Source organism: Arthrobacter sp. BK1, from assembly GCF_056680055.1.
The window spans coordinates 3,019,942-3,247,108 of sequence record NZ_CM155263.1 but is presented as its reverse complement, the minus strand read 5'-3'; the positions used below and the strand labels follow the sequence as shown (position 1 = coordinate 3,247,108).

General features: G+C 65.8%; 205 protein-coding genes, 1 tRNA gene, 1 pseudogene and 1 riboswitch (2 of these 208 running past the window's edge). Of the genes and pseudogenes, 86 read left to right on the top strand and 121 right to left on the bottom strand.

From position 1 onward, the window contains the following. The 5 genes in view from AC1MCA_RS14805 to AC1MCA_RS14785 are tightly spaced (at most 53 nt apart) and all read right to left on the bottom strand, a layout consistent with a single transcriptional unit that may run on beyond the window. A protein-coding gene (locus AC1MCA_RS14805; protein WP_479798641.1) for a substrate-binding domain-containing protein crosses the window boundary here: on the bottom strand, nt 1-395 show its 5' portion. 589 nt of this gene lie to the left of the window's left edge; only the first 395 of its 984 coding nucleotides appear in the window; the start codon lies at nt 393-395; its stop codon lies off the left edge, out of view. Nucleotides 396-443: 48 nt separating this feature from the next. Continuing rightward, nucleotides 444-1,562 carry an ABC transporter permease gene (locus tag AC1MCA_RS14800; protein WP_479798638.1) on the bottom strand — a complete coding sequence of 373 codons (1,119 nt, stop codon included), beginning with the start codon at nt 1,560-1,562 and terminating at the stop codon, nt 444-446. A gap of 2 nt (nt 1,563-1,564) precedes the next feature. Continuing rightward, the gene (locus tag AC1MCA_RS14795; RefSeq protein ID WP_479798635.1) at nt 1,565-3,103 is read right to left on the bottom strand and encodes a sugar ABC transporter ATP-binding protein; all 1,539 of its coding nucleotides are present in this window, start codon (nt 3,101-3,103) and stop codon (nt 1,565-1,567) included. Further along, a complete protein-coding gene (locus AC1MCA_RS14790) occupies nt 3,100-3,750 on the bottom strand; it encodes a DUF2291 family protein (RefSeq protein ID WP_479798633.1) in 651 nt (216 codons plus the stop codon). The genes AC1MCA_RS14795 and AC1MCA_RS14790 overlap by 4 nt, the downstream gene beginning before the upstream one ends. Before the next feature lie 53 nt (nt 3,751-3,803). Then, nucleotides 3,804-4,820: a zinc-dependent alcohol dehydrogenase family protein gene (locus AC1MCA_RS14785; RefSeq protein WP_479798631.1), complete on the bottom strand. Its 1,017-nt coding sequence runs from the start codon at nt 4,818-4,820 to the stop codon at nt 3,804-3,806. Nucleotides 4,821-5,032: 212 nt separating this feature from the next. Here AC1MCA_RS14785 and AC1MCA_RS14780 point away from each other — a divergent pair, with 212 nt between their 5' ends. Beyond that, a complete protein-coding gene (locus AC1MCA_RS14780) occupies nt 5,033-5,974 on the top strand; it encodes a ribokinase (RefSeq protein ID WP_479798629.1) in 942 nt (313 codons plus the stop codon). Beyond that, nucleotides 5,971-6,354: a D-ribose pyranase gene (rbsD, locus tag AC1MCA_RS14775; protein WP_479798626.1), complete on the top strand. Its 384-nt coding sequence runs from the start codon at nt 5,971-5,973 to the stop codon at nt 6,352-6,354. Before AC1MCA_RS14780 ends, rbsD begins: the two co-directional genes overlap by 4 nt. Before the next feature lie 60 nt (nt 6,355-6,414). Here the strand turns inward: rbsD and AC1MCA_RS14770 are convergent, their stop codons facing one another. The 3 genes from AC1MCA_RS14770 to AC1MCA_RS14760 are packed head-to-tail and all read right to left on the bottom strand — an operon-like array spanning nt 6,415 to nt 8,455. Continuing rightward, a complete protein-coding gene (locus AC1MCA_RS14770; RefSeq protein WP_479798624.1) occupies nt 6,415-6,747 on the bottom strand; it encodes an SRPBCC family protein in 333 nt (110 codons plus the stop codon). Continuing rightward, entirely contained in the window at nt 6,740-8,140 is a 1,401-nt protein-coding gene (locus tag AC1MCA_RS14765; RefSeq protein ID WP_479798621.1) for a phenylacetate--CoA ligase family protein, read from the bottom strand. Before AC1MCA_RS14765 ends, AC1MCA_RS14770 begins: the two co-directional genes overlap by 8 nt. A 42-nt stretch (nt 8,141-8,182) precedes the next feature. After that, the gene (locus AC1MCA_RS14760) at nt 8,183-8,455 is read right to left on the bottom strand and encodes an SHOCT domain-containing protein (protein WP_479798618.1); all 273 of its coding nucleotides are present in this window, start codon (nt 8,453-8,455) and stop codon (nt 8,183-8,185) included. 202 nt (nt 8,456-8,657) lie between these two features. On the opposite strand from AC1MCA_RS14760, the gene AC1MCA_RS14755 reads away from it, so the two are divergent. From AC1MCA_RS14755 to AC1MCA_RS14735, 5 genes are all read left to right on the top strand, one after another. Beyond that, nucleotides 8,658-8,870, top strand: a complete 213-nt coding sequence (locus tag AC1MCA_RS14755; protein ID WP_479798616.1) for a hypothetical protein — start codon at nt 8,658-8,660, stop codon at nt 8,868-8,870. A 38-nt stretch (nt 8,871-8,908) separates the two neighbouring features. Next, nucleotides 8,909-9,643, top strand: coding sequence for a GAF and ANTAR domain-containing protein (locus tag AC1MCA_RS14750; RefSeq protein ID WP_479798614.1), 735 nt, complete (start codon nt 8,909-8,911; stop codon nt 9,641-9,643). Between the two features lie 26 nt (nt 9,644-9,669). After that, entirely contained in the window at nt 9,670-10,050 is a 381-nt protein-coding gene (locus tag AC1MCA_RS14745) for a VOC family protein (RefSeq protein WP_479798611.1), read from the top strand. A 378-nt stretch (nt 10,051-10,428) separates the two neighbouring features. Continuing rightward, nucleotides 10,429-11,220: an ANTAR domain-containing protein gene (locus AC1MCA_RS14740; RefSeq protein ID WP_479798609.1), complete on the top strand. Its 792-nt coding sequence runs from the start codon at nt 10,429-10,431 to the stop codon at nt 11,218-11,220. A gap of 312 nt (nt 11,221-11,532) precedes the next feature. Next, nucleotides 11,533-12,006 (top strand): hypothetical protein, encoded by a 474-nt coding sequence (locus AC1MCA_RS14735; protein WP_479798608.1) that lies wholly within the window; start codon nt 11,533-11,535, stop codon nt 12,004-12,006. A gap of 65 nt (nt 12,007-12,071) precedes the next feature. Here the strand turns inward: AC1MCA_RS14735 and purU are convergent, their stop codons facing one another. The 13 genes from purU to AC1MCA_RS14670 all read right to left on the bottom strand — a co-directional run bounded on the left by purU (nt 12,072) and on the right by AC1MCA_RS14670 (nt 26,865). Beyond that, entirely contained in the window at nt 12,072-12,926 is an 855-nt protein-coding gene (purU, locus tag AC1MCA_RS14730; RefSeq protein ID WP_479798606.1) for a formyltetrahydrofolate deformylase, read from the bottom strand. A 3-nt stretch (nt 12,927-12,929) separates the two neighbouring features. Further along, a complete protein-coding gene (gene cycA, locus AC1MCA_RS14725; RefSeq protein WP_479803411.1) occupies nt 12,930-14,426 on the bottom strand; it encodes a D-serine/D-alanine/glycine transporter in 1,497 nt (498 codons plus the stop codon). Further along, a complete protein-coding gene (locus AC1MCA_RS14720; protein WP_479798604.1) occupies nt 14,402-15,238 on the bottom strand; it encodes a methylenetetrahydrofolate reductase in 837 nt (278 codons plus the stop codon). Before AC1MCA_RS14720 ends, cycA begins: the two co-directional genes overlap by 25 nt. A 36-nt stretch (nt 15,239-15,274) precedes the next feature. Beyond that, complete coding sequence (gene lipA, locus AC1MCA_RS14715; RefSeq protein WP_479798601.1) at nt 15,275-16,285, bottom strand: lipoyl synthase; 1,011 nt, start codon at nt 16,283-16,285, stop codon at nt 15,275-15,277. A gap of 25 nt (nt 16,286-16,310) precedes the next feature. Then, the gene (locus tag AC1MCA_RS14710) at nt 16,311-17,720 is read right to left on the bottom strand and encodes an L-serine ammonia-lyase (protein ID WP_479798599.1); all 1,410 of its coding nucleotides are present in this window, start codon (nt 17,718-17,720) and stop codon (nt 16,311-16,313) included. A gap of 209 nt (nt 17,721-17,929) precedes the next feature. Further along, nucleotides 17,930-19,240, bottom strand: a complete 1,311-nt coding sequence (gene glyA, locus AC1MCA_RS14705; protein WP_479798597.1) for a serine hydroxymethyltransferase — start codon at nt 19,238-19,240, stop codon at nt 17,930-17,932. After that, a complete protein-coding gene (gene gcvH / locus AC1MCA_RS14700; RefSeq protein WP_108598652.1) occupies nt 19,237-19,620 on the bottom strand; it encodes a glycine cleavage system protein GcvH in 384 nt (127 codons plus the stop codon). Before gcvH ends, glyA begins: the two co-directional genes overlap by 4 nt. A 280-nt stretch (nt 19,621-19,900) precedes the next feature. Further along, nucleotides 19,901-21,013 (bottom strand): glycine cleavage system aminomethyltransferase GcvT, encoded by a 1,113-nt coding sequence (gene gcvT, locus AC1MCA_RS14695; RefSeq protein WP_479798592.1) that lies wholly within the window; start codon nt 21,011-21,013, stop codon nt 19,901-19,903. Between the two features lie 11 nt (nt 21,014-21,024). Further along, the gene (gene gcvP / locus AC1MCA_RS14690; protein WP_479798590.1) at nt 21,025-23,877 is read right to left on the bottom strand and encodes an aminomethyl-transferring glycine dehydrogenase; all 2,853 of its coding nucleotides are present in this window, start codon (nt 23,875-23,877) and stop codon (nt 21,025-21,027) included. A 160-nt stretch (nt 23,878-24,037) separates the two neighbouring features. Further along, nucleotides 24,038-24,135: riboswitch (glycine riboswitch) on the bottom strand. Nucleotides 24,136-24,512: 377 nt separating this feature from the next. Further along, nucleotides 24,513-24,665: an LPXTG cell wall anchor domain-containing protein gene (locus tag AC1MCA_RS14685; protein WP_479798588.1), complete on the bottom strand. Its 153-nt coding sequence runs from the start codon at nt 24,663-24,665 to the stop codon at nt 24,513-24,515. Between the two features lie 17 nt (nt 24,666-24,682). Next, nucleotides 24,683-25,798, bottom strand: a complete 1,116-nt coding sequence (locus AC1MCA_RS14680; protein WP_479798586.1) for a cation diffusion facilitator family transporter — start codon at nt 25,796-25,798, stop codon at nt 24,683-24,685. Beyond that, nucleotides 25,795-26,169 carry an ArsR/SmtB family transcription factor gene (locus AC1MCA_RS14675; protein WP_479798582.1) on the bottom strand — a complete coding sequence of 125 codons (375 nt, stop codon included), beginning with the start codon at nt 26,167-26,169 and terminating at the stop codon, nt 25,795-25,797. Before AC1MCA_RS14675 ends, AC1MCA_RS14680 begins: the two co-directional genes overlap by 4 nt. Before the next feature lie 12 nt (nt 26,170-26,181). Beyond that, a complete protein-coding gene (locus AC1MCA_RS14670; RefSeq protein ID WP_479798579.1) occupies nt 26,182-26,865 on the bottom strand; it encodes a PAS and ANTAR domain-containing protein in 684 nt (227 codons plus the stop codon). A gap of 302 nt (nt 26,866-27,167) precedes the next feature. Here AC1MCA_RS14670 and AC1MCA_RS14665 point away from each other — a divergent pair, with 302 nt between their 5' ends. The 12 genes from AC1MCA_RS14665 to AC1MCA_RS14610 all read left to right on the top strand — a co-directional run bounded on the left by AC1MCA_RS14665 (nt 27,168) and on the right by AC1MCA_RS14610 (nt 39,133). Then, nucleotides 27,168-29,381, top strand: a complete 2,214-nt coding sequence (locus tag AC1MCA_RS14665) for a heavy metal translocating P-type ATPase (RefSeq protein ID WP_479798577.1) — start codon at nt 27,168-27,170, stop codon at nt 29,379-29,381. 182 nt (nt 29,382-29,563) lie between these two features. Further along, entirely contained in the window at nt 29,564-29,950 is a 387-nt protein-coding gene (locus AC1MCA_RS14660) for a hypothetical protein (protein ID WP_479798574.1), read from the top strand. A gap of 61 nt (nt 29,951-30,011) precedes the next feature. Then, on the top strand, nt 30,012-30,644 hold the full coding sequence (locus AC1MCA_RS14655) for a DUF305 domain-containing protein (RefSeq protein WP_479798572.1): 633 nt from the start codon (nt 30,012-30,014) through the stop codon (nt 30,642-30,644). Nucleotides 30,645-30,782: 138 nt separating this feature from the next. Then, the gene (locus tag AC1MCA_RS14650; protein WP_479798569.1) at nt 30,783-31,256 is read left to right on the top strand and encodes a GNAT family N-acetyltransferase; all 474 of its coding nucleotides are present in this window, start codon (nt 30,783-30,785) and stop codon (nt 31,254-31,256) included. A gap of 176 nt (nt 31,257-31,432) precedes the next feature. Beyond that, nucleotides 31,433-32,074, top strand: a complete 642-nt coding sequence (locus AC1MCA_RS14645; protein ID WP_479798567.1) for an arsenate reductase/protein-tyrosine-phosphatase family protein — start codon at nt 31,433-31,435, stop codon at nt 32,072-32,074. A 359-nt stretch (nt 32,075-32,433) separates the two neighbouring features. Further along, the gene (locus tag AC1MCA_RS14640) at nt 32,434-34,038 is read left to right on the top strand and encodes a glycoside hydrolase family 5 protein (RefSeq protein ID WP_479798565.1); all 1,605 of its coding nucleotides are present in this window, start codon (nt 32,434-32,436) and stop codon (nt 34,036-34,038) included. A 166-nt stretch (nt 34,039-34,204) separates the two neighbouring features. Next, entirely contained in the window at nt 34,205-35,338 is a 1,134-nt protein-coding gene (locus tag AC1MCA_RS14635; protein WP_479798563.1) for an LCP family protein, read from the top strand. A gap of 133 nt (nt 35,339-35,471) precedes the next feature. Beyond that, nucleotides 35,472-36,248 carry a histidine phosphatase family protein gene (locus AC1MCA_RS14630; protein ID WP_479798561.1) on the top strand — a complete coding sequence of 259 codons (777 nt, stop codon included), beginning with the start codon at nt 35,472-35,474 and terminating at the stop codon, nt 36,246-36,248. Next, nucleotides 36,226-37,167, top strand: coding sequence for an ADP-dependent NAD(P)H-hydrate dehydratase (locus AC1MCA_RS14625; protein ID WP_479798557.1), 942 nt, complete (start codon nt 36,226-36,228; stop codon nt 37,165-37,167). The genes AC1MCA_RS14630 and AC1MCA_RS14625 overlap by 23 nt, the downstream gene beginning before the upstream one ends. Nucleotides 37,168-37,311: 144 nt before the next feature. Then, nucleotides 37,312-38,136 (top strand): GAF and ANTAR domain-containing protein, encoded by an 825-nt coding sequence (locus tag AC1MCA_RS14620; RefSeq protein WP_479798555.1) that lies wholly within the window; start codon nt 37,312-37,314, stop codon nt 38,134-38,136. 29 nt (nt 38,137-38,165) lie between these two features. Then, the gene (locus AC1MCA_RS14615; RefSeq protein WP_479798551.1) at nt 38,166-38,579 is read left to right on the top strand and encodes an Hpt domain-containing protein; all 414 of its coding nucleotides are present in this window, start codon (nt 38,166-38,168) and stop codon (nt 38,577-38,579) included. A 35-nt stretch (nt 38,580-38,614) separates the two neighbouring features. After that, complete coding sequence (locus tag AC1MCA_RS14610; protein ID WP_479798548.1) at nt 38,615-39,133, top strand: GNAT family N-acetyltransferase; 519 nt, start codon at nt 38,615-38,617, stop codon at nt 39,131-39,133. Nucleotides 39,134-39,173: 40 nt separating this feature from the next. Here AC1MCA_RS14610 and AC1MCA_RS14605 read toward each other — a convergent pair whose 3' ends face one another. Next, a complete protein-coding gene (locus AC1MCA_RS14605) occupies nt 39,174-40,448 on the bottom strand; it encodes a glycoside hydrolase family 26 protein (RefSeq protein WP_479798544.1) in 1,275 nt (424 codons plus the stop codon). A gap of 260 nt (nt 40,449-40,708) precedes the next feature. On the opposite strand from AC1MCA_RS14605, the gene AC1MCA_RS14600 reads away from it, so the two are divergent. The 3 genes from AC1MCA_RS14600 (at nt 40,709) to AC1MCA_RS14590 (ending at nt 43,137) form a co-directional block, all read left to right on the top strand. After that, the gene (locus tag AC1MCA_RS14600) at nt 40,709-41,977 is read left to right on the top strand and encodes a protein kinase domain-containing protein (protein ID WP_479798539.1); all 1,269 of its coding nucleotides are present in this window, start codon (nt 40,709-40,711) and stop codon (nt 41,975-41,977) included. A 68-nt stretch (nt 41,978-42,045) separates the two neighbouring features. Continuing rightward, nucleotides 42,046-42,522, top strand: a complete 477-nt coding sequence (locus AC1MCA_RS14595) for a hypothetical protein (RefSeq protein WP_479798534.1) — start codon at nt 42,046-42,048, stop codon at nt 42,520-42,522. Between the two features lie 183 nt (nt 42,523-42,705). Beyond that, on the top strand, nt 42,706-43,137 hold the full coding sequence (locus AC1MCA_RS14590; RefSeq protein ID WP_479798530.1) for a LexA family protein: 432 nt from the start codon (nt 42,706-42,708) through the stop codon (nt 43,135-43,137). On the opposite strand, the gene AC1MCA_RS14585 is transcribed toward AC1MCA_RS14590, so the two are convergent. Further along, a complete protein-coding gene (locus AC1MCA_RS14585) occupies nt 43,112-43,657 on the bottom strand; it encodes an N-acetyltransferase family protein (protein ID WP_479798526.1) in 546 nt (181 codons plus the stop codon). The genes AC1MCA_RS14590 and AC1MCA_RS14585 overlap by 26 nt on opposite strands. 70 nt (nt 43,658-43,727) lie before the next feature. Here AC1MCA_RS14585 and AC1MCA_RS14580 point away from each other — a divergent pair, with 70 nt between their 5' ends. Beyond that, nucleotides 43,728-45,026, top strand: coding sequence for a Y-family DNA polymerase (locus AC1MCA_RS14580; RefSeq protein ID WP_479798524.1), 1,299 nt, complete (start codon nt 43,728-43,730; stop codon nt 45,024-45,026). A gap of 36 nt (nt 45,027-45,062) precedes the next feature. Here AC1MCA_RS14580 and AC1MCA_RS14575 read toward each other — a convergent pair whose 3' ends face one another. Beyond that, the gene (locus tag AC1MCA_RS14575; RefSeq protein ID WP_479798520.1) at nt 45,063-46,067 is read right to left on the bottom strand and encodes an alpha/beta fold hydrolase; all 1,005 of its coding nucleotides are present in this window, start codon (nt 46,065-46,067) and stop codon (nt 45,063-45,065) included. 885 nt (nt 46,068-46,952) lie between these two features. On the opposite strand from AC1MCA_RS14575, the gene AC1MCA_RS14570 reads away from it, so the two are divergent. Further along, a complete protein-coding gene (locus tag AC1MCA_RS14570) occupies nt 46,953-49,202 on the top strand; it encodes a S9 family peptidase (protein WP_479798517.1) in 2,250 nt (749 codons plus the stop codon). Between the two features lie 29 nt (nt 49,203-49,231). On the opposite strand, the gene AC1MCA_RS14565 is transcribed toward AC1MCA_RS14570, so the two are convergent. Then, complete coding sequence (locus tag AC1MCA_RS14565) at nt 49,232-49,687, bottom strand: SRPBCC family protein (protein ID WP_479798512.1); 456 nt, start codon at nt 49,685-49,687, stop codon at nt 49,232-49,234. Between the two features lie 226 nt (nt 49,688-49,913). On the opposite strand from AC1MCA_RS14565, the gene AC1MCA_RS14560 reads away from it, so the two are divergent. After that, on the top strand, nt 49,914-50,120 hold the full coding sequence (locus tag AC1MCA_RS14560) for a hypervirulence associated TUDOR domain-containing protein (protein WP_479798510.1): 207 nt from the start codon (nt 49,914-49,916) through the stop codon (nt 50,118-50,120). Between the two features lie 4 nt (nt 50,121-50,124). Continuing rightward, nucleotides 50,125-51,327, top strand: a complete 1,203-nt coding sequence (locus tag AC1MCA_RS14555) for an NAD(P)/FAD-dependent oxidoreductase (protein WP_479798507.1) — start codon at nt 50,125-50,127, stop codon at nt 51,325-51,327. 57 nt (nt 51,328-51,384) lie between these two features. Here the strand turns inward: AC1MCA_RS14555 and AC1MCA_RS14550 are convergent, their stop codons facing one another. Together AC1MCA_RS14550 and AC1MCA_RS14545 are read right to left on the bottom strand one after the other, a co-directional pair. Further along, a complete protein-coding gene (locus AC1MCA_RS14550) occupies nt 51,385-52,062 on the bottom strand; it encodes a hypothetical protein (RefSeq protein WP_479798505.1) in 678 nt (225 codons plus the stop codon). Between the two features lie 136 nt (nt 52,063-52,198). Further along, the gene (locus tag AC1MCA_RS14545; RefSeq protein ID WP_479798503.1) at nt 52,199-53,365 is read right to left on the bottom strand and encodes an acetate kinase; all 1,167 of its coding nucleotides are present in this window, start codon (nt 53,363-53,365) and stop codon (nt 52,199-52,201) included. Nucleotides 53,366-53,510: 145 nt separating this feature from the next. On the opposite strand from AC1MCA_RS14545, the gene AC1MCA_RS14540 reads away from it, so the two are divergent. Further along, a complete protein-coding gene (locus tag AC1MCA_RS14540; protein WP_479798501.1) occupies nt 53,511-53,813 on the top strand; it encodes a hypothetical protein in 303 nt (100 codons plus the stop codon). An 86-nt stretch (nt 53,814-53,899) separates the two neighbouring features. On the opposite strand, the gene pta is transcribed toward AC1MCA_RS14540, so the two are convergent. Beyond that, on the bottom strand, nt 53,900-55,978 hold the full coding sequence (gene pta / locus AC1MCA_RS14535) for a phosphate acetyltransferase (protein ID WP_479803409.1): 2,079 nt from the start codon (nt 55,976-55,978) through the stop codon (nt 53,900-53,902). Nucleotides 55,979-56,345: 367 nt separating this feature from the next. Between pta and AC1MCA_RS14530 the strand changes: the two genes are divergently transcribed. The 3 genes from AC1MCA_RS14530 to AC1MCA_RS14520 all read left to right on the top strand — a co-directional run bounded on the left by AC1MCA_RS14530 (nt 56,346) and on the right by AC1MCA_RS14520 (nt 59,718). Then, the gene (locus AC1MCA_RS14530) at nt 56,346-56,807 is read left to right on the top strand and encodes a hotdog fold thioesterase (RefSeq protein ID WP_479798499.1); all 462 of its coding nucleotides are present in this window, start codon (nt 56,346-56,348) and stop codon (nt 56,805-56,807) included. A 7-nt stretch (nt 56,808-56,814) separates the two neighbouring features. Then, entirely contained in the window at nt 56,815-58,182 is a 1,368-nt protein-coding gene (gene paaK, locus AC1MCA_RS14525; RefSeq protein ID WP_479798497.1) for a phenylacetate--CoA ligase PaaK, read from the top strand. A gap of 183 nt (nt 58,183-58,365) precedes the next feature. Continuing rightward, complete coding sequence (locus tag AC1MCA_RS14520) at nt 58,366-59,718, top strand: MFS transporter (RefSeq protein WP_479798495.1); 1,353 nt, start codon at nt 58,366-58,368, stop codon at nt 59,716-59,718. On the opposite strand, the gene AC1MCA_RS14515 is transcribed toward AC1MCA_RS14520, so the two are convergent. Next, complete coding sequence (locus tag AC1MCA_RS14515; protein WP_479798492.1) at nt 59,715-60,863, bottom strand: zinc-binding dehydrogenase; 1,149 nt, start codon at nt 60,861-60,863, stop codon at nt 59,715-59,717. The two genes, AC1MCA_RS14520 and AC1MCA_RS14515, sit on opposite strands and share 4 nt — an antisense overlap. A 196-nt stretch (nt 60,864-61,059) precedes the next feature. Between AC1MCA_RS14515 and AC1MCA_RS14510 the strand changes: the two genes are divergently transcribed. The 3 genes from AC1MCA_RS14510 (at nt 61,060) to AC1MCA_RS14500 (ending at nt 63,163) form a co-directional block, all read left to right on the top strand. Beyond that, nucleotides 61,060-61,665, top strand: coding sequence for a TetR/AcrR family transcriptional regulator (locus AC1MCA_RS14510; RefSeq protein WP_108598199.1), 606 nt, complete (start codon nt 61,060-61,062; stop codon nt 61,663-61,665). Nucleotides 61,666-61,746: 81 nt separating this feature from the next. Beyond that, nucleotides 61,747-62,853: a S1C family serine protease gene (locus AC1MCA_RS14505; RefSeq protein ID WP_479798490.1), complete on the top strand. Its 1,107-nt coding sequence runs from the start codon at nt 61,747-61,749 to the stop codon at nt 62,851-62,853. Nucleotides 62,854-62,875: 22 nt separating this feature from the next. Next, nucleotides 62,876-63,163, top strand: a complete 288-nt coding sequence (locus AC1MCA_RS14500; RefSeq protein WP_108599355.1) for a hypothetical protein — start codon at nt 62,876-62,878, stop codon at nt 63,161-63,163. Nucleotides 63,164-63,276: 113 nt separating this feature from the next. Here the strand turns inward: AC1MCA_RS14500 and AC1MCA_RS14495 are convergent, their stop codons facing one another. Then, nucleotides 63,277-63,693, bottom strand: coding sequence for a VOC family protein (locus tag AC1MCA_RS14495; protein ID WP_479798488.1), 417 nt, complete (start codon nt 63,691-63,693; stop codon nt 63,277-63,279). A 247-nt stretch (nt 63,694-63,940) separates the two neighbouring features. Then, nucleotides 63,941-66,049: a phenylacetic acid degradation bifunctional protein PaaZ gene (paaZ, locus tag AC1MCA_RS14490; protein WP_479798486.1), complete on the bottom strand. Its 2,109-nt coding sequence runs from the start codon at nt 66,047-66,049 to the stop codon at nt 63,941-63,943. Nucleotides 66,050-66,204: 155 nt separating this feature from the next. Between paaZ and AC1MCA_RS14485 the strand changes: the two genes are divergently transcribed. After that, nucleotides 66,205-66,630 carry a PaaI family thioesterase gene (locus AC1MCA_RS14485; RefSeq protein ID WP_479798484.1) on the top strand — a complete coding sequence of 142 codons (426 nt, stop codon included), beginning with the start codon at nt 66,205-66,207 and terminating at the stop codon, nt 66,628-66,630. An 11-nt stretch (nt 66,631-66,641) separates the two neighbouring features. Here the strand turns inward: AC1MCA_RS14485 and AC1MCA_RS14480 are convergent, their stop codons facing one another. The 3 genes from AC1MCA_RS14480 to AC1MCA_RS14470 are packed head-to-tail and all read right to left on the bottom strand — an operon-like array spanning nt 66,642 to nt 69,746. Next, on the bottom strand, nt 66,642-68,747 hold the full coding sequence (locus AC1MCA_RS14480; protein WP_479798482.1) for a S1 family peptidase: 2,106 nt from the start codon (nt 68,745-68,747) through the stop codon (nt 66,642-66,644). A 22-nt stretch (nt 68,748-68,769) separates the two neighbouring features. Then, nucleotides 68,770-69,036 carry a hypothetical protein gene (locus AC1MCA_RS14475; protein WP_479798480.1) on the bottom strand — a complete coding sequence of 89 codons (267 nt, stop codon included), beginning with the start codon at nt 69,034-69,036 and terminating at the stop codon, nt 68,770-68,772. Continuing rightward, complete coding sequence (locus tag AC1MCA_RS14470) at nt 69,033-69,746, bottom strand: tyrosine-protein phosphatase (RefSeq protein ID WP_479798478.1); 714 nt, start codon at nt 69,744-69,746, stop codon at nt 69,033-69,035. The genes AC1MCA_RS14475 and AC1MCA_RS14470 overlap by 4 nt, the downstream gene beginning before the upstream one ends. Before the next feature lie 177 nt (nt 69,747-69,923). Here AC1MCA_RS14470 and AC1MCA_RS14465 point away from each other — a divergent pair, with 177 nt between their 5' ends. Then, entirely contained in the window at nt 69,924-70,775 is an 852-nt protein-coding gene (locus AC1MCA_RS14465; RefSeq protein ID WP_479798476.1) for an SGNH/GDSL hydrolase family protein, read from the top strand. On the opposite strand, the gene AC1MCA_RS14460 is transcribed toward AC1MCA_RS14465, so the two are convergent. Continuing rightward, nucleotides 70,772-71,380, bottom strand: a complete 609-nt coding sequence (locus AC1MCA_RS14460) for a GNAT family N-acetyltransferase (protein WP_479798473.1) — start codon at nt 71,378-71,380, stop codon at nt 70,772-70,774. The genes AC1MCA_RS14465 and AC1MCA_RS14460 overlap by 4 nt on opposite strands. A gap of 75 nt (nt 71,381-71,455) precedes the next feature. On the opposite strand from AC1MCA_RS14460, the gene AC1MCA_RS14455 reads away from it, so the two are divergent. Beyond that, a complete protein-coding gene (locus AC1MCA_RS14455) occupies nt 71,456-71,689 on the top strand; it encodes a DUF6480 family protein (RefSeq protein ID WP_108597754.1) in 234 nt (77 codons plus the stop codon). On the opposite strand, the gene AC1MCA_RS14450 is transcribed toward AC1MCA_RS14455, so the two are convergent. From AC1MCA_RS14450 to AC1MCA_RS14430, 5 genes are all read right to left on the bottom strand, one after another. Then, nucleotides 71,686-72,564, bottom strand: a complete 879-nt coding sequence (locus tag AC1MCA_RS14450) for a 3-hydroxyacyl-CoA dehydrogenase family protein (RefSeq protein ID WP_479798470.1) — start codon at nt 72,562-72,564, stop codon at nt 71,686-71,688. The genes AC1MCA_RS14455 and AC1MCA_RS14450 overlap by 4 nt on opposite strands. Beyond that, a complete protein-coding gene (locus tag AC1MCA_RS14445; protein WP_479798468.1) occupies nt 72,561-73,388 on the bottom strand; it encodes an enoyl-CoA hydratase/isomerase family protein in 828 nt (275 codons plus the stop codon). Before AC1MCA_RS14445 ends, AC1MCA_RS14450 begins: the two co-directional genes overlap by 4 nt. Further along, nucleotides 73,388-74,599 (bottom strand): thiolase family protein, encoded by a 1,212-nt coding sequence (locus AC1MCA_RS14440; RefSeq protein WP_479798466.1) that lies wholly within the window; start codon nt 74,597-74,599, stop codon nt 73,388-73,390. Before AC1MCA_RS14440 ends, AC1MCA_RS14445 begins: the two co-directional genes overlap by 1 nt. Nucleotides 74,600-74,702: 103 nt before the next feature. After that, entirely contained in the window at nt 74,703-75,344 is a 642-nt protein-coding gene (locus AC1MCA_RS14435) for a pentapeptide repeat-containing protein (protein WP_479798464.1), read from the bottom strand. Between the two features lie 20 nt (nt 75,345-75,364). Beyond that, entirely contained in the window at nt 75,365-75,823 is a 459-nt protein-coding gene (locus tag AC1MCA_RS14430) for an SRPBCC family protein (RefSeq protein WP_479798462.1), read from the bottom strand. Between the two features lie 130 nt (nt 75,824-75,953). On the opposite strand from AC1MCA_RS14430, the gene AC1MCA_RS14425 reads away from it, so the two are divergent. Beyond that, nucleotides 75,954-76,130 carry a CsbD family protein gene (locus AC1MCA_RS14425; RefSeq protein ID WP_108597748.1) on the top strand — a complete coding sequence of 59 codons (177 nt, stop codon included), beginning with the start codon at nt 75,954-75,956 and terminating at the stop codon, nt 76,128-76,130. Between the two features lie 120 nt (nt 76,131-76,250). After that, the gene (locus AC1MCA_RS14420) at nt 76,251-76,976 is read left to right on the top strand and encodes a dienelactone hydrolase family protein (protein WP_479798460.1); all 726 of its coding nucleotides are present in this window, start codon (nt 76,251-76,253) and stop codon (nt 76,974-76,976) included. A gap of 95 nt (nt 76,977-77,071) precedes the next feature. Here the strand turns inward: AC1MCA_RS14420 and AC1MCA_RS14415 are convergent, their stop codons facing one another. The 8 genes from AC1MCA_RS14415 to AC1MCA_RS14380 form a co-directional block, all read right to left on the bottom strand. Continuing rightward, the gene (locus tag AC1MCA_RS14415; RefSeq protein WP_479798458.1) at nt 77,072-78,532 is read right to left on the bottom strand and encodes an amino acid permease; all 1,461 of its coding nucleotides are present in this window, start codon (nt 78,530-78,532) and stop codon (nt 77,072-77,074) included. Nucleotides 78,533-78,720: 188 nt separating this feature from the next. Next, a complete protein-coding gene (locus AC1MCA_RS14410) occupies nt 78,721-79,095 on the bottom strand; it encodes a Rieske (2Fe-2S) protein (RefSeq protein WP_479798456.1) in 375 nt (124 codons plus the stop codon). Beyond that, a complete protein-coding gene (gene nirB / locus AC1MCA_RS14405) occupies nt 79,092-81,587 on the bottom strand; it encodes a nitrite reductase large subunit NirB (protein ID WP_479803407.1) in 2,496 nt (831 codons plus the stop codon). The genes AC1MCA_RS14410 and nirB overlap by 4 nt, the downstream gene beginning before the upstream one ends. Nucleotides 81,588-81,619: 32 nt before the next feature. Further along, complete coding sequence (locus AC1MCA_RS14400; protein ID WP_479798453.1) at nt 81,620-81,967, bottom strand: molybdopterin oxidoreductase; 348 nt, start codon at nt 81,965-81,967, stop codon at nt 81,620-81,622. 182 nt (nt 81,968-82,149) lie between these two features. Beyond that, complete coding sequence (locus AC1MCA_RS14395) at nt 82,150-83,853, bottom strand: ABC-F family ATP-binding cassette domain-containing protein (protein WP_479798451.1); 1,704 nt, start codon at nt 83,851-83,853, stop codon at nt 82,150-82,152. A gap of 311 nt (nt 83,854-84,164) precedes the next feature. Next, entirely contained in the window at nt 84,165-85,031 is an 867-nt protein-coding gene (locus AC1MCA_RS14390) for a metal ABC transporter permease (protein WP_108598899.1), read from the bottom strand. A 12-nt stretch (nt 85,032-85,043) separates the two neighbouring features. After that, on the bottom strand, nt 85,044-85,862 hold the full coding sequence (locus AC1MCA_RS14385; protein ID WP_479798448.1) for a metal ABC transporter ATP-binding protein: 819 nt from the start codon (nt 85,860-85,862) through the stop codon (nt 85,044-85,046). Next, entirely contained in the window at nt 85,859-86,860 is a 1,002-nt protein-coding gene (locus AC1MCA_RS14380) for a metal ABC transporter substrate-binding protein (RefSeq protein WP_479798446.1), read from the bottom strand. The genes AC1MCA_RS14385 and AC1MCA_RS14380 overlap by 4 nt, the downstream gene beginning before the upstream one ends. A gap of 92 nt (nt 86,861-86,952) precedes the next feature. On the opposite strand from AC1MCA_RS14380, the gene AC1MCA_RS14375 reads away from it, so the two are divergent. The 5 genes from AC1MCA_RS14375 to AC1MCA_RS14355 all read left to right on the top strand — a co-directional run bounded on the left by AC1MCA_RS14375 (nt 86,953) and on the right by AC1MCA_RS14355 (nt 91,553). Next, nucleotides 86,953-87,714 (top strand): CPBP family intramembrane glutamic endopeptidase, encoded by a 762-nt coding sequence (locus AC1MCA_RS14375; RefSeq protein WP_479798442.1) that lies wholly within the window; start codon nt 86,953-86,955, stop codon nt 87,712-87,714. A gap of 212 nt (nt 87,715-87,926) precedes the next feature. Then, complete coding sequence (locus AC1MCA_RS14370) at nt 87,927-88,367, top strand: VOC family protein (protein WP_479798438.1); 441 nt, start codon at nt 87,927-87,929, stop codon at nt 88,365-88,367. Nucleotides 88,368-88,388: 21 nt separating this feature from the next. Beyond that, nucleotides 88,389-89,339, top strand: a complete 951-nt coding sequence (locus AC1MCA_RS14365; protein ID WP_479798436.1) for a 1,4-dihydroxy-2-naphthoyl-CoA synthase — start codon at nt 88,389-88,391, stop codon at nt 89,337-89,339. Nucleotides 89,340-89,398: 59 nt separating this feature from the next. Further along, nucleotides 89,399-90,589, top strand: a complete 1,191-nt coding sequence (locus tag AC1MCA_RS14360) for an AMP-binding protein (RefSeq protein ID WP_479798434.1) — start codon at nt 89,399-89,401, stop codon at nt 90,587-90,589. Nucleotides 90,590-90,671: 82 nt separating this feature from the next. After that, nucleotides 90,672-91,553 (top strand): 1,4-dihydroxy-2-naphthoate polyprenyltransferase, encoded by an 882-nt coding sequence (locus AC1MCA_RS14355; protein ID WP_108599441.1) that lies wholly within the window; start codon nt 90,672-90,674, stop codon nt 91,551-91,553. Here AC1MCA_RS14355 and AC1MCA_RS14350 read toward each other — a convergent pair. Further along, on the bottom strand, nt 91,550-91,891 hold the full coding sequence (locus AC1MCA_RS14350) for a DUF4229 domain-containing protein (protein WP_479798431.1): 342 nt from the start codon (nt 91,889-91,891) through the stop codon (nt 91,550-91,552). The genes AC1MCA_RS14355 and AC1MCA_RS14350 overlap by 4 nt on opposite strands. 60 nt (nt 91,892-91,951) lie before the next feature. On the opposite strand from AC1MCA_RS14350, the gene AC1MCA_RS14345 reads away from it, so the two are divergent. Together AC1MCA_RS14345 and AC1MCA_RS14340 are read left to right on the top strand one after the other, a co-directional pair. Then, the gene (locus AC1MCA_RS14345; protein ID WP_479798429.1) at nt 91,952-92,416 is read left to right on the top strand and encodes a PLD nuclease N-terminal domain-containing protein; all 465 of its coding nucleotides are present in this window, start codon (nt 91,952-91,954) and stop codon (nt 92,414-92,416) included. Between the two features lie 5 nt (nt 92,417-92,421). After that, entirely contained in the window at nt 92,422-93,033 is a 612-nt protein-coding gene (locus AC1MCA_RS14340; protein ID WP_479798427.1) for a hypothetical protein, read from the top strand. 4 nt (nt 93,034-93,037) lie between these two features. On the opposite strand, the gene AC1MCA_RS14335 is transcribed toward AC1MCA_RS14340, so the two are convergent. From AC1MCA_RS14335 to AC1MCA_RS14290, 10 genes are all read right to left on the bottom strand, one after another. Further along, entirely contained in the window at nt 93,038-94,525 is a 1,488-nt protein-coding gene (locus AC1MCA_RS14335) for a dynamin family protein (RefSeq protein ID WP_479798425.1), read from the bottom strand. Further along, nucleotides 94,522-96,492: a dynamin family protein gene (locus AC1MCA_RS14330; protein WP_479803405.1), complete on the bottom strand. Its 1,971-nt coding sequence runs from the start codon at nt 96,490-96,492 to the stop codon at nt 94,522-94,524. Before AC1MCA_RS14330 ends, AC1MCA_RS14335 begins: the two co-directional genes overlap by 4 nt. A 209-nt stretch (nt 96,493-96,701) precedes the next feature. Beyond that, the gene (locus tag AC1MCA_RS14325) at nt 96,702-97,865 is read right to left on the bottom strand and encodes an IniB N-terminal domain-containing protein (RefSeq protein WP_479798423.1); all 1,164 of its coding nucleotides are present in this window, start codon (nt 97,863-97,865) and stop codon (nt 96,702-96,704) included. Between the two features lie 164 nt (nt 97,866-98,029). After that, nucleotides 98,030-100,081 carry a LuxR C-terminal-related transcriptional regulator gene (locus AC1MCA_RS14320; RefSeq protein ID WP_479798421.1) on the bottom strand — a complete coding sequence of 684 codons (2,052 nt, stop codon included), beginning with the start codon at nt 100,079-100,081 and terminating at the stop codon, nt 98,030-98,032. Between the two features lie 3 nt (nt 100,082-100,084). Continuing rightward, nucleotides 100,085-102,334: an Hsp70 family protein gene (locus AC1MCA_RS14315; RefSeq protein WP_479798419.1), complete on the bottom strand. Its 2,250-nt coding sequence runs from the start codon at nt 102,332-102,334 to the stop codon at nt 100,085-100,087. A gap of 154 nt (nt 102,335-102,488) precedes the next feature. Next, on the bottom strand, nt 102,489-103,607 hold the full coding sequence (gene ccsB / locus AC1MCA_RS14310) for a c-type cytochrome biogenesis protein CcsB (RefSeq protein ID WP_479798417.1): 1,119 nt from the start codon (nt 103,605-103,607) through the stop codon (nt 102,489-102,491). Beyond that, nucleotides 103,607-105,346: a cytochrome c biogenesis protein ResB gene (resB, locus tag AC1MCA_RS14305; RefSeq protein WP_479798415.1), complete on the bottom strand. Its 1,740-nt coding sequence runs from the start codon at nt 105,344-105,346 to the stop codon at nt 103,607-103,609. Before resB ends, ccsB begins: the two co-directional genes overlap by 1 nt. Next, nucleotides 105,346-106,101: a cytochrome c biogenesis CcdA family protein gene (locus AC1MCA_RS14300; RefSeq protein WP_108599453.1), complete on the bottom strand. Its 756-nt coding sequence runs from the start codon at nt 106,099-106,101 to the stop codon at nt 105,346-105,348. The genes resB and AC1MCA_RS14300 overlap by 1 nt, the downstream gene beginning before the upstream one ends. Nucleotides 106,102-106,116: 15 nt before the next feature. After that, nucleotides 106,117-106,767: a TlpA family protein disulfide reductase gene (locus AC1MCA_RS14295; protein WP_479798413.1), complete on the bottom strand. Its 651-nt coding sequence runs from the start codon at nt 106,765-106,767 to the stop codon at nt 106,117-106,119. Nucleotides 106,768-106,769: 2 nt separating this feature from the next. Further along, a complete protein-coding gene (locus tag AC1MCA_RS14290) occupies nt 106,770-107,450 on the bottom strand; it encodes a histidine phosphatase family protein (RefSeq protein WP_479798411.1) in 681 nt (226 codons plus the stop codon). A gap of 202 nt (nt 107,451-107,652) precedes the next feature. Between AC1MCA_RS14290 and AC1MCA_RS14285 the strand changes: the two genes are divergently transcribed. After that, complete coding sequence (locus AC1MCA_RS14285; protein ID WP_479798408.1) at nt 107,653-108,201, top strand: YceI family protein; 549 nt, start codon at nt 107,653-107,655, stop codon at nt 108,199-108,201. 220 nt (nt 108,202-108,421) lie between these two features. Next, on the top strand, nt 108,422-109,225 hold the full coding sequence (locus tag AC1MCA_RS14280) for a Yip1 family protein (protein ID WP_479798406.1): 804 nt from the start codon (nt 108,422-108,424) through the stop codon (nt 109,223-109,225). A 288-nt stretch (nt 109,226-109,513) separates the two neighbouring features. On the opposite strand, the gene AC1MCA_RS14275 is transcribed toward AC1MCA_RS14280, so the two are convergent. Both AC1MCA_RS14275 and AC1MCA_RS14270 read right to left on the bottom strand, forming a co-directional pair. Further along, nucleotides 109,514-110,230, bottom strand: a complete 717-nt coding sequence (locus tag AC1MCA_RS14275; protein WP_479798404.1) for a redox-sensing transcriptional repressor Rex — start codon at nt 110,228-110,230, stop codon at nt 109,514-109,516. Between the two features lie 90 nt (nt 110,231-110,320). Next, on the bottom strand, nt 110,321-110,575 hold the full coding sequence (locus tag AC1MCA_RS14270; RefSeq protein WP_108597569.1) for a glutaredoxin family protein: 255 nt from the start codon (nt 110,573-110,575) through the stop codon (nt 110,321-110,323). Between the two features lie 77 nt (nt 110,576-110,652). On the opposite strand from AC1MCA_RS14270, the gene AC1MCA_RS14265 reads away from it, so the two are divergent. After that, nucleotides 110,653-111,471, top strand: coding sequence for an HAD family hydrolase (locus AC1MCA_RS14265; protein ID WP_108597571.1), 819 nt, complete (start codon nt 110,653-110,655; stop codon nt 111,469-111,471). A 176-nt stretch (nt 111,472-111,647) separates the two neighbouring features. Here the strand turns inward: AC1MCA_RS14265 and AC1MCA_RS14260 are convergent, their stop codons facing one another. The 8 genes from AC1MCA_RS14260 to AC1MCA_RS14225 all read right to left on the bottom strand — a co-directional run bounded on the left by AC1MCA_RS14260 (nt 111,648) and on the right by AC1MCA_RS14225 (nt 119,927). Continuing rightward, the gene (locus AC1MCA_RS14260) at nt 111,648-111,746 is read right to left on the bottom strand and encodes a 30S ribosomal protein bS22 (RefSeq protein WP_003792170.1); all 99 of its coding nucleotides are present in this window, start codon (nt 111,744-111,746) and stop codon (nt 111,648-111,650) included. Nucleotides 111,747-111,961: 215 nt separating this feature from the next. Continuing rightward, nucleotides 111,962-112,174, bottom strand: a complete 213-nt coding sequence (locus AC1MCA_RS14255; RefSeq protein WP_058931377.1) for a helix-turn-helix domain-containing protein — start codon at nt 112,172-112,174, stop codon at nt 111,962-111,964. A 140-nt stretch (nt 112,175-112,314) separates the two neighbouring features. Continuing rightward, on the bottom strand, nt 112,315-113,472 hold the full coding sequence (locus AC1MCA_RS14250; RefSeq protein ID WP_479798402.1) for a 3-deoxy-7-phosphoheptulonate synthase: 1,158 nt from the start codon (nt 113,470-113,472) through the stop codon (nt 112,315-112,317). A gap of 242 nt (nt 113,473-113,714) precedes the next feature. Further along, nucleotides 113,715-114,734: an acetylxylan esterase gene (locus AC1MCA_RS14245; protein ID WP_479798400.1), complete on the bottom strand. Its 1,020-nt coding sequence runs from the start codon at nt 114,732-114,734 to the stop codon at nt 113,715-113,717. Between the two features lie 35 nt (nt 114,735-114,769). Next, nucleotides 114,770-116,281: a rhamnulokinase gene (locus tag AC1MCA_RS14240; protein WP_479798398.1), complete on the bottom strand. Its 1,512-nt coding sequence runs from the start codon at nt 116,279-116,281 to the stop codon at nt 114,770-114,772. After that, nucleotides 116,278-118,317 carry a bifunctional aldolase/short-chain dehydrogenase gene (locus tag AC1MCA_RS14235; RefSeq protein ID WP_479798397.1) on the bottom strand — a complete coding sequence of 680 codons (2,040 nt, stop codon included), beginning with the start codon at nt 118,315-118,317 and terminating at the stop codon, nt 116,278-116,280. The genes AC1MCA_RS14240 and AC1MCA_RS14235 overlap by 4 nt, the downstream gene beginning before the upstream one ends. A 4-nt stretch (nt 118,318-118,321) precedes the next feature. Further along, a complete protein-coding gene (gene rhaI / locus AC1MCA_RS14230; RefSeq protein WP_479798395.1) occupies nt 118,322-119,488 on the bottom strand; it encodes an L-rhamnose isomerase in 1,167 nt (388 codons plus the stop codon). A gap of 94 nt (nt 119,489-119,582) precedes the next feature. Then, nucleotides 119,583-119,927: an L-rhamnose mutarotase gene (locus AC1MCA_RS14225; protein ID WP_479798393.1), complete on the bottom strand. Its 345-nt coding sequence runs from the start codon at nt 119,925-119,927 to the stop codon at nt 119,583-119,585. A gap of 140 nt (nt 119,928-120,067) precedes the next feature. Here AC1MCA_RS14225 and AC1MCA_RS14220 point away from each other — a divergent pair, with 140 nt between their 5' ends. Together AC1MCA_RS14220 and AC1MCA_RS14215 are read left to right on the top strand one after the other, a co-directional pair. Continuing rightward, nucleotides 120,068-121,099, top strand: a complete 1,032-nt coding sequence (locus tag AC1MCA_RS14220; protein WP_479798391.1) for a LacI family DNA-binding transcriptional regulator — start codon at nt 120,068-120,070, stop codon at nt 121,097-121,099. 92 nt (nt 121,100-121,191) lie between these two features. Beyond that, nucleotides 121,192-122,586, top strand: a complete 1,395-nt coding sequence (locus tag AC1MCA_RS14215) for an FAD-binding oxidoreductase (protein ID WP_479803403.1) — start codon at nt 121,192-121,194, stop codon at nt 122,584-122,586. Nucleotides 122,587-122,591: 5 nt separating this feature from the next. On the opposite strand, the gene AC1MCA_RS14210 is transcribed toward AC1MCA_RS14215, so the two are convergent. The 8 genes from AC1MCA_RS14210 to AC1MCA_RS14175 form a co-directional block, all read right to left on the bottom strand. Then, a complete protein-coding gene (locus AC1MCA_RS14210; protein ID WP_479798389.1) occupies nt 122,592-123,263 on the bottom strand; it encodes a DUF1961 family protein in 672 nt (223 codons plus the stop codon). 15 nt (nt 123,264-123,278) lie between these two features. Continuing rightward, on the bottom strand, nt 123,279-124,049 hold the full coding sequence (locus AC1MCA_RS14205; protein ID WP_479798387.1) for a rhamnogalacturonan acetylesterase: 771 nt from the start codon (nt 124,047-124,049) through the stop codon (nt 123,279-123,281). Between the two features lie 62 nt (nt 124,050-124,111). Continuing rightward, on the bottom strand, nt 124,112-124,984 hold the full coding sequence (locus tag AC1MCA_RS14200) for a carbohydrate ABC transporter permease (RefSeq protein WP_479798385.1): 873 nt from the start codon (nt 124,982-124,984) through the stop codon (nt 124,112-124,114). Then, nucleotides 124,984-126,006 (bottom strand): ABC transporter permease, encoded by a 1,023-nt coding sequence (locus AC1MCA_RS14195; protein ID WP_479798383.1) that lies wholly within the window; start codon nt 126,004-126,006, stop codon nt 124,984-124,986. The genes AC1MCA_RS14200 and AC1MCA_RS14195 overlap by 1 nt, the downstream gene beginning before the upstream one ends. An 84-nt stretch (nt 126,007-126,090) precedes the next feature. Then, entirely contained in the window at nt 126,091-127,620 is a 1,530-nt protein-coding gene (locus tag AC1MCA_RS14190) for an extracellular solute-binding protein (protein ID WP_479798381.1), read from the bottom strand. 83 nt (nt 127,621-127,703) lie between these two features. Continuing rightward, complete coding sequence (locus AC1MCA_RS14185) at nt 127,704-130,289, bottom strand: exo-rhamnogalacturonan lyase family protein (protein WP_479798379.1); 2,586 nt, start codon at nt 130,287-130,289, stop codon at nt 127,704-127,706. Next, on the bottom strand, nt 130,286-132,400 hold the full coding sequence (locus AC1MCA_RS14180) for a beta-galactosidase (protein ID WP_479798377.1): 2,115 nt from the start codon (nt 132,398-132,400) through the stop codon (nt 130,286-130,288). The genes AC1MCA_RS14185 and AC1MCA_RS14180 overlap by 4 nt, the downstream gene beginning before the upstream one ends. After that, complete coding sequence (locus AC1MCA_RS14175) at nt 132,393-133,073, bottom strand: YesL family protein (protein ID WP_479798375.1); 681 nt, start codon at nt 133,071-133,073, stop codon at nt 132,393-132,395. The genes AC1MCA_RS14180 and AC1MCA_RS14175 overlap by 8 nt, the downstream gene beginning before the upstream one ends. Nucleotides 133,074-133,402: 329 nt before the next feature. Between AC1MCA_RS14175 and AC1MCA_RS14170 the strand changes: the two are divergent. Together AC1MCA_RS14170 and AC1MCA_RS14165 are read left to right on the top strand one after the other, a co-directional pair. Then, a pseudogene (locus AC1MCA_RS14170) lies at nt 133,403-134,605 on the top strand (Gfo/Idh/MocA family protein); the annotation flags it as partial. Next, nucleotides 134,596-137,853, top strand: a complete 3,258-nt coding sequence (locus AC1MCA_RS14165; protein WP_479798373.1) for a family 78 glycoside hydrolase catalytic domain — start codon at nt 134,596-134,598, stop codon at nt 137,851-137,853. The pseudogene AC1MCA_RS14170 and the gene AC1MCA_RS14165, both read left to right, overlap by 10 nt. 143 nt (nt 137,854-137,996) lie before the next feature. On the opposite strand, the gene AC1MCA_RS14160 is transcribed toward AC1MCA_RS14165, so the two are convergent. From AC1MCA_RS14160 to AC1MCA_RS14135, 6 genes are all read right to left on the bottom strand, one after another. After that, complete coding sequence (locus AC1MCA_RS14160; protein ID WP_479798371.1) at nt 137,997-139,286, bottom strand: ABC transporter substrate-binding protein; 1,290 nt, start codon at nt 139,284-139,286, stop codon at nt 137,997-137,999. 245 nt (nt 139,287-139,531) lie between these two features. After that, complete coding sequence (locus AC1MCA_RS14155; protein ID WP_479798369.1) at nt 139,532-140,791, bottom strand: MFS transporter; 1,260 nt, start codon at nt 140,789-140,791, stop codon at nt 139,532-139,534. 55 nt (nt 140,792-140,846) lie between these two features. Further along, nucleotides 140,847-141,500, bottom strand: coding sequence for a Poxvirus protein I5 (locus AC1MCA_RS14150; RefSeq protein WP_479798367.1), 654 nt, complete (start codon nt 141,498-141,500; stop codon nt 140,847-140,849). 25 nt (nt 141,501-141,525) lie between these two features. Then, nucleotides 141,526-142,443, bottom strand: coding sequence for a carbohydrate ABC transporter permease (locus AC1MCA_RS14145; protein ID WP_479798366.1), 918 nt, complete (start codon nt 142,441-142,443; stop codon nt 141,526-141,528). Further along, nucleotides 142,440-143,393, bottom strand: a complete 954-nt coding sequence (locus tag AC1MCA_RS14140) for a carbohydrate ABC transporter permease (protein ID WP_108599635.1) — start codon at nt 143,391-143,393, stop codon at nt 142,440-142,442. Before AC1MCA_RS14140 ends, AC1MCA_RS14145 begins: the two co-directional genes overlap by 4 nt. A gap of 44 nt (nt 143,394-143,437) precedes the next feature. Continuing rightward, entirely contained in the window at nt 143,438-144,730 is a 1,293-nt protein-coding gene (locus tag AC1MCA_RS14135) for an ABC transporter substrate-binding protein (RefSeq protein ID WP_479798364.1), read from the bottom strand. 246 nt (nt 144,731-144,976) lie between these two features. On the opposite strand from AC1MCA_RS14135, the gene AC1MCA_RS14130 reads away from it, so the two are divergent. The 3 genes from AC1MCA_RS14130 (at nt 144,977) to AC1MCA_RS14120 (ending at nt 149,549) form a co-directional block, all read left to right on the top strand. Continuing rightward, on the top strand, nt 144,977-146,992 hold the full coding sequence (locus tag AC1MCA_RS14130) for a beta-galactosidase (protein WP_479798362.1): 2,016 nt from the start codon (nt 144,977-144,979) through the stop codon (nt 146,990-146,992). 401 nt (nt 146,993-147,393) lie between these two features. After that, nucleotides 147,394-149,025 (top strand): HNH endonuclease signature motif containing protein, encoded by a 1,632-nt coding sequence (locus AC1MCA_RS14125; protein WP_479798360.1) that lies wholly within the window; start codon nt 147,394-147,396, stop codon nt 149,023-149,025. 23 nt (nt 149,026-149,048) lie between these two features. Further along, the gene (locus AC1MCA_RS14120) at nt 149,049-149,549 is read left to right on the top strand and encodes a GNAT family N-acetyltransferase (protein WP_479803401.1); all 501 of its coding nucleotides are present in this window, start codon (nt 149,049-149,051) and stop codon (nt 149,547-149,549) included. A gap of 216 nt (nt 149,550-149,765) precedes the next feature. On the opposite strand, the gene AC1MCA_RS14115 is transcribed toward AC1MCA_RS14120, so the two are convergent. From AC1MCA_RS14115 to AC1MCA_RS14105, 3 genes are all read right to left on the bottom strand, one after another. Continuing rightward, the gene (locus AC1MCA_RS14115) at nt 149,766-151,127 is read right to left on the bottom strand and encodes an ABC transporter substrate-binding protein (RefSeq protein WP_479798358.1); all 1,362 of its coding nucleotides are present in this window, start codon (nt 151,125-151,127) and stop codon (nt 149,766-149,768) included. Between the two features lie 475 nt (nt 151,128-151,602). After that, the gene (locus tag AC1MCA_RS14110; protein WP_479798356.1) at nt 151,603-152,553 is read right to left on the bottom strand and encodes a carbohydrate ABC transporter permease; all 951 of its coding nucleotides are present in this window, start codon (nt 152,551-152,553) and stop codon (nt 151,603-151,605) included. Beyond that, a complete protein-coding gene (locus AC1MCA_RS14105; RefSeq protein WP_479798354.1) occupies nt 152,543-153,487 on the bottom strand; it encodes a carbohydrate ABC transporter permease in 945 nt (314 codons plus the stop codon). The genes AC1MCA_RS14110 and AC1MCA_RS14105 overlap by 11 nt, the downstream gene beginning before the upstream one ends. Nucleotides 153,488-153,886: 399 nt before the next feature. Between AC1MCA_RS14105 and AC1MCA_RS14100 the strand changes: the two genes are divergently transcribed. Genes AC1MCA_RS14100 through AC1MCA_RS14090 form a run of 3 tightly spaced genes read left to right on the top strand, consistent with a single transcriptional unit; the run spans nt 153,887 to nt 158,431 of the window. Beyond that, the gene (locus tag AC1MCA_RS14100) at nt 153,887-155,053 is read left to right on the top strand and encodes an acetylxylan esterase (RefSeq protein WP_479798353.1); all 1,167 of its coding nucleotides are present in this window, start codon (nt 153,887-153,889) and stop codon (nt 155,051-155,053) included. A 16-nt stretch (nt 155,054-155,069) separates the two neighbouring features. Beyond that, the gene (locus AC1MCA_RS14095; RefSeq protein WP_479798351.1) at nt 155,070-157,271 is read left to right on the top strand and encodes a DUF6807 family protein; all 2,202 of its coding nucleotides are present in this window, start codon (nt 155,070-155,072) and stop codon (nt 157,269-157,271) included. After that, nucleotides 157,268-158,431, top strand: coding sequence for a M24 family metallopeptidase (locus tag AC1MCA_RS14090; protein WP_479798350.1), 1,164 nt, complete (start codon nt 157,268-157,270; stop codon nt 158,429-158,431). Before AC1MCA_RS14095 ends, AC1MCA_RS14090 begins: the two co-directional genes overlap by 4 nt. A gap of 240 nt (nt 158,432-158,671) precedes the next feature. Here AC1MCA_RS14090 and AC1MCA_RS14085 read toward each other — a convergent pair whose 3' ends face one another. The 5 genes from AC1MCA_RS14085 to AC1MCA_RS14065 form a co-directional block, all read right to left on the bottom strand. Beyond that, a complete protein-coding gene (locus tag AC1MCA_RS14085; RefSeq protein WP_479798348.1) occupies nt 158,672-160,123 on the bottom strand; it encodes an aldehyde dehydrogenase (NADP(+)) in 1,452 nt (483 codons plus the stop codon). Nucleotides 160,124-160,190: 67 nt separating this feature from the next. Continuing rightward, complete coding sequence (locus tag AC1MCA_RS14080) at nt 160,191-161,300, bottom strand: mandelate racemase/muconate lactonizing enzyme family protein (protein WP_479798346.1); 1,110 nt, start codon at nt 161,298-161,300, stop codon at nt 160,191-160,193. Further along, entirely contained in the window at nt 161,300-162,205 is a 906-nt protein-coding gene (locus AC1MCA_RS14075; protein WP_479798344.1) for a 5-dehydro-4-deoxyglucarate dehydratase, read from the bottom strand. The genes AC1MCA_RS14080 and AC1MCA_RS14075 overlap by 1 nt, the downstream gene beginning before the upstream one ends. Continuing rightward, a complete protein-coding gene (locus AC1MCA_RS14070) occupies nt 162,202-163,170 on the bottom strand; it encodes an NAD-dependent epimerase/dehydratase family protein (RefSeq protein WP_479798342.1) in 969 nt (322 codons plus the stop codon). The genes AC1MCA_RS14075 and AC1MCA_RS14070 overlap by 4 nt, the downstream gene beginning before the upstream one ends. 45 nt (nt 163,171-163,215) lie before the next feature. Continuing rightward, the gene (locus tag AC1MCA_RS14065) at nt 163,216-164,643 is read right to left on the bottom strand and encodes a Gfo/Idh/MocA family oxidoreductase (protein WP_479798340.1); all 1,428 of its coding nucleotides are present in this window, start codon (nt 164,641-164,643) and stop codon (nt 163,216-163,218) included. A 331-nt stretch (nt 164,644-164,974) separates the two neighbouring features. On the opposite strand from AC1MCA_RS14065, the gene AC1MCA_RS14060 reads away from it, so the two are divergent. Further along, complete coding sequence (locus AC1MCA_RS14060) at nt 164,975-166,009, top strand: LacI family DNA-binding transcriptional regulator (RefSeq protein ID WP_479798336.1); 1,035 nt, start codon at nt 164,975-164,977, stop codon at nt 166,007-166,009. Nucleotides 166,010-166,069: 60 nt separating this feature from the next. On the opposite strand, the gene AC1MCA_RS14055 is transcribed toward AC1MCA_RS14060, so the two are convergent. Further along, on the bottom strand, nt 166,070-166,759 hold the full coding sequence (locus tag AC1MCA_RS14055) for a FadR/GntR family transcriptional regulator (RefSeq protein ID WP_479798333.1): 690 nt from the start codon (nt 166,757-166,759) through the stop codon (nt 166,070-166,072). A 99-nt stretch (nt 166,760-166,858) separates the two neighbouring features. Here AC1MCA_RS14055 and AC1MCA_RS14050 point away from each other — a divergent pair, with 99 nt between their 5' ends. Beyond that, on the top strand, nt 166,859-168,193 hold the full coding sequence (locus AC1MCA_RS14050) for an alpha-hydroxy acid oxidase (protein ID WP_479798328.1): 1,335 nt from the start codon (nt 166,859-166,861) through the stop codon (nt 168,191-168,193). A gap of 6 nt (nt 168,194-168,199) precedes the next feature. Here AC1MCA_RS14050 and AC1MCA_RS14045 read toward each other — a convergent pair whose 3' ends face one another. Both AC1MCA_RS14045 and AC1MCA_RS14040 read right to left on the bottom strand, forming a co-directional pair. Beyond that, nucleotides 168,200-168,733, bottom strand: a complete 534-nt coding sequence (locus tag AC1MCA_RS14045) for an ArsR/SmtB family transcription factor (protein WP_479798325.1) — start codon at nt 168,731-168,733, stop codon at nt 168,200-168,202. 87 nt (nt 168,734-168,820) lie between these two features. After that, entirely contained in the window at nt 168,821-170,032 is a 1,212-nt protein-coding gene (locus AC1MCA_RS14040) for an acetoin utilization protein AcuC (RefSeq protein WP_479798322.1), read from the bottom strand. 104 nt (nt 170,033-170,136) lie between these two features. Here AC1MCA_RS14040 and AC1MCA_RS14035 point away from each other — a divergent pair, with 104 nt between their 5' ends. Together AC1MCA_RS14035 and AC1MCA_RS14030 are read left to right on the top strand one after the other, a co-directional pair. Further along, nucleotides 170,137-171,570 carry a TrkH family potassium uptake protein gene (locus tag AC1MCA_RS14035; RefSeq protein ID WP_479798318.1) on the top strand — a complete coding sequence of 478 codons (1,434 nt, stop codon included), beginning with the start codon at nt 170,137-170,139 and terminating at the stop codon, nt 171,568-171,570. 40 nt (nt 171,571-171,610) lie between these two features. After that, entirely contained in the window at nt 171,611-172,249 is a 639-nt protein-coding gene (locus AC1MCA_RS14030) for a potassium channel family protein (protein ID WP_181365185.1), read from the top strand. Nucleotides 172,250-172,310: 61 nt separating this feature from the next. Here AC1MCA_RS14030 and proC read toward each other — a convergent pair whose 3' ends face one another. The 6 genes from proC to AC1MCA_RS14000 form a co-directional block, all read right to left on the bottom strand. Further along, the gene (proC, locus tag AC1MCA_RS14025) at nt 172,311-173,144 is read right to left on the bottom strand and encodes a pyrroline-5-carboxylate reductase (RefSeq protein WP_479798315.1); all 834 of its coding nucleotides are present in this window, start codon (nt 173,142-173,144) and stop codon (nt 172,311-172,313) included. A 284-nt stretch (nt 173,145-173,428) separates the two neighbouring features. Beyond that, nucleotides 173,429-174,424, bottom strand: a complete 996-nt coding sequence (locus AC1MCA_RS14020) for a Ppx/GppA phosphatase family protein (RefSeq protein WP_108599539.1) — start codon at nt 174,422-174,424, stop codon at nt 173,429-173,431. A gap of 52 nt (nt 174,425-174,476) precedes the next feature. After that, nucleotides 174,477-174,929: an SseB family protein gene (locus AC1MCA_RS14015; protein WP_479798310.1), complete on the bottom strand. Its 453-nt coding sequence runs from the start codon at nt 174,927-174,929 to the stop codon at nt 174,477-174,479. Nucleotides 174,930-174,984: 55 nt separating this feature from the next. Then, nucleotides 174,985-177,714, bottom strand: a complete 2,730-nt coding sequence (gene topA, locus AC1MCA_RS14010; RefSeq protein WP_479798307.1) for a type I DNA topoisomerase — start codon at nt 177,712-177,714, stop codon at nt 174,985-174,987. Nucleotides 177,715-177,869: 155 nt separating this feature from the next. Then, on the bottom strand, nt 177,870-179,582 hold the full coding sequence (locus AC1MCA_RS14005) for a DUF7059 domain-containing protein (protein ID WP_479798305.1): 1,713 nt from the start codon (nt 179,580-179,582) through the stop codon (nt 177,870-177,872). A 38-nt stretch (nt 179,583-179,620) separates the two neighbouring features. After that, entirely contained in the window at nt 179,621-180,409 is a 789-nt protein-coding gene (locus AC1MCA_RS14000) for a MerR family transcriptional regulator (RefSeq protein WP_479798303.1), read from the bottom strand. Between the two features lie 365 nt (nt 180,410-180,774). On the opposite strand from AC1MCA_RS14000, the gene srmL reads away from it, so the two are divergent. The 3 genes from srmL (at nt 180,775) to AC1MCA_RS13985 (ending at nt 183,068) form a co-directional block, all read left to right on the top strand. Continuing rightward, the gene (srmL, locus tag AC1MCA_RS13995) at nt 180,775-181,932 is read left to right on the top strand and encodes a PheS-related mystery ligase SrmL (RefSeq protein WP_479798301.1); all 1,158 of its coding nucleotides are present in this window, start codon (nt 180,775-180,777) and stop codon (nt 181,930-181,932) included. Nucleotides 181,933-181,966: 34 nt separating this feature from the next. Further along, nucleotides 181,967-182,404: a hypothetical protein gene (locus AC1MCA_RS13990; RefSeq protein WP_479798299.1), complete on the top strand. Its 438-nt coding sequence runs from the start codon at nt 181,967-181,969 to the stop codon at nt 182,402-182,404. Between the two features lie 70 nt (nt 182,405-182,474). Next, on the top strand, nt 182,475-183,068 hold the full coding sequence (locus AC1MCA_RS13985) for a hypothetical protein (RefSeq protein WP_479798297.1): 594 nt from the start codon (nt 182,475-182,477) through the stop codon (nt 183,066-183,068). A 60-nt stretch (nt 183,069-183,128) separates the two neighbouring features. Here AC1MCA_RS13985 and trhO read toward each other — a convergent pair whose 3' ends face one another. Both trhO and AC1MCA_RS13975 read right to left on the bottom strand, forming a co-directional pair. Beyond that, the gene (gene trhO / locus AC1MCA_RS13980) at nt 183,129-184,022 is read right to left on the bottom strand and encodes an oxygen-dependent tRNA uridine(34) hydroxylase TrhO (RefSeq protein WP_479798293.1); all 894 of its coding nucleotides are present in this window, start codon (nt 184,020-184,022) and stop codon (nt 183,129-183,131) included. Between the two features lie 46 nt (nt 184,023-184,068). Continuing rightward, entirely contained in the window at nt 184,069-184,329 is a 261-nt protein-coding gene (locus tag AC1MCA_RS13975; RefSeq protein ID WP_479798290.1) for a hypothetical protein, read from the bottom strand. 94 nt (nt 184,330-184,423) lie between these two features. Here AC1MCA_RS13975 and AC1MCA_RS13970 point away from each other — a divergent pair, with 94 nt between their 5' ends. Together AC1MCA_RS13970 and AC1MCA_RS13965 are read left to right on the top strand one after the other, a co-directional pair. Beyond that, nucleotides 184,424-185,116, top strand: a complete 693-nt coding sequence (locus tag AC1MCA_RS13970; protein ID WP_479798286.1) for a GNAT family N-acetyltransferase — start codon at nt 184,424-184,426, stop codon at nt 185,114-185,116. Nucleotides 185,117-185,174: 58 nt separating this feature from the next. After that, nucleotides 185,175-187,607: a DEAD/DEAH box helicase gene (locus AC1MCA_RS13965; protein ID WP_479798283.1), complete on the top strand. Its 2,433-nt coding sequence runs from the start codon at nt 185,175-185,177 to the stop codon at nt 187,605-187,607. On the opposite strand, the gene AC1MCA_RS13960 is transcribed toward AC1MCA_RS13965, so the two are convergent. The 3 genes from AC1MCA_RS13960 to AC1MCA_RS13950 all read right to left on the bottom strand — a co-directional run bounded on the left by AC1MCA_RS13960 (nt 187,580) and on the right by AC1MCA_RS13950 (nt 188,912). Further along, nucleotides 187,580-187,939 carry an Rv3654c family TadE-like protein gene (locus AC1MCA_RS13960; protein ID WP_479798281.1) on the bottom strand — a complete coding sequence of 120 codons (360 nt, stop codon included), beginning with the start codon at nt 187,937-187,939 and terminating at the stop codon, nt 187,580-187,582. The two genes, AC1MCA_RS13965 and AC1MCA_RS13960, sit on opposite strands and share 28 nt — an antisense overlap. Further along, nucleotides 187,936-188,373, bottom strand: coding sequence for a TadE family type IV pilus minor pilin (locus AC1MCA_RS13955; RefSeq protein ID WP_479798275.1), 438 nt, complete (start codon nt 188,371-188,373; stop codon nt 187,936-187,938). The genes AC1MCA_RS13960 and AC1MCA_RS13955 overlap by 4 nt, the downstream gene beginning before the upstream one ends. Nucleotides 188,374-188,531: 158 nt before the next feature. Next, nucleotides 188,532-188,912 carry a DUF4244 domain-containing protein gene (locus AC1MCA_RS13950; protein ID WP_479798272.1) on the bottom strand — a complete coding sequence of 127 codons (381 nt, stop codon included), beginning with the start codon at nt 188,910-188,912 and terminating at the stop codon, nt 188,532-188,534. Between the two features lie 298 nt (nt 188,913-189,210). Here AC1MCA_RS13950 and AC1MCA_RS13945 point away from each other — a divergent pair, with 298 nt between their 5' ends. Next, on the top strand, nt 189,211-189,621 hold the full coding sequence (locus tag AC1MCA_RS13945; protein WP_479798270.1) for a hypothetical protein: 411 nt from the start codon (nt 189,211-189,213) through the stop codon (nt 189,619-189,621). Between the two features lie 123 nt (nt 189,622-189,744). On the opposite strand, the gene AC1MCA_RS13940 is transcribed toward AC1MCA_RS13945, so the two are convergent. The 4 genes from AC1MCA_RS13940 to ssd are packed head-to-tail and all read right to left on the bottom strand — an operon-like array spanning nt 189,745 to nt 193,773. Further along, nucleotides 189,745-190,374 (bottom strand): type II secretion system F family protein, encoded by a 630-nt coding sequence (locus AC1MCA_RS13940; protein WP_479798267.1) that lies wholly within the window; start codon nt 190,372-190,374, stop codon nt 189,745-189,747. After that, nucleotides 190,371-191,324, bottom strand: a complete 954-nt coding sequence (locus AC1MCA_RS13935) for a type II secretion system F family protein (RefSeq protein ID WP_479798263.1) — start codon at nt 191,322-191,324, stop codon at nt 190,371-190,373. Before AC1MCA_RS13935 ends, AC1MCA_RS13940 begins: the two co-directional genes overlap by 4 nt. Next, on the bottom strand, nt 191,321-192,571 hold the full coding sequence (locus AC1MCA_RS13930) for a TadA family conjugal transfer-associated ATPase (protein WP_479798259.1): 1,251 nt from the start codon (nt 192,569-192,571) through the stop codon (nt 191,321-191,323). The genes AC1MCA_RS13935 and AC1MCA_RS13930 overlap by 4 nt, the downstream gene beginning before the upstream one ends. Then, nucleotides 192,568-193,773, bottom strand: coding sequence for a septum site-determining protein Ssd (gene ssd / locus AC1MCA_RS13925; protein WP_479798258.1), 1,206 nt, complete (start codon nt 193,771-193,773; stop codon nt 192,568-192,570). The genes AC1MCA_RS13930 and ssd overlap by 4 nt, the downstream gene beginning before the upstream one ends. Before the next feature lie 104 nt (nt 193,774-193,877). On the opposite strand from ssd, the gene AC1MCA_RS13920 reads away from it, so the two are divergent. Both AC1MCA_RS13920 and AC1MCA_RS13915 read left to right on the top strand, forming a co-directional pair. Beyond that, a complete protein-coding gene (locus tag AC1MCA_RS13920) occupies nt 193,878-195,593 on the top strand; it encodes a bifunctional 3'-5' exonuclease/DNA polymerase (protein ID WP_479798255.1) in 1,716 nt (571 codons plus the stop codon). Nucleotides 195,594-195,678: 85 nt separating this feature from the next. Next, nucleotides 195,679-195,930: a YegP family protein gene (locus AC1MCA_RS13915; protein WP_479798251.1), complete on the top strand. Its 252-nt coding sequence runs from the start codon at nt 195,679-195,681 to the stop codon at nt 195,928-195,930. 81 nt (nt 195,931-196,011) lie between these two features. Here AC1MCA_RS13915 and AC1MCA_RS13910 read toward each other — a convergent pair whose 3' ends face one another. From AC1MCA_RS13910 to AC1MCA_RS13900, 3 genes are read right to left on the bottom strand one after another with little or no spacing between them, the layout of a single operon-like run. Continuing rightward, nucleotides 196,012-196,689, bottom strand: a complete 678-nt coding sequence (locus AC1MCA_RS13910) for an NUDIX hydrolase (RefSeq protein WP_479798247.1) — start codon at nt 196,687-196,689, stop codon at nt 196,012-196,014. Further along, nucleotides 196,686-197,474 (bottom strand): endonuclease III, encoded by a 789-nt coding sequence (gene nth / locus AC1MCA_RS13905; RefSeq protein WP_479798244.1) that lies wholly within the window; start codon nt 197,472-197,474, stop codon nt 196,686-196,688. The genes AC1MCA_RS13910 and nth overlap by 4 nt, the downstream gene beginning before the upstream one ends. An 8-nt stretch (nt 197,475-197,482) precedes the next feature. After that, a complete protein-coding gene (locus AC1MCA_RS13900) occupies nt 197,483-198,859 on the bottom strand; it encodes a hypothetical protein (protein WP_479798239.1) in 1,377 nt (458 codons plus the stop codon). Between the two features lie 316 nt (nt 198,860-199,175). Here AC1MCA_RS13900 and acs point away from each other — a divergent pair, with 316 nt between their 5' ends. Beyond that, a complete protein-coding gene (gene acs, locus AC1MCA_RS13895; protein ID WP_479798237.1) occupies nt 199,176-201,209 on the top strand; it encodes an acetate--CoA ligase in 2,034 nt (677 codons plus the stop codon). 179 nt (nt 201,210-201,388) lie between these two features. Continuing rightward, entirely contained in the window at nt 201,389-202,174 is a 786-nt protein-coding gene (locus AC1MCA_RS13890; RefSeq protein ID WP_479798233.1) for a DeoR/GlpR family DNA-binding transcription regulator, read from the top strand. 36 nt (nt 202,175-202,210) lie between these two features. On the opposite strand, the gene AC1MCA_RS13885 is transcribed toward AC1MCA_RS13890, so the two are convergent. Then, nucleotides 202,211-203,230 (bottom strand): LacI family DNA-binding transcriptional regulator, encoded by a 1,020-nt coding sequence (locus AC1MCA_RS13885; RefSeq protein ID WP_479798229.1) that lies wholly within the window; start codon nt 203,228-203,230, stop codon nt 202,211-202,213. A 14-nt stretch (nt 203,231-203,244) separates the two neighbouring features. Continuing rightward, entirely contained in the window at nt 203,245-204,447 is a 1,203-nt protein-coding gene (locus tag AC1MCA_RS13880) for a Gfo/Idh/MocA family protein (protein WP_479798225.1), read from the bottom strand. Between the two features lie 231 nt (nt 204,448-204,678). Between AC1MCA_RS13880 and AC1MCA_RS13875 the strand changes: the two genes are divergently transcribed. The 5 genes from AC1MCA_RS13875 to aroQ all read left to right on the top strand — a co-directional run bounded on the left by AC1MCA_RS13875 (nt 204,679) and on the right by aroQ (nt 210,854). Continuing rightward, nucleotides 204,679-205,620, top strand: a complete 942-nt coding sequence (locus tag AC1MCA_RS13875; RefSeq protein ID WP_479798222.1) for a carbohydrate ABC transporter permease — start codon at nt 204,679-204,681, stop codon at nt 205,618-205,620. Nucleotides 205,621-205,629: 9 nt separating this feature from the next. Further along, nucleotides 205,630-206,556, top strand: coding sequence for a carbohydrate ABC transporter permease (locus AC1MCA_RS13870; protein ID WP_108599040.1), 927 nt, complete (start codon nt 205,630-205,632; stop codon nt 206,554-206,556). Nucleotides 206,557-206,609: 53 nt separating this feature from the next. Further along, complete coding sequence (locus AC1MCA_RS13865) at nt 206,610-207,950, top strand: ABC transporter substrate-binding protein (protein ID WP_479798216.1); 1,341 nt, start codon at nt 206,610-206,612, stop codon at nt 207,948-207,950. Nucleotides 207,951-208,050: 100 nt separating this feature from the next. Next, entirely contained in the window at nt 208,051-210,252 is a 2,202-nt protein-coding gene (locus tag AC1MCA_RS13860; RefSeq protein WP_479798214.1) for an alpha-galactosidase, read from the top strand. A 140-nt stretch (nt 210,253-210,392) separates the two neighbouring features. Next, on the top strand, nt 210,393-210,854 hold the full coding sequence (gene aroQ, locus AC1MCA_RS13855) for a type II 3-dehydroquinate dehydratase (protein WP_479798212.1): 462 nt from the start codon (nt 210,393-210,395) through the stop codon (nt 210,852-210,854). 18 nt (nt 210,855-210,872) lie between these two features. On the opposite strand, the gene AC1MCA_RS13850 is transcribed toward aroQ, so the two are convergent. Continuing rightward, the gene (locus tag AC1MCA_RS13850; protein ID WP_479798210.1) at nt 210,873-212,057 is read right to left on the bottom strand and encodes a MarP family serine protease; all 1,185 of its coding nucleotides are present in this window, start codon (nt 212,055-212,057) and stop codon (nt 210,873-210,875) included. Between the two features lie 250 nt (nt 212,058-212,307). On the opposite strand from AC1MCA_RS13850, the gene AC1MCA_RS13845 reads away from it, so the two are divergent. Beyond that, entirely contained in the window at nt 212,308-212,985 is a 678-nt protein-coding gene (locus tag AC1MCA_RS13845; RefSeq protein ID WP_011693220.1) for a Crp/Fnr family transcriptional regulator, read from the top strand. 311 nt (nt 212,986-213,296) lie between these two features. Further along, nucleotides 213,297-213,500, top strand: coding sequence for a hypothetical protein (locus AC1MCA_RS13840; RefSeq protein ID WP_479798208.1), 204 nt, complete (start codon nt 213,297-213,299; stop codon nt 213,498-213,500). A 205-nt stretch (nt 213,501-213,705) separates the two neighbouring features. Here the strand turns inward: AC1MCA_RS13840 and AC1MCA_RS13835 are convergent, their stop codons facing one another. Genes AC1MCA_RS13835 through sp36 form a run of 3 tightly spaced genes read right to left on the bottom strand, consistent with a single transcriptional unit; the run spans nt 213,706 to nt 215,348 of the window. After that, entirely contained in the window at nt 213,706-214,617 is a 912-nt protein-coding gene (locus AC1MCA_RS13835; RefSeq protein ID WP_479798206.1) for an NUDIX hydrolase, read from the bottom strand. Nucleotides 214,618-214,632: 15 nt separating this feature from the next. Continuing rightward, complete coding sequence (locus AC1MCA_RS13830; RefSeq protein ID WP_108600822.1) at nt 214,633-215,190, bottom strand: RidA family protein; 558 nt, start codon at nt 215,188-215,190, stop codon at nt 214,633-214,635. A 2-nt stretch (nt 215,191-215,192) separates the two neighbouring features. After that, the gene (gene sp36 / locus AC1MCA_RS13825) at nt 215,193-215,348 is read right to left on the bottom strand and encodes a Sp36 family protein (protein ID WP_011693223.1); all 156 of its coding nucleotides are present in this window, start codon (nt 215,346-215,348) and stop codon (nt 215,193-215,195) included. A gap of 37 nt (nt 215,349-215,385) precedes the next feature. Between sp36 and AC1MCA_RS13820 the strand changes: the two genes are divergently transcribed. The 5 genes from AC1MCA_RS13820 (at nt 215,386) to AC1MCA_RS13800 (ending at nt 222,555) form a co-directional block, all read left to right on the top strand. After that, a complete protein-coding gene (locus AC1MCA_RS13820) occupies nt 215,386-217,668 on the top strand; it encodes a transglycosylase domain-containing protein (RefSeq protein WP_479798203.1) in 2,283 nt (760 codons plus the stop codon). Nucleotides 217,669-217,674: 6 nt separating this feature from the next. Continuing rightward, entirely contained in the window at nt 217,675-218,622 is a 948-nt protein-coding gene (locus AC1MCA_RS13815) for a metallophosphoesterase (protein ID WP_479798201.1), read from the top strand. Nucleotides 218,623-218,708: 86 nt separating this feature from the next. Beyond that, nucleotides 218,709-220,529 carry an ABC transporter ATP-binding protein gene (locus AC1MCA_RS13810; protein WP_479798199.1) on the top strand — a complete coding sequence of 607 codons (1,821 nt, stop codon included), beginning with the start codon at nt 218,709-218,711 and terminating at the stop codon, nt 220,527-220,529. Continuing rightward, nucleotides 220,526-222,409 carry an ABC transporter ATP-binding protein gene (locus AC1MCA_RS13805; protein WP_479798197.1) on the top strand — a complete coding sequence of 628 codons (1,884 nt, stop codon included), beginning with the start codon at nt 220,526-220,528 and terminating at the stop codon, nt 222,407-222,409. Before AC1MCA_RS13810 ends, AC1MCA_RS13805 begins: the two co-directional genes overlap by 4 nt. 69 nt (nt 222,410-222,478) lie before the next feature. Continuing rightward, a tRNA-Pro gene (locus AC1MCA_RS13800) sits at nt 222,479-222,555 on the top strand. A 131-nt stretch (nt 222,556-222,686) separates the two neighbouring features. Here AC1MCA_RS13800 and AC1MCA_RS13795 read toward each other — a convergent pair. Beyond that, nucleotides 222,687-222,899 carry a hypothetical protein gene (locus AC1MCA_RS13795; RefSeq protein WP_479798195.1) on the bottom strand — a complete coding sequence of 71 codons (213 nt, stop codon included), beginning with the start codon at nt 222,897-222,899 and terminating at the stop codon, nt 222,687-222,689. 131 nt (nt 222,900-223,030) lie between these two features. On the opposite strand from AC1MCA_RS13795, the gene AC1MCA_RS13790 reads away from it, so the two are divergent. Then, nucleotides 223,031-224,305 (top strand): helix-turn-helix domain-containing protein, encoded by a 1,275-nt coding sequence (locus tag AC1MCA_RS13790; protein WP_108598391.1) that lies wholly within the window; start codon nt 223,031-223,033, stop codon nt 224,303-224,305. Between the two features lie 28 nt (nt 224,306-224,333). On the opposite strand, the gene AC1MCA_RS13785 is transcribed toward AC1MCA_RS13790, so the two are convergent. Together AC1MCA_RS13785 and purD are read right to left on the bottom strand one after the other, a co-directional pair. Further along, a complete protein-coding gene (locus AC1MCA_RS13785) occupies nt 224,334-225,272 on the bottom strand; it encodes a phosphoribosylaminoimidazolesuccinocarboxamide synthase (RefSeq protein WP_479798191.1) in 939 nt (312 codons plus the stop codon). Nucleotide 225,273: 1 nt separating this feature from the next. After that, nucleotides 225,274-226,590, bottom strand: coding sequence for a phosphoribosylamine--glycine ligase (purD, locus tag AC1MCA_RS13780; protein WP_479803399.1), 1,317 nt, complete (start codon nt 226,588-226,590; stop codon nt 225,274-225,276). A gap of 90 nt (nt 226,591-226,680) precedes the next feature. Here purD and AC1MCA_RS13775 point away from each other — a divergent pair, with 90 nt between their 5' ends. Continuing rightward, nucleotides 226,681-227,167, top strand: the start of a protein-coding gene (locus AC1MCA_RS13775; protein WP_479798187.1) for a molybdopterin-dependent oxidoreductase. It continues 1,091 nt past the right edge of the window; 487 of the gene's 1,578 nt are visible here — the first part of the coding sequence; it begins with the start codon at nt 226,681-226,683; the stop codon falls past the right edge of the window.

The window sequence follows — 227,167 nt, the reverse complement described above, 5'->3', positions numbered from 1 at the left end:
TGTTCGTTGATCTCGGCGTTGACCAGGAACACCGGGATGCCGGCGCTGACTGCCTTCTGGACGCCGCCGATGGAGCCATCGGCGTTGGCCGGGTCAAGGATGATCGCGGCCGACTTGTTGGTGATGGCCGCGTCCACCAGGTCGCTCTCGGCCTTCGTATCGCCCTTGTGGGAGGTGACGTCAACCTTGTACCCGAGCTTCTCGCCTTCGGCCTTGGCTGCTTCGCCTTCGGTTGCCCAGTAGGGGTTGGCCGGGTTGTTGACGATGACGGTGATGAGGTTGCTGCCGCCAGCGGCGGCTGACCCTGATGTGGAAGGTGCCGGCGAGCCCCCGCAGGCGGTCAGGGCAAAGAGTGCAGTGGAGGCAGCCAGAACAGCTGCAGCTTTTAGCTTCATGATGATGTCCTTCGTCGTGTGTGCGATGTGGAGTGTTGCGTGGTTGAACTAAGTAGCCGGCGCGCTGACAGAATCGCCCGGCATCTTTTCTTTAGTGGGCGGCGCTGCAGCACCCTTGACTTCCTTCACCTTTTTGGAGCGGTATTCGAGGCGGTTGAGCATCACGGCGACAACGATCACGGCGCCCTTGAAGACCATCTGCCAGTATTCGGAGACGCCGATGATGACCAGGCCGTCGGACAGGAATCCGATCACGAAGGCACCGAGCAGGACGCCCCGGATGTTTCCCCGGCCGCCGGAGAGCGCTGCGCCACCGATGACGACGGCGGCAATGGCGGTCAGTTCGAACGAGTTGCCGGTGGTGGGGTTCGCCGAGGTGAGTTCGGAGGCAATGATGACACCCGCAATCGCAGCGCATACGCCGGAGATCACGTAGATGCTGACTTTCACCTTCTTCACCGGGATGCCGGACAGTTCCGCGGCCCGTTCGTTGCCGCCTGAGGCGTACAACCACCGGCCAAACGCGGTCCGGGAGAGGACCAGGCTGCCGATGACGGCGATGACGATCATGACCAGCACACCGGTGGGAACGCCCAGGATGCGGTTGAAGCCGACCGCGTCGAAGCCTGTGTTGCCCAGCGCGGGGTTGCCGCGGAGGTTGGAGTAGGTAAGCCCCCCGGTGATCAGCAACGCTGCGCCGCGGACCACGTACAGGGTTCCCAGTGTTGCCACGAACGGCGCCACGCCGAACCTGGACACCAGGGTGCCGTTGATCCAGCCGACGAAGGCGCCGACCCCCACCGCCACCAGCACTGCCACCCACACGGGTGGGTAGAGTGTGACGCCGAGGGCAGGTATCGGCACGCCCTGCATCAGGAAGCCGGCGATAACGCCGGCCAGGCCTACAGTCGAACCCACCGAAAGATCGATGCCGCCGTTGAGGATGACCATCAGCATGCCGACGGCGAGGATTGCGAAGACCGCAACGTGTGCGGACATCGTCAGCAGGTTATTGACGCTCAGGTAGTTCGGCGACAGGATCGAGAAAACCACCGTAATAATGATCAGGGCGATGAATGCGCGCCCTTCGAGCAGCAGCCGGGGGATGTCCAACCCCCCGGAAAGCCATCCTGGCCGGCCCTCGGCCACTGTGCGTGTAGAGCTCATGTCTAATGTCCGTTCGTGGTCGATGCAATGGCGGATTCACCGGAGGCCGCCATGATTTGCTCTTTAGTGGTGGTGGAGGCGTCGAATTCGGCAGAGATCCTGCCCTTGCTCATGACAATGACCCTGTGGGCGATGCTCAGGCATTCACCCACCTCGGATGTTGAGTAGAGGACTGCCAGGCCCTTCTCCGCCAGTTCCGACAACAGGCCGAAGACCTCCGCCTTTGCCCCAACGTCGATCCCCCGGCTTGGCTCATCGAGCAGGATGACCTTGGGATTGGTGGCCAGCATCTTGGCGATGACCACCTTTTGCTGATTGCCGCCGCTCAGGGACCCGATGGCCGCGCCCGGACCTGCAGTTTTGACCCTGACGTCCTGGATTCCCTGCTTGACGAGCTTGTTTTCATCGGTGTTGGAGAGGAATCCCCGCTTGATGAACGAGCCGAGGCTGGCGAGGGAAAGATTCCGTCCCACCGTCATGGTCTGGACCAGTCCGTCCCGCTGCCGGTCCTCCGGGACCAGGCTCAGGCCCTCCTCGATCCGTTCGGCGATGGTGAGGTTCGCAAGATCTTTGCCCTGGACCCTGACCTGCCCGCCGATCAGCGGAACCCGTCCTGCCGCTGCTTCAAGCATCTCTGTGCGCCCGGCGCCCATGAGCCCGTAGATGCAGACGATCTCGCCCGCGTGAACGGTGAGCGAAACACCACTGACCGCGAGCCGCCCGGGGTTGGAGGGATCGGCTACCTTGACGTCGTCGATTTCCAGGGCCGCGTCAGTGAAGTCAGTCCTGGCGGGAGGCTGACCCAGATCGAAGTTGCGCCCCACCATGTTGCCCACGATCCAGTCGAGATCGACGTTTTTGGTCTCCTCGTGGGCAACGATCAGCCCGTCCCGGAGGACGGTGGCGTAATCGGAGATCTCGATTGCCTCTTCGAGGTGGTGCGAGATGTACACGATCGAGACACCGGCCGCGGTGAGGTCGCGGATGACCTTGAACAGGACTTCCACTTCACTGGCGCTGAGTGCGGAGGTGGGCTCGTCCATGATGAGGATATTGGCGTTGACGGATATTGCCCGGGCGATTTCAACGATCTGCTGCTGCCCGAGGCGGAGATCCGCGACGAGGGTGTCCGGATCGATCTGCTCCTCGAGCCGCACCATCAGCTCCTGGACATTTTTTCGTTCGGTGGCGTAATCAACTCCGCCGGCCCGGCCTGTGATCTCCCGGCCCATGTAGATGTTGTCCCGCACGCTCAGGTTCGGGCACAGGCTCAGTTCCTGGTGGATGATCGAGATGCCCTGATCGCGGGCTTCGACGGTATCCGCGAACTGGACCGGCTGCCCCCGGAGTTCCAGGCTGCCCGAGGTGGGCGCCTCGATACCGGAAAGGATCTTCATCAGGGTGGATTTGCCGGCGCCGTTTTCGCCGAAGAGGGCTGTGACTTTCCCTTCCACAACCTCGAAATCGACACCTTTGAGGGCCTGGGTTCCGCCGTAGCGCTTGGCCACGTTGGTGGCCCGGAGGATCACGTTGCCGCTCATGGGGTCACCTCGATCTTGACCGGGGTGATGATGTAGGCGGCGGGGTTGATGGGCTGGAACGCACCGGTCACCGCGACCGTCTTGCCTGCCAGACTGGCCTTGTCCACCGGGTCCAGGACGAGTTTCTTGACCTGTTTGTTCAGTTCGGCGCCGACGTTCTGATATTCAATCTGGTTCTTGAACTGCGCAAAGTCGACCTTTCCGGTGGCATCACGGATGGCGGTGCCGTTAACGGCCGGGCCCATCTGGACGAAGACCTTGACCTCCGCCGGCACTCCTTCGACCTGGACCGGAAGGAGACCGTTGGCGTCGGGTTGGCCGGCTACTCCGGTCAGCTTGACCGAATAGACGGCCGGGGAAGACCCGGAAACCACACCGAATTCCTTGGCCGCGGCGGCCGGATCCGCGCTCAGTGCCTTGCTCACCACGGCGATGTCCTCAGCCCGGGACTCGATGTCCGGCGCAATTTCACTTTCGTACTTCTGCTCGGCAAACTGCTGCGGGCTGAATTTACCGGCTGCTGCGCCGGTGCTGTCTGAGGTGGAAACGATCTTGGTGCTGACGAACATCAGGATAATCAGGACCAATGCTGCGCCACCGAAGATCAGCCGGCCGCGCTTCTTTGCTGGTGCTTTGCGAGAGCTCATGGGTACAGACTTTGCTTTCTCGGCCTCGTGGGTGAGGTTGGTGGGTGCTTCCATCAGAGGACTTGGGACGTTGCGTCGTTGGGCCGGATCTGCAGCTTCCGGCCGGTTCCCTTGCGGAACTTGTCCAGGGCCTCGCTGTAGTCATCGAGGCTGAACGAATGACTGATCATGGGAACGCTCTTGATGGCGCCGGCCTCGAACATTTCCACCGCGCGGCCAAAGGTATTCAGCACCGCCATGGTGCCCACAATGCTGATTTCGTCGCGGTACACGCGGAACGGCGAGTAGCCGGCCTTGGCTTCCACCGGAGCCACGCCGAAATGCTGGAAGGTGCCGCCTGCCTTGACGCGGGGCAAGCCGTCTTCGATGGCGCGGATGACGCCGGTGCAGTCGATCACCACGTCCCACAGATCGCGGTCAGCCTCATCGGCTGATGCATGGACATTTTCGATGCCGACTTCGCGGGCGGCCTGGAGACGGCCTTCGTTCAGGTCGACGATGGTGACGCTGGCCGCGCCGGCCCGGGGTGCGAGTTGTGCCATCAGCAATCCCATGGTGCCGGCTCCGTAGACGAGGTAGTGCTCGCCCATCTTCCGGGGAAGGATGTCATAGCCGCGGATCGCACAGGCAAGCGGTTCGATGAGGGCCGCCTGGTAGAGGTCCGTTTCCGGCTTCAACTTGAAAACGTTGCTCACCGGCGCTTTCAGGAACTGCGCTGCGGCGCCATCGCTGGCAACAACACCCAGGCCGTTCCAGTTGCGGCACAGGTTTCCGCGGCCCGTGAGGCAGTACTCGCATTCGCCGCAGGTGGTGCTCGGATTGATCGCCACACGGTCACCGACGGCGAGGTTGGTGACTCCCTCGCCGAGGGCGGTCACGGTACCGGAGGCTTCATGGCCCGGGACGAGGGGGAACACGGTTCCCTCAAACTCGCCATCCAGGACATGGGTGTCGGTGCCGCAAATTCCTACTGCGGCAACTTCAATAACTACTTCCTTTGGCCCCGGTACGGGGTCCGGCACTTCACGGAGCCCGAGTTTTCCTGGACCTTCAAAGACTATTGCGCGCATCTACCTTGACGCTCCTGTTTCCTAGGACGCACCGGCTCGGCTTTGATTCGGTGCTCTTGCTGTTTCCGCCCGGTGATATGGGAGAAACTGTGTGGTCAGCATGTTAGAACTATGTGATCTTGGGGCTGAACCGTGTTACAAATAAACGTAGCTGTGAGATATAACACTGTCAACACCACAGGCGCAGTCCGTTTCAACAGGGAGTGAATTCGATGAAGTCAGAGGAAAAAGGCGCGACGCCGAAGCAGCACGTCGCGGTGGTCGGCTCGATTAACGTGGACTACCTGGCGATCGTCGACAGGCTGCCGGCTCCGGGTGAGACCGTCGCCGGACGGGAGTCCCACGTTGTACCGGGAGGCAAGGGGGCGAACCAGGCGGTGGCGGCCGCCCGCCTGGGGGCCGACGTCGTCCTCATCGGTTCAGTGGGGCAGGACCCCAATGCTGCCCTGGCCTTGCAGCTGCTCGGGGACGCAGGTGTGGATGTCTCCGGCATCGGCGCTGCCGAGGGAGCCACCGGCACGGCCTTTGTGACGGTTGATTCCAACGGTGAGAACACCATTGTGGTCATCCCGGGAGCGAACGCGGTCACTGACAGAGACGTCATCCTTGGGCATCGGGATGCCATAGCCGATGCCCAAATACTCGTGGTTCAGGGAGAGATCCCGCGGAGCGGTACTGAGGCGGCGGTGGCCCTCGCGGCGGGAAGGGTAATCCTGAATCTCGCACCCGTGATCGACGTATCCCTGGAAACACTCAGGGCTGCCGACCCGTTGGTGGTCAACGAACATGAAGCCGCGCTGGTCCTTGAGCAGTTGAACCCAAGCCGCCCCGTGCCGGCTGACCATGCCGAACTGCTGTCCGCACTGGCCGCCGCCGGTCCCCGCTCGGTGATCATGACCAGGGGATCCCTGGGTGCCATGTTCACAGCGGACGGGAAAGTGGAGTCAGTTCCTGCCCCGAGGGTGGACGTGGTGGACACCACCGGCGCCGGTGACGCTTTTGTGGGCGCACTTGCGGCCGGCCTGGCAGCGGGGCACCCCATGCGTGAGTCCGTCGAGTTTGCTTCGCGGGTGGGTGCGTATTCGGTCCAACGGTCCGGAACCCAAGCGTCTTACCCCACTGCAGCCGACGCACTTCCGGAGGTGGCCCGGTGAAGAAAAACGGCATTCTCAACGCTTCGCTCAATGCCCATATTTCGAGGCTAGGCCATGGGGATCTCGTAGTGGTTGCTGACTGCGGCCTGCCCATCCCCCTGGGCACCCCTACGGTGGACCTGGCATTGATTTTTGGCGTGCCCAGATTTACTGAGGTGCTCGATGCGCTGTGTGAGGATGTGGTGTTCGAAGGCTGCGTTGCCGCCTCCGAAGCCATTGGCGAAACAGCGGGTGATTGGATAGCCGAGAGATTCGCTGGTGTGGATTACGTTTCGCATGACGAACTCAAGAAGCTGGTCGCATCAGCCAAGGTGGTGGTCCGCTCCGGAGAAGCGACACCCTATGCCAACATCATCCTGCGCTGCGGAGTCCCTTTCTGACTGGGCGTTGCGAAGGGGGTCCGTTCAAGATGGTCCATCACGCAAGGGCGCCAGCACCCGCTATCCCTTCGCGAGCGAGGCCTTCTCGGTGGCCGCAAGCATGTCCGTGAACGTGGCCGTCAGCATCCTGTCGATCAGCGGGCCCGTAACCCGGCCGAGCGGGCCGCCGCGGGGCACATAACGGTAGCCGAACCTCACCAGCGTCCCGCCGCCGTCGGGCTCGAGAGTGAGCGTGGACTCGGCCCGACTGAACGGCACCAAAGCACTCGATGCTTTCGTGGCCCTGAGGCCGTTCCAGTGGGTCGCAAGATTCGGGAAGTCTGCGTAGAGGGCCCATACCGACACCGGGGACGCAGCCATGCGGCGCTGCACTTTCAGATGACGTTCAGGCATGAGGACTCCTAGTCTCGTGCTGGCTGGTGATGAACGGCTGGCGCGTCAAACCGCGCACAAACGGGGCTTTGCCGAGGGGTGTCCGTTCCAGGTGGTCCACCACGTGCACGTCCACCGCGGTCCGCTCCACGCCTGCCCCGGTGAGGGCTTCCGCGACTGAAGCGCGTACCTCCTCCAGCGACCTTCCCGGCGCGAGGCCTACAAGGAGGACCCTCAGTCCGGCTGGTTCCTGGATGATCTGCCATCCTTCGCGGGCAGCCTCGTCCAGAACGTGGTGGAACGCTATCGGGTGGATATCCACGCGGCCCGTTTTCCCCGGCAGGTGCAGGACGTCCTCGAGCCGGCCTTCGATGTCCTCCAGAATGCTGAAGGACCGTCCGCAGGGGCAGCCCCGCCCGCCCAGCCGCACAGAGTCGGACATTTCATAGCGGATCAGCGGCAGGGTACGCGAAAACAGGACCGTGACCAAGAGCTTTGCCCCGGTGGTGCCCGGCGGCACAGCGTTCCCGTCCTGGTCCACGGGTTCGACGATCAGCAGGTCCTCATAGACATGGCGGTTCCCGTACGTACAGGGGGAGGCGATCCCGGCCGTTTCGGTCGCCGCGTACACGTCGATGGGCGCACTCCCCCAGGCCGCCTCGAGTTCCGCGGCGGTGTGCGGGGTCAGTACTTCGGACGCGGACATCACACCCTGCGGGGAGATGTGAAGCCGCCCGGAGTACTGCTCTGCGGCAAGGGGTTTCAGGGCCGAGGCGTAACCCACCAGGATCCTGGGCTGGAAACGGTTCAGCGCGGCCACGGTCTCCTCCACGGGCGCGGTGACATCCAGGCGGAGGCTGGGAACAAGCCGTGAGCGCAGCGATGCTCCGACAACGGCGGACTGGTGCGTGGGGACGCGGGAACTGACCAGCGCCACCTTCAGGGGGTGCGTTGGCCCCGCCGCAATCCCGGCCCAGTCGTTCGCCCGGGCATAGGAGGCCATCACGGTCCCCCACTCGGAGCGGTTCCAGACGAAGGTCCCGCGCCGGCCAGTGGTGCCTGACGTCGCCGCGGCCCACCACCGGCCCTTCCACGGCAGCCCCGGGTCTCCCCCGCTCTCAACCAGGTCCTGCAGGTGCTCCTCCAGGTCCGCGAGCCGCAGGTCCGGTGTGGTGACTGCCTCGTCGAAGTGGTCCATCAGGTCCGCTTTGGTCACCGGCGGCAGCTGGTCCAGGGGTGCCCCGTGCAGCCCGGCGTGATGGCGGCGGTAGAACTCCGACCCGGCATAGGCTGCCCGGCGCAGCTCCCTCAGCGCCTGGCCCTGGTGTTCAGCGATGCGGGCGGCATCCCAGTGGTCCCGCTGGCGCCACGCGGCCCGCAGGAACAGCACCCGGGAGATCAGGCGGAGGTCCATGGCAAGAGGCCTAGCGGTTGCCGGCGGGGATCATGGGACCGCTCACGTCCCGCGGCCCCGCCGGAGCGTGGCGAGGCGTGCGGTGTACTCTGTCTCATCTATTTCACCGCGGGCAAAACGTTCGGCGAGGAGATCCTCCGCAAAGCGGGGGCGGGATCCGCCCCCATCCCCGTCATAGCGGCGGTTTCCTGCCCCCACGGACCGGGCCAACAGAACCAGGCCAACAATGACGGCACCCCAGAACAACACAAAACTCACCCACATCAGGACATAACCCCAGCCGCCCATATACCCGTCCCCGCCCCAGAACATCATGGCTGCTTCCCTCCCGCGAGCAGGGACGCACAGGTCCCTGGGCCAACTCTCGTCCCGACGGGCTTCCGGCGGCAGAGTCTTTGGACCCGCGGGGGCAGCCTCGAATTCTGGCCTGACACGGAAAAATCACCGTCCGGAAACACCCCGGCAACCTTCCGGGGGCATGCTGTGACTACGGGGACATCACAGCAGGGGGCACAGCATGAGCACACAGCAGGCACAAAAGGTAAAACTCCAGCCGGGCGATTACATCGAGGCGTGGCACAACGGCAAGCTCTTCCACCACGGCCGGGTGACCGACGTCGTACGTTCACTGGAACTGATCTGGATCAGGGACGCACGTACCGGCATGCGCAAGCTGCTGGACCCCGAGGCCCTGGTAATCGTGGTGACCGAGGATCCCGGCGGCCGTTGAAGGTGATGGCAGTGCCGGGCAAGGCCTAGAATTTGGGCATGACTTCAACGCCTGAGCATGAGCTGCTCCGTGAGCTGCAAAACCTGATCATCGGCGCGGACTCCGTGGCGGCCTTCCTTGGCGGGCTCTCCGTGATCGCGGCCTCAGCCATCAGCCGCTCCGCCGGCGCAGACATAGAGTGCGGAGTCACGCTCCAACACGGGAAGAAGACCGCCACGGTGGGCGGCAGCAGTCCGCGGGCCATCCATCTGGACAAGATCGAACAGCGGGTGGGCGACGGGCCATGCGTCCTGGCGTTGAAGGTGAAAAAGCCCGTCCTGATGGCCGACGCCCGCACCGACCCGCGCTGGCCCGGCTACCAGAGGTTCCTGCTCGAGGAGGGCTGCCTGAGCGTCCTCGGCGTGCCCATGGAACTCAACGAGGACGCCAGCGCTGCCCTGAACTTCTTCGCCCCCGCCGTTGACATGTTCAGCGAGGAGACCATCCGGGAGGCTGACCGCTTCGCGGAGATCGCCGGCGGGGCGGTCCGCCTCGCCGTCAGGATCGGCACCGCTGAAAGCGCCGCGGACAACCTGGCCGCAGCGATGACCAGCCGCACGGCCATTAACCTCGCCTGCGGCATCATCATGGGCCAGAACCGCTGCAGCCAGGCCGACGCCATGGGCATCCTGATGAAGGTCTCCAGCCACCGGAACCAGAAGCTCCGGGATGTTGCCGAGGAGATCGTCCTGAAGGTTTCGGGCGAGGAACCCGCCACCTATTTCGACAAATAGCCGCAGCCGTCCCGTAGGGTGGCCGCATGGAACTCCGACTCGAAGTGGTGCAGGTGCCCGTATCCGATGTGGACCGGGCCAAGGCCTTCTATACTGACCAGCTCGGCTTCGTGCTCGATCACGACGTCGAACACATCCCCGGAATGCGCGTTGTCCAGCTGACGCCGCCGGGATCCGCTGCGTCCGTTGTCATCGGCACCGGCATGAACACCATGGTGCCGGGCAGCCTTGAGGGCCTCCAGCTGACGGTCCCCAACATGGCTGAGGCGCGTGACGAACTGCTGGGCCGCGGCGCCCCGATCAGCGAGGTACAGGACCTCGGCGGCTTCCTGTTTGCCCACTTCAGCGACCCGGACGGCAACCGCTGGGTCATCCAGCAGATTCCGCCGAAGGGCTCCTCCGAATGAGGGGCCGGTGGCGGCTGGGGGTGGGATCACGCGGTCTCAGGTCGTGCTCCCTCGTCACCGGCCCCGGTCTCCGCATCCCCGGCCCAGCCCGGGGAGCCGGGGCTAAAACCCCGAAGCCTTCAGCCCCGGCCCAGGGCCGTTGCTGTTGATCAAGCGTAAACGAGCAGCAAGACATCTTTCCCGAGTAGTGGGTACCTGATTCCGCAAGCAGGGCTACCTGCCTGTGATGGTCACAGTCCCGGCAGTGACGGGATCGGCTTCGGTTTGGCCCTGAGTATTGACGGATGTCATGGCCGTAAAAAAACGAGTACTTACTACCCGGGTGCCCTCTTGACGGCGTTCATACAATGAATGGATACCGACTCTGGGGGTTGGATCATGCAAACTGAAGCTCAGTTCGATGTGCGGGACACAGGCGTCCTGTTGAACATCCGCGGGCACTCCGAAGCAGCCTTGGCGCGCTCGATTGCCGGGACCGCCGCCTCGGTGGCCAGCGACATTTGCGGCTCACCCGTGGAGAGCACCGTGACGCTGCTGCGGCCAGAAACCGCACCCTGCACTGCGGCAACGCACGACGGCGCCGGCGGACTGTCGCGCTGGGAACAGCACACCGGGCGGGGCCCCACAGCCCGGGCATTGAACGGGGATCTGTCCATCATCCTCAACGATCACGGCCTGGACGAACGCTGGCCGGGGTACGTGGCGGGCCTCAGGACTGCCGGCTACCATTCGGCCATGGCCATCCCGCTCCAGCTGAAGCGCGGCTACCGCGCCGCACTGACGCTCTATGCCGCGCAAGCGAACGTGTTCGCCCCGGCGGCCACCCCCCACATCCTGTCCTTCTCCGACGTTGCAGCCAAGAGCCTCACGCTCTCACTCCAGGTCAGGGCGGACCTGGTGCTCGCTGCGGAACTCCGCACTGAATTGGCCAGCCGCACCGAGATCGACACCGCCTGCGGCGTCGTCATGGGCCAGAACCAGTGCTCCTACGAGGAAGCGCTGCTGGCCCTCACCGAGGCCGCGGCAAACAAGGACCTGGCTGTCCGCGAGGTTGCGCGGACTATCATACTTTCACTGGCCGGCGGGGCGCCGGCTACGGGCAATGCCGTGGCAACGCATGCAGATGCGTCCACGCACCTTGTGGGGCCCGCAGTGATGCAGGACGCCTGAGGCAGGGGCTGGGACCTGGCCGAAGGCACAACAGCAGCGGGCGCCGTTAAGACGGCGCCCGCTGCTTCGTGTTAAAGCTGTCGTCCCGTGGGTGGATGTGGAAAACTCTTGGGTCGCCGAGGTCTTCCCAGGCAGTATCCGGATGAATATGCTTGGGCCATTGCCGCTTCTCATCCGGCACATTCGAGCGGCTCCTTTTCTTCCAGCCGCAGTCAGGGCTGCTGCCCGGTAAACAAGAGCAAGGCGAACGGTCTCCCCCATCATGTCGTGGTGGTGCGCCAAAACAAGGCACGACTTTGTCAGGAGACCACCATGAAACGCTGGCTTATCGCGATTGCCCTCGTACTCGGATTCATCGTTGCCGGCCCAGGCGCTGCCGCCCAGGCGGCGCCGCCGGTGTCCGGCGACGGAATAACATTGACGCTTCGCTGCGATGTCGAAAAGGGAAGCTGGTTCGACGTTGAGGCCACACTGAGCGGCAAGTTAGGAGAGATCGTATTATCCGACGGGACGATCCTCAAAAGCACGTCCCCGGGACTGAAGATTACCTTGACTGCCAACGGCAAGACGCTGGACTACGTCATCACAGGAGTGACAACGTACACCTTCCTGGAGGACAGGATCGAGGCTGTCTCCACCGGGCTGAACCTCCTCATTATTCCCAAACCTGCGGGGCTCTTCCTGACCACAGGCAACGTGAATTACGCTCTCACCTTGAAGGGCAAGGAACTGCGGACCTTCTCAGGTACCGGAACAGTAACCGACGTCTGCGCACTCCTGGCCTAAGGTACCTCTCGCCTCAACACGAACGCCCCGCCACGGTAGAGTGACGGGGCGCTTGTGCAGATGTGTCAGCGCAGAATGACTGTCCTGCCGCCGTCGAGCATTACCCTGCCCTCGCAGTGCCACCGCACCGCGTTGCTCAGCGCCTTGCACTCGGCGTCCCGGCCCACCCGCACCAGATCCTCGGCGGTATGCGTGTGGTCCACCTCGATGACCTGCTGGGCGATGATGGGTCCCTCATCCAGCTCGGCGTTAACGTAGTGGGCCGTGGCGCCCACGGTTTTCACGCCGCGGTCATACGCCTGGTGGTACGGCTTCGCGCCCTTGAAGCTGGGCAGGAATGAGTGGTGGATGTTGATGGTTTTGCCCGTCAGCTTCGCCGACAGCTCATCGCTGAGGACCTGCATGTAGCGCGCCAGGACCACCAGCTCGACGTCGAACTGGTCCACCAGCTCCAGCAGCCGCGCCTCCTGCGCCGGCTTGGTCTCCTGGGTGACGGGCAGGTGGAAGAACGGGATGTTGTGCCACCTGACCAGGTCCTCGTGGTCCGTGTGGTTGGAGACCACGGCCACGATCTCCACCGGAAGATCACCCGTGCGGGCCCGGAACAGCAGATCGTTGAGGCAGTGCCCGAATTTGGACACCATCACCAGGACCCGGCGCTTGCGGCCATGCGGCTCCAGCTGCCAGTTCATGGCCCAGGTCCCGGCCAGCGGCGCGAAGTCCCTCCGCAGCCCCTCGGTGCTGAACTCCTTGGCCCCGGACGCGAAGTGGATGCGCATAAAGAACTGCTGGGCCTGGCGGTCGCCGAAGTGCTGGGTGTCGATGATGTCGCAGTCGTGGTCCAGCAGGTATCCGGTCACCGCATGGACGATGCCCGGGGACTCTTTGCAGCTGACCGTCAGGACGTGTTCGGTGGTCATGTCCTAGCTCTCCCGCAGGGCTTTCTCGTGGGCAACGGCCCTCTCCTCGGCAACGACCTTCTCGCCGGCGAGGTCCTGCTGGAACTCGGCGTAGCGGGCCAGGTGGGACGGGCGGCGGCGGATGATGAGCCAGGCGATGCCGAGGATGACGAACCAGACCGGGGTGACCAGAAGTGCTGTCAGGGTGTCCGGCTGCGTGGTCAGGGCCCAGAGCACGAAGGCGAAGAACGCGAACACCAGCCAGACCATGGGGATGCCGCCGGGCATCTTGAACTTGGAGGACTCGTGCAGGTGCGGGCGGCGGCTCCGGAACTTGAGGTAGCTGGCCAGGATGATGGACCAGACGAAGACGAAGCAGACGGCGGCCACGGTGGTGACCATGTCGAAGGCCTTGGCGATGTCCGAGCCCGCGTACATGAGCACCACGCCGGAGAGCAGCAGGATGCAGGAGAGGAACAGCGCGTTCTGCGGGACCTTGCGGCTGGACAGGCGGCTGAACATGGTGGGGGCGTCGCCTTCCTGGGCCAGGCCGTAGACCATGCGTGAGGTGGAGTAGATCCCGGAGTTGGCCGAGGACATGGCCGAGCTGAGTACCACCAGGTTCACCACGGTTGCGGCGGCGCCGAGGCCGGCCAGGGAGAACATGGCGATGAACGGGCTGTGGCCGGCCTGGAACTGGGTCCACGGGGTGACGGACATCAGGATGATCAGGGCGCCCACGTAGAAGAGCAGCACGCGGATGGGGATGGAGTTGATGGCCTTGGGCAGGTTCTTCTCCGGGTCCTTGGCCTCGGCGGCGGTGGTGCCCACCAGTTCGATGCCCACAAACGCGAACACGGCGATCTGGAAGCCGGCCACAAAACCCATGAATTCATTCGGGAAGAATCCGCCGTGGCTCCACAGGTTCGTGAAGGTGGCAGGGCCGGCGTCGGACTGGAAACCGCTGAAGATCATGAACAGGCCCACGATGATCAGCGCCGCGATGGCGATGATCTTGATCAGCGCGAACCAGAACTCGGTCTCACCGAACGCCCGCACCGTGGCGAGGTTCAGGACCAGGAGGATGATCACGGTGGCGATGCCCGGGATCCACAACGGCACACCCGGCCACAGTTCCTCGGAGTAGGCGGCGATGGCGATGACGTCCGCGATGCCGGTGATCACCCAGCAGAACCAGTAGGTCCAGCCGGTGAAGAATCCGGCCCAGGGGCCCAGCAGGTCAGCGGCGAAATCGCTGAAGGACTTGTAGTGCAGGTTGGACAGGAGCAGTTCGCCCATGGCCCGCATGACGAAGAACAGCATGAAGCCGATGATCATGTAGACGAAGATGACGGACGGGCCGGCCGCGGAAATGGTTTTGCCGGATCCCATGAAAAGGCCGGTGCCGATTGCGCCGCCAATGGCGATCAGCTGGATATGGCGGTTGCTCAGTTGCCGTTCGAGATGGGGCGTCTCGGCGGTGGTGGTTTTACTGCTCACGTGCTTGCTCCTCGGGTTAATGCTGACTGGAGTGCTGCGGGGGAAGACGCGGGGCCCACTTCATCGGGGACCGCATCGAGGTTGTTGAAGCTGTAAAGGTGGATGCCGGCAATGTTGCCGGTCTGGGGATCATTGTTTTCAAGCTCGGCCACCAGGCCGGCGGGCGAATAGCGGTCGCCGCTGAGCAGCTTGCGCGCCAGCGGGCCTTTCCTGCTGAGGAACTTCAGGGAACTTCCGACGCCGATCTGCGTGGCCAGCGAGACCAGCTTGGTCCGCGGGACGGACCCCGCCACGCCCGCCCAAACGGGCAGCGTGACGCCTTCACGGCGCAAAAGCGCCGCGTAGTCGTTAATTTTGGGCGCGGCGAAGCACATCTGGGTGACGATGGACGTGGCCAGGTGCTGCTTGGCCAGCAGCGCATCGAGCAGGTCCAGGGGCAGCACCTTCGGGTGCCCCTCCGGGTAACCTGCGATCCCGGCGCGCATCCGGCCGCCGGTGTACTGCGCGATGTCCTCGAGCAGCGGCAGGGCCTCTTCGTAGGAACCGACCGGCTGCTTCCGGTCGCCGCCGATCACGAACACCTCACGGATGCCGGCGGCATCGCATTCGCGCATGATCCGTGTCATCTCGGCGCGGTCATGGATGCCGCGCGCAGCCAGGTGCGGGATGACGGTGTAGCCGAGGCCGCCCAGCTCCACCGCCTTCCTCACGGTCCGCTCGATGCCGTGGTGGGGCAGGCACGTCACGGTGAGCGTGGTGGTCAGCGGAACATGGGCGCGGACCTGCTCAACGATCCCCGCGGACGGGACGATTTCGATTCTCGTAGGGAACATCTTTGGTCCTTTCTGGATATCGATGGTGGGAGCCGGTCAGCTGGCCCGGGCCGCCAGCAGTGAGCTGGCTTCCTGGCGGGTGCTGCCGGAGGACTCGATGTGGGCGAGCCCGGCCGGGATTTCCCAGCCCTTCTTCCGCATCGCGGTGGCCCAGAGCCTGCCCGCACGGTACGAGGACCGGACCAGCGGGCCACTCATCACACCGAGGAACCCGAGCTCCGTGGCCTCGTCCTGGAGGTCCACGAATTCCTGCGGCTTGACCCAGCGGTCCACCGGCAGGTGCCGCTCGGACGGGCGCAGGTACTGGGTGATGGTGATCAGGTCACACCCGGCCTCGTGCAGGTCCCGCAGGGCCTCGGAGATCTCCTCACGGGTCTCGCCCATGCCCAGGATCAGGTTGGACTTGGTCACCATCCCCAGGTCCCGGCCTTGGGTGATCACATCAAGGGACCGGTCATACCGGAACGCGGGCCGGATCCGCTTGAAAATCCGCGGGACCGTCTCGACGTTGTGCGCGAAGACCTCCGGCTTCGAATCACAGATCGCCGCGATGTGCTCGGGCTTGCCGGAGAAATCAGGGATCAACAGTTCCACGCCGGTGCCCGGGTTCAGCTCGTGGATCTTCCGGACCGTCTCGGCATACAGCCACACACCCTCATCCGCCAGGTCATCCCGGGCCACACCCGTCACCGTGGCGTAGCGCAGCTGCATCGCCTGGACGGACCGGGCCACCTTGGTGGGTTCAAACATGTCCACCGGGGAGGGCTTGCCCGTATCGATCTGGCAGAAATCACAGCGGCGGGTGCATTCGGAACCGCCGATGAGGAACGTGGCTTCCTTGTCCTCCCAGCACTCGAAGATGTTGGGGCAGCCGGCCTCCTCACACACCGTGTGCAGGCCTTCCTTCTTGACCAGGTTCTTGAGCTGGACATACTCCGGACCCATCTGGACCTTCGCCTTGATCCACTCAGGCTTCCGCTCCACGGGAACCGCAGAGTTACGCTGCTCAACCCGGAGCAGCTTGCGGCCTTCTGGTGCCAGTGTCATCAGTTCTCTTCCCTTAGCATTGCGGCTAGCATTCGACCACGTTGACGGCGAGGCCGCCCATGGCCGTTTCCTTGTACTTGGAGGACATGTCCTTGCCGGTTTCGCGCATGGTCACAATGACCTCGTCCAGCGATACCCGGTGTGTCCCGTCGCCCCAGAGGGCCATCTTTGCGGCGTTGATGGCCTTGGCGGCGGCGATCGCGTTCCGTTCGATGCACGGGACCTGGACCAGCCCGCCGATCGGATCGCATGTGAGGCCCAGGTTGTGTTCCATCGCGATTTCGGCCGCGTTTTCCACCTGTTGCGGGGTGCCGCCCATGACCTCGGCGAGTGCCCCGGCAGCCATCGACGACGCCGATCCCACCTCGCCCTGGCAGCCCACCTCGGCCCCCGAAATGGAGGCCTGTTCCTTGTACAGCACCCCGATGGCCGCTGCGGTGAGCAGGAACTTGACCACGACGTCGTCGCGGTCTTCCTGCGTTGCCTTGTCCATGCCGGGGGCGAAATGCAGCGCGTAATACAGGACCGCCGGGATGATCCCGGCCGCTCCGTTGGTGGGCGCGGTGACCACGCGGCCGCCGGACGCGTTCTCCTCGTTCACGGCCAGGGCGATCAGGTTCACCCATTCCTGCCAGTACTTGGGGTCCCGGTCCTTGTCTTCCTTTTCGAGCCGCTCATGCCAGTCGGGCGCACGACGGCGGACCTTCAGTCCCCCGGGCAGCAGACCTTCGCGCTTGAGGGAGACCTGCACGCACTCCTCCATGACGGAGTAGATGTGCAGCAGGCCTTCGCGGATCTCCTCCTCCGAGCGGGAGGCACGCTCGTTCACGAACATCACCTCACCGATGGACAGGCCCTTGGACTGGCACCGGCCCAGCAGCTCGGCGGCGGTCCGGAACGGCAGCGGCAGTTCCTTCTTGGACTCGTCAAGCTCCTTCAGCGCGGAGTCCTCTTCGCCCTCGCGGACAATGAAGCCGCCGCCCACGGAGAAGAACGTGGCCTTGTGGAGGACCTCGCCTGCCTCGTCCGTGACCGTGAACGTCATGCCGTTGGTGTGCCGCGGCAGGATGGTCAGCGGGCGCAGGATGATGTCCGTGACGCCATACGGCAGCGGCACACCCTCCCCGCCGGCGCCGGCCAGCTTAAGGATGCCGGTCTCCGCGATGGCGGCCAACCGCTCCTCCACCTCGGCCGGCAGGATCTTCTCCGGGTGGAACCCTTCCAGGCCCAGCAGGATGGCCGTCATGGTGCCGTGGCCGTGCCCGGTGGCCGCGAGCGACCCGTACAGGTCAACCCGCAGCCCGGCCACCTTCGCCAGTTGGCCGGAGCCCTTGAGCTCCTCGGCGAACACCGCAGCAGCACGCATCGGCCCCACAGTGTGCGAGCTAGACGGTCCGATCCCGATCGAAAACAGATCAAAGACACCAACGGCCATTTGAGGTTCCTTAACTAAGTAATTTTCATGATGCGGCACCGCAGTACACGGTGCTGCACGAGGTGCCGGTGGGGCTGGCATCCGGCAGCGTGCGTCAAAGCGACGAAGTGGGCCCACGCCGGCGGGGTTCCCTGGCCGAGCTTGCGAGGCTAGGGTGCCGGTGGGGCGCAGCACGCAGAGGATGTCAGTCCCACCGGCACGGGCAGAAGCTAGAGGCCCGGGTACAGCGGGTGGGCTGCGGCGAGTGCTTCAACCCGGTGACGCAACCCCGAAAGGTCCGCGCCGGCGTCGGCCGTTAGGGCCTCGGCGATGATGTCCGCAACTTCACGGAAGGCAGCCTCGCCGAACCCGCGGGTGGCCAGCGCCGGGGTGCCGATGCGGAGACCGGAGGTCACCATCGGCGGGCGCGGATCGAACGGGACGGCGTTGCGGTTGACCGTGATGTCGATCGCGGCGAGACGGTCCTCGGCCTGCTGGCCGTCGAGCTCGCAGTTGCGCAGGTCAACCAGGACCAGGTGCACATCAGTGCCGCCGGAGATGACGCTGATCCCCTTGGCGGTGACGTCCGGCTGGACCAGGCGCTCGGCCAGGATGCTCGCGCCGAGCAGCACACGTTCCTGGCGCTCCCTGAACTCCGGCGACGCGGCGATCTTGAAGGCCACAGCCTTGCCGGCGATGACGTGCTCCAGCGGCCCGCCCTGCTGGCCCGGGAACACGGCCGAGTTGATCTTCTTGGCGATGGCGGGGTCGTTGGAGAGGATGATGCCGCCGCGCGGACCGGCGAGGGTCTTGTGCGTGGTGGAGGTGGTGACGTGGGCGTGCGGCACCGGGCTCGGGTGAAGGCCTGCTGCGACCAGGCCGGCGAAGTGCGCCATGTCCACCATCAGGTATGCGCCCACCAGATCGGCGATCCGGCGGAACTCGGCGAAGTCCAGCTGCCGGGCGTACGCGGACCAGCCGGCAACGATCAGCTGCGGCTTGGTCTCCAGCGCCAGGCGCTCCACCTCGGCCATGTCAATGGTGTGGGTGTCTTCGCGGACCTGGTACGGAACCACATTGTAGAGCTTGCCGGAGAAGTTAATCTTCATGCCGTGCGTCAGGTGCCCGCCGTGGGCCAGGTTCAGGCCCATGATGGTATCGCCGGGCTTGATCAGCGCGTGCATGACCGAGGCGTTGGCCTGTGCGCCGGAGTGCGGCTGGACGTTGGCGAACTCGGCGCCGAACAGGGCTTTGACCCTGTCAATGGCCAGCTGCTCGGTGACGTCCACGTGCTCGCAGCCGCCGTAGTAGCGTTTGCCCGGGTAGCCCTCGGCGTACTTGTTGGTCAGCACTGAGCCCTGCGCCTGCATGACGGCGACGGCGGTGTGGTTCTCCGAGGCGATCATCTCCAGGCCGTTGCGCTGGCGGGTGAGTTCGTCGTCGAGCTTGACGGCGATCTCCGGGTCCAGCGTGCTCAGGTCCGCGTCCAGGGACGGGGAGATGACCTGCTCGAAGGCTTTGACTTCCGCGGGGGCGCTCACAGTTCGCCGCCGTTGGCTTCGGCGTACTCCTGCGCGGAGAGCAGCGGGCCTTCCTCGGTGACGGAGACCTTAAAGAGCCAGCCGGCGCCGTACGGATCGCTGTTGATCAGTGCGGGATCGGCGGCGGCGTCGTCATTGATCTCGGTGACCTCGCCAGTGACCGGGGAGTACAGGTCCGAGACGGACTTGGTGGACTCGATCTCGCCGCAGGTTTCCCCCGCAGTCACGGTGGAACCAACCTCGGGCAGGTCCACGTACACGATGTCGCCCAGCGCCTCAGCGGCCACAGCGGACACGCCAATCACGGACGGACCGTCGCCGTCAGTGGAGATCCACTCGTGCTCGACGGAGTACTTCAGTTCAGCGGCAACCTTGGCCATGTGTGTGTTTCCTTAAGTTTGGTGGTGGTCGGTAAGTAAGTGAGAAAGGGTTCGCCCTCAACCTGTATCAAGTGAGAGAGCGTTGGGCCAAAACCCACATCAAGTGAGAGAGCGTCCGCCCAAAACGCGCATCAACTGCCAGAGCGTCGGGGGTGGCGGGCCCCTTCGGGTCCCGGCCTCCGGCAGCATGCGTCTAAGGGAGCGTCACGTCCGCTCAGCGGGCGTCTTCGCGACCGAGCATGCAGAGGAGGTCGGACCCGACGGGCCAACGGACGCCGGACTACTTTTGGCGCTTGTAGAACGGGAGGGCGACGACCTCGAACGGCTCTGCCTTGCCGCGGAGGTCGATGTCCAGGGCGGTGCCGATTTCGGTGTGCTCGATGTCGACGTAGGCCAACGCGACCGGGTAGCCAAGCGTCGGTGAGGGCTGGCCGGAGGTCACTTCGCCCACCTGGACGCCGTCCTTGAGGACCGGGTAGTGGCCGCGGCCGGCGCGGCGTCCGAGGCCCTTGAGGCCGACGAGCTTCTGCTGGGGACCGGCCTCCTTCACGGCTTCCAGTGCGGCGCGGCCCACGAAGTCGCCTTCTTTGGACTTGAGCGCAACGACGGGGCCCAGGCCGGCGTCGAACGGTGAACGCTCGAGCGAGAGCTCGTTGCCGTAGAGCGGCATGCCGGCTTCGAGGCGGAGCGAGTCGCGGGACGCGAGGCCGCACGGGACGATGCCGAACTCGGCGCCTGCTTCGGCCACCTTGGCCCACAGGTCAGCTGCGGCCTCGTTGGGGATGAACAGCTCGAAGCCGTCCTCGCCGGTGTAGCCGGTGCGGGCCAGGATGACATCGTGCCCGGCGATGGTGAGCTCGTTGAACGCATAGTACTTCAGGTCCGTGACCAGCGGGTGCTGGGCCTGGTCCGTCAGCTTGAGCAGGATGGCCTCGGCCCGGGGACCCTGGACGGCAACCAGCGAGGTCTCGGCGGAGACGTCCTTGACGGTGACGTCGAAGTTGGCTGCGCGCTCTGCCAGGGCAGCGGCGACGATGGGTGCGTTGCCCGCGTTGGGGACCACGAGGTACTTCCCGTCGCCGAACCGGTAGACAATGAGGTCATCGATGATGCCGCCGTCGGGGTTGCAGATCAGGGAGTATTTGGCCTTGCCGTCCGCAACTGCGGAGAGCTTGCCCACCAAGGCGTAGTCCAGGAACGCACCGGCTTCGGGGCCGGTGACCCAGACTTCGCCCATGTGGGAGAGGTCGAACAGGCCTGCGGCCTTGCGGACCGCGTGGTGCTCGGCCAGCTCGGAGGAATACTTCAGGGGCATCTGCCAGCCACCGAAGTCGGTGAAGGAAGCGCCGAGCTTCTTGTGCTCTTCGTAGAGAGCGGTGTACTTCTCAGTCATGACAGGACCCTTCAGTTTTCGAATTCGGAGAGCGGCGGGCAGGAGCAGACAAGGTTACGGTCTCCGGCCGCGCCGTCGATGCGGCCCACGGGCGGGAAGTACTTGTCCTGACGGAGCGTGTGCACCGGGAAGGCGGCCTGCTCGCGCGGGTAGGAACGGTCCCACTCTGAAGAAACGACGGCGGCTGCCGTGTGCGGGGCGTTCCGCAGCGGGCTGCTCTCCACCGTGAAGTCGCCGGCGGCGACCTGGTCGATTTCCTGGCGGATGATGATCATGGCCTCGATGAACCTATCGATCTCGGCGACGTCCTCGGACTCCGTGGGCTCCACCATCAGCGTCCCGGCGACCGGGAAGGACAGTGTGGGGGCGTGGAAACCGAAGTCGATGAGGCGCTTGGCCACATCCTCAGCCGTGACACCGGTCTTCGCGGTGAGTTCGCGGAGGTCCAGGATGCACTCGTGCGCCACGAGCCCGCCCTCGCCGGTGTAGAGGACCGGGAAGTACTCGTTGAGGCGGGCTGCGATGTAGTTGGCTGCGAGCAGTGCGGACTTGGTGGCTTCGGTGAGGCCTTCGCCGCCCATCATCTTCACGTAGGCCCAGGAGATCGGGAGCACGCCGGCAGAGCCGAACCGTGAAGCGGAAATTGCGACGCCGTGGCCCTCTTCGTGCGCTGCCTTGTTGGCATCGCCCGGCATAAACGGTGCCAGGTGTGCCTTGGCTGCGACCGGGCCGACACCGGGTCCGCCGCCGCCGTGCGGGATGCAGAAGGTCTTGTGCAGGTTCAGGTGCGAGACGTCGCCGCCGAACTTGCCCGGCTGGGCCAGGCCCACCAGCGCGTTGAGGTTGGCACCGTCAACGTAGACCTGGCCGCCCGCCGCATGGATGGCGTCGCAGACTTCCCGGACGTCGGCGTCGTACACACCGTGGGTGGACGGGTAGGTGATCATGATGGCCGAGAGGACGTCCTTGTGGGTCTCGATCTTGGCCTGCAGGTCTGCGTGGTCGATGGTGCCGTCAGCGGCCGTGGCCACCACAACAACCTTCATGCCGGCCAGGACGGCGGAGGCGGCGTTGGTGCCGTGCGCCGAGGCAGGGATCAGGCAGACGTTGCGCTGCTGGTCTCCGCGGGAGTGGTGGTAGCCGCGGATCGCCAGCAGGCCCGCGAGTTCGCCCTGGGAGCCGGCGTTCGGCTGGATGGACACCTGGTCGTACCCGGTGATCTCGGCGAGGTCGGCTTCGAGGCCGCTGATGAGTTCGCGCCAGCCTTCGGTCTGGGAGTCCGGGGCGAAGGGGTGGATGGAGGCGAACTCCGGCCAGGAGATGGCTTCCATTTCCGCGGTGGCATTGAGCTTCATGGTGCAGGAGCCCAGCGGGATCATGGTGCGGTCCAGTGCCAGGTCCCGGTCCGAGAGCTTCCGGATGTAGCGGAGCAGCTGGGTTTCGGAACGGTGCGTGTTGAAGACCGGGTGCTGCAGGTACTCGGAGGTGCGCAGTACCGATTCGGGCAGTTCGAAGCCCTGCGCTTCCACAACGGGACCGGCGCCAAAGGCGACGACAACCGCTGCGAGGACCTCCGACGTCGTGGTTTCATCGACGGAAACACCAACGGTGTCCGCGTCGATGAGGCGCAGGTTGACACCCTGGGCTTCAGCGGCGGAGATGACCTTGGCGGCTTTGCCCGGCACGCGGACCGTGATGGTGTCGAAGAAGGTGTCGCTGACCAGTTCGCGGCCTGCCTTGACCAGCGTGGTGGCGAGGGCGCGGGTGTTGTTGTGGACGGTTTCGGCGATTGCCTTCAGGCCGTCGGGGCCGTGGTAGACGGCGTAGAAGGAGGAGACGATGGCCAGCAGTGCCTGCGCGGTGCAGATGTTGGAGGTGGCCTTCTCGCGGCGGATGTGCTGCTCGCGGGTCTGGAGCGCCAGGCGGTAGGCGGGGACGCCGGCGTTGTCCTTGGAGACGCCCACGATGCGGCCGGGGAGCGTGCGCTCCATGCCTTCGCGGACGGCCATGTAGGCGGCGTGCGGGCCGCCGAAGAACAGCGGCACGCCCAGGCGCTGGGTGGAGCCGACGGCGACGTCTGCGCCCTGCTCGCCGGGAGGGGTGATGAGGGTGAGGGCCAGGAGGTCGGCGGCGACGGTGACCAGGGCACCGCGTTCCTTGGCTTCTGCGATGACTGCGGACTGGTCCCAGACCCGGCCGGAAACGCCGGGCTGCTGGAGGACGATGCCGTTGATGTCGCCGCTGGGCAGTCCGTTGGAGAGGTCGGCGATTTCGACCTCGAAGCCGAGGGCTTCCGCGCGGCCCAGCACAATGGCGATGGTCTGCGGGAGGAGATCGGCGTCCAGGACAGTCTTGCCGTCCTTGGCGGTTTTGTTCTTGTTGGCGCGGCGCATCAGGAGCACTGCTTCGGCGACGGCGGTGGCTTCGTCCAGCAGGGAGGCGTTGGCTACCGGGAGGCCGGTGAGGTCCTGGACCATGGTCTGGAAGTTCAGCAGCGCTTCGAGGCGGCCCTGGGAGATTTCCGGCTGGTACGGGGTGTAGGCGGTGTACCAGGCGGGAGCCTCGAGGATGTTGCGGCGGATCACCGGCGGGGTCACGGTGTCGTAGTAGCCCTGGCCGATCATCTGCACGGCCATCTTGTTCTTGCCGGCGAGCTTGCGGAGTGCGGCGAGGACCTGGACTTCGCTGAGGGCGCTGTCCAGGCTGAGGGGGGATTCCTGGCGGATGGAGTCGGGAACGGCAACGTCCACGAGGCCGTCAACGGTGTCGTAGCCGACGGCTTTGAGCATGGTGTCGATGTCGGCCTGGCGGCGGGCACCGATATGCCGATCGGCAAAGGTGGTGGGGGACGACTGGACTGTCATGAAGGAACTCCATAATTCAGGTGGCGTGCTGGGTACGCCACATTGATTCGGGTTCCTCCCCGCTCTGTATTGGACCTGAGAGTTTCCGCCGCACCTGCTGTTCGCAGGGTGCTGCTTGCACCGTCGGTGAGCCCGTTGCCGGACTGCTTTCCAGAGTTGCCTAACCGCGGCGGTACGTGGGCCTGAGAGATTCCTGGGGAGGATTTGCTCCTACGGCGCCTGCTGAACGTACCGGCAGAACTCTCCCGCCGCAGATCAAAAGCATGCGTCACATCATCCGTGACACGCCTCACAGCTTAGCTGGGTTCCGGCCGGCCCGCAATTTTTCCGGCCGGGATCATCGTCACAGTCCCCTCCCTTCCCCACACCCTCTGGCACTTCCTGCCGTTTTTCCCGCGACCCTCTGGCACTTCCTGCCGCTTCTCCCCCAACGCTCTGGCACTTCGGATCAATCGGGGGGTGCCAGAGCGTTGCTCCACAAGCCACGGAAAGTGAAAGAGCGTTCCGAAAAACGCACATCAAGTGAGAGAGCGTTCCTCGAAAAGCGTCGGTAAGTGAGAGAGCGTTACGAAAAACGCGCATCAAGTGAGAGAGCGTTTGGGCAGGCAGGGCTTACGACGGCGTCAACGGCGGGCTCAGGTACGGGCTTTTCGCTTTATCCAGCCCCAGGCAGCCGTAGCCACCAGAAGCACCAGGCCGATGACGGCGAGCCAGAGCAGGCCCTCAATCACGAAGCCAAGGATCGAGAGAACAAGCCAGATGATAAGCAGAGTGATGATTAGTCCCATGCCGAAAGCCTATTCCATCAGCTGGGAGCCGGCCCGTTCCCGCTCCGCATGATTGGCACGACGGTGACAGAGCCGAGGTTGCGCAGGGTGCCGCGCGCCTTTTCTTCCAGGGAATGCGCGATGGCGGTGAACTCCGCCAGGTGCGTGCCGCCGTCGGCCGGGACCGTGATTTCAGCGTGCAGGCGGTGACCGCTCCACCGCAGCCGGGAGGAACTGCCCGCGGGCGCGTTCTCGGTGACCAGCGCGGCGAGCCGGTCCGAGAGGGCGGGATCGACGCCGTCCAGGAGCCGGCGCCCCACGTCACGGACGGTGCCCCACAGGAGCACGCCGATCGCCGCTGAGATGAGGAGCCCGACAATCGGGTCCGCGAGCGGGAAGCCCAGCCAGATGCCGATGACGCCCGCGACGACGGCGAGCGAGGTAAAGCCGTCTGTCCGCGCGTGGATCCCGTCCGCCAGCAGGGCAGCCGAGCCGATCCGGCGGCCTACACGGATCCGGTAGATGGCCACGAGCTCATTGCCGGCGAAGCCCACCAGGCCGGCGGCCAGCACCCAGCCCAGGTTGTGCACGGGTTGCGGCTCAAAGAAGCGGCGGATGGATTCGACGGCGGCCACCACCGCTGAGAGTGCGATCATGGCCACGATGAACAGGCCCGCCAGATCCTCGGCCTTGCCCAGGCCGTAGGTGAAGGTCCGGGAGGCCGGCCGGCGCCCGAGCACAAACGCGATCCACAGCGGCACGGCGGTGAGGGCGTCGGAGAAGTTGTGGACCGTATCAGCCAGCAGTGCCACGGAGCCGCTGATCAGGACGATGGCAAGCTGGAACAGGGACGTTGCGCCGAGGCCCAGCAACGAGATCTTGACGGCACGGATGCCCTGGGCGCTGCTTTCGAGGGCATCGTCCACCGAGTCTGCGGAATCGTGGGAATGCGGGATGAAGAGCTGCTGGAGCCAGCCTTTGAAGCCGGTGGCGTGGTGATGGTGGTCGTCGTGGTGCCCGTGGTCATCGTGACCATGGTGAGCATGGCTGTGATCCCCGTGGCTGTGGTGCGGATCCTGACCGTGGTGATGGCCGCCGTCGTGCGTTACCGAATGCTCGTGCTGGCCCCCGGCGCGGGCCGGCTCGTGGCTCACTTGCCGGCCTCCGGCCGGGCGTGGGACGCCATTCCGTGGCGCGGGGCGTTTCCCAGCGCGTGCTCGGCCTGGTGGATGGCGTCGGCCACCAGCTGCCAGGCGTGGCCGTCCTCCAGCCGGTAGAAGACCTTGGTGCCCTCCTGGCGGGTGGACACCATCCGCGCCAGCCGCATCTTAGCCAGGTGCTGGGACACGGCAGGGGCCGATTTACCGGCGATCCCGGCGAGCGCATTAACGGAGAGTTCGCCCTCGCGAAGGGCCAGGATCAGGCGTACCCGGGTGGCATCGGCGAGCATCGCGAAGACTTCGACGGCGAGCTCAACGTACTGGCTGTCGGGACTGAGGCGGGAAGCCTGCGTATCTGCATTCATACGCAGATACTGTCACTTCAGGGCAGGCGATTCAAGATGATGGTGCCGGCGCCCACGATGTTTGGCCTTAGCGGTCCTTTCCCGGGCCTGCATTTCGTGGATGGCCGCATCAAGTTCGGCGGGCCCTTCAGGCAGATCGGCCAGGCGCAGGATCTCGGCCGCCACCGCCGCGAGCTTCACGTTGCGGTGGCTGCTGTGGGTGACGAGCAACTGGAAGGCTTCCTCGGATCCGACCAGCAGCCTGCCCATTAGGATGCCGCGGGCCTGGTCAATGACGCTGCGGGTGGCCGTGGCCGCGGCCACCGCATCGCGGGCTATCTGATCCGTCTCCCGCCGCAGAGTGGAGGACAGGTCCAGCATGATGCCCTCCAGCGCAGTCACCTTACCGTCCTTGTCCTGGATCGCATCGCCGGAGGTCAGGACATGGCGGATCTGGCCCTTCGCGTCGGTTATGCGGTGGTACATGCAGAAATGCCCGCCGGTCTGCAGGACTTTCGCCGCGATCTCCTGGCACCGCTGCCTGTCGTCGGGGTGCTTGTGGGAGTACAGGAGCTCCAGTGTGGGCACCACCTCACCGCGCTGGTAGCCATGTATCTGGAACATCGTGTCTGACCAATGCAGGATCTGCGATGGGAACTCCGCGCGGAAAGTGCCTGCCAGGCACGGGCCGTCGCCAAGGGCACTGGAATAGGTCATTGGGCTGTTGAGCCTGGGCATAAGGGCGCCTCCAAACAATATCCGGCCACCGCCATTGGTGACCAGAGTGCAGCAATCCCCCAGTATGGGCATGAACCCGGCCGCATTGGTAGCCAGTGGCCCCTCATTTGCGGATCCTGGGGCGCCGCGAGAGGCTTAAGGTCCTTGACTTACATACCCCCTGGGGGTATCTTCAAAGTGTTGTCAGTGACGTGGTATGTCCCGGCAGGCGCCAAAGCACCAGCCTTCACAGCCGTTCAACCCCAGCACCCATTGATCTTCTCCGAAGGAATGGAACTGACATGCGAGAAACCCAGCACCACGACGACGCCGGGATCCCGGCTGAGGGGGGCGCCGCCGTCGGGCATGCGGGGCATGCTGCCCACGCGGGGCACACCGCCCACGCCGGGCACGCTGCACACGGAACCGTGGCAGCCGCCGCTGCCGCCGACATGCACTCCCAGCACGGCGGGCACCAGCCACAGCATGGGCACGGCCCTGACGACGACCACGCCGTCCACACGCACGGGCAGCACGCCGGCCACAGCACGGCCATGTTCAAAAACCGGTTCTGGCTCACGCTCGCCCTGTCCGTTCCGGTGGTCTACTTCAGCCCCATGGTGGGCCACATACTGGGCTATATGGCACCCATGTTCCCGGGCTCGGCCTGGATCCCGCCGGTGCTGGGAACCGTCATTTTCCTCTACGGCGGCCAGCCGTTCCTCAAGGGCGGCGTCCGCGAGCTGAAGGACCGTCAGCCGGGAATGATGCTGCTGATCGCCATGGCCATCACGGTGGCGTTCGTGGCGTCCTGGATCACGAGCCTGGGCATCGGCGGCTTTGACCTGGATTTCTGGTGGGAGCTCGCCCTGCTGGTGGCCATCATGCTGCTGGGGCACTGGATTGAAATGCGGGCCCTCGGCTCCGCGCAGGGCGCCCTGGATGCCCTTGCCGCGCTGCTGCCCGACGAAGCCGACCGCATCACCGCCGACGGCACCGAAACCGTCCCCGTGTCCGAACTCCGCGAAGGCGATACCGTCCTGGTGCGCTCCGGCGCCCGCATGCCGGCCGACGGAACTGTGGTGGACGGGCAGGCCGAATTCGACGAGTCCATGATCACCGGCGAATCCAAAACCGTCCCCCGCGCCGTGGGCGACTCCGTGGTGGCCGGGACCGTAGCCACAGATAACAGCGTCCGTGTCCGGGTCACCGCCGTCGGCGAAAACACCGCCCTGGCCGGCATCCAGCGCCTGGTCGCCGAAGCCCAGGCCTCATCCTCGAAGGCCCAGGCACTGGCCGACCGCGCTGCGGCGGTCCTGTTCTACTTCGCCGCCGGAGCAGGTGTCATCACCTTCATGGTGTGGACCCTGCTGGGCAGCGTGCCTGACGCCGTGACCCGGACCGTCACCGTGCTGGTGATCGCCTGCCCGCACGCCCTGGGCCTGGCCATCCCGCTGGTCATCGCCATCTCCACCGAGCAGGCAGCCCGCGCCGGCGTCCTCATCAAGAACCGGATGGCGCTGGAACGCATGCGCACCGTCGACGTCGTGCTCTTCGACAAGACAGGTACCCTGACCACCGGCGCGCCCGATCTCAAGGACATCGCTGTGACACCGGGCGTGGACCCGGACACCCTGCTGGCCCTCGCCGCCGCCGTCGAATCGGACAGCGAACATCCCGTGGCCCGGGCCATCGTCCGCGCCGCCCGGCAGCGGAACCTGACACTTCCGCCCGCCACCGGGTTCAGCTCGCTGACCGGGCGTGGCGTCCTCGCCAGCGTGGACGGACGGCCCGTCCACGTCGGCGGGCCCGCGCTGCTGCGCGAGCTCCGCGTCGTCGTGCCTTCCGCCCTGGCGGCCACGACGCGAGGGTGGATGGACCGCGGTGCCGCGGTGCTGCATGTCATTGACGACGGCGGCCGCGTCCTGGGTGCCGTGAGTCTCGAAGATGCTGTGCGGGCTGAGTCGCGGCAGGCCGTGGCGGCCCTGCAGAACCGCGGCGTGAAGGTGGCCATGATCACCGGCGACGCGCACCAGGTGGCCCAGGCCGTTGCGGAGGAACTGCACATCGACGAGGTGTTCGCCGAGGTCCTGCCCGCGGACAAGGATAAAAAAGTCGCTGAGCTGCAGGCCCGCGGCCTGAAGGTGGCCATGGTGGGCGACGGCGTCAACGACTCCCCCGCGCTCGCGAGGGCCGAAGTGGGAATCGCCATCGGCGCCGGAACCGATGTGGCCATGGAATCGGCCGGCGTGGTCCTGGCCGGGAACGATCCGCGGGCGGTCCTGTCCATGGTGGACCTCTCCCGTGCCAGCTACCGGAAGATGTGGCAGAACCTGGTGTGGGCCACCGGCTACAACATCTTGGCCGTGCCGCTGGCCGCCGGCGTCCTGACCTTTGCAGGCGTGGTGCTCTCCCCCGCCGCCGGTGCTGTCCTGATGTCCGCCTCCACGATCGTGGTGGCCCTCAACGCCCAGCTGCTGCGGCGGCTCAAGCTGAATCCTTCTGAGGTCCGATGACCCCCCAACGCTCTCTCACTTCCCGCAGGTTTTTCCCTGACCCTCTCTCACTTCCTGCAGGTTTTTCCCTGACGCTCTCTCACTTGCTGCGGGTTTTTCCCGGACGCTCTCGCACTTCACGCTTCCTTCAGCGGTGCGCCCTGACAGCGGGACTCCTTGCGGTAATCGCCGGGATCTTCGGCATGCACGTGATGACGGCGAACCACAGCACCCACGCCGACGGCGCCGCTCCGGCGGCGGTTGGGACCGCCGTCGGGCATTCCCACGCTGAAGTGGGGCACTCGCACGCTGAGGATGCCGACGGCGGCCACGCGGAGCATGCCGACGGCGGTCACGCGGAGGAGCATCCCCAGGCGGCCGGCTCCTGCGCGGGTTCATGCCACGACGCGCAGGAATTCGGGGCGTCCTGCACACCCTCAGCCAACACCGGGTCGCCGACGTTGTTTGCGCCCCAAGACGCCGCTACCTTCCTGCGGGCCGTCGACGGCGCGCGCACTGACCGGCTCAGCACCTACGCCTATCTGCCCCCAGGACCAACGCCCTGCGAACTGTCCATCAGCCGTACGTAAACCGGACTGCGCCGCGTACTCAAACCAAGCACATTCCCTTACGCCTTGAAGGACATTTCAAATGAACACGAAGTTGAGAAGCATTTCGATCGCCGCTGCCCTGGCGGCCTCCCTCGGCCTGGCCGGCTGCACATCCGGCTCCAGCCCCGCCAGCGGAAACAGCATGCCCGGCATGAACCACGGCAGCTCAAGCCCCATGGCCAGCATGATGCCGGACGCCAACGCCGACCATAACCAGGCGGACATCATGTTCGCCCGGATGATGATCCCGCACCACGCCCAAGCGGTGGAGATGAGCGACATTATGCTCGGCAAGCCGGACATCCCGGCCGAAGTCACCAGCCTGGCCACCCGGATCAAGGACGCCCAGGCACCCGAAATCGAGACGATGACGGGCTGGCTGAAGGAATGGAACCAGCCCACGGGAATGATGGACGGCACCACCATGCCCGGCCACTCGATGGGCGGCATGGTGGACGCGGACGGCGTCAACAAGCTCAAGGCTGCCGAAGGCACGGAAGCGGTCCGGCTCTTCCTCACCCAGATGATCGGCCATCACGAAGGCGCCATCACCATGGCAGAGCAGGAGATCTCAGCTGGAAAGTACCCTGAAGCCATCGAACTCTGCCGGGCCATCGTGACCTCCCAGGCAGCGGAGATCGTGGAGATGAAGGGGCTGCTCGCGGGCCTCTGACCCTCCCCTGCCCCGGGACACTCCCGCGGGACCCTCTGGCACCAGATGCGCCTTTTCACCGGACCCTCTGGCACCAGATGCGACCATTTACCGGACCCTCTGGCACTTGATGCGAGAGGGTCCGGTAAATTTCTGCGGGTGATAAGAATCGACCACGATGACCCCGCCCGCGAGGACGTCCACCAACTCCTGAGCGAGCATCTGGCAGACATGTTCGCCACCTCGCCGGCCGAAAGTGTGCACGCACTGGACCATTCGGCACTGACCGGGCCGTCGATCAGCTTCTGGACAGCGCGGGAAGACGGCGAGCTCCTGGGATGCGGCGCGCTCAAACTCCTCAGCACCCCACTCGGATCAGCCAAACTCGGCGAGATTAAATCCATGCGCACCACGGAAAGTGCGCGGGGACGCGGCGTCGCCACTCTGATGCTCACGCACATTCTGGCGGAGGCCCGGCGCGGTGGCTACGGGCACCTCTACCTTGAAACGGGGACCGAGGAGTATTTCGCTCCGGCACGGCGGCTTTACGCCAGGAACGGCTTCACCGAATGCCTGCCCTTCGCGGATTATGTGCTGGATCCGAACAGCGTGTTCATGGAACTCCGCCTGTAGGGGGAGTGAGAGAGCGTCCCGGGAAAACCCACATCAAGTGAGAGAGCGTCCCGGGAGAACCCACATCAAATGAGAGAGCGTTTGGGGGGTAGGGGGAATCGTGGGTGCGGGCGTGTTAAGTTGAAAGATACGTCTGGCCGCACCGGTCCGGCGTCCCGGCTGGAAAGAGAAGCTCCGTGGCATCCCCCGCAACTGCACCCGCACCAGTGAGGATCCTGACCGTCTGCACCGGCAACATCTGCCGCTCCCCCGTGGCCGAACGCCTGCTTCAGGCGGGCCTGGACCAGGTGATGCCCGGCGGCTTCGTGGTGACCAGCGCCGGAACCCGGGCCATGGTGGGCGACCCCATGCAACCCCTCTCCGGCGACATCGTGCGCACGTACGGCGGGAACCCGGACGGCTTCGTCTCCCGGCAACTCACCAGCAAGATCCTGCGCGGCGTGGACCTGGTGCTCACCATGACCTCCGGCCACCGCGGCGAAGTCCTCCAGCTGGATGCCTCGCTGCTCAAACGCACCTTCACCATCCGCGAGTTCGCCCGCATGCTCGACGTCCTGGACAACCGTGCGGACAGTGCCGCGCAACGCCTGGGAGCGGCCGACGACGGCGATCCCCTGAGTGCCAACACCGCCTTCTGGCGCGGGTTGCCTGCCCGTGCCGCAGCCGTCCGGCACCTGTCACTTCCGGCTGATTCCGCTGAGAACGACATCATCGACCCCTACCGGCGCAGCCCTGACATCTACCGCCAGATGGAAGACGAACTGGCGCCCGCGATCGTGTCCGTCCTGCGGCACGCCCGGGTGAACCTCCCCGCCTGATGTAAACACCGGCTGGCTGAGGTGAACACCGGCGTTTAACTCCCGTAACAGTTTCCCGTTTACCCGAGACACGGTCTGCAGGGGGCGAATAAGATGGGGCTCTGACGGCCCAATCAGGGGAGCAATCGATGCCCGGGAGCAACGGTTCACCTACGGAGAGACCCGCGCGGGGCAGGACCTGGCGGGACGATGGCGGGCGGCGGTTGCCGTGGTGGCCGGCGGTTGTTTTGGTGGTGGTGGTCCCGTTGCTGATCATTGCCGGGTGCACGCTATCCGGGAACGGCAATGGCGGACCCGCAGGTAGCGGACCCGCGAATAGCTGGGCTGCTGCGGGGACCCCAACAGCAATCCGCGCTCCCATGGGCTTTGTCAGTGCTGCCGGACGGGGCCTCGTCCTCGACGGGAAGCCCGTCAGGCTGAAAGCCGTGAACTTCTCCAACCTGTACCACCGGAACCTCAAGGCCGCCGAACTCCCGGGCTCGCAGCACCACTCGGAGACGGACTTCGTGCGGGCCAAGGAGCTGGGCTTCAACAGCATCCGCTTCGCCTTCAAAGGGGACTGGTACACGGAGTCGCCGGAGATCTTCTTCACATGGCTGGACCAGAACGTGGCGTGGGCACGGCAACATGAGATGCGCCTGATCCTTGATCTGCACACTCCGATCGGTGGCTTCTGGCTGGACCCCACCAGTGACCAGGTCAGTTTCGATATCTGGTCCAAGCCCGAGCTTCAGCAGCAGAATGCCGAGCTGTGGCGAGGCATCGCCACCCGTTACAAGGACGAACCGGCCATCGCGGCGTACGACCTGCTGAACGAACCGGTGACCACGGACGCCACAGGCCAGCAATGGCAAAAGCTGGCGCGGAAGCTGGTGGCCACGGTGCGTTCCGTGGACCAAAACCATCTTCTCGTCATCGGCGGGGTCTACAGGTTCAATGGCCGCCACGTGCCTGCAGGGACCGATCAGCACTTCCTGGTTGACGACAAGAACGTGGTGTACGACTTCCATTTCTACGAGCCGATCAAATACACCCACCAGTTTGCATCCTGGGTGGAAGGGCCCATCCGGGACGGTGGCCGGTACCCGGATCCGGACGTGATCCTCCAGACCGGAGAAAGGGTTCTGCTGACCGGAAGCCGCATCAGCACCCCGGCCCTGCCACTGGGCACCTCGGACTGGGCACCGTATGACAGCGGTATGGTCACCATCAGCAACCCCACCGCGGTGGCGGCCATGCCACTGGCTACCGCCCAGGGAGGGATGCGCGGAACGGCCACCTTCGATTCGATCAGGGTGACCGAGTACGGCCCGGACGGAACCGAACTCCGCAAAATCGTCGATGACCAGCTGAGCAGGGACGGAACGCGGGACTGGCACCAGTGGAGTTACGGCGGTGAGCCGGCGGCACCGGTGAAATTCAAACGGGACACCAGCGGGTACCGGGATGACGGCAGCATTTCCATCGGCAACGCCCCGGATGCCGCCGCCATCCACGGATGGAGCAACCATTCACACCTGTTCAAGGTGACACCCGGCAACCAGTACCGTGTCCAGGGCTTCATGCGGGGACAGGATATTGCACCTTCGGCAGGTACGGCCCCGCGGATCGGCCTTCAGCTGGACGTGTACGCCCCATCGCCCGGAGCCCCGGGCAACGGGTTCCTCCAACGGGACAAAAGCTACCTGGCCCACGAAATGGCCAAGCACGTGAAGTTCGGAATCGAGCACAACGTCCCGATGTCCGTCATGGAATTCGGAACAGTCCGGCAGGCCTTTGAGATCGAGGGCAAGGGCGGAGACCGGTGGGTCACCGACGTACTCAGCCTTCTGGAGGAGAACAACCTGAGCTTCGCCTACTGGGAATACCACGGCACGCAGATGGGGCTCTATCTCACCGGCACGGGCCCACCGGGCCGGCCCAACACCGCCCTCCAGGACGTGCTCAGACGCGAACTGCCCTGAGCGTGAACAACGCGGACTGCCGTGCCCGGCACCCCGCGGGACCATCCCACCGGACCCGTCCCGCCGCCGTCGTCATTTCCCCCGCCGTCATTTCTTGTGGAAATGTTGCGGAAACGACACAGGCCCTGATGTAGCCACAACCCGGCCCGTGGGCGGACACTAAGTCATGGTGAGCAGCCCAGGCAGTCATGATCCCATCGGTCCAGGCCGTTCCGGCCCCGAGCCCGCGGCTCCGGGCGGGCCGAAAACCGGGCTGATACTCGGGCTGAAACGCCGGCAGGTCCTCGCACTGGTGCTGACGCTGGTACTCGTGGCCGTCGTCGGCGTCTCCGCCCTGATCTTCACGCGCCCGGCCGCTGAGGTTGCCGCCCCGGCCCCGACTGCGAGTGAAACGCCGACGCCGACGCCCACCCCGTCGGAGACGCCGCCGCCCCCGCCGGCCCCTGCTGCCCCGCCGCCGCCCGAACCGATCCCGGACCTCCCGGCCGAGGCTATGAACATCCTGGTGATCGGCAGTGACAGCCGCGCCAACGCCCGGGACCAGGAGGCCCACACCACGGCGACCGGCGAGGCCCAGGACCAGCGCGCGGATGTGCTGATGGTGGTCCATGTCCCGGCTGACCGCCGCACCCTCTACGTCGTCTCGATCATGCGTGACACGTGGGTGGAAATCCCCGACTACGGCGGATCGAAGATCAACTCCGCCCTCCAGATCGGCGGCATCCACATGGTGACGCGGACAGTGCAGTCACTGCTGGGCATCCGTGTTGACCACACCCTGATGCTGGACTTCAACGGCTTCAAAGGCCTCACGGACGGGTTGGGCGGAATCGATGTGAACGTGCCCTTCCCGTTCCAGTCCACGCACGATACCGGGCATGTATTTTCTGCCGGCGTGAACCATCTGGACGGCCAGGCGGCCCTGGAGTTCAGCCGCGAGCGCTACGCATTCGCCGACGGCGACTACCAGCGGGTCCAGAACCAGCGGATCATGCTCCGGGCCATCCTGGCCAAACTGACCGCCGGCGGGGCCCTGAACGATGTCAACGCCGTCCGCTCGCTTGCAGGGTTCGCCGCCTGCTGCCTGACCGTGGACAGGGGTTTCGATCCCGTCCAGGTTGCCATGCTGGCTTACAGCCTGCGGAACCTCGATGTGAACGCGATCGGCACCATGACCCTGCCCACCGCGGGCCCGGGCTTCGTCGCCGGCCAGTCGGTCCTGTTCCCGGACTACGGCGGCGTCAACGCCGTGGGGGCCGCGCTGAGGGACGGCACGATCGGCCAGTACGCCGTGCCGTAAAACGCGCCGTATGCCGCGCTCCCCGGGGCAGGCGCCGCCGTCGTCCGTTATTTTTCCCCCACAGGTGGGTAACCCACTAGTGATGCACCTGCCTCCGGCATGGAGCTGAACGCGGACGTGAGGGTGAACGCTGATGGAAAACGAGGGAATGACGCAGGCGGTCCGGGAAGCCGGGGCGGTGGAGCTGATCCTGATCCGGCACGGCGAAAGCCAGGGAAACGTGGCGGCCACGGAGGCCACGCTGGCCGGCGCCGAGATGATTCCGGTGCCCGCCCGGGATGCCGACGTCACCCTCTCCGGCACCGGGCAGGACCAGGCGCTGGCGCTGGGCAAGGCACTGGCCGGGATCGCCGAGGAGTTAAGGCCCGACGCCGTGGTGTCGTCCCCGTATGCCCGCGCCCGCCAGACGGCGGAGATCGCCGTGGAAACCGCGCGCTGGCCGGTCACCGTCCGGACGGACGAGCGGCTGCGGGACCGTGAACTGGGCATCCTTGACATGCTCACCCGCTACGGCGTGGAGCAGCGGCTGCCTGAAGAAGCAGAACGACGGCGGTGGCTGGGCAAGTTCTATTACCGGCCGCCGGGCGGCGAATCGTGGGCGGACGTGGTGCTGCGGCTGCGTTCGGTGCTCAGCGAACTGAACAGCCTGGATTCAGGCCACCGCGTCATGCTGGTCTGCCACGATGCGCTGATCCTGCTGTGCCGGTACGTGCTGGAAGGCATGAGCGAACAGGAGCTCCTGGATTTGGCCGCCGGCACCACCATCCTGAACGCCTCCATCACCAGGTATGTTCGCCCGGACGGGGCGGGCCCGTGGACACTGGACAGCTTCAACGTGGCCGACCACCTGAGGGAGCAGGGTGTGGAGGTCACCGAGCACGCGGGAGATGCCAGTGTCCACCCGCAGTAACGCCACCCCGGTCACCCCTTCCCTGCTGCGCGGCTGGCCGCTTCCGGCACCTGGGGAAGACAAGTACTCCCGCGGCTCCGTCCTGGTGATCGGCGGCGCCCGGTCCACGCCCGGCGCCGCGCTGCTCGCCGGAACCGCCGCCCTCCGCGCCGGGGCCGGGAAGCTGGTCATGGCAGTGCCGGAATCGGTGGCGGTGCAGCTGGCTGTGGCCCTGCCCGAAGCCGGTGTCACAGGGCTCCCGGAGAATGCCCAGGGCTCGTTGGGACCGGAAGGGCTGGACCGGGTTTCCGCGGACCTTGGGAACTGCGACGCCCTGCTGGTCGGGCCGGGCCTGGACAACCTTGACCTCACCAGGGAACTGCTGGCTGCCCTGCTGCGGGACGCATCTGTTTCCGTCTCGGACAGCGCCGCGATCATCCTGGACGCCTTCGCCCTGGGCTGCCTGCCCCAGCTTGAGGACCGGCTGGACCCGTGGCGGGGCCGCCTGATCCTCACCCCCAACCCCACGGAAACCGGGGTGCTGCTGGGGCGGGACGTCGCTGACCTGACGGCCGACGTCGTCGAGGTCGCCCGCCGCTACGGCGCCGTGGTGAGCTGCCAGGGAATGGTCGCCAGGCCGCCCGGAGGCGACGCCGCGGGCTCCGGGCCCGCGGACTCCGGCGCGCCGGAAGACGCCTCGCTGTGGGAGATCACCACGGGCTACGGCGGGCTGGGAACCTCGGGCAGCGGCGATGTCCTGGCAGGCGCCATCGCGGGCCTCCGCGCCCGCGGCACCACCGACGCGCAGGCAGCCTGCTGGGGCAGCCACCTCCACGCCGCGGCCGCCGACAGGTTGGCGAGCAGGCTGGGCCCGATGGGCTTCCTGGCCCGCGAGCTGGCCGACCAATTGCCGGCCCTCATGCTGGAACTGAATACCTGACTTTGCCTCAACCGGCTACCCCTGCCGAGTGTCGGGGAGTTGAAAAATCGAGTACACACTACTGATGCTTTCCCCCGCCCCTGCGACGTAGCGTCTTTGCTTACCGCGGGACTTCATGAGCAACGACTTTCGGGGGGCGGGTCAATGAGTTCGGAACTACGCACAAGCTATGCCCGCCGGCTGCCCGGGGCCGATGGCCAGTCCGGGAAGGCTTTCCCCCGGGGTGGCATCCGTGAGCTCTGGAGCAATGCCGGAACCCACGGGCGTTCAGAATTCCTGCTGGATTTCCGCGCCGACAGTGAGCCCGAATCGCTCCGCCTCCTGGCTTCTGCCGCGGTGTCGGCCCTCGCAGACGATTCCACCTCCGATCTGGACTGCGCCGTATCGCTGGCGCGCCCAGGACAGACACCGCTCACCGTGGGCACCTCCGACGGTGCAGCGGGCCTTGCCAGGCTGGATCAGAACCACGGGGACGGCCCTGTCTCGCAGGCGATGAGGGGACGGCTGGCGGTCATCGTCAACGACTCGTCCAGGGATCCGCGGTGGCCCCGGTATTGGGGTCCGCTCCGGGACGCCGGCTACCGGTCTGTGGTTTCTGTTCCGTTGGCGCGTGAGCCCGGATGCGCGGCGGCGCTGACGTTCCTGGCCGGGAACACCACGGGGTTCACCCCGACTGTCCTCGCCGACGTCGTGGCTTTCAGCAACCTTGCCGGCAAAAGTTTCCTGATGGCGACCGAGATGAGGGCCGCCCTTGCCACAGCCGGCCACCTGCGCGCGGCCATGGAGGGCCGGACCTCCATCGACGTCGCATGCGGGGTCATCATGGGGCAGAACCGCTGCTCCTACGAGGACGCCTTCAACATCCTCACCAGGGCTTCCAGCCACCGGAACGTCAAGGCCCGGGTGATCGCGGACACCATTCTGAAGGATCTTCCCGGCGGCCCGCCCGCCACCCATTTCCAGGGATGAAGCGGTAATGGGTCACGGGAAGGACGGCCATGACGCAGAGTGACGGCAGCGTCGCGCCCCTCCTTGATCCGTCCGTACTGAGCCGGCTGCGCGAAGAGCTCGACGACGATGAAGGGGTCTGGAAGGTGTTCGTGCAGAACTTCATTGATGCCCTTCCCCAGAGGACCGAGAAGCTGCGCATGGCCCTGACCACAGGGGACCTGACCGGCGCCTTGGACGCGGTCCTCAGCCTCAAGACCTCCAGCCAGATGGTGGGCGCGGAACGCCTGGCAGGACTTGCGTTCGACCTCGAGCTGGCCATCCGGGACGAAACCCGGGACAACGAACCCGTCACGGTCCTGCCCAGGCTGGCGACGGAGCACCTCCGCCCGATCATCAAGTGTTCCAGGCAGACCACCTATCTTCTGCTGGAGTACCTTCAGCCCAAGAAAGGCAAGAAGTAAAAGGAAAACGCCTCTTCTTCGAATACGATTCTGTGATGCCTCTCCTTATTGCTCCGGACGTACGTTTTCATTCCTCCTGGCTGGAAGGAGCCGCAGAATTTGACGGCTCCCGGCAGGACGGCGCGGGTGCGGATGGCTGGCCCCTGGAAGAGCTCAAAGATGCCCACACCTTCCAGCGGTTCGTGGACGCCCTCGTCATCGACGCGCTGCCGGAAAGCCCGCGGAAGCCGGGGCTCGTTCCGTGCACCTACCTCTGGATGGTGGAAGACGGCACATTCCTTGGTTCGATGGCCATCCGGCACGGGCTGAACGAACACCTCCTCAACCAGGGCGGGCACATCGGCTACAGCGTGAGGCCTTCCGCGAGGCGCCGCGGCCACGCGTCGGCCGCGCTGGCCGCAGCCCTCCCGGTAGCCCGGGACCTGGGGATCTCCCGGGTACTCATCACGTGCGACGAGGACAACGCCGGTTCCCGTGCGACCATCGAAAGGAACGGCGGCGTCTACGAGGACACCCGCGGTGGCAAACGCCGCTACTGGGTGGAGCCCGCGTAGAGGATTGCGGGCCGGTTCATCGGCTGACACCTAACAAGCGTCAGCCGCGTGGTCGGCAGGACCCGGCCGGACCGAACTGCAGCCAGCCCGGCAGGGCGGCCTTGAACGCGTCACGGATGGCAGGGGCGTTGGTGACGGTCCAGTCCACCCTGCCGGTGACATCGGGCTCTTCCCTGTCCCATTCGAACCAGGTCAGCATCTTCAGCTGAGGGAAACGTGCAGCCGTTGCCTGGCCGAAGACCTGGCCCCACCAGGCCTGCTTGATGGCAAGTTCGTCCGCTCCCCCGGCGCCCGGGACAAAGAGTGCGGCGGTCTCCGTGATGGCGACGGGCTTGCCGTGGGCCACCCCGTAGACCTGGTAGAAGTCCGGAAGAAGGGCGTCTTCAGGGCTGTCGCCCACGTAGTTTCCGGTGAGCTGATCCGCGAACTTGTTGGCCTCCGGGAGTTCGTTTTCGCCCCAGGGGTAGACGGCACCCCAGTGGTATACGGACATGCCCACCCAGTCCACGGCGTCGTCCCCCGGGTAGTAAGGGGCGTAGGGGTCGTCGCTGGTGGTCAGGGCGCCGTCCGCGTCGGTATCCAGCGCGGCGAACTCCGGGGTCCCGGCTTTGGCTTCGAACTGCCCGCCGGCGTACGGGTACCCGCCGCCATAGCTGGGTGCCCACATTATCGCCGAACCCGGCGCACCCGTGTGGACGGCGTCTGCCAGGGTCCGGAAAGCTGCGGTGTATTGGGCCGGCTGCTGGGACCACGGATACCAGGAGCCATTCATTTCCTGGCCAAAACGCACGATGACAGGGACGCCGTCGTTATTGAACTCTGCGAGGTCTGCCGCCAGGGCCTTCGCGGAGTCGGGAGTGACCTCTGAGAGCCCGTTCAAGGGCTCCAGCGTCAGCAGCATCATGTGGCCGTGGGCGCGGATCTGCACAACATCGCGCTGGAGGACGGCCTTGTCCTCCGTGTCATAGGGAAATTCGGAGGAAAGAACGGTTACCGCTGGTTTATGCCCAAGCTCGAACGAATATTGGGCCAGGGCCTTGGCATGCCAGTCCAGGTCCACACCAAACAACTGCCCGTTTGCCGGCACCAATGACGCACGGTCTGCCACCTCGCACACCGGACCGGTGGGGACGGGTTTTCCGGCCTGGCCCTGCTGTTGGTTGTGCCCTTGCGAGCTTGCGGACAGGCTGTTGAAGACCGCGGCTCCGCCAACGACGGCCGCGATGATTCCTGTGATCGCCAGGGCCTGCCGGAACTTCGGGGAACCCTTCCGCTGCCTGCCGCCGTTACCTTGCTCCGGAGTCACCGTTGACATCCGCGCCACCCCCACCTGGCCAGCCGTTCATCGATCCTTGTTTCCGGGCATGCCGGCATTCCCGGAGGTTACGCCGGACGGGCCCCACTTTCCAGAGTCTTTTGCCACTATGGCTCCTTCTCAGGACATGCGGCTCCAGGTCTCCGCGCGGGCCCTTCGCTGACTCCTTTCCTGTCGCCTTCCTTGTGGGTGACGAATGGCGTCCCGAGACTCGCATATAGTAAGGGGGCTTATGATCTGAGATATACAGTGTGCCGCAAATGCATCGGAAGGAACGCGTAGTGGCGGAATCGTCGAGCTCCATCAGCAGTGAAGTGCTCGGCGAACGATACCGGCTGGGCGAGGTGATTGGCCGCGGTGGGATGTCCTCCGTCTACCGGGCCAAGGATGAAAACCTGGGTCGGGACGTAGCGCTGAAGCTCTTCGCGCCCCAGCCCCATGACGCGGACGAACTCAAACGCCAGGAAGCTGAGATCATGCTGCTGGCAACCCTGAACCATCCCAGTCTTGTCACGTTGTTCGATACCGGCATCGACATCCGCATCCCGGATGAGCCCCGGCCGTTCCTGACGATGGAACTCATTGAGGGACAGGATCTGCGCAGCCGGATCCGACACAGCGCAGTCCCATTGGACGAACTCGCCGTCATCGGAGCCGGGATCGCTGACGGGCTCTCCTACGTCCACGGTCTCGGGATCATTCACCGTGATATCAAGCCCGGCAACATCCTCTTGGTGCAGACCCGCCCCGGGGAACCGGTGCGGGCGAAAGTCACCGATTTCGGCATCGCACGAATCGCCGATTCAACACGCCTCACGGTCACCGGAGCAATGGTCGGCACTGCGGCGTATCTCAGCCCCGAACAGGCCCTGGGCTCCCCGCTGAGTCCCGCCACAGATATCTATTCGCTCGGCCTGGTCCTGCTTGAATGCATCAAACAGGCAACGGAGTACCCCGGCAGCGCTGTGGAATCCGCCGTGGCCAGACTTTACCGTGCACCGACCATTCCCCAGGACCTTCCAGCCGGGTGGGCCGACCTGATCCGCTCGATGACCGCTATGGATCCGCTTGAACGCCCCAAATCCGCCGACATCGAGGCGGCCCTGCGGCAGGCCCTTGTCTCCCCGACATCCACCCCCGGTGAACTTGCACGCGAAACCATCCGCGTACTGCCAGCCAGGCCGTTCAGGGCGCCATCTATCACTGCAGGACCGCCCTCCCCCAACTGGTCAGCCAGCCCAACCAAAGGACGCTCCAAGTCCAATGCTTCCTCCGAGGCCACCCAGTCGTTGACAAGAGCCGACGTACCCAAACCGGGCACTCCTCGAGAAACACGCCGCCCCTCCCGGAAGGGACAAAAGCTGGCACTCCCCATGGCCATCCTGGTCCTTCTTGGACTGGCAGGAGGAGTAGTCGCACTTACCGCAAGCCAGGCCCCTCCGTCCCCTTCCGGCGTCGCGACCTACCCTGTGGTCACTGGCACACTGGGAGACCACCTCCAGGAACTTCAAAAGAGCGTGCAACCATGACGGGCCGTCACTCCCGAGGTCAGCGCTGCCGAGCACACGGAGCCCGTTTCGCCGCAGCCCTTTTGCTTGTGTGCGGACTCGTCGGCTGCGGTATCTCCGATTCCGGGCTGCAGCGCGACACCGCCCACCGTCTCCAGGAACTTGTGCTCGGCGTGACCCAGGCTGCGGCCGTGAATGACCACGCCACCGCGCTCACACGTCTAAACAACCTGCAAGCAGAAGTTGAATTTGCGGCCCGCAGCGGCCGTATATCCGAGGACCGGCGCCGAAGTATCATGACCAACGCGGCCGCACTGCAGGCCGATCTCGCTGGCCTTGTTGACGCCGCCGCTGAGGCTGCAATGGCTGCTGAGAAGGCGGCTGCTGCCGCCGCCGCGGAAGCAGCCGAGGTCGAGAAAGCCAAAGCTGACGCCGAATCCGCGACGAAGGCTGCACTGACACAGGAAGGCACCGCACCAGCCCAGGTAGCCCCTGCGCCGCTGCCCGCCCCTGAGCCGCAGCAGGGAAAAGGCAACGAGGGCAAGGGCAAGAACAAGAACGATTGAAGGGACCATTCTGGTCCTGGTGCCCTGCCCACGGCCACCTAACCCCTCAAACACCGCCTCCGGCTCGTCAAATAGGCCACAGTCAGCACATCCTGCATCTAATGCGAATGCCCACTTCTGCTCTTTGTCGGCCCCTGGCGCTACACTGAATGAATCGAACATATATTCGAATAAAGGTGTGTTGTGGGCGTAATCGTGGGTCCCCGTGTGCTAGATGCGGGCATTTCCTTGTTGTCGGTGCTGATCTCCCCTGTGCCCGTCGCGGCGGGGTTTCCCTCGCCGGCGCAGGACTATTTTGACGGCCGGATCGACCTGAACCAGCACCTGATCAAGGACATCACCAGCACGTATGTGGTGCGGGTGTCCGGGGACTCCATGGAGGGTGCCGGCATCAGCGACGGCGACGAACTGATCGTCAACCGCGCCCTCGAACCGCGCGACGGCTGTGTCGTCGTCGCGGTCCTGGATGGGGAACTCACGGTGAAGCGGCTGCGGATCACGGGCACCGGCGTCGTGCTTCAGGCCGAGAACCCCGCCTACCCGGACATCCGCGTCCCGGCCCTGGCGGACCTGGTCATCTGGGGTGTCGCTACGCGGTGCCTTCACCATGTTTAGGCGGTTGGGAAGAAAGGTCCGCACCGGAAAGGCGGACCATGCGGAGCTCGCGCACGCCGTCCTCCACATTCACGGTCCCGTCGGCCACGAACCCGTGTTTGCGGTAGAAGGCCTGCGCCCGGGGATTCGGATCGGCCACCCAGAGCGCTGCCGAATCGTAAGGGCCGACGACGGCATCCAGGAGGGCGGCGCCGGCGCCGGTCCCGTGCGCAGCAGCAACAACGTACAGCACATACAGGTGGGTGCCCCACTGCAAGCCGGGGCTCTGCGGGGGGCCCGCCATCGCGATCCCAATCACCTCGCCGTCGCGCTCGGCCACTGCGACGCGGTTGGCGCGGTAGCGCTCATCGCTGAGCGCTACCGTCCAGAACCGTTCCCGGGCGGCGGGCAATCCCGGATCGTCCAGGACGCTGTCCGCCATCACGCCGCGGTACGTCTCACGCCACGACAACACATTCACGCGCGCCATCTCGGCAGCATCCTCAACGCGGGCGCGGCGCACCTTCACCGGGTTATCCATAGCCGAAACTCTACCGAGAGCTGCGGCTGGCACGGCGGCCACAATCCGCGCCCCGCGCACGGGTGGTGCAATGAGTAAACCGGCCATGATGCGGCGGATGCCGCAGATCGCCCACGTGGACGTGAACTGCTTCTACGCCTCGGCCGAGCGCGCCTTCGATCCGTCGCTGGAAGGCAAGCCCGTGGTGGTGCTGTCCAACAACGACGGCTGCGCGGTCACCCGCTCCCCCGAGGCAAAAGCCCTCGGCATCAGCGTGGGTGAACCGTGGTTCAAACTCGCCCCGAGGGCCAGGGAATGGGGGCTGGTTGCCCTCTCCAGCAACTACGAGCTCTACGGCGACATCAGCGCCCGGGTCATGGAACTGCTGGGACGCTACTCTGCATGGCTGGAGGTGTACAGCATCGACGAGGCGTTCCTCGGCGTCAAAGGCACCCCTGCCGAACTGCTGGCCCTCGGCAGGGCAATGAAAACCGCCGTCCGCCGGAACGTGGGCGTGCCGGTCTGCGTGGGGATCGCGACGACGAAAACCCTCGCGAAGCTGGCCAACCAGTGGGCGAAGAACAACCGTGCCTTCGGCGGGGTCTGCCACTGGGACTCGGTGCCCGCCGTCGAACGGGAAGGCCTGATGCGGCGCCTGTCCGTGGTTGAGATCTGGGGCGTGGCCACCCGCCTCACCAAACGGCTGAACGTCCTGGGCATCTTTTCGATCCTTGACCTCTGCCGCGCCGATCCGGTCATGATGCGGGATAGGTTCTCCGTGGTCATGATGCGAACCGTCCTGGAACTGCAGGGAACGCCCTGCATCCCCATGGAGGAGGTGCGGATCGGGCGCGACCAGCTGATCTTTTCCCGTTCCTTCGCCACCCCCATCACCACGTCAGCCGGGATCCGGCAGGTCATGAGCGTGTACGGGCAGCAGGCCTCGGCACGGCTCGCCAAACACGGGCTGCAGGCCAAGGTCCTCACCGCATTCGCCGGAACCTCACACTTCAACCCCAAAGACACCTCTTATCCGTCGGTGTGCATTCCGCTGCCGATGCCCACAGCGGATCCGGTGATCCTCACCAAGGCCTCGCACGCGCTGCTGCCCCTCATCCATGAGGGCGTCAAATACGCCAGGGCCGGAATCATGGTCACGGACCTGCGGCCCACCGGGAACCAGGCGCCTCTGTCACTGTTCGAGAACCCGCACGAGGAACGCCACATCGGATCACTGCTGGAAGACGTGGCCCGACGGTACGGCCGCGGCTCCATCGGCCTCGGCCACGCCGGCATCCGGGGCGGGCCGGACTGGTCCATGAAACGGGACATGCTCTCCCCCCGATACACCACCCACTGGGACGAACTGCCCCTCGTCAAGGCGGCCTAGCCGGACCAAAACAGAGCGGACCTCCGTCCGGGCCGGCTAATCCCCCCGGAACAGGAAAGCCCGGATGGCGTCAGCCATCGGCTTGGCCTGGGTCCAGTGCAGGTAATGCCCGCCTTCAAGGGTGACGATCTCCTGCCGTTCAACATTCTTCAGGAGGTTTTGCGTCGCCGCAGCCTTGGTATCCAGCGAACCGGACTTGTCATCGGCAAGGAACGCCAGAACGGGCATGTCATCCGGGTAGGTGACTCCCCTGAGCGCTGCGGCATTGTTCGCGATCCGGGCTGTTTCGTCAGCCACGGCGGCATTGCCGAAGTTCCAGCTCCCCATCAGGCGCATGCGCTGCAGCTCGTCCTCGGTATACGCGTCACTGTCCGGGTTGACCAGGTCAGGGGCCAGCCATGCGACGGTGCGGACCAGGCCGGCGACCGAGAGGGCCCGCCCCCAATTGAAGCCTGCCTCTGGTTCCGGTACTGGGTCGCTCCCCGGCTTAGGTACCGACGCGTCGATTTCGATCACGGCAGACACCTCGGCCGGATACCTGTTCGCGTAATCGAGCAGGTAGAAGCCGGCGATGGAATGCCCCGCCAGGATGTAGGGCTGCCTGACCTGAAGTTTGGCCAGCGCTTCATGGAGCTCGGTGCTGATGTTCTCGTTGGTCCGCGGACCGGCTTCCATATCGCTGTAGCCATAACCGAACCCCTCCACCACCATGACATCGAAGCCGTCGAGTTCGCGGACCAGAGGAGCGAAGTCGAGGCCCGGAGCCGGGGTTCCCAGGCCGCTGAGGAGGACGACCGGCTGGACTCCGTTCCCGTTCCGGTAGACGTTCAGGGCGCCGCCGCTCACCGTGACCCGCTCACCGTAGGGTTTGATGCTCGCTTTCTCCACCGGCTCCAGGATCAGATTGATCACCGTGGAGGCGAGGATCAGCCCCAGGATGACCAGCCCCACGATGCCCGCCGCCCGCAACGGGCGCCTGCGCTTCTTCCGGACCGCTGAATCCGGAGCTACCTTTGACGTCCTTCGAGCAAGCAGGCGCATGGTGGGCCTTTCCGCGCTCCGGGCGACGGTGAACTCCGCGATGTTCCGGTGTGGGATGGCCCCCGGCAATGCCGGGGGCCACCTTAACGGGAGATGCAGCGCTTGCTGCCGGTGCGCTCTTTAGCGCTGTGGCGTGCACGCAATGGCTAATCGCCCCAAAAGGCAGTCAACGTTAGCGTCCGTACTCCCGATCCTGTGTTGTATGAGGCTTGGGTTATGCGGCAATCTGCTGCATTGCGCCCTTCGCCTCGATCTCAATTTTACGCGGTTTGGCCTTTTAGGCGACAGGAAATCTGTGCCGCGCACGGACCGGGTCAGCTGCGCGTCGGGTCCGGGTGGAGAGGCGCGGGCCCCGGATCCGGGACGGGCAGGGGGCCTGGCGGTTCCGGCGTCGGGATCGGGCTTGGCCTGGCCGGGCCCGGGTGGCCGGGCTGGGTCGGATCCGGCGAAAACGGGTCAGGACCTGGTTCCGGCGGGAACGGCTCGGGTTCATGCACTGGCGGGATGGTCATTGAACTTCCCCTCTCACGCTGGGCGGATGCGCCTTCGCGTGATCAGGATACGCCTGTCCGCCTTTTTTGCTCTACGAGGCAACGGGCGGGACGGCAGCAGCGCACCGCCGTCGTCCGCCCCCTCCCAACGCTCTGGCACTTTCCGTCGGGTTTTCCCAAACCCCCTCTCACCTTCCGCCGTGTTTTCCCAAACCCTCTCTCACCTTCCGGCAGCCGCGGTTTTCCGGTACAGGGGCCGCGGGAGCCCCGGCAGCGGAAACCGAGAGACAGAGCGTTTCCGTTGTGGCGACAGGAAGTGAGAGAGCGTTGGGGGTGGGCTCCCCCGGTAGCGAACGCAGCCGCCATTGTCGGTCCGGCTCTATATATTGAAGGAATGACCCAGACTCCGCTGCAGGATTCCGCCAATTCCGCCGTCGCCGCTTCCGCCGGGCCGGTTGCGCCGCCCGTCGCCAAGAAGGTCCCGCACGAGCGGACGCACCACGGCGATACGTTCGTGGACAACTACGAGTGGCTGCGCGAAAAGGAATCCCCCGAGGTCGTGGATCACCTGAAGGCTGAGAACGCCTACCAGGAGGCCGTCACCGCGCACCAGGAGCCGCTGCGGGAGGCTATCTTCCAGGAAATCAAGGGCCGCACCCAAGAGACAGACTTGTCTGTCCCAAACCGGAAGGACGGCTGGTGGTACTTCAGCCGGTCTGCCGAAGGCAAGGAGTACGGCATCCAGTGCCGTGTCCGGGCTGCGGACACCGGCAACCCCGTGGCCGACTGGACTCCCCCGGCGGTGGAGGCCGGCGTCGAAATCCCCGGTGAGGAAGTGCTGCTGGACGGCAACATCGAGGCGGAGGGCAAGCCGTTCTTCTCCGTGGGCGGCTCGGCCGTCACGGTGGACGGGAACCTCTATGCCTACGCGGTGGACAACTCCGGCGACGAACGCTTTACGCTCCGCATCAAGGATCTGCGCACCGGCGAGCTGCTTCCGGACGTCATCGAGAACATCTTCTACGGCGTCAGCTTCTCCCCTGACGGCACGCGGATCTTCTACACGGTGGTAGACGACTCCTGGCGCCCGTACCGGGTCAAGTCCCACGTGCTGGGCACCCCGGTCACCGAGGATGAGGTGATTTACCAGGAGGACGACGTCGCCATGTGGCTGGGCTTTGAGCTCTCCTCAGACCGGCGTCACCTCGTGCTGGGCATCGGCTGCTCCGAGTACAGCGAGACGCGCCTGCTGCGTTTCGATGACTCAACGGCGGCCCTCACCACCGTGATTTCGCGTGACGAGCGCGTGCTCTATGAGGCCGAGCCGTTCCTGCTCACCGGGCCCGGTGGCGAGAAGGCAGAGCGCATCATCATCACCCACAACCGGAACGCCGTGAACTCCATGGTTTCCCTCGTTGACCCGGCCGAGCTCACCAAGCCGCTGGCCGAGCAGCACTGGGACACCGTCGTCGGGCATTCCGACGACGTCCGCGTCAACGGTGCCGGCGTCACCTCCACGCACCTGATTGTGTCCATCCGCAAGGACACCATCGAACGGGTCCAGGTGATGGGCCTTGCCGGGCTCGGCACGCCTGCGCAGGAAGCGCCGGTGGAGCCTGCCTTCGATGAAGAGCTGTACACGGCCGGGGTGGGCGGATCCGACTACGAAGCGCCCGTGATCCGGCTGGGGTACACGTCCTACTTCACGCCGTCGCGCGTGTACGACTTCGTCCTTCCAACGCCGGCCCAACCTGCCGGCGAACTGCTGCTGCGCAAGGAAAGCCCGGTTCTGGGCGGTTACTCTGCCGCCGACTACGTGGCCACCCGCGAATGGGCGGACGCTGCTGACGGCACCCGGATTCCGCTGTCAGTGCTGCGGCACAAAGCCGTCAACCAGGACTCGACGGCGGCGGGCCTGGTTTACGGCTACGGCTCGTATGAGCTGAGCATGGACCCCGGTTTCGGCATCGCACGGCTCTCGCTGCTGGACCGTGGCGTGGTGTTTGTGATCGCCCACATCCGCGGTGGCGGCGAGCTGGGCCGGCACTGGTATGAGGACGGCAAGAAACTCACCAAGAAGAACACGTTCACGGACTTTGTGGACGCCACCGACTGGCTGGCCACTTCCGGCTGGGTGGATCCGTCGCGGATTGCCGCGCTGGGCGGGTCCGCGGGCGGCCTGCTGATGGGTGCCATCGCCAATCTGGCGCCGGAGAAGTACGCCGCGGTGGTGGCCCAGGTGCCGTTCGTGGACCCCCTGACCAGCATCCTTGATCCGGAGCTTCCGCTGTCCGCCCTGGAGTGGGAAGAATGGGGCAACCCCATCACGGACCCCGAGGTCTATAAGTACATGAAGTCCTACACGCCGTACGAGAATGTGCGGGCCGTGGCGTACCCCAAGATCGCGGCCGTCACGTCCTTCAACGACACGCGCGTGCTGTACGTGGAGCCGGCCAAGTGGGTCCAGGAGCTGCGGAACAACACCACGGGTGCGGAGCCGATCGTCATGAAGATCGAAATGGACGGCGGCCACGGCGGCGCCTCGGGCCGGTACGTCCAGTGGCGCGAACGGGCGTGGGACTACGCGTTCATCGCCGACTCGCTCGGCGCCACCGAACTGCTTCCGGGCGCCGGGCTGAAGTAAGTCCAGGCGGTTCGCACCCGGCAGGCAGGCTAAACGATGTCGGGGTGTTCGGCCAGGAGGTCCGCCAGGGTCTCGAGGTTGGCCCGCACCGTCCTGGCATGGGCCTTCTCCACCAACGAATCCGCCAGCTTGCCGAAGACTCCGCCAAGTCCGGAGTCCGCGTCGATCCGGTAGATGAACCGGGTCCCGTCGCCCTGCGGTTCCAGGGTGTTTGAAATCTTGAACTTCAAGTCACCGCCGACCGACTCTATGGCCGTCCGGTTCGGCGGATCAAAAAGGGTGGTTTCGGTGACCCAGTCGAAGTGTCGGCCCATGATCTTGCTCGTGCCCTTTGACTGCGTCCCCACGTCCACGGGCCCGTCGCCGATCTGTTCTGCACGGATCACGGACGAGTCCCAGATGGGGATGTTCTCGCTCTTGGCCAGAAAGTCGAAGACCTCCTGCTGCGGACGGGCGATATAGACGCTTTCCTCTATGACGGCCATGTCGGTACTCCTCGTCAAAAGCCTGGTGGCGGCTCGGCTTGGCCGGCAGATAGGCTCAGCGCCAGTGTGATCTGAACGGCATGGAGAGTCAACGCTGATCCTTGGCCCCGGCTTGAAGCGCGCGCCCGCTGGCAACGAAAGCGTCCGTGACCACCTGCCCCGTGACCCCGGAAACTAATCATGCTTACTATTGTGTTTCACGTCCGATCCGTCTGAAGGAGCAGGAATGTCGCTACGCAAAGGAACGTCCGTGGAATGGAACACGCCGCAGGGGCCCACCCACGGGAAGATCGTGGAGAAGAAAACCAGCGATTTCGAACTGGACGGGAGCCAGCACCGGGCCAGCGAGGCAGAACCCCAATACGTGGTGGAGTCGGCCAAAACCGGTGCCCGCGCCGCCCACAAGGCGTCCGCCCTGACCGAGAAGGACTAGCCGCGTGTCCAGCCAAAAGCAATGTGAAGTGCTCATCATTGGCGGCGGTAATGCAGGGATTTCCCTGGCGGCACGCCTGCACCGGTACGGCGTCAAGGACATCGCCGTGGTGGAACCCAAGGACCATCACCTGTACCAGCCGCTGTTCTCCCACATCGCCGGCGGGCGGGCCAAGGCAGCTGAGGCCATCCGTTCCCAGGCGTCGGTCATTCCCAAGGGTGTGGAATGGATCCGGGACGGCGCAACCGGCATCAATGCCGCAGCCAACACTGTCACTTTGGCATCCGGTAGAGAGCTCACCTACGGCCAACTGGTGGTCTGCCCCGGGCTGCAACTGGACTGGGACAAGATCCCCGGCCTGGAGGCGGCTGTCCACTCTCCGCACGGGGCGTCGCATTACGAGTTCGATCTTGCCCCCAAGGCCTGGACGCTGCTCAGCGCCCTGAAATCAGGCACCGCAGTGTTCACCATGCCGTCGGGCCCGGCCAAGTGCGCCGGCGCCGCGCAGAAGCCCATGTATCTGGCCTGCGATTATTGGCGGGAACAGGGAGTCCTGAAGGACATCCGCGTGGTGATGGTCCAGCCATACCCCACCGTTTACGGGGTGCCCGGCGTGGACGAGGAGCTGAACCGCAAGATCGGGGCGTACGGCATCGAGCTCCGGCTCAACAGCGAAGTCACTGCGGCGGATCCCGCTGCCCAGACAGTGCTGATCCGGGACAGCACCACCGGCTCAACTGAGGAACTCCACTACGACGTCCTGAATGCGGTCCCGCCGCAGTCGGCGCCGGACTGGCTCAAGGCCACGGACCTGCCGGCCCCGGGCGACGATGGAGGCTTCGTCCAGGTGGACGCCGAAACCCTGCGGCATGTGCGATATCCGAACGTGTGGTCACTGGGCGATGCAGCCGCCACCACCAACTCGAAATGCGGCGGCGCACTGCGGAAGCAGACCAAGGTGCTTGCGAAGAACCTCGTGGCTGCACGGAAGGGGGCACCGCTGAAGGGAAAGTACGACGGCTATGCGGTGTGCCCGTTCACGGTGTCCCGGTCCACTGTGGTGTTCGCGGAGTTCGACGCCGGCTATCGGCCGATGCCCACCCTTCCCAAGGTGCCCACGTGGAAGGAGAGCCGTGCCTCCTGGGTGGTGGACAGGGACGTTTTCCCGCAGGTCTACTGGAACCTGATCCTCAAAGGCCGGGCCTAAAGGACGCGCCTTGACGGCCGGGCCTAAGGGACGGGCCCAGGCCACCAAACCCAGGGCCTACGCTCCGGGCGCCTTGTGCTGCCTGTCGTGCCGGGCGTAGTAGGCGTAGACCAGCAGGGCGATCCCCGCCAGGATCATGACGGCCGGTACGGCGAAGTCACCGGAGATGAGCAGCACCGTTGCCTGGAGAGCGAAGATCACTCCCATCACCGCGAGAACGGCAGCAGGAATCAGGGGCCACTTCATCCGGACGGTGTGCCCCGCATCCCGGACCGGGACAAGGGAAAGCACACCAAAGGTTGCTGCCAGCCCCAGGAACAGGACAGCAGGGACGGTCATGCCCGGAAGATCCTGCGGCAGGGCCACGATGACCGCCAGGGTCAGCATCACCCCGCACGGGATCACGGCCCACCAGTTGGCCGGCTCGCGCAGATAGACCGCGGCGAATCCGGCTGCCATGAACAGGAACAGGAAGGCTGCGCCCGTGCGGCCGTCCGTGAGCTGCGCGGCGGTAATCACCGCGGCCAGGCCAAGGAACACCGATCCGGGGATCGCTGCCCACCAGTTCTCCCGGCTGCGGCTGAAGACGGACAGGAACACCGCCCCCACCGCGGCGAAAATCAGCGCCGGAACCAAACCGGCGGTCTCCACCACCTTGAGAAGGTCCAGCAGCAACAGCCCGCCGACCGCCATCAGGACTACGCCTGCGATGATGCTTATGTTTGCCGGTTTCACCGTTTGCCTCCCGAAATTCGGCGTGGTCCCCGGAATTCTGCAGGCGGCCGCGCCGCACTGCCATTTTCAGGCTAGGCCCGGCCCGGAACCGTACGTAGGGCACAAAGGCCCGCTCTGTTGGATCTGAGGGAACCCCCTACGGAGCAACCGATGATTGGACGACGGCGGCAGTCGCCTCCGCGATGGCGCGCTCCTCGTCGGTGGGCACCACCAAAACCGGAATGGCGGACTCCGGCGTGGAAATCACGCGCGGTTCCTTGGACCGCTGACTGTTCAGGCCGGCGTCGAGCTTTATCCCCAGGGCACCCAGCTTGTCCGCCACGAGTGCACGGAACTGGTGCGAGTTCTCGCCGATCCCGGCGGTGAACACGAGAGCCTTCGCGCCGCCCACGGCCACGTGGTAGCCGCCGATGTACTTGGCCAGCCGGTAGGACGTGACCGCCAGCGCAGTGGTGGCCCTGGCGTCGCCGGCTTCGGAAGCTTCCACCACGGACCGCATGTCGTTGTTTCCGGCGAGGCCTTTGAGCCCGGATTCACGGTTGAGCATGGTGTCGAGGTCTTCGGGGGTCCAGCCGGCCCGGCCCAGGAACACCAGGATGGAGGGGTCCAGGTCGCCGGAGCGGGTGCCCATCACCAGGCCCTCAAGCGGCGTGAAGCCCATGGACGTGTCCACCGAATGACCGCCGCGGATGGCCGTGACGGAGGCGCCGTTCCCCAGGTGGGCGATCACGCCGTCGAACTCTTCCACCGGGAGTCCCAGCAGCGCGGCGGCGCGGTGCGTGACGTACTCGTGCGAAGTGCCGTGGAAGCCGTAGCGGCGGATGCCGTGGTTGGTGTAGAGCTCGTCCGGGACGGCGTAGCGCCAGGCGTGTTCGGGCAGGGTGCGGTGGAAAGCGGTATCGAACACGGCAACCTGCGGCATCTCCGGCCACTTCTTGCTGATGGCGCGGATGCCCAGCACGTTCGCAGGGTTGTGCAGCGGGGCCAGCGGGTTCAGCCGCTCAATGGCACGGGTGATCTCGTTGTCGATCAGCACCGGCTCCGCAAACCGCTCGCCGCCGTGCACCACCCGGTGTCCTACCGCTGCCAGTTCCAGCTCGCCGAGTTCCTGGTGGATGGCCGCGTCAACCTGCTCCAGCGCCTCCGCATGGTCCCGCGGGCCCTCGATTTCGCCGTCGCCGTCCCCGCCGTTGCCCATCCCGATCTTCTCGATCAGACCCACGGTCAGGACACTGCCGGCCGCGACGTCGCGCACCTGGTACTTGAGCGAGGACGAGCCGGAATTGATGACGAGCACGAGCATGAGGGGCCTCCTGAGCCGTTGCTTCCGCAGTTCAACCGCTTCCCACTATAAGTTGCCTTGTGCGGGCAGCCGGTTCCTTGCGGACGGGGGCGGCGGGCGCTTAGAGTCGGCGGACAAGCTGCACCCACGCCGAGAGGACATTCCAATGACGAACGAAACCACTCAAGCCGAGGACAACGACCCCACAAACACGGGATCCAGCAGCACCGCGCCCCTCCCGGAGACGGGACCGGGTAGCGGCTCCAGCTCGGGCACCAAGGATCCCACCGGCGTCGAAGGCGCCAACCCTGCACTGGACGACACCGGCAACCCCAAGGCGCAGGAGGTGGGCGAGGCACCCGAGCCGCCGGAAAACCCGGAAAACCTGGACCTCACCCCGCAGGGGCTGTCCGACGAGCCCGCCAAGCAGGAGGACAAAGACAGCCTGGCCAAGCCGGACAACAGCTAGCCCTCAACCGCAACGCGGGGTCACTCCTCGCCCGATAAAGGACTGAAATCGGGCGTGGAGTGACCCCGCATTGCTTTGGAAAGCGCTTAGGAGGCCGGGGACTGCGCCTGGATGGCCGTGATGGCCACGGTGTTCACGATGTCCTCCACGGTGCAGCCGCGGGAGAGGTCGTTGACCGGCTTCCGCAGTCCCTGAAGGACAGGCCCGACGGCGACAGCACCGGAGCTCTGCTGCACCGCCTTGTAGGTGTTGTTGCCGGTGTTCAGGTCGGGGAAGATGAAGACGGTCGCCTGCCCGGCCACGGAGGAGCCCGGCATCTTGGACTCCGCGATGGAGGCGTCCACGGCGGCGTCGTACTGGATGGGGCCTTCGACGGCGAGATCGGGGCGGCGGCTGCGGACCAGTTCGGTGGCCTGCCGGACCTCGTCCACGGCCTCCCCCGCGCCCGAACCACCTGTTGAATATGACAGCATGGCAACCCGGGGCTCCACGCCGAACTGCTGGGCGGTTTCGGCGGAGGCGAGCGCGATGTCGGCGAGCTGCTCCACGTTGGGGTCAGGGTTCACCGCGCAGTCGCCATAAACCAGCACCCGGTCCGGCATCAGCATCAGGAACACCGAGGAGACGATCTTCACGCCCTCGCGGGTCTTGACGAATTCCAGGGCGGGACGGATGGTATGCGCCGTGGTGTGCGCGGCGCCGGAGACCATGCCGTCCACCACGCCCAGCTGGACCATCATGGTGCCGAAGTAGCTGACATCCTGCATGATTTCAAGGGCTTTGGGCACGTCCACGCCCTTGTGCGCCCGCAATTCCGCATACTTTTCGGCGAACTTCTGCCGAAGCTCGGACGTGGCCGGGTCCACGATGTTGATCCCGGACAGGTCGATCCCGCGGGACGCGGCGAGCTCCCGGACGTCCGATTCGGGGCCCAGGACCGTGAGATCGCAGACGTCGCGGCGGTGCAGGATTTCCGCGGCGCGCAGGATCCTCGCGTCGGTGCCTTCGGGCAGGACAACGTGCCGGCGCTGGGACCGGGCACGTTCGATGAGGTCGTGCAGGAACCGCAGCGGGGTCATCCGTTCGGGGCGCGGCAGGTGCAGGCGTTCCACCAGCTCGGCCTCGTCCACGCGCTTTGACCACAGGCCCAGCGCGGAAGCCACCTTGCGGCGGTGCCCGGACCAGATCTCGCTGCGGACCTCGGAGACGCGCTTGGCGGTGGTGTAGGTATCGTCAGTGGTGGCAAAAACGGGGAAGGGGGCCTGCGCCAGGAGCGGGTAGATGTTGTCATCCGGGGCCAGCCCACCGGTCAGGATCAGCCCCGAGGGCACCGGGAATTCGGGTGAGAACGACGACGCCAGGCAGGCCACCATCACGTCCGCGCGGTCACCGGGAACGATCACCAGCGCCCCGTCATCCAGCACATTCAGGAAATGGCCCACGTTCATGGCGGCCACCTTGATGTCCCGCACGTCACGCTCCATGTCCGCCCGGCCGGCCACCTGCCGCACACCCAGGGCCGCTGCCACTTCGCCCGTCGTGGGGCGGGCGATCTCCTCCAGCTCAGGCAGCACGTACACCGGCCGGTTGGAGGCACCCGGCTTGATCTCTGCCGCGATCGCGTCCAGGAGTTCGGGGTCGGCGCGGTTCACCATGATGGCCAGCAGCGTGCACTTCTCGGCCACCAGTTCTTTGCGGGCAACTTCGACGGCAGCGGCCGTCTCAGCGACGGTCCGCCCCTTCGCGCCCACCACGGCAACAACGGGGGCGGCCAGGTTGTTGGCCAGCCGGGCGTTGAGGTCAAACTCGACCGCGGCGTCCTGGCCGGTGAGGTCCGTCCCCTCCACGATCACCACGTCGCAGTGCCGGGAAATCTCGGCGAAAATCTCCACGCACCTGGCATCAATGTCGGCACGCCTGCCCTCGGCCAGTAGCGCCCGCACCTCGGCGAACGTCAATCCGCCGCGGCACCTGTCGTCGTCGAGCGCGAACCGGGCTTTCATCAGCGCCACCATGGGGTCCTGGGCGGCATCTGGGCCGTGGACCACGGGTTTGAAGAAGCCGATCCGGTCAGCGTGCCGGTGGAGGGTGTCGGCGAGCCCCAGGGCCACGAGCGATTTGCCCGAGCCCGGAGTGGTTGCGCTGACGTAAATGCCTTTGGCCATGGTCCGCCCTTTGGTGTGCTGGTGCAGGTCCAACCATCCTTGCACCTCGCTCCACACTTGGGGCAACGCCCATCCCGTCCAGGCCGGACGCTCTCTCACTTAACGCAGAAAAAGCCCAAACGCTGTCTCACTTTCTACAAGAAAGTGAGACAGCGTTTGGGAAAAACCTGCGTTAAGTGAGAGAGCGTCCCGGGGGGGAGGAGCAGGAAGTTCCGGACAAACCGAGCACGAACGCACGCGGAGGCCGGGCCTGCACCCGGGTGCAGGCCCGCCGGGAGGCCCGGAAACGCGGACGGCCCTTGACACCTACCCGGCTGATGGGATTACCTAATGAACATTCGGTAAATAAAGCTGGAGGCAATGACGCATGGCTGAAGCAGCACTCTCCGGGGCCACCCACCCCATCCTGGAAAACGACTACGCCTCCATATGGATGGGCATCGAGGTCCTCTCGCTCAGCGAAGGCCATGCCACCATCCGCATGACACTCAGGCAGGAAATGCTGAACGGGTTTGGCATGGCGCACGGCGGAATGATCTTCGCGTTTGGCGATACCGCCTTCGCCCTGGCCTGCAATCCGGTGCACCCCACGCCCGCCGAGGCGGACACCATCACGGTTGCATCCGGTGTGGACATCAACTTCCTCAAGTCGGCGTACCGCGGCCAGGTGATTACTGCCGTCGCGGACCGCCGCTCCAGCGCAGGCCGCAGCGGGTTATACGACATTCAGATTTTCGCAGCCGACCCCGACCCGCAGCCCGATTCGCAACAGCGCGGTGAACTCATCGCCGAGTTCCGCGGACGCAGCCGCACCATCCCCAAGAAGTAGGACAACCATGACCCTCCACGCCCCCGAATCCCCCACGCAGGGGACCGCCGCCGCCCAGGCAACCGACGCCGTCCTGGACCGCGAGGAATCCATTTCCCGTGACGAACTCGAGACCCTCCAGCTTGCCCGGCTGCAGCACACGGTGGCCTATGCCTACGACCGGGTGCCGCTCTACAAGCGGAAGTTCGACGCCGCCGGCATCCACCCGAACGACCTCCGCGAACTGAGCGACCTGGGCAACTTCCCGTTCACCACCAAGGACGATCTGCGGGAGGAATACCCGTTCGGCATGTTCGCCGTGCCGCAGAACGAAGTAGCCCGCATCCACGCCAGCTCCGGCACCACCGGCCGGCCCACCGTCGTCGGGTACACCAAAAAGGACCTCGCCGACTGGGCCAAACTGGTGGCCCGCTCCCTGCGCGCCTCCGGCGTCCGGCCCGGCATGAAGGTCCACAACGCCTACGGCTACGGACTGTTCACCGGCGGCCTGGGTGCCCACGCCGGCGCCGAGGCGCTCGGCTGCACCGTCATCCCCATCTCCGGCGGCCAGACAGAACGCCAGATCCAGCTGATCCAGGACTTCGAGCCTGACGTCATCCTGGCCACCCCGACCTACCTGCTGACCATCGCCGACGCCATGGCGCACATGGGCATCGATCCGACGTCCACCTCGCTGAAGTACGCCGTCCTGGGCGCGGAGCCGTGGACCGAGGAGATGCGGCACGAGCTCGAGGTGACCATGAACATCAAGGCGTGCGATATCTACGGCCTGTCCGAGGTCATGGGCCCGGGCGTCGCCGGCGAGGCCGTGGAGACGCAGGACGGCAGCCACATCTGGGAGGACCATTTCCGCCCGGAAATCATCGACGCGTTCAACCCCGAAGTCGGCAAGGAAAACGTGCTCCGCGACGGCGAACACGGCGAACTCGTGTTCACGTCCCTGACCAAGGAAGCGCTGCCGATCATCCGCTACCGCACCAAGGACCTCACCCGCCTCCTCCCCGGCACGGCACGCCCAGCGCACCGCCGGATGGGCCGCATCACGGGCCGCAGCGATGACATGATCATCCTCCGCGGTGTGAACGTCTTCCCGTCGCAGATCGAGGAAATCGCCCTGCGCATCCCGGAGCTCAGCCCGCACTTCCAGCTCGAACTCACCCGCCCGGAAAACCAGCGGATGGACCAGATGACGGTCAAGATCGAACGCCGTGAGACCGTCACCTTTGAGCAGAGCACGACGGCGGCGCGCACCTTGCAGGAGCAGATCAAGATCCATGTGGGTTCTTCGTGCCGCGTGGACGTGGTGGAGCCGGGCTCCCTCGAGCGGTCCAACGGCAAGCTGAAGCGGATCTACGACCTGCGGCCGAAGGGCTGAATCGCGGCGGGTTCGTAACAAGGGGCGAGGGGCCACCAATGGTCCCTCGCCCTTGGCGTCCGGGCAGGCTCAGTGCAACTTGTTGCCAACGGTTGGCAACCGGTTGCACTGAGCTGCCTTTTCCTCTAGGGTGGGACAGCGCCAACGCAGTCGTGGGCGCCCCCTTCAGAACAGGAAAACGCAATGACGCACACGCCCTTGCCTACAGGAGCCCCACCCCACGGCGCCCTCCACCCCGCCGCAGCCAATAAAACCGAACTGCGCCGCGCCGGTTGGGCCGGCTTCATCGGCACCGTCCTGGAAAACTACGACATGGTTGTCTATGGTGTCGGCACGGCCATCATCTTCAACACCCTGTTCTTCCCGAACGTCTCCCCTGCGGTGGGTTTCATCGCCAGCTTCGGTGCGTACGCCGTCGGCTTCATCGCCCGGCCCATGGGCGGCCTGTTCTTCTCCCGCTACGGCGACAAGATCGGCCGGAAGTTCGTCCTGGTGGCAACCCTGGCCCTCATGGGGACGGCGACATTTGCGATGGGGCTGCTCCCCACCTATGAATCCGTTGGCATCCTCGCCCCGATCCTGCTGACCGTCCTGCGGTTCATTCAGGGCTTCGGCGCCGGCGCGGAAATGGCCAGCGCTGTTGTCCTCCTCGCTGAATTTGCACCCAAGGGCAAACGCGGCGCCATGACCTCACTCGTCTGGGCCGGCGCAGCAGTAGGCTCCGTCTTCGGATCCGGCGCGTGGATCCTGGTGCAGATGATGCCCCGCGAGGACCTCGAGTCCTGGGGCTGGCGCCTGGTGTTCCTCTCGAGCGCTCTGGTGACCGTTGCCGCCTACCTGATCCGCCGCAACATGAAGGAATCCCCGGTCTTCGCCGAACTGAAGAAGGAACACGTCGAGGCTGCTTCCCCGGTCTCGGAAGTCCTCAAAAAGGGCCGCCGCCCGCTGCGCCAGGTCTTCCTCATCAACATGGGCACCCACGCCCACTCCTACATCTACCAGGCGTTCCTGGGCACGTTCCTGATCTCTGTGGTCAACATCGACAAGGCCCTGATCCCGCAGATGCTGGCCATGGGCGGCCTCTTCGCAATCCCCGCGGCATTGGTTGCAGGACGCGCCACCGACAAGTGGGGCCGCAAGCCAGTCAACGTGTTCATCCTGGCTTTCCTTTTCCTGTTCTCCTTCCCGGCGTTCTGGCTCAGCAGCACTGGCAACATCTGGCTGATCGCACTTGTCTACGCGGTGGGCTTCACCTTCGCGGTTGAGGGCGGCATCGCGGCGCAGTCGGCCATGTACGCAGAACTGTTCGGGTCCAAGTACCGCTACGCCGGCGTGGCCATCGCCCGCGAATTCTCGGCGATCTTTGGTGGCGGCATTGCCCCCATCATCTGCTCCGCCCTGCTGGCATGGTTCACAAACTCCTACTGGCCCATCGCCGTCTACATGATGATCATCGTGGGCATCTCGCTGTTCCAGGCGATCAAGGCGCCCGAGACCCGGGACCGCGACCTCACACTGGAGGAAAACGCCAGCTAGGAGGCTTCCGCCGCAGGCGCAAGCAGGACAAGGTTGCCCACGACGCCCCCGCCCTCCAACAGGGCGTGGGCGCGTCCGGCCTCCAGCAGGGGGAACCGCCCGGCGATCTCGGGCCTGATCCGCCCTGTTTCCAGCAGTCCGTAAAGCGTGGCCCACGCGCCCATCAGCGGACGGCGGTCCAGCCGCCATGAGGTGGTCCCGTAGAGCCGGATCCTCTTTCCACCCGGGACCAGGTCCAGTGCGATGGCCTTCCCCAGCAGGCGCAGCGTCGCGGCGGGACTCCCGGGATTGGCGTACTCCACCAGCACGCCACCGGGCCGCAGCACAGCCAAACCGCGGTCCACCCACTCGCCGCCACCAACGCCGTCGAGCACGGCATCCACGCCATCGGGTTCCAGGCCGCGAAGGGTTTGGACGACATCCCCATCCACGGCATCGAGGGGAACCACGCCGTGGGCAGTGAGCCAGGGGTGCTTCGCTGCGGTGTCCACCCCGTAGATCCGCAGCTCCAGGAGCTGCCCCAACTGCACCAGTGCCGTGCCGATCCCGCCGGCAGCCCCTGTGACAAGGATGGCCTGGCCCCGCCGGATCCGGGCAACCCGGGAAAGCGCCTGGTGGGCCACGAGGTAGTTCAGAGCCACGGCAACAACGTCGCCCGCGTCAAGGCCCGGCGGAATCCGCATCATGGGATGCGTGCGCACGAAGACGTACTCGGCATACCCGCCTTTCTCCGTCATCGCCACCACGCGGTCACCGGCGGCGGCCGCTGTGGCGCCCGGCCCGACGTCGTCCACCACTCCAACGACTGCGTAGCCGGGCACGAACGGGAACTTCGGCGGGTACGTCGACAAGCCCTGGCGCGCCTGCACGTCCACTGCGCTCACACTGCAGGCCTCCACCCGGATCCTGACTTCACCCTGGCCGGGGCTACGCAGCGGGCGGCTGACAACGTCCAGCACGTCCGGTCCGCCCTGGCGGGTGGCCTCCACGCTGCTGTACTCGCCGGGCACCGCCACAAGCCGTTCCGCAGCGTTGACGACGGTGGCCGGCCGCGGCGGAGCGGTCTTCAGCGCCGACCGGCGTCCCCGTGCCAATCGGCCAACCTGGAGCTCACGCGTGCGGTTCCACACCGCGTGTTTGTCCACGGCAGGCATCCTTCCTCGGGTCGCTGCCCCGGCGCGCAGCAGGCCCCGTGCGCTGGTTCGCCATACCTAACAGCGTGATCCTGCAGGGCGAGTGGGCGAAAGGGCCGAAGGTCCCCGCCAGGATCCGGCGCGCGGGCCGTCGATTTTGTCTGCGCCGGTGCCTTAATTACCGAACGTTCATGAGAAAATAGCCGTTATGCCCAGTACAGCAGCTCCCAGCAAGCGCGGCCGCCCCGGTTACGATCAGCAGTCCGTGCTGCTCATCGCCGTCGACGTCTTCAACCGGCACGGTTACGATGCTACGTCCATGGGCATTCTGGCCGAGAACCTGGGCATCTCAAAATCCGCGATCTACCACCACGTTCCGTCCAAGGGCGATCTCCTGAAGCTCGCGTTGGACCATGCCCTCGGCGGGCTGGAGTCAATCCTTGAACAGCCTGAGGCGCAGAGCGGCCCGGCAGACGCGCGGCTGGAATTTGTGCTGCGGCAGACTGTGGCCGTCCTGGTGGAGCGGCTGCCCTTTGTCACGCTGCTCCTGCGGCTTCGGGGCAACACGGAGATTGAGCGGGATGCTTTGGAGCGCCGCCGCACCTTCGACCACAAGGTGGCCGGGCTGATCTCGGCGGCCCGCGACGACGGCTCGCTCCGCCAGGACATCGATCCCCGCACGGTAACGCGCCTGCTGTTCGGCACCATCAATTCCATCGTGGAATGGTACAAACCGGGCGGCGCCCTCTCCCCGGAAAAACTGGCCGACGACGTCATCACCATCGCGTTCGACGGGCTCCATGTGAAGCCTTAAGGTTTTCGGCTGGACAGTGGCGGCGCATCTCACCCACGGCTACCGTTGAAGGAAGAGCCAGCATCCGCAAGGAGGTTGTCAATGAAGCCGCCAGCCACTCCTCCACCCCGCTGCACGTTCCGCCGCCGGGCCGGAGTATTTGCCGTTGCTTCCGCTCTGGCGCTGTCCGCCTGCACCGGCGTTCCGGCCCCGGTACCTCCGCCGCCGACCTCGGCTTCGCCCGGTTCCTCCGCAGACTCGCCGGCCCCCAGCCCCTCGATGGCCCCGCCCGCCGGCTCGGACACGAGCACGCCGATCACGAAGATCGTCGAAAACCTCTCCCCCTCGGTGGTGACCATCTTCCCCGCCGGCGGCGGCCTCGGCAGCGGCGTCGTGTACGCCGAGGACGGACTGATCCTCACCAATGAGCACGTGGTGCGTGGCAACACCGAAGTGGAGGTCGGATTCGCGGATGGCCAGCGCGTGAGGGGCACAGTCAGGGCCACCGATCCCGTCACAGATCTTGCCCTGGTCCAGGCGGAGCGCCGCGGCCTGCCCAAACCCGCCTACCAGGCCACGCTGCCCAAAGTGGGTGAATGGGCTGTAGTCCTGGGCTCGCCGCTCGGCTTCGAAAACACTGCCACCGCAGGAATCATTTCCGGCCTCCACCGGTCCATTCCCGGTTCGGCCCGGAACAGCCTGTCCCTGGTGGATCTGATCCAGACGGATGCTCCCATCAGCCCCGGCAATTCCGGCGGCGCCGTGATTAACATGCGCGGCGAAGTGGTGGGCATCAGCGAGGCCTACATCCCGCCGTCGGCGGGGGCAGTGGCCCTGGGCTTCGCCATCCCCGCCGCCACCGCAGTGGAAGTGGCCAACGAGTTGCTCGCCGATGGCACCGCGGAACACGCCTATCTGGGACTTACGCCCGGCGAACTGACCCGGCAGATTGCCGAGCAACTGGGCATCGAGGCGAGCACCGGCGTCGTGGTTCTGTCCGTTGATGAGGACGGCCCGGCCGGCACTGCCGGAATCCGTCCGGGCGATGTCCTGGAGTCCATGGAAGGGGTGGAACTCAGTGCGCCTGAGAAACTGCTGGCTGAGCTCCGGACCCGCAACCCGGGAGATACAGTGGGATTCACGGTGAATCGGGATGGCCAGACCCTTGACCTCAAGGCTCAACTCACCGAACGGCCGTCAGGCCCGTAAGCCGCCAAAGGAAAGGCACGTCATGACGAACCCCAAAGAGGCAGATTCCGGATTCATTGTTCCCGATCCTTCCAAGCTCCGGGATGACGGCCCCGGCGACGCCGGCGACGAGGCGAACGCCATCCGCTTCAGCGAGGAGCAGGCCCTTATCGAGGAACAGTCCCACGGCATCAAGCCGGACACCTACAGCGTGCCCAGCGGTGGCCCCACCATGGAGGAAGCGCGCGGCAACATGGACCTGACCGATACCGGCACAGGCCCGTCGGATGACAGCAGCGACGACGGCCTCCACGGCGGCGCGGAGTCCTGACGCTCCGAGTCCTTGGGAGCCCAGCGCGGGTGGAGCCCAGCGCGGGTGGAGCCCAGCGCAGGGGCGCCTCACACCGGTGAGGCGCCCCTGCCTGCTTCAGAGCTGGTACTGGCTCAGAGCTGGTACTCGACCTCGACCTGGCTGGTGCCAAGGGTTTCGTGGACGCACAGAATGTTGTGTTCGGTGTCCATGAACCACGCGCACTTCTCAGAGTTGGTGGTACAGATGTGGTTCTCGGTCTTCAGGTTCGGCAGGTCGTAGTCCTGGAACCGGACCCCTTTGGACTCCATGTCCTGCACGATCCGCTCAATGTCCCGCACCTCGAAGCTGAGGGCGGTGTGCTCGGAGTGCTTGCCGTCCGAGACCGGCATCAACTGCAGCATCGGGCCACCGTCGGTGCCGAGTAATTCGCTTCCATCATCTGTCATTCCGCGGTGCGGGAGGCCCAGTTTTTCCGTGTAGAAACTCCGGGCGCGCGCTGCATCGTCGACTGGCAGGATGGTTGTGGCAGTGGTCAGGGCTAGGTTCATTTCGCCACCTCCTACGGGGGAAATTTTACGCCTGGGCCGCCCGGAAAGATCCGCCCCCGCACCCCCAAACGCTCTCTCACTTAATGCAACAAATCCCCAAACGCTCTGGCAGATCCTGCGGCAAATCCCCAAACGCTCTGGCAGATCCTGCGGCAATTTACCGAACGCTGTAGCAGTGGCTAAACCCGGTGCCAGAGCGTCGGGTGGGAAGCCGCAGGAAGTGCCAGAGCGTCGGGTGGGGAGGCGGCTACTTTTCTACGAGGGTGAGGACGTCGTAGGTGGCGACGATTTCGTCGTTCTGGTTGGTCAGGACGGCATCCCAGGAAACTTCGCCGTACTCGTCAGTCTCGCGCGGGGTGATCTTCTTCGCGGTCAGGGTGACCCGGATGGAGTCCCCGGCGGCCACGGGCGTGATGAAGCGCAGGTTCTCGAGGCCGTAGTTGGCCAGGACCGGTCCCGGCGCAGGCTCCACGAACAGACCGGCTCCCCAGGCCAGCAGCAGGTAGCCGTGAGCCACGATGCCCGGGAAGAACGGGTTGGCTGCCGCGGCCTCCTGGTTGGTGTGGGCGTAGAACGTATCGCCCGTGGAGTTGGCGAACTTGGTGATCTCTTCGAGGGTCACTTCACGGAGGCCGGAGCGGATCGCGTCGCCGATGTGGAGGGTTTCCAAGGACTTCCGGAAGGGGTGCGTGCCCTCGGTGTCCACGGTGAAGTTCCGGTCAGCGCCGGTGTGCCACACGCCGGTGACGGCGGTCAGCATGTTGGGCGAGCCCTGGATGGCGGTGCGCTGCATGTGGTGCATCACCGAGCGGATGCCGCCCAGCTCCTCGCCGCCGCCGGCCCGTCCGGGTCCGCCGTGGACCAGGTGCGGTACAGGCGAACCATGGCCCGTTGACGAACGCGCGTCCTCGCGGTTGAGCATCAGGACGCGCCCGTGGTGGGCGGCGATCCCGGAAACCAATTCACGGGCAACGGCGGGATCGTTAGTGCACACCGAGGCCACCAGCGAGCCGCCGCCCCGTGCAGCGAGGCGGACGGCGTCGGGAAGGTCCTTGTACCCAATCACAGAGGCGACCGGGCCGAACGCCTCCAGCGAGTGAATCGCCTCCGTCTCGGGATCGTCCCAGCTCAGCACCACCGGGGACATGAACGCGCCTGCTTCCACCACTCCTGTCGCACCATCCAAAGAGGTGACCGACGGCGAATCGAGCGTTCCGTAGGCCAGCTCACCGCCGGCGTCGAGCATTGACTGCACAGCGGCGCGGACGTCGGCGAGCTGCTCCACGGAGGCCAGCGCACCCATGGTGACGCCCTCGGCGCGGGGGTCGCCCAGGACGATGCGCTCCTCCACGCGCTTACCGACGGCGGAAATTACTGCGGACACCAGCCCTTCGGGAACAATGGCGCGCCGGATCGAGGTGCACTTCTGTCCCGCCTTGACGGTCATCTCGGTAACCACGGACTTGACGAAAGCGTCGAACTCCGGGGTTCCTTCTACGGCGTCGGGGCCCAGGATGGCGGCGTTGAGCGAGTCTGTTTCGGAGGTGAACCGGACGCCGCCCTGCACCACGTTGGGGTGCGATTTCAGGGACAGCGCGGTGGAGGCGGAGCCGGTGAAAGCCACGAGGTCGCGGTAATCGAGGACGTCGAGGAGCCCGCGGACGGAACCGGAAATCAGCTGCAGCGAGCCCTTGGGCAGGATGTTGGATTCGATGATGGCCTTCACCACGGCCGCGGCAACGTAGCCGGTGGGGGTGGCGGGCTTAACGATGGTGGGCACCCCGGCGATGAAGGCGGGCGCCAGCTTTTCCAGCATGCCCCACACCGGGAAGTTGAACGCGTTGATCTGGACCGCAACGCCGGGGATGCGCGTGTAGATGTGTTCGCCGGCGAACGAGCCGTCCTTGGACAGCACCTCCATGGGGCCGTCCACCACCACCTGGGAGTTGGGCAGCTCGCGCCGGCCCTTGGAGCCGAAGGTGAACAGGACGCCGATTCCGCCGTCGATGTCGATCATGGAGTCGATCTTGGTGGCGCCGGTCTGCGAAGAGAACGTGTAGAAGTGCTCGCGGCGGGCGTTCAGGTACTGCGCGAGTTCCTTGAGCTTGAGCGCGCGCTGGTGGAAGGTCAGCTTGCCCAGTTCCTCCTGGCCGACCGTGCGGCCGTAATCGACGACGGCGGCAAGATCCAGTCCGTTGGTGCTCACCTTGGCCAGGATTTCGCCCGTGCTCGCATCCCGCACGGGGACAGCGTCAGCGGCAGCACCGGCGTCGGGAGTCCACCACGAGTCCTGGATAAAACTGGGAACAGTCTCGACGGTCTCGAGTGTGGCTTCGGCTGTTGCAGTGGTGGTCATCGTTGACGGGTCCTTCCAACGCGGGGCAAACACACACGGCCAGCGCTTTACTGACCGTTCGTTCGGTAACATGTCTACAGTACATGACTGCGCCGTCCTGCACACTGGAAGTTAGGCTTTGCGCGCACCCACCATCAATCCCCTGAGGAGACTTCATGACCAAGGAATCACCGCACAGATCCTCCCCTGCGGACCTGTGGAAGATCACCCTGGGAGAGCTCGACGAGAAGATGGGCGTGAAAATCGTCGAGGAATCCGTGGAACGCGTGGTTGCCACCATGCCCGTGGAGGGCAACCGGCAATCATTCGGTCTGCTGCACGGGGGCGCATCGCTGGCCGTGGGCGAGGCCGTAGGCTCCTGGGCCGCGGTCATCCATGCCAGCACCATGGGTAAAACCGCCGTGGGCGTGGACGTCTCCGCTACCCACCACCGCTCCGCCCGCGACGGCCAGATCACCATCACCGCCACACCGATCCACCTCGGCGGCACACTGACCACCCACGAGGTCCTGATAACCAACGATTCCGGCCAGCGCCTGTGCACGATGCGCATCACCAATCTGCTGATGAAGCGGAAGTAGCGCCTCCCGGGTCAGCGGGTGCTGGCGCGATCCCGCTTCCGACGCCGGGCCAGCGCCAGCAGTACGCCGCCGCCAGCGAGTGCCAGGGCGGCCAGCCCGGCGGCCAGCAGCAGCCCGGAAGCCCCGGTTTCGGGCAGGTTTTCAAGCCGGGGACGGACGACGACGGCGGCGTCACCCGCCGGGGACACCGCACCGTGGGAGGCCGGAACGGCAGCCGGGGCTGGGGCTGGGTCTGGCGCTGACGCCGCGGGGGCAGCAGTCGCCGTTCCTGCGACCGTGGCTTCCGTGCTCGGGGACGCTGCAGGCGTGGGGGCGAAAACGAACGCGGAGGCACCGGATGCACTGAAGCCGTTGACCGTTTCGGCTGTAAAACGCAAGGACCCGCTGACCGCAGGCGCCGCGAAAGACCAGGCGCCGGCGTCGTCAACGGGAACCTCAAAGGGTGCCTGGCCTTCCACGGTGATCCTGACCGTGGAACCTTCCGCCACCGCCGACGCCGGGGCGGCGGGCACCTGGCCGGTGATGGTCTGGCCGGCGCCGAATGTTCCGCCGGGGGCGGGTGACGCGACAGCCGGCTTGTTGAGGAAGAGTTCAAGCTCCACTCCGCCGGGGATCTCCTTGACGGAATCCTCGAAGGTCGCAGCCAGGGCCCGGGTTTGCACGCCGGAGGAGGTTTCGGAGCCAATGTGGGTGCCCACGGCATAGTTGCCGCTGATCCAAGGACCGCCGGAATCGCCGCCGGACGACTTCACGGACAACGAATCAAAGGCCCGGACAGCGCGGAGATCGTTGTCATAAAGCGGCGGCAGGCTGTTCCGCCCGGGCATCAACCAGATCCCGACCGAATCGACCGTTCCGCACTTCCAGCCCGTTGTCCGCCCGGACCGGCAGACGGGTTGACCCTGCACCGGTGCGACGCTTCCGATGACCTTCACAGACGTGGGATCAGGGTTTTCTGCGTCATCCCATCGGAGGGCGCTGGGTTCCAGACTCAGGTCCTGCCGGATCTTCTCGACCACAGCGATGTCCGTGCCCACGGTGGCCGGGTCTGAGGTGGCTACGGAGTTGTCCACGCCGCCGAACTGGCTGAAGCCGAATTTCCCCAGCGGGGCGAGGGGCCGCACCAACGGAGTCTTCCAGCCACCCGCCGGCGACGAGGTGGCGGGCTCGAGGTCGGCGGCCTTCGCCAGGCCGTCTTCGGTGCAGTGTCCGGCCGTCAGCACCAGCGGCAGTCCGGTGGGACCGAATGCCGAGAATCCGGCCGAGCAGATGGCCAGATTGTCGGCAAAGTAGCCCTGCCCGCCGAAGTAGCTCTCCTCGGTTTTGAGCGAGGCACCCGTTTCGAGCTGCACGTTGGAGTAACGGGCCGCGAACTCTGCCGGTGACACCATTCCGGGGGCCGCCACTGTTGCTTCCGGCGTGGTGGGCTGTGGCGCATCCGGGATGCCCGGGATACCCGGGACGCCCGATTCGGGAGTGGAATGGGCTCCCGTGCGGATCACAAAGTGCCCGTCGGTGAAGACCACAGCCTGAAGGCCGGCAGTGCCAACGTCCCGCACGTACTCCTGGAACAGCTGATCAATGTCCCGGGCAGAACGGCCGGGGACGGCCGCGATCGTTGCCTCAGACGAGGGTGCCGGTGAGGCGTCGGCTGAAGGTTCGGCTGAAGCTGAAGGTGCCGCCAGGGTTAACGGTTCGGCCGGAGTGGCCACTGGCCTGAGGACGAAATCGGCAGGACCTGCCTGGGTCAGCTCGTCCACCCTCGCCTGCAGTGCAGGCCCCGAGCCTTCGACGACGATCCTGCCCTCTGTCAGGCTGATCCCGACGTAGCCGGGCAGTGAGCTCAAAGAGGCCGCAGCCTCGGCTGCCCGCTTGCCCAACTGGCCGGCGGCCTCGAATTCCCCGGGGGTAAGGCCAAGATCCCGGGCGACAGCCTCGGTGAGGCCCGCTGCGCTGAGGCCTGCAGTGCTGAGTCCTGCAGCGCTGACCCCGGAACCTGCCGTCGTCGAGCTTTGCGTCCCGTCTGACTCAGTGGCAGCCGCCGACGCCGGCACCGCCCCCAAACCCAAGGCCACTGCCATGCCGGCTGCCGCTGCGGCTCCAAGAATGCGTTTCATGCCGGTTGCCGTCCCCTTAGTCCTACTCATCTGCATCGCTCCGCCGCGCCACGTAGGCGGCCACCACCGCGGCCACGCACAAAACCGCTCCCCCCACCATCAGGAAGATCTGGCCGGGGAGCCACTCACCGGGAACGGTGCCGTCCCCCAGCCCGAAGTTTTCCTCAGAGCTCCCGAGGTTGGAGTCCAAAACCGCCCACAACGGGCCGCTGACGAGCATCACCACGCCGGCCACCGCGAGTCCCGCGGCGACGTACTTCAAGGAGCTCACCGGCTTCAGCGGGCTCACAGGCTCACCCGGCTGCCGAGCAGGGTCCGGACAGCAGCAAGGTCAGCCTGCGACAGGCCGTTTTGCAGCAGGAACGAGCGGGTGCCGAGCTCGCGGGTGAACTGCACCACCGTCCGTCCGCGTTGCTCCAGCAGGGGGTCGAGTTCATCGTTTTCCATGTAACGTTCGCGCGCGTGCGGTGGGCCATGGGTCCGGTAGCGTTCGTTGATGCCGCGGGCTGCCTTTGCGTAGCCGCTGGCGATCTGCTCGTCGGAGTCGCCGGCAAGGTCCTGCAGCATGGCCGCCACCATCCCGCTGCGGTCCCGGCCCGCCGCGCAATGAATGACCACCGCGCCCGGGGCCGACGCAACCGCGCGGAAAACCTCCACGAATTTCTCCGGGAACAGCCGCACGTTGTGCAGGTAGTGGGCGGGATCATTGAGGTAGGGCCCGCACACGGCGGTGAGCCGGGGATCGTCCGGGACTTCGGTCGGGGCGGAGACAATCCTGACACCGGACCAGGCCGATTCAGCCACGGACGGATCGGTGTCCCGGCGCTGCGCCTCATGGGAGTTACGGAGGTCCACCACCGTGCGGACGCCGTCGTCGTACGCGTTTTGCCAGCCCGTTTCGGTGAGCCATTCCCGGCGGCCCATCCGGAAGACGCCGCCGGCGACGTGCCACGCATTGACGGCACCGTCCCAGCCCATGGCTCCCCCAGATTTCTCCATCCGCACAGCTAACCACACCGCCGCGGCCGCCTGCACGCGCGGGGCAGGTACACGGGCAAGTAGCGGCGCAGAAAAACACGTACTCGGTTCCCGTGACCGGCCCATGCGGAAGGCGTACGGTGACTCTTACATGCCTGTCTCAGTTTGTTCGGTTTGATCATCTAAAGGGGAAATACGATGGCAGCTTCAGCAGTACGACGGCGGCGCTCGGCCTTAGCCGCCGGTGTCGCCACTCTTGCAATGACCTTGAGTCTCGCGGGTCCGGCGCAGGCGGTAGACAAATACGACTACTACGTCGCCCTGGGCGACTCCTACGCCGCCGGGGTGGGTGCCGGGCCTTACGAGGACACGACTTGTTCCCGCAGTGACAACGCATATGCCGAACTCGCAGACGCCCTCAAAACAGTTAAGGTTGCTACAAACGTCGCGTGCAGCGGAAAGACAACGCAAGAAGTGGTGAGCACACAGCTCGGCCCACTGGACAGGAAGACTAACCTCGTTACCATCACCGCCGGCGGCAACAACCTTGGATTTGGGACAATCACCGGCTCGTGCCTGACCGCTATCTCTGATGCCACCAACGTCGTCGCAGCTCAGATGTGTACAGACTCCGTCACTACCGCATACGTGCTCATCGGAGATGGCAAAGGATCTCTGTACGGCGACGTGAAGGACATGATTCAGAGAGTGCAGGTCGAAGCGCCCAACGCCAAAATAGTGGTTACCGGCTATCCGTACCTCTTCGACCCGCTCACATCGCTTCCGACTGATCCGATGTCCGCGTTCATCGCCCAGGCGAAGGATCTGGCTGACGGACTGAATCTGTCCATTGCCAGCGCAGCGGCCGACACGGGAGCGGACTACGTGGACGTTACAACTGTTTTCGCGGGCCATGGAGCCTTGGCGGCCCCAGCTGACCGGTGGATTAACTTCGTTGGCGACCCGGACGCTCTCCTGCACCCGAACGCTGCGGGCTATCGGGACGGCTACCTCGCCGCCCTGACCGCCGCCGGAGCGTACACGCCCTAGCGCCGCTTAGCCAGCCTGAACTCCAGCCCCGCGCGGACCATGGGCCATTCGTGCTCCAGGATTGAGAACACCACGTAATCCCGGAGCACGCCGTCCTTGGTCCGCGAGTGGCTGCGGAGCACGCCGTCCTGCTTCGCGCCCAGCCTGGCAATGGCTTCCCGCGACTGGTGGTTGAGCCAGTGGGTCCGGAACTCGACGGCGGGGCATCCGAGGTGTTCGAAGGCATGGCCCAGGAGCAGCAGCTTGGATTCCGGGTTGGTGCCGGTGCCCTGCGAAGACGCCGCATTCCACGTGTAACCGATCTCCACACGGGGTGTGGCGGCGTCGATATTGCAGTAACTGGTCATCCCAATGATCCGGCCAGGACCGCCCGTTTCGGGGTCGATGAGGCGCGTGGTGAACGGCACCATGGACCCCGCCCCCTGCATGGCCAGCCGGCGTTCGATCTCCGCGGTCATCTCCTCCGGCGCGGGAACAGAGGTGTACCAGAGCTTCCAGAGTTCACCGTCCCGGGCTGCCGCCACCAGGCCATCGTGATGTTCCGGGCGCAAGGGCTCGAGGATGACGTGCTTGCCGGTCAACGTGAGAGGTTCGAGAAAAGTCACGGCTCCAGCCTAGGCTGAACCGCTGCGGCCCGGATACGCTGGGGTCAGCAATGACGGGCGAGCAAGGGAGTTGACGTGTCAGGTTCCAATCCGGACCCGCAGGATGACAAGATCACCGGCCTGGAACCGGGCGGCGGAGTGCCGCCCGGCGAAACCCCGCCGGGCGAAGGTTCAGTGGCAGGCACCCAGGAGCCCCGGCAGCGCGGCTCAGGAAAGGGTCAGCAGATCTTCTGGCTCGGTGCGATCGGTGCCGGCGTCCTGCTGTTCCTGCTCTTCTTCATCGGCTACATCGTCGGCTTCTTCGACTAGGACTGGGCCTTCCAGTCGAAAAACCCCTTGCCCGTTTTGCGGCCCAATTCGCCGCGGGCAACCTTGTCCTTCAAGATCTGAGGCGGGGCGAAGCGCTCCCCCAGCGTTGACTGCAGGTACTCCGCAATGCCCAGCCGCACATCCAGGCCCACAATGTCGGTGGTTCGCAGCGGACCGGTGGGGTGCTTGTAGCCCAGGACCATGGCGTTGTCGATGTCTTCGGCGGACGCTACTCCCTCCTCCACCATCCGCATGGCCTCCAGCGCAATCGCCACGCCCAGCCTCGACGAGGCGAAGCCGGGGGCATCGTTGACGACGACGGCGGTCTTGCCGAGTGCCTCGACCCACCTTTTGGCGGCGGCGGCGAGGGTAGGCGAGGTCCGCTCCCCCAGCACCACTTCGATCAGCGATGAGGCGGGCACCGGATTGAAGAAGTGCAGGCCCAGAAAGTTCTGCGGGCGCTTGAGTTCCTGGGCCAGGCCGTCGACAGACAGGGAGGAGGTGTTGGACGCGAGATACGCATCCGCCGCCAGCCGATCCTCGATTCCGCGCAGGGACGCCACCTTCAGGGCCCAGTCCTCCGGAACGGCCTCCACCACCAATTGCCGGTCCGCGAAGTCGTCGTAGTCCACGGTGACGGCAAGCCGCGACACCATTTCGTCCAGGTTGCCGTCAGTCGCGCCGAGCTCGATGCTCTTCGCAGCGGCAGACTCCACACGCTCCCGGGCGGCCTCGGCCGATTCCTCGTCGCGTTCCACCACCAGGACGTTGGAGCCGTTGAGCAGGAAAGCGTGGGCAATCCCTGCGCCCATGCGGCCGCCGCCCAGGACGCCCACAGTGGCGGGAAGGTTCTCCGGGAGTCTCGAATTGCTCATGATTGGTTCGCCTGTTCTGCTTCGGGGGCGCTCTTGGCCGCTTTCTTGGCTGCATTTTTGTCCAGGAACGCCTGCATCCGGTCGAACTTGGCCTGTGATTCAAAGAGGATTCCCTGCGCCAGCTGGTCTATCAGCGGGTGGGCTTCGGCCGGGGCATGGAACACCGATTTGGTGATCCGTACGGCCAGCGGGTCCTGGCGGCCGATCCTGTCCGCCACCTCGTGCGCGGCATCCATCAGTTCCGGCGCCTCGTGGATTTCGGTGATGAGGTTGACCGCCAACGCCTCGTCGGCCTTGAGCACGCGGCCCGCGAGGAGGATCTGTTTGGCCACCGGCTCGCCTACCAGCTCCTTGAGCCGCCAGCTCGCGCCGGCCGCAGCCAGGATCCCCAGCCCGGTCTCGGGGTTGCCGATCCGGACACTGGGAGTACCGATCCGGAAATCTGCGGCGTAGGCGAGTTCGGCGCCGCCGCCCAGGCAGTACCCGTCAAGGGCCGCAATCACGGGCATGGGCAGCTTGGCGATCCGGACGAAAATCGTCGAGTTGATGCCCTGCAGGGCGTCCTCCCGGCGCCGTTCCCGCAGTTGCGCGATGTCCGCTCCGGAGGCAAACACGCCGTCGACGCCCGCAATGATCAGGATCTTAGGGTTCTGCTCCAGCGCGGCGCAGACCACATGCAGTTCATCCACCATCTGCTGGTCGATGGCGTTCCGGACCTCCGGGCGGTTGAGGAGGACCACCACCCGGTCGACCCGCTCCTCAACCAGGAGCGTGGTGAAGTGGACGGTGCTGAGCTGCCCGGTGGCGCTGTCCTGGGCGGGCATCAGACGCGCTCCAGCAGCATCGCGGTGCCCTGGCCGACGCCGATGCACATGGTGGCCAGCCCGATTTTCGCGTCCTCGCGTTCCATCCGGCCCAGCAGGGTGATGGCGATCCGTGAGCCGCTGGAACCGAGCGGATGGCCCAGGCTGATGGCGCCGCCGTCCCTATTCACGATCTCCGGGTCGAGGCCCAGCCGCCGCATGCTGGCGAGTGACTGGGTGGCGAACGCTTCGTTAAGTTCGACGGCGCCGAGGTCACCGACGCTCAGGCCGCTCCGTTTGAGGACCTTCTGGGTGGCCGGGACCGGGCCGATGCCCATGATCTCGGGTTCGCAGCCGGCGGAGGCGCCATCGATGATGCGGGCACGTGCGGTGAGGCCGAGCCGTTCGATGGCGGCCTCGGACGCGACGATGATGGCCGAGGCGCCGTCGTTCAGGGTGGAGGAGTTGCCGGCAGTCACCACGGAGCCGCCGGGCACCACCGGACGCAGCCCGGCGAGGACTTCCAGGGTGGTCCCGGCGCGGGGGCCTTCATCGGTGTCAACCACGGTCTCAGCCTTGCGGGTCCTGACCGTGACGGGGACGATCTCTTCCGCGAACCGGCCGGCGGCGATGGCTGCGAGGGAACGCTCGTGGGAGCGGACGGCGAACGCGTCGGCGTCCTCACGGGTAATGCCGTCCACCCGGGCTACTTCCTCGGCCGTTTCAGGCATGGAGTAGGTCATCTTGCCGTCCCGGGCCAGCCCGCCCTTCTGGAACAGCGGATTAACGAAACGCCAGCCGATGGAGGTGTCGAAGATCTGGCCGGGCTTCGCGAACGCCGTGGCGGGCTTTTCCTGGACCCAGGGCGCCCGGCTCATGGATTCCACGCCGCCGGCGATGACGATGTCCGCGGCACCGGACTTGATCATCTGGCTGGCCTGGATGATGGCACTGAGCCCGGACGCGCACAGCCTGTTGACGGTGATGCCCGGGATGTGGAGGGGAAGCCCGGCCAGGAGGGTGGCCATCCGCGCGACGTTGCGGTTTTCCTCACCGGCGCCGTTGGCGTTACCCAGGATGACTTCCTCGATGCTGTCCGGATCCAGCCCGGACCGGGTCACGGCTTCCCGGATGACCAGCGCGGCCAGATCATCGGGACGGACCGAGGACAGCGCCCCGCCGTACCTGCCCACAGGAGTGCGGACACCGCCAACAAGAAAAGCCTCGACCATGAGAACATCCTTTACGCAGGGAGTTATTTACCGACCGTTCGTTCTGTAAAGACTACACTGCCGCGGCCAGTGCCACCACGATCCCCTCTTGCCCTTACGGAGGTTAGAGAACCACGACGCCCAGATGCCCGGCCAGGAGCGGCGCCAGCAGGCTCAGCTGATAGTCGTCGATCACCACACCGGCCAGGCTGCCGAGGCCGCTGATGGTCCGGAAGTCCGTGCCGCGGAGGTCGAAGTCCTTCAGCCGCGCGCCGGTCAGGTCCAGGGTTCCGATGGTGCAGTTCTTCAACGCCACCCGCGTGCCGGCGGCGGACCCCAGATCGAGCTCATTGATGATGCAGTCGCTGATGACGACGTCCGTCAGTTTGGCTCCGCGCAGGTTCAGGAAGTCCAGCTTCCCGCCGTCGATCCGGACGGACTGCCATCCGCTTTCATACAGCTCGGCGGAACCCAGCCGTGGATTGTTCAGCTGCACGTCCCGCCAGGTGGAGCGGGCTGCCCGGAACACCGGGGCGTACAGCTCTGACAGGATGCAGTCCCGGAAAGTGGCGCCGCGCAGCTGCGCGTCATTGAACGAAACGCCGTCAAATTCGCACTCGGCAAAATCGGTGCCGCTCAGCTCCAGGCCGTCGGCAGCCGCACGGCTGTACCGGACGCCGTCGTACCTTTCACCGCGCTGGAAGTCCGGCGCAGGGTCCTCGCGAAGATCAGCCAAGGTGACCGGTGAGAGGCGGGGTGCCGTCACTTTCGGAGCCTTAGCCGCCACTAGAGCGATTCCGCTTTCGCCGCGATTTCGGCCAGGTCCTTCGCCAGCGCCTTGCGGGTCATACTCATGCCGATCTTCCCGAACAGGGCCATGGTCACTTTACTGAGCAGGGTGGGCTTGGCCACGCCGGCGCCGAAGGTCAGCATGAGGTCGGTTCCGCCGCCGCGCTCGGCAAGGCTGAAGTGCGTGGTGTAGTCGGCGCCACCCTGCCGGGCCTTGACCGTGGTGCTGCGCGGCGGATCAGCCTGCGCCACCCACATTTCCACGGTTTCGGAGCGGCCCATCATGGTCCGGGTTTCCTTCCAACGGGTCCCCTCGCCGTACGGACCGTCACTGAGCATCTGCACGGATTCAATGCCGGTCAGGGTGGCTGCGGAACCCGGGATGTCCGAGATGACGGCCCAGACCTTCTCTGGAGTGGCGCGGATATGCTGGGTCAGGCTTGTGCTGTGGTCCATGCATCGAGCCTAGCCGGGCGTATCGACAATTCAACAGGCGCCCGGTCCGCACCCTTGAAGTAGTAAGCATGCTTTGTGTTAGGGTGAAAATGCATTGTTTGATCAATCGGAAACGAAAGGCGGCCAGATTATGGGCCTCGGAGACAAGATCAGTAACGAAGCAGAGCACTTGGGCGGCAAGGCGAAGGAAGCGGCCGGCAACGCCACCGACAACGACCGGCTGCGTGCCGAAGGTCAGTCTGACCAGGTCAAGGCTGACGCAAAGAAGGTCGGCGAGGACGTCAAGGACACCTTCAAGCGGGATTAACCCGCAGCGCCCCCACATCTGGACGGCGGTGGATTCCCATGGGGGGTTCGCCGCCGTTCTTTTTTTGTGCCTCCCTCCGACACCCCGCCGGCGGATGGGTCTGCAGTTAGTCTTGGGCCCATGACCAACATCGACCTGAGCGCCGAAAGCACCGCCAGGGGCGGCTCCCACAACCTCGGCGGGTACCTCGCAACCCCGCCTGGTCCCGGCCCCTTTGCCGCCGTCGTCATGATTCACGAGGCGTTCGGCCTCAATGACCAGATCCGGCGGCATGCGGACCGGCTGGCCCGCGCCGGCTACCTGACCCTCGCCGTGGATCTATTCACCGACGGCGGCGCCCGGCGCTGCCTCGTCAGCACCATGCAAAGCATGGTCAAAGGAAGCGGCCGGGCCTTCACCGACATCGCCACGGCCAGGACCTGGCTCGCCGGTTCGCCGCTGTCCACCGGAAAAACCGGGGTCATCGGTTTCTGCATGGGCGGCGGGTTTGCACTCTTAGTGGCGCGCGACGGGTTCGATGCCGCGTCGGTCAATTACGGCCGCCTGCCCGGGGAGCTCGAGGAGGCACTCCGCGGGGCGTGCCCCATTGTGGCTAACTTCGGCGGCCGCGACACCACGCTTAAAGGTGCCGCCGGCAAGCTCGAAACCGCCCTGACCAGCCTGGGTATCGAACACAGCGTCAAGGAATTCCCCACCGCCGGCCACGCGTTCCTCAACGACACGGACGCCGGCCCGGCACTGCTCCAGCCACTCATGCGCGTCATGGGCATCGGCCCCGACCCCACGGCCTCCCCCGAAGCCTGGCAGCGGATCGAGGACCACTTCGCCCGGCACCTTAAGGACTGAACCACGGCCTCCGGAACAGACGACGACGGCGGGCCGCCCCCGAGGGTGACCCGCCGTCGTCGTACTTCCTTAGTGCGTTACCGCTGGAGCGGAACCTAGCAGAAGAGCTCGCTCTTCGGTTCGTTGTTCCGGACCTTCTGCCAGCCCAGCCACAGCAGGAGCGCGAAGAACGGGATGGTGGCCAGGGTCCAGAGGCCAAGGTGGAAGACCTCGCCGGACTTGCTGGTCATGGTGTCGAAGCCGATCAGCACGGTGATGGCGAGCAGGGCGATGAGGCCTGCCCAGCTGGACCAGGTTCCGCCGGGCGCGGGCAGGGAGGAAACCTTGCCCTTCTTCTTGCGCAGCGCGATCTGGCTGGCGAAGATGGCGCCCCAGGTGAAGATCACGCCGATCGAGGCGGAGTTCAGGGCGAGATCGAAGGCGTGGGAGCCGCCGAGCCAGATATTCAGCAGGATGCCCACGAGGTAGACGGCGCCGATGGCCAGGATGGCGGCGTACGGCACGTGGCTCTTGGACATCCGGGTCAGCCACTCCGGGGCGTGCCCGTTGTTGGCCATGGTGCGGAAGATGCGGCCGATCGAGTACAGGCCGGAGTTGCAGGAGGACAGCGCGGCGGTGATGACGATCATGTTCATGACATCGCCCATCCAGCCGAGGCCCATCTGGCCGAATACGGTGACGAACGGCGAGGTGCCGGCCACGTACTGGTCCGAGGGCAGGAGCATGGCAAGGAGGGTCACGGAGCCGACGTAGAACACCACGATGCGGAACACGACAGCGCGGATGGCCTTGGGAACTTCCTTGGCGGGGTCCTGCATTTCGCCGGCGGTGATGCCCACGAGTTCAATGCCGTTGTAGGCGAAGATGACGGCGTTCAGGACCAGGATCATCACCAGGGCGCCCTTGGGGAACATCCCGCCTTCGGCAGCGAAGAGGTTGCTGACCGAGGCGTTGCCGTCGCCCACCTGGGCGTTGGTGATGACCATAAACGTGCCTACGGCCAGGAAGATCATGATGGCGCCCACCTTGAGGCAGGAGGCCCAGAATTCGAATTCGCCGAACGCCTTGACGCTCAGGAGGTTCACGCCCACGAGCAGCAGCAGCGCCGCGATGGCTGACAGTTCAACCGGCACGTTGGGGAAGAAGAACTGGAAGTACAGTCCGATCGCGATGAGCTCGGCGATGCCGGTCATGGCCCAGTTGATGAAATACATCCAGCCGGAGAGGTACGCGCCCTTTTTGCCGAACATTTCGCCGGCGTAGCTGACGAACGAACCCGAGGTCTGGCGGTACATGATGAGCTCGCCCAGCGCCCGCATCAGCAGGTAGGCGATGACGCCGGCAATGGCATAGGAGAAGATGAGCGCGGGGCCCGTGGAGGCCAGGCGTCCGCCGGCACCCATGAAGAGGCCGACGCCGATCGCGCCGCCCATGGCGATCATGGTGACCTGGCGGCCGCTCAGGGATTTCGCGTAGCCCTCGGCGCTGAGGGTGGAGTCGACGACGGCGGGTTGCGCCGTGCGGCTCTCAAGTTCTGTGGGGGTACTTTGTGGCACAACAATTCCTTGTGGGTAGGGGGAATGGCCGGCGCAGGGAAACCCTGGCTTTTGTCCAGATAATTCGGGGTAACCCTCGTTTGAGGCAATTATGTGGACTAAAACTCTCGGGCGCCGAAGTTCGCGCGGCCCACCTATCCTACAAGGCGCATTTCGGGGTTGGTGACGCGGACAACATCCAGCGGCAATCAAGGTGAAGAATTGCACGCCTTTCGGGTGATTCGCAGAACGATGTTCTCCTCGATATCCCTCTGCACCTCGAAAATGCGCAGCGGTTCGGCCCCTGTGGTGGAGCAGCCAGTGGCCAGCTCGAACGCGTGCTGGTGGAGCGGGCAGATCACCACCTCGTTGTCGATGGTGCCATCGGCGATGGGCCCGCCCCGGTGGGGGCAGACGGCGGAGAGCGCCCGGAGGGAGCCGTCCCGGAGCCGGAAGACTGCTATCTGTTCGCCGTCCACCGCGAAGGCCCGCCCCTCCCCCGGCGGAATCTGGTCCACGGGCCCGAGGACGTGGGTTCCGGTGCTGCTGTTTCCCTGGCTTCCACCTGCTGCACTGCCGCTCATCGGACCGGCACCTGCGGGAGTACCGTCAGCGGCAGCGAGGTCCGGAACTGGCCCGGCGTGAGGGGATCGTCCCGCTCGCTCCAGGGATCCACATACGCATCCACGGAGGCCTGGATGGCGGCGTCGAGGCCTTCGGCAAGCCCCTCGGAGTCCTCCACAATCACCGCCCGCAGATGTTCGATGCCCACCCTGGGGACGAAGGCGTACGTCCGCTCGAGCCAGTTGGCGCGTTCGCGGTAGTACTGCATAAAGCGGCCGGTCAGGACCTTGACGTCCTCCGGGTCGTCCACGGTGGCCAGCAGGTCCCCCTTCCGGATGTGCGCGCCCGCTGCTCCCCCGATGTATATCTCCCAGCGGCCACCCTCCACGGCCACCACACCCACGTCCTTGACCAGCGATTCGGCGCAGTTGCGCGGGCACCCGGACACCGCGAGCTTCAGCTTGGCCGGCGCTTCGATGCCTTGGAACCGGGATTCGATCTCGATGCCGAGCTTGGTGGAATCCCCGGTCCCGTAGCGGCAGAAGTCCTTGCCCACACAGGTTTTCACGGTGCGGAAGCTCTTGCCGTAGGCGTAGCCGGACGGCATGTCCAGGTCCGCCCAGACCTGCGGGAGGTCCTCCTTGGGGATGCCCAGCAGGTCGATGCGCTGCCCGCCGGTCAGTTTGATCAGCGGGACCTTGTGCTTCTCGGCAACATCGGCAATGCGGCGGAGCTGCTGGACGGACGTGACGCCACCCTTCATCTGCGGGACAACCGAGAAAGTGCCGTCACGCTGGATGTTGGCGTGGACGCGGTCATTGATGAACCGGGCATCGCGTTCGTCGATGTACTGGTCCGCGAGCATCATCTTCAGCAGCGAGGCCAGGCCCATCTTGGACTTTGCATCTTCGGTACTCCCCGGGGCCAGGGCCTGGAACACCGAGGACACGGACCTGAGGCCGCGTTTACGGATCTCCGCCATCAGCGCCGCTTTGTCCAGCGGTATCCCGGGCACGTAGTAACTGGCGGCCGGGTCTTCCTCCACGGCACCGTCCGCGGCCCACTCCACCACCTGCTTCACCAGGAGCTTGCAGGAACCGCAGCCTTTGCCGGCGCGGGTGGCATCCATGGCGCCGGCCACGGTGTTGCAGCCGCCCTTGACGACGCCGACCAGAGCCTTCTTGCTGACCCCGTTGCAGTTGCAGACCTGGGCGTCGTCGTCCAGCTCGGCCACGCCGACGTCCTCCCCCGGTGTTCCCAGATCGAACATCAGCCCGATCCGTTCCTCCGGCAGGGGCATGCCGCGGTCGTAGGCCTGGGTCAGGAAGGCCACCTTGCGGCTGTCGCCGAGCAGGGTGGCGCCCACCATTTTGTTGTCCCGGACCACGATGGACTTGAAGATGCCCCGGCTGGGCTCGGAGAAGACGATGTGTTCGTCGGTATCGCGCTCCGGACCGTGCAGGCCCATGGATGCCACCTCGACGCCCGCCACCTTCAGTTTGGTGGCGGTGCGGGAACCCAGATAGGCCGACGACGTATCGGCGCCGGTCACGTGGTTGGCCAGCACCACGGCCTGTTCCCAGAGCGGCGCCACCAGGCCGTACACCTGCCCGCGGTGCTGGACGCATTCACCCACGGCATAGATGTGGTCCTCGTCCTGGACCCGGAGCTGGTCGTCCACCACGATGGCCCGTTCCACCGGCAGGCCGCTGAGCACGGCGAGGTCCACATTGGGCCGGATGCCCGCCGCCACCACCACCATGTCGCACTCGATGTCGGGCCGGTCCCGGAGGCTCACCCCGGTGACCCTGTCGGTGCCCAGGACACCTGTGGTCCGGCTGCCGGTGTGCACCCCGATGCCAAGGGCCTCCACGCTGCGGCGGAGCACCGCACCGCCGTCGGGCCCCATCTGGGCGCTCATCAGGTGACCGGCCGAGTGGACCACCTCCACCTCGATGCCGTGGCTCCGCAACCCATAGGCTGCCTCGAGGCCCAGGAGCCCGCCGCCGATCACCACGGCCCGCCGGTGATGTTCCTGCTGGGCGTGGGCCACCATTTTGCGGGTGTCGTCGATGGTCCGGAAGCCGAAGATGCCGTGCTTCACGGAGCCGCCCGGCGTGTAGAGGCCGTCCATGGGCGGCATGTGGGAGCTGCTGCCGGTGGCGATGATCAGGACGTCGTACGGAGTGACCCTGCCGTCGTTGGAGAACACGTGCCTGGTGGCCTTGTCGATCCTCTCGGCCCGGACTCCGGCGTGCAGGTCGATGCCGTTCTCCTGGTACCAGGACAGTGCGTTGAGGAAGATATCGGCGTCGCTTTCCTCCCCGGAGAGGACGTGGCTGAGCATGATGCGGTTGTAGTTTCCGTAGGGCTCGTCGCCGAACATGGTGATGCTGAACTGGTCCGCGCCGCCGCGGGCCAGGATTTCCTCGACTGCCCGGGCGCCGGCCATGCCGTTGCCGATCACCACCAGGCGGCGCCGGCCGTCCCGGCCCGGCTTGCGTCCCTGCATCCGCGCCTGCGGCCGTTCGGCAAGGCTGGTCATCAGTGCTCCACCATGCCGAGGTCGATGACCAGATGACCCGAGGCCGCTTCAGGCGCCACCAGGTACAGCTCGATCACCGTGCCGCCCTCGATGTCCTCCACCACCCGGAGCGGGACGTGGACATCGCCCTTGGCCCCGATCGGGAAGTAGCGCATGGGGACGCCGTTGCGCATCAGCACCACGGTGACGAGTTCGCTGCTGGAGTTGCCGCCCCGGAAGTAGAGCGTCTGGTTGATGACGCCGTCGGGGACGTAGTGGGAGAGCTCGCTGTGGATGGGGACTGGTTTTTCCATGCCCACGCCCTGGAACGGGTAGATGCCCTGCAGGAAAAGGTTCTTGGTGATCACGTCGGGATCCTTTCGGCCGGCGGAATGAATGGCACAGGCCCCATTTTCCGCCGCCGATGTTTCCGCCTGCCGGTCCGCCGGTAACGATCCTTTTACGCAAACCTCACCGCTTCGTGAGCCGGAGTGGCTCCGGTTGGCTGCCGGCGGCTGACTTCCTGCCTCAGACCGGTTTCAAAGCGGCGTCAGGCGGGGGCGAGCACTCCGTTGTCCATCGAGTACCTGATCCAGCGGCCTGCATCGTCCGTCCGCGACTTTTCGCTCTTCCGCGCACACCGGGCAAACCATTCCCGCAGGGCTCGATCGTGGCTGACCATGACCAGCGTCCCTGCGAAGCCCTCCAGCACCTCCTCCAGCTGCTCCACCAGGACGGGAGCCAGATGGTTGGTCGGCTCGTCCACGATGAGGGTGGAGTACCCACCCAGCAGCAGCCGCGCCAGGGCCAGGCGGCGCTGCTGGCCTGCGGACAGGCTGCCCACCGGAACGTGGAATTCGCTGGTGCGGAACAGGCCCAGGCGCAGGAGGGCTTCGGCGTGCTCGTCGATGTTGCCGCCGAGACCTGCCGCGAACGCCGGGAGCAGGCGGAGGCCGGGCCGCTGGGGCAGTTCGAGTTCCTGCTGGAGGTAGCCGACCCGCGCCGGGCGCTCCACCATCCCTTCCGGGGGTTCCAGAGTCCCCGCCAGTACGGAGAGCAGCGTGGATTTTCCGGCCCCGTTGGGGCCGGTGATCAGGATTTTCTCCCCGGCGCCGGCCTGGAAGCTGGTGGCTCCCAGCCTGCCCGGAACCTGGACGCCGCGGGCCTTCAGGACCACAGACGTCGGCGGGAGACCTTCGGCGCCGGCGTCCGGCGTCGTACGTCCTTCCGCTGTCCCGTCGACCGCCATCTCCGCCATCAGCCGCAACGGAACAGGCGGACGGTCCACCGGGCTTGCTTCCAGCCGCCTCAAACGCTCCTGTGCGTTGCGGACCTTGCTGCTCGCCGCTTTCTGCCACGTGCCGGCCTTGAAATCGAAGCCCACTTTGTCGTTGTCGCGCTTCCGGCCGTAGCCCATGGTCCCGGCCACGGTCTCCGCCTGGCGTTTTTCGGCCGCCATCTCATCGATCCAGGAATGGTACTGCTGGACCCAGCGCTCGCGTTCGGCTGCTTTCTCGCGGAGGTAGCCGTCATAGCCGTTGCCGTAGCGGGTCACGGCTCGGCGCTCGGCGTCGACCTCGATGATGGTGGTGGCGACTTTCCTGAGCAATACACGGTCGTGTGACACCACGACCACGGTGCCGCGGTGGGCCTCCAGCCGGTCCTCAAGCCAAGCGGTGCCGCGGACGTCGAGATGGTTGGTGGGTTCGTCCAGGAGCAGGATGTCCGCCGGATCAGCCAGCACGCAGGCCAGCGCAACGCGCTCCTGTTCCCCGCCGGACAACGATCCGAGGGTCCGTTTCCGGTCCAGCCCGCCGAGGCCCAGCCGGTCCAGCGCTGCCTCCACCCGGGATTCCGCGGCATAGCCCTCCCGCAGCTGGTACTCGGTCTGCAGCCTGCCGTACAGTTCCAGCTCCTCGTCCTCGGCATCGGCCAGCCCCGCTTCCAAGCGGTCCAGCTCAGCCTCAAGGGCCCTCAATGAGGCCAGGGAAGCGTCGATGGCGGCGCCCACGGTGAACGACTCCGGCAGGCCATGGGTCTGGGCGAGGTAGCCCACCCGACCGTGGCTGCCGGTGGTGCCTTCGTCCGGAGGCTCGAGGCCGGCCAGGATCCTGAGCAGCGTGGATTTGCCGGCACCGTTTTCTCCCACGATGGCCACGTGCTCACCGGGGTTGATCACCAGATCGACGGCATGCAGGAGCTCACGGTCCCCGTAGCCGTGGGAAACGCCGGAAAGGTGGAGATGTTCAGTCACAGGAAGTCCTTGCAAGTTCCGCAGTGTGGCCGCCGGGGCTGAACTGGACGGTTCATCCAGCGCTCGACGGCGGCCCTGGTTTTTCGGGGAACAGTCCGGCGTGGCCGGGCTGCTGGTTAGGACTTCATCGCACCAGCGTGCCCCGCCCGACGCCGCGGCGTCAAGCTGCACGGCCGGTGACGGCGGCGCCCGGCCCAAGACCGGCGTCGTACGCCACTTCGACGGTTCCCTGCACGCACGATGGCGACGAACGTCGAGTGTGCAGGGAACCATCGAAATGGGCGCCGCGACCAGGCTGAAGAGGCGCCCTTTTACACGGCGAGGACGGCCGCTTTCCGACGCCGGGCCTTGGCCAGCCGGGTGCCGATCAGGCCCTGCCGCGGACTGAAGAGGTAGACCGCAGCAAACACCACGCCCTGGGTGAGCACCACCATGGCGCCCGAGGCAGTGTCCAGGTAGTAGCTGAGGTAGATCCCGGCGATCGAGCATACGGCCGATACCACCGGGGCGATCACCAGCATGCGGTTGAAGCGGTCGGTCAGCAGGTAGGCGGTGGCTCCGGGGATGATCAGCATGGCCACCACCAGCACCACCCCGACGGTCTGCAGGGCCACCACGGAGGTCAGCGCCAGCAGGCCCAGGAGCAGCGCGCCCAGCCGCTTCGGTGAGAGCCCGATCGCGTGGGCGTGGGTGGGATCAAAAGCGTAGAGTGTCAGGTCGCGGCGCTTGAGAATAAGGATGGCGAATGCCACGACGCCGAGCACCAGTACCTGGATCAGGTCCGGGATGCTGACGCCCAGGAGGTTGCCGAAGATGATGTGGTTCAGGTCGGTCTGGCTGGGCGTGACGGAAATGAGCACCAGGCCCAGGGCAAAGAGGGTGCTGAACACGATGCCGATGGCGGCGTCCTCCTTGACCCTGCTGGTGTTGCGGACCACGCCGATCAGGGTTACCGCGATCAGCGCGAATACCAGCGCGCCCAGGGCGAACGGGGCGCCCACAATGTAGGCCAGTACCACGCCTGGCAGCACAGCGTGGGAAACAGCATCCCCCATCAGCGACCAGCCGATCAGCACCAGCCAGCAGCTCAGCACGGCACAGACGACGGCGGCGAGCGCCGTGGTGACGATGGCGCGGACCATGAAGTCGTAGCTCAGCGGTTCGAGCAGGATGTCCAGGAAGTCCACGGCTCAGCCCCTGTTCTTTGCGGGGGCGGCATCGGCGCCTGCCACCGGATGTTTGTGGCCGTGGCCTTCCGGGGCGCCGTGTTCCGGGAGCGGGCGGTTGAGCACGTCCAGGCCGAACGCCATGGCCAGGTTTTCCGGCTGCAGCACCAGTTCCGGGGCGCCATGCATGAGCACGCGGCGCATCAGCAGGACCGCTTCGTCGCACAGTTCCGGGAGCGCGTGGAGATCGTGGGTGGAGATCAGGATGGTGCAGCCATCGGAGGCCAGCTCCTGCAGCAGCCGGGTGATGGTGGCTTCGGAGCGCTTGTCCACGCCGGCGAACGGTTCGTCCAGCAGCATCATGGTGGCGCCCTGGGCGATGCCGCGGGCCACAAAGGCCCGCTTCTTCTGCCCGCCGGACAGCTGGCCGATCTGGCGGCCGGCGTACTCGCCCAGTTCCACCCGGTCCAGTGCTTCATCGACGGCGGCCTTGTCGGCTTTGGACGGGCGCCGGGTGAACCCCTGGTGCCCGTAGCGGCCCATCATCACCACGTCGCGGACGGACAGCGGGAACTGCCAGTCAACATCCTCGCTCTGCGGCACATAGCCGATCCCACCCTCCTTGCGCGCCTTCGACGGTGACTGGCCGCCGATCAGGACGCGGCCGGCGTCGGGCTTGATCATTCCCATGATCACTTTGAAGAGTGTCGATTTCCCGGACCCGTTCATGCCGATCAGGCCGCAGATCCGGGCGGCGCCAAGGGTGAGCGAGGCGGAATCGAGCGCCAGGACCTCGCCGTAGTGGACAGTGACGTTTTCCACCAGGATGGCCGGGGTGCTCATGGCTTCGGCCCTGCTGACGCGCTGCCCGTGCTACCGGCCAGGGCTTTGGTGATGAGATCGGCGTCGTGCCTGATCAGGTCAAGGTAAGTGGGCACGGGCCCGTCCGCTTCGGAGAGCGAGTCCACGTAGAGGGTGCCGCCGAACCTGGTCCCCGTGGCACCCACCACCTGCTGCATGGGGGCATCGGACACCGTGGATTCGCAAAAGACCGCGGGGACCTGGTTGGCCTTGACGTACTCGATGGCGCGGGTGATCTGCTGCGGGGTGGCCTGCTGTTCAGCGTTCACTGCCCAGATATAGACCTCGCGGAGGCCGGCGTCGCGCGCCAGGTAGGAGAAGGCGCCCTCACACGTCACCAGGGCACGCTGGTTCTCCGGGACTCCGGCAAGGCTGGCTTTCATCTCGTCCTGCACAGCCTGCAGCTGGGCTTTGTAGGCATCGCCGTTGGCCTTGAAGGCCTCGGCGTTCTCCGGATCCAGTTCAGCGAACGCCTTCACCATGTTGTCCACGTAGATCTGCACGTTCACCGGCGACATCCACGCGTGCGGGTTGGGCTTGCCCTGGTAGGAGTCCTCGCTGATGGACATCACCTCCACGCCGTCGCTCACTACCGCGTGCGGCACGTCCAGGCCCTCCACGAACTGGGCGAACCAGGCTTCGAGGTTGAGTCCGTTGTCCAGGATGAGGTCGGCTTTGGAGGCTTTGCGGATATCGCCTGGGGTGGGTTCGTAGCCATGGATTTCGGCGCCCGCCTTGGTGATGGACTCCACGGTGAGCTTGTCCCCGGCGACGTTGCGGGCGACGTCGGCCAGAACCGTGAAGGTGGTCAGCACCACCGGTTTGCCGTTGTCGCCGTTACCGGACGCATCACCGCCGCAGGCAGCGAGAGTCAGCGACAGAACGACGACGGCGGCAGCGCCGGCAGCGCGGAGGCCCACCGTTCCGCGCGCGAACGTTCGGGCGGCTACTTTGGCGCACCGAAACATAAATTTAGGCATACCGAATATTCTACGGGACCACGAACTTGGCCCGCAATGTGACGCCGCCCTCACCGCACCCGCACGGCACGGCTCCCGGCTAGGCTGAATACATGGCCACCACACACCGGAAAGCACCGGCTCCGCAGCCTGGGCTGTACAGGTTTTCCCCCCTTGATTTCACCACCGTTGGCCTCTACGTTGCCGTAGCCGGCTTCTTCGCCCTGGCCGGGGAACTGCTGGTTCCTTTGCTGCTGCAGGTGGCCCCCAGTCCGGCAGTGGCGTCCTATGGTGTGAACCTGATCTTCTACGGCTCCATCGGGATCCTGGCCCTGTTCGCCGCACGCCAGGTAGCCGCCCGCGACCTCCGCGTCCTCGCCACCCGCCCGTGGTTCACGGTGCTGATGGTGCCCGCGGCCGTGGTGGCCATGATGATCCTCACCGCCCTGGTGGTGTCGGCCTCCGGCGAGGTGCAGACCTCGGAGAACCAGGCCGGACTGCAGGCGCTGATGCAGCAGGTCCCGGCGTGGCTCATGGTCCCGGTGCTGGTGGTGATCGGCCCGTTTGTGGAGGAGTACATCTTCCGCCACCTCCTGATCGGCAAGCTCAGCCGGCGGCTCAATATCTGGCTGTGCTGCGTGCTGTCAGTGGTGCTGTTCGCCGCCATCCACATCGCCGGCCAGGAGGCCATCACACTCCAGGCCCTGCTTCCCTACCTCGCGATGGGCACCACCCTGGTCTTTGTCTACGTCTGGACCGGCAAGAACCTGATGTTCTCCTACTTCGTCCACGCGGCCAAGAACCTGCTGGCCGTGGTCTTCATCTACGCCATCCCGCCCGAGGTGTTCGAACAACTCCAGCAGGTCCAGCCCTAGCCGCCCTGCCCCCAACCCAACACACCCCAATCGACGCGCCCCAAACCAACACTCCCCAAACCAACGCGGGGTCACTTTTGGCCCAATAACGCTCCGTTATCGGGCCAAAAGTGACCCCGCGTTGCAGTAATGGCGCCCCGCGTTGCTGTGGCTGAGCGAGGAGGGGGCGGTACACCCTACCGCCGTGCGCGCCGCCGTCGTACGTTGGAACGATGGGACTGATCACGCAAACAGTTGTTGACTGCCATAATCCGCACGAACTTGCCGACTGGTGGGCCGAAACCCTGGACTGGGCAGTGGAGCCGCAGGACGAGGCCTTTATCCGGTCCATGATCGAGCAGGGGTTCGCCACCGACGACGAAACCCTGGTCCACAACGGAAAGCTGGTGTGGCGGACAGGTTCGGCCATCCGGCCTCCCGAGGAAGTGGACGCGGCCCGGCCCACCCGGCGGATGCTCTTCCAGACCACTCCGGACGAAAAGACCGTGAAGAACCGCGTCCACTGGGATGTGCGGCTTGAGGACCGGGACAAGGATGAGGTCCGCCGCGAACTCGAGGCCCGCGGCGCCACCTTCCTCTGGACCGCCAACCAGGGTCCGCACGCATGGCACACCATGGCAGACCCCGAGGGCAACGAGTTCTGCATCAGCTGAGCCGATTACTAGACTTGTCCGGTGAGCAACCAAATTCCCGCCAAGGTGTCCGACGTCTTTGACCCCACCCGCTGGCGCACCGTGTCCGGCTTCGATGACTTCCAGGACATGACCTATCACCGCCAGGTGGAACGCTCCGCGGACGGCACCACCAAGGACCTGCCCACCGTCCGGATCGCCTTCAATCGGCCCGAGGTCCGCAACGCCTTCCGCCCCGGCACTGTTGACGAGCTCTACCGCGCCATGGACCATGCCCGGATGTCCCCGGACGTGGCCACCGTCCTGCTCACCGGCAACGGCCCCTCCTCCAAAGACGGCGGGCACAGCTTCTGCTCCGGTGGTGACCAGCGGATCCGCGGCCGCGATGGCTACCGGTACGCAGAGGGCGAAACGAAGGAAACCATCGATCCCGCCCGTGCCGGCCGCCTCCACATCCTCGAGGTCCAGCGGCTCATACGCACCATGCCCAAGGTGGTCATCGCCGTCGTGAACGGCTGGGCAGCCGGCGGCGGGCACTCCCTCCACGTCGTGGCCGATCTCACCATCGCCTCCCGCCAGCACGGCAAGTTCAAGCAGACTGACGCCACGGTGGGAAGTTTCGACGCCGGCTACGGCTCCGCGCTGCTGGCCCGCCAGATCGGTCAGAAAGCCGCCCGCGAAATCTTCTTCCTGGCCCGGGAGTACACCGCGGAAGACATGGTGCGGATGGGCGCGGTCAACCAAGCCGTGGATCACGAGCGCCTGGAGGACGTCGCCTTGGAATACGCCGCGGACATCGCCCGGCAGTCACCGCAGGCCATCCGTATGCTGAAATTCGCCTTCAACCTCGCCGACGACGGCCTGGCCGGCCAGCAGGTCTTCGCCGGCGAAGCCACCCGCCTGGCCTATATGACGGACGAGGCCGTGGAAGGCAAGGAAGCCTTCCTGGAGAAGCGGGACCCGGACTGGTCGCGTTTCCCGCACTACTTCTAGTCCCGGAGCACTTCCGGGCACGGCTCACTTTCCCGCGTACTTCCAAGGCAGGACGGCACATGAATAACGGACCCCGCACCAGCGGCCCCCTCAACATCGACCCCGCGCTCACGGCCCTGGCCGCCGCCCTGCACGGCGAGGGACCCGCCGTCGAACTTTCCATTGGCCCCGACGGCCAGCTGGTGGTGGGGCACACCGAGACGCCGGGCTGCGATGACGCGGTGGCGGTGGTCCGCACGTCAGGCTCGACCGGCGCACCGAAGGCCACGATCCTCACCGTGGAGGCGCTGGCAGCATCCTCGATGGCCACAGCATTCGCACTGAAGGGCGAGGGCCAGTGGCTCCTTGCCCTTCCCGTGCAGTATGTGGCCGGGATTCAGGTCCTGGTGCGTTCGCTGTTCGCCGGAACCCGCCCGTGGGTCATGGACCTCTCCGGCGGGTTCACCCCCGAGGCGTTTACGGCTGCGGCGCTGGAACTGACCGACAAAATCCGGTTCACGTCGCTGGTGCCAACGCAGCTGCAGCGGCTCCTGGAATCGCCGTCGACGGACACGTTGGCCGTGCTGCGCCGGTTCAACGGCATTCTGCTGGGCGGCGCACCCGCCCCGGCCCGGCTGCTGGAGGCCGCGCGCGAAGCCGGCATCCGTGTCATCACCACCTACGGTTCCGCGGAAACCTGCGGCGGCTGCGTCTACGACGGCGTGCCACTGGAAGGCGTGTCCGTCCGGGTGGCAGCGGACGGCCGGATCCTGCTGGGCGGTGACACGGTGGCCGCGGGCTACCTTGATTCACCGGAAAGCACCGACACCTTCTTCGAGGAAGACGGCGTCCGCTGGTACCGCACCAACGATCTCGGCGTGGTGGACGACGACGGCCGCCTGACCGTGCTGGGGCGCGCCGACGACGTCATCATCACCGGCGGCGTCAAGGTCTCCGCTGCCCATGTGCAGGCAGAGCTGGAAAAGTCCGACGGCGTCAAGGCGGCTTTTGTGGCCGGCGTTCCGTCCGCGGAATGGGGCCAGGCCGTGGCCGCCTATGTGGCGGTGGCCGGCGGTGGGGACACCGGCGGCGCGCCCGCCGCGGCGGCCGGGGCTCACGCCGTCGCGCATGAACAGCAATGGCATCAGCGGCTCGGCCTCCTGGCACCGAAAACGGTGCTGACCGCGCCGGAACTCCTGATGCTCTCCAACGGCAAGCCTGACCGGCTGGCGATGATCGAGCGGCTCAACGCCCTGCACGGGGGAAAGTAGAGTAGAGCTGCACCGGAGGCCAGTTCGCAGCCGGCGCACCCCAACGTTCCACCGTTCTCCCAACCCAACACGAGGTACTGACGTGGCCACAGCCGCACAATGGATCCAAGGCGCCCGCCTCCGCACGCTGCCGGCGGCAATCGCCCCGGTACTGATCGGCACGGCCGCGGCCTACGAAATGGATTCCTTCCGACCCGTCAACGCCGTCCTGGCCGCGCTGGTGGCGCTGCTCCTGCAGATCGGTGTGAACTACGCCAACGACTATTCCGACGGCGTCCGCGGCACCGACGAGGACCGGGTGGGTCCGCTGCGCCTGGTGGGTTCGGGCGCCGCGCAGCCGGAACACGTTAAATATGCGGCGTTCGGAGCGTTCGGACTGGCGATGCTGTTCGGACTGGCGCTGGTGGTCATCACCCAGAGCTGGTGGCTGATCCTGGTGGGAATCGGCTGCGTGATGGCTGCCTGGGGTTACACCGGTGGCAAGAACCCCTACGGCTACATGGGCTTGGGCGACGTTTTTGTGTTTGTGTTCTTCGGCCTGGTGGCAACCCTTGGCACCACCTACACGCAGGCCGGGCAGATCAACCTGCCGGCCATCATCGGCGCGATCGGCACCGGGCTGATTGCCTGCGCCCTGCTGATGGCCAACAACGTCCGGGACATCCCCACGGATACGCAGGCGGGCAAAAAGACCCTGGCCGTGCGCCTGGGAGACAAACACGCCCGCGAAAGCTACGTCCTGATGCTTGCCGTGGCCATCTTCCTGGTGGTGATCCTTGCCCCGGGACGCCCGTGGATGCTGATCGTGCTGCTGCTCATCCCCGCGTGCCTGATGCCGGCCTGGCTGATGATCAACGGCCGCAAGCGCAAGAGCCTGATCCCCGTGCTGAAGCAGACGGGGCTGATCAACCTCGGATACAGCCTGCTCTTCTCAGCGGGGCTGGTGCTCAGCCACGGATTCTAGGCTTCGGGGGCCTTGGCCTCGGGAGGTTTGGGCCCGGGAGCTTTGGGTCCGGATGTGCGGATGGTGACGTCCGGATTCGCGTCCAGGAGTCCGTCTTCGGCATTCGCGTCGGCTACCTCGCCGGCGCTGCGCAGCGGCTTGGCCTTGCCGGAGAACCGGCTATGAAGGGCGGCGGCTGCCTCGTCCCGCTGTTTCTGGAAGAACAGGTAGCTCACCGCGAAGGCGATCAGCGCCGCGCAGATGACTGACAGCAGCGCTCCCAACTGCAGGAACATGAACAGTACGAAGAGCGGCGCGAACAGCGCCAGCCGGATCAGGGAGTATTTCAGGAAAGCCACCATCCAAGTTTAGCCGCCCGGCCTGAACGCGCGTTGCCTGCGGACGATAGACTTAATGACATGCTCTTCCGTGTGGTTCTCGCTGTCGCTGTTCTCGTCATCTTCGTGTATGGCCTGGTGGACGTGATTCGCACTGACGGCCGCCTGACCCGCGGAATTTCCAAGCCGGCCTGGATCATCGTGATGATCGTCCTGCCGGTGCTTGGCGCCATCCTGTGGCTCCTGATCGGCCGCCCCCGCGCTAAAGGTCCGGTCCGGCAGGCCGCTGGCCATCCCCTCGCCCCGGACGACGATCCGGATTTCCTCCGCAACCTGGAAATACGCCGCCGTAAGCAGGCAGAAACCGCCCGCCTGAAGAAGCTCAAGGAAGACCTTGAGGCGAAGGAAAAGGCCGACGGCGGCCCTGCGGGTTCCAGCCCGAATGCACCAGGCCCCCATGGCGGGAAGGATAAAGGCCACGGCGGCGCTGCCGGTGACACGTCCAGTCCAGACGCTGACACCCATGACACCGGCGACGTAAAGTAAGTCCCATGGCCCAGCAACCTGACGGAGAAGCCCCATTACCGGCAACGCCCGCCAGGACTGGGACTCCGCCGCCGCCGCCAAGGCCTGGCCTCTCGTACGCAGCACCGGCACCGATTCTGGTCACTCCTCCGGCGCCCCGCAGCGTCGGCGTGGCGAGGACGTCCTGGTTGCTGAGCTTCGTCGCCGGCCTCGCCGTGCTCGTCGGCTCATTCTTCGCACGGGATTCAAATCTGGAGCGGCTCCGGGCTGTCGTTGAGGAAATGGCTCCCGGTGGGGATGCCGACGCCGTCAGCACGTCATCGGCCATCGTTTTCTGGGGCAGCCTCAGTGCCCTGCTGTTGGTGATTTTGCTCGAAGCGGCGGCCATTGCGGCTGTTTCTGCCCGCCACGGCTGGGTCCGCTGGCTGATGATTCCGCTCCTGGCCGGCCACGTGATGGTCATGGCGGTGGCCTATGCGTTCCTGGTTCCCGAGGGCGACGCCGGCAGCTATGTTGTGCTGCTCTGGGGTGCCCAGCTGCTCCTGGCTTTCGTCGGCCTGGTGGCGCTCTTCATGCCGTCGGCCGGCAGGTGGCTCAAGACGCGCCGGACCAGCCTCCAGGCGAACCGCTTCCGGTAACGGCTTATTGCCGCTGCAGTTGCCGGGCGGAAAATTCGGCCACGATGCCCTCGCAGCTGCGCGTCACCACACGGCACGTCTCCAGTGCCGCACGGTCCGTGAGCGGGTTCTCCGCGACGGTCCGCCACCTTTTCAGGTAGCTCCGGGCCTCTGCCAGGATCTCCTCCGGTGGAGTCTCCGGAGCAAGGCCCACCCTGATGCCGGGGGCTGCTCCCCAGCCACCGATCAGGCGTTCGGCTTCCTCCGCCAACTCGTTGCTGAGTGGAATTCCCGTGGTGCGGATGGTGGCGAGCAGGCGGAGCTCGCGGAATTCATGGGCGTTGGCCTGAACGCGTTCAATGCCTGCGGCCAGCCCTCCGGTACCTTCCCGCGGCACGCTTCGAAGCAGGTTTTCCAGGCCCACCAAAGCGGTCCTGGCCTTCAGCGCCTCGGCACGGGCCTGGAACTGGCGGGCCACGAGGTCCAACAACGGATCCAGCCCGCTGCGCCGGGCAAGCTCGTGAGCCAGGCGTGTGGGTTCGTCAAAGCCACTCCGGATCAGCACCACTCCCAGCCGGATCCCAAACAAGCCGTACCGTTCCAGCAGTGAGGCCCTGGCGTCGGCGCTGAGGCCTTCCGGGACGGTGGCCCTGATGAACCGGTCCGTGGAGAGCAGCAACCGCTCCCGCTCGGACCGGTCCAGCCCCGACAGGAGCCGCAATGACTCGAAGTCTGCCTGGCGCATACTGCGGGCACTTTGCGCCAGGAGCCCTGCTACCGGGACCACCCCCAATGCCAGCTTTCGCAGGCTGTGGTCCCGGCGATACCGCTCGGCGATATCGCCGGCAGACAGCAGGGAATCTATGCGGCCCGCTCCGATCTCATCGGCCCGGGACAGCACGGCCAAGGCATTGACTGTCCCTGACCTGCCTGCCTCCGTGTCCCGGAACGACTCAAGGAACCGCAGGTCCGATGCGTGCAGGTGGCGCATCAGATAGATGATCGCGTCGGCTTCGGAAGGCGCGTCCGCGGGAGTCAGGAATTCGGTGGACCGGGCCGATATGTCCCCGGATAAGGAGGCTATTCCGGGTGTGTCTATCAGGGTGAGCTCCCGAAGGCCCTGCGAGGGCCACTCGACCACCAGGCGTTCCACGTCTTCTGCGCGGGAGCCGCCCAGGACAAACACCAGGCGGCCGTCCACGCGCTTGAACGGCAGGATCCGCGGTTCGCCGACGGCAGGATAGAGCGTTATCCGCGGTGTGTGGCCGTAGCGGTACCACGTCACGATCCGGGTGCACTCGCCGGTGTCGGTGGGCGCGATCTCCTCACCGATGATGGCGTTCAGGAGCGTGGACTTTCCTGCCTTGACCATGCCCGCCACAGCGACCCTCAGCGGCTCGGACAGACGCGTGGCATACGCCTGCAATGACGCCACTGCCACGGGATCGTCAGAGTAGACGGCGAGGGCGTCCTGAAGCAGGTCCGCCACTCCGGCGCTGATGGACGTGCTCATCTGCCCGCCGCAACCGCCTGTGCCGTGCCCGCCTGGGCTGGGCCCGTCGAGTGCCTGCCCGCCGTGGGTACACCCGCCGTCGGACTGCCCGCCGTCGAATCCTCAGCAGCGGCAGCCATACCCGCTGCCCGGCCACCAGCAGTGGGGCCGGCTTCTGGCTGGATCACCGTCGAAGACTGAGCCGCTTCAGCTGCCACCAGTTCAGCTGCGTGGTGCACTGCGTCGACCTTCTTCAGCTCCTCCCTGATCTGGCGGACCCGCATGTCCTTTTCGAGCCTGTAGACGCTGGCCGCCTTCTGGGCCGCCACCACCGAATCGGCAAGGGAACGGTGGTGCTCATCCGCGATCTCGGTGAAGTGGTCCCGGGTGGAGCGCTGCACCAGCCGGAGCCGGTCTTTCAGCTGCTTGCCCACCTGGAAGGTGACGTCGTCGAGCTGGCGGCGGACCAGGGCCTTAGCCTCCCCCTGCCGGCGCTTCAGCCGTGCTTCCTTGTCCTCGCGGTACGCCTTGCGGCCCAGGAGCAGCCCCGCACCGACGGACAGGGGGTTGATCAGGGCCATGCCGAAAATCCCCGTCAGGAGGCCGAACATCAGGACCCCTCCGTACGAACCCCGCATCCCGATCAGGACCTTCTGCATCGGGTTGATGCGGCCGTCATCGAGTCCTGGCATGTCGTCCACCGGGTCCAGGGCGTCCCCGGCGTCGGAGACACGCAACGCAGGCAGTGCCACTTCGTCCTCCGAGAAGTGCTCAGCCACCTGCGCTGCCAGCCACTGGGCACGTTCGCTCGTCCAGACGAACGTGTCCGAGATCGCGGCAGCGGCACACTCCTCCAGCCACTTGGAGAACTGGGTCCAGGTAGGGCCCGGGTCGCCTTGGTCAATGGCGGCTTCGGCCTCCCGCTGGATGCGCCGGAGACGGTCGCGGAGATCGTACTCCATGTCCGCGATCAAGTCGCCGATGCCGTCATTCAGGGTGATCTGCCAGCGCGCCGAACGCTTTCGCAGTTCGTCAGCCTGGGACTTCGCCTCTTCGAGCGCCGCGATCATCCGAGGCGTACCCTCGGGATCCTCCAGCGCCCCCAGCTCTGACTGAAGCGATAGGCGCAGGTTTTCGGTGACGGAAAGCAGGTCCTGGCTTACGGAGCGCCGTTGCAGCCGTTCCGCCTTTCCCACGATTTCCTTCCGCAGGTGGCCGATCAGGCCAGGGAAGCCGGATTCCGCATTCAGTTCCGCGTCCTGCAGCCTGGCCGCCTCAAGGCGCAGGTCCGAGGACACCGGATACAGCGGGATGTCAGGGGAAACCTGTGCCAGGTGGCCGCGGTCCAGTTCGGCAACCCTGCGCCATTCGGGGTACAGGTCGGTCTTGGACAAAACGCCCACCACGCTGGGGGTGATGCGCATGGCCTGCCGGAGGAACCGGATCTCCGGCTCGGTGTATTCCTGGGACGCGTCCGAAACGAGGAGCAGCGCATCAGCCGATGGCAACGCCGTCAGGGTGCTCAGGGTATGGGTGGACCCCAGTCCGCCGACGCCGGGCGAATCGACCAGCGTCAGGCCTCCGGCCAGCACTTTGCGGGGGAGGAACACCTCTGCGGCCACAAGTTTCCTGGCATTGCCAGGGTTTCCGCGTTCGGAGACGTACGCGGCCAGTTCGTTGATCTTAATGGGCTGGCGTTCGGGTTGCTCATCGTCGCCGGGGTCAGTGTCTGCCTGCGGGAGCAAAATGAAGGCCGACGCCGGATCACCGTGCCGGACCACTGTGGATACGGAGGTGGCGATGTCGTCGTCGACCGGGCACACAGGCGCGTTCACCAGGGCGTTGATGAGTTTGCTCTTGCCCTGCTTGAACTCCCCCACCACAATCACGCGGATGTTCGGGTCCTTGAGCCTGCGGAGCGTCTGGTCCAGGCGCTTCCGAAGGTCCGCGCGTTCCCCGTCACTGACCAGCCCGATGCCCTGCTCCACGAGCTTGATCAGTTGCGCCGCCGTCGCGGTCGCCGGGGACCGTGATGGTCCTGGGGGGCCTGCCTTCGTTGCCAGACCTCCCGGTCGTTGCGTTTCAACCACAGCCAGTCCTTTGCTTCAAGTCTCAGTATGGGACGTGGGGGCTACGGCGGGAAGTGCCCGGCAGGGTTTCGAGTCCCTGCCAGGCACTTCCGCTACCCGGACTGGCGCTAGAGATTCACATCGTCCTCGGCGCTGATCTCGGTATTTCCAACGTCCTCCACCGCGATCTCGGTGGTTGTCTCCTCCGTGAAGGAGTCCTCGACCTCCACCTCGATCGGGTTGAAGGAGTCAACCACTTCCACATCGTTCTCTGTCGAGTTGTCCTGGAAGGAATCCGCGACATCCACGGCTATATCCGTGTTAGTGGAGTTGTCCGAGTTGTCCTGGAAGGAATCCTGGATTTCCACGTCGACCTCGGTGGTGTTGGTCTCCGAGTTATCGGAGTTGTCCGAGTTGTCCGAGTTGTCCTGGAAGGAGTCCTGGATGTCGACGTCGGTGCTCTCATCGTTGAACGAGTCGGCGATATCAACGTCGGTGTTGACCGAGTTGTCGGAGTTGTCCGAGTTGTCGGAGTTGTCGTTGAACGAATCGTTCGTGGAGTTGTCCGAATTGTCCGAGTTGTCCGAATTGTCGTTGAACGAATCGTCGATGTCGACAGCCAGGTCGGTGTTGAAGGAGTCGTCGATGTCCGTCTCCTCGTTGCCGATGTTGACGTCGCCGTTGGCGCGGATCGAGTTGTCTTCGGAGTTATCCACCGAGTTGTCCGTGTTGTAGGAATCCTCGATGTTGTTGGAGTCCTGGATGTCGACGTCGTCGCCGGCAGCCACAGCACGGTCACCGGAGGCCACCACGGAGTCGTTGTCGAACCACTGCTTCACATCGCCGTCGGCCCAGATGTTCTGGTTGACGGACTGGTCGGTGATCGTATCGCGGTCATCAACCTCTGTAGTGGTGGTCGAGGTGTAGGAGTAGTGGTTGACTACGTGGTGGAGCTGCTGGACAGCGTGCGCGTGGTCATCGCCGCCGTGGCGCCCGCCACCGTGTCCGCCGCCTCCCGGAGGGGTGTGCCCGCCCGTGCCGCCGCTGCCGCCGCCGGTCCACGACGTGTTGCCGCCGGTGTTGTATTCGCGGTCGAATGAGGAAGCATTCAGGGTAATGGGTGCGAAGTCCAAAACAACCGGCATCGCTGCGTCAACATCTGCGGAGCACACGTCGCCCAAACCATGAGCCTCGAGCACCCTCTCCGGATCGTCCAGGAACTCCTCTGCTGCTTCCCGGCTTCCAAAAAGGCTCATAAGGAACTGGACGAGGTCGTTCGCGAGTGTAGGCATTGGATGTCCTCAATTCTTCTCTGAGTTGCGGATCGCCAGGCATCGTCACCGGGCTTGAGTCAAACGTAAGGTTCTGTCCGCGCACCGGGCATCGGGTCGCTTCCCCCTACCGGCCAACCCGCTTCCAGTGCTTTTGCCGCCCCCACATTAGGGGTACTAGGGGTTCACTCCCGCGGCGGGTCTTCGGGACCCAAGGCAAGGCGCAGCCGGACCAGCAGATCGGAGCGGTTTTCGGCACCCAGGCGCCGGCGCATCCGGGCGATGTGGTGTTCTGCAGTCCGGGGGGAAATGTAGATTGCTTCCCCTATCTCCCGGTACGTCTTGCCTTCGAGGACCAGCCTGGCCACTTCCTTTTCGCGCTCGCTGAGCACTGAACCGTCCTGCTGGACCGCATCCGTGGCATGGTTCTCGACAGCGGCAGGGCGCACCTCGGATCGTCCGGATGAGTTGGGGCTGCCGGAGTTCCCTTGCGGGTGGAGGTCACGGGCGCAGGACAGGAGCCGCATCATGTCTCTACGATCGTCCGCCCTGGCCGCTGCGTGCCCGGCCAGCCGCGCCCCTTCCCAGGGCATACCCGCCGCGTTCAGTGCGCGGGCCGCAGTTTCAACCTCAGCTGCCTGGAACTGTCCGGCGAGGACCGATACCCAGGCCTTGCCGGCACCCGCCAGCAGCGACGCGAGGTGGCTGTGCTGCGCTGCCCGTGCCAATGCTGCAGCGTGTGGCGCCAGATCGGCCGGGCTTTCGTTCAACAGTGCGGCCTGGACCGCCGCCCAGTGCATGGGAACAGCCCACAGCGGCGGCTCACCCAGCTGCTGCAACAGCTTCCACACTTCATCCAGATAATGCGAGACCCGCCTGCTCTCGCGCAGGCGGGCCGCCGTGATCATCAGTTCCCCCCAAGGCAGGAGGCTGTACAGGTCCACTGACGTGTGGAGCATGGCTTCCCGGGCCCGCTCCCAGGCCAGGACCAGATCGTGGACTTCACCACTCCTGCGGGCCAGGCCAACTTCGAGGGCCGCACAAAGGAACTCATCGCGCGGGACCAGCGGCCAGGGGTTTGCTTTGGAAGCTTCGTTGATGGCCAGGCGTGCTTCCTCCGGGTTGTCCTGCTGCATGGCAGACCACGCCTGGAGCAGGAACAGCCGGGGTTTGACCGCATCGCCGCCCTGCCCCGCCGTCACGGCGGCGCGCAGGATCGTTTCGGCAAGGCGGGGCTCTCCGCTGTGCAGGGCCACCAGCCCGGCCAGCGCGCCCGGCGTATCCGGGAGGGGGATGGTGGCCCCTGCCGCCGTCAACATGTCCGAAGCGTGGATCAGGACCGGGAGTCCCTGATGCGGATCCGCCGCAAGAGATTCCAGGATGCCTTTGCCCGTCTGCATCTGCGCCACGGCAAGCAGGGTGGGCGACTCCGGGGCAGCACCGTCCGGAAACAGCTTGTCGGCTCCGGCGCGGTTTCCGCACCCGATCATGGCCACTGCGGCAGCCGGAGCGGATGGTCCCACCCGCTCCGGGCCGAGCCAGTTGTACACGTCAGCGCTCCGGGCCAGCATCCCCCGTTGCGCCCAGACGGCGGCGGCGACGTCCATTCCGAGGCGGAGGTCAGGAGGGTCAGGGCACCCGAGCAGCACGTCGATGATTCGTCCGGCGGAGTCCAGGTCTCCGGTGGCCAACGCAGCCTGGGCGCGGCGCGCCGCGGTGCCAACCTCATCGGCTCCCGCCAGCAGGGCCTCGTCATAAAGCTGTGCGGCCAGGCCGGGGTTGTGCTCCAGCGCCCTGTCCCCGGCTTTTTCGAGCTCGGCGGCAACGCGCTGGTCAGCCAACCCGTTCCGCGCCAGTTGACGGGCAAAGTCACCCAGGAGGCGGCCGTCAGCGGCAAGATATCCAACCAGCTCCCGTTGCAGGGTATGGATGCGGACCGTCGGCGTCGATGTCAGGAGGGCATGCTGGACGGTGCCCAGAACTGTACCGTCTGGCTGCAGGAGGCCAGACGACTCCGCCCGCGCCACTAAGGCATCGAGGTCTTCCACGGCGCCGCCGGCAACCTTGCGTTCCAGTTCGCGCGGCAAGGGCCCGGGGAGCATAAAGCCGACCGACAGGGCCAGCAGGAGTTCCCTGACGAGGGCGTTTTCGCCGCGAAGCTGTTCCGGCATGTACGGGAGGCTGCTGGATGCCAGGAGGACTTCTTCTTCCGCCGACGGCTGATCGTGGCCCATCATCTGTCAGGTCACGATCGCAGTCGGGGTCGGATCAGCGGTGGGTGTGGGCGCTGGGTCCGTGGTCGGCTCAGGTGCGGGTGCCGGAGCTGGAGCGGGTGCCGGCGCAGTTGTCGGCTCAGGCTCCGGTGCCGGGGCCGACGTCGGTGCGATCGTTGGCTCCGGCTCAGGTGCCGGGGCCGACGTCGGTGCGATCGTCGGCTCAGGCTCCGGCTCAGGCTCAGGTGCCGGGGCCGACGTCGGTGCGATCGTCGGCTCAGGCTCCGTCGTCGGCTCAGGCTCCGTCGATGGCTCAGGCTCAGGCGCAGGAGTCGTCGTCGGATCCGGAGCGGGAGTCGTCGTCGGATCCGGAGCGGGAGTCGTCGTCGGATCCGGGGCAGGAGTCGTCGTCGGGTCTGGCGCAGGAGTCGTCGTCGGATCCGGAGCGGGAGTCGTCGTCGGATCCGGCGCTGGAGTCGTCGTCGGATCCGGCGCTGGAGTCGTCGTCGGATCTGGCACCGGAGTCGTTGGCACCGGAGTTGTCGTGCCGATCACCGGATCCGGGCTGGACCCGGTGCCGGGAGCCGGATTGGCCGGGGCGGTCGGGCTGGTTGCTGCTGCCGCCCCTCCACCGGCCGCCGCTATGGCCGCTGCGGCGGCTACGGCCGCAGCCTCCGACGGCCTGGAAGTTGGCGAGGCCTCCACGTTGAGCCCCGCGGCGCTGGATACCGGCCCACTGTCCTTCTTCTTCGCGCTGACTTCGATCCCCACTTCGGGAACTCCCCCGCCGCCGGCCTCGACACTGCCGATGCCGAAACCGCCGGTGGCTGAATCGTCGGCGCCTGAACCACCCTGGGCTAACTCGCCCGGGACGGAACCGCCGTCAGGAGAAGTGCCGGGCGCTTTCTCCACCGGCTCCGCAGGGACCAGCATTGCGGTGAGGTTGCTCAGCGCATCGGGGCTCTGGGCGGCTGTTGCGGTGAGCCCGGTGAGGATTGCTGCAGCTGCGGCCACGGCCGTCAGCCGAACCGAGGCACTCGGGCCATGGGCTCCGCCCCTGGCGCTGTGCGAACCACCTGCGGAGTGGACTGTCCCGTTCTTTCGAGACCAGCTGGGATGGCGTCCGGCAACTGACAGCGCGCCCGCGGCCACACTGGCAACGTCTGGCTGAACGGGCTCGGCGCTCAACGGATCAGTGATCGCATCGAGCTGCAGCATGGACACTGCCGCGCCGAGGCAGATGGACGATTTGGGATCCGCGTCCACGGCAATGGGCCGGTCCAGCTGTTCCGAAATCACCTGCGCCACCAGCGGTATTCGCGACGATCCGCCAATCAGCAGTACGGCCGAGAGGTCAGCCGGCGTGAGCCCGAGCTCCTGCAGCGAACTCTCCAGGGCGTCCACGGTCTCCCGGATGGGCGCGTCAATCATGGCTTCAAACTCGGAGCGGACCAGCCGGACCTGGTGCTGGACACCCGGAAGCAGGACCGAGATGTTCGCCTCGCTGTCGGAGGAGAGGGCCTCCTTGGCTTCAACACACTCCCGCCGCAGCCGGGCGAGGGCAGCCAGTGTGCCGGGCGCGGCCGGGTCAACGCCGGTAAGGACCTCTCCCGCGTGCTCGGCTACATGCCTAAAGACGGCAGCGTCGAAATCCGCGCCGCCCAGCCCTTCAATCCCCTCAGGACGGCCTACCAGCTCGAACTGGCCAGCTCCGACCTTCCGGAGCACAGCTGTGTCAAAAGTTCCGCCACCGAGATCGTAGACGGCAATGATGCTGCCGTTTTCCACCCGCACCTGCGAGGCGTAGTGCAGCGCAGCAGCAACAGGCTCGCTGACCAGGGTGACTTTGGTGAGGCCCTTGGCGGCCAGGGCGCGGAGGATCAGTTCTGTTCGGTGCGCGCCCCAGGAGGCGGGGTGGGATAAGACAATGTCCGACGGCGGTGCGCCCTCGCGTTCCTCGGCGCGGTCCACGACCCAGCGTGCCATGGTGGCGAAGACTTCCTCGGCCGGAAGTGACAGGGTGCCGACGGAAATCGGGACTTCGTCCCCCACCCGTCGCTTGAACTCGCGTACAACGCGTTCGGGACTGTCAAGGCCTCGGCGCTCGGCAGCCTCCCCCACGAGGATTGGCCCTGCCTCCGGGTAGTACACCACCGAGGGCACAGCCATGCCACGGAGACCCAACGGAAGGCTCTCCGGGACTCTCTGTTCATCAGTTCGGACAACGGCGGCGGCTGTGAAGCTGGTCCCGACATCTATGGCGAGAACATAACTCATAGGAACCTCGGCAAGAACGCTGCGAGTTGTCTGCAAGCTTCATCACGGACAACTCCAACCAAGGTAGCACCACCGTGTTCCCGGCAACACCCTTATTCCTACATCGATTGGTCTATTAAGTTGCGCCCTTCAGAGCCGCGGGAGAAACCCCAGTTCAGAGGCCCGAGTAGGAGTGGAGCCCATTAAAGAACTGGTTGACGATGGTGAAATTGAAGACGACACACAGGTAGCCAACGATCGAGAGCCAGGCGGCGCGGGTGCCGGTCCAGCCTCGGGTGGCACGGGCGTGCAGGTAGCCCGCGTACACCACCCAGATCACAAAAGTCCACACTTCCTTGGTGTCCCAGCCCCAAAAGCGGCCCCAGGCTTTTTCCGCCCAGATGGCGCCGAACATCAGGGTGAAGGTCCAGCCAATAAAGGCGATGGCGTTGATCCGGTAGGACAGGTTTTCCAGGCTCAGGGCGGAGGGCACCAGCCGCATGAATCCGAGCTTGTCCGCACCGCCGGAAGCGATGGTTTTCTGCCGGTGCGACTGGACCAGCTGAAGCGCGGACATGGCGAAGGTGAGGGTGAAAAGCGCAGAGGAAAGCACTGCGATGGAGACATGGATGATCAGCCAGTAGCTCTGCAGCGCCGGAACCAGGTGACCCACAGGGGTCCAGTAGGCAACTGAGGCAGCCACCAGCATGATGATGGCCAGCCCCACCACAAACGTGCCGAGGAACCTCAGGTCGCGGCGGATCAGCACCAGCAGGAACACGGCCACGGCCACAAAAGCACCCGTGGTCAGGAATTCATACATATTGCCCCACGGCACGCGGCCTGCACCCAAGGCCCGGGTGATCACACCGGCTGCATGGATCAACGCACCGAGGACGGTCAGCGCCACGGCCACCCGCGCGGGCGCGCGGCGCTCGGCAGAGTAGCGCATGTCGGCGTCAGCGGTCAGTCCGGTCACCGAAGCGTCGCCCTTTTTTGAAACGGACGACGACGGCCGCTCGGCCCGGCCCACAGGTCCGGCCAAGTGCGAGGACCCGGCCCTGTCCCCTGCCGCGCCTGCGTCAAAGGATGCACCGGCCGAAGACGCGCCGGCCATCGCGGGCACCTTGGCGCCCGCGGCAGCGGCAGCCTTCAGGTCAATAGCGCGCAGCGCTTTGCTGCTCTTCGCGAGGTCCCAGGCGAAGGCGATGAAGGCCACGGTGTACGTGCCGGCGGCGAGCAGCATAAAAAGCTCGCTGTACTGGCCCATGGTTTCGTTGATGGCGAAAGGCATTACTGGTCCTTTGTGGGTCCGGCGGGGCCGGCGGGGATGGTGAGCGAGTCTGCGCCATTATCGTCCTGGCGGCTGGGAGTTTGCTGGGGATCGCCCTGCTCATCGGCAGCGTCCGGCTGGAGCTGCCATTCATCGGCGAGAAGCTTGCGGATGGTGGCCGCTTCGGCGGCGAGGCGGTGGTCTTCACCGCGGGCCAGGAGGCCGTATTCCACCATGGTCCGGCCGTCGTCGTGGGTCCCGGTCCGGACCCAGACGCGGCGGCGGTTGACGTACAGGGAGACGATGAGCCCGGCCACGGCCAGCAGCGCGAAGATCAGGGCGTACAGCTGCCCGGGGTTGTGGTGGATGTCCACGCCCACGTACCGCTTCACGCCGTCGAAGCTGATGGTGCCCTTGCCCTCCGGCAGGGTGTAGCTGGTTCCCGGGGCAAGCGTGATGCCGCCGGCATCGAGGTTGCGGGCGTTCAGCGGCGTAAGGTCTTTGACGTCCAGTTCGAAGACGTTCTGCGGGGCCCCGTCGTCCAGGCCGAGATCGCCGTAGTAGGAGTTCAGGGTCAGCTGCGGATTGAACAGATCCGGATCCCCGCTGAAGGAGATGCCTTCCTCGGTGATAAAGGCGGTGGGAAGGAAGAACCCGGCGAAGCCGAGCTGCTCGGGCTTCGCGTCCGGGACTTTGATCACCAGGGACGAGTAGTAGTTGTCGCCCTGCAGCTTGGCAACCACCGGGCCCTGCATGGCCACGTTGCCGGCGCCGTCGCGGATGGTGACCACCGGGGCGTAGCCGTTGCCGGTGAGGTAGATGCTGGTGCCGCCCAGGGTCACGGGTTCGTTGACCTTGAGGACTTCCTGCTTGGCCGGCGCGTCCGGGGTCTCCTTGGTGGTTACATCGGCGGTGAAGTCGATGGGCTGGCCCACCTTGCCCTTGGATTCGCGGTCGAAGGTGACAGCGAACTTGTCCAGCTGGATGGAGTAGGGCTGGAGCTGGCTGGACTGGAAGTTGGTGCCCGGGGTGAACTGGTCATAGCCCACCAGGGTGTTCACGAAGGTATCGCCCTCCACCAGGATGCGCTGGCCGCTGTACCCGAACAGCCCGCCGATCGCCACGGAGACCAAAACCCCGATCAGCGAGGTGTGGAACACCAGGTTCCCGACCTCCTTGGCGAAGCCGCGCTCGGCACCCAAAGACGGCCGCGCGCCGTCGTCGTCCCTCACGTCAACGCGGTAACCGCGCTTCTTCAGCACTCCGGCGGCACTGCGGATGGCGTCCGACGCCGGGAGGCCGGCTCCGGCGGGAACCACCAGTGTGCCGTACTCAGGGAGGCGGGAGAGCCGCTTGGGGGTCCGCGGCGGCTGCGAGCGCATGGCCTTGTAGTGGGCGATGGCGCGCGGTACCACGCAGCCGATCAGAGAGATGAAGAGCAGGATGTAGATGGCCGAGAACCAGGCCGAGGAGTAGACATCGTAGAGCTGCAGGGTGTCCAGCAGCTTCCCGTAGTCCGGGTTGTCCTTGATGTACTGCGTCACCACCGACGGGTTGGCCGGGCGCTGCGGGAACAGGGAACCCGGCACTGCCGCAACGGCCAGGAGCAGGAGCAGGAAAAGCGCCGTGCGCATGCTGGTCAGCTGCGTCCAGGCCCAACGAAGCATCTCCACCGGCCCCAGCATGGGGAGGGCTGCCTCTGCCTTGGCCGTGTCAACGGGGGCCGGGGACTTCTTGTTTTCTTTCACGCGCTCGCTCATCAGATCGGCAACTTCACATCGGTTTGGAACCAGTACTGCAGCTCGGTGACCCAGGTTCCCCAGACGCCGCTGGCCATCAGCAGGCCGAGCACCACCAGGATGCCCCCGCCGATTCTTTGGATGGCCAGGCGGTGCTTGCGGAAAAAGGACATCACACCCATCCCCCGGCGCACGGCCAGTGCTATCAGGAGGAAGGGGATGCCCAGGCCCAGGCTGTAGACGAAGGCCAGGAACGCGCCCTTGGCTGCCGAGGAACCGCCGGACAGGCTCAGGAGCTGCACGGCAGAGTAGGTGGGGCCGATGCAGGGGGCCCAGCCCAGGCCGAACGTGATGCCCAGCAGCGGTGCACCCCACAGGCCGGCCGGCGGCTTGGCGTGGATCTTCGCGTCACGCTGCAGCCATCCGAAGCCCCCCATGAACACCACGCCCATGATGATCACCAGGATGCCCAGGAGCTGGGTGATCCAGGCGTTCTGGGAGCCGGTGATCAGCGTGCCGAGCTGGCCGAAGGCACCGCCGAGCAGGACAAAGATCACGGAGAAGCCCAGCACGAACAGGCCAATGCCGGCGAGCATCCGGCCGCGCTTCTGCTTTTGCAGGTCCACGCCACTGAGGCCCGTGACGTAGCCAAGGTAGCCGGGTACCAGGGGCAGCACGCAGGGCGACAGGAAGGAAACCAGTCCGGCCAGCAGCGCCACCGGGATGGCAAGCAGCAGCGAGCCGTTCAGGATGGCTTCGGCGAAGGGGCTGTTCACGGTCCGGGGCCGCCGCTACTCTGCCACGGCGGCGGTGATGAGGGCTTTGAGGGTGCCCCTCTGGATTTCGCCCAGGACGCGCGAGGCCACCCTGCCCTGCTTGTCCAGCACCAGCGTGGTGGGGACGGCGCCGGGAGGGACCAGGCCGGAGACTGCCAGGAGCACGCCGCCGTCCTTGTCATCGAAGCTGGGGTAGGTCAGGTTGAACGATTTGTCGAAGGCTTCGGCGGTGGCTTTTTCGTCGCGGAGGTTGACGCCGAAGAACTGCGTGCCCTGGTCCTTGAACTCCTGGTGCAGCTCTTCGAGGATGGGGGCCTCCACCCGGCAGGGGGCGCAGGCGGCGAACCAGAAGTTCAGGACCGTGACCTTGCCCTGGAAATCCTCGGGGGTCACGGTGGTCCCGTTGAACAGGGTGCCGTTGACGGCGACGGCGGCCTTGCGGTCACCCGCAGCAAACTCGGTCACCGAGCCATCGCCTGCCACGTAGTTCTTGTTGTCGCCGGCTTTGGCCTGCTGGGCGAGTGCATCCTCCTGCGCGCAGCCGGACAGCCCCAGCGTGAGGGCGGTCAGGGCTGCACCGCCGGCGGCAAGCACGGCGCGGCGGGACGTGGCGGGGCTGGTCATGGCGCGGCTGGTCATGGCATTGCGGGAAGCAGTGGTTTTCATGGTCAGGCCCCCGGAGTGGTGGCGGCGCCGGGGAGAAGGGCGGCAGCGGGCTCACTGTACTCGACGCGCAGGAGCGAGCCGTCGTCGTCGAACACCAGGGACGTGATGGAGGTCAGTGTGCACTCGCGTTTGCGCGGGTCATGCCACAGCGGGCGGCCCTCGGCGCTCAGCCGGGTGGCCCAGATGGGGAGCTGGTGGCTGACCATGATGGCCTCGGGCCCGCTTGTTCCGAAGTCGTTGCCGGCCAGTTCGATGGCGCGGAGCCGGGCATCCTGGACGGCTGCCTGGACGCGGGCTGCCTGCGCTTTGTAGGGCTCGCCCCAGGACGGCCTGAGCGGGTTGACCAGATGCGGCCAGTGCTTGGGCTTGCGCAGTTCCGCCTTGGTGACCTTCATGCCCTGGAAGTAGTTTTCGGCCTCGATGATGCGTTCATCGGTGTGGATCTCGAGATGCAGCGCCTCGGCAGTGGGCGTTGCCGTTTCCTGGGCCCTGACCAGCGGTGACGCGGCGAGATAAACGATCCGGGCACCCTGTGCGGCGCGCTCACTGAAGTGCGCGGCGAGGGTCTGCGCCATCTCCTGGCCCAGCTCGGAGAGGTGGAATTCGGGCAGCCTGCCGTACAGAACGCCGTCGGGATTGTGGACCTCGCCGTGGCGGAGCAGATGGACAGTGGCTTGGGGCATGTTTACCAGTTTCTCAAAGATGGCGTGCGATCCGAAATCTTCTACATCCAGTAGAACTGAAAGTTTTGGAAAAATGTTCCGGAACGGGGAACAAAACATGCAAATGCATGTTTATACTGGATGCAGCGGATAGTTGAGAGTTCAACAGATGAAGCATCAAGCTATCCGGCAGGACCACCCGACAAACTCAAGGAGATACACCATGGCTCTTCCCACCGACATCACAACCGGCACCTGGACCCTCGACAACTCGCACAGCGAAATCGGCTTCACCGTCCGGCACGCAGGCATCAGCAAGGTCCGCGGCCAGTTCAAGGATGCTGCAGCTACCCTGGACCTCGCCGAGAACGTGGCGGATTCCAGGATCAGCGCCACCATCCAGACCGCAAGCTTCGATTCCGGCGACGTCAACCGTGACGGCCACGTCCGCGGCGAAGACTTCTTCGACGTCGAGAAGTTCCCGGAAATCTCCTTCGTCTCCAATGGCCTGGTGGCCAACGGCAACAGCTACGAGCTGACCGGCGACCTCACCATCAAGGGCGTCACCCGTCCCGTCTCGCTCGAGACCGAGTTCAACGGCGTGGCCGTGGACCCGTTCGGCATGACCCGCGCCGGCGTCTCCGCCGAAACCACCATCAGCCGCAAGGACTTCGGCCTGACCTGGAATGCCGTACTCGAAGCCGGTGGCGTGCTGGTCAGCGACAAGGTTGCCATCAACCTGGAGCTGGCGTTCATCGCCCCCGCAGCATAGTTCTTTCGTTCTGCCAGCACCCCGGCCGCCGGTTTTCCCATGGAATCCCGGCGGCCGGGGTGCTGTGTTTAAAGGGGACTGTTTTTAACCCGGATCACCTTGCCGGAATGGCCCGCTGCGGGACCGGCCGGGGGTACGGTGGAGGTAAGCCGTACTGGGGGCAGGGCCAGTGGACTGTACCCAGCAGCCGAACTGATACCCGACCTGCAAAGGACCGCTCATGTGCACCCCCTCAGTCCCGCCTCCCGTTCCGAATGAACCCGAGCCCGGCAACCAGCCCCCGGCACCCCGCTACGGCGAGAACAGCCCGCAGTTCGGGCAGCCCACTCCGCAGGCGCCGCAGCACGGACAGAACGCACCCCAATACGGGCAGAACGCGCCTCAGTACGGGCAGAATGCTCCGCAGCCCGGCCAGAACGCACCCCAATACGGGCAGAACGCGCCCCAGTTCGGGCAGGGTACGCCCCAGCCGCCGGTCTACGGCCAGCAGCCGTACGGGCAGTCCCCCTACGCCCAGTACCCCTCCGAGCAGCCCCAGGCCGGCGGATCCGCCGGGATCCCCCAGCTGGTGAACATCTCGTTCTGGCTCCTGATCGCTTCCGGCGCCATCTTTGTCATCACCATGATCATGGGCATCAACACCCTCGACGATCCGCAGATGCGGGGCGTTTTCGAGGAAGCCATGCGCAGCGGCGGCGGCGCCGGCGCGGATGTAACGTACGACGACCTCCGCAGCGTCATTGCCGGAACACTGGTGGTGGTTGCCATCATTGGCGCCGCGCTCTACGCACTGGTTGCCTTCTTCATCCGCAAGGGCAAGAACTGGGCACGGATCCTGGGTACTGTCTTTGCCGCCCTGTCCGTTCTGGGCCTCTTCCAGGTGCCCAGCCTCGGCACCCTGGGAACCCTCGCAGGCATCGCCGCCATCGTGCTGCTGTACCTGCCCGCCGCAGCTCCGTACTTCCGCCAGCAGCAGCCGTTCGCCAACCCCTACGGAACCCCGGGCAACCCCTACGGCCAGTAGCCTCAGCCCCCCGCCTGCCCACGACGCTCTCTCACTTCCTGCAGGAAAAGCTCTAACGCTCTGGCAGAACCTGCAGGAAAAGCCCCAACGCTCTGGCAGAACCTGCAGGAAAAGCCCCAACGCTCTGGCAGAACCTGCAGGAAAAGCCCCAACGCTCCATCACTTTCTTTAGGAAAGTGATGGAGCGTTCTGCTTTGGCCGACAGGAAGTGAAAGAGCGTCCGGGAAATTCGTGCAGGAAGTGCCAGAGCGTCTGAGGAGCCGGCGGGGTGAGGGGTGGGGCGGGGACCTAGGCGGTCTGCTCGGGTGCCTGTTCCGGGGCCTGCGCGCGCTGGGCGTGGTAGGCCAGGATCTGCAGTTCGGTGGCCATGTCCACCTTGCGGAGGTTGACGCTGGCCGGCACCTGCAGCATCACGGGCGCGAAGCTCAGGATGCTGTGCACACCCGCCGCCACCACGCGGTCGCAGATCTGCTGTGCCACTGCTGCCGGCAGGGCCAGGACCACCATATTTGCCCCGGTCCGCTGCAGCACCGTTTCCAGGTCGGCGACATCGCTCACGCGCAGCCAGCCAACTTCATTGCCGACCACCATCTGATCGGCGTCGAAAATTGCCACCACATCGAAACCCCGGGACTCGAATCCCCCGTACCGGGCCAGGGCCTTGCCCAGGTTGCCGGCGCCAACGATGGCGACCTTCCAGTCGTGCGTCAGGCCGAGGGCCGCGGAGATATGGCGGCTCAGGTACTGCACCTCGTAGCCCACGCCGCGCGTGCCGTAGGAGCCAACGTGCGAGAGGTCCTTGCGCAGGGTTGATGAACTGACGCCCGACGCTTCCGCCAGTGATTCCGAAGACACCCGCTCCACACCCTCTGATAGCAGGGTGTTCAGGGCGCGCAGGTAAATGGTCAGCCGGGCCACTGCTGCCGGCGGAATCTGTTTGGCGGGGTCAGCGCCGTGCACCGCCGGGACTGCGGGGACTATCGGGGACGGGTCCAGCGAAGTCACTTTCCCCTCCATCCCATCGCGTCGTGACTCCACTCTAGAGCCCCGCTGCCGGTGCCAACAAAGCCTGTGCCATTCTGCGTAACCGCGTCCTTACTGGGCCATGGCACGCTGGAGGACCCGCGCCAGACGGATTTCGTCGATCTTCCAGAAGTCGCGCTGGATGCCGTCCACCAGCACCACGGGAATTTCCTCGGCGTACCGCTCCCGCAGTTCCGGAAGTCCGTCCACCAACTGCTCGGTCCACTCAAGTCCGAGTGAGGCTGCCACGCGTTCGACGGCGTCGCGCGCCTCTGCGCACAGGTGGCAGTCAGCTTTGGTGATGAGCACGATGTCCGGTTTTGCCATATATTAACCGTATCCCCCTTTGGACAGGTCCGCGGGGCGGGGACGGCGGTGCCCCGGCATTGACTAGACTCGTGGACATGCCCGAGGAGAAGTACGTCGCTGTTCTCACGCAGCCGGATGCGATGCCGCAGACCAGTGAAGCCGCCTTCTTCGACGTCGACAACACCCTCATGCGGGGCGCCAGCCTGTTCCACGTGGCCCGGAAGATGCACCAGCGCGGCGCCTTCACTCTGATGCAGGCCGCAGGGTTTGCCTGGAAGCAGTTCAAGTTTGTGGCGCGGGGCGAGAACATGGACGACGTCCATGCCGTCCGCGATTCGGCCCTCACCCTTGCCGAGGGCATCACCGTTGAAGACGTCAAGGCCCTGGGCGAAGAGGTCTATGACGAGATGATCGCTTCCAGGATCTGGCCCGGAGCCAAAGCCCTGGCCCAGCAGCACCTCCGCGTGGGCCGGCGCGTCTGGCTGGTCACGGGCACTCCCATCGAAGTTGCCGCGGTCATCTCAAGCCGGCTCGGCCTCACGGGTGCGCTGGGGACCGTGGGCGAAATCGCCGACGGAATGTACACCGGCCGGCTGGTAGGCGACATCCTGCATGGCTCGGCCAAGGCAGTAGCCGTCCAGGAACTTGCAGACCTTGAAGGCCTGGACCTGAAGCGCTGCTGGGCTTACAGCGACTCGTACAACGACATTCCGCTGCTGACCCTCGTAGGGCACCCGGTAGCCATCAATCCGGACGCCCGGCTCCGCCGCCACGCACGCGACCACAACTGGCCGGTCTACGATTTCCGGTCCGGCCGCCGCGCCGCCACCCTGGGGCTCAAGGCAGCCACAGCCTGCGGCGCCGTCTACGGCCTCTGGCGCGGCTTCTCCCGCATCCGCGGCCCCCGGGTCTAGCCTGCCGCCGGACACGCTTAAGGACTACGGCCACGCGTTCGGCACGAGGACACCCGGATCCGCGCGTCCTCCCGCCGAGAATGGGTCCCGGTTCTGCATCGATGGCGACCCCACGCCGACACAAAAATGCCCGCTGCCGGGAAGGCAACGGGCATTTCACGCAGTTCGAAGTATCTCTACTTCTTATTGCGGCGCTGGTGACGGGTCTTGCGAAGCAGCTTGCGGTGCTTCTTCTTGGCCATACGCTTGCGACGCTTCTTAATAACTGAACCCACGAAAGTTCCTCACAAACTAGATGCAGTACCTGTCTGATGGAACCGGTCCGTGAGCAAAGCTACAGACTGAAACAACTGACAGATTCTTACAATGACGTAAAACGTTCCTTAACAGGGTACCGCTTCTTTGCGGCGACTACTGACGGCAGCCTTTCCAAGGCTGAAACCAGCGACATTGTGTACCTGGACTGTAGCCTGACCGGCGTTGGTGCTAATCAGGCCGTCTCGGAGTGGCCGTCCACCACAGCACCCTTGAGGTACTGTTCGACGGCGCTCTCCGGCACGCGGTACGAGCGGCCAAACCTCACTGCTGGCATTTCACCGGAATGGACCAACCGGTAAACGGTCATTTTGGAGACGCGCATGACCTCGGCCACTTCGGCGACGGTCAGGAACTTCGCGTTCGAGAAGTTCTGTTCTGCGGACATTTCCCTATTCCTTTGCTGACGGATGACGTGCATTGACCCCAGCTGTGTTCCATTGCGGTGTGCCGATGCTGAGCCATCCACCAACCATGTGATAGATACTCTAGAGGTTCATGGGGCTGTAGTGAAAGTGTTGCGGGTAATCATTCCGCCGAGCGCCGCTTCCGCGCGGAGGCCGCGAGCTGGTTGAGGACCGAAACGGATACTTCCCAGTCCATGCACGCGTCCGTGACGCTCTGCCCGTAGACCAGTCCGGACCGCCCGGCAGCGTGTTGGGCCACGTCCAGGTTCTGGGCACCGCCCACCAGCAAGCTCTCCAGCATGACCCCTGCGATGGCGTGCGCCGACTGGCCGCCGTCCTCCAGTTGGGCACCGATCTCGAGGGCCACTTCCGCCTGCCGGTGGTGGCTCTTGCCGCTGTTGGCATGGCTGGCGTCCACGATCAGCCGCGGGTTCAACGCCTTTGCGGCGAGCTTGCCGGAGGCGCTTTCGACGTCGGCAGCCGAGTAGTTGGGCCCCTTCCGTCCGCCACGGAGGATCACGTGCGTGTCCGGATTCCCGGCCGTGGCCACCAACGCCGCCCGGCCCTCCCCGTCGATTCCCAGGAACGCCTGAGCAGCCCCGGCGGCACCGCAGGCGTCGATCGCAACCTGGAGGTCGCCGTCGGTCCCGTTCTTGAAACCGATGGGCATGGACAGGCCGGACGCCAGCTGGCGGTGGATCTGGCTTTCGGTGGTGCGCGCACCGATGGCACCCCACGAGATCAGGTCCGCCATGTACTGCGGGCTGATCGGTTCGAGGAATTCGGTGGCGGTAGGCAGTCCGAGGGCGGTGACCTGCTGGAGGAACTGGCGCGCGGTCCGGAGCCCTGTTTCCATGTCGTGGCTGCCGTCCAGCCGCGGATCGTTGATCAGGCCTTTCCAGCCCACGGTGGTGCGCGGCTTTTCGAAGTAGGCCCGCATCACGATCAGGAGGTCTTCCTTGTGCTTTTCCGCCTGGCTCACCAGCCGGCGGGCGTACTCCAGGCCCGCTTTGGGATCGTGGATGGAGCACGGGCCCACAATCACCAGCAGCCTGTCGTCCACCCCGTCCATGATGGCGCGGACCTCATCGCGTCCGCGTTCGACGACGTCGGTCACCCGGGCGTCCAGAGGCAGCTCGGCGATGAGCGCCTGGGGCGTGGGCAGCGGCGTGAATTCGCTGACGCGGAGGTTGGACGTGGATTTCGCTGCGCCTGCAACGGCAGCTGCGCCTGCCTGCGTGTCGGCGGGGGCGGCGGTGATGGCTGGTGCGGTGCTCATGTGGGGTCCTGTTCCGAAAGAGGAAGCGGGCCCGAATTCAGAACCCGCCGGGAAATGGCGAAGGGCAGAGAATGATCTCTGCCCTGTTGGCTCTGAAGGTGATTGGATGCGTGTCAGTTAGACGCGGGCCCCTCCAGAGCCAACGAAAAATACGCATACCAACGGTTTGTCATAGCCACACCATAACGGCACGCCGCAGCCACCGCCAAATCGTCACCCTTACCGTCGCAGTTACACAGGTGTCATCCCAGGAGCTTGCGGAGGAACTGCAGCTGCCTGATCCAGTGGTGCTCCTGGCCGCCCTCGTGGTTGTTGAACCGGTACACCTCTATGTCCTTGGCAGCACCCGTCCCGGACGCACCGCCGGCCCCTGCCCCGTATGCGTTGAAGCTGGCGAACACCGTGGACGGCGGGCAGATATCGTCCATCTGCGCCGCTGAGTACAGGGCGGGTGCTGTGGCCCAGCGGGCCAGGTTGACGCCGTCGAAGTAGTTCAGCACGTCCAGGATGGGCTCATACCGTTCACGGTGCCGGGCCAGGAAGGCCGCGATCTCGGGGTACGGGCCCCTGGGAGTGATGTCGATGGCGCGTGGGAAGTCCTGCAGGAAGGGGACATCAGGCAGCGCGGCGATCACGCCGTCGAGCCTTCCGGCCACCAGCCCCGCTGTGGCCACGACGATTCCGCCGCCCTGGCTGACGCCGGCGAGCACCACACGGGAGGCGTCCACCTCGGGGTGCGACTGGGCGGCTTCCACCGCGCGGAAGGCGTCAACGTAGACCCGGCGGTAGTAATAGTCCTCCCGGCTGCCCACTCCCCTGGTCATCAACCCGGCATAGGCCACCTCGCCGGCGGACGGGTGGGGGTCCGGGGTGTGCCCGAGCGTCCCGCCGTACCCCTGCCCCCGGGTGTCCATGATGAACTGCGCATAACCCGCCTGGGCCCATTTGGTGTCCTGGTTGACCAGCCCGCGCCCGCCCGAGTAGACCACATAATGAACGACGACGGGTAGCGGGGTTCCCGGGGTACGGTTCCCCGGGAGGTGGAGCCAGCCTTTGATCGGGGCCCCGCCGTAGCCGTTGAACGTGACGTCAAACGTGTCGATGACAGCCAGGTAGTTCTCCACCGGCTCAAAAGTGGCTTCGAGCGGGAACGCGCGGGCTTCCTCAAGGGTGGCGTCCCAGAAAGCCTGCAGATCAGCGGGTGGGCTGACGGCCGAGGTATAACCGCGGAGTTGGTCAAGGGGCAGGTCAAAGAGTGGCATCGGGCGGGCGGGTCCTTTCTGGAGACGAAAAGAGTCTAAAGCCGGGCGAGCTGCGGGGTGAACGTCTGCAGGGCGTGGCTGTTTACCACCAGCCGCCGCAATTCCCTCAGCCCTCCCGTGAGCTGCCCGGCCGCGCGCGCCTGGACCAGGATGTTGCCCAGTGCCGTCGCCTCCACGGGCCCTGCAACCACGCGCTTACCCGTAGCGTCCGCCGTGAGCTGGCAGAGGAGCCGGTTCTGCGAACCGCCGCCCACCACGTGGACCACGTCCACTGCCTGGTCGGCGAGGCGTTCGGCGTCTCGGATGGTGCGGGCATAGCCGGCCGCGAGGCTGTCCATGATGCAGCGGGTGATGGCCGCCGGGTCATCCGCCAGGATGTCCCCGGTGCGCCGGACCGCGGAGCGGATCCGCTCGGGCATGTTGTCCGGGGCGATGAAATAGGGATCGTCCGGATTGATCTGCGGCCCGCCTGACGGCAGCGCTGCGGCAGCGGTCAGCAGGGCCGTCAGTTCCGGGGTGAAGCCTTCCGCTGCCCAGGTCCGCTGGCATTCACTGAGCAGCCAGAGGCCGCCCATGTTGCGGAGGTAACGGATGGTGCCGTCCACGCCGCGTTCGTTGGTGAAATTCGCTGCCCGGCTGGCCTCGGTCAGGACCGGGTGCTTCAGCTCCAACCCCACGAGGGACCAGGTTCCGGAGGAGATGTAGGCCAAGTTCCCTTCCTGCGCGGGAACGGCGGCGACGGCGGACGCGGTGTCGTGCGAGCCGACGGCCACCACCTTGGTACGGGCCGGCAGGCCGACGCGGGACGCGATCTCCGGCAGCAGCGTGCCCACCGTTTCGCCGGGTTCGATCAGCGGCGGGAACAGCTTCGTGGGCAGGCCCAGGGCAGTGAGGAACTCCGTGGCCCACTCCCCTGCCACGGCGTCGAACAGGCCGGTGGTGGAGGCATTGGTGGATTCAGTCCGGCGCTGCCCGGTCAGGAGGAAAGCGATCAGGTCCGGGATCAGAAGTGCCTGCAGACCGTCCAGGTCAGGCTCGGTGGCCAGCTGGTACAGCGTATTGAACTGCAGGAACTGCAGGCCCGTGGTGCCGTACAGGCGCGCCGGGTCCAGTTTTTCGTGCACGGGCGCGACGGCGGCACGGCTGCGGCCATCGCGGTAACTGTACGGCTGGGCGATGAGTTCGCCCTTGGCGTTGACCAGGCCATAGTCCACTGCCCAGGTGTCGATGCCGATGCTCGTGATGGATTCGTTCCTGGCTGCGGCCGCCGTTGCGGCGGCACCGAGGCCCTTCAGCACCTCAGCGAACAGGGCGTCGAAATCCCAGCGGAGGCCGCCGTCGAGCTCCACCACACCGTTGGGGAACCGGTGCACCACTTCCAGTTCAACGCCGGGGCTGCTCACGCGGCCAAGGATGACCCGGCCGGAGGACGCGCCAATATCGACCGCGGCGAAAACACTGCCGGCAAAGACCTGGCCAGAGGGGCCAGCGGCGGACACCGCCCCGGCGGCTGCCGGGGCGGTGTCCTGTGCTGCTGTTTCGCTCATCGCAGGAAGGCTGCTGCCACACCGGCGTCCACGGGGATGTGGAGTCCGGTGGTGTGGGACAGTTCCGCGCTGGTGAGGACCGCGGCGGCGTTGGCCACGTGTTCGGGCAGGACTTCGCGCTTGAGCAGGGTCCGCTGGGCGTAGTACTTGCCCAGTTCCTGCTCGTCCACGCCGTAGACCGCGGCGCGCTTGGCGCCCCAGCCGCCGGCGAAGATCCCGGAGCCGCGGACCACACCGTCGGGGTTGATGCCGTTGACGCGGATGCCGTGCTCACCGAGTTCGGCTGCGAGCAGGCGGACTTGGTGGGCCTGGTCTGCCTTGGTGGCGGAGTAGGCGATGTTGTTCGGCCCGGCGAAGACGGAGTTCTTGGACGAGATGTAGATGACGTCCCCGCCCATTTCCTGGGCGATCATGACCTTCGCGGCGGCCTTGGAGACCAGGAAGGAACCCTTGGCCATGACGTTGTGCTGCAGGTCCCAATCTTTCTCGGTGGTTTCCAGCAGCGGCTTGGAGATGGACAGCCCGGCGTTGTTGACCACCAGGTCCAGCCCGCCGAAGGCAAGCACGGCGGCGTCGATCGCGGCGGAGACCTGGGCCTCGTCCGTGACGTCGGCCTGGACACCGATGGCGACGTCCGCGCCGCCGAGTTCCGCGGCGACGGCCTGGGCGTTCTCAAGGTTCAGGTCCGCGATGACCACACACGCGCCGTCGGACGCCAACCGGGTGGCGATCGCCTTGCCGATGCCCGACGCCGCCCCGGTCACCAACGCGATGCGCGTGGCGTGGGACTTGGGCTTGGGCAGGCGGGACAGCTTGGCTTCCTCCAGCGCCCAGTACTCGATCCGGAACTTCTCGGATTCCTCGATCGGGGCGTAGGTGGAGATCGCCTCGGCACCGCGCATCACGTTGATCGCGTTGATGTAGAACTCACCGGCAACGCGGGCGGTCTGCTTGTTCGCACCGTAGGAGAACATGCCCACGCCCGGGATCAGGACGATGGCCGGGTCCGCGCCCCGCAACGCCGGGGACTCCGGACCGGCGTGGCGGTCGTAGTAGGCCTGGTAGTCCACGCGGTACTCCGCGTGCAGTTCCTTGAGCCGCGCAATGGAATCCTCGATGGACGCCTCGGCAGGCAGGTCCAGGATCAGCGGCTTGACCTTGGTGCGCAGGAAGTGGTCCGGGCAGGAGGTGCCCAGGGCGCCCAGACGCGGGTGCCCAGCTGCTGCCAGGAAGTCAAGGACGACGGCGTCATCGCTGAAGTGCCCCAGCTGCGGCTTGTCCGTGGACGCCAGGCCGCGGATCACCGGTGCGAGCGCGGCAGCCTTCGCCTGACGTTCGGCTTCGGGGAGGGCACCGTAGCCGTCCAACGCGGGGCCGAAAGGTTCTGCCGTGCCATTGTCCTCGATGTACTTCTCGGCCTGTTCGATGATCCAGAGCGAGTTCTGTTCCGCTTCCTCGGATGTGGCGCCCCAGGCGGTGATGCCGTGGCCGCCCAGGATGGTGCCGATGGCCTGCGGGTTGGCCTCCTTGATCGCGGCGATGTCCAGGCCCAGCTGGAAACCGGGCCGGCGCCACGGAACCCAGAGGACCTTGTTGCCGAAGATCTTGGTGGTCAGGGCCTCGCCGTCCACTGCGGTGGCAATGGCGATCCCGGAATCCGGGTGCAGGTGGTCCACGTGGGCGGCGTCCACCAGGCCATGCATGGCGGTATCGATCGACGGCGCGGCGCCGCCCTTACCGTGCAGGCAATAGTCAAAAGCGGCCACCATTTCGTCTTCGCGTTCCACACCGGGGTACACGTTCTTCAAGGCGTTCAGCCGGTCCAGGCGCAGGACCGCCAGGTTGCCGGCCTTCAGTGTGCCCAGATCTCCGCCGGAGCCCTTGACCCAGAGCAGCTGGACGTCCTCACCGGTTACCGGGTCCTTCTCCGTGCCCTTGGCCGAGGTATTGCCGCCGGCAAAGTTGGTGTTCCGCTTATCCGCACCCAGGCGGTTGGAACGGGAAATCAGGTCTTCAACAGTCGTGTTGTTACTCATGCTCTTATGCGCCCCATCCGGCTTGCTGGCCGCCGACGCGGTCCTCGTTGATCTGTTTCTGGTAGCCGCTGGCCTTGAAGGCGGCCATCGGGTCCGCGGGCAGGCCGCGCTCTTCACGCCAGGCGGCCAGGATGGGCCGGACGTCGGTGTAGAAGGCATCGTTGAAGATGCCGTTGGCGGCCAGGACATCCCCGGCGCCCTGGGCCTCGCCCAGGGCAGCGGTGTCCACGAGCATGGCGCGGGCCGTCATTTCCTGGACGTTCAGGACCGAGCGGATCTGGCCCGGGATCTTCTCTTCCAGGTTGTGGCACTGGTCCAGCATGAGGGCCACGCCGGAGTCCTTGCCGAAGCCGCCCCCGCGGATGACCTCATACATGATACGGAACAGCTGGAACGGGTCAGCCGCTCCAACGATCAGGTCATCGTCCGCGTAGAAGCGGGAGTTGAAGTCGAAGGAACCGAGCTTGCCCAGGCGCAGCAGCTGCATCACGATGAACTCGATGTTGGTGCCCGGGGCGTGGTGGCCCGTGTCCAGGCAGACCATCGCCTTGTCTCCGAGGGCAAGGGTCTGCGCGTAGGAAGTACCCCAGTCCGGAACATCGGTGTGGTAGAAAGCCGGCTCGAAGAACTTGTACTCCAGCACGAGGCGCTGGTTCTCGCCCAGGCCCGCGTAGATCTCCTGCAGGGACTCAGCCAGACGGTCCTGGCGGCCGCGGAGATCGTCCTGGCCCGGGTAGTTGGTGCCGTCCGCCAGCCATACCTTAAGGTCCTGCGAGCCGGTGGCGTGCATGATCTCGATGCAGTCAAGGTGGTGCGCGATGGCCCGGCGCCGGACAGTCTCGTTGGACGAGGTCAGGGATCCGAACTTGTACTCGTCATCCTGGAACGTGTTGGAGTTGATCGTGCCCAGGCCAACGCCAAGGCCCGCCGCGTACTCTTTCAGGGCGGCGTAGTCGTCCACCTTGTCCCACGGAATGTGCAGGGCAACGGTCGGGGCGAGGCCGGTCAGCTCGTGCACCTTGGCGGCGTCCGCGATCTTCTCCTGCACGGTACGCGGAGTGCCCGGCGTGCCGAACACCTTGAAGCGCGTACCTGAATTTCCATAAGCCCACGAAGGGACCTCGATGGCAAGCTCCCCGAGCCTGCCCAGCGCCGTTGCTACGTCATTCATGATGGGATTCTTTCCGGTGTCTGTGTTGCTGCGATGTAAGGTGTTCTGCTATTTCAGAGTTGGAACACGGCCCCGCTGCAGGAGCCTGGGTAGATCAGCTGGCTGTGGACTCCTTTGCAAGCTGATCGTCAAGATTGAAGACTTCTTCGAGCACGTGGAACCCTTGGTCTGGCGCCTGGTCCGGGTTGTCAAAAAGAGTTGCCATCTCGGCCTGCCAGCGCGCATTGACGTCTGCCAGAGCCATCCGGGCGCGGACGGCGTCGAAATCGTCGCATTCGACGTAGCCGATGAGGAGCCCGTCCTCGCCCAGGAAGAGCGAGTAGTTGTTCCAGCCGGCATTCTTAAGGGCCACCAGCATCTCGGGCCACACCGCAGCATGGCGGCGCTTGTACTCCCCGATCAGTGCTGGCTGGACCGAAGAACGGAAACACACCCTCATTGGCGACTCTCCTGAACTTTCAAATCTTTGAATCGTTTCATTGTTACGATTCAAAGTACTCTGGAAGACAAGAAGGTGTCAAGCATTCCACCCCCATTGCCCCAAGGAATTACTGGACCCCCAGATCAGCACGGAGAATCATGAACCGCTCAGCCAGCATCAAGGACGTCGCCAACCACGCCAGCGTTGCCGTGGGCACCGTCTCAAACGTCCTCAACTACCCGGACCGCGTGTCCCAGCGGACCAAGGAGCGCGTGCTGCGGGCCATCGACGAGCTGGGTTTCATCCGCAATGACGCCGCACGCCAGCTGAGGGCAGGCCATAGCAGGACCATCGGGCTGATTGTCCTGGACGTGGGCAACCCCTTCTTCACTTCCGTGGTGCGCGCAGCCGAGGACGCCGCAGCGCTTCAGGGCAGCGCAGTGCTGCTGGGCGACAGCGGCCACAACGCCAGCCGCGAGTCCAACTACATCGACCTTTTCCAGGAGCAGCGTGTCCAGGGCCTGCTGATCTCCCCCGTGGGCGACGTCACTGAGCGGCTGGATCTGCTCCGCGACCGCGGCATCCCCACCGTGCTGGTGGACCGGCTGGCTGATGAGGACAAGTACAGCTCAGTCTCCGTGGACGACGACGCCGGCGGTTACCTCGCTGCCCGGCACCTGCTGGACACCGGCCGCCGTCGGCTCGCCTTTGTGGGCGGCCCCACCTCCATCCGCCAGGTGGCCGACCGCCTTCAGGGTGCCCGGCGTGCGGTGAAGGAAGAGCCGGACGCCACGTTGGAGGTCCTCGATTCCGACGGACAGAGCGTCCTGGCAGGCCGCAGCGTGGGCAACATGCTGGTGGAGCGCGGGCGCGGGGACCTGCCGGACGGCATCTTCTGCGCAAACGATCTCCTGGCCCTGGGCGTCATGCAATCCCTGACCATGACCCACACCCTGAAAATTCCCGAGGACATCGCGCTGATCGGTTACGACGACATCGACTTTGCCGTTTCAGCCGTGGTGCCGCTTTCCTCCATCCGCCAGCCCACCGAAGCGCTGGGACGCACCGCCATCGAGCTGCTGGCGGAGGAACTGGAATCCACCAGTCCGCGGCACCGGGCTGTGATCTTCACGCCGGAACTGGTGGTGCGCCAGAGCACCGGCCCGGCGCAGGGCACCGCCGCCGGCTAAGGCCTGCCGCCCGGTCGACGCCGGCAGTTTTCCTCTTGTCAGGTCCGCCAAAGAGTGGGAATCTGCTGGGAGGAGAGAGGTCCGTGAGTCCCATGACACAAAGCACGGAGATCGGCCGCATCGCCGTCGATGAACTGCAGGCATCCTTTCGGGGCGACCTCGTCAGCCAGGATGATGCCGGCTACGACGAACATCGCAAGGTGTGGAACGGGTCGATTGACCGCCGTCCAGCACTCATAGCCCGCTGCACCGGCGTCGCGGATGTGCGGGCCGCCATCCGGTTTGCCCGCCTGCACGGCCTTCGGGTCGCAGTGCGGGGAGGCGGCCACAGCTTTCCCGGGCTCTCAGTCTGCGACGACGGGATGGTCATCGACCTCGCGCCCATGAAGGGCATCCGGGTGGATCCCGGAGCACGAACGGCCCGTGTCCAGGCTGGTGTGCTGCTGGGCGAACTCGACCGCGAAACGCAGGAGTTCGGGCTCGCTGTCCCGTCAGGGATCGTCACCCACACCGGAGTTGCCGGGCTTACGCTGGGGGGCGGCATCGGCTGGATCATGCGCAAGCACGGACTCACGGTCGACAACCTGCTCTCCGTTGACCTTGTCACGGCCGACGGCGAGCTGGTGACTGCCAGCGAGGACCGGAACGCCGATCTTTTCTGGGGTGTGCGCGGCGGCGGCGGGAACTTCGGCATCGTCACCGAGTTCGAGTTCCGACTGGTTCCGGTGGGTCCGTCCGTTATGGCGGGGCCGGTCTTTTGGCCGATGGAGGACGCACCGGAGGTGCTGCGTTTTTACCGCGACTGGCTCGCGGACTGCCCCGATGAGCTCATGACCGTGGCCGTGCAGCGCAGGGCTCCGGCGCTGCCGATCGTCCCGCCGGAACTCGTGGGCAGGCGGGTCCTGGCCATCGTCTCCTGCTATGCCGGATCCGTCGAGGACGGCGAACGGGTCATGCGGCCCATGAAGGAATTCGGGTCCCCGGTCCTGGATTTCTGCCGGCCGAAACCGTTCCTCGAACACCAAAGAACGTTCGATCCATCGTTCCCCCACGGCTGGTCCTACTACGTCCGCTCATGTGACATCGCAGCCCTGAGCGACGAGGTGATCGACGTCGTCGCTGACTACGGCATGCGCATCACATCGCCGGTTACCAGCGTCGCGCTGTGGCAGATGGGCGGCGCAGTGGCGCGGATAGGCAACGACGCCACAGCATTCAACGGCCGCAACGCTGGATTTACTTTCAACATCAACGGCAACAGCAAGACGGCCGAGGGTTTCGATGCCGAGCGTCAGTGGGCACGCGATTACTGGTCGGCGCTGGCACCCCACCACACCAGCGTCTATGTGAACTTCCTGATGGAAGAGGGCGAGGACCGCGTCAGGCAGGCCTATGGAGCTGCAAAGTACGGGAGGCTCAAGTCGCTCAAGCACACGTACGATCCGACCAACTTCTTCAGCCTCAACCAGAACATCAAGCCCGACTGACGGGACTAAAGCTTCTCCACTGCCAGGTTCCGGTAGGCCGCTTTCAGTGGCGCCATCTGCCGGAACCCGAGGCGGCCGCGGCCCAGCACGCTGTCCGACTGGTCAGTCCATTCAAAGAGTGTCAGCCCGTTGACGGAGAATGCCACCCGCGGGCCGTCCTTCACCACTTCCATCCGGTAGAAATCCAGCGCATCCTCGGTGGGCGGCAGCGGATCGGCGCCCTGGGCCACCAGTTCAAAGCCGGCGCTCTTCCGCAGGTTGCAGGTGCGGAAGGCCCGCTCTGATTCGTGCTTGTGGCGGAAATAGGACACATGCAGGGCGTCGATGTCACCTGAGTGGTACTGCGGATAGTAGCCCGTTCGCGCCGCGAGGCCGGGCGAAAACAGGTCATGGCCGCCCTGCCCTGTCGCGGCAAAGAAGACCATCGCCAGTCCGGGCTCAGCGAGGGGCAGGAACTCCCAACTGATCCTGATGCCGTCCGGGAACTCCACCGGGCACCAGAATGTCCAGTGCGCGTGGTCCCCGAACTCTTCGTCATCCACCGAACTGGACAACGCCAGCGCGCCACCGTGGCTGCCCAGGCTCAGCGGCCCCTCGGGCACCCAGTCCGCCACATCCGCCGGGCCGGCGAGCGGATTGCTGTACAGCAGCCCGCCGCCGGCGTGCGCCGCGCCCACGTGCGCCGCACCCACCTAGCCCCGCACCGCCGTCGTACGTCCCGCCGTCGTTCTTAACTGCAACGCGGGGTCACTCCCGGCCCAATCTTCGCCCTTTATCGGGCCTGATGTGACCCCGCGTTGCTGGGAGCCGGAGCCGTAGCCGAGCCGGGCCAGCCGGACGGCGACCTCGGCCGCCACGAGCGAGGCACCGTGCTGGGAAAAATGGGTGTTGTCCGCCAGACCGTCCAGCCAAAAGGCGTGCCCGCCCGGGCCGAAATGGCAGAACAGGGACTTCGACTCCTCAACACCCAGCTCCACGTACAGCGTGCGGGTCCAGGAGTTAAGGTCGACGACGGGCAGCTTCAGCTCGAGCCCGATCTCCCGGACCACCTCGGGGTAATCTTCCAGGCTGTCCTCGAGGACGGCGTGGGTGCCCGCGCCGTCGAGGAAGTGCCGGCGCTCCACCGAGGTGCAGAGCACCGGCACGGCACCCCGGGCACGGACCTCCGCCACCATGGCGCGCAGGTTGGCAGCGTAACCGGTTCTGGCCGCGAGGTGCGCCTTTTTCTGGTCATTGTGCCCGAACTGGATCAGGACGAGATCGCCGGCTTCGGCAGTTTCCAGCAGCCGCGCCCACAGCCCCTCCTCGCGGAAGGACTCCGTACTGGCGCCGCCTTTGGCAAAGTTGTGCACGGCCGCCCAGGCGAACACATGCCGGGGCAGCTGCGCACCCCAGCCACTCATGGGGTATTCGTATGTGGGACAGTTCGCCACGGTGGAATCTCCGGCGAGCAGGATTTTCATGGTCTGCTTTCTGTTGGTCGGGGCACCTCTTCAGGCGCGACGGCGGCTGCGGCGGTGAGCGGTCAGCCCTTGACGGAGCCGATGAGCATGCCCTTGGCGAAGTGCTTTTGCAGGAAGGGGTAGAAGATCAGGATGGGCAGGGTGGCCACCACGATCACGGCGAACTTGATGCCCTGCTCGGGCGGGATGTAGTTCGGGTCCACGTTCCCGGTTCCGAGGAGATCGGAGGAGGCGGTGACCTGGCGCAGGTACATCTGCAGGGTCCACTTGGAGTTGTCCGAAAGGTAGAGCAGGGGTGACATGAAGTCGTTCCAGATCCCGACTGCGTAGAAGAGGGCGAACGTTGCCAGGACGGGTTTGGACAGCGGCAGCAGGATCCGCCAGAGGATCCCTACTTCGGTGGCGCCGTCCATCTTGGCGGATTCCTCCAGCTCCGCGGGAAGTTCCTGGAAGAAGTTCTTGATGATGATCAGGCTGAACGGGTTGATCGCCGCGGGAAGGATCAGCGCCCAGTAGGAGTTGAGCAGGCCCAGGTCCTTGACCAGCAGGAACGTGGGGATCATGCCGCCGGAGAACACCATGGCGAAGACCACCAGGGACAGGATCAGCTGCCGGCCGCGGAGGTTCCTTTTGGCCAGCGGGTAGGCCATGGTGACGGTCAGGATCAGCTGCACCACAGTCCCCACCACGGTGACGAGCACGGTGGTGATCAGGGCCCGGGTGAACGCCTGGGTGGAGAAAATGTATTCGTAGGCGCCCAGGGAAAACTGTTCGGGCCAGACGAAGAAGGCCCGCCGGGTGATCTCGGCTTCGGTGGCGAACGAGCCGGCGAAGACGTAGACGAAGGGCAGCAGGGTGATGATGCCGATCAGGGTCAGGAAAACGTAGTTGACGGCGTCGAAGATCCGCCCGCCGGTGGTGTTGTGAATCTTCATTAGAACAGTCCGCTCTGGTTGAATCGCTTGGCCAGGGCGTTGGTGCCGAAGATCAGCACGATGCCCACCAGAGATTTGAACAGTCCCACCGCTGTGGAGTAGGAGTAGGCGCCCTGGGTGATGCCCACGAAGTACACGTAGGTGTCAAAGACGTCGGCCACGGATCTGTTCAGGGCGTTGGTCATGAGGTAGATCTGCTCGAAGCCGGTGTTCAGCATCTGCCCGATCGCGAGGATGAGCATCACGATGATGGTGGAGCGGATCCCTGGCAGGGTGATGTGCCAGACGCGGCGGAACCTTCCGGCGCCGTCGATGATCGCTGCCTCGTACTGGTCCTGGTCCACGGTGGCCAGGGCGGCAAGGAAGATGATGGTCCCCCAGCCGGTGTTCTTCCAGATCTCCTGCAGGATGATCAGCGGCCGGAACCAGGCAGGATCGGACAGGAAGTCGATGTCCGTGCCCAGGACGTTGTTGATGAACAGGAACAGCGGCCCGAAGTCCAGGGCGAAGAGCAGGAAGCTCAGCGACGCCACGATGGTCCAGGAGAGGAAGTGCGGGATGTAGACCAGGGTCTGGACGGTGCGTTTGAGGATCGAGAGCCGGACCTCGTTCAGCAATAAAGCCAGCACGATGGTCAGCGGGAACGCGATGCCCAGGTTCAGGAAAGCAAGGATCAGGGTGTTGCCCAGCAGCCGGGCGAAGTCAGGGTTGGAGAAGAAATCCTGGAAGTGCTGAAGCCCCACCCACGGGCTGGCGTTCACGCCCAGGAACGGGACGTAATCCTTGAACGCGATGGACACGCCGTACATCGGGGCGTAACGGAACACCGCGAAATACAGCACGCCAGGAAGGAGGAGCAGATACAACCACTTGTAGTGCGCGAAGTGGACGGAGAACTTGCCGCGCGGGACCTTCGGAGCCTTGGGTGGTTTACCGCCCCGCTTTGGGGCCGTGCCGGGTTCCGCCCCCGCACCGTCGCCGGCGCCGATGTTCGAGGCCAGGGCGTCTGTCAGTTGTGACATGCAGGCCTCCTTTCTGGTGGTGATGGTCCGCTGCCGGCTGGCCCGTAAATCATCTTGGGGCCGGCCGGCAGCGCCGGGCGGATGCTACTTGTTGTCCTGCCAGAGCTTGTTGATCTCTTCCTTGACCTTGTCGCCACCGCTGGTGTTCCACAGCTTGATGGCGTCCTTCAGGCCCTGCTCATCGATCTGGCCGGCCAGGTACTTGATCCGCGCGTCAGCGACGATGTTGTCCAACTGGGCGCCCTTGGACACGTAGGTGGCCGAGACGTAGGGTGCTGCCGGGTTGTAGACGGCGCTCTTGAGATCCTCTGCCATCACTTCAACGCGCTTGTCGAAGACCTGCTGCTCGTACTCGGAAGCCTGCTTGACCGGGTAGAAGCCGTTCCCGGCGACGTTCATTCCCAGTTGCGCGTAGCTCTTGATATCGGTGGCCACCGCCTTGCCCTCAGGTGTTTCCGGCTTGATCGGGGCAGCAGCGCCATCCTCCAGCGCGAAGTTAACGCCCTCAATACCGTTGTTGAGGAGTATTGCGGCGTCCTTACTGTTCAGGGTGTTGATGAATTCCAGGACCTTGGTCAGCTCAGCTTCGGTGCGGACGCTGGATTTGGGGATTGCCAGGAACCCGGAGTAGCCGTCGGTGGGGTGGGCGTGCAGTTCGCCGTCGGGGCCTTCCAGGTTTCCGACAAAGCCGACCTTGTTTTCGAAGTTGTTGGGGTCTGCCTGCTTGAAGAGGTTGATCAGCACGCTGACCCGGGAGTCGACGTCGACAATGATGCCGCCCTTGCCGTTGAAGAACGGTTCGTTCCACTTGGTGCCGTCGAAGGTGGCGAAGTCCGGGTTGATGAGCTTTTCGTCCACCATCTTCTTGACGAAGCGGTTGGCCTCGAGGAATTCCTCGGTTTCGAAGCTCGGGATGAGCTTGCCGTCCTTCTCGGTCCAGCGGTTGCCGGCGCCGTACCATTCCTCGATCAGGTCATAGGGGCTGTTGGATCCCAAAGCACCCCACTTGGGGATGGTGATGCCCCAGGTATCGTCCTGCCCGTTGCCGTCCGGATCCCGTTCGGTGAAGGCCTTTGCTACCTTGTACAGGTCCTCGGTGGTTCTGGGCGCTTCCATGCCCACCTTGTCCAGCCAGTCCTGGCGGAACATCACGGCAGCGCGCATGGGTGCCCGGCCGCGGTAGACGCCGAAGACCTTGCCGTTGATGCTCGCGTTTTGCTGGATGTCAGGGAAGGTGGTCTTCAGGTTGGGGTAGTTGTCCAGCTTGTCGGTCAGGTCCCAGAAGGCACCCGCTTCAGCGTTCTTGACGAATCCCGGCGACTTGCTCTGCACCACCATGACGTGGGGTATTTCGGAGGAGGCCAGGGTGATGTTCATTTTGTCTTCGTAGGAGGCGTTGGGCGTCCACGTGATGTTGACGTCCTTGCCGGTGATTTCTTCCAGCTTCTTCTGGACGGCGCCATCGGCACCAGGCGGCTGGGCCTCCAGGAAGGGGGCCATGATGCTGACCTGGGTCAGGTCCGCGGCCGGTGCTTCGCCGCCGCTGCAGGCGGTCAGGGTCAGGGCCGTGGCGGTCACGACGGCGGCGGCCAGGCTGAGTTTTCTGTTAATCATGGTGTTCCTTGTCCACTTCTTCGGGGTTGAATGGGGCGGTTTGGTTCGGTTGGTGCAGGTCAGTTCAGTTGGTGCAGGTCAGTTCAGGTGGCGGTGCGGGTCAGCTTTTGGGGGTGGTTGGCCCAGCGCGGACTGCCCGGCGGGCCGATCAGTTCCAGGCAGAGCGTGGCGTTGAGGGCCCATTGGGAGGCCCAGTTGGTGGAGATGGCGGGGTGTTCGACGACGGGCTGCCAGGTCTGTGCGTGCTGCAGCGATTCGGCGAAGGGGGCGGAGAGTCCGCCGCCGGCGTTGTCGAGCAGGATGTCCCACGCCTTGGCGGCCAGTTCCTCGTCCCGGTAGTACCAGGCGCCGTAGGCCATCATTCCCGTGGCCATGGACGGCCAGCTGAAGTGGGCGTCATCCAGGGCGCCGCCTGTCAGGCGCTGCTTTTCCTCTTCCGGGAGAGCGTAGAATCTGCCGAAATCGGCCAGCATACGGCGGAAGCCTTCGTGGTCCAGTGCCTCGGCTACCTCCAGCCAGACCTGCGGCGCACCGAAGGCGATGATCATGTGGAAGCCGCCCGCAGTGCCGGTAAACATGTGGTGCAGGTCCAGGGCTGTGGCGTCGAGCTCAACGGTGGGCCCGGACAGCAGCCCGTGCGGCATGGCCTCGAGCTGGCCGATGCCTTTGGTGATCCGGTCTTTCCACTGGGGATCGCCGGTGCGCTCATATTCGCTGAACCAGTTGGAGACCAGCGCGGACCAGTCCGGGCCGATCCGGATGTGGGTCCGCTCCGGGGTGCGCTCATAGAACTCGCGCATGGGGTCCAGCCGGTCCAGGGCGTGTTCGGCGTCGCGCACCTCGGAGAGGAGTTCCCCGATGCGTTCGTCGCCGGTGAGGAAGTAGTAGTACCGGTGCAGGCCGGCCATACTGATCCGGACCTCCTTGCAGCCGCATCCCCAGTGGACCACGTTATGCCGGGAGCCCAGCTGCGAGTATTCGCCGAAGTGGTGCCGGTCCACCTCGGCGCTGTGCCATGTCATGGCCTCGGCGAGCCGGAAGGCCCGGGCATCTCCGGTGCGCAGGAAGGACTGCCACAGCCACATGTTGGGCGCGAGTTCGTTGTTGGCCCAGGCGAAGCCGCCCAGATCGTAACGCCACTGGTGGCGGTACTGGTCATAGCTGTGCATAAAGTCGCCGAAGTTCCAGTAGCCGTACCAGCCGCGCTGCTCAACCTCCTGCGTGTAGAAATCGACCAAACCGTCGAGCCGCTGTTCCACCGCAGCCCCGGCCGGAACCGTCTCCGGGAGCCCCCATGTGGTCCCGGCAGCGCGCGAGGAGTAGTAGAGCTCCGGGGAGCAGACCGGCTGGGCCGGCAGTTGGCGTTCGCTGGCGAGCTCCCACAGCCAGCCGTTGGACGGTGAAGCCTCAACAAAGTCAAAGGAAATGTGCGAGGTGTTGGCTACACCTTCCGGGGTGGAGCGCAGCTCGTCGAAGCCTTCGTAGGCGCTGGGCACGAAGCATTCGTCCGAGTAATGGCGCAGGTCCATGGGCTCCACCGATTCGGCCCAGGACCACGCGGTGAAGGACGCGGTATCCCCTGCCATACCGTCCACTTCCAGGGCCGCGGGGAACTTCTGCCAGAACCCGCGCAGGGTGACTGCCACCCCGCCGGTGGTGTCGCCGGCATACAAAAGGCCCTGGCTGCGGTGGCCCTTGCCCATCCGGACGGGCAGCAGCTTGGCGGCGGTCTGCTTCTCCAGCCGGAAGTAGTCCTCCGATTCCTGCGTGATCCGGAATGCGGACCACACGGCGTTCTGCCGGCCGACGGCGAACAGCGCCGCGGTGCCAGGTGTCTCGTGGACTGCCTGGCCGGCCAGTTGGCGTGCATAGTCAGGGTTGTCGCCGCTGAACGGCCGCGTGTAGAGCGACTGCACGGGTTCGGTGTAGACAGCGGTGTCCCCCGCGATGCTGACGCGGCGGTTCAGCAGGTCCCCGCTGAGGCCCCTCTCGAGCCGCAGCCCGATGCCCTTGATGAGCCGGTCCTTTGCCGCGTCCTGGAACAGCAGGGTCTGGGTAACCTGCAGGGTGGGCTGGCCGGCGAAGAAGGCGAGACGGATGATGAACCGGAGCAACTCCGTTCCGCGCGCAGTCACCGATCCTTCAATCCGGATCACAGTCCGCACAGCCCCTGGGGTTTCGATGCCCGCGGACTCAATGCTCACTTCTGTGTCCGGTGCACTCACCACCAGGCGAAGCGCGTCGCCGAGCTGCCTCCCGTCCGGTGCCACAAACGGGCCCGTGAGTGCGTCCCCGGTGTTCCCGGTGTCCCCGGTGTTCCCGACCGGTCCCGGAACCGACACGGCGAAAGCGCCGGTGTCCACGCGGATGGCGTCACCTTCCCGGGTGGTGGCCAGCAGCCGGGGCGCCACGGCGGTGGCTGCGGCCCTGCCCGTCGCGGGCACCGGCTCCAGATCACCTGCATCTGTTCCGGCCGGAACCACCACGGCGTGGGCAGTCCACTTAACGCTGCCGTCGGGCCAGAAAGCCAGCGGCCTGGCCTCATGGACCAGCGCGGTATCGGCGAGCCGGATGTCCGCCACGTTGGTCGCCGCCAGTTCGCCCTCGGTCCACGGCCGGCCATAGGAAACAGCCGTATCGATCCGGGGTGCCTGTTCAAGCCATTTCACAGTGAGCGCTCCTCTTTGATGTCTTCCAGGACCACGTAGTCGTAGGCCCCCAGGGTGTGTACGCCAGCGGTCAGCGTGATGGCGGGATGACCCAGGCGGGTGCCAGTTGCGGAAGAGGGATCCTCCTTCGCCAGCAGCCTGCGCGCGGGACGGGCCAGGGTGAACGTGCCGGGTTCACCGCCCATGTTGACCAGCCAGTGCTGAAGCCGGCCGTTGCGCCAGCGCGGGTAATCCGCCACCGCGCCGCCGGCGGTGCGCACGGTGGGCAGTACCCCGGCGCACGCATGCTCGACGACGGCGGCAAGCGCCGCGCCGTCGTCGTCCGGTCCCCCGTTGCCGGGGTAGGCGCCCAGCAGGATCATCCGGCCCGCACCGATCCGGCGTTCGGTGGCGAACTCGAGGCCCTCCGCGGGACCTGCGGTGACCGTTCCCAGAGCGGTGGCAGCGCGGGGTGATTCAGTTTCCGGCAGGCGGAAGAAAGTGCTCATGCGGGAGAGGACGACGTCGTGTCCCAGGATGCTGCCCCGGGAACCTGAGCCGGTGGCCGGGAACTGGAACACGGATTCGACGCCGGCGGCGGCTTCCAGCCCGCCGAGGGCGGAGTCAGCGTGCCACGTGTGGTGTTCCGTGCGGCCGCCGGTGCCGGGTCCGCAGACCCAGGTCCCGCCGGCGTGGACCCAGTCAAGGATCCGTTCCCGGTCCTGTACCGGGAGGTGGTGGACGAACGGCGTGAACAGGACACGGACGCCGGCGAGGGAGGCTTCCACGGGTAGCAGGGACCGCTGGATACCGGCCCGGACCAGTCCTGCGTGGAACGCGGAGATCAGGCCGCGGTAGCCGGCACCGTCACCCGCTTCTGCCGCCAGGAATGCCTTGGCATGGTCCGAATAGTGGACGGCCACAGCGGGCCGGGCCGGGCTGCTGTGGTCCAGCAGTGGCTTCATGGCGGGAAGCATCGCGCCGATTGCCTCGGCGCTGGTGTAGCCGATGGTGGGCTGGCCCCAAGTGCTGACTACAGAGCCGTGCGCCTGCTCGCTGCCGCCGCGGTGCTGGCGGAAGTGCCAGAACAGGAATCCGGCGGAGCCTGAAGCGTAGGTGGCATAGGCCTCAGCTTCGACGAAGCCGTGAGGGTGCGGCACGCCGTAATGCTGCACAGAGCCGCCGTGGCTGGGGCTGGTCTCCATCAGGACGGTGCGCCGGGACTTCGCCAGCCCCGGGAAATAGTCCAGGTTCATCAGGAATGCGGAATGGTTGTCCGCGGCGGGGTAGGTGTCGAAGCTGGAGAAATCCAGGCCATCGAAGAGTGCTGCATTGTCCAGGTCGAAGCCGAAGCCGCTGTTGTGCGTCACGGGCAGGCTGCTGTGGGTGCGGATGATGTCCGTCTGTTCGCGGGCAAACCGGTTGATGTTCTCTTGGCTGAACAGCCTGAAATCATTGACCAGCGACGTGTTGTGGAGAAACGGTGTGGGACCGGGAAGGGGCACCTGGGCGAATCTTTGATACGTTTCACTCCAGACCGCGGAATGCCACGCCTCGTTGAGCAGCTCCACCTCCTGGTACTTGGCGGTGAGCCATTCGGCCCATAGCCCGGCGCACGTTGGGCAGTGGCAGCCGCCCACGTGGGACTTGAACTCGTTGTCCAACTGCCAGGCAACCACCCGGTGGTCGTTCCCGACGGCGACTGCGAGGGCCTGCGTGATCCGTTCAGCCTTTTCGAGGAAAGCTGGGTTGTTCGTGCAGATGTGCTGCCTGGAGCCGTGACCCAGGGCGGTGCCCTCGGCCGTATGGTGCAGGCGTCCGGGGTGGCCGTGGGTCAGCCAGACGGGCGGCGTCACGGTGGGGGTGCAGAGGATGGCTTTTATTCCGTTGGTGCCCAGCACGTCGAGGGCCCGTTCCAGGATGGCCAGGCGGATATCGCCGTCGTCCGGTTCCAGGGCGGACCACATGAACTCACCCAGCCTGGCCGTGTTCATGCCCAGCCGGGCCATGTGGGCAGCGTCGGCCTCAAAGGTGGCGGCGTCGAGGACCTCGGGATAGACCGCGGCACCATAGAGAAGGCCGCCGTCAAACAGCTGGCCGTCAGAAAGCCGGCCCTCAGAAAGCTCAGGCAACGGGTGCCCCCTGCTGCATCGGGCGGAGGCCGGACATCTCCGGGGATGGAGCCAGGTCCGCCACCGACTCGTCGTTGGCGGTGAAGAAACGGTCGCACAGCCAGCCGGTCACGTACAGCCAGGCGCCGATGCTGAAAAACGGGACCAGCCCCGGCAGTGTCCGGCTGGCGTAAACGGCCGCGGCACTGACGAACAACAGGATGACCGTGCCGGCCAAGTGACGGACCGCAAAGCGCGACGAGGTCATCAGATACTGGGCCACCGGGAGTTCATAGCGGGCATACAGCGGGAACAGGTAGCAGGCCACGGCGGCCAGGAAGAGGGCTGCCACAAAGGTGCCGGCCGCCATGAGCTCAGAGATCAAGCCATCGGCGCGTGAAGCGTAGTTCCAGTTCATCACCAGGACAACGGCCACAGCCATCACGGGCAAAGCCAGTGCGTTGGCACGGGCGAAGTTCGCCAGGTACTCCCGGGCGAAAGATTTCAGGAGCGGAGCGGCCTCGCCGCGGGACCGTCGCCTGACCAGAATCTGGGCTGCCGCCGTGGCCGGGCCAGCTCCCAGGACGCCCAGGCCCAAGAGCGTGAAGAGAATCCAGAGCAGGTTCAAACAAGCGATCCACAGCAGGGTGTCGAAGAATGAGTAGGCACGTGCGCTGAAAGTTCCAGTCAGCATGGCAAAGCTCCGTTCGGTTCTCCATCGTTGCAGAAACGGTTCCAGAAGTGGGCCGCGTCACGTTAGTAATCGGTTTCTCAGAACCTAGACCCCTCGCGACGGACACGTCAAGTGAAAATTTGAATCGTTACATTACTGGACGCAGTCGGCGGGCATGGTCCACACTGGGTATGGAAAGCGCTTGCCGAGCCGGGTATGCTGACGCCAGGGCATGCACCTGGAGGCGCGGCTACTGTCGCTTCAGAAACCCGCCTCAGCTGTCTTCTGCGCCGCGGTCCCTTCCGGCCGGAGCCAAAGATTCTTGTGCCTGCGGGCAGAAACGGAGACCCATGGGAACGCCAGCCGGCACCGACGCCGAGTCACAGACCCTCGGCGCAGATCCTGTCCAGGCCACACCAGTGGAAGCGGAAGGCGGCACGGCGCGCGTCGCGCTGGTCGGCGTCCACGGCTTCGGCACCCACCACCTGCGCAACCTTGAGCGGCTGCAGGCGGCCGGCGTCGTCGAGCTCGTGGCAGTGGCCGATCCCCAGCCGCCGGCCCCCGGATCCGTGCCGGCAACAGCCGCCGTTTATCCCGGGCTCACCGAACTCCTGGCCGCCACTCCGGACCCTGACGTGATCATCGTGGCCACCCCCATCCAGACCCATGCCCCGCTTGGCCTGGCCGCCCTGGCCACCGCGGCTGACCTCTATCTCGAAAAGCCGCCGGTGGCGTCCCTGGCGGACTTCAACACCCTCTGCGAGGCTGCCCGGAAGTCCGGGCGGAGCGTCCAGATCGGCTTCCAAAGCCTCGGATCACATGCACTGGCGGCCATTGAGGAACTGGTGGCCAGCGGTGCCATCGGCACGCTGCAAGGCATCTCGGCCACGGGCCGGTGGGTCCGCGACAGGGCCTACTACAAGCGGTCCCGCTGGGCCGGAAAACGGAGCATCGACGGCGTTGACGTGGTTGACGGCGTGGCAACCAATCCGCTGGCCCACGCAGTGGCAACTGCCCTGCGGATCGCCGGTGCCCGCACCATGGCCGACGTCGCGTCGGTGGAGACAGACCTTTACCGCGCCAACGACATCGAATCCGATGACACCTCGGTCATCCGGATACGCACCGCCGCCGGGCTGCCGGTCACCTGCGCACTCACCATCTGCGCCACCGAGTCGGTGGAGCCATATGTGACGCTGCAGGGCTCCGAAGGCCAGGCGGTGTTCCATTACACCGAGGACCGCCTGACCGTCACCACCGCAGAGGGACAGAGTGAGCAGCTTTTCGGCCGGGACGATCTCACCGGGAACCTGATTGCCCACCGCCTGGACGGCACCCGCCTGATCAGCCCCCTTCTGGACAGCGGAGCCTTCATGCTGGTGCTGGAAGCCATCCGGACCGCACCGCTGCCGGCACTGATCGGCAGCGAGTACGTCCAGTGGGTCGGCGAGGGCGATGCCGCCCACGCCGTCGTCGTGGGGATTGAAGACGCCTTGGAGCGGGCCACGCGTGAGCATGCCACCTTCAAGGAACTGGGCCTTCCGTGGGCGCGCTGACCGCTGCAGGTCTGCTGACCGACGGCCTCACCAACTGCCTGACGGCATCCCTCAAGCCAGTCTTCGGCTGGCAACTGACCCAGCCGGATGGCGCTGACCCTGCCGCTGCCCGGCAGACCGGCTACGAGATTGCCGTCGAGGACACGGCCGGGACGGAGGTCTGGTGCTCCGGGCCAGTCCCTTCCGGACTGCAAGCCAACGTCCCGTACCTCGGCCCTGATCTGGCCGAAGACGCGGACTACAGCTGGCGGGTCCGGGTGCGTGACTCCGCCGGCCGTCAAGGATCCTGGTCCGGGCCCGGCCACTTCAGCACCGGGCTCTCGCACAACGGGTGGGCCGCCGATTGGATTCATCGTGCACCGGGCGGCCGGGCTCCCCTGGATATCCTGGACGGCGCCCTGCGGGTGGCAGGCTCCCCCTTCCTGCCACTCCCCTGCGCTCCGGTCCGCGAAGTCAGGGTGGAAGCCCGCCTCAAGCCGGTGATGGGCTGGGCCGGACTGCTCCTGCGCAGCACCGGCCCCGGAACCGGGCTTCTGCTGGAACTGAATTCAGCAGGCAACGTCGTCCTGCGGCGCGCCCCGGCCTGGGAAATTCCCGCTGCCGCGGCTCCGGACACCGAGGTGCTTGCCAGCGCCCAGCTTGAACAGACTGTCCAGGCCGCTCAGGAGCGGCTGCCCGGCAAGGACCTGGTCCCCGGTTCCTGGCATGACCTGGCTGTTGACGATGACGGCGGCACCATCACTGTCAGCCTCGACGGCGTCGACCTGCTCACCGTGGCGGAGCCTGCCGACCCGGGGTTCCAAGGTCAGCTGGCACTGCACCAGGGCCCCCGGAGCCAGGCAGAGTATGCCTCCCTGCGCGTGATCACCCCGGCTCCGGCTGGCGGCAGGGTGCTGCTGGACCACCGGTTCGACGGCCTGCCGGAGAAAGCCCGCGGATTCCTCCGCAGGTGGACGCAGACCACCACCCTCCGGCAGCCCGACGAGTGGACGCTCTTCCGCACTACTGTCCGGCTCACGGGCACGGTTGCCCGGGCCCGTCTTTTCGCCGCGGCGAGCCATCATGCCCAGCTTGCCGTGGACGGCACCACCTGCCTCAGCATCACCTCCTTCGGGTACCCCGGGGAGGGATATTACGACGCCGCCGATGTCACCGCGCAGCTCAGCGCCTTCACACCCTCGCCAACGGAGGTACTCCTGCCAACCGCGGTTCCGCTGACAGCCCTGCTGCACTGGTACGGTCCCGGCCAGGGCAGAGCCGCCGGCGTTCCCGGGCTGCTGGTCCGGCTCAGCGTGGACTATACGGACGGCCGCCGCGAGGTCTTCGGTTCCGGAACGGACTGGACAGCCGGGGAGGCGCCCTACCGCCAATCGGGCTACCGCAACGACGAGGGCGATCCCGTGGAGCACCTCGACGGGCAGTGGACGGCTGCGTTGATTGCCGTCCACGACTGGCTGCCCGCCCTCAGCCAGGGCGCCCACCCCGTGGCCGCCTTTCCGGCGCTACACCCCCGGCGTACGTCCCTGGCCGAGACCTTTGTAGCGCCGAAGGCCTTCCTCACGGCAGCCGACGGCACCCTGGTGGCGGACTTCGGCCAGGTCATTCCGGCACGTCCGGAAGTGGACTTCCTCAACGGCGTGGCCGGCCGGACCCTGATGATCCGGGCCGGTTACGTTCTGGACGACGGCGGCAGGGTGGACACTCGCAAGACCGCCAGCCAGAACACGGACATGTCCTTCCCGTACACCCAGGCCGACGGACAGCAGGAATTCCGCACCACCGTCCATCTCGGGTTCCGGTACCTGGAAATCCCCGGGGTGGAAGCGGCGGACCTTTCGCGGGTGGGAGCCGTTGTAGTGCATGGCGGGCATCCCCAGGAAGGAAGCTTCGCCAGTTCCGATGCCACGCTGGATGCGGTGTTCAGGCTGCTGCGCGATTCCGCCCTCTACGGCGTGCAGGAGCAGTTCGTGGACACCCCCACCCGGGAAAAGGGCCAGTTCCTTGGCGACGCCGTCAATATCTCGTACGCCACCATGGCGCTGTTCGGGGAGCACGCCTACACCGCGCAGGCGCTGCGGGAATTTGGCTGGTCCGCAGGGCGGTACTGGACCGACGGCGAGGACCTGGGGCGCTACAACGCGGTCTACCCCAACGGCGACGGGAAACGGGACATCCCCGACTTCTCGCTCATGATGCCGGAGTGGGCGGAGGAATACCACCTGCGGACCGGTGACCTGGCCCTGATCCGGGACCTGCTTCCGCACCTGTGCAACACTGCCGACTACGCGCTGCGTTACCTCGCCACGGAAGGCCCGACGGCGGGACTGGTCACCGAATTGGGCGGCGGCTCCGGCCCGTACCTGCACGGCATCGTGGACTGGCCGGCACCAGGACGCTTCGGTTACGACATGGACTGCGCTGCCAAGACCACCGTGAACGCGCAGGCGTATTCGGCGCTCATTTCCACGGCCCGGCTCTGCAGCCTGGCCGGGCACGAGGATGCGGCTGTCCGGTACGCCGGCCGCGCCAGCGCCCTCGCGGAAAGCATCCGTTCCCTCCTGAGGATTGACGGGGTGATGGTGGACGGTCTGCATGCTGACGGAACACCGAGCAGGCACAGCTCCCAGCACGCCACGTCCTTCCCGTTGTCACTCGGAATCACCGATCCGGCTAATGCGGCGGCCGATGCCCAGAGGATCGCGGACCAGGGAATGCGGCAGGGACCCATGACCGTCCACCGGCTGGTGCGGGCGCTCCTCACCGCCGGTTTGACCGATGCAGTCCTGGACCTGCTCACCAACCCGGGCCAGCACGGCTGGGCACGGCTCCTCGATCAGGGCGCCAGCTTCACCTGGGAAGCCTGGGAACTGGTGGACGGCACGGACTACAGCCAGTCCCACGCGTGGTCCGCGTCCGTGGTGAAAGAAATCCTGGAGCACCTGCTCGGGGTGCGGACTACGGTCCCGGGTGGCCGTGAACTCCTGATCGAACCGCCGGTGTGCCGGCTGGAACATGCCACCGGCAGTGTCCCTCTGCCGAACGGGCATGCCCTTGTCAGCTGGCGGCGTAGCCCTGAAGGAATCCACCTGGAGTGCACGGTTCCCGCCGGCGTCAGCGCCACGGTCCGGCTTCCGGACGGGAACTACGGAGTGGAAGGACCGACGACGGAGCGGTCCGATGTGCGTTCGCGGGACTTCAGGATCCATAGTGGAACCTGGACCTTCACGCCGTCCGACGCATCCTGACGGCCTCCCCTGCAACCTCCCGTGCCGCCTCCCCTGGCAGCTTCCCCAAGGCGAACGACGCCGGGTGCGGTTCGCACCCGGCGTCGTTCATTTCGGCATGATGTGGCTGTCTGGTTGTCCAGCCGCCCGGGGGTCCGCCCCGATCAGGTGAGGGAACCCTTGAGCTCTTCGATGGACTTCTTTGCCGCTTCCTGTGGGGAGATGCGGCTGAAGTGCACTTCGGTGGCGTACCGGGTCAGGACTTCTGACACCGGGCTGGATCCTGCCGGAGGCACGGCCGGGGCCTCACCCACTTCGTCGGCGATGTCGTCAATGAACTTTGCCGTCAGCGCGTCGGTAGGGGTCAGTTTCGGAGCTACGGCCGCGCGCACTTCCGAGTTGCCCGGGATGCCGCGGTCTGCCAGCGCGATTTCGCCGGCTTTCACGCTGTTGGCCAGGAAGTCGATGAACTTCTGGACCTCGGCCGGGTGCTTCGTCCGGGAACTGGCGGACCAGAATTGCGATGCCTTGTAGAACTGCTCAGCCTTCGCCGCATCGCCTTCCACGCTCGGCGGCCGGCGGATTTCCAACGCCTGGCCTGAAGCCTTTGTCAGGGCGCCCAGCTGATTGGACCACACCCATCCCATGGCTACGCGGTTCGTTGCAAGGCCTTGCTGGTCCAGTGATGCGCTGGCATCTTCGGTCATCACCGACGCGGGCGGTACGGCTTTGGCGTCCCGCAGTCCGGCCTGCATTTCGAAATACCCGGTGGCGTCCGCCTCATCAAAGCCCAGGCCGCCGTCGTTCGTGAAAAGGGATTTCCCGTGCTGGCGCAGCCAAAGGTTGAACGATGCGTCTCCGGTGATGGCGCCCGAGCCGTAGACACCTTCCTTGCTCTTGCCGGTGATGTCCGCGGCACTCTTCCGGTAGTCCTCCCAGGTCCAGCTCGAGTCGTCCGGCAGTGACACCCCGCTGGCTGACAACAGCGAGGGATTGGCCAGGACCACCAGGGCGTTCATGCCGGCCGTCACCGCGAACTGACCGTCCGCTGTTTTACCGGCGTCGGCTGCGGCCTGGTCGAACTTGGACAGATCCACGTCCTTCAGCTCCAACAGAGCGCCGCGATCAGCGTATTCGCCCAGATACTGCGCGTCCATCTGGATGATGTCGGGCGCGTCCTGGGAGGCAACCTGGGTGGCCAGCTTGTCCCAATAACCGGACCAGTCGCCGTACTCGCCCTGGATATCGATGGTGGGGTTTTCTGCTTCGAAGGCTTCGATGAGCTGCTGTGTCATCTTGTGCCGAACATCAGATCCCCACCAGCTGAAGCGTAGGGTTACCGGTCCATCCGACGCCGCCGGTGAGCTGCCGCTGCAGCCGGTCAGGGCCAGTGCCAGGGCTGCAAGGACAGCCGCGGTCTTGGGGAGGGTGGATTTTCGGGCGCGAAAGAGCATTCGATGTCCTCTGGTCTGGCGGAAAGCGACGATATGAGAAAGCGCTTTCTGGCAGCTTAGGTGTGAGCCGTGCCACAGGTCAAGAACTCACACAAAGTTACTTTTGCTCACAGGTCAGATCAGCGCCGGTGCGGCGGAAGTTCAGTGCCGGGCGTTGCGGGAGTGCACCGACGGCGACGCGGAAGTTCAGTGCCATGCGCGCGTCAGTGCCGGGCGCGGGAGTTCAACGGCGGTGCGGCGGAAGTTCAGTGCCGTGCGCGGCGCGAGTTCAGCCAGAGGAGAAAACCGATGACCGCGGCCGAGAGCATTCCCAGGGCGCCGGTGACAACCAGGCCGGTCCGCACGCCGAACTCTTCGGTGAGCCAGCCAGCCAGCAGTCCGCCCAAGGCGTGGCCACCGAGCAGGAGCGGGAGGTAGAGCGCCATCACCCTCCCCCGGACCTCCGGTCCGGCCTCGAGCTGAACGGCGGTAGCGGCGCTGGTCAGGAAGAGGAGCGTCATCAGCCCCACCACCACCAGCATCCCGGTGAAGAGGAGCAGGTTTGGCATGAGCGCGGCCACCAGCTGTGCGAGGCCGAACAGGCCGGCGGCGGCCACGATCCCCTTCCGGCCGAACGTCCGCAGCCGTGCAGCGAGCAGGGCGCCGGCCAGGGCGCCGACGGCACTGACGGTGTTGAACATGCCGAAACCTTCAACACCGTTATGCCAAATGCGTTCCGCGAACGCCGCCAGCACCACAGGACCGTTCATGCCAAAGGCACCAAGCAGCCCGGCCAGGACAATAATCAACAACAGCGACGGCCTGTCCCGCACGTACCGGAATCCGGCCAGGAGCTGGCCGCGTCCGCGGGCAGCCGGGGCGTTCGCATGCAGGAGGGCGGGCCGGATGGCGGCGATCATGCCGAGAACGAGCAGGCCCAGGAGGGCGTTGGACGCGAAGGCGGCGGCGGATCCGGCGTAGGCGATCACCAGTCCGCCCAGCGCGGGCCCTGCCATGGCACCCAGCTGCCCGATGGCGTTGTTGAGGCCAATGGCGGGACGGAGTCCGGCGTCGCCCACCACTTCGTTGACGAACACCGTCCTGGCCGGACCGTCAATCGCGGAGGTGACACCCAGTGCGATGCAGCTTCCGTAGACCATCCACACGGTGATATTCCCGGTGGCGGCGGAGGCCGCGAGTCCCGCAGCGAGCAGGACGATTACAGATTGGCACACCATCATGATGCGGCGCTTGGGGAACATATCCACCAACAGGCCGCTGAGCGGGCCGATGATCAGCATCGGCAGGAACTGCAACGCAACGGCTATGCCTACCGCGGCCGGGCTGCCGGTCAGCTGCAGGACCAGCCAGTCCTGGGCCAGGCGCTGCATCCAGACGCCCATGCTGCCTGCGAGGGACATCCCCATGTAGAGGCGGTAGTTGTACTGGGTCAGCGGGTGGTACCAACGGGCCCGGCGCTGGGAGGTTCGAAGGGATTCTGCGGACTGGGGGCTGTCGGAAGACACGACGCGTCGCTCAACTCGGTAGTAACGGGAAGGTCAGGGCTGCAGGGACTTCAGGTTAAGCGCGGGTGGAGCGAATCTTGACCGCGGCGGCAGCCAGGATCAGGGTGCCCGGGACCACCACAAACAGGGCCACCAGCATCCACACAAAAACCACGGCGCCGAGGAGCGCCGATGCCAGGAGCAGTGAGCCGGTCCAGTCCCGGAGGGACAGCGCCTTGCCGGCGTTGAGCGCGGAGGACCAGGCGGCCGACGGCGTGTTGGCGTGGTCTGGGCGGGAGTCCAGGTTGGCGCCGGAAAAGTCGGACCACGCGGCGGTGGTGCGCAGCAGCAGAACGGCTCCGGCGGCTGCCAGGACCAGCGTGGCCGGTAGGACCACGGAGCTGCCGGGCAGGTGACCCACCGTTGCGAGCAGGAGGTTAAGGACAATCACGACGGCGGCTGCCGCCGTCGTGATTCCCAGTTTCCAACTGCCCGGCAGGGCGGAGCGGAACGTGCCCCAGAGTCCGCGGATGGAATCATCCCGCCCGGAAAGGTGCCGTTCCAGGTGGGAGATCCCGGCCGCGTACGCGGCGGGGATCGTGACAAGTGGAAGGGACAGCACCAGCACCAGCAGTCCGGCCAGGAGGGTCTCGGAGAACAGGGCGAAGCGGTTCACCGGGATCGGTTCGCCCCGGTCGGATGCGGGTGTGGTGCTGTCCATGATGCTCATTTTCTGACTCGGTATTCCTGGGCCGTCAGCCTTTGAGGCCTTGGGTGGAGACGCCTTCGACGATGTAGCGCTGGAAGACGAGGAAGAAGACCAGGACGGGGAGGAGTGCCAGGACGGACATGGCGATCATGGCTCCGTAGTCCGAGGACTGGGTTTGGTCCACGAAGAGGCGCAGTGCCAGTGGGAGGGGGTATTTGTCCGGGGTGTTGAGGTAGAGCAGGGGGCCCAGGAAGTCGTTCCAGCTCCAGATGAAGGAGAAGATCGAGGTGGAGATCAGGGCCGGTTTCATGAGCGGGAGCATGATGGCGGTGAAGATCCGGACGTGGCCGGCGCCGTCGATGCGTGCTGCTTCGTCGAGTTCGGCGGGGAGGTTGCGCATGAACTGGACCATGAGGAAGACGAAGAACGCGTCTCCGGCGAGGAACTTGCCGATCAGCAGCGGCACGTAGGTGTCTACGAGGCCGAGCTGGTTGAAGATGATGTACTGCGGGATGATGACCACGTGGAAGGGCAGGAGCAGGGTGGCGATCATCATGCCGAAGAAGATGCTGCGGCCGGGGAACTTGATCCGGGCGAACGCGTAGGCCGAGACACTGGCGGAGAGGATGGTGCCGACGACGGCGCCGATGGCCAGGATCAGGGAGTTGGTGAAGAACGTCAGGGTGGAGACCCCGCCGATCCCGTCCATGGCCGTGACGAAGTTGTCCATGCTGAAGTTCTCTGACCAGAGCGAGGTGTTGGCCCCGCCGATCTCGGAGTTGGGCTTGAACGAGGAGGCGATCATCCACAGGGCGGGATAGAGGACCACCCCGGTCAGGGCCAGGGCCACGGCGTGGAAGATGCCGCTTTTGACGCGTTTGGCCGTGACTGATTCTGATTTGGGGTTGTACTGGGCCTGTTCGATGTCCGGCACGGGTTTGGTGGGGGTTGCCATGGTTGTCATTTCGCGTCTCCGCTGTAGTGGACCCAGGACTTGGAGGTTTTGAAGATGACCAGGGTGATGATGCCGACCACGATCAGCAGCAGCCAGGCCATGGCCGAGGCGTAGCCCATCCGGAAGTCGCTGAACCCGCGCAGGTAGAGGTAGAGGGTGTAGAAGAGCGTGGAGCCGGCGGGGCCGCCTTCACCGTTGGAGATGATGTAGGCGGAGTTGAAGATCTGGAAGGCGTGGATGGTTTCCATCAGCAGGTTGAAGAAGACCACCGGGGAGAGCATGGGCCAGGTGATGTTCAGGAACTTCCGGATCGGGCCGGCACCGTCCATCGAGGCCGCTTCGTAGAGGTCCGCGGGGATCTGCTTGAGCCCGGCGAGGAAGATGACCATCGGGGCGCCGAACTGCCACACGGTCAGCAGGATCATCATCGGGATGGTCATGTCGGGGTTGCCCACCCAGCCGCCGAGGTTGATCCCGAAGAAGGACAGGCCCTGGTCCACCGGGCCGGAATCGCCGAACATCGCTTTCCAGACGATCGCGATCGACACGGACGCCCCGATCAGGGACGGGGCGTAGAACGCGGAGCGGTAGAAGCCCTGGCCCTTGCGCGCACTGTTCAGCAGCATCGCGATCGCGAGGGCCGCGGCGAGCTTGAGCGGGGTACCGAAGACCACGTAGGAGGTGGTCACACCGACTGACTGCAGGAACCGTTCGTCCTGGAACAAGGTGGTGTAGTTATCCAGCCCGATCCACTTGGGCGGCTCGAACAGGTTGTAGTTGGTGAAAGACAGGTACAGCGAGGAAACCATCGGGCCTACGGTCAGGGCGATGAATCCCAGCAGCCAGGGCAGCAGGAAGGTGTAGCCGGCGCGGGCGTCCGCCCCGCTCCGCTTTGACTTACGCGGAGCGGGAGCGGACGGCGACGCCGAACGCCTGCTCAGGGTTGGGCTTTGAGTCACGAGTTCATTCCGTCAGTAGTGAAAGTGTTGCAGCGAATCTGCTGCTAGGCGTTCTGCTTGATGAGGTCTTCGGCTTCCTTGAACCACGCGTCCGTGGCGCCGTCCACGGTGACCTTGCCGAAGTTCAGGTCAGAGCTGATGCGCTTGAACGATGCTTCCAGCGTGCCGAAACCGACGATGGGCGGCTCCGGGGCGTCCTTGAGATACTTCTCGATGGACTTCTCGTAGTCAACAACCAGTTTGTCGGTGCCTTCGAACGTGGTGCCATCACGCTGGGTCTTGGAGGCCGGAACACCGCGGGAGGTCTTGAAGATCTGGCCCACCTCGGGATCATTGACCATGAAGTCGATGAACCGCGCAGCGGCGTCCTTGTACTTGGTCTTGGCGCTGGCCACCATCAGCATGGAGGGCTTCAGGAACAGGCCCAGGTTGTCCTTGTCATCAGAGGGAACCGGAACGAGCTTGAGTTCCTTCGCGCCACTGTCAGCGAGGTAGCCGGCCATGAAGTTATCCCACGTGACTTCCGTGGCGGTGACGTTGGACCCGAACGGGGACTTGGGGGCGAGCTGGGTGGCGCGCTCCTCGGAAATGAGGGCAGGGGTGCCGCGCAGGTCCGCGTTGAGGTTCCACCACTTCTTCAGGTCATCCTTGGTGAAGCCGAGCTTGCCGTCCTCGGTGAAGGCCTCGATGTTGTTCTGGCGCAGCCAGACGTTGAACATCCACCACACGCCGGTGTAGTCGGTGCCGCCGAAGAGCGCGCCGTTACCCTTGGCTCCTACCTCGGTGAGGAAAGCGTTGAACTCCTTGTAGTTCCAGCTGCCGTCCGGTTCGGCGATGCCGAGTGAAGCGAGCTTTTCGGGGTTGTAGTAGACGGCGAAGGCGTTGGTGCTGGTGGGGATGCCGTAGGTCTTGCCCTTGATCTGGCCGGAGGGCAGGAGGGACTTCTCGAAGGCGTCGGTATTGATCTTGACGGTGCTCAGGTCCAGGAGCTGGTTGCGCTGGCCGTAATCGCGGAGGTAGGAGAGGTCCCACTGCATGACGTCCGGCAGACCGCCGCCGGCAGCCTCGGTGGCACGCTTCTGCCAGTAGCCCGCGAAGTCGGTGAAGTTACCGTTGACCTTGATGTCTTTGTTCTTGGCCTCGAAGAGCTCAATGGCCTTCCGCGTCCGGGTGGCGCGGTCATCGTTGCCCCACCAGGTGTAGTTGATGGTGACAGGGCTCTCTGCCGAGCCCGTCTCGCCGGCCGTGGTGCTGGACCCGGTTCCACAGGCCGCCAAAGCTGCGGCGGATGCGGTGCCGATAGCCACCGTGGTGAGGAAATTCCTTCTGTTGATCATGAGAGCCTCCTTGCTCGTGTTGCGTAAGCCATCGTTCCTATAGTCACAACGAGTGCTGTGAGCTGGCTTACACGCCTTCTGAATCGATACAATATCGGCAATTAGCGATTTGGGCAAGCGTTTTCCCAAACCGCGGTTTCCTGTAGGTTGGGTGCGTCCCCACCACCACGCTGGGTGCGCCCCAAGACCCTCTCCACAACTTTCGCCACGACCTAGCCAAGACCCCCGCCACGACAAAGGAGTCCCATGACCTTGCAGCAAAATTCCGGCCCATCCAGTGTCTGGAGCAATGTGGAAGGGATTGCCTACGGTGGGGACTACAACCCGGAGCAGTGGCCGGTCAGCGTCCGGCTGGAAGACCTCGAGCTGATGAAGGAAGCAGGTGTCACCTTCCTCAGCGTAGGAATTTTCTCCTGGGCACTCTTGGAACCGGCCGAGGGCGAATACGATTTCGGCTGGCTGGACGAGGTACTGGACAACCTGGCAGCTGCAGGCATCAAGGTGGCACTGGCTACGGCAACAGCGGCTCCGCCGGCCTGGCTGGTCCGCAGACATCCGGAGATCCTGCCGGTCACGGCTGGCGGAACCGTGCTGGGACCGGGCTCACGGCGCCACTACACGCCGTCGTCGGCCGTTTACCGCCGGTACGCCACGGGCATCACGCGCGTCATTGCCGAGCGGTACAAGGGTCACCCGGCGCTGGCGCTCTGGCACGTCGACAACGAACTCGGTTGCCACGTCTCCGAGTTTTACGGCGAGGAGGATGCGGCCGCCTTCCGCAGCTGGCTGGAACGCCGGTACGGGAGCATCGAAGCCGTCAATGCCGCCTGGGGAACGGCGTTCTGGTCCCAGAATTACGGCTCGTTCAGCGAAATCCTGCCGCCCGCCGTCGCGCCTTCCACGCTGAATCCGGGACAGCAGCTGGACTTCCAGCGGTTCAACTCGTGGGTGCTGATGGACTATTACAAATCGCTCGTGGCCGTCCTGCGCGAGGTCACGCCCACGATCCCCTGCACCACCAATCTGATGGCCTCGAGCGCCACCAAGTCCATGGACTACTACGAGTGGGCCAAGGACCTGGACGTCATCGCGAATGACCACTACCTCGTGGCCGCCGATCCCGAGCGGCACGTCGAACTGGCGTTCAGCGCGGATCTCACCCGGGGAATTGCGGGCGGCGACCCATGGATCCTGATGGAACATTCGACGTCGGCCGTCAACTGGCAGCCACGCAACCAGCCCAAGATGCCCGGTGAAATGCTGCGCAACTCACTCTCGCATGTGGCCCGGGGCGCGGACGCTGTGATGTTCTTCCAGTGGCGCCAGAGCTTTGCCGGATCTGAGAAGTTCCACTCCGCGATGGTCCCCCACGGCGGCCGTGACACGCGGGTGTGGCGTGAGGTGGTGGAGCTGGGGTCTGCGCTGAAACAGCTCGCGCCGGTTCGTGGCTCGCGGGTGGAATCCAAGGCTGCCATCGTGTTCGACTACGACGCGTGGTGGGCCAGCGAGATCGACTCAAAGCCGAGCCAGGATGTGAAATACCTGGACGTCCTGCGCGCTTTCCACCGTTCCCTGTTCCTGCGCGGCGTCTCCGTGGACATCGTCCACCCTTCCGCTTCTTTGGAGGACTACGACCTGGTGCTGGTGTGCACCCTCTACTCAGTCACGGATGACGCTGCCGCCAACATTTCCGCCGCAGCCCACGCCGGCGCCACGGTGCTGATCACCTATTTCAGCGGGATCGTGGACGAACAGGACCACATCCGGCTGGGCGGCTACCCGGGAGCCTTCCGCGAACTGCTGGGGATCCGGGTGGAGGAATTCCACCCGCTGCTGGCCGGCGCCCAGCTGAAACTGAGCGACGGCGGCGTATCCACCGTTTGGAGCGAGGACCTCCGTCTCGCCGGCGCCGAAGCGGTACAGACGTTCACGGAGTACCCCCTGGAGGGTGTGCCCGCATTGACCCGCCACGCGGCCAGCTCCGGCACGGCATGGTATCTGGCGACATTCCCGGACCGCGACGGCATCGAATCGGTGGTGGAGCGCCTGCTGGCGGAATCCAGTGTCACCCCGGTGGCCCAGGCTGACGCTGGAGTGGAACTCACACGCCGCCGCGCTACCGACGGCACTTCCTACCTCTTCGCCATCAACCACTCGCGTTCGTCGGCGTCGGTGCACGCCTCCGGGACGGACCTGCTCAGCGGCGAACCTTTTGCTGGCACAGTGGCCGCCGGCAGCGTTGCGGTGATTTCGGAGGACTGAGAGCCCTTTGTGGCCCCGGATCTTTTGTCCGGGTGCGGGGCCACCATCCCTTCCTACCGCGCTGGCAGAGTTCGCGGGGTCCACCGCTGCACTTTTGCGGGCGGATCCGCGTGTTGGGGGCGCTTCCAATACGTTGCAGGCGGACGCTGGCCACCTCCACGGCTTAAATGTCGTACCCCCCTGGCAGAGTGTTCCCATGGAAGCTTTCAGTGGTCAGCTTGCGGAGTCCGGCGGTTCCACCGCCGTGCTCACGCACGCGGGCCAGCCTGTTGGGGGCGCTTCCAACGGAAGGACGGCCGACAGGGCGGCTGTCGGGACGGCCGACGCCGGGCTGGCCGCGCTGCTGGCCGCTGTGAACGCCGCCGCGGCTGCCGCCCCGGCCCGGCTCGCGATGGCCGGCTATGTTGAGAGCGCACATTTCGCCGGCGACGTCGAAGACATCTCCCGGACCGTGGAATACCTCCAAGTCCTCGCCGCAGGGTCGGTGGACCGCACCCGTACCCAAGCCATCGCCGACGCCGCAACCGCCCGCCACCAGGTCCACCAGGACCTGGGTCACCGGCTGGGACCACGGCACCGAAACCCTGAACGAAACCGACACCACCTGGCCCACCGGCCCCGCCGCCCCGCCCGTTGTGTCCTCGCCCGCGGACGACGGATGCGCGAACACCGCCGAATTCCTCCGCGTCAGGCTCCGGATCGGCAAATCCGAAGCCCACCGCCGGCTCGCCCTCGCCCGCGCCATCCTGCCCGCCACCACCCTCACCGGGGAAACCACCCCACCACCCAGGGAACACCTCGCCGCAGGACTCACCCCCACCCCGGACCCAGCAGTCACTGCCAGCACCCTGGATCCAAAGGACTCAGGGCCCGCGCTTGCCTGCCCGGCGGTGTCCTCCCGGGCCGGGACCATCATCAGCCTCACTCTGGACCGGCTCCAACACCGCACCACCCCCGAAACCCTCACCCTGATCGAAACCGACCTCACCCGCACCGCAGCCACCGCAGACCCGGACTTCCTCGCCCGCGTCGCCCGCCGCTGGTCCGACACCCTCGACGCAGACGGCACCGAACCGTCCGAAGAAGCCCTCCGCCACACCCAAGGCGCCTTCATCCGCAAACCCCGCCACGGCCTGCACCACCTCGAAATCTTCGCCACCACCGACCAATACGAACACCTCCTCACCGTCATGAACACCGCCACCAACCCCCGCACCACACCCACCACCAGCAGCAGTACCGGCACCAGCAGCACCTGCCGCATCGACGGGGACATCGGCGGCAGCACCGGCAACGGCCCCGATACCGGTCCCGGCACCGGCCAGAACCGCTGGGCCGACGCGGACGCCAACGCGGATGTGGAACTGGACCGGCGCACCCGCTCCCAAAAACAACTCGACGGCATCATCGGAGCCCTCAAAGCAGCACTACGCACCGACACCCTGCCCATCACCGGCGGAAACCGCCCCCAAATCCTCGCCACCATCCACTACCAAGACCTCCTCCCCCACCCCGCGGACGGAACCACCACCGGCAACAACATCACCACCAAAACGCGCCCAGGCACGGGCACCGGGACAGGGCCAGGGACAGAGACGGGCAACTACACCTTCACCGGCCCCGTCGCCGCCACCACCCTGCGCAAACTCGCCTGCGACGCCGACATCATCCCCGTCCTGCTCGGCACCAACAGCGAAATCCTGGACCTCGGCCGCAAAACCCGCCTCTTCACCCCCGCCCAACGCCTCGCCCTCACCGCCCGCGACCAAGGCTGCACCTTCCCCAACTGCACCATCCCAGCCCCCTGGTGCGAAGCCCACCACATCACCTACTGGTCCAACAACGGCCCCACCAACACCACCAACGGCACCCTCCTCTGCTCACACCACCACCACCTCATCCACAAAGAACAATGGACCATCACCACCCAACACGGCACCCCCTGGTACACACCCCCACGCCACATCGACCCCACCCAAAAACCTCAACAAAACCACTACTTCAAACCACCCCCACCACCCCAACGCGAATAGTCCTGGCAGATACTGAATACGTGATGAGGAAAGCCAAACCCGAGGACCTCCGGGGAATTCGAGACATTGAAGTCGCGGCCGGCGACCTCTTCCGCGGAATCGGGATGGATGCGATCGCCGACGATCCTCCGCCGACCGAGGCCGAGCTGATGGACTACCAGCGCGAAGGCCGAGCCTGGGTTGCCACCGATCCAACCGACCGTCCAATTGCCTACGTCCTCGTGGATACCGTTGGAGGTTGGGCACACATCGAGCAAGTCACGGTCCACCCTCGCCACAGCCGGAAGGGCCTCGGCGGCGCTCTGCTTGATCATGTGGCTCGCTGGGCCAGGGAAATGGGGTTCAACGCAATCACGTTGACGACCTTCCGGGATGTCCCGTGGAATGCCCCCTACTACGAGCGTCTGGGTTTCAGGCGGCATCCTGAAAAGGAATGGTCTGACGGCCTCCGGAAGATCGTGCAACGGGAAAGCCGGGACGGGCTGGACGCCTGGCCGCGTACAGTCCTCGTCAAAGACCTATAGCAGCCAGCGGGTTCCCCGGTCTGCCAGCAGAAACCGAACATCACCGGCGCTGGCGAGGCAAGACACCTAAAGCCCCCTTAAACGGCTGTGACCCGGGGGAACCAATGGTTCCCCCGGGTCACAGCTGCCAACCGCCGTCGTCGTACTTTTCAGCGGAGGAGGCCTCCTCAGAACGCCCTCGTGTCATAAAGGTGCCGGGACCGCCTCGCGTAGGCGCTAGTTGCTGATGGCTGACTTCATTTCGTCGTGGGCCTTCTTGCCTGCCTCATCCGTTGAGAGCCTGTTGAAGAGGACCTCGGAGGTGTACCGCTTCACGATCTCCTGGATTGCTCCGGCACCCTTCGGCGGCGGGGCCGGTGCCTCACCGAGTTCGCCCTTGATCTGGTCGATGAATTTGACCACCTTGATGTCCGCAGGAGTCAGCTTGGCTTCAATGGCACCGCGGACGGCGGTGTTGGGGTAAACGCCGCGGTCCGCGAGCAGGGCCTCGCCGGCCTTATTGTTGTTGGCCAGGAAGTCAATGAACTTGGCTGTTTCCTCGGGGTGCTTGGTGCGAGAAGATGCGGACCAGAACTGGGAAGCCTTGTACCAAAGCTGCGCGTCTGCCGCCTCTCCGGTCTTGGACGGGAAGCGGAGGATCTGCAGGTCGGAACCGGCTGCCTTCTCAAGCGCGGGCAACTGGTTGGACCACCAGAAGGCCAGGCCGTTCTTGCCGACAGCGAGACCGCTCTGGTCCAGAGGTGCAGCTTCAGCCTCCACCACCTCCGACGCCGATGGAACAGCCTTCTTCTCGCTGAGCTCCTTCAGGAAACCCCACCACTCGGCGATGTCCGCCGGTTCGAAGCCCAACGTGCCGTCCGCGGTGTAGAGGGACTTGCCGTTCTGCCGCAGCCAGACGCCCAGGGAAGCTTCATCCGTCCCGTAGGCGGCAGAGCCGTAAGTGCCCTTCGGGGACTTCTCGGTCAGTTCGGCGGAGATGCGGCCGAAGTCCTCCCAGGTCCAGGTCTTGTCATCCGGGAGCGCCACGCCGGCAGCTTGGAAGACAGCCGGGTTGGCGATGATGGTGGCGGCGTTGATTCCTGCGGCAATACCGGTGAGGCCGTCTTCACTCTTGCCCGCGTTCAGGGCGGCTTCGTCCAGCTTGGAGGTGTCGATCTTGTATTTCGAGAGATCGAGGAGCGCCCCGCGGCTGGAGTACTCGGTGATGTATTTCTCGTCCATCTGGATGATGTCCGGAGCATCGTTGGCGGCGACCTGGGTGGCCAGCTTGTCCCAGTAGCCGCTCCAGTCACCGTATTCGGGCTTGATCTTGATCTTGGGGTTCTCAGCCTCGAACGCTGCAATGGCAGCCTGCGTCAGCTGGGCGCGCTTATCGCTGCCCCACCAGGAGAAGCGCAGTTCGACCGTGCCGTCCGCATTCTCGGGTGCAGCTCCCCCGCCGCAGGCGCTGAGGGCGAGGACGGCGGCAGCAGCAGCTGCCACCACACCGGTCTTGCGGAACCGGCGCCTTGCGCCGTGGGAGGGTGTCTCTGCCGAATGGTTCTGGGCAGCAGACTCAGAACGGGGAAAAAGCGGCACTGGATACTCCGATCTTCTTTGATCTTGATTTACTGGAAAGGAAAATATGAGAAAACGCTTTCTTAGATCTAATACTACAAGTACAGCACTTGTATTACAAGAGGTTTCGGGAGCCAAATAACGAAGGTATCTGCGGACCGGTTTAGCCAATGCACCGACGGGGGATGAATCTACGACGGCGGTATGGGTGCCAGCGCGGTTCGGAGTCGATCCTGCACTGCCGGCCGTCGCGACGACGGGACCGGCTGCGGCGCTGGACACGGATATCCGCCAGGCACGTATTTTGCCTTTCGGCGTCGGGAGCGGCTACCCGGGCGGATGTCCGTTAGCGACGCACTCTGCCTTTCGACGTCGGATGCCGCACCGAACCGCCGGCTCAACTCAGCACCAACAGGCAAGGCACACAACGGCCAACGGCCCGTCCTGAGGGACGGGCCGTTGGCGTGAGCGTAATTCCGCGGAACATAACGCCGGTCTATTTGATACCGGTGGTGGCGATGCCTTTGATGAGGAACCGCTGGCCGAAGAGGAAGACGAGGAACACCGGGAGCAGGGAGACGATGGACATGGCGAAGAGGGATCCCCAGCTGGTGGCTGATTGGGAGTCGACGAACGCGCGCAGGGCGACGGGAACGGTAAACATGTCCGGATCGGTGAGGTAGATCAGGGCGCCGAAGAAGTCGTTCCAGGTCCAGATGAAGGTGAAGATGGTGGTGGTCGCCAGGGCCGGGACCATCAGCGGCAGGATCACGCGGAGGAAGATGCGGGGGTGGCCCGCTCCGTCGATCCGGGCGGCTTCGTCCAGGTCCTTGGGGATGCCGCGGATGAACTGGACCATGAGGAAGACAAAGAACGCGTCCGTGGCCAGGAGCTTGGGGACCAGGAGCGGCCAGAAGGTGTTCACCCAGCCGATCTGGGAGAACAGGATGTACTGGGGCACGATCACCACGTGGAACGGCAGCATGATGGTCAGCAGCATGATGCCGAAGAACAGTTTCTTGCCGGTGAACTGGAGCCGGGCGAAGGCGTAGGCGGCCATGGAGCAGGAGATCAGGTTGCCCAGGATGGAGCCGATGACCACGATTGCGGAGTTGAGCATGTAGTGCCCGAACGGGTGGGTCAGGGCCGACCAGCCGTCGGTGTAGTTGGACATTTCCAGGCTGTTGAGCCAGAGTCCGGGGTCGCGGAAGATCAGTTCGTTGGGCCGGAGCGAGGAGACCACCATCCACAGGAGCGGGTAGATCATCAGGGCCCCGGCGAGGATCAGGACGCCGTGTTTTGCCAGGGCTTTGGTCCGCTGTTTCCGGCTGAAGGCCAGGGTCCCGCGGGACTCGCGGGGCTTGGCGGCCTTGCGGCGGTTCGTGGGCTTGCCGGCGCCGGAGGTGTTCTTGTCCGGGGCGGGCAGCGTCTGAAGCTTAGTCGTCATAGAAAACCCAATACTTAGCAGCGATGAAGTTGATGGCAGTGAAGATGCCGATGATGACCAGCAGGAACCAGGCCATCGCGGAGGCGTAGCCCATGTCGAACTGGCCAAAGCCCTTCTGGTAGAGGTAGAGCGTGAAGAACATGGTCGAGTCCGACGGGCCGCCGTTGCCGCCCGAGACGATGAACGCCTGGGTGAAGGACTGGAACGAGCCGATGATCTGCAGGACCAGGTTGAAGAAGATGATCGGGCTCAGCATCGGCAGGGTGATCTTCCAGAACTGCTGGAGCGTGGTGGCGCCGTCAACCTTGGCGGCCTCGTAATACATCACCGGGATCTGCCGCAGGCCGGCGAGGAAAATGATCATCGGGGCGCCGAAGGTCCAGACATGGAGCAGGATGATCGAGCCCAGCGCGGTGCTCGGGTCCGAGATCCAACCCGGGCCCTGGACCCCGAAGATGGCCAGGACCTGGTTGACAAGGCCGGTGGTGCCGAAGATCTGCTTCCACAGGATCGCCACGGCCACCGAGCCGCCCAGCAGCGAGGGCAGGTAGAACACCGAACGGTAGAACGGCAGCCCGCGCAGCCCCTTGTCCAGGACCAGTGCGATCAGCAACGCGACTCCAAGCTGCAAGGGAACACCGACAAGGACGTACGTAAACGTCACACCCAGGGAGTTATGCAGCCGGGCGTCGCCGAACATCCGGATGAAGTTATCCAGACCCGTCCATTCCGGCGGCTGGAGCAGGTTGTAATCGGTGAAGGACAGATACAGCGACATCAGCATCGGACCGATGGTGATCGCGACCAAACCCACCAGCCACGGCAACAGGAAAATATACGCAGCCTTGTTATCCCGGCCGTTGGCCTTCTTCTCCTCAGCACTCATCGGCCCCTTGCGGCGCTTGAGCGTAGTGAGTTCACTGATCGCGCTCATAGCGGGATCTCCATTTCACGCAGCAGGCCCGCCGGCGCCGGCAAGCGTGCCGGGCAAGGCGTCCTGGGGTTGGGTTCAGCGGCCATGTGGTCTCCTTTGGTCATCGTGGCCATCCACGTGTGGTTGATCGCCGGGGCGATCGGTGCAACGCACTGCCTGTGGTGCAAGCTCCTCCCGCGGGCTGCAACGGGTTATCGTTGCAGCAGCGATCCGGAGATGCCACCGTCCAGCGGGACGTTGAAGAAAGCGGCTCCGTACCAAAGTAAACGGTTTCTTGACTCGTGTACAGCCCTTTGTTAGTTTTTGAGAAAGCGTTTTCTAGAACGGGCGGCCCGATCAGTGTCGAGCGGACCCCGCAGCCGGAACACGTCATCCGCCCTTCGACCATCAGGCAGGCCAGTGAGCACAGCAAACCGTCCGGCCCGGCCCAGCGCCATCGCCGGATACGAGGACTGGCCCCGCTTTGTCCGGAACCAGCCGCGGTACCTGGCCCTCACGTCCGTAGCGCAGGAATTGTCGGACGCCTTGGGTGTTCCGGCTCCAGCTTCCCCCAGGGACGTCACCGTCCACTGGGAGGAAACGCACGACGGCGTCACCACCTCCCAGCTCAGCTGGCAGTTGGGATTCGGCCCCCGTACTACGGGTTGGCTGGTTCGCCCGGCCGGAGGTTCCGGGCCGCTGCCGGGCGTCCTCGCCCTGCACTGCCACGGCGGAAACAAGTTCGGCGGGGCGGACCGCCTGGTGGAACTTCCCCAGACGCACCCGTCCGCGGCCGAGGCCAGAGCAGGCCATTATGACGGCCGCGCCCTCGCTACAGAGGTGGCCAGGGCGGGCTTCGCCGTACTGGCCCACGACACGTTTGCGTGGGGAAGCCGGCGCTTTGACCTCTCCGAGCCGCCCTGGCGGACTGCCGCGGCACTTGAGGCGAGGAAGTCGCAGTGGCGGGAGGACGGCGTCGTACCAACCGACTCGGAACTGTACAACGCCGCGGCCGGCTACCACGAGGACACCGTGGCCAAAACGGCCGGTCTGCTCGGAACCAGCTTTGCCGGGATGGTGGCCCACGACGATCTCGCCGCGCTGGAGATCCTTGCCTCGCTCCCGGACGTGGATCCCGGGCGGCTGGGCTGCATCGGATTTTCCGGCGGAGGCGGCAGGGCACTCACCCTGGCGGCGCTGAGTCCAAGGATCCGGAACTACGTGGTGACCTGCATGATGACCACCTTTGACTCCCTGCTGCCCGCGTATCTGGATGCGCATTCCTGGCTGCTGCAGACTCCCGGGCTCTGGAAGCTGGGCGACTGGCCGGAGCTTACAGCCAGATCCGGAGCGGACGGGTTCCTGGTGCAGTACGCCCTCGCTGACCAACTCTTCCCGGAGGCCGGCATGCGCGAGGCCCACAGGATCCTGGCGTCGCTCCACCCGGACAGTTACGCAGGACGTTTCTGGCCGGGCGGGCACGTCTTCACTGCAGCGATGCAGAATGAAGCGATCACGTACTTAGCCCGGACCCTGGGAGCCGGCAGCCCCGCCGCCCAAGCCCATTCCACTGTTCCCACACCTTAGGCACCGAGGACCATTGATGACCCAGCAATCCGCCTTCACAGCAGAAGGCACCACAGAACCGCGCTCGAACGTCGAGGCAGGAGTGGCTCCGGCTGCCCGGCCGCGGATCGCCCTGGTGGGTGTCCACGGTTTCGGCGAACGGCACCTGGCCAACCTGGCCCGGCTGGAGTCGGCCGGCGCCGTCGAGCTTGTGGCCGTCGCGGATCCCCATCCGCCGCAGGATGGCAGGCTGGGCGCTTCCGTGGCAGTCTTTACTGCCTTGGACGAGCTGCTGGCCTCCGGAACGGCCCCTGACGTTGTCATTCTGGCCACCCCCATCCAGACGCATGCTCCCCTGGCGTTGGCTGCGCTGGCGGCGGGCTGTGACGTGTATGTGGAAAAGCCACCGGTGGCGTCCCTGGCCCAATTCCAGGAGGTTGCAGCTGCGGCCGAAGCCTCTGGGAATCTTGTCCAAGTCGGTTTCCAAAGCCTTGGATCCCTCGCCCTGCCCGCGATCAGAGAGTCCATCGCGGCCGGCGAAATCGGCGACGTCCTGGGCCTGAGTGCCCAAGGCCTGTGGCTGCGGTCCAAGGGCTACTTCAAACGGTCCCGTTGGGCGGGCAAGCGCAGCCTTGACGGCACGGACGTTGTGGACGGCGTGGCCACGAACGCGCTGGCACACGCGGTGGCCACGGGGCTGCATATGGCCGGTGCCCACACGATTGCGGATGTCGCCTCCGTGGAAACGGACCTCTACCGCGCCCACAACACCCAGAGCGACGACACCTCCGTGATCCGCGTCCGCACTGCGGCCGGGCGGACCCTGCTGTGCGGACTGACGCTCTGCGCCCCGGAGCAGCAGAATCCTTCGGTGACGGTCCACGGCACACTGGGCGAGATCACGTTCTTCTACACCGAGGACGAAGTGCTCACCACCACCGCTGCGGGCGAACGGCGGGACACGTTCGGGCGGACCGACTTGTTGGAGAACCTGCTCGCGGCCCGGGCCGCCAATGCTCCCCTGCTGTGCGGCTTGGCTGACACAGGCGCTTTTACGTCTGTCCTGGAAGCCATCCGCACTGCCCCGGACCCGCAGGAAATCGGCGCCGAACACCTCAGCTGGGAGGGTGAAGGCGACGACGCCCACCCCGTCGTCAAGGGCATCCCTGAGCTGATCCAACGGGCGGCCAAGGCACAGGCCACGTTTGCCGAGCTTGGCGTGCCGTGGGCCCGCAGGCTGCCGCCGGCACGGACTTTTGACCTTGCCGGGCAGGCCGTGGCCAACTACCAGGACGGCAGCCATATCCGTGCCGTGTCCTCACCGCGCCCCTATCTGCACCCCGTCCGCACTCTCGCCGGCACCGTTGTCACCGACCACCAGCCGCTGGACCATGTGTGGCATCTGGGCGTTGGCGTCGCCCTGCAGGACGTGGACGGCGTTAATTTCTGGGGCGGTCGGACGTACACCAGGGCGGCCGGCGAATACGTCTGGCGGCTGGATCACGGCAGCATCGTCCGCACGGGCGAATCGTCGGAGAACGACGGCGGTCCCGGACACAGCGGTCCCGGACTCAGCGGTCCCGGACTCAGCGGTCCCGGACTCAGCGGTTCTGGGCACGGCGGCGAGCTGACCGAAACCCTTTCGTGGAACGGCCCCGACGGCGCTCCAGTACTGACCGAAGAGCGCACCTGGACGTGGGCTCCAGCCGGTCCCAGTGCTTGGCGCTTGACGCTCGACTTTGCGCTCTCCCCCGCCGGCGATCATCCGGTGAGCCTGGGCAGCCCCGGTTCCAACGGCCGCGACCAGGGTGGTTACGGTGGGTTCTTCTGGCGCCTGCCGGAATGTTCAGGTGCCACAGTATGGGCGCCCGGTTCCGCCGGCGTGCCCCTCAGCGGTGAGGCCACCGTGCACGGAAGTGTCACGCCGTGGCTCGCGTGGTCGGGCAACTTTGGCCCGGGAACGCCCGACGGCGGCACTGGAGCAGGCGGCAGTGGAGCAGGCGCCGCTGGCGGCGGGGCCGCAACACTCGTCTTCGTCGCCGCGGAGGGCTCCACGGACCCATGGTTCGTCCGGGTGAACGGCTACCCGGGTGTAGGCCAGTCGCTGGCGTGGGATGAGCCCGTGATTGCCCAGCCCGGAACGCCGGTGCGCCGGAGCATCGCGGTATTCGTCGCCGACGGGATTCTGGGCACTGAAGACGTAGAGACATTGATCACAACACAGGGGGACCAGTCATGAGCCAGACCACCACCACCGCAGCGTCGCCGCTCCCGCTGGGGGCATCGCTGGAGGCAAGCATCGGCGGACGGACGGCGCCGGCCTCGGCGGCCGACCGCGGGATCAAGCGGCGCCGCGTCCTGGACATCCTCGACGCCAAGGAACAGGATTCACTGCTCCTGACCACCCATACAGCCCTGACCTGGTACCTGGACGGCAGCCGCGTCCACATCAGCCTGGCGGGCGATCCCATCGCCGCAGTGCTGGTTGACCGCGACGGCGACCATCTGGTGACCTTCAACAACGAGGCCGGCCGCATGGCCGCCGAAGAGCTTCCTGCCGGCGTTACCCTGCATTCAGTGCCGTGGTACGGAAACCTCCACGAGGCCGCTGCCGCCGTCGGGCGTTCCACCGGATCTGCGGGATCAGCCGGCACCCCCCTGTCGGAAGCTGCGGTGGCCGCCGAACTCAGGGCGGCGCGGCAGCAACTGCTCCCTGCCGAGAGCGCACGGTACGCGCATCTCAGCGCGCAACTGGCAGGCATCATGACCGATGTGTTGTCCGCAGCAGGGCCTGAGACCACCGAGTTCGAGCTGGCCTCCGCTTTGGCCGGCCGGGTGGTTGCCGCAGGCGCGGAACCCCTGGTGCTCCTGTGCAACGGCAGTTCCCGCAGCGATTTCCGGCACCCGCTGGCCACGCATGCGCCGCTCGGCCGCCGCGCCATGGCCGTGGTGTGTGCCCGCCGGGACGGCCTGGTTGCCAACATCACCCGCTGGGTAAGGTTCGACGCCGGCACCCTGGAGGAGCTCGACGCCGAGGCCCGCATCGCAGCCGTTGAGGCGGATATCTTCGACGCGACGGTACCGGGCGCGCGGCTGGACAGCATCTTCGGTGAGATCAAGTCGGCTTACGTCCGGCATGGTTTCGGCGCGGAGCAGTGGGAGCAGCACCACCAGGGCGGTCCCGCTGGCTACGCCGGCCGAGACCCCCGCGTCACCGCCGGCGTCACAGATACGGTGGTCCTCAACCAGCCATTCACGTGGAACCCGTCGGGTCCGGGAGTCAAGATCGAAGACACCGTGCAGGTTACCGGGGCCGGGCTGGTGGTCCTGACGGTGGACGAGCGCTGGCCCTCCACCACGGTCAACGGCCTGCGACGCCCGGTCACCCTGCAGCTCTAGCCTCACGCTCTCTCACCTAATGACGTCTTGACACTGCAACGCGGGGTCACTTACCGCCCAATTCAAGGCCTTTGATGGGCTCAAAGTGACCCCGCGTTGCTCTCACTTAATGACGAGAACGCGAAAACGCTCCTGCAGTTGTTGCCGACAGTAAGGCAACAACTGCAGGAGCGTTTCAATTAGGCCGACATCAACTGCAAGAGCGTTGCGGTTTAGGCGACATCAACGGCAAGAGCGTTGCTAGCGGAGGCGGAGCTCACCGTCCACGCGGCGCGGGATGCCCAGCGGGTTGCTTTCGCGCAGGGCCGGGTGCAGGACCGTTTCCGGTGCATCCTGATAGGCGACGGGGCGCTGGAAACGGCGGACCGCCGTCGCGCCTACCGAGGTGAACAGCGACGTGGTGGCAGGGTACGGGCCGCCGTGCTGCTGGGCCCAGTTCACCGCGACGCCGGTGGGCCAGCCGTCGAAGAGTACCCGGCCTGCCAGGCCGGACAGCTGCTCCACGAGGTCGGCGATGTCCTCGCCCGGCTGGGCGTGGACCGTGGCGGTCAGGCTGCCGGGAACCTTGGCGAGGACTGCCGAGAGCTCCTCCTGGTCCGCGTATTCGATCAGCAGCGTAGTGGGCCCGAAGCACTCTTCCAGCAGCTCGTCCGGGCGGGCCAGGACGTTGGCGGCGGAGGTGGAGAACACCACGGGGGCGGCGCCGTCGCGCGTTGCGTCCTGGTCCGCGGAGCCGCTGACAATGGTCACCTCGGGCAGCGAAGCCACGCTGCGCAGGCCATCCGGGTAGGCGTCGGAGATCCGGGTGGTGAGCATGGGCGCCGTCGGCTTGTCCTTGCTGGCTTCAGCGACTTCAGCGGCGAATCCAGTCCCCGCAGGGATGAACACCAAGCCCGGCTTGGTGCAGAACTGGCCGGCGCCCATCGTGAACGACGCCGCAAGTCCCGCCGCGAGCTGGCCGGAACGCTCCGTCAGGGCGGCCACGGTGATGACTACAGGGTTCAGGCTGCCCAGCTCGCCGTAGAACGGGATGGGATCGGGACGCGAGACTGCGAGGTCAAACAGCGCCCGGCCACCGGGAATGGACCCGGTGAACCCCACAGCCTTGATGGCGGGATCCTGGACCAGCGCGGTGCCCACCTCGCGGCCGCTCACCAGGGCAAACAATCCGTCTGGAGCGCCGGCGGACCGCAGGGCTTCGGTGACCACCTCGGCCGTCCGCTCGGAGAGTTTCAGGTGGCCCGAGTGGGCCTTGACGATCACCGAGGAGCCAACAGCCAGTGCAGAGGCGGTATCGCCGCCGGCCACAGAAAAGGCGAACGGGAAGTTGGAGGCGGAGAAGACAGCAACCGGGCCGATGGGACGCAGGATGCGGCGCAGGTCAGGCTTGGGCGGGGTGGCGGACGGGTCCGCATGGTCGATGACTGCCTCAAGATAGGAGCCTTCGGTGATCACGCGGGCGAACAGCCGGAGCTGCCCGGACGTCCGGGCCACTTCGCCTGTCAGGCGGGCAGTGCCGAGGCTGGTTTCGGAGTCCGCGATCTCCACCAGTTCGGCTACGTTGGCGTCCAGGGCGTCGGCGACGGCGGTGAGCCAGGCTGCGCGGTCGGCGTCGGATGCGTTGGCCGAGATGGCGGCGGCCTGCGTTGCGGCGGCCGTGAGCTCTGAAAGTGAAAGGGTTGCAGTTGTCACTGGGGTACCTGTGTTTCGTCGGGAGGTGGTCGTGTCTGCGGTCATTGTCTGCGGGGCGACTGGAGCCTCAGCCCTGTGCGTTGGAGGTGAAGCGGAAGCCCAGTCCCGGCTGGTCCGTGAGTGTCAGGCGGCTGTTGCTGACGCGGACCGGCGAGGGGCCGGCCAGGATACCCAGCTGTTCGAAGGACGCGTCCTCCACGTCCTCCACCAGCGTGGCCTCCGCCAGCGTGAGAGCGAGCTGGCCGGAAAGTTCCGGCAGCAGGTGCGGCATCACGCGGATGCTGTTGGTCCGGGCCAGCTCAACGATCCGGCGGAATGGCGTGATGCCGCCTACCCGGATGATGTTGGGCTGGATGATGTCCACCGCCTCCGCCTCAATGAAATCGCGGAAGCGGTAGATGGTGTGCAGGTTTTCGCCGAGGGCGATGGGGACCGGTGAATGCTTGCGCAGCCTGCGGTAGGCCCAAAGGTCATCCGCGCGGATGGGCTCCTCCAGCCACTCCAGTCCGAACTCCGCGAGCACGTCCAGGGCTTTGAAGGTGGTGGGCAGGTCCCACCGCTGGTTGGCGTCGATCATCAGCTTGCGGTCCGGGCCGAGCACGGACCGGACTGCCGCCACACGCTCGGCGTCCTCGCGGATGTCCGGCTTGCCCACCTTGATCTTGACGGCCCGGTGCCCGGCGGCGACCCAGCGTTCGGTCTGCGCCACCAGCTCCTCGAGGGTGTAATGCAGGTTCACGCCGGAGCCGTACACCTCCGTGGACTCCTGCCGCTGGCCCAGCAGCCCGGTAACCGAGGCCTGCGCCCGGCGCGCCTGCAGGTCCCACAGGGCCAGGTCCACCCCGGCCATGGCGATGGTGGTCAGCCCCCCGCCGCCGGCCTCATGCAGCCGCTTCCACAGCGCGTCCCACACCGTCTCGGGGTTGGCTGGTAGCCCGGTGATGAAGGGTGCGATGTCGTGGTCGAGGAGGGCTTTGACGGCCTGCGGGCCGATGGTGGGCGTCCACGAAAAACCGTGCCCCGCACCGCCGTCGTCCGTCTGGATCTCGGTAACGATCACATGGTTTTCCGGCGCCTCCACTCCCCAGCTGCGCAGCAGCGGGACGGTCAGGAGCCGGGTGGTCAGGCCGGTGATCAGCGGTGCGGTCCTGACAGAATCGAGCGCGGGCGCGCTCATCAGCGGCCGGCCAGCTCGTAGCCCTTGGCCAGGATGGACTTCAGCTGCACCAGCTGCTCCTCGGTGGGGTCCACCAGCGGCGGACGGACCGACCCGACCGCCAGGCCGCCGAGGCGCAGTCCGGCCTTGATCAGCGCGACGCCGAAGCCGGGGGTCTGGTCACGGAGGCGGACCAGCGGAGCGTAAAACCCTTCGAGGAGGGCGTTGCGGCGGTCCTCGTCACCGGAAATGTAGGCGTCGTAGTAGGCCTTGGCGATCTCCGGAGCCATGGCGAACGCGGCGGACGAGTAGAGCGGGATGCCCAGTCCGCGGTAGGCGCCCTGGGTCAGTTCGGCGGTCAGCAGGCCATTGAAGAAGGCGAAGTCCTCGCGTCCGGTGGCGCGGACAGCGGAGACGATTTCCTGGGCCAGGCCCACATCGCCCAGTCCGTCCTTGAAGCCGATCACCTTGGGGTTGGCGGCGAGGCGGACCATGGACGCGGCGGTGAACTTGGCGTTCCCGCGGTGGTACACGATAACGGGCAGGCTGCTGGCGTCGGCCACAGCTTCGATGTACGCCACCAGGCCGTCGGTGGGTCCGGTGACCAGGTACGGCGGCAGGACCAGGAGGGCATCGGCGCCTGCTTGCTCGGCGATCCGGGCGCACGCGATGGCGTGGCCCAGCGGCCCGCCTGCTCCGGCGACCACGGGAACCTTTCCGGCTACGACCTCGACGGCGGCAGTCACCACGGTGCGCACCTCATCGATGCTCAGCGCGTGGAATTCGCCGGTGCCGCAGGCGGGAAACACGCCGCCGGGACCGAACGGGAGCCGTGAACCGATGTGCTCTTTAAGCAGCTCCACGTCAACGGCGCCTTCCGGCGTGAACGGAGTGACGGGGAAGAACAGTACGCCGTCGAATTTCATGATGTCTCCTTGGATCCGGCACCGGCTGTGACCAGGGTGGCGGACGGCTCGTCGTTGAGGGTGGTGGTTGTCTTCAGTTCGGTCCGCCAGCTGCGCTTGGGCTCCCAGCCCAGCAGTGTGCGGGCCTTGGCGATGGAGAAGGCTGGACTGGTGCCGGTCAGGCCGGCGGCCACGGTTTCGCTTCCGGGCAGGAAGCGGGGCATCAGCTCCGCCAACGGTGCGGTGGCCAGGGCGTCTGCCGCCCCGACGAAGAAGGTTTCCCCGTTGGGGATGGAGCCCATCTTCTCTAGGAGCACGTCCAGGAAGTCTGCGACGTCGCGGGCATCCACGTAGTTGAACAGTGCGGGAGCGGACAGTGCGGGGTCGGCCAGGCGCTCGGCCAGGGTGTGGCCCTGCTGCGTGGGCGCACCTTCCCATTCCTCGGGTGAGATGACGTAGCAGGGCCGGAAGGCGGCGTACCGGATCTTCGAACCCTGCGCCGCGGCGAACATCTGCACAGTCTGCTCGGCGATCAGCTTGGACAGCGCATAGGCGTTCCAGGGCTTCGGCGTGGTGCGCTCGTCCAGCGGGAAGCTGTCCGGCAGCCAGCCCGCCGGTGAACCGTAGCCAAGCACCGTGGGACTGCTCGCCGTGATGATCCTGCCGATGCCCAATTCCGTGGCCGCGCTGATCACTGCGTACGCGAGGCGGGTGTTCGTGGCGAAAATGACGTCTTCCGGTGCACTGAACGGGACGGCGATCGCGGCGAGGTGGATGACGGCGTCGGGCGCGGTCTCCTTCAGGAGGCGCAAAGCCTCGCCCGGGGCCAGCAGGTCCCCGGTTTCCTGCACGACGCCGGCCGGCAGTTGGTCCGCCGCAAGCGCGTCACGGTCTACCGAGATGACGTCGTGGCCCGCTTCGGCGAGGCCCGCCACAACGCTGCGTCCCAGCCGGCCGGAGCCGCCGGTGACAAAAATCCTACTCATAGTGTTTCCTTCAGGTCTGAGGTCCGTGGACTGTCCGGGACGGACTCAGGCGCCACGGCGAAGGTCGGCGCCGAGGTCCAGGTCTTCGATGCGGACGGGGAGGGATGACTCCAGCGAACGGTTGCCGGCGATGCCGACCGAGACTGAGCGCAGGCCGTCGAGGTAACCGGACGGGCGGCCCAGCGGGTCCTCGCCCGGGCCGTTGAAGAGGTCCGAGAGGAGGAGTTCGTCGCCGCCGCCGTGGCCGCCCTCGCCATTGACGATGGGCACCTCGTAGGCCGCTTCCCAGTGGCGCTGGACCACTAGGCGTTCACCGTTGCGGCGGACGGCGTCCTCTTCCTCGATGGGGGTGGCACTCGGGTCAACGACGGTCTTTTTGTCCGTGCTGTTCAGGACGGACGCGCGCTCCACCACTTCGAGTTCAGCACGGCCTTCGGTACCGTTGACGGCCACCCGGTAGCCCTCCCACGGGCTGTGGGCGTTTAGGGAGTAGCTCAGGCGAGGTCCACCCTGGTACTCCACCACGAGTGCCAGGTTGTCCTCGATGGTGATGCCGCCGGTGAAGACGTCCTGGTCGCGGCGGTAGCCGTCGTAGTGTTCGTTGTCCAGGAAGAGGGCCTTGAGCCGCTCGTCCTCGCGGAGGTCCAGCGTGAAGGGGTCCTTTTCGGCGGCGGCCGGGGTGCCGGCGTCGGGCGTTCCACGCTCGGGACGCGGGCCCAGTCCGCGTTCGGCGGCGTTCTTGTCGCCGTAGAACTTGAGCCCACCGGATGCGAACACCCGCTCCGGAACGTCGTTGATCCACCAGTTGACGAGGTCGAAGTGGTGGGATGCCTTGTGGATCAGCAGGCCGCCGGAGTTCTTCTTTTCGCGGTGCCAGCGGCGGAAGTAGTCGGCGCCGTGGACAGTGTCCAGGACCCAGCTGAAATCGATGGAGGTGACCTTGCCGATCACGCCGCTCTGGATGATTTCCTTCAGCGCGCTGTTCCGCGGCGAATACCGGTAGTTGAACGTGACCACCACGTTGCGGCCCGTCTCCTCCACGGCTTTGGTGATGCGGCGGCAGCCCTCGGCATCGATGGTCAGCGGCTTTTCGACGACGACGTCGGCGCCCGCCTTGAGTGCCTCGACGATGTAGTCGGCGTGGGTGTAGTCAGGGGTGGTCACCACGACGCGGTCGATGTTGTTGGCCTGGATGAACGCGGTCAGGTCTGCGGGGTCAAAGGAGGCGACCGGGCCCGGCGCACCGAGTTCCTGGATGAGCTTCTGGTAGAACTCCACACGGCCGGGGTTGACGTCTGAGAAGGCGACCAGTTCCGCGGTGTCCGAGTGCTTTCCGAAGATGGCACGGATGTACATCTCGGAGCGTCCGCCGGTGCCGATGAGGGCGATGCGTGCTTTGGTTCGTGCGCCCGGCTGCAGCAGGCTGGACGTGCCGGCAGCGGTAGCAGAACTCGATTCGGCTGTTTTGACCATGAGGGGTCCCTTTCGAAAGCTCAAAACCCGGCCGCGTGGTGGCCGTTGGAGGTGGTGCGCAGGATCAGTTTCCGGAACTCACGCGAGAAAGCGTTTTCTCGCTTCGTTACATGATTTGTACCAAGACCACCGCAGTCCCGTCAACCCTTGTCCTCTGTGCGAGTAAGCGTTTTCTGGGTTCCGTCTGCAAGAACCTGCCGATCTCAGGGACCATCGGTAGAAATCGCTTTCCCGCGGCGTTATATGCTTTTCCCACGACACCGCCTTCTGCTGTGAACATCGCCAGCCCCCTGGCGGCAGAATGGCCCGGGGGACCTACGAAAGGCAGGCCATGGTCAGGAGATCGGCAACCGGCAGGATTGGCATCGCGGAAGTAGCGGTGAAGGCCGGCGTTTCGCACGCCACCGTGTCCCGCGTGATGAACGGCAACTTCACCGTGGATCCGGAGATTGCCTCGCGCGTCAGGGCAGCGGCGGCCGAACTCAAATACCAGCCCAACCCGGTAGGCCGCAGCCTCGCGCTGGGAAAAACGGACACCATTGGCATTGTTGTCCCGGACCTGGCCAACCCCACCTTCCAGGCCATCCTCCGCGGACTGAGCCGGGCGGCGGCCCAGGACGGCTACCGTGTGCTGATCGCCGATTCCTTCGAGGTGTCCAGCGAGGAAGCCATCCTTGCGGGTGAGGCTCGCCGAAGGTGCGACGGCCTGGTTCTGTGCGCCCCCCGCATGAGCGATGCCGAACTTGAGGAAATAGTCCCCTCGCTGCACCCTCTGGTGCTGATCAACCGGACCACAACAGCTGCGGACGTCCCCAGCCTGGTGGTGGATTACGGGCAGGGAGTGCAGGACCTCGCAGGGCACCTCGTGGAACTGGGCCACACCCGCCTGGCGTTCCTGGCCGGCCCGCCCCGCAGCGCCTCCAACGGGCTCCGGCTCGAGGGCCTGGAAGCCTTCAAGGCAGCCAACCCGCAGGTGGAGGTCCTGATGCTCGAGGGCGGCTCGGACTTCGACACCGGGCATGAAGCCGTGGATGCCGTACTGGACAGCGGCGCCACCGGCATTCTTGCGTTTAACGACCTCGTGGCCATGGGCCTGATGAGCGGGCTCCACGAGCGCGGGGTGGATGTTCCCGGCGACATCTCCGTCACGGGCTTCGACGACATCCCGTTTGCCCGCTACACCACGCCAACGCTCACCACCGCTGCCGTGCCCATCACCGAGCTCGGCCAGCAGGCATGGCACCAGCTGCGTGCACTGATCCGCAAGGAAGAGAACGATGCACCGGGCAGCCGCTACCAGCCGCGCTTGGAGATCCGGGCCAGCAGCGGCCCGGCCAAGGCGCCCCGCTCCGCCGCCCACGGTTAGCCGCCCACAGTTAGCCGCCCACGGCGAGGGCCAGGGGCGCGGAGCCGTTATCCGGATAACCTAGACGCCGGCCTCCCGGTAGTACCCCTCGATGTGGGCAGCCACCAGCTTGGCCGCCCGTTCGCCGTCGTCGTTCCGGATGGCCGCCAGGATCTCCCGGTGCTCAGCCCCGAGGCGGGCCGCTGTTGCGTCCCAGTCCGGGAGATTGCCGGTCAACCTGGCAGCGTAGCCCTGGATGGATTCACGCAGCGAGCCCATCATGGCGCTGACTACGGCGTTGCCCGCGGCATCGGCCAGGGCAAGGTGGAACCGGACGTCCAGGGCCAGGAAATCGTCCGCGGTTTTGTCGGCAGGTCCGACGGCGTCCATCTCGTCAAGGAGCGCGGCGGCACGTTCCAGCTCCGGGGCGTCAGCCTTGGCCCGGGCCACCGCCCAGGACTCCAGTAAGACGCGCGTCTCCACGATGTCCGACACGGGGAGGTGCTGCGTGGCAACGTGGAGCCGCAATGCCGAGCCAAGCGCCGCCGCCGGGTCTGAAATCACCACCGTGCCAGCCTCGGGACCGGACCCGACGCCAGCACGGACAATGCCCATGGCCTCCAGGATGCGGATCGCCTCGCGCACCGAAGTTCGGGAAACCTTCAGCTGCTCGGCAAGGGTACGTTCAGCGGGAAGCCGCCCTCCGACGGCCAGTTTGCCCTCGGAGAGCTGGCCCTCGATCCAGTGCAGGACAAGTTGGTGGGTGCGCATACGGCAATGCTACTTGATGTGGTTGGACCACATAGCCTACAGTGTGGTTAGACCACAGCAGCGGCTGCTAACTGCGCCGGCCAGCCAACGGAGGAAGCCATGACCCACACGATCCAGCCGAACAACCCCGAGATCACCCCGGCCCCGGACGCCGCGGATCTCCCCGCCGCAAGCCCCGCACCACGCCCCGCAGCGCCGGCCGTGCCCGCCGCGCTCAAGCGCCGCATCCCCAAGTACGCAGACCTCGCCCCGCTGATGCAGTTCAAGAAGCCGGAATTCAGCAAGGAAGCCCGGCTCAAGCGCACCAGCACCATCTGGGAACTGCGCGACATCGCCAAGCGCCGCACACCCCAGGCGCCCTTTGACTACACCGACGGCGCCGCGGAAGAAGAGATCACCCTGCGCCGCGCCCGCCAGGCCTTCCTGGACATCGAGTTCCGGCCCGGCATCCTCCGCAATGTCTCCAGCATCGACCTGAGCACCGAGATTCTGGGCAAGCCCTCCCGCCTGCCCGTTGGCATCGCCCCCACCGGCTTCACCCGTATGATGCAGTCCGAAGGCGAATACGCCGGTTCGCAGGCTGCCGAAGCCGCCGGGATCCCCTACACGCTCTCCACCATGGGCACCGCCTCCATCGAGGACGTCGCCGCAGCCGCCCCAAACGGCCGCAACTGGTTCCAGCTCTACCTTTGGACGGACCGCGACCGCTCGCTGGAACTGATCGAACGCGCCGCCAAGGCCGGCAATGACACCTTGATGGTCACGGTGGATACCGCAGTGGCCGGTGCCCGCCTCCGCGACGTCCGCAACGGCATGACCATCCCGCCGGCGCTGACCGTCAAGACCGTGCTGGACGCGTCCTACCGCCCGGCCTGGTGGTTCAACTTCCTCACGCACGAGCCGCTGACGTTCGCCTCGCTCTCCCGCTACACCGGAACCGTGGCGGACCTGATCAACTCGATGTTCGACCCCACCCTGACGTTCGAGGACCTGGACTGGCTGCGTGAAACCTGGAAGGGCAAGCTCGTGGTCAAGGGCATCCAGACCGTTGAGGACGCCCGCAAAGTGGTGGACCACGGCGCCGACGGCATCGTCCTTTCCAACCATGGCGGCCGCCAGCTGGACCGTGCGCCCATCCCGTTCCACCTGCTGCCCGAGGTCAAGGATGCGTTCACCAAGGACAACTCCGACGCCGCGATCATCCTGGACACCGGCATCATGAGCGGCGCGGACATTGTGGCTGCACTGGCTTTGGGTGCCGACTTCACCCTGATCGGCCGCGCCTACCTCTACGGCCTGATGGCCGGCGGCAGGGCAGGTGTGGACCGCGCGCTGCAGATCCTTGAGAAGGACATGGCCCGCACCATGGCGCTCCTGGGTGTCAGCAAAATCTCCGAACTGACTCCGGAGCACGTCCGCCTGCTCGGCAAGTAGCGGAGGCTACTTTTTCCGGCCGAACTTCGGCAGATTGGCCAGCAGGTCGGCCGCCTTGGTGGCTGCGCGCCCCACGGTGCGGCCGATCTGCTGCGGCACGGTGTCGTCGCTGAGCGGCGCTGACGTTCCGCCTGGAATCACGACGGCGGGGCTCAACTCTGCGCCTTCGCGCTCCAGCACAGCGGTCAGTGCTTCGTCCGGCGGAACCGGCGCTGCAGCGGCGTGTGCGCTGCCGGCCTCAGGCGAGGCGGCGGGTGAGCCGGCGACGGGGGCGGCCGGGCCGACGTCGAACGTTTCCAGCCAGCTCGCAATACCTTCGAGGGGCTTGCGGTTCAGCGCGTAGTAGCGCTTCTGGCCCTGTGCCCGCATGCTGACAAGCTGGGCTTCCCGCAGGACTTTCAGGTGTTTGGAGATGGTGGGCTGGCTCGCCGCCAGTTCCTCCACCAGCTCTCCTACCGCCTTGTCCCCTGTGCGAAGGGATACCAAGATATCGCGCCGGGTTGCTTCCGCAATGACGGCAAATACGTCGTCTGTCACCATGCCTCCCACCCTAGCGACATATACGCCGCAAGGCATCAACTATTTCGCCGGCAGACCGGAACTGACCGGTATTGGCGGACGGGGAAGTCAGTCGAACCAGGGATCCAGTCCGTGCAGCGGAAATACTGCCTTGCGGGTGGCCATGACAGTCCGGTCCACGGCGTCGTTCGGATCAAATCCGACCTCCCAGGACCGCCACCAGAGTTCCACATCGTCGCCCATCAGGCGGGGGGCGTCCCGGCCGAATTTCGCCAGCACATACGCGCGCCAGTCCTCTGGCACCTCAGTCCGCAGCGGGACCGGCCGCCCCGCTGCGATGGCTATCAGGTGGCTCCACGAGCGCGGAACGACGTCGGTCACGCTGTAGCCGCCTCCGCCGGTGGCGATCCAGCGGCCGTCACAATGCCGGGCAGCAAGGTTTCCGATGGCCGTGGCGGCCTCGCGCTGGCCGTCCACACTGATCTGGAGATGGGCAAGGGGGTCATGGCGGTGCGAGTCGCAGCCGTGCTGGCTGACGATCACAGCCGGATCGAAGGCTCCTATGAGCTGCGGTACCACCGCGTGGAAGGCGCGAAGCCAGCCGGCATCCCCCGTCCCGGACGGAAGTGCCACGTTAACGGACGTACCCTCGGCCGCAGGACCGCCGATCTCATTGGCGAAGCCGGTCCCGGGGAAAAGCGTTAGCCCTGATTCATGGATGGAAATGGTCAGCACACGGGGATCGTCCCAAAAGATGCTTTGCGTTCCGTCCCCGTGGTGGGCGTCGATGTCGATATATGCCACGCGCGGGAGGCCGCCGTCGAGCAGTCTCTGGATGGCCAGCGCGGAGTCGTTGTAGATACAGAACCCGCTGGCCCGCTCCCGGGCGGCATGGTGCAGGCCGCCGCCGAAGTTCACAGCATGGAGGGCGGTGCCGTCCAGGATGGCCGAGGCAGCAAGCAGCGATCCTCCGGCCAGCCTCGCGGCGGCTTCGTGCATGCCGGCGAACGCGGGGTCATCATCGGTGCCGAGGCCACGCGCTTCATCGGGTGTGGAGGGATCCTCGCTGACCCGGTGCACGGCTACGACGAACTCAGGAGAGTGCACCGACTCCAGTTCGGCGTCGGAGGCTACCTCCGGAGCGGCAATGGTAACGTGACCCAGATCGAACAGGCCCAGACTCCTGGCCAGGCGTGCGGTGAGGTCCATCCGCTCGGGCGCCATGGGATGGCCGGGACCGAAATTGTAGGCGGTCATGGCAGAATTCCACACCACCGTCGTCGGAGGTGCGGGCTGGCTGAGACCGGGCAGATATGTCATCAATCACAGGCTACCCGGTTCCGCCGCCGGGCAGGCCCGGCCATTACGCGGGCATTAGTGGTTTACTACTGGAGGAAACAGTTTCAACCGAGGAAAAGCCACCCATGTCCCAACGCCAGACGAGGCCCCGGATCCCGGCCCCCTGGCACCCCGCGGCACCGGAGCACGAAGGCCTGTGGATGTTCGCGCGGCTGCGCGACTTTATCGACGACATTGCCAACACCTCGCCCGCCCGGCTCGCCCTGACTGTCTTCGCCGCGGTCTGCCTGGTGTTCACGTTCATCCTCTCGCTGCCCGTCTCCTCCGCCACCGGTACGGCCACACCCCTGCACCAGGCCATGTTCACGGCGGTTTCAGCCGTGTGCGTCACCGGCCTGACGGTCGTTTCGACGGCGGTGCACTGGTCATTCTTCGGCCAGCTGGTCATCCTCATCGGCGTCTTCGTGGGCGGTTTGGGAACCCTGACGCTCGCCTCCCTGCTGGCCCTGATGGTGAGCAAAAGGCTTGGCGTCCGCGGCAAGCTGATCGCGCAGGAAGCCATGAACAACGCCGGGCGGCTGGGTGAGGTAGGTACGCTGCTGCGAATCGTCATCACCACCTCCGTGGTGATCGAAGGCGCCCTTGCCATCGTCCTGGTTCCGCGGTTCCTGACGCTGGGCGAGCCGTTCTGGCAATCGGTATGGCACGGCATCTTCTACGCGATCTCGTCCTTTAACAACGCCGGCTTCACCCCGCATTCCGACGGCATCGTGCCCTACGAGACAGATCTTTGGATCCTGGTTCCGCTGATGCTGGGCGTGTTCCTGGGCAGCCTGGGCTTCCCCGTGGTCATGGTCCTGCAGCAGAACGGGCTCAACTGGAAGAAATGGAACCTGCACACCAAGCTGACCATCCAGGTGTCCTTTATCCTCCTGTTCGCCGGCACCTTCCTGTGGGGGCTGATGGAGTGGGACAACGTCCGGACCATCGGCCACATGGAGTTCGGCGACAAAATCACCCACTCGCTGTTTGCCTCCGTCATGACCAGGTCCGGCGGCTTCAACCTGGTGGACCAGAACCACATGGAGTCCACCACCATGCTGCTCACCGACGCGCTGATGTTCGCCGGCGGCGGCTCGGCGTCCACTGCAGGCGGCATCAAGGTCACCACCATCGCGGTGATGTTCCTTGCCATCGTTGCCGAGGCCCGCGGCGACGCGGACGTCAAGGTCTACGGCAGGACCATCCCCCAGGGCGCCATGCGGGTGGCTATTTCCGTGATCGTGGCCGGCGCAACGCTGGTTTCCGTCTCCGCGTTCCTGCTCCTGCAGATCAGCGGCGCGTCCCTGGACCGGGTGCTCTTCGAAACCATTTCCGCCTTTGCCACGGTGGGGCTGAGCACGAATCTCAGTGCCGAGCTGCCGCCGTCGGGCGTTTACGTCCTTACTGCCCTGATGTTCGCCGGCCGTGTGGGCACCGTAACCCTCGCCGCCGGCCTTGCCCTGCGCCAGCGCAGCCAGCTGTACCACTACCCGGAAGAGAGGCCCATCATTGGCTAATTCCCCAGGCGCCCCCAACCGCCCCGCCCACAATGCGCCGGTGCTGGTGATCGGGCTGGGCCGCTTCGGCTCTTCCACGGCCGAGCAGCTGGTCAAACAGGGCCGCGAGGTGCTGGCGATCGAACGCGACCGCACCCTCGTGCAGAAATGGGCACCGCTCCTGACCCACGTGGTGGAGGCGGATGCCACCAACATCGATGCCCTGCGTCAGCTCGGCGCCCAGGAGTTCTCCTCGGCCGTGGTCGGCGTCGGAACGTCCATCGAATCCTCCGTGCTGATCACCGTGAACCTGGTGGACCTCGGCATCGAGCACCTCTGGGTCAAGGCCATTACCCCCTCGCACGGCAAGATCCTCACCCGGATCGGTGCCAACCACGTGATCTACCCCGAGGCCGACGCCGGCGTCCGGGCCGCGCACCTGGTATCCGGGCGCATGCTGGACTTCATCGAGTTCGACGACGATTTCGCCATCGTGAAGATGTACCCGCCGCGCGAAACAGTCGGCTTCACCCTGGATGAGTCGAAGGTCCGTTCCAAGTACGGCGTCACCATTGTGGGCGTCAAGTCCCCCGGCGAGGACTTCACCTACGCGCGCCCGGAGACCAAAGTGTCCGCACGCGACATGCTTATTGTGTCCGGCCACGTGGACCTGCTGGAACGGTTCGCCGCCCGGCCGTAGTCCCCAACCGCGCCCTAGCCTCGCAAGCTCGGCCAGGGAACCCTGCGGTCGTGGGCCCAGGTCAGCCTAGTTGCCTGGTGATCTCCGCTGCCCGCTCCGTTGCCGCGCGGGCGCCGGCGGCGATGATGGCCGGAAGGCCCTGCTCGTTGAACGTGGCGATGGCGGCTTCCGTGGTGCCCTTGGGGCTGGTCACGGCTTTGCGCAGGGCTGCTGGATCGGCGCCCGGCTCAGCCAGCATGAGGCCGGCTCCCGCGACTGTCTCGCGGGCCAGGAGCACCGACAGCTCCGCATCCAGGCCCAGCTCGACACCGGCCGCCGCCATGGCCTCGGCGAGGTAGAACGCATAGGCCGGGCCTGAGCCGCTGATGGCCGAGACCGCGTCAACCTGTTCCTCGGGCACCTCCACAACGGTTCCGGCGCCGCGGAAGACGTCCTTGGCCTGCTGGAGCTGCTCGGGGGTGCAGTGGGTTCCGGGTGAGACGGAAATGACTCCGCGGCCCAGCTTGGCTGGAGTGTTGGGCATGCTCCGGATCACGGGCTGCCCGGCCGGGAGGGCCGCTTCCAGCTGGGCCAGGGAGACGGCGGCGGCAACGCTGACGACGATGGTCTTCGGGGACAGTGAACCGCTGATTTCCCGCGCGAGTTCCTGAATGCCTACCGGTTTGACGCCAAGAATCACGACGGCGGAGCCCTTGGCTGCCTGCTTGTTGTTGTCCGGCTCCTCCTCCCCCGCGATGGCGGTGATGCCGTGATGCCGTACCGCCAACTCCTCCGCGCGCTCCGCCCGCCTGACGGTGGCCACGATGTCTGCGGGGTCGGTTCCGGCCTTGACGAGTCCGGAAAGGATGGCTTCGTTCATGGATCCACAGCCCAGGAAGGCGATTCGGTTGCTCATGGGTCCATCATGGCAGTTCGTCTTGGGCTGCCGAAACCGGACCCGCACAGCGGGAACCCCCTAAAACACATTCACAGCGGACTCCCATGTTCGCCGCAGGTTGCACACAACTTGGCGGCCTAACGTAGTTATTACCTCATTGAGGGTGCGAGTGATGCGGCAAGCATGGGGATGTTTGCCCGAGGCACCGGTGGTTGCAGCAGGTTTTCCCCCATTTTCCTGCTGGCAGCGCCGGTGCTTTCGCTTTTAACGCCGTTGACCTATCCACCGCGGATCTGCGCGGATCAGGCAGGCGCGGCCTGGACGGGCTGCCGCGCGGGTGCGATGTGCTGGCTCCCGTTCAAGGGATTGGCGAAAACGAGTTGGTCGAGCCGGCGCAGGATCAGTCCCTCGCGCAGTGCCCAGGGACAAATCTTGATCTTCTTGAACTTAAACATCTCCAGGGCAGCTTCCGCCACCAGGGCCCCGGCGAGCACCTGTTGTGCACGGGCTTCGGACACGCCGGGCAAGTACAGCCGGTCCTCGGACTTCATGGCGGAAATGCGCTGCGCCCAGACACCCAGATCCGTGCCGTGCAACGCACGCTTCACATAGGGACCCGACGCGCTGGGGGCTGCCCCGGCGATTCTGGCGAGGGAGCGGAAAGTCTTGGACGTACCTGCAACCACGTTCGCCCGTCCCAGGCCGTCGAACTGCCTCACGGCAGGAGCCAGTGTGGCGCGGATGTAGCGCCGGAGTTCCTTGACGCTCTTGGCCGACGGCGGGTCCTCGGCAAGCCAGTCCCGGGTGAGGCGGCTGGCGCCGAGCGGGACCGAGGTGGCCACCTCAGGCAGCTCGTTCTGGCCGAACGCCATTTCGAAGGAGCCACCTCCGATGTCGAGGTTCAGGATAGGACCCGCTCCCCAGCCGTACCAGCGCCGCACAGCGAAGAAGGTCATGGACGCTTCTTCGCTGCCGGTCAGTTCCTGGAGGGTAACAGTGGTCTCGTGCTTAACACGGGCCAGGACTGCCGGGCCATTGGTGGCTTCACGGATGGCCGAGGTACAGAAAGCCAGCAGATCGTCGGCTTTGTGTTTGGCGGCGAACTCCCAGGCTTCCAGGACAAACTCGGTCAGCTCGTGCTGCCCCTCGTCAGTGATGTTGCCATCGGCGTCGAGGTACTGGACCAGGGAGAGCGGCCGCTTGTGCGAGGCGAAAGGTACCGGGCGCGCGCCAGGGTGGGCATCCACCAGGAGAAGGTGGACAGTATTGGACCCGATATCGAGGACGCCTAGCCGCATCCTGCCATTATTCCCCGCAGCGGCCCGTCAAACCCAAACGAGCGCGCAGATGTCAGTTGGCGGAGGGGTCCCCGGGGGCGCCGTCGGGTGCTTCGTCAGCACGCTTGAAGTCGCGCTTGATGTTGGCAACGCCTTCCGGGTTGATCTCGAAGCCAAACGCGGCGCCCGGGTTGATCACCATACCCAGCTCGTCGCCGATGTTGGCGATGATGGCAGCGCCCTGGGTGCCAAGGACATTCGGGGCCGCCTCGAGGTACTGCCCGTCCACCCGGCTGGGGTGGGAAAACACGGCAAGGACAGGATCGCCGTCGGCGTTCGCCAGCACGAGGGGCTCCACCTGGGAGTCCTCCCCTTCGATGCCGTCGGTGCTGATGACGTAGACCTCGCTGTTGAGGAAGGACAGGATGACGTCCACCGGGCTGGCATCGGGCTGTCCGCCCTGGGCCAGCTTCTCTTCGAGGTCGTTCAGCGGCGTGGTATCGGCTGTAGCGGGCTGTTCAGTCATACCTCTACTCGACCACGTCCCAGACGCCGGCGCAATTCGACCGAACACCCGGCACCTATTTTTTGGCTGTGGCCTTCTTCTTCGCCGGAGCCTTGCGCGCCGTCGTCGTTCGTTTGACGGGTCCCTTGGCACGCTTCTCTGCCAGGAGTTCAACGGCCTGTTCCCGGGTCAGTTCCTCCAGCGAGGTGGCGCGGGGCACCGTAATGTTGGTGATGCCATCGGTGATGTACGGACCGAAGCGGCCTTCCTTCACCACGATGTTCTTCTCGGACACCGGATCCGGACCGAACTCTGCCAGCGGCGGCACCGCGGCGCGGGCGCCGCGCTGCTTGGGCTGGGAGTAGATCTCCAAGGCCTGCTCCAGGGTGATGGTGAAGATTTCCTCTTCAGAGCCGATCGAGCGGGAGTCCGTGCCTTTCTTCAGGTACGGGCCGAACCGGCCGTTCTGTACCGTGATGAGGTTGCCTTCGGCGTCCTCGCCCAAAGCCCGCGGCAGGCTCATGAGCTGCAACGCCTCGTCCAGGGTGACCGAGTCGACGGTCATGGACGCGAACAGTGACCCGGTGCGCGGCTTGGCCTTGACGGGTTTCTTCGGCGGCTTGGGCTTGCCGTTCTTGTAGTACTCAACCGGCTGGTTGGCGATCTGTTCCTCGGTCATCTCCGGGATGACCTCGGTGACATAGGCGCCGTAGCGGCCGTTCTTTGCGACGACGGTGTGGCCGGTGTGCGGATCGGCACCCAGAACGCGTTCTTCCGGTGCAGCCGTCTCCATCAGCTCGATGGCCTTCGCCGCGGTCAGCTCATCCGGAGCCAGGTCCTCGGGCACGTTGGCGCGCGAGTTCTCCACGATTTCGCCGGTCTTCGGATCCACCACGGCAGCGGAGCTTTCGAGGTACGGGCCGAACTTGCCCACCCGCAGCGTGATCTCATCCGTGATGGGAATCGAGTTGATTTCCCGGGCATCGATATCGCCCAGGTTGTTGACGATGCTCAAGAGTCCGGGATCTGCGTCTTCACCGAAGTAGAAGTGCTTCAGCCACGCCGAACCGACGGCCTGGCCGTTGGCGATCTTGTCCAGGTCGCCTTCCATGTCCGCGGTGAACTCATAGTCAACGTAGTCGTGGAAGTGCTGCTCGAGCAGGCGGATCACGGAGAACGCGATCCAGCTGGGCACCAGCGCGGAACCCTGTTTCCGGACATAGCCGCGGTCCTGGATGGTGGAGATGGTGGAGGCGTAGGTGGACGGGCGGCCGATGCCCTTCTTCTCCAGCTCAGCGGTGAGCGAGGCTTCGGTGAAGCGCGGCGGCGGGGACGTCTCGTGGCCCACGGCAACGATGTCCGACGCCGTCAAGGCATCGTCCTTGGCGACGTTCGGCAGCCGGCGGGCTTCCTCGGAGTCGTCGTCTCCGCGGCTTTCATCCTTGCCTTCTTCGTAGGCGGCAAGGAAGCCGGGGAACGTGATGACGGTACCGGAAGCCGAGAATTCAGCGTCCCGGCCGTCAGTTGCCACGGCGCCCAGGCGGATGGTGGCGGTGGAGCCCTTGGCGTCGCCCATCTGGGAGGCGACGGTGCGCTTCCAGATCAGCTCGTACAGGCGGAATTCGTCGCCGGAGAGCTGCTTGGCAACCTGCGCGGGGGTGCGGAACGAGTCACCGGCGGGACGGATGGCCTCGTGGGCTTCCTGCGCGTTCGCGGCCTTGCTGGAGTAAACGCGGGGTGATGCGGGGATGTACTCGGGGCCGTACAGCTCGGAGGCCTGGCGGCGGGCGGCCGTGACGGCCTCGTCACTCAGCGCCGAGGAGTCCGTACGCATGTAGGTGATGTAACCGTTTTCGTACAGCCGCTGGGCAACCTGCATGGTGCTCTTCGAGGAGAAGCGGAGCTTGCGCCCGGCCTCCTGCTGGAGCGTGGAGGTGGTGAACGGTGCGGCGGGCCGGCGGGTGTAGGGCTTGGTGTCCACGGACCGGACGCGGAAGTCCGCATCCTGGAGACCGGCGGCCAGCGAGGTGGCACGTTCCTCGTTCAGGTGGGCGGCGTTGCGCGCGGTGAGTACGCCGTCGTCGTTGAAATCCCTGCCGCTTGCAACTTTGGCGCCGTCAACGGAAGCAAGCTTCGCCTTGAACGAACCGGATCCGGCGCCGAACTGGCCCGTCAGATCCCAGTAGGAGGCAGCCTTGAACGCCATGCGTTCGCGTTCCCGGTCAACCACCATGCGGGTGACCACGGACTGGACGCGGCCGGCGGACAGGCCGCGCGCCACCTTGCGCCACAGGACGGGGGAGATTTCGTAGCCGTAGAGGCGGTCCAGCACGCGGCGGGTTTCCTGGGCGTCCACCAGGGCCGAATCAACATCGCGCAGGTTGCCCATGGCGCGCTGGATGGCTTCCTTGGTGATTTCGCCGAACGTCATCCGGTACACCGGGACCTTGGGCTTGAGTACTTCCAGCAGGTGCCACGCGATGGCCTCGCCCTCGCGGTCCCCATCGGTTGCGAGATAAAGTTCGTCGGCGTCCTTGAGCGCGGCCTTGAGCTCGGTCACCTTTTTCTTCTTGTCGGCGGAGACCACGTAGTACGGCTTGAAGTCGTTTTCGATGTCGACGGCGAACTTGCCCACCGAGGTTTTCTTCAGTTCTGCGGGGAGCTCGGACGGCTGCGGCAGATCCCGGATGTGACCAATGGAGGCCTCGACGATGAAGCCCTCGCCGAGGTACTTGGCGATGGTCTTGCTCTTGGCCGGAGACTCCACAATCACGAGTTTCTTGCCTGTTTTGGCCTTGCTTGGCACGGTGCTCCTACAGAAAAAGGTTGCTGGGGCAGATGAGCCCATATTGGCCTAGTTCACCATATTTTGGTCAATAGTGCGCATTCATGTGGAAAACGTCGGGGTAGTTTGGACCGTCCCGGCGCTCCGATCACGGCCTTTCCGCGGCCCCCATCCGGCTACTCTGAAAGTTCCGCCGGCAGCAGGAAACCGTCGCGGACCAGGTTGGCAACTTCGGTGAGCAGACCGCTCCGGAACGCCTCGCCGTCGAACCCTTCCTCGCCCGCAAGGCTCCCGCCCAGCAGCGCTTCCAGGGCTCCGATAATCTGCCCCACGGACAGGTCGCCGTCGCACGCGGAGACAAAACCGGCCAGCTCCGTGCTGAGCAAATTGGTGCGGCGCAGGCCGGCGCCCTGGCGCAGCAGGATCACACCGGGGTGGTCGGCGCCGGGGCGCTGATGGCGTTCCTCTGTGACGTCGTCGGCCACGAGCAGGTGCGCGCCCGCCAGACTGTTGGCGGCCAGCCAATCGGAACGCTCGACGGCGGCGCCCAGGTGCGGTCCGATGGGCTGCTCGATGGGGTAGGTGATTTCCTCGAAGCGGCTGATGGGGGCAGCGTCAGGCCCGGAGACGGGTGGCCGTCGCAGCCAGATCATCCCGAAGCCGATTCCCGCCACGTTCCGGGACGCGAAATCCGCCAGATAGGCAGCGTAGGCGTCCTTATAGTGCTGGCGGTCGCGGGATTCGGAGGCATCCTGCAGCCAGGTTTCGGCGTACTGCTCCGGCCCAACCTGCTCGCGCTGGATGAACCAGGCATCCGTATCCGCACTGGCCCAGCCTTGCGGCCTTTCGGCCCAGGCCGCACCCGCCGGGATCTCCCAGTTGCCCAATAGCTGGGCTGTTCCGCCCGGGGCCAACACCGACGGAAGGTCCCGGACCAGCGAGGACACGATGTCATCACCGGGCAGGCCGCCGTCCCGGTAGGTGAACTGCCCGGATGCTTCCTCGCCGAGGGTCCGGGGCGTGATGACGAACGGCGGGTTGGAGATCACGAGCTCAAACTCCTCGCCGGCTACAGGGTCAAGAAGGGAGCCAAGCCGCAGGCTCACCCGGTCCTCCAGCCGTGCCGGGTCAAGATGCAGAGCCTCCGCATTCATCAGCAGGTTAAAACGTGTGAAGGCCAGCGCCCGCGCGGAGATGTCAGTGGCCGTGACGTGTTCCGCATGGTGGAGGAGGTGGAACGACTGGACCCCGCAGCCCGTCCCCAGGTCAAGGGCCTTGGTTACGTGCCGGCGGATCGTGGTCTGCACCAGGGTGGTGGACGCCTGCCCGATGCCCAGCACGTGATCGTGCCGCAGCACCCCGGCCTGCTGGTGGGCGGCGAGGTCGCTTGCCACCCAGAGCTCCGCGCCGCCGCTGCCGTCCTCGTTCGCATCCCAGCCGTAGGGCCGTAGATCCGCCTTGGCCTGGAACAGGTCCTGCCCCGAAGAGTCCGGCCCTGCAGTGTCACCAACCGCAGAGCCGGGCACGGGCTCCACCAGCCCCAGCTCCACCAGACCTTCGGCACCGATCCCCGGCAGGGCGGCGTCGAGCGTTGCCCGCGCCTGCGGTTCAGCCAGGAGCCAGAGACGGACGACGGCGGCGAGCGCCGCGGCGGCACGGTCACCGCCGGCACGCTCCCCTTCGAGAGCTCTTTCGGTGGCCAGCAGCGCCGGGATGAGCTGGTCCCGGTTGAGCGCGCGGTAGGCCGATTCCCCGAGGAGCCCTGCCACGCCGTCGAGCGTGTAGTCGACCCGCCGCAGGTCCGCGGCGAGCGCTGCAAGCAGGTCCGGGAGGTCGCTTCGGGGAGCATCGGGGGTGTTGCCGGCCAGGAAAAGCGTGGAGTCAGTCACCGGTCAAGTCTATTGGCGGCTGCCCACGCCCCAGGTTGCTAAAGGTTCTGCTCCGCGTAGGCCTTCAGCGCATCCCGGACGAAAGCCGCCCCTTCGGCGCCGCCGTAATTCCTGGCGAAGCGGGGGTCTGCCACGTACATTTCGCCGAGCCCGGTGACGTACTCCTTCACGTGCGACTTGCCGCCTGACGTGCCGCCGGAGGCACCCGCTGCGTCCGCCGTCGGGGTTCCCGGGATGCCGGTGAGCCACTCGACGTGCCGCTTCGCGATCGCCTGGGCCTCGGCACTGTCCGGGGCGATGCCCCCAGTAGCGGCCACGATCCAGTCCTCGCCCAGTTTCTGCGAGCGCTGCTTCCACGCGGCCTTCTCATCCGCGCTCATCCCCCGCCACCACGAGTCGCCGCGGGCATAGGCGTCCTTGCCCCAGCGTTCCTCCACTTCATCCTTGTACTGCGTGTGGTCGAAACCGTTGAACATGTCTTCAGCCATGATTTCGCCACCTCCTTTCACTGCTTCGATAGTTTGTGTGACCGACGCGATCTGGCGCGCCAGCCTGTCCTGTTCCTGCTGGAGCCATTCCAGGTGGCCGGCGAGGGCCTTGGCTGCGTCCGTTTGGTCGCTGAGCACCTGGCTGATCACCGGCAGGCCCAGCCCCAGTCCGCGCAGGAGGAGGATGCGCTGAAGCTGCACCAGGGCCGCCTGGTTGTAGTACCGGTAGCCGTTGTGGCCGGTCCGGCTGGGTTTCAGCAGGCCGATCCCGTCATAGTGCCGCAAAGTCCTGCTGGTGGTGCCGGCGATCCGGGCTATCTCCTGGATGGACCAGTCCATGAGCTCCTCCTTTCCTGAGTTGGTTCCGCTCGAACCCTTAGGCTTGGCGGTTCCCTGCCGTTGCTGGCCCTTGCCGTCCGTTCCCGGCCAGTTTTCCGGGCTGATACCTCGACGATAGATCTTGACGCAGCGTCAACGTCAAGTGTTCAGCTGTGGCCTGCGCTTCAGGACTTTCCCACAGGCCCGGCCGTCCCGGCGTACTATGGATCCATGCAAATCCAGCAGCGATTTATCAGCCCTCGGCCGCTTTCCGGCCGCACGGGCTTCCCATCGCGCGCCTGACTGCAGCTGCCGGGGTCCGTCCGGCTCAGCGGTCGAGGGTGATTTCCCCCTCCCGTACCTGATGCACCAAAGGACCCGCTGACATGAAAACCTACCTTTCCCTCGCCCAGCTCAACACCGCCCTTTCCCTGCGCGACCTCTCCGATCCCACGGCCGGCCCGCACGCCATGCAGCTGCTCCTGGCCGACATGGTGGCCGCCCTGGAACGGCTCTGGGGCGTGCCGTCGCTCACCCACCGGCTCAACCCGCTGGTTGCCACCGCCGACAACTACGACCGGCTGGGATACTCGCCCGACGACGTCACCCGGGACTCACGGTATTCCCGGCACGTGAGCCCCACCGTGATGCTGCGCAGCCACACGTCGGCCGGCATTCCTGCCTTGCTGGATTCGCTCCGGGGCGAGCAGGGCCACTACGACCGGCTGCACGTGCTGCCGGGCCTGGTGTACCGCCGCGATGCAATCGACCGCATCCACGTGGGCGCCCCGCACCAGGTGGATCTTTGGCGGCTGAAGGCACGGGGGCTGCTGGGGCCCTCAGACCTTGACGCGATGTTGGAGGCCGTGGTGGAAGCGGTTCTCCCCTCGTCCGCGCATCCGGACGTGCAGTGGCGCTCAACCCCGGCCCGGCACAGCTACACAGCCGCAGGAAGGCAGCTGGACGTCCTGGTGACGCAGCCTGATGGCCGGCGCGAATGGCTGGAACTGGCCGAGTGCGGGCTGGTGGCGGCAGATGTCCTGCGCGGCTCGGCCCTCGATCCCAGGCGCTGGGCCGGCCTGGCCCTGGGGATGGGGATGGACCGGGCACTGATGCTGCGGAAAGGGATCACGGACATCCGCCTGCTCCGCTCGGGGCATCCGGACGTCCAGTCGCAGATGCTGGACCTGGCGCCGTACCGTCCCGTCTCCGCCTTGCCTGAGATCCGGCGCGACCTCTCCCTGGTGCTGGACGCGGAGGCCGATGCCGACGTCGAACTCCTCGGTGATCTTGCCCGCACCGCACTGGGGGCGGACGCGGACGTCCTGGCGGCGCTGGAGGTCAAAGCAGTAACGCCGACGGCGGAGCTGCCGCGGGCCGCCGTCGAGCGCCTCCGGATGCGGGCGGGGCAGGTGAACGTGCTGCTGCGGCTGGTGCTGCAGCCGCTGGACCGGACGCTGACGGATCGGGAGGCCAACTCGTTGCGGGACAGGGTGTATGTGGCGCTGCACCGGGGCGAGGTGCCGGAGCTGATAGCCGGGTAAAGGCCGGGCGGGAAGTCGCGGGTAAGTTGGAGGCATGGCTTTCCGTTCTCCTTTCCTGCCGCGTGCCCTCTCCGTTGCGGCGGCCGCCGCTGCCCTGCTGTCCGTTACGGCGTGCAGCGCGCAGGTCTCCGTGGAGAACGCGGATGTGCCGTCCTGGAAGGCCACCGCACTTCCGTCGGCCAGCGGCACTGTGGCCGAGGATGCCGGAAAGCTCCTTAATGCCCGGCCCGTGGACCGGACGGCGGAGGTTCCGGCGGGCAGCTACACGCTCACGCTCGTCTGCGAGGGCGGCGGCAAGGCCTTTCTCGCGGTGCGGTCTTCAGGCAAGGAACTGGCCGACCTCGGCGCTGCCTGTTACGGAACCCGCGAATCCGAGAAGATCACCCTGACCGAAAGCGGCACCCTGGAGTTCAGCGCTTCCAGCCTGGACGCACCGCTCATCTACGCTTACCGGCTGGTGGCGGCAGGGTAGCGGTCCCCTACCTTCCAGCAGGGGGCCCGGGGCACTGTCTTGACCCCCGGATCGGGCCTACAGTCGGAGTATGCCCGCCCCGCAGGGTGCGCCTCCGCGCCACGATGCGCCAGCCCTTCCGGGGTTCCACCCCCGGAAGCTTCAGTGGCGCACCCGGGTGCGGTCCGCCGTTGTGCTGTGGACAACCGGCGCCATGCTGGCCGGTGCGTCACTGACGGGGTGTGAATACACGTACGACGACGGTTGGCGGCCCGCCCAGGAGATCACGGCCGCGCCGGCCGTCACCCAGGCCGGGCCGTCCTCGGATTATTGGCGGCAGGACCCCGTAGGTGAGGCTCGAGTGGACGCCTGGCTGGAGAGGTCCCAGATGGGGGAAGGCCCGGAGACCGCGCACCGGGGCTACGGGCTGCTGCAGGCCCTGGAGGTCCACAACGGGACCACCGCGGCGCTGCCGGCGGGGACTTACCTCATGACATTGCTGTGCCGGAGCCAGCGGCGGGTGAGCTTTACGGTCCGCACCGATGACGTCACCGTGGTGGACCTCAGCCTGCGCTGCGGAGCACTGCGGGAAGAGGTGGTCTACCTGTCGGCAGAGTCTGCGCTGATTTTCCGGGTGGAAGCACGCTCCGCGGCCAACTTCGCATACCGGATCACCCGGCTCTGAGGCCTTTGGGTTTACTGGAGGCCGCTTGTTCCTTAGGCCACTTTGGCTCCGTGGGCCCGTTTAGGCCGCACAGCCTTCGGGGCAGCGCAGCGTCTCGGGGCTGGACGCGCAGTCTGCGCAGTACAGCGTCAATGTCCGGCAACTGAGGTTCGAGCAGTTCTCGAATTTACTGGTGGGCGCGGAGCAGCGGACACACGCACCGATGGTTTTTGCGTCCTCGCTGAATTCCAGGTGCATGCGCTTGTCGAACACGTACAGGGAGCCCTCCCACAGGCCCTGGTCCTTGAAGGTCTCGCCGTAGCGGACGATCCCGCCGTCGAGCTGGTACACCTGCTTGAAGCCGCGGTTAACCATCAGGCTGGAGAGCACCTCGCAGCGGATCCCGCCGGTGCAGTAGGTGACCACCGGCTTGTCCTTGAGGGCGTCGTACTTTCCGGAGTCGAGTTCCTTGATGAAATCGTGGGTGGTGGCGACATCGGGGACGATCGCGTCCTTGAACTTGCCGATCTGGGCTTCGAAGGCGTTGCGCCCGTCAAAGAAGACCACGTCCTCGCCGGCCTGTTTCCGGGCATCCACGAGTTCGTGCAGTTCCTCGGGCTTGAGGTGGGTGCCGCCGCCCACCACGCCATTCCCGTCGACTTTAAGTTCGCCGGGAGCGCCGAAGGAGACGATCTCGTCCCGGACCTTCACGCTCAGCCGCGGGAAGTCCTCTGCGCCGCCGTCGGACCATTTAACGTCGATGCCGTGGAAGCCCTTATATTCACGGGTGGTTTTGACGTACTGCTTGACCGCCCCGATCTCTCCGCCCACTGTGGCGTTGATGCCGTCCTTGGAGATCAGGATGCGTCCGGTCAGCCCCAGTTTTTCGCAGAGGGCACGCTGCCAGAGCCGCACCGCGTCCGGGTCAGCGATGGGGGTAAAGCCGTAAAAGAGCACAATTCGGTTCAAAGCCACGTATTTAAGGGTACTGGCTTTGCCCGTGCCGGATCAGCCCGGTTCCCTATGTCCTGACAGACCGGGCGGCGCTGGCAGCGTCCCGCCTGTTCAGCGCGGTTTCGGCCGCCCGGTAGCCAAGGACGACGACGGCGAAGGGCACCGCGGTTGCCGTTACTGCGGCCGCGATTTCGCCGGCGCCGCCGCTGAGCCCCGTGGAGATTTCCCAGTGCCGGGCGCCGCCCACCATGGCCACAGCCGCGGCGGCACAGACCAGCAGGGAAAGCGGCAAAGCATACGGCTGGAGCACTTCTTTTTCCGCGGGCATTCGGCCAGTCTTTCCGGGTCACGATTACATAAGCAAGTCAGATCAGCCGACAGAACCCCTGTTGCTTGTGACGGGGCTGGAATACCCTCATCACATGAGTCCCGACGCCTTGGTTGGAAACATCACGAACCTTCTTGAAGTCTGGGTAGCCGGTTGGGCCGGTTGCCGCGGCTACCAGCCCTCAGTTGAAGGCCGCTTCCCCGCAGTCCTGCGGGCTGACACGACAGGGGAATGGGAATATTTCGCCCATGACCCCTCCGACGCCGAGTTCGCAGCCCTGGCCGCGAAGACTGCTGAAGCCCCCACCAGGGTGCTGACCATCCTCACCAACGACGTCCTGAGGTACACCCAGCTGGCCGAAAAGCACGCGCTGAACGTGACGTCCGCTTCGCAGGCGATGATGATCGTGGACATGGAAACCCAGGACACTGAAGATCCCTGGCTTTCGGACGACGACCTCCAACTGGTGACCTCAGAACTCGACGGCGTCCACCATGCGGTGGTCCGCTCGGGCGATACCGTGGCCGCCAGCGGGAGGGTCTTTGTGGTTGACGGGACGGCGGTCTTCGACAAGATTGTCACCGAACCCACGTTCCAGCGCCGGGGTCTGGGCAGCTTCATCATGAAAGCTCTGGCTGCCCAGGCCATCGGACCGGATGTGGAGAACGGCCTGCTGCTGGCTTCCCTCGACGGTCAGAAACTCTATTCCCACCTCGGCTGGTCCACTGTCTGCCGGGTCCTGATGCTGTCACTCTCCGATGAGGGCACCGACCTCTCCGTGGGCTGATTCCCTGACGGACCTGCCGGCTGACCCGCGATTTTTCCTCGGGTGAAAGAATGTTGGGGTGAACCCCCATGACTCGCTGATTCCGTTGCTGGGCCGCGGCCCGGACCCGGAGCAGTTGCGTCATGTCCGGACCATTCCCGCCCGCAAGGCGGTCCACCAGCCGTGGCCGGACTGGGCCCACCCGGATTTGGTGTCCGCTTATGGCTCCCTGGGCATCCATGAGCCTTACCGGCACCAGATCCAGGCCGCGGACCTCGCCCACGGCGGTGAGCATGTAGTGATCGCCACCGGCACCGCCTCCGGAAAGTCCCTCGCCTACCAGCTGCCGGCTCTGGACGCCATCCACCGCTCTGAACTCCGGGTGTTGGCCGAACCCGGAAAGATCCACGACGACGGCGCCGTAACCCTTTATCTGTCGCCGACGAAGGCCCTGGCTGCTGACCAGCTTGCAGCGATCCGCTCCCTGAAGCTGCCCACTGTTCGAGCTGAGACGTACGACGGCGATACTGACCCTGCATCGCGCCGCTGGATCCGGGACCACGCCAACTTCATCCTGGCGAACCCGGACATGCTCCACTTCGGCATTCTTCCCAACCATGCTTGGTGGGCCGGCTTCTTCAGGCGGCTGCGGTACGTGATCGTGGATGAAGCCCACAGCTACCGCGGGGTCTTCGGCTCCCACGTAGCCAACCTGATGCGCAGGCTGCGCCGGATCTGCGCCTACTACGGTGCCGGGACCTCCCATCCCGGGCCGGTGTTCATCGCGGCGTCTGCCACTGCTTCGGAGCCCGCCACCTCCTTCGGGCGTCTGATCGGGGCACCTGTCCGGGCTGTCGCCGAGGACTCCTCACCGCACGGCTCCACCACCGTGGCTTTCTGGGAGCCGGCGCTCATGGATCTTAAGGGCGAGAACGGTGCGCCACAGCGGCGCACCGCCGTGGCGGAAACAGCCGATCTGCTGGCCAACCTGGTTTCGTCCCGGATCCGCACCATCGCCTTCATCAAGTCCAGGCGGGGTGCCGAAACGATCTCGTCCATCAGCAAACGCCTGCTGGACGAAGTGGACCCGAGCCTGCCGCAACGTGTTGCCGCCTACCGTTCCGGCTACCTGCCCGAGGAGCGCAGGGCTCTGGAGAAAGCGCTGAGGTCCGGCGAACTATTGGGCGTTTCCAGCACCTCCGCGCTGGAGCTGGGGATCGACATTTCCGGACTGGATGCGGTCCTGGTGGCGGGCTGGCCGGGAACCCGGGCTTCGCTGTTCCAGCAGATCGGCCGGGCCGGGCGGGCAGGCCAGGATGCCATCGCCGCTTTTGTGGCCAGCGATGATCCGCTGGACACGTATCTGGTGAACCACCCGGAGGCAATTTTCGACGTCTCGGTTGAGGCAACAGTGTTTGATCCTTCCAATCCGTATGTGCTGGGCCCGCATCTTTGTGCCGCCGCGGCCGAGCTGCCGCTTGGCGTGGGAGAACTCGGCCTTTTTGGCGGCACGGCCGAGAAGTTGCTGGGGCAGCTCGTGGACCAGGGCTATCTTCGCCGCCGGCCGGCCGGCTGGTTCTGGACGCATTCCCAGAGCGCTGCCGCGATGGTGAACCTGAGGGCAGACGGCGGCGGCCCGGTAAGCATCGTGGACGCCGATACCGGCTCCCTGCTGGGGACCATGGACTCACCGCAGACGCACTACCAGGCTCACACCGGGGCGGTCTACGTCCATCAGGGCGACAGCTACGTGGTGGAGGACCTGAACGAGGACGACCACTGTGTGGTGGTCCGCCGGGCGAACCCGGACTATTACACCACCGCCCGGGATGTAACGCAGATCGAGGTACTCGAAACGCAGCGGACGGCGCAGTGGGGCGACGTGGCCGTGCATTTTGGCGATGTGAAAGTGACAACGCAGGTGGTTTCCTTTCAGCGGAAGGCCATGATCTCGAACGAGATCCTGGGCGAGGAGCCGCTCGAACTCGGCGCCCGGGACCTGTTCACCAAGGCCGTCTGGTTTGTGGTGGAGAACCGTTCACTGACCGGCGCCGGACTCATCGAGGCGGAATTCCCGGGGGCCCTTCATGCCGCGGAACACGCAGCGATCGGCCTCCTGCCGCTGGTGGCCTCCAGCGACCGCTGGGACATCGGTGGAGTGTCCACGGCCATCCACGCCGACACAGGAGTTCCCACCATCTTTGTGTACGACGGGCACCCCGGCGGGGCCGGATTCGCCGAGCGCGGGTTCGATAAAGCCAAGGTGTGGCTGACCGCTACGCGGGACGCCATCAAAGCCTGTGAGTGTGAGTCGGGCTGCCCCTCCTGCGTCCAATCCCCTAAATGCGGAAACAAGAACAACCCGCTGGACAAGGCCGCGGCGATCACGCTCATTAACGTCCTGCTCAGGGATGCCAGCGAAGCACCTCCCCAGCATGCGGAACTTACGCCCCAGCACGACCGGGCGCTCAGTCCGGCTGCGGTTCAGGGCGGCGGACCGGCCCGGGCCTGACCGCTGGCGGGACCGAGCATCGTCCGCGCAATCAGCTGCGTCCGGACCTCGACAGTCTGGCCGGCACCCTCGCCGCAGCTGACGAGGGTGGCAGCGTGGCGGGCGGCCACCGCGGCCGCTACGGCACAGGGCTCCCCCGATGTGAGGCCCCGCAGGGCATCAGCAGCGGCGAGGGCGGCGAGGTCCGCTGCCGCGGCTGCCCTGCTTGCCATCACCGCAGACTGTGCCAGAAGCAGCATCAGGACCATGGCCATGATGACAACCAGCGCCAGTCCGGCAGCCAGGACGGTCCCCGATCCGCGCTCCGGGTGGTCCGGGCGCTGGCCGTTCACGTCCCCGCCTCCGCCAGGGGCTGGGTGAAAGACGCCCGCACCTTCTGTGAGTGTTCTGGCTGCGCTGAGAGCGCCGGAAATGACCCCGGCTCGAGCTTCGGAGTGGACGAGGCGGCCGGTGTTTCGCTGCGGGTGGTGGCCTTGGCCGTCAGCGTCCAGGGAACGGTTGCCCCCAACGGGCCAACCACCCCGTCGGCCACAGTGACGCTCAGCCACTCGCCGTCGGCCGTCACGGACACCGTAGCCGAGGTCCCGGCCAAGGTCCTGACGATCCCCTCGACTGCCGCCGGGTCCTCACCGCGTGCGAGCGCCCTTGCACCTGCGCGCGCCGCTTCCTCAAGCCGGAGCTGGGTGACACCGGCAGCGGCTCCGGCAAGCAGCAGCGCCAGAAGCAGCAGGACCGCCGGCAGCGCCACCGCGAACTCAGCCGTCACGGCGCCCCGGGCACTCCCCAGCCCCCGGCTGCCGTGCCCTGGCCAGCAAGGCCGGCTGGACCCGGTGGACCCGGTGGAGCGGCTGGAGCGGGCTACCGTAGCCAAGCCCGCCCCCGTGTTCTGGCGCGGCTCCGGGGGTGGCGCTGCCGGCGCCCGGCTCACGGCAGGGCCAGCGCCGTGCGGATGAGCGTGAGCAGGAACCCGCGTACTTCGTCGCTGCGGAGAATGAAGACCAGCAGGCCTGCGAATCCCACGGCGGCCAGGGTTGCGATGGCGTACTCCGCGGTTGCCATACCTGCCTCTGACCCCAGCAGCCAGCTGTTGCGGGTCCTGGTCCTGTCCGCCCGGGCTTGGAACTCCACCACGTTGCTGCCCTCTTCAGTGGTGGCCCAAGCTGTGCCGGCCGGGTCCGTGCCGGCTGAGCCGGTGCTGGTGGATCCCGTGCTGGTTGATCTATTGCCGGCTGATCCCGTACTGGTTGATCCATTGCCGGCTGATCCAGGGCCGGTTGATCCAGGGCCGGTTGATCGTGCGCTCATTGAATCTGCAGCAGTTACACCTGCGCTCGACAATGCAGTACTCAGTCCTCCGTTGGCTAGGTGTGATTCGGTATGGCACTCAATGCAATATCGGTTGACGGTGGTCATGGTGTTCCCCTCCTGTGTTCCGGCTGAGTTGCCGGCTGATCCGACTCTTCCCGGCTCGGCCAACGACAGTAAGGGCAGGCGGTGGGTAAGTGGAAAACTGCAGGAATGGAGGGGATGTGGAGGAAAAGTCGACGGCAAAGTCCGGCCAGGAATCACCGCTGATTCAGGGCACAGGAACTACGCTTTGGCCATGGGCGAGGACAACAGTACGGACCACGGGGACGAACGCACGCTTCTTGAAAGGCTGCAGGTCATCGGCCAGCAGGGGGAGGTGCTGGGGTTCATGCGGAACATGCGGCTCGAACAGCAACGCAGGGGCCCAGCCGAAAAAATCGCCCTGGTCAAGGGCCAGTATGAGCGTGAGCGGGCACAGATCCTTCAGCGGTTGGGCAAGACCGAGGATCCCCGCTGGTGGGCAGGCGCCACCGAACAGGATGTATTTGAGGTTTTCGGTGTCTCTTCAACATGGAAAGACGATTCTGAAGCGGCCGCCGAGGCCGACAGGCGTATCCGTCAAGCGATTCAGGCCAAGTACGGGGTCGATGCCCCGTCGCTCGATACGATGCCTCCCTGGGACGAAGACAGACGCGGAGGAAACTGACTTCGCTGGTAAGGGCCCGCAGCCCTTCGGACCCGTCGGGGACAAGGACTACCCCGAAGGCACCAGGAGCGCGGGGGGCACAAACTACTACCCGGGGGTACCAGGACCGCACGGGCTCACGTGCTACCCCGAGGGCACCAGTGCCAGGAGAACGGGGACTACGCCCCAACAGATGAAAGCCGGCAGCGAGCACAAACCCAACGGAATGACGAGCTTCACCCCCAGCGACGCCGCCCGCTTTTCAGCTGCGCGGAACCTTTCCCGGCGGAGCCTGGCTGCCTGCGCATAAAGGATGGCCGACGATGGCGCACCTGTCAGCGCAGCAAACCCCAACGCATCCCGCAACTCCAGGATCTCAGGAAACCGCACCTCGGAACTGCGCCAGGCCGTCTCCCAGTCAGCTCCAATGGCGAGCGCCGAAACCACCGGCCGCAGCGCCCGGCTGTAATCCGCTGATGCCGAGGCCGCCACCAGTTCCAGCGAGCGTCCGATCCCTGAGCCTGCGTCCAGCATCGCGGCTATGAGTTCCAGCATCATGGCTGGATCGTGCAAGCCGTGATGTCCGCCGCCGGGGCCGGCCGTGTCGCCTGCACCCTGCCCGTTCCAGGCCTGGCCCGTGCGCGCCTCGCGGCCTGGCTGACTGCCCAGTCCAAGCAGGCGCAGCCGCACGCGCACAGGCCCGGAAAAGGCCAGCCAGGCGGCGACGGCCAGAACAACGCTGAGAACCAGCCCGGGTAGAATCGCCGCCGTCACGCTGGCCCCGCCCCGGCGGCCCCGGCAGCCGAGCGGACCAGACGGGCGGACCAGGCTCTTCCGGCGACGGTCAGTGCCGCTCCCGCCGCGAAAGCCGCCATACCCAGCGGCGTCCCGATCAGGATGGACAGCGGATCGACGCCCAGGGCCATTCCCAGTCCCAGGCCCATCAGCGGAAGCCAGGTCAGGAGGGTGACTGTCGCTTTGGGCCCGGCAAGCGCCGTCTGCCGGGCGGCCTCGGCGTCGTCCTCGACTTCGAGTTGGGCGGCAAACCGCGTCAGGACATCGGCCAATGGACAGCCGCTGGCTTCGGCGATGTCAAAGCACGCAGCCAGCTCACACCAGATCCGGGATTCCCTGCCATCGTTGCGCGCGAAGGCCGGGTGCACGGAATTCCTGATCGCCGCTGACACCGGCGATCCCCGGTGGGCGGCTGCCCTGACGGCACCAAGCATCACCAATGAACCCGCGCTGAGGCTCGCGCCGGGGCGCCCAGGCGACCGCCGGCCGGAGACTCTGACTGCCCGGCCGCCGCGGTCCACGCGCACAGCGGCGGCACCGGAGATGCCGCCGGCACCGGCTTCAGCCCGGCCCGCGTGCACAAGCCACAGCTCATCCCACAGCCGTGCGGGGGTGCGCCCACCCTTCAACAGCGCGGCGAGCTGCTGGACCAAAAGTGTCAGGGAGAGGCCAGCCTGCTGCTGCCCTGACCTGTGCCCTGATCCGGGGCCGCCTGCGAAGAAACTTCCCACGCTGAAGCCACCCAAGCTGCCGCCGCCCAAACTGCTGCCGCCTCCCGAACCGGCCGGGACCAGCCCCAACCGGCCCCCGCCCGGGTAGCCTGCTTCGGTGGTACCCACTGCCCTGCGAAAACGGCCCGTTGCCCCGCCGGGCGGCCGGAAGAGCAGGACGGCGGCAAGCACCAGAACCGTGGCCAGCAGGACGCTCATACAACAGTGTCCACAACGGGGGACATTCCAAGCCGTCCGCACAACGGTTCCCAGCCGGGCCCGGTGGTGAGCCGCCCGCCTCCGCTTTCCAAAGCCGGCACCACGGAAAGCCCGCCGGGACCGTCCTGCAGCAGACCCACACACCCGACGTGCCGGCCGTTGCGGGACCTTTGCACATGGACCACCAGATCGAGGGCACTGGCTGCCTGCAGCCGGACGGCGTCCGGCCCCAGTCCGGCCAAGGCGCCCAGCGCAGTCAGCCGCGCCGGAACCGAGGTTGCCGCGTTCGCGTGGATGGTCCCGCCGCCCCCGGTGTGGCCGGTGTTCATGGCGGTCAGCAGTTCCCGGACCTCCGCCCCGCGGCATTCGCCCACCACCAGCCGGTCCGGGCGCATCCGCAGGGCCTGCCTGACAAGTTCACCCAAATCCACTTCGCCGCCTCCTTCCAGGTTTCCGTGGCGGGATTCCAGGGACACGATGTGCGGGTGGACGGGGTTCAGTTCCGAGGCATCCTCGATCAGGACGAGCCGTTCGGCCGGGGAACACAACCCCAGAAGGGTGGACAGCAGCGTGGTCTTGCCCGAGCCGGTGGCACCGCTGATGAGGAAGCTCAGCCGTTGCTCAACAACGCGCTCCAGAACATCCTGCATCACGCTCTCGAACATCCCGCCGGCGCGAAGTTCAGCCATGGAGAAGACCTGCTCCCGCCGGATCCGGACACTCAACAGCGTGCCCGCCGTTGAAATGGGCGGCAGCACGGCGTGGACACGGTAGCCGCCGTCGAGCCTGACATCAACGCAGGGTGACCCGTCATCCAGCCGCCGCCCGCCGGCTGCCACCAGCCGTGACGCCAAAGCCCGGACCTGCGCCTCACCCGAAAACGAAACCCCTGCCGGTTCGATACCCCTGCCCCGGTCGATCCAGACCGAGTCCGGGGCGTTGACGAAGATGTCCGTGACCTGCACGTCCCTGGTCAGTTCCTGGAGCGGGCCGAGCCCGTTCAGCTCCGCACTGATACGTTCCACGGCGGCGAGGGACCCGGCGGTCCCCAGCAGCCTCCCGGTGGCCTGCACGGCCGCCGCAACGCGGGAGGGTGTGACAGGTCCGGCGTCGGACATCACGGATTCCCGGACGGTCTCCAGCAGTGCAGCGTCCAGGACCCGGGGATCCAGCACACGGGCCTGGCGGCGGCGCTGGCCCGTGAGGTGGCCGGCGGACGGCGGCGGGAGAGGCTGCCGCGTACTCACTGCAGCTCACCTGCGGGTATTTCTTCGTCGAACAGGTCAAGCACCGCAGCGGCAAAATGCCTGACGCTGCGCCGCTTGCCCAGCTCCAGGAGCCGCCCGTTCTCGGCGGCCGCAACCACACCGCGCAGCTCCGGAACGCGGCCCTGGACCGGAAGCCCGACGGCGCCGGCGATCAGCCCGCTGTCCAAGGCCGCACCGGCCTTGCCCCGCACCAGGAGGGCCGCTTCAATGGGCGGAAGTTCCTGCAGGAGCCGCGCCGTTGCCACCGCAGCCTTCAGTTGCGCCGGAACCACCACCAGGATGCGGTCGCAGTCCCAGGCGAAAGTGTGCACAGGCTCGGCACCGCGGCCGATGTCCACCACCACCAGCTCATAGCCCCGCCGTGCAGCGTCCAGCACGCCTCCGGTGGTGGTGGCGTCGACGGGCGCCGGGCGGTCGCGGCTGCCGGGCCAGGACAGGAACGAAAACCCTCCGGCGACGGGCAGGGAATCGGCGAGCTGCGCGGCGTCGATGCTGCCGCTCGCATCCGCAAGGTCAGGCCAGCGCAGCCCGGGAGTCTCCTCAGCGGCCAGGGCGAGTTCCAGGCCGCCGCCCCACGGGTCGCCGTCCACCAGCAGTACGCGCACGCCCAGTCCGGCCGCGGCCTGGGCGATCCAGATGGCAGCGGTGGTGGCCCCTGCTCCCCCGCAGCCTCCTGTTATGCCAAGCACAAGCCCGCCGGCCTCAGGCGAACGGGACCTGCTCAGGTGCTCGGCCAGCCAGGCCGCGGCATCAGGAAGCACCGCCACGCGCTCGGCACCAAGGGCTGCGGCCAGATGCCAGAGGCTGTCCCCTTCACCGTTCAGGCCCACCAACACCGCCGGCGACTTCCGACGCGGCGGCAGTTCACGGATATCGCTCCCCACGAGCACTGCGGCGGCGGAGTCCCAGTATTTGGCGGCCTCGCCCACATCCTCCACCACGCGCAGATGTCCACCGGCGGCCGCGACGATCTGCTCCACTTCGCCCTGGAGTACGGCGTATCCGGTCACCAGCAGCACCTCCGCGGCCGCGTGGTCCGGCAGCCACGCGGCGGCCGCCTGTCCGGCTGGAGAAGGACCTGCTGCCGCGTCCCGCCCAGGCGGGCGGGCCAGCCCGTGTGGACGCGCCAGCCCGGAAAGTGGCCACTCGGACGGGGATGGCTGTTGCTGGTGCCTGCTCATGGAGCAACTCTCCACCGCGGCCGGCGGCAGAAAACAGGGGGCAACCACCCCATGTGGATAACCTCCGCACAGGAGTGTCGCTGCCACAGGGCAGAATTGGACCTATGTATCTGCTGCTCGCTGCCCACTCCAACGGCGCAGCCCTCCAGCAGCTGACGCAAGCCGGCGCTCCGCACCCGGACCGCCCCGAACCGAGGCTGATCAGCACCGGTGAGCTGGCCGGCGTCGTACGCCAGTTGGAAAACCGGCCGCGCGAGGCATCGCCGCGCTGGATCTGGCACCGTACCCAGGACTGGTACCCCGCACTGCTGGCGGCAGGAGTGGAGCTGGAACGCTGCTACGACCTGGGCCTGAGCAGCAATATCCTGGCCTATTCACAATTCACGGCCCACACCGAGTACGCCATGAATGCGGAGAAGGTCACGCTGGACGATCCCCTGCATCCGCCCCGTTCCCTCCAGCCGCCGCCCCCGCCGGCAGACCAGGGAGCGCTCTTTGAATCCCCCGCGCGCGGGTCAGCGCCGCGCCTCACCCTGGCCGATCTGCGCAGCGAATATGCCGCTCAGCAGGCTGCCATCGCCTCCGTCGCCCTGGAAGAGAACAAAAGGAAACGTCTCCAGCTCCTGCTGGCCGCAGAATCGGCGGGCGCCTTGATCGCCGCTGAAATGCAGCACACCGGCGTCCCCTGGCGTGAGGACCTGCATGAGCAGATCCTCGCCGAACACCTCGGCCCACGCCCGCCATCGGGTCACCGCCCCGCAAAGCTGGAGGCGCTGAACACGGAACTGAAGGACCTGCTGAATTCACCCGGGCTGAACCCCGATTCGCCGCAGGAACTGATGCGCGCCCTGCACCGCAACGGCATCGAGGTGAAGAGCACGCGGCAGTGGGAGCTGAAGGAATCCAGTCATCCGGCCATCGAACCGCTCCTCGCCTATAAGAAACTGTCCCGCCTGCACACCGCAAACGGCTGGGCCTGGCTGGATGCCTGGGTGACGGACGGCCGCTTCCAGCCCGAGTATGTGGTGGGCGGGGTGGTGTCCGGGCGCTGGGCTTCCCGCGGCGGCGGCGCCCTGCAGATCCCGCGCCAGATCCGCGGCGCCGTCCACGCGGCTCCGGGCCACAAACTCATCGTCGCGGACGCTTCCCAGCTGGAACCACGGGTTCTGGTGGCCCTGGCGCAGGACTCGAAAATGGCCGAGGCCGCGCGGGATAAGGACCTGTATGCGGGCATCGCAGCGCAGGGATTCGGCGGCGACCGCGCCAAGGCAAAGGTGGCCCTTCTGGGCGCGATCTACGGTGCCACCACCGGGGAATCCGGGCGGCTCATGCCGCAGCTGGCGAAGACCTACCTGCGCGCCGTCGGCTTCGTGGAGCAGGCCGCACGCGAGGGCGAAGCCGGCGGCACCGTCACCACCCGCCTCGGGCGGAGCAGCCCGCCGCCGTCGGAACACTGGTTCCGGAGCCAGCAGTCGGCGTCGGCCGAGGAACAGCGCCGGGCCGAAGCGATCGCCCGCTCCCGGGGCCGTTTCACCCGCAACTTTGTGGTGCAGGGCTCGGCCGCTGACTGGGCGGCGTGCTGGCTGGCGGATTTACGACGGCGGCTGCGCGCCCTGCGTGCCGAGCGTTCCGTTCAGGCGGAGCTGGTCTTTTTCCTCCACGATGAGGTCATGGTTCACGCCCCGGAGGCCGGGGTTGCGGCCTGCGTCCGCGCCATCGAGGAGGCCGCCAGTGCCGCGAAGGAACTCCTGTTCGGGCCCATCCCTGTGGAGTTCCCGGTCAGTGTTGCCGTGGTGGACTCCTATGACAACGCGAAGTAACGAGTACTCAGTTAGTCCGGCGTAACCTACCCGCAAGTAGCTGGCCGAGCCGTTGTGGGCGACGTTACAGTCAGGGAAGCGACTGATGCAGACGGTTCAGCTACACATGCAAAGACGCATAAAAGGGGAGGTCCGGCAGATGGCGGGCAAATTCGAAATTCACCGCGTAAGCAACGGGTGCTACCGGCTCAGGCTTACTGACTCGCACGGGAACACTATTGCAGTGTCACCCGATTACAAACACCTCAGCGCAGTGAAGGAAGGCATCAAAGCATTGCGCGAAAATGCGGCCACCGGCATCGTTGTGGATCTTCGCCAGCCGCCGCAGGCCAGCTGAGCCACGCCGTCGGGTTGGCCGCGGAGTGCGGGCCGGCCGGGCGCCGGCAGCTGACGCCGGCAGGCCCGGCTCAAAGCCCGGTCAGAAAGCAACCCGGTGGACGCGGGTCCGGTCCCACGGGACGGCCCAGCCCAGCTGTTCGAAGAGCCCGTCCAGAATAATTCCGGTGAATCCCCACACGAGCACGCCCTGGACCGCAAAGCCGGGGCTGCTGAACGTTCTGCCCTCCCTGCTCACCGTAGCGGTCACCCGGTTGGCCGGGTCCAGCAGGTCGCGGACCGGGACCCGGAACACCTGCGCCGATTCGCCGTAGTCAACCACGCGGACGGGCGACGGCGAGGCCCACCATCCCAGAACGGGCGTCACCAGGAAGTTACTCCGGGCGAGCCCGAGCTCCTGGAGAGTGCCCAGAACCTCCACCCCTGCCGAGTCCAGGCCGGTCTCCTCCTCAGCTTCCCGCAGGGCGGCGGCAACCGGGGTCTCGTCCGGGTCGATGCCTCCGCCTGGGAAGGCGACCTGGCCCGGATGGGAGCCCAGTGTGTGGGCACGCTCCAGCAGGAGGACATCAAGATCGGCTGCGGCAAGGGGTTCACCGGAAGCCGCCGGGATATCGTCCAGCACACCGAACAGCATGAGGACCGCGGCCCGGCGGGCGATGGCCTCGTCCACGGTCAGCGCCGCCCAGAGGGTGTTGGGGGCCGTGACATCCCCGTTGTCCGATCGTTGCACCAGCCGGATCAGGTCCTGGCGGGCGCTCACGGGGCCCGCCTCTGGGATTCCATCCGGATTTCCGCGGCGCGGTGGGTTTCGGCGAGCAACCGCTCCAGAAGGGGTTCACTGCCGGGCGCCAGCTCATACTTCAGCAGCTTCGCGGCCTTCACCGGATCGGTCTCCCCGAGCCCGTAGCTGGGGCACCAGTTGGCCACCGGACACGCACCACACGCCGGCTTGCGGGAATGGCACACCCGCCGGCCGTGGAACACCACGCGATGGGACAGCATGGTCCAGTCCCTGGGTTCAAACAGTTCAGCCACATCGAATTCGATCTGGACAGGGTCCTCGGACGCGGTCCAGCCGAAGCGCCGTGCCAGCCTGCCGAAGTGGGTGTCCACCGTAATCCCGGGGACACCGAAAGCGTTGCCCAGAACCACGTTGGCGGTCTTGCGTCCCACCCCGGGCAAGGTCACCAGATCCTCAAGCCTGCCGGGAACCGCGCCGTCGTACTCGTCCACCAGGCGCGTGGCCAGGGCCACCAGGTTCCTGGTTTTGGCCCGGAAGAAGCCGGTGGGCTTGATGATGGCTTCGAGTTCGGCCGTGTCAGCTTCTGCCATGTGCCGGGCATCCGGGAAACGCGAAAACAGGAGCGGAGTGATCGCATTGACCGTGACGTCCGTGGTCTGGGCGGACAGGACCGTGGCGACCAGGAGCTCGAATGGGTTCCGGAAATCAAGTTCCGCGTGCGCGTAAGGGTACTTCTCCGCCAACACCCGGTTGATTCGCCGCGCCCGGCGCTTGAGCGCCAGCAGGGACTCGGATGTGGCCACCCGGGACGCTAGCCGCGCTCGATGTTGCTGAGGTCGCGGAGCACGCCTACCCGGCCGTCGGTGTGCTGGACGAGGAATTCGTGGCCCCGATCCTCCAGCGCCAGTACCCAGCCGCCCGGTTCAATGACGAAGGAAGGGGCACCCGTGCGCGGGTCCACGGCCGTACGGTGCTGGGCCACGGCGAACCAGAACGCCTCGTGCGCGGGCTGGTCATCGGTCTCTTCCGGCCGGCTGGCAGGGTCCACGGTGGCACCGATCGGCTCCACGTTCCGTACCTGCTGGGGCGCCACCTGCTGGTGCACCGCCGTCGCGGCGGGTTCCGAAGCCGCCTGCCGGGCGGAGGCAGCGGCGGGCGCCAGGCCGTCGTCGTGGCTCCGGCGGGCGTCGTGGGTCAGATCCTCGCGGCTCGACCCGGCGGGCGCAGCTGCTCCGCTGGAAGCGCCCGACGCGCCGGCGGCCGTCCCGGCAGCAGCCGCAGCAGCCACCGGGATGTCACCGGCCATGGTCTCCTGGGCGGGCGCCGGCTCGGGGGCCTGCCGTGCGGCGGGCGATGCTGCGGCGGGCGCCGGGGACGGTGAAGGCACGACGTCGGATGCCTGGGTTGCGAGGCTGGGATCGCCGGCGGTGGTCCATTCCTTGACCTCCGGGGCGGACGAGACCACTGCCGGGGCCGCGGACGCGGCTGTTGCCTTGGTGGACCCGCCGGCCGGGGCGCTGGCCGGGGTTACAGAGGTCCGCGAGTCGGCGGAAATACCCGTGCGGGGAGCATCGTCCGCGGCAGGCTTGGCTTCCTTGGGAGAGTGAGGCCTTGGCAACGGAGCTGCGGCGTCGCGAGCCACCACGTGGGACGGGGTCTCGTCGCGGCCCAGGAAGTCTCCGGCGAAGAACGGAATGAAACGGCTCAGCACGGTAGCGGTGAACAGCACAACCGAACCGATCAGGCCAACCAGCAGGCTGGGGACATACGCGGCGGCCGCGGAGACGAAGAAGAAGGCCAGCGCGAAGGAGGCCACCACGGACGCGAACTGGTCAACGGACAGGGATCCGATCCGGACCTTCGTGGCGGGGGCGAGCCGGCGGGCTACGAACAGGGCCGTCACAATCATCGGCAGCACGATCCCAAGTCCCAGGAAGAACAGACTGCCCGCGTTCCAGAGGTTGAACCGGCCGAAGAAGACCGGCAGCAGGGAGGCCACCAGCAGAATCAGGGTGGCTGCGAAAACCGCCAGGTCACGCAATGTGAACAGGCCCAGGACGGCCTGGTTGGTGGTGCCGGCCTTGCCCTCCTGCTTCCGCGGGCCCGTTGTTGCGCCATTGCCGGAGGCAGTATCGGAACTGCCTTCCGCTGCATGGCCAACCTTTTGGCCGAAGCTTTGCTCGTTCATTTTGTTCTCCTTAGCGTGGCTCCGTGGAAGTCACAATTCTTTTCTCAGCCTAGCCAAGGACATGGCTGATCACTAGCTGATCGGCGGCGGCCGGCCCGCGGCGCCGGGGCTCCGGTAACCATTCACCGCTAAATAAATGCCGCTCAGGGCACAGGTGTGACACCGCACACACATGGACAGCCCCGAAGTATTAGGGTGGATTCCGGAACAGCTCTTCGCGGATTGTCCGTGACGGGGTGTGGCCGCCGCGCACGTGGCGGGCACGGTCCGGTGACGGCAGAGCCGCCGTAAAGATCGATGAATGATGAGGTTCACCATGTCCCAGAACAGCTCCGCTGTCACTGCTCCCGCCGCCACCCTGCAGGGTGACGCTTTTGAAAACCTGCTACAGGAAAACCGCGCTTTTGCCCCAACCCCGGAATTCGCTGCCGACGCCGTCGTCACCGCAGCCGATTACGCTGAGGCTGAGGCTGACCGCCCGGCTTTTTGGGCCCGGCAGGCGAGGGAACTGCTGACCTGGAACAAGGATTTTGACCAGACCCTTGACTGGTCCAACCCGCCGTTCGCCAAGTGGTTCGTCGGCGGGGAGGTCAACGCTGCCTACAACGCCCTGGACCGGCACGTGGAGAACGGTCTCGGAGACCGGGTGGCCATCTACTTCGAGGGCGAACCCGGCGACACCCGCACCTACACCTACGCCCAGCTCACCGAAGAGGTGAAGAAGGCCGCGAACGCGTTCGAATCCCTCGGCGTGGCCAAAGGCGACCGGGTGGCCGTCTACCTGCCGATGATCCCGGAAGCTGTCATCACGCTGCTGGCCTGCGCCCGGATCGGCGCGGTGCACTCCGTGGTGTTCGGCGGGTTCTCCGCCGAGGCCCTCCGGTCCCGGATCGATGACGCCGAGGCCAAGCTCGTGGTCACCGCCGACGGCACCTACCGCCGCGGCAAGCCCAGCTCCCTGAAGACCGCCGTGGACGATGCGCTCTCGCACGTGGGCGACGGCAGCGGCCACACGGTCCAGAACGTTGTGGTGGTCAAGCGCAACGGCCAGCACGTGGACTGGCACGAGGGCCGGGACCACTGGTGGGACGACACCGTCGGGCAGGCAGCCGCCGAGCACACCGCCGTCGGGCATGACTCCGAGCACCCGCTGTTCATCCTCTACACCTCCGGGACCACGGGAAAGCCCAAGGGCATCCTGCACACCACCGGCGGCTACCTCACCCAGGGCGCCTACACCCACAAGGCAGTCTTTGACCTGCACCCCGAGACGGACGTCTACTGGTGCACGGCCGACGTCGGCTGGGTCACCGGCCACTCCTACGTCGCCTACGCCCCGCTCATCAACGGTGCCACCCAGGTCATGTACGAGGGAACCCCGGATTCCCCGCACCAGGGCCGCTGGTGGGAGATCATCGAGAAGTACAAGGTCTCCATCCTGTACACCGCCCCCACCGCGATCCGGACCTTCATGAAGTGGGGACGGGAGATCCCGGATAAGTACGATCTGTCCTCGATCCGGGTCCTGGGTTCAGTGGGCGAATCCATCAATCCCGAGGCCTGGATGTGGTACCGGAACGTCATCGGTGCCAACGCGGGCAAGAACGGCGAGAAGAAGGAACACCCCGCCCCGATCGTGGACACCTGGTGGCAGACCGAAACGGGCGCGCAGATGATCGCGCCGCTGCCCGGCGTGACCGCCACCAAACCCGGGTCCGCCCAGACACCGCTGCCCGGCATCGCCGTGGACGTGGTGGATGAAATGGGCGAGTCCGTGCCGAACGGCCACGGCGGGTTCCTGGTCATCCGCGAGCCGTGGCCGGCCATGCTCCGCGGTATCTGGGGCGATTCGGAGCGGTTCAAGGAAACCTACTGGTCCCGCTTCGAGACCATGTACTTCGCCGGCGACGGCGCCAAAAAGGACGAGGACGGCGATATCTGGCTCCTGGGCCGGGTGGATGACGTCATGAACGTCTCCGGCCACCGGCTCTCCACCACGGAGATCGAATCGGCCCTGGTCTCCCACCCCACGGTCGCCGAAGCCGCAGTGGTCGGTGCCGCGGACGAAACCACAGGGCAGGCCGTCGTCGCGTTCGTCATCCTCCGCGGCGACGCCGTGGACACCGGCGACGCCATCATCACCGAGCTCCGCAACCACGTCGCCAAGGAAATCGGGCCCATCGCCAAACCGAAGACCATCCTCGTGGTCCCGGAACTCCCGAAGACCCGGTCCGGCAAGATCATGCGCCGCCTCCTCAAGGACGTCGCCGAAGGACGCGACCCCGGCGACGCCACCACCCTGGCCGACAACACCGTCATGGCCCAGATCGCGGCGTCACTGCGGAAGTAGTAGGTCCGCGACCCGTCGCTTCTCCGACAGGGAAGGTCGGTCATCCTCCGCGTGCTGCTCGTACCTCGCTTTGACGCACGCTTCCGGATAACCGACCTTCCCTGTCTATTGCCCATCTCCCGTTGAGTGCGCCCTAGACTTGTGGCAGTTCTGTCCCCTGTCTTAAGGATTTCCTTCCGATGCTTCCCGCTGCACGACATCAAGCCATTGTTGAGGCTGTCCAGCGGGAGCGGGTGGTCCGGGTCTCGGACCTGGCGCAGCAGTTGGGCGTTTCCTTGATGACAGTGCGCCGCGACATTGAGCTGCTGGAGGAAGGCGGCCGGCTGGAGCGGATTCATGGCGGCGCTAAACTTCCTGGCGATGCGAGCACTCATGAGCCCGGTTTTGAACTCAAGTCCACCCAGCTGACCGCGGAGAAACGGGCCATCGCGCTCGAGGCGGCCGTGCTGGTCCAGGAGGGCATGGCGGTGGGCCTCAGCGCGGGAACCACCACCTGGGCCCTCGCCAAGGAACTGGTCAACGGTCCGCGGATCACCGTGGTGACCAACTCCGTGCGCATCGCCGACCTTTTCCACCACGGCGCGTCGGCAGGCTCAGCCCGTTACGCATCCACGGTGATCCTGATCGGCGGCGAGCGCACGCCGTCGGACGCCCTGGTGGGACCCATCGCGACGGCGGCGCTGAAGCAGCTGCACCTGGACGTGCTGTTCCTGGGCGTGCACGGAATGGATTCTGAGGCGGGGTTCACCACGCCCAACCTGCTGGAGGCCGAAACGGACCGGGCGTTCGTGGCCGCAGCCCGTAAAACGGTGGTCCTCGCCGATCACAGCAAGTGGGGCACGCTGGGCATCAGCACCATCGCCGCCCTGGACGAGGCTGACGAGGTCATCAGCGATTCGGGCCTCAACGCCGAGGCACGGCGGATCCTGGGCGAACGGACCGGCAGGCTCCGGATCGCAGGTTAGCGCCGAACAGCGACGCGCGGTTCAGCAGCCCCTGGTTCAGGGGCAGCCGCAGGACTGGCGGATGTGCAGTTTCGTGGGAAAGATCCGGTGGCGCGGTTTTTCGCCGCGGCCGGCGCCCACCAACGCAGCCACGGCGGCCTCGGCCATGTCGGCCACAGGCTGCTCAACCGTAGTCAGCGGCGGCCACGCGTATTCGGCTTCCAGGGAGCCGTCAAAGGATGCGACGGCGATCTCACCGGGCACGGCGAGGCCGGCTTCGTGGACCGCGCGCAGGAGGCCGATCGCCTGCATGTCCGAGCTGGCGAAGATCGCCGTGGGCCGGTTGACGGACGCGAGCAGGCGCTGCCCGGCGCTGTAGCCGCCGGGCCGGGTGAAGTCGCTGTAGGCGATGGGGCCTTCCGGCAGTCCCGCGGCCTGCAACGCCTCCCGCCAGCCCAGTTCACGCCCGTCAGTGCTGCTGGAAACGTTGGTGCCCATGGCCAGGCCGATGTTGGTATGGCCGTGCCCGATCAGGTGCTCCACGGCCATGCGGGCGCCGGCGGCAAGGTCCACGCCGATGCTGTTGAACCCCGGGGCGTCGCGCTCCTGGTTCAGCAGGACCGAAGGAATGTCCGCCGTTTCCAGGGACTCCAGATCGGGTTCGAAAAGGACGCTGGCCAGCAGCACACCATCCACCTGCCGGGCGGCCAGGTTGCGGATGTTGCGCCGCTCCTTGGCCAGGTTTCCGTCCGAGTTGCTCAGCACCAAGGCGTAACCCAGTTCCGCGGCCGCGTCCTCCACTGCGTGGGCAAAAAAGGAGAAGAAGGGGTTGCTGTTGTCGGGGATGACCAGGCCAATGGTCTCGCTGGACCCGAGCTTGAGGGCCCGGGCTGCCGCGTTGGGGCGGTAGCCCAGGACGCGGATGGCGTCCTGGACCTTCGCTTCGGTGGCCGGCGCCACCTTCTTGGGCCCGCCGTTCACCACATAACTGACGACGGCGGTGCTGACGCCGGCGTACCGGGCAACATCCTTGCGGGTCACCGGGCCGCGCGGGGCCTGCACTACGGGAGTCGTCATGGTGTCCATGCTAGCTAGCGGTTCGCGGGGGCGTCGCCAAAGTCGCGGATCGGCAGCCGCTCCCCGCCCCGGATCGCGGACGCGTGCGCCACGATGCCGGGCAACGTGAACCTGGCGGCAACCCAGGCGTTGACCGGGGGCAGCGTGCCGGTGTTGACCGCCGTGACGAAGTCGTCCACCAGGAAGTGGTGGCTGCCCTCGTGTCCGTTGGGCGCGCCGAGGAATTCCGCCGGCAACCGTTCCGCGTCATGGACGGGAGAGAGCCCGGAAACGAAGGCGTCCCTCAGCTCCGGTGCCACGTTGGCCAGCGACGGGTCATCCAGGGACATGCTGGGCCGGGTTTCGAACTGTTCGGAGATGTCATGGACGTTTTCCTTGTCCTGCCAGACGGTGACTTTGGCGAGCTGCTCAAAGCTGGCCTCCGTTCCGAAAAACCTGAACCGTGACTCCCGGATGTGTGACGGATAGCCCACCCGGCGCATCTCGTTCGTGCGCATCACGCCGCCGTCGTTGAGCTCAAAGAGGGCAGTGGCATTGGAGAAATCGTTGCCGAACATGCTGACGTCCTTGTCGAACACACCATCGTCCCGGTCATCCTTGACGCCGACGCAACTAACGCTGACAGCGTGGGCGCGAAGGGCACCCAGCACTCCACCCACCGCGTGGGTTGGATACAGCATGGGCGGGTAGCTGGCCGTTTCCTTCCAACGGTCACCGCCGCTGTACTGGTAGGCGTCGTAGAAGCCCAGGTCCATGTCGTGGACGTAATCGCCCTCGGTGTAGAAGATCCGGCCGAACTTTCCGGCGGCGAGCTGCTTGCGCGCATAGACCGTGGCGGGGTTGTAGTAACTGGTCTCCCCCATCATGTAGACCAGCCCGGTCTCCCGGACGGCGTCGATGATGCGGGCGATTTCCTCCTCGGAGACAGCCATGGGTACAGCCGAGTAGACGTGTTTGCCGGCGCGGAGGGCCTGCTCCACCAGCGGGCCGTGCGTCCAGCGCTGGGTGAAGATGGCAACGGCGTCCACGTCGGAGGCCAGGAGCTCCTCGAAGCTCGTCTTTGATCCGGCCAGGTGGTAGCGCTCCACCGCCTCCGCCGCACGTTCCGGCAGCTCATCCACCACGTACACGGCACTGACGCCGGGGTGGAGATTGAAGAGGTGGGCGAACTGGCCGCCGAACTGGCCAACTCCTACTACGCCGAGCGAAAACGTCATTGTCTCTCTTTCCGTGGGGCTGGGGGATCACGCCGGCTCTGGCAACCGGAGCCGGGCAAGCGCTGTCCGTCAGGTTTCCCAGTGTTTCATCGGAATCTACACGAGTCAATAGACCAATATCTGAATAAAATGTTGCGAACAGTGACGACAATCAGGTCTTGCCACTCTAAATCTACTCGTGTAGATTCATTCCCAGTTGTTACCTCCATCACAGTCAGGAAAGGGTCGAAGATGACCACCCTTGCCAAAAACACGCGAATTGCCCCGCTCGAATCCGGAGCTCCAGCGCCGCGCGGCGGGTTCCGCCGGCTCGGCGACCTCAAGATCGCCTTGCTCTTCATTGCCCCGGCCATGATCGGGTTCATCGTTTTCTACGTTGTACCGACCATCCGCGGCGTGTACCTCAGCTTCACGGAGTACAACATCCTCGGAGACCCGGAATGGGTAGGGGTGGACAATTACACGGCCATCGCCAAGGACCCCCTGTTCTGGAATTCCCTGGCCGTCACAGGCCAGTACGTTTTCCTCAACATCGTCCTCCAGACCGCCCTCGCCCTCGGCCTGGCACTCCTGATGAACAAGGTGGCGAAGTCCACGCTGATCCGTGGTGCCCTGCTGCTGCCCTGGATGATGTCAAACATCATCGCGGCGCTGCTGTGGTTTTGGATGCTCGACTATCAGATCGGCGTCGTCAACCAGTTCATCGAATGGGCCGGCCTCCCCCGCGTCGCGTTCTTCGGAAGCGAGGAATGGGCCATCCCCACGCAGGCCATCATCAACACCTGGCGGCACATGGGCTACACAGCCCTGCTCATCTTCGCCGGAATGCAGGCTATCCCCGGCCACGTCTACGAGGTGGCCAAACTCGACGGCGCTTCACCGTTCCAGACCTTCTGCAAGATCACCCTCCCGCTGCTGCGTCCGGTCCTGGTCATGGTCCTGGTTGTCACCGTGATCGGTTCCTTCCAGGTCTTCGACACCGTCTCCGTCACCACCGGCGGCGGCCCGGTCAACGCCACCCGCGTCATCCAGTACTACATCTACCAGCGCGCATTCACGGAGTCGGACTTCGGCTACGGATCCGCCATCGCCGTCATTCTCTTCCTCATCCTCGCCCTGGTGGCCTTCATCCAGATGAAGTTCCTCAAGGGCAACGAGTCGGACCTGGACTAGGAGCCCCGCATGACCACCACCACCAGCCGCGCACCGCTGCCGGCCGCAACCCGCCGACGTCGTCCGTTCAATCCCCGCACCGCCGGGGCCTGGGCCCTCCTTGTCCTCGCCATCGCGGTGTCCGTTGTCCCTTTCCTTTGGGTCCTGCGCACCGCACTGTCGACCAACAGCGCGCTGGCCACCCAGTCCGCCAGCCTGCTCCCGGCTGATTTCACCTGGGGTGCCTTCCTGCGGGTGTTTGGGCTGCAGAGCCCGGCCGACGCCGTTGCCGAGGGTGGTTCCGGTGCCACCATCGATTTCTGGCTGTACCTGCGGAACTCCATCATCTTCTCCTCCATCACCACTGCCGGCTCCGTCTTCTTCAGCGCGATGGCGGCCTATGCCTTTGCCCGGCTGCGCTGGAAGGGCCGGAACTTTGTCTTCAGCCTCTTCCTGGGCACCATGCTGGTCCCGCCGATTTTCACGGCACTGCCCAACTTCCTGCTGATCAAGAACCTGGACCTGCTCAACACGATGCTTGGAATGGTCCTGCCGTACGTGTTCATGACGCCGTTCGCCATCTTCTTCCTGCGGCAGTTCTTCCTGAACATGTCCCGCGAAGTCGAGGAAGCAGCAATGCTCGACGGCGCCAAGCACCTGCGCATCTTCTTCCAGATCGTCCTCCCCAACGCGGCGGCACCCCTCGCCACATTGGCGCTGCTGACCTTCATCGGCCAGTGGAACGAATACTTCTGGCCGCTGCTGGTCGGTTCCCAGGATGACGTCCGTGTCCTGCAGGTGGGCCTCGGCGTCTTCAAATCGCAGTCCCCCCAAGGAGCCCCCGACTGGTCCGGCCTGATGGCAGCGGTCCTGGTTTCGGCCCTTCCCGTCCTGGTCCTCTTCGCCGCCTTCGGCAAGAAGATCGTGAACTCCATCGGCTTCTCCGGCATCAAATAAGCACTTACCGCCCTACCCGTCCCAGAAACCCCACCCCGAACGGAAAGAACACCATGAAGAAAACCCTCGGCGCCGTCGCCGTCGCCGCAGCTGTGGCCCTCTCAATGTCCGCGTGCAGCGGCTCATCCTCCTCAGCCGAAGCGGCCAAGGGCGAGATCAGCTACTGGCTGTGGGACGCCAACCAGCTCCCCGCCTACCAGCAGTGCGCTGACGATTTCACGAAGGCCAACCCGGACGTCACTGTCAAGATCACCCAGCGCGGCTGGGACGACTACTGGAGCACCCTCACCAACGGCTTTGTGGGCGGCACCGCTCCGGACGTCTTCACCAACCACCTGGGCCGCTACGGCGAGCTCGCCGAAAACAAGCAGCTGCTGGCCATCGACGAAGCCGTCGAGAAGGACAACGTGGACCTCACCGCCTACAACGAGGGCCTCGCGGACCTCTGGGTGGGCCAGGACGGCAAACGCTACGGCCTGCCCAAGGACTGGGACACCATCGGCCTGTTCTACAACAAGGCCATGCTCGCCAGCGCAGGCGTGACCGAGGACCAGATGAAGACCCTCAGCTGGAACCCGGAAGACGGCGGCACCTACGAGGACGTCATCGCCCACCTGACCGTGGACAAGAGCGGCAAGCGCGGGGACGAGGCCGGCTTCGACAAAAACAACGTTGCGGTGTACGGCCTGGGGCTGAACGGCGGTGGAGATTCCTCGGGCCAGACCGAGTGGAGCTACCTCACCAACACCACCGGCTGGTCGCACACGGACAAGAACCCGTGGGGCACGAAGTACAACTACGACGACCCCAAGTTCCAGGACAGCATGGAGTGGTTCGCAGCGCTGGCTGAGAAGGGCTACATGCCCAAGCTGGAGACCACGGTCGGCGCGGCAATGGCCGATACCTTCGCAGCGGGCAAGTCCGCCATCAACGCCCACGGTTCATGGATGACCGGCCAGTACACCGGCTACAAGGGCATCGAAGTAGGCATCGCCCCCACCCCGGTGGGACCGGAAGGCGAGCGCGCCTCAATGTTCAACGGCCTGGCCGACTCGATCTGGGCCGGAACCAAAAAGAAGGATGCGTCCATCAAGTGGGTCGAATACCTCGCCTCGGCCGAATGCCAGGACGTCGTTGCTTCCAAGGCCGTTGTCTTCCCCGCTCTGAAAGCCTCCTCTGACAAGGCTGCCGAAGCGTTCAAGGCCAAGGGCGTTGATGTCAGCGCCTTCACCGAGCACGTCAAGAACAAGACCACGTTCCTGTACCCCATCACGGACAACACCGCCAAGGTCAAGGGCATCATGGAGCCCGCCATGGACGCCGTGGTCTCCGGCAAGGCGCCCGCCAGCTCCCTGACGCAGGCCAACGAACAGGTCAACGCCCTCTTCAAGTAGGCCACCAGGTTTACCGGCTGCGCGCCGCGGACGCTCCACATCCCCGCGGCGCGCAGCCCCCGTCGTCTTACTCCCATCCCCTAGAAGGACAGTGTTTTATATGGACCCCCTCCACCTCCGTTCCGCCGGAACCAGCCTGGTGATCAGCTTCGACTGCGGGGAGGCCGAGGTCATCCACTGGGGTGCGGACCTTGGCAGCACCCTCCCGGACCTCGCCATCCTCGGCGAACCGGTACCGCACTCCGCCATCGACGCCACAGTGCCCGCCGGCCTTCTGCCGCAGGCATCCTCGAGCTGGCGCGGCCGCCCCGGCCTCCGCGGCCACCGCATCGCCGACGGCGTCTCCGGCCTCGACTTCTCGGCCCGCCTACGCACGGTGACGGCCGGCACCGAGGGCAGCACCGCCGTCGTCGTCCAGTCCGATCCCGACGCCGGCGTCACCGTTTCGTCCTCCCTCACCCTGCACGACGGCGGACTGCTGGAGCTGCGGCACACCCTCACCAACGACGGCACCACGCCCTACCAGCTCGACGAACTGGCAACGGTCCTCCCCGTGGCACCGGACGCCACCGAACTTCTTGACCTGACCGGCCGCTGGTGCCGGGAAAACCACCCGCAGCGCCGGTCCATCCAGCAGGGCACCTGGGTCCGGACCGGACGGCACGGCCGCACCGGGCACGACTCCTCGCTGCTCTTCGCTGCCGGCACCCCCGGGTTCGGCAACCGCCACGGGAAGGTCTGGGCCACCCACCTTGCCTGGAGCGGCAACCACGAACAGTTCGCGGACAGCATCGGCGATGGCCGCACCATGATCGGCGGCTCCGAACTCCTGGGACCGGCCGAGGTCATCCTCGAACCCGGGGCCAGCTACACCACGCCGGCGCTGTTCGCCGCCTACTCGGACCGCGGCCTGGACGGCATCAGCGAGGCGTTCTACAGCTGGTTCCGGTCCCGCCCCCACCACGTGCTGCCCACGGCGTCCGCCACCGGCACCACCGGCGCGGCTGCCGGCAAGCCCCGACCGGTGGTGCTTAACACCTGGGAAGCGGTCTACTTCGACCACAACCTGCCCACGCTGATCGAGCTGGCCGACTCGGCCGCGGAGCTGGGCGTTGAGCGGTTTGTGCTCGACGACGGCTGGTTCCGCGGCCGCCGGGACGACCACGCGGGCCTGGGCGACTGGTATGTCGACGAAACCCTCTGGCCGAACGGCCTCACCCCGCTGATCGACGCCGTGACCTCCCGCGGGATGGAATTCGGCCTCTGGGTGGAACCGGAAATGGTCAACCTCGATTCGGACATCGCACGGGCCCACCCCGAGTGGATCGCAGGGCCGTCCGCCGCGTCCCACAAGGACGGCGGGCGCCTGCCGCTTGAATGGCGGAACCAGCACATCATCGACCTGGTGAACCCGGAAGCGTGGCAGTACATTTTCGACCGCGTGGACGCCCTGCTGCGTGAGAACAACATCAGCTACCTCAAGTGGGACCAGAACCGGGACCTCCTGGAACACGGCCACGCCGGACGGTCCTCCGTCCACGAGCAGACCCTGGCCGCCTACCGCCTGTTCGACGAACTCAAGAAGGCCCACCCCGGCGTCGAGATTGAAAGCTGCTCCTCGGGCGGCGCCCGCGTGGACCTGGGCATCCTGGAACGCACGGACCGGATCTGGGCCTCGGACTGCAACGATGCCCTGGAACGGCAGACCATCCAGCGCTGGACCGGGCTGGTGGTCCCGCCGGAGCTGGTGGGCGGGCACGTCGGCCCCACCACCTCGCACACCACGGCCCGCACGCACGATCTGTCCTTCCGCGCCATCACGGCTCTTTTCGGGCACTTCGGCATGGAATGGGACGTCCGCGAAGTCCAGGGCGCCGAACGGGAGCAGCTCAAACGCTTCATCGGGCTCTACAAGGAACACCGGGACCTGATCCACTCCGGGCGCATGGTCCGTGCGGACATTGCGGACGGATCCCTGATGCTGCACGGCGTGGTGGCCCCCGCGGGCCCTGAGGGCACGACGGCGGCGCTGTTCGCCCTGGTGAGCACCCGCACCTCGTTCGCCGAGCAGACCGGCCGGATCACCATCCCCGGGCTGGAACCGGAACGTTCCTACCGGGTGGAGGCCATCTTCCCGGCACCCGGTGACGCCGACTACGCCCACACCTTCACGCAGGTCCGTCCCCCGGCCTGGCTTGCCGACGGTGCGGTTGCGGGCGGGCGGTTCCTGGCCGAGGTGGGGCTGCCGATGCCCATCCTCAACCCGGAACACGCACTACTGCTGAGGTTCACGGCAATCTAGCCCTCCGTGCTCCGCAAGCGCCCTTACCCAGCGCTTCCAAGGCAACGCGGGGTCACTTTACGCCCGTTCCGGGGCCCCGGACCGGCGTAAAGCGACCCCGCGTTTCTTTTGGCCGTGACTCTGGCGCTAGATTTGCACCCATGACTGAAGCCACCTCCAACAAAGACAGCCGCGGGACCATCCTGGTCATCAACGGACCCAACCTGAATCTGCTGGGCACCCGCGAGCCGGAAAAGTACGGCACGTCCACCCTTGCCGATGTGGAACAGTTGGCCACCGCAACGGGTGAGGCCCACGGCTTCACGGTGGAATGCGTCCAGTCAAACCATGAGGGCGTCCTGCTGGATGTCATCCACGCTGCCCGCGGCACCGCCGTCGGAATTGTGCTCAACGCCGGCGCGTTCACCCACACCTCTGTTGCGTTGCGTGACGCTCTGGCGGCGGTGCAGGTTCCGGCAGTGGAGGTGCATATCACCAATGTGCACCAGCGTGAGGAATTCCGGCACCACTCGTTCCTCTCGCCGGTCTGCGCCGCGGTGATCGTGGGAGCAGGCGTGTTCGGCTACAAGCTGGCCATCGACTACCTGGGCGAAACGCTCTAGCCGCCTCACGTGGGGTGCCTACTTCTGGATGCACTGCCCGGACGAAACAGGCGCGCTCATGCCGGCGGCCTGGGAGGCGACCGGGTAGAGGTCGTCCATGGTGATGGCGAATCCCATCTCGGCGTCGGAGGTTGCCTTGGCGAAAATGACGCCCGCCACCAGCCCGTCCGTGGTCAGCAACGGCCCTCCGGAGTTCCCGGGCTGGACGTCGCCGGCAAGGCGGTAAATCTCCTCAGGGGACGGGTTGTTTCCGTAGATGTCCGGGACGAGCACCGAGGCGATGTCCTGGACGGTGGCCGGTTTGGACATGAACGGCCCGCCGTGGGGGTAGCCGGCGAACGCGGCCGGGCTGCCGGCCGGGAGGTCCGAGGTCAGTTCCAGTGGCTCTACCCTCAGTCCGTCAACGGCCACCACTGCGAGGTCGTGCCGGGTGTCGAAGTAGACCACCCGCCCGGGCATCGCCCCGCCGTCGGCCAGCTCAACAACCGGCTCCGACACGCCCGCCACCACATGCGCGTTAGTGACCACCCTGCCCGGCGAAACCACGAAGCCCGTGCCGGTCTGGTTCTGGCCGCACTGGTAGGCGGTTCCCGCGATTTTCAGGACCGATTCCGCGGCGAGGTTCAGTGCCGCAGTATCAGTGCTGGCGTTCGGTACGGCTACCTGCGGGGCCTTGTCCAGCCCCTCGATCAGGGTGGGAATTCCGTTGCCTATCACCGTGGAACGCAGCTGGGCCATGGTGGCCTTCAACGGAACAGGGGTCAGTCCGTCGATGTAGCGGATGACCTTGGACTCGGCCAGTTGCTGGGACACAAACGGAACGCCCAGGGAGCTGATGCTGAAAGCCAGCATGGACATGACCAGTGCCGAGACCACCACGTTGGCTGCGCCGCCGATGAGCCGGTCCGCTGCGCGCAGAGGGCGGATCCGCACGGCCCCGCGGATTTTGCGCCCGATCATGGTCCCCATGCCGTGCCCCACGGCCATCAGTACGACGGCGGCGGCCACGATCGCCGTAAGCCTCCAGCCGGAGTCCTCGACAAAGTCACTGACCAGGGGGACGGCCAAGAAAGCGGCCACGGCGCCCGCGGCGAAACCCACGATTCCGCCCAGGGTCACCAGGAAGCCGTTGCGCAGGCCATAGATCAGGTACGACAGCAGGGCCAGGATCAGCACCAGGTCCAAAACGGTCAAGCCAAACACCAAGGCTCCTTATTTACGATTGAGTCCCAATTCTAGTGGCGCTGGCTGACAATATTCTGTGGATTCCCGCCGCACCGGGGCAGGCCCTACGCAAAAGCCCGCAGGCGTGGATCCTTGACCTTCCGCGGCTCCATCAGGCTTCCGCGCTGGCTCCTCGGGGCGAATCGGCTGCCAAGTACGTCACAGAACCGCCAAAATTCTGAAACAATGGCACAAGCGCCACAGCCGAAACTTTTATTCAGGAGATTTTATGGACATCGAGGTACTGCGCCGAGCGCCCCTTTTCGCCACGCTCGACGACGAAGCGTTCCGTTTGCTGACGGACGAGCTGACCGAGGTGGACCTTTCCCGCGGCGCCTCAGTGTTCCGCGAGGGCGACCAGGGGGACCAGCTTTACTTCATCGTCTCCGGCAAGGTGAAGCTGGGCCGTACCTCTCCGGACGGCAGGGAGTCCCTGCTCGCCATCCTGGGGCCGGGCGAACTGTTTGGCGAAATGGCGCTGTTCGACCCCAGCCCCCGCACGGCCACCGCAACGGCGGTCTCCGAGACCCGCCTGGCCGGCCTCAAGAACGAGAGCCTCAACGCCCTCCTGCGCACCCGCCCCGAGGTCTCGGCCCAGCTGCTGCAGGCCCTGGCCCGCCGCCTGCGCCGCACCAACGACTCCCTCTCCGACCTGGTCTTCTCCGACGTTCCCGGCCGTGTTGCCAAAGCGCTCCTGGACCTGGCCGACCGCTTCGGCCGCCCGGCTACCGACGGCGTCCTGGTGGCCCACGAGCTCACCCAGGAAGAGCTGGCACAGCTGGTGGGCGCGTCCCGCGAAACGGTCAACAAAGCCCTGGCCGAGTTCGTCCAGCGCGGCTGGCTGCGCCTCGAGGCCCGCGCCGTGGTCATCCTGGACATGCAGCGCCTCCGCCAGCGCTCCCGCTGACGAGCTAATCTGCCGGCCCGAGGCCGACATCCTCCCCGCCGTCTCCCCGACCTCGCATGCTCGGTCGGGGACCCCTGATGGCGTGGGCCCCGCGTGCTGCTCCTTCGTCGCTTTGACGCACGCTACCGGATGCCGGACCTCGGGCCTTTTTGCGTCCTCCACCAAACCCTCTGGCACCTCCTGCACGTTCTCACCAAACCCTCTGGCACTCCCTGCACGTTCCCGCCAAACCCTCTGGCATTGTCTTAGTCCTTCCACAGCTACTTAAGTGATGGAAAGAGCGCGCCGACATAAAATTAAGTCAGAGGTGCATGACGATGTCCCTGGCAGTAGTGGTCCTGTTGGCGCTCTTGGGTCTGGCGTCCCTGGCGGCCGTGACCGGCACGATAGTCCTGGTGATCCGCGATGGCCGCGGAGAAATACCGGTGGAGCCATCCGACGAGTCCTGGACAGCGGGCAACCTTCCCAGCCGGCCGTACGCCGCCATCCGGCTAAAGCGCATCGCGGGTGCATAGGCAAAGCAGGGGGTGAAAGAGGGTTCCTCGAAAACCCCTGAACCTGCAAGAGCATCACCCGAAAACGTGCAGGAAATGCCAGAGCGTTCGGATGGGCAGCGCGCGCAGGAACTGCCAGAGCGTCGCCTAAAAACCTGCGGAAACTGCCAGAGCGTCACCCGAAAACGTGCAGGAACTGCCAGAGCGTCTGAGGGGTGGAGCGGGGTCAGCGGTCGCGCTGAGGATCGGCGGCAGAGGTTTTTGCGGCCTCGACTTCGAGCATCAGCTTTCCGTCCTCGTCAACGAGCGTCGGCTGGTAGACGTGCGGCTTGCGCTTGTAGCTGAGGTAGGCGATGCAGCCGTTCGCGGCCGCCATCTTCTCGAGCATGATTTCGGAACCGGGCACCAGGAGCTGGCTCAGGGTCAGGCCAACGGTGTTTTCCTGGCCCACTTCATCACCGAGGTTGGTGGTGTCCCGTTCAGCGATAACCTTCGTGGCGCACACCCAGCGGCCCCACACGCCCTTGCTTTCCAGGAGCGTAGGCTGCTGGTTCATCGGGACGGTGGCGGCAAAATAGCGGGTGTCGAACCGGTGGTGCGAGAAGTCCGGGCTCCGCCAGTTGACCAGCGGCTTCAGCAGATCGGTCCGCAGGAACAGCCCGCGCTTGGAGAGCAGCCCGCTGAGCGTCTTCTCCTGGTCGGCTACGGCCACGCGGGCACGCATCCACTCCTGGCTTGACGTGGCTTCCACTGTGCTGGACATGTCAGGACCAGCCAGCAGCACCCCGGTTTCCTCGAACAGTTCGCGGATGGCGCCCACCACGTGCCGCCGCGCCAGCCCGACGTCGGCCGTTCCCATCTGCTCAGCCCAGTACTGGGGTGAGGGGCCCAGCCAGCCGATGGCGTCGTCGTCGGACGCGTCAAGTGAGCCGCCGGGAAAGGCCAGCACCCCCAGAGGCGAGGAGCCCGGCCGGTAGCCGAGCCACGTTTCCAGGCCCGTCGGAGAATCGCGGAGCAGGATGACGGAGGAAGCGTAGCGGGCGGCACGCGGGGTCCGCTCACCGTGATCGATCCAGCTTCGTGCCGCCCCTTCAAGATCTGGAGGGAGGACAAACAGGCGTCGGGCGAGCTGAGGCAAAGGAAGCGACCGGTCCTAGCTGAATTCGGCGATCAGTTCGACCTCGACCGGAGAGTCGAGCGGCAGCACAGCCACGCCGACGGCGGAACGGGCGTGCTGCCCCGCCTCACCCAGGACGCGGCCCAGGAGGTCGGAGGCACCGTTGATGACGCCCGGCTGGCCGGTGAACGTGGGGTCTGACGAGACGAATCCCACAACCTTGACGATCCGGGTGATCCGGTCGAGGTCGCCGATGACGCTTTTCACGGCAGCCAGCGCGTTCACGGCACAGATCGCGGCGAACCGCTGCGCGTCCTCGGGCGACACTGTGGGCTCGTCGGCGTAACCTTCGGTGCCGGTGGACACCTTTCCGGTGGCCTCGAGCTTGCCGTTCACGAACGGCAGCTGGCCCGAGGTGTAGACGTGGTTGCCGGAAATCACGGCGGGAACGTACGCGGCTACCGGAGCTGCAACCTCAGGCAGGGTCAGTCCCAGTTCCGCGAGGCGCTGCTCGACGGCCGAAACGGGCGTTGAAGCCGGGGTTGAATCCTGTGAATCTGTTGAGTCTGAAGTGGTTTCTGCGGGGGTGCTCATTGCTATTGCTTCTCCCTCTTGAGGTAGGCAACCAGGCCATTGCCGTCGGGTCCGGTGACGACCTGGACGAGCTCCCAGCCGTCCTCTCCCCACTGGTCCAGGATCTGCTTTGTGGCGTGAATAATGAGCGGAATCGTGGCGTACTCCCATTTGGTCATGAAAGAAAGACTAGTCCTTGCCGGTAAAGTGGAAAACATGGTGACTCGTAAGAACCCCATTTTCGACACAGCCACTACCCTCGGAAAGATCTTAGGCTTCCTTGGCGTGAGCGCTATTTGCGGTGTCCTGGTGGCTGGCCTGCTGGTTCCGGCCGCGGCCGTCTCCGGCAGCGCAGCAAGCGGTTCGATCGAGTTCTTCGACACTCTCCCGGCTGAGCTGCAGGTTGACCCGCCCAGCCAGTCAACCAAGATCCTCGCCGCGGACGGTAGCCTGATCGCGAACCTCTACGAGGAAAACCGCACCAAGGTTGCCCTGGACCAGATCTCGCCGTTCATGAAGAATGCCGTCATCGCGGTCGAGGACAGCCGGTTCACCGAGCACGGCGGTGTGGACACCACGGGTATCCTCCGCGCCCTCGTGAGCACCGCCCGCGGCAACAAGCAGGGTGCCTCCACCATCACCCAGCAGTACGTGAACAACGTCCTCAACTCCAACCTCGCCGCCGCAGGCAAGGACGAGGACATCAAGCTCAACGGTGTCAACAAGGGCGTGGGCGACAAACTCCGCGAGATGAAGCTCGCCATCGCCCTGGAAAAGGAATTCAGCAAGGACCAGATCCTTGAGGGTTACCTGAACATCGTCTTCTTCAACCGCGACGCCTACGGCATTGAAGCCGCGTCCAAATTCTTCTTCAGCACCACCGCGAAGGACCTGACTCTTCCGCAGGCCGCCCTCCTGGCAGGCCTCGTCAACAGCCCCTCGGCCTTCGATCCCATCAACAATCCGGAGAACGCCAAACAGCGCCGCGACCTGGTGCTGGGCCTGATGCTGAACCAGAACAAGATCACCCAGGCCGAGCACGACGCCGCAGTGGCCACTCCGGTGGAAACGAAGGTCACGCCCTCACGCCAGGGCTGCGCCTACGCCACCACGGCACCGTACTTCTGTGATTACGTGCTCCACCTGCTGCTGAACAACCCGGCCTATGGCGCCGACCTCGAGGAGCGCACCAACGCGGTGTTCCGCGGCGGCCTGACCATCACCACCACCCTGGACGTCAACGCGCAGAACGTTGCCCAGGCCGAGTCGGACGCTGCTGCCGGCGCCAACCCGGACAACTGGGGCGCGGCCATCGTCTCGGTGCAGCCCAACAGCGGCAAGATCCTGAACATGGCACAGAACACCTCGTTCCTGCCGGTTGAGGGCAAGTTCAACCAGACCCAGAACTTCAACGTGGACAAGCTGGACAAGGACGGCAACGACCTCAACGGTCTGGGCGGTTTCCAGCCCGGTTCAACCATGAAGCCCTTTACGTTCGCCCAGTGGCTGGACGAGGGCAAGTCCATGAACACCAACATCAACGCCTCGGTACGCCGGTATCCGCAGAACTTCCCATGGAAGAACACCTGCCAGACGCCCACCGTGGGCTGGTACGACGCCAGGGTTTCGGGCAGCTTCGACCTGCAGAACTCGGACGAGGGTTACTACCGGAACATGACCGTCCTGTACGGCCTGATGAACTCCATCAACACGGCCACGTTCGCGTCAGCCGCGCAGGTTGACCTCTGCGGCATCCAGAAGATCGTCGACGCTGTCGGCATCCACGGCGGCCTGCCCACGGCCGAAAGTCCGAACCCGAAGGTCACCATGACCACGCTGGCCAACCTGATCGGTTCAACCCAGACGGCCCCGCTGACCATGGCCTCCGCGTTTGCCACCTTCGCCAACGACGGCAAGTACTGCGAGCCGATCGCCATCACCTCCGTCACGGACCAGACCGGCGCACAGCTCCCGGCCCAGTCCAGCAGCTGCCGTGACGCAGTGAAGCCCGAGGTCGCCCGAGGCGTCGCCTACGCCATGCAGGAAGTGCTGAACGGCGGCTCCGGTTCGCTCATCCAGCCGCGGCTGTCCACCAAGACCAACTTCCCCGTGGCCGCCAAGACCGGCACCAACGACACCAACGGCTCCACCTGGGTGGTGGGTTACACCACCGGTGTGGCCACCGCAGCCTGGTTCGGCGATCCGCTGGGCGACCAGCAGCGCCAGGGCCGGAACCTGACCATCAACGGTAAGTTCTACAAGGCCATTGACGGTTACATGATCGCCGGTCCCATGTTCTCCAAGTACATGGCCCAGGTGGCACCGGCCTACGGCACCACCCCGTTCACGGCGCCGCCCTCGAACATGCTGAACGGGACGCCGGCCAGGACAACGCCCACCACGCCGTCAACCCCGGCCACTGCCCCGGCGACCGCGCCCGCAGCGCCTGCCACTGCGCCCGCTCCCGAGCCCAGCAAGCCCGGCAACGGCAACGGCTAGCCGCGCATGATCCTGAATGCTGCTTTGGCCAGCCGCGCCCGGAACATCGGGCGCGGCTTTGCCGTCACCGCTGCCGCCGGAACCGCGGCCGGCCTCACTGCTTTCGGCTACGGGCTCTGGGAGAAAAACCAGTTTGTCCTGCGTGAGGAAACGTTGCCCATCCTGCCCGCGGGCCAGGCACCGTTCCGGGTCCTGCACCTGAGCGACATCCATTTTGTGCCCGGCCAGGACACCAAGGCGAAATGGCTCGAGTCGCTGGCGTCGCTCAAGCCGGACCTGGTGGTCAACACCGGAGACAACCTCAGCCATGCCAGGGGTGTGGATCCCCTGCTCAAGGCGCTGCGCCCGCTGCTGGAATTTCCCGGCGTGTTCGTTCCGGGCTCCAACGACTACTACGCCCCTACGTTGAAGAATCCCGCCTCCTACCTGCTGGGTCCGTCGAGGGCGAAGCACAACCCGGTCGAGCTGGACTGGCCGCGGCTGCGCTCGGGATTCGGAATGGGCGGCTGGGTTGATCTCACCAACCGCCACCAGTCGATAGTGCTGCAGGGGATCCGGTTCGATTTCTCGGGTGTGGACGATCCGCACTTGAAACGGGAGCGCTACGCCGGCTGGCCACGCGGGACCCGCAACCAGGACCGGAACGCTCACCTGCGCGTCGCCGTTATCCACGCCCCGTACCAGCGCGTGCTGGACCACTTCACCGAGGACGGGGCGGACCTGCTCCTCGCCGGCCACACCCATGGCGGACAGTTGTGCATCCCGGGCTACGGTGCCCTGGTGTCCAACTGCGACCTCCCGGCGTGGCGAGCCAAGGGCCTCAACGACTGGGAGAGCAACGGACGTACGACGCCGGTGAACGTCTCGGGCGGTATCGGCACCTCCCGTTTCGCTCCCATCCGCATCGCCTGCAAGCCCGAAGCTGTCCTGCTGACACTTACCTCACGCGAATAATCCCGTAGCGAGTGAGTCCTCTCACTCCATGGCATAGGGTAGTTGCTACGGGAAACTACATTCGTTTTAGAGTATGAGAAGCGGGCATGGCCAAGCAGACCTCATTTTTTAGATCCATCAGCCGTCTTTACCCCCACGTCAGGCCGATTATTCCCCGGCTGGTGCTGGGGTTGGCCTGCGCGCTGCTGGCCAGCATCGTAGCGCTGACCATCCCGCAGGTGCTTCGTGTCCTCGTCAATGAGTCGCTCAAACCGGGCGGCGCCACGAGCGCAGTCTGGATTGCCGCCGTCGTGATCCTTGCCCTTGGTATCACCGAGGCGGTCCTTGTGGCGCTCCGCCGGCAGTTCGTGATCAACCCGGCCACCACCGTGGAAACGCAGATGCGGGTCACACTTTACGGCCACCTGCAGGACCTGACGGTGTCCTTCCATGACCGCTGGGGCTCAGGGCAACTGCTCTCCCGCGCCATGACGGACCTGAACTTTTTGCGCCGCTGGATGGCGTTCGGTGCCATCATGCTGGTAGTCACCACACTGACGGTGATCATCGGGATTGCGGTGATGTTCTCGATGAGCTGGCAGCTGGCCCTGATCTTTCTGGCCGCGGCCGTGCCCATCATGGCTTACAGCTTCCGCTTCCGGACACGTTTCAGCAAAGTTGCCCGGCGCAGCCAGGACCAGGCGGGCGATCTCGCCACCACAGTGGAAGAGTCGGTCCACGGCATCCGCGTCCTCAAGGCGTTCGGCCGCAGCCGTGAGGCCCTGGAGAACTTCAACGAGCAGGCCGAGGAACTCCGCCAGACGGAAATCGCCAAAGCCAGGCACCAGGCCGCGTTCACCATGGTGGTAACGCTGCTGCCTGAACTGGCCCTCGGCGCCGGCCTGGTGGTCGGTGTGATGCTGTGCGCCAGCGGGCAGTTGAGCATCGGCGCGCTGGTGGCATTTTTCGCTACTGCCGCCGTGATGGCCACACCGGTGGAATTCTCCGGCATGCTGCTGGCCATGGCGCTCACGGCCAAGACAGCCCTGGACCGGCATTTCGAGGTCATGGACACCGCCAACACCATCACCAGCCCGGCGTCGCCGCGCAAGCCCGCGCAGCTCAAAGGCGCCCTCAGCTTCAGCAACGCCACTTTCGCGTTTGAGGATGCCCCGGACAAACCCATCCTGAACGACATCAACCTGGACGTCCGGCCCGGCGAAACCATGGCGCTGGTAGGCATCACCGGCAGCGGCAAAAGTGCACTGATCCAACTGGTGCCCCGGCTGTACGACGTCACCGCCGGGTCGATCACCATCGACGGCGTGGACCTGCGGGAGTTCGACGTCGAGCAGCTGCGGCGCCTCGTGGCCGTGGCCTTCGAGGACACCACGCTGTTCTCAAGCTCAGTCCGTGAGAACGTGCTGCTGGGAGCCCAGGACCGGACCGACGAAGCCCTGGACGAAGCCTTGGACGTGGCACAGGCGCACTTCGCCTACTCGCTCCCCGAGGGCGTGGAAACCCTCATCGGCGAGGAAGGCCTGAGCCTGTCCGGCGGCCAGCGGCAGCGGCTTGCCCTGGCCCGCGCCATCGCAGCAAGGCCCCGCGTCCTGGTGCTGGATGATCCCCTGTCCGCCCTGGACGTGCACACCGAGGAACTCGTGGAGACCCGGCTCCGTGCAGTCCTGAAGGACACCACGACCCTGATCGTTGCCCACCGGCCCTCAACGGTGGCCCTGGCCGACCGCGTGGCGCTGCTCGAGGGCGGCCGGATCGCCGCCGTCGGAACCCACACCGAACTGTTGGCAAACAACGCCCACTACCGCTACGTCATCGCCAGCCTTGACCGGGAACCACGGGACCTGGATTCAGAACTCTCGGCGCTGGAGGAAGAGGCGGATGCCGAGTCAGAGGAAATCACGCGATGACCCACACCACATTCGGTACCGCCAACGAGGACAACGCCCACCTCAGCAAGAGCGACAGTAAAACCGTACGACGGCGGTCGCTCGCCCTGCTGGCCACGCTGATCCGTCCCGTGCGGCTCAGGTTCTGGCTGACGATTGCCATGGTGGTGCTTTCCCAGGCCGCGCGCGTCGCGGGCCCCGCCCTGATCGCCTTCGGCATCGACCATGCGCTCCCGGCCCTGCGGGCGGGCGACAACGTTCCGCTGGTGCTCACCGGCGTGGCGTACCTCCTGGCTGCGGTCGCGACGGCGGGACTCACCGCCCTCTACGTCACCGCCACCGCGCGGCTCAGCCAGGCCATGCTGCTGGACCTGCGGGTGCGGGTGTTCCAGCACACCCAGCGCCTCAGCCTGGAGTTCCACGAGAAGTACACCTCGGGCCGGATCATTGCCCGGCAGACCTCGGATCTGGAGGCCCTGCGGGAACTGCTCGATTCCGGCGTCAGCTCGTTGGCCTCGGGCATGCTCTTTATGGTTTTCACCGCCATCACGGTCTTCGCGCTGGACTGGCGCAGCGGGCTGCTTGTGCTGGCGGCGGGCGTCCCCATGTTCTTCCTGGCGCGCTGGTACCAGAAGCACTCCCAGATCGCCTTCCGTGAATCCCGGGTGGTCTCGGCACGGCTGATCGTGCACTTCGTGGAAACGATGACCGGGATCCGCGCGGTGAAGGCCTTCCGCAAGGAACGCGAGAACGCCGAGCAGTTCGGGCAGTTTTCCGATGACTACCGGCGGGTCACGGTGCGGTCCATCAACCTGAACGGCATCTTCCAGCCCGGCCTGGTGCTGATCGGCAACGTCTGCGTGGCTGTGGTGCTCCTGTTCGGCGGCTTCCGGGTCCTCAGCGGCGACCTGGCCGTCGGCGTCCTGCTGGCACTCATGCTGTCCACCAAGCGGTTCTTCCAGCCGGTGGACCAGATGGCCATGTTCTACAACTCCTTCCAGAGCGCCCAGGCGGCCTTGGAGAAGGTGTCCGGGTTGCTGGAGGAGGTTCCCACGGTCCGGCCGCCCAGGAATCCTGTTGCCCTCCAGGATGCACGGGGCACCATTGACTTCAAGGGCGTGGAATTCCGCTACGGCGAGGGCCCCATCATCATTCCCAGCCTGGACCTGCACATCGTGGCGGGCCAGACCGTGGCCCTGGTGGGCCAGACCGGTGCCGGCAAGTCCACCCTGGCCAAGCTGATCGCACGGTTCTACGACGTCTCGGCGGGGTCCCTGATGCTGGACGGTGTGGACCTGCGCAACCTCAGCACCACGGACCTGCGCCGGAACATCGTGATGGTCACCCAGGAAGCGTTCCTCTTCAGCGGCTCGGTGGCTGACAACATCGCCCTGGGCCGCCCTGAAGCTTCCCGGGAGGAAATCGAGGACGCGGCCCGGGCTGTCGGGGCCCATGACTTCATTGTTGAACTTCCCGAAGGATATGACACGGATGTCAACAAGCGCGGCGGCAGGGTTTCCTCGGGTCAGCGGCAGCTCATCAGCTTCGCCCGCGCTTTCCTGGCCCGTCCTGCAGTCCTGATCCTGGACGAGGCCACCTCATCGCTGGACATTCCCTCCGAGCGGCTGGTCCAGAGCGGCCTGGCCCGTCTGCTGAGGTCAACGGCGGGCACCGGTGGGGCTGCCGGCGGCACCGCGACGGCTGAGGGCGCTGAATCCACTCCAGCCGGGGGCCGGACGGCGCTGATCATTGCACACCGGCTCTCCACCGTGGAAACGGCTGACCGCGTGCTGGTGGTCCACGACGGCCGCATTGTGGAGGACGGCACACCGGCACAGCTGATCGGCGGCGGCGGACGGTTCGCAGACCTCCACGGCGCCTGGAAGGACTCCCTGGTCTGACCGGACGCCGCCGATTTCGCATCCGGGCCCGGCGTCGGCTATCCTTGTAAAGTTGCTTTTGCAGCGGATCGGGATGTGGCGCAGCTTGGTAGCGCGCGTCGTTCGGGACGACGAGGTCGCAGGTTCAAATCCTGTCATCCCGACCAAAAGAAAGAGGGTCTCCCCCCGGGGGGCCCTCTTTTTTGTCACTTTTTCGCAACATATGCGGGGCATAAGGAAAGCCCCGGTGCATGGGATCCATGCACCGGGGCTCCGAACCTCGTTGGAGAGAGGCTGCTTAGGCCGGGTCAGGCCAGTTACCGCTGTAGGTGGTGTAAGTGGTGTCGCTGTTCTTCTTGACCTTGGACGATGCCGGATCAGGCCAGTTGCCGCTGGCGACCGAAACGCCGGCGGTGTCGGAAATCGAACCTGCGGACAGGACAGCCGGAGCCGCCGCTGAGAATGCCAAGGCGCCTGCCAGTACGGCCGCAGCCGCAATCTTCTTAAACATAAGTTGTCCTCAATACGAGTCGGATTCGTTACAAAGTCAGCACGTCCTTGTTGACACCTATTGTAAAATGTCTTCCACAGGGACTGTCAAGCTTTGTGTATATATGCTGTCCAGAATAAGGAGGATTTCCCGTGGGCAACGGATTCGGGGAGAAGCTCCGGGCGGAGCGGCTCGAGCGTGGTCTGACCCAGGCCGAACTGGGTAAGGACCTGTATTCCCCGAGCTATATCTCCCTCCTGGAGACCGGTCGCAGGGAGCCTACGGCCGAGGTCATTGAAGAACTTGCCCGCCGGCTGGAACTGGCGCCGAAGGCCCTGGAAGCCTGGAGCCAGCCCATCTCCGTCAGCGATGCCGAATACGTGTTGGCCGGACTGTATGCGCGGCAAGCGTGGGATCTTCGCGATTATCCCCTCGCCGCGAGCCATGCAGCGACCGCGGCCAGAATCGCACTCGAGGGTAAAAACACCAGCGCCTGGTGGAACATGACCTATATGCAGGCAGAATGCCTGATGAAACACGGGGACCTGCAGGACTGCCAGCAGATCACCCAGCGCCTGTTGGAGCACCCCATGGCCACCGAGTCCGCCGGACTGGCCGTACGGGCCAGGCAAATGCTCGCGGCAGTGTTCCACCGGCAGGGCCAGCTTTCGGTAGCTGTGGACCACGCTCTCGAAGCGGTGCACCTGTCATCGCAATTGCCCAAGAGCTCCACAGTCACCATCGGCGCCCACCGCATCCTCATCGGCGCATTGGCCGAGAGCGGACGGCTGGACGAGGCCTGGAAATACTGCCAGGCCATGAATGACCAGGTGGACGAAAACTCGATGGCCCAGCTCGCCGGCGAAGTTGCCTGGGTGATCGGCAACGTGGCCTTCATGCGCCACGACTACACCGAAGGCGTCAAGCAGCACGAGCGCGCTGCGAAGCTGCTCTCCCCCGCCAACGACATCGAGCTGTGGGCCCGCTTCAACAAGGCCTCGGCCGCAGTCAGGCTCCAATCCGGCATCGTGGAGCCCGAAACACTCGCCTCCATTGAACGTGCCGAACTGGCGTTTTCCATCGTCCACGGCATGAAGAGCGATCAACTGGAGGTCGCCTTCATCCGCGCCCGCTGGCTGTACCTCACCGGGGATATTGTTGCCGCCATCCAGAAGCTCCGCGAGATCCATGCCGAGTCCGATTCACTGGCCAAGCACACCGCGGGAGAGGTAGCGCTCCTGCTGGGCAAGTCCCTCAAGGCCGCGGGCGAATCCGATGAAGCGCTCGTCTACCTCCACGAGGCACAGAAGGACTTCAGCTCGGCCGGGGCCCAGGACCGGGTCCAGCAGGCGCTGGACTCGATCCTGGAAATCCGGCTGGCGCAGCAGCGGTCCGCCGCCGCGGCGAAAAACGCCAAGGCAAGCTAACCCGAAGGCCGGCCAACTCAGGGAACGGCTAGGAAAAAGCCTTGCCGGTCAGTTTTTCGTAGGCCTCCACATAGCGGCTGCGGGTGCGGGCCACAACGTCCTCGGGCAATGCCGGCGGAGGCGTGTCCGAGTTCCTGTCCCAGCCGGACTCGGCCGATGTCAGCCAGTCCCGGACATACTGCTTGTCATACGACGGCTGGGCCTTGCCCGGCTCATAGGTGGCTGCATCCCAGAAGCGGGAGGAATCCGGCGTGAGGACCTCGTCGCCCAGGGTGATGGCGCCGGACACTGCGTCGTAGCCGAATTCCACCTTGGTGTCTGCCAGGATGATGCCGCGTTCACGGGCAATCTTCTCGGCCGCCGTGTAGATCTTCAGGGTCAGCTCACTCAGCCGCCCGGCGATGTCGTCCCCCACCATGGCAACAACATCGTCATAGGAGATGTTTTCGTCATGCTCGCCCACCTCGGCCTTGGCCGACGGCGTGAAGATGGCCCGTTCCAGCCGTGAGCCGTCCACCAGGCCCTCGGGCAGCGGGATTTCGCAGACCGTCCCGTGGGCCTTGTACTCCAGCAGTCCGGACCCGGTGAGGTAGCCGCGCGCAATGCACTCCACTGGGAACATGTCCAGCTTCTTGCAGATCATTGCGCGGCCTTCCACGGCCGCGGGTACCCCGTCTGCCACGGTGGAGCCCAGCACGTGGTGGACCACGTCAAGCTGGTCGAACCACCAGAGGCTCAGCTGGGTGAGGATGCGGCCCTTATCCGGGATCCCGCTCGCCAGGACGTGGTCGAAGGCACTGATGCGGTCGCTGGCCACCACCAGGACGCAATCCTGGCCCACCTGCTGGCGGATGGCTTCATCGGCCGGCTCGTACAGGTCACGGACCTTGCCGGAGTAGACGTGCGTCCAGCCCGGCAAATCAAGGGTGGCGGTTTCGAAGCCGCGCTGGGGGGAATTTTCGGTCATGCTATGCCTTCGCCTTCGTCACGGGCAGCGATGCGGTTGCGTTGGACGCAACCTTGATTTCGCCGCGGGCGGCTTTCCGCCCGATATCGGTCCGGAACTGTGAGCCTTCGAGCTGAACCAGTTCCACGCCGTCGTACGCCCGTTCCCGGGCCTCCACGAGGTCACTGCCGAGCGCAACCACCGCAAGTACCCGGCCGCCGGCGGAGACCACCTTGCCGTCGTCGTCGAGCGCGGTGCCTGCGTGGATCACGTGCACACCCTCGAGCGCTTCCGCCTTCTTGAGGCCACGGATGCGGTCGCCGGTGCGCGGCTTGTCCGGGTAGTTTTCGGACGCGACGACGACGGCGACGGCGGTCTCCTTGGACCAGCGCAGCTCCTCCGCTTTGTCCAGTTCGCCCTTGGCTGCTGCCAGGAGCAGCGCACCGAGCGGGGTTTTGAGCCGGGCCAGGACCGCCTGCGTTTCCGGATCGCCGAAGCGGACGTTGAACTCGATGACCCGGGTGCCGCGCGAGGTCAGGGCCAGGCCAACAAACAGCACGCCCACAAACGGCGTGCCGCGTTGGGCCATCTCCTTGACGGTGGGCTGGGCGACGCGCTCGATGACTTCGTCCACCAGGCCGGCGGGTGCCCATTCGAGCGGGGTATACGCGCCCATGCCGCCGGTGTTGGGGCCTTCGTCGTTGTCGAAGATGCGCTTGAAGTCCTGCGCCGGGGAAAGGGCCACGGTGTTGCGGCCATCGCACAGCACGAAGACAGAGACCTCGGGGCCGTCCAGGAATTCCTCGATGACCACGGTTCCGCCGGCGTCGAAGCAGGCCTGGGCGTGGGCCAGGGCTTCTTCGCGTTTCTTGGTGACCACAACGCCCTTGCCGGCTGCGAGGCCGTCATCCTTCACCACGTAGGGTGCACCGAAGGTGTCCAGCGCCGAGGCTGCTTCCTCCGCGTTCGTGGCCACCAGGGCCATGGCCGTGGGAACACCGGCCTCGGCCATGACTTCCTTGGCGAATGCCTTGGAGGCTTCGAGCTCAGCCGCGGCCTTGCTGGGCCCGAAGACCGGAATGCCTGCCTCGCGGACTGCATCGGAAACGCCGGCAGCGAGCGGGGCTTCGGGGCCCACCACCACGAGGTCGACGCCGAGCCTGGCGGCCAGCGCCGCGACGGCGTCGGGATCATTCCCGTCGATCTTGTGGGTGGGGACCAGTTTGCTGATGCCGGCATTGCCGGGAGCAGAGTGGACTTCGGACACGTTGGGGTCGGCGAGCAGGGAGCGGACAATGGCGTGTTCGCGGCCTCCGGGGCCGATGACGAGTACCTTCACAGTCTCCAAGGGTACTTTGTGCACCCTGCCCTCTCCTAAGCTGTGTCCCGGCCCAGCGATCGTTCGCGGCATCGGCTACGAACCCAAGGCATGAAGAAGCTTCAGAACTGGCTCAAGGGTCCCACCGCCATGGCCGCGCTGGCCGGCGTGGTGGCGGCCGCCGTCGTACTTTCCGTAGCGGAGCTGATCGGGGCGTTCTTTACTGCGCGGGCCACTCCCGTGATCGCGCTGGGTTCCACCTTTATCGATTTCACGCCGCCGTGGATGAAGGATTTTGCCATCGCGACGTTCGGCACCAACGACAAGGCCGCGCTGTTCGTGGGCATGGGGGTGACCATCTTCGGGCTGGCCTGCGTGCTGGGCGTGGCGGCCTACCGGAAATGGGCGCTGGGCGTGGCCGGCGTGCTGTTCATGGGGGCAGTGATCGTGGCCAGCGTCGTCACGCGGGCAAGCGTGAAACCGCTCGACGCCGTGCCCACGGTCCTGGGAACGGTTGCAGGGCTCGTGGTCCTGCGGCTGCTGATCGCCCCGCTCTGGCGGCTGAAGGCCTGGCCGGAAGCTCCGGCTGACACCGGTG

Excerpts from the sequence above, each read along its gene's own strand:
- AC1MCA_RS14285 (WP_479798408.1), top strand. The coding sequence starts at position 107,653 with ATGGCTCTTCCCACCGACATCACAACCGGCACCTGGACCCTCGACAAC.
- AC1MCA_RS14075 (WP_479798344.1), bottom strand. The coding sequence starts at position 162,205 with ATGAAATTCGACGGCGTACTGTTCTTCCCCGTCACTCCGTTCACGCCG.
- AC1MCA_RS13890 (WP_479798233.1), top strand. The coding sequence starts at position 201,389 with ATGCTTCCCGCTGCACGACATCAAGCCATTGTTGAGGCTGTCCAGCGG.
- AC1MCA_RS14095 (WP_479798351.1), top strand. The coding sequence starts at position 155,070 with ATGACCCAGCAATCCGCCTTCACAGCAGAAGGCACCACAGAACCGCGC.
- AC1MCA_RS14570 (WP_479798517.1), top strand. The coding sequence starts at position 46,953 with ATGACCCAGACTCCGCTGCAGGATTCCGCCAATTCCGCCGTCGCCGCT.
- resB (WP_479798415.1), bottom strand. The coding sequence starts at position 105,346 with ATGAGCGAGCGCGTGAAAGAAAACAAGAAGTCCCCGGCCCCCGTTGAC.
- AC1MCA_RS14625 (WP_479798557.1), top strand. The coding sequence starts at position 36,226 with ATGCCAGTGTCCACCCGCAGTAACGCCACCCCGGTCACCCCTTCCCTG.
- AC1MCA_RS14290 (WP_479798411.1), bottom strand. The coding sequence starts at position 107,450 with ATGCCCCAAGCCACTGTCCATCTGCTCCGCCACGGCGAGGTCCACAAT.
- AC1MCA_RS14055 (WP_479798333.1), bottom strand. The coding sequence starts at position 166,759 with ATGCGCACCCACCAACTTGTCCTGCACTGGATCGAGGGCCAGCTCTCC.
- AC1MCA_RS13885 (WP_479798229.1), bottom strand. The coding sequence starts at position 203,230 with ATGACGACTCCCGTAGTGCAGGCCCCGCGCGGCCCGGTGACCCGCAAG.
- AC1MCA_RS14160 (WP_479798371.1), bottom strand. The coding sequence starts at position 139,286 with ATGCTCTTTCGCGCCCGAAAATCCACCCTCCCCAAGACCGCGGCTGTC.
- AC1MCA_RS13840 (WP_479798208.1), top strand. The coding sequence starts at position 213,297 with ATGACGATGTCCCTGGCAGTAGTGGTCCTGTTGGCGCTCTTGGGTCTG.
- AC1MCA_RS14785 (WP_479798631.1), bottom strand. The coding sequence starts at position 4,820 with ATGCGCGCAATAGTCTTTGAAGGTCCAGGAAAACTCGGGCTCCGTGAA.
- AC1MCA_RS14465 (WP_479798476.1), top strand. The coding sequence starts at position 69,924 with ATGGCAGCTTCAGCAGTACGACGGCGGCGCTCGGCCTTAGCCGCCGGT.
- AC1MCA_RS14450 (WP_479798470.1), bottom strand. The coding sequence starts at position 72,564 with ATGAGCAATTCGAGACTCCCGGAGAACCTTCCCGCCACTGTGGGCGTC.
- purU (WP_479798606.1), bottom strand. The coding sequence starts at position 12,926 with ATGACCACCGAACACGTCCTGACGGTCAGCTGCAAAGAGTCCCCGGGC.
- AC1MCA_RS14000 (WP_479798303.1), bottom strand. The coding sequence starts at position 180,409 with ATGGACTGGTCCATCCAGGAGATAGCCCGGATCGCCGGCACCACCAGC.
- AC1MCA_RS14020 (WP_108599539.1), bottom strand. The coding sequence starts at position 174,424 with ATGCGGCTAGGCGTCCTCGATATCGGGTCCAATACTGTCCACCTTCTC.
- aroQ (WP_479798212.1), top strand. The coding sequence starts at position 210,393 with ATGACTGAAGCCACCTCCAACAAAGACAGCCGCGGGACCATCCTGGTC.
- AC1MCA_RS13985 (WP_479798297.1), top strand. The coding sequence starts at position 182,475 with ATGCCCGCCCCGCAGGGTGCGCCTCCGCGCCACGATGCGCCAGCCCTT.
- AC1MCA_RS14750 (WP_479798614.1), top strand. The coding sequence starts at position 8,909 with ATGACTTCAACGCCTGAGCATGAGCTGCTCCGTGAGCTGCAAAACCTG.
- AC1MCA_RS14735 (WP_479798608.1), top strand. The coding sequence starts at position 11,533 with ATGAAACGCTGGCTTATCGCGATTGCCCTCGTACTCGGATTCATCGTT.
- AC1MCA_RS13820 (WP_479798203.1), top strand. The coding sequence starts at position 215,386 with ATGGTGACTCGTAAGAACCCCATTTTCGACACAGCCACTACCCTCGGA.
- AC1MCA_RS14520 (WP_479798495.1), top strand. The coding sequence starts at position 58,366 with ATGACGCACACGCCCTTGCCTACAGGAGCCCCACCCCACGGCGCCCTC.
- AC1MCA_RS14420 (WP_479798460.1), top strand. The coding sequence starts at position 76,251 with ATGACCAACATCGACCTGAGCGCCGAAAGCACCGCCAGGGGCGGCTCC.
- srmL (WP_479798301.1), top strand. The coding sequence starts at position 180,775 with ATGAAAACCTACCTTTCCCTCGCCCAGCTCAACACCGCCCTTTCCCTG.
- AC1MCA_RS14270 (WP_108597569.1), bottom strand. The coding sequence starts at position 110,575 with ATGGCAAAACCGGACATCGTGCTCATCACCAAAGCTGACTGCCACCTG.
- AC1MCA_RS14445 (WP_479798468.1), bottom strand. The coding sequence starts at position 73,388 with ATGCCCGCCCAGGACAGCGCCACCGGGCAGCTCAGCACCGTCCACTTC.
- AC1MCA_RS13920 (WP_479798255.1), top strand. The coding sequence starts at position 193,878 with ATGTATCTGCTGCTCGCTGCCCACTCCAACGGCGCAGCCCTCCAGCAG.
- AC1MCA_RS14540 (WP_479798501.1), top strand. The coding sequence starts at position 53,511 with ATGACGAACGAAACCACTCAAGCCGAGGACAACGACCCCACAAACACG.
- AC1MCA_RS14495 (WP_479798488.1), bottom strand. The coding sequence starts at position 63,693 with ATGAACCTAGCCCTGACCACTGCCACAACCATCCTGCCAGTCGACGAT.
- AC1MCA_RS14795 (WP_479798635.1), bottom strand. The coding sequence starts at position 3,103 with ATGAGCGGCAACGTGATCCTCCGGGCCACCAACGTGGCCAAGCGCTAC.
- AC1MCA_RS14760 (WP_479798618.1), bottom strand. The coding sequence starts at position 8,455 with ATGATGTTCTGGGGCGGGGACGGGTATATGGGCGGCTGGGGTTATGTC.
- gcvH (WP_108598652.1), bottom strand. The coding sequence starts at position 19,620 with ATGGCCAAGGTTGCCGCTGAACTGAAGTACTCCGTCGAGCACGAGTGG.
- AC1MCA_RS14425 (WP_108597748.1), top strand. The coding sequence starts at position 75,954 with ATGGGCCTCGGAGACAAGATCAGTAACGAAGCAGAGCACTTGGGCGGC.
- AC1MCA_RS13810 (WP_479798199.1), top strand. The coding sequence starts at position 218,709 with ATGGCCAAGCAGACCTCATTTTTTAGATCCATCAGCCGTCTTTACCCC.
- AC1MCA_RS14340 (WP_479798427.1), top strand. The coding sequence starts at position 92,422 with ATGGCCCAGCAACCTGACGGAGAAGCCCCATTACCGGCAACGCCCGCC.
- AC1MCA_RS14280 (WP_479798406.1), top strand. The coding sequence starts at position 108,422 with ATGTGCACCCCCTCAGTCCCGCCTCCCGTTCCGAATGAACCCGAGCCC.
- AC1MCA_RS14145 (WP_479798366.1), bottom strand. The coding sequence starts at position 142,443 with ATGACAACCATGGCAACCCCCACCAAACCCGTGCCGGACATCGAACAG.
- AC1MCA_RS14800 (WP_479798638.1), bottom strand. The coding sequence starts at position 1,562 with ATGAGCTCTACACGCACAGTGGCCGAGGGCCGGCCAGGATGGCTTTCC.
- AC1MCA_RS14670 (WP_479798579.1), bottom strand. The coding sequence starts at position 26,865 with ATGACCTATTCCAGTGCCCTTGGCGACGGCCCGTGCCTGGCAGGCACT.
- rhaI (WP_479798395.1), bottom strand. The coding sequence starts at position 119,488 with ATGAATGACGTAGCAACGGCGCTGGGCAGGCTCGGGGAGCTTGCCATC.
- AC1MCA_RS14755 (WP_479798616.1), top strand. The coding sequence starts at position 8,658 with ATGAGCACACAGCAGGCACAAAAGGTAAAACTCCAGCCGGGCGATTAC.
- lipA (WP_479798601.1), bottom strand. The coding sequence starts at position 16,285 with ATGACACTGGCACCAGAAGGCCGCAAGCTGCTCCGGGTTGAGCAGCGT.
- AC1MCA_RS13870 (WP_108599040.1), top strand. The coding sequence starts at position 205,630 with ATGACCACCACCACCAGCCGCGCACCGCTGCCGGCCGCAACCCGCCGA.
- AC1MCA_RS14470 (WP_479798478.1), bottom strand. The coding sequence starts at position 69,746 with ATGGAGAAATCTGGGGGAGCCATGGGCTGGGACGGTGCCGTCAATGCG.
- AC1MCA_RS14215 (WP_479803403.1), top strand. The coding sequence starts at position 121,192 with ATGACACAAAGCACGGAGATCGGCCGCATCGCCGTCGATGAACTGCAG.
- AC1MCA_RS14035 (WP_479798318.1), top strand. The coding sequence starts at position 170,137 with ATGTCCCAACGCCAGACGAGGCCCCGGATCCCGGCCCCCTGGCACCCC.
- AC1MCA_RS14500 (WP_108599355.1), top strand. The coding sequence starts at position 62,876 with ATGACGAACCCCAAAGAGGCAGATTCCGGATTCATTGTTCCCGATCCT.
- AC1MCA_RS14315 (WP_479798419.1), bottom strand. The coding sequence starts at position 102,334 with ATGAGTTATGTTCTCGCCATAGATGTCGGGACCAGCTTCACAGCCGCC.
- AC1MCA_RS14485 (WP_479798484.1), top strand. The coding sequence starts at position 66,205 with ATGACCAAGGAATCACCGCACAGATCCTCCCCTGCGGACCTGTGGAAG.
- AC1MCA_RS13970 (WP_479798286.1), top strand. The coding sequence starts at position 184,424 with ATGAGTCCCGACGCCTTGGTTGGAAACATCACGAACCTTCTTGAAGTC.
- AC1MCA_RS14605 (WP_479798544.1), bottom strand. The coding sequence starts at position 40,448 with ATGTCAACGGTGACTCCGGAGCAAGGTAACGGCGGCAGGCAGCGGAAG.
- AC1MCA_RS14675 (WP_479798582.1), bottom strand. The coding sequence starts at position 26,169 with ATGAATGCAGATACGCAGGCTTCCCGCCTCAGTCCCGACAGCCAGTAC.
- AC1MCA_RS14565 (WP_479798512.1), bottom strand. The coding sequence starts at position 49,687 with ATGGCCGTCATAGAGGAAAGCGTCTATATCGCCCGTCCGCAGCAGGAG.
- AC1MCA_RS13975 (WP_479798290.1), bottom strand. The coding sequence starts at position 184,329 with ATGCCCGCGGAAAAAGAAGTGCTCCAGCCGTATGCTTTGCCGCTTTCC.
- AC1MCA_RS13845 (WP_011693220.1), top strand. The coding sequence starts at position 212,308 with ATGGACATCGAGGTACTGCGCCGAGCGCCCCTTTTCGCCACGCTCGAC.
- AC1MCA_RS13875 (WP_479798222.1), top strand. The coding sequence starts at position 204,679 with ATGACCACCCTTGCCAAAAACACGCGAATTGCCCCGCTCGAATCCGGA.
- AC1MCA_RS14220 (WP_479798391.1), top strand. The coding sequence starts at position 120,068 with ATGAACCGCTCAGCCAGCATCAAGGACGTCGCCAACCACGCCAGCGTT.
- AC1MCA_RS13860 (WP_479798214.1), top strand. The coding sequence starts at position 208,051 with ATGGACCCCCTCCACCTCCGTTCCGCCGGAACCAGCCTGGTGATCAGC.
- AC1MCA_RS14710 (WP_479798599.1), bottom strand. The coding sequence starts at position 17,720 with ATGGCCGTTGGTGTCTTTGATCTGTTTTCGATCGGGATCGGACCGTCT.
- AC1MCA_RS13950 (WP_479798272.1), bottom strand. The coding sequence starts at position 188,912 with ATGAGCGCACGATCAACCGGCCCTGGATCAACCGGCCCTGGATCAGCC.
- AC1MCA_RS13880 (WP_479798225.1), bottom strand. The coding sequence starts at position 204,447 with ATGACGTTTTCGCTCGGCGTAGTAGGAGTTGGCCAGTTCGGCGGCCAG.
- AC1MCA_RS14360 (WP_479798434.1), top strand. The coding sequence starts at position 89,399 with ATGAATAACGGACCCCGCACCAGCGGCCCCCTCAACATCGACCCCGCG.
- AC1MCA_RS14740 (WP_479798609.1), top strand. The coding sequence starts at position 10,429 with ATGCAAACTGAAGCTCAGTTCGATGTGCGGGACACAGGCGTCCTGTTG.
- AC1MCA_RS14040 (WP_479798322.1), bottom strand. The coding sequence starts at position 170,032 with ATGACATATCTGCCCGGTCTCAGCCAGCCCGCACCTCCGACGACGGTG.
- AC1MCA_RS14125 (WP_479798360.1), top strand. The coding sequence starts at position 147,394 with ATGTTGAGAGCGCACATTTCGCCGGCGACGTCGAAGACATCTCCCGGA.
- ssd (WP_479798258.1), bottom strand. The coding sequence starts at position 193,773 with ATGAGCAGGCACCAGCAACAGCCATCCCCGTCCGAGTGGCCACTTTCC.
- AC1MCA_RS14635 (WP_479798563.1), top strand. The coding sequence starts at position 34,205 with ATGGTGAGCAGCCCAGGCAGTCATGATCCCATCGGTCCAGGCCGTTCC.
- AC1MCA_RS14620 (WP_479798555.1), top strand. The coding sequence starts at position 37,312 with ATGAGTTCGGAACTACGCACAAGCTATGCCCGCCGGCTGCCCGGGGCC.
- AC1MCA_RS14790 (WP_479798633.1), bottom strand. The coding sequence starts at position 3,750 with ATGAGCTCTCGCAAAGCACCAGCAAAGAAGCGCGGCCGGCTGATCTTC.
- AC1MCA_RS14385 (WP_479798448.1), bottom strand. The coding sequence starts at position 85,862 with ATGAGCACCCCGGCCATCCTGGTGGAAAACGTCACTGTCCACTACGGC.
- AC1MCA_RS14370 (WP_479798438.1), top strand. The coding sequence starts at position 87,927 with ATGGGACTGATCACGCAAACAGTTGTTGACTGCCATAATCCGCACGAA.
- AC1MCA_RS14600 (WP_479798539.1), top strand. The coding sequence starts at position 40,709 with ATGCATCGGAAGGAACGCGTAGTGGCGGAATCGTCGAGCTCCATCAGC.
- pta (WP_479803409.1), bottom strand. The coding sequence starts at position 55,978 with ATGGCCAAAGGCATTTACGTCAGCGCAACCACTCCGGGCTCGGGCAAA.
- AC1MCA_RS14320 (WP_479798421.1), bottom strand. The coding sequence starts at position 100,081 with ATGATGGGCCACGATCAGCCGTCGGCGGAAGAAGAAGTCCTCCTGGCA.
- AC1MCA_RS13815 (WP_479798201.1), top strand. The coding sequence starts at position 217,675 with ATGATCCTGAATGCTGCTTTGGCCAGCCGCGCCCGGAACATCGGGCGC.
- gcvT (WP_479798592.1), bottom strand. The coding sequence starts at position 21,013 with ATGACTGAGAAGTACACCGCTCTCTACGAAGAGCACAAGAAGCTCGGC.
- AC1MCA_RS14780 (WP_479798629.1), top strand. The coding sequence starts at position 5,033 with ATGAAGTCAGAGGAAAAAGGCGCGACGCCGAAGCAGCACGTCGCGGTG.
- AC1MCA_RS13915 (WP_479798251.1), top strand. The coding sequence starts at position 195,679 with ATGCAGACGGTTCAGCTACACATGCAAAGACGCATAAAAGGGGAGGTC.
- AC1MCA_RS14335 (WP_479798425.1), bottom strand. The coding sequence starts at position 94,525 with ATGAGCACGTCCATCAGCGCCGGAGTGGCGGACCTGCTTCAGGACGCC.
- AC1MCA_RS14090 (WP_479798350.1), top strand. The coding sequence starts at position 157,268 with ATGAGCCAGACCACCACCACCGCAGCGTCGCCGCTCCCGCTGGGGGCA.
- AC1MCA_RS14665 (WP_479798577.1), top strand. The coding sequence starts at position 27,168 with ATGCGAGAAACCCAGCACCACGACGACGCCGGGATCCCGGCTGAGGGG.
- AC1MCA_RS14015 (WP_479798310.1), bottom strand. The coding sequence starts at position 174,929 with ATGACTGAACAGCCCGCTACAGCCGATACCACGCCGCTGAACGACCTC.
- AC1MCA_RS13990 (WP_479798299.1), top strand. The coding sequence starts at position 181,967 with ATGGCTTTCCGTTCTCCTTTCCTGCCGCGTGCCCTCTCCGTTGCGGCG.
- AC1MCA_RS14560 (WP_479798510.1), top strand. The coding sequence starts at position 49,914 with ATGTCGCTACGCAAAGGAACGTCCGTGGAATGGAACACGCCGCAGGGG.
- AC1MCA_RS14250 (WP_479798402.1), bottom strand. The coding sequence starts at position 113,472 with ATGAGCACCGCACCAGCCATCACCGCCGCCCCCGCCGACACGCAGGCA.
- AC1MCA_RS14200 (WP_479798385.1), bottom strand. The coding sequence starts at position 124,984 with ATGAAGATTCACAACACCACCGGCGGGCGGATCTTCGACGCCGTCAAC.
- AC1MCA_RS14430 (WP_479798462.1), bottom strand. The coding sequence starts at position 75,823 with ATGGACCACAGCACAAGCCTGACCCAGCATATCCGCGCCACTCCAGAG.
- AC1MCA_RS14440 (WP_479798466.1), bottom strand. The coding sequence starts at position 74,599 with ATGGTCGAGGCTTTTCTTGTTGGCGGTGTCCGCACTCCTGTGGGCAGG.
- gcvP (WP_479798590.1), bottom strand. The coding sequence starts at position 23,877 with ATGACAGTCCAGTCGTCCCCCACCACCTTTGCCGATCGGCATATCGGT.
- acs (WP_479798237.1), top strand. The coding sequence starts at position 199,176 with ATGTCCCAGAACAGCTCCGCTGTCACTGCTCCCGCCGCCACCCTGCAG.
- AC1MCA_RS13785 (WP_479798191.1), bottom strand. The coding sequence starts at position 225,272 with ATGACCGAAAATTCCCCCCAGCGCGGCTTCGAAACCGCCACCCTTGAT.
- AC1MCA_RS14120 (WP_479803401.1), top strand. The coding sequence starts at position 149,049 with ATGAGGAAAGCCAAACCCGAGGACCTCCGGGGAATTCGAGACATTGAA.
- AC1MCA_RS14770 (WP_479798624.1), bottom strand. The coding sequence starts at position 6,747 with ATGCCTGAACGTCATCTGAAAGTGCAGCGCCGCATGGCTGCGTCCCCG.
- AC1MCA_RS14375 (WP_479798442.1), top strand. The coding sequence starts at position 86,953 with ATGGCCACCACACACCGGAAAGCACCGGCTCCGCAGCCTGGGCTGTAC.
- AC1MCA_RS14235 (WP_479798397.1), bottom strand. The coding sequence starts at position 118,317 with ATGAGTAACAACACGACTGTTGAAGACCTGATTTCCCGTTCCAACCGC.
- AC1MCA_RS14175 (WP_479798375.1), bottom strand. The coding sequence starts at position 133,073 with ATGCTGACTGGAACTTTCAGCGCACGTGCCTACTCATTCTTCGACACC.
- AC1MCA_RS14345 (WP_479798429.1), top strand. The coding sequence starts at position 91,952 with ATGCTCTTCCGTGTGGTTCTCGCTGTCGCTGTTCTCGTCATCTTCGTG.
- AC1MCA_RS14655 (WP_479798572.1), top strand. The coding sequence starts at position 30,012 with ATGAACACGAAGTTGAGAAGCATTTCGATCGCCGCTGCCCTGGCGGCC.
- AC1MCA_RS14065 (WP_479798340.1), bottom strand. The coding sequence starts at position 164,643 with ATGGTCAAAACAGCCGAATCGAGTTCTGCTACCGCTGCCGGCACGTCC.
- AC1MCA_RS14640 (WP_479798565.1), top strand. The coding sequence starts at position 32,434 with ATGGGCTTTGTCAGTGCTGCCGGACGGGGCCTCGTCCTCGACGGGAAG.
- ccsB (WP_479798417.1), bottom strand. The coding sequence starts at position 103,607 with ATGCCTTTCGCCATCAACGAAACCATGGGCCAGTACAGCGAGCTTTTT.
- AC1MCA_RS14130 (WP_479798362.1), top strand. The coding sequence starts at position 144,977 with ATGACCTTGCAGCAAAATTCCGGCCCATCCAGTGTCTGGAGCAATGTG.
- AC1MCA_RS14295 (WP_479798413.1), bottom strand. The coding sequence starts at position 106,767 with ATGAAAACCACTGCTTCCCGCAATGCCATGACCAGCCGCGCCATGACC.
- AC1MCA_RS13935 (WP_479798263.1), bottom strand. The coding sequence starts at position 191,324 with ATGAGCGTCCTGCTGGCCACGGTTCTGGTGCTTGCCGCCGTCCTGCTC.
- AC1MCA_RS14245 (WP_479798400.1), bottom strand. The coding sequence starts at position 114,734 with ATGCCACTCTTTGACCTGCCCCTTGACCAACTCCGCGGTTATACCTCG.
- AC1MCA_RS14150 (WP_479798367.1), bottom strand. The coding sequence starts at position 141,500 with ATGAGCATCATGGACAGCACCACACCCGCATCCGACCGGGGCGAACCG.
- AC1MCA_RS14720 (WP_479798604.1), bottom strand. The coding sequence starts at position 15,238 with ATGTTCCCTACGAGAATCGAAATCGTCCCGTCCGCGGGGATCGTTGAG.
- AC1MCA_RS14765 (WP_479798621.1), bottom strand. The coding sequence starts at position 8,140 with ATGGACCTCCGCCTGATCTCCCGGGTGCTGTTCCTGCGGGCCGCGTGG.
- AC1MCA_RS14225 (WP_479798393.1), bottom strand. The coding sequence starts at position 119,927 with ATGAGGGTGTGTTTCCGTTCTTCGGTCCAGCCAGCACTGATCGGGGAG.
- nirB (WP_479803407.1), bottom strand. The coding sequence starts at position 81,587 with ATGCAGGGACGCAAGCCGGGCCGGGACGGCCGGCGCCGCCTGGTGGTG.
- AC1MCA_RS14070 (WP_479798342.1), bottom strand. The coding sequence starts at position 163,170 with ATGAGTAGGATTTTTGTCACCGGCGGCTCCGGCCGGCTGGGACGCAGC.
- AC1MCA_RS14255 (WP_058931377.1), bottom strand. The coding sequence starts at position 112,174 with ATGTCCGCAGAACAGAACTTCTCGAACGCGAAGTTCCTGACCGTCGCC.
- paaK (WP_479798497.1), top strand. The coding sequence starts at position 56,815 with ATGACCCTCCACGCCCCCGAATCCCCCACGCAGGGGACCGCCGCCGCC.
- AC1MCA_RS14080 (WP_479798346.1), bottom strand. The coding sequence starts at position 161,300 with ATGAGCGCGCCCGCGCTCGATTCTGTCAGGACCGCACCGCTGATCACC.
- AC1MCA_RS14545 (WP_479798503.1), bottom strand. The coding sequence starts at position 53,365 with ATGCTCGTGCTCGTCATCAATTCCGGCTCGTCCTCGCTCAAGTACCAG.
- AC1MCA_RS14530 (WP_479798499.1), top strand. The coding sequence starts at position 56,346 with ATGGCTGAAGCAGCACTCTCCGGGGCCACCCACCCCATCCTGGAAAAC.
- AC1MCA_RS14265 (WP_108597571.1), top strand. The coding sequence starts at position 110,653 with ATGCCCGAGGAGAAGTACGTCGCTGTTCTCACGCAGCCGGATGCGATG.
- AC1MCA_RS14105 (WP_479798354.1), bottom strand. The coding sequence starts at position 153,487 with ATGAGCGCGATCAGTGAACTCACTACGCTCAAGCGCCGCAAGGGGCCG.
- AC1MCA_RS14660 (WP_479798574.1), top strand. The coding sequence starts at position 29,564 with ATGCACGTGATGACGGCGAACCACAGCACCCACGCCGACGGCGCCGCT.
- AC1MCA_RS14685 (WP_479798588.1), bottom strand. The coding sequence starts at position 24,665 with ATGGGACTAATCATCACTCTGCTTATCATCTGGCTTGTTCTCTCGATC.
- AC1MCA_RS14510 (WP_108598199.1), top strand. The coding sequence starts at position 61,060 with ATGCCCAGTACAGCAGCTCCCAGCAAGCGCGGCCGCCCCGGTTACGAT.
- AC1MCA_RS14110 (WP_479798356.1), bottom strand. The coding sequence starts at position 152,553 with ATGACGACTAAGCTTCAGACGCTGCCCGCCCCGGACAAGAACACCTCC.
- AC1MCA_RS14240 (WP_479798398.1), bottom strand. The coding sequence starts at position 116,281 with ATGAGCGAAACAGCAGCACAGGACACCGCCCCGGCAGCCGCCGGGGCG.
- AC1MCA_RS14135 (WP_479798364.1), bottom strand. The coding sequence starts at position 144,730 with ATGATCAACAGAAGGAATTTCCTCACCACGGTGGCTATCGGCACCGCA.
- AC1MCA_RS13945 (WP_479798270.1), top strand. The coding sequence starts at position 189,211 with ATGGGCGAGGACAACAGTACGGACCACGGGGACGAACGCACGCTTCTT.
- AC1MCA_RS13795 (WP_479798195.1), bottom strand. The coding sequence starts at position 222,899 with ATGTTTAAGAAGATTGCGGCTGCGGCCGTACTGGCAGGCGCCTTGGCA.
- paaZ (WP_479798486.1), bottom strand. The coding sequence starts at position 66,049 with ATGACCACCACTGCAACAGCCGAAGCCACACTCGAGACCGTCGAGACT.
- AC1MCA_RS14205 (WP_479798387.1), bottom strand. The coding sequence starts at position 124,049 with ATGAAAATCCTGCTCGCCGGAGATTCCACCGTGGCGAACTGTCCCACA.
- AC1MCA_RS14580 (WP_479798524.1), top strand. The coding sequence starts at position 43,728 with ATGAGTAAACCGGCCATGATGCGGCGGATGCCGCAGATCGCCCACGTG.
- sp36 (WP_011693223.1), bottom strand. The coding sequence starts at position 215,348 with ATGACCAAATGGGAGTACGCCACGATTCCGCTCATTATTCACGCCACA.
- AC1MCA_RS13830 (WP_108600822.1), bottom strand. The coding sequence starts at position 215,190 with ATGAGCACCCCCGCAGAAACCACTTCAGACTCAACAGATTCACAGGAT.
- AC1MCA_RS14610 (WP_479798548.1), top strand. The coding sequence starts at position 38,615 with ATGCCTCTCCTTATTGCTCCGGACGTACGTTTTCATTCCTCCTGGCTG.
- AC1MCA_RS14380 (WP_479798446.1), bottom strand. The coding sequence starts at position 86,860 with ATGCCTAAATTTATGTTTCGGTGCGCCAAAGTAGCCGCCCGAACGTTC.
- AC1MCA_RS14505 (WP_479798490.1), top strand. The coding sequence starts at position 61,747 with ATGAAGCCGCCAGCCACTCCTCCACCCCGCTGCACGTTCCGCCGCCGG.
- AC1MCA_RS14630 (WP_479798561.1), top strand. The coding sequence starts at position 35,472 with ATGGAAAACGAGGGAATGACGCAGGCGGTCCGGGAAGCCGGGGCGGTG.
- AC1MCA_RS14615 (WP_479798551.1), top strand. The coding sequence starts at position 38,166 with ATGACGCAGAGTGACGGCAGCGTCGCGCCCCTCCTTGATCCGTCCGTA.
- AC1MCA_RS14195 (WP_479798383.1), bottom strand. The coding sequence starts at position 126,006 with ATGTCACAACTGACAGACGCCCTGGCCTCGAACATCGGCGCCGGCGAC.
- AC1MCA_RS14575 (WP_479798520.1), bottom strand. The coding sequence starts at position 46,067 with ATGCGCCTGCTTGCTCGAAGGACGTCAAAGGTAGCTCCGGATTCAGCG.
- AC1MCA_RS14585 (WP_479798526.1), bottom strand. The coding sequence starts at position 43,657 with ATGGATAACCCGGTGAAGGTGCGCCGCGCCCGCGTTGAGGATGCTGCC.
- AC1MCA_RS14190 (WP_479798381.1), bottom strand. The coding sequence starts at position 127,620 with ATGATTAACAGAAAACTCAGCCTGGCCGCCGCCGTCGTGACCGCCACG.
- AC1MCA_RS13900 (WP_479798239.1), bottom strand. The coding sequence starts at position 198,859 with ATGAACGAGCAAAGCTTCGGCCAAAAGGTTGGCCATGCAGCGGAAGGC.
- AC1MCA_RS14745 (WP_479798611.1), top strand. The coding sequence starts at position 9,670 with ATGGAACTCCGACTCGAAGTGGTGCAGGTGCCCGTATCCGATGTGGAC.
- AC1MCA_RS13805 (WP_479798197.1), top strand. The coding sequence starts at position 220,526 with ATGACCCACACCACATTCGGTACCGCCAACGAGGACAACGCCCACCTC.
- AC1MCA_RS14050 (WP_479798328.1), top strand. The coding sequence starts at position 166,859 with ATGACCCACACGATCCAGCCGAACAACCCCGAGATCACCCCGGCCCCG.
- AC1MCA_RS14045 (WP_479798325.1), bottom strand. The coding sequence starts at position 168,733 with ATGGTGACAGACGACGTATTTGCCGTCATTGCGGAAGCAACCCGGCGC.
- AC1MCA_RS14060 (WP_479798336.1), top strand. The coding sequence starts at position 164,975 with ATGGTCAGGAGATCGGCAACCGGCAGGATTGGCATCGCGGAAGTAGCG.
- proC (WP_479798315.1), bottom strand. The coding sequence starts at position 173,144 with ATGAGCAACCGAATCGCCTTCCTGGGCTGTGGATCCATGAACGAAGCC.
- AC1MCA_RS14410 (WP_479798456.1), bottom strand. The coding sequence starts at position 79,095 with ATGAGCGGCAGTGCAGCAGGTGGAAGCCAGGGAAACAGCAGCACCGGA.
- AC1MCA_RS14480 (WP_479798482.1), bottom strand. The coding sequence starts at position 68,747 with ATGAAACGCATTCTTGGAGCCGCAGCGGCAGCCGGCATGGCAGTGGCC.
- AC1MCA_RS13865 (WP_479798216.1), top strand. The coding sequence starts at position 206,610 with ATGAAGAAAACCCTCGGCGCCGTCGCCGTCGCCGCAGCTGTGGCCCTC.
- AC1MCA_RS14325 (WP_479798423.1), bottom strand. The coding sequence starts at position 97,865 with ATGCCTACACTCGCGAACGACCTCGTCCAGTTCCTTATGAGCCTTTTT.